Source organism: Streptomyces sp. NPDC001980, assembly GCF_040296885.1.
GTDB lineage: Bacteria > Actinomycetota > Actinomycetes > Streptomycetales > Streptomycetaceae > Streptomyces.
Window position 1 is genome coordinate 170,532 of the sequence record NZ_JBEOYD010000002.1, and the last position, 229,410, is coordinate 399,941.

A 229,410-nucleotide genomic window follows, 5' to 3' on the forward strand; every position below is an offset into this window, starting at 1 on the left:
CCGGCGTCTCGCAGCGCGCTGGTGCATGGTCGCCGGTCTCACGCTGATCGCGGCCGCCGGGGTCTTCCTCGTCTTCTGCCACGACAGTCCGTGGAAGGTACTGGCGGGCGCGGTGTGCGACGGTCTGGGGACAGGGCTCGCCTACGGCTCCGTGCCGAACATGGTCATCGCGGAGACGCCGCCGGAGGAACAGGCCTCCATCGCCGGCAGCGTCCAGGTGTGCCAGAGCGGCTTCGCCAGCGTCGTTCCCGTCATCATGTTCGCCGTCATGGCGGGCTCGTCGACCGTCTCCGCAGCAGGCGTCCACTACGGCGAGCCGGGCATTCGCGGGGCGCTGCTGCTCATGGTCGGCCTGGCGCTCGGAGGCGCCCTGCTCGCGGTCACCGTGCTGGCGCCGAGGCGGCACGCAACGGCCTCGGCGACCGCCGCCACGGTGCGCACGACGCTGGCTGAGGGGCCCGCGGACGCCTGAGCGAACGCGATCAGCCCTTGCGGGTGTTGATCTCCTCGGTGAGCTGTTGGACGACGTCGAGGAGGTCGCCGACCGCGGCGAAGCCGATGGCGCGGTGCTGAGCGTGCGGTTGACCACCAAGGAGAGAGAGCGGTCTTCTCGTCGGCTGCCGCCGTAGGCTTGTCCGCCTTCTGGCGGAGGTGACGTCTTACCTGCCGACGACGATGAGAGTGCCACTGGAGCAAGCCGCGTTGTGCGAAGGCTCCTCGCCGATCTCTGCCGTGTCGACCACCTCGCCACGCGCATGAGGCGCCACGTGGGAAAGCCTCACGGCGAGCGGTCATGCTCGCTGACACGAGGCGGCCGGGGCGCTGTTTCGCCTCCGTCGACTTCTTCCAGCACCGTGGCATTCCCTTCACGCTGGGCACCCACTGATGCGACGGCCGGTGCGACGAGGATCCGGAGGACATCCGTGCCGCACTTGATCCCTCTCCCGGCGTACCGCGCCTGCTGTGTGACGCCCGGAGGCACCCCGTACTCGGCGAGCAGCAGACCTGGGGAGCCGGCGTCGGAGCCGGGTCAGTCCCGTTCCGCGGCGATCGCGTGCACGGCGTCCGCGACGGCGCCGAAGGGGGCGACGGGCTGTGGGCCGAAGAACATGCGGTTGTGCAGGACGGCCACGGAGAGGCCCAGTTCGGGCTCGGTCCAGGCGATCGTGCCGCCCGCGCCGGTGTGGGACAGCACTCCCTCGGTCAGGGCCCCGCCAGGGCTGTCGTCGCTCACGCCGGGGGCGATGTGCCACAGGCCGCCGTGCCCGACCGGCATGCCGAAGCCGTAGGTGTGGTCGATGCCCGCCGGCCGGGGGCTGCGGCAGCGGCGCAGGGTGTCGCCCGTGAAGAACTGTTCTCCGTCCTGCCGCCGGGCGGCGGCGTAGGCGTCGAAGAGCCGCACCGTGGCCCGGGCCGTGGCGATGCCGCCCGCGGAGGGCAACCCCGCCCGCTGGACCTGGGGCAGGTTGAACATGGACGGAGCGAACGGCAGGTGTGACGGTGACGCCTCTTCCAGCAGCCCGTCAGGGCTCGTGGTGGGGGCGCTGTCGCCCACCAGGGTCGCGACGCGATGCCGCTGGTCCTCGGGCAGCCCGAGGAAGAAGTCGTCCATGCCGAGGGGGAGCAGCACCTCGTGGCGGACGATGTCCGGGAAGGGGCGCCGCCGCGGGTCGACGCGCCGCACGGCTTCCCCCAGCACCCAGCCGAAGGCGAACGGACTGTAGGCGTTTCGGGTGCCGGGCTCGGCGACCGGTGACTGCTCCGCGACCCGGGCGGCCATGGTGTCCCAGTCGCACAGCTCATCGAGCGTGGTGTCGGCCCCGATGGTGGGCGCACCGGAGCGGTGGCTCAGCACATGGTCGAAGGTGATACCTCCCTTGCCGTGCGCCGCGTACTCGGGCCAGACGTCTGCCACCGGACGATCCAGATCGATGAGGCCGCGCTGTGCGTAGACGTGGATCACGGACGCGGTGACGGCCTTGGTCACCGAGAAGACCGGGAACAGGGTGTCGCCGTCGACGGGCTGCCCGGTCCCGGTCTCACCGGCCCAGGCGTCCACGATGAGCTCGCCGTCGAGGAGGGCCGCGATCTGTACACCCTTCTCGCCCGCGTTCAGGGCCCGGTCCAAGGCCTTGCTGATCCTCGGGTCGGCGTTGTCCGCAACCTGCATACCGCATCCCGCCTCTGTCCATCACGTGGGCCAAGGCCCTTGGGACTGCGCTCAGTTGTCCATGCAAGAGTATATATAGTTCACTGATATGGCGCTATCGTCGTCGCTTGTACAGGACGGGGCCGACTGCCGACCACCACGGCCCGGGTCCGTCGCGCACACGAGGGAGGACCGACATGGCCGGGCGGGTAGAGGGCAAGGTTGCGTTCATCACCGGTGCCGCGCGTGGGCAGGGCCGTAGTCACGCACTGCGGCTGGCCGAGGAAGGCGCCGACATCATCGCGATCGACATCTGCGAGGACATCGACTCCGCGCACTATCCCCTTTCCACGGAAAAGGACCTGGCCGAGACCGCTCGTCTCGTCGAAGGAGTCGGCCGCCGGATCGTCACCCGCCGGGTCGACGTCCGCGACCGTTCCCGGCTCGTCTCCGCCGTCAGCGACGCGGTCGCCGAACTCGGCCGCCTCGACATAGTGGTGGCGAACGCGGGGATCGCCCCGGTGGGCCTGGACGTGCCCCCGCAGGGGTTCCTGGACGCGGTCTCCGTGAATCTCGTCGGCGTCGTCAACACGGTCGAGGCCGCCTATCCGTACCTCGGCTCCGGGGCGTCCGTGATCTGCATCGGCTCGTCCGCGGGCCTGATGGTCGGGAGCGTCGACAGCCCGGAGAGCGGTCCCGGCGGTTCCGGTTACTCCCATGCCAAGCGCGCGGTGGCCCGCTTCGTGCACGACCTGGCGCTGCAACTGGCCCCGCGGCTGATCCGGGTCAACGCCGTCCACCCCACCAACTGCGACACGGACATGCTCCAGAGCGGACCCATGTACCGGATCTTCCGCCCCGACCTGGACAATCCGCGCCGGGAGGACGCCGAGGAGTCGTTCCGCACCACGCAGCCCATGCCGATCCCGTACGTGGACCCGTCCGACATCAGCAATGCGGTGCTGTTCCTCGCCTCGGACGAGTCGCGGTACGTGACCGGCCTCCAGATGAAGGTCGACGCGGGCGCCATCCTGAGGCGCAGCACATCGGGAGCGCCGGCCTGACCGGGCCGATCACGGAGCCGTACGCGAGCACGGTCGCATCGGCGCGCCGGATGCCCGCAGCCTTCCGCTCGGGCGCGGGCAACGAGTTCAGTCGACGGACGGCAGGGCCGGGATCCCGGGCGGCATGTTGAACGGTGTGACCACCTGTGTCGCCGAGGGCAGAGCGGGGCCGTCCTCGGGGAGTGCCTTGTGGGCCCGCATGATGATCTGGCAGGCGCGGCGCAGGTCCTGGCGCAGGTCGTGGTGGAGGACCGCGGACAGACGGCGTTCGCGCAGCAGGCGGGTGTTGTCGTGGTCGAGGTCGTGGGCGATGAAGACCGCGCAGTCCCGCCCGAGCGCGTCGAAGGCCTCCAGGGTGGCGTGATTGCCTCCGCCTACGGAGTACACGGCCACGATGTCCTCGTCATGCTTGAGGGCATTGAGCACCAGTTCGTACTGGGTGGCGTCCAGGCCGTCGCTGTCCGTGACCTCCACCAGAGATCGTCGGGGGGCGGCGATCCGCATCGCGCTGCGGAAGCCCATCTCGCGCTCCTCCTCGCCGCGGAAGGAGCTCCGGCTGACGGTGGTGAGCACGTTGCCCGGTCGGTCGCCGAGCCACTGTTCGAGCAGGTAGGCGGCGGTGGCGCCGGCCGCACGGTTGTCGATGCCGACGTAGGCGAGGCGGGCGCTGTGCGGCAGGTCGGTCACCAGGGTGACGACGGGGATGCCGGCCGCGACCAGCCGCCCGACGGCAGCTCCGACCTCCGGAACGTCCGGAGCCTTGAGGATCACGCCCTGTGAACCCCGCTTGGCGATCTTGTCCAGGGTGCCGATCAGCTCGGCCGGCGGGCAGGTCTCGCGGAAGTGGAAGCGGGAGCGCACGACGGCCGGGTGCAGGGAGGGCAGTTCGGCCTCCAGTGCCTCGCGTACGGCGGTGGAGAATCGCTCCGGTGTCTGCATCACGATGTCGATCATGAAGGTGCGGCCGCCGATGCGGACCTGGGCCTGTTGGCGGTCCAGGTCCTTGATGGCTTCCTGTACCTCCCTCACGGTGCTTTCCCGCACATTGCCCCGCTGATTGAGTACACGGTCGACCGTGGCCGTGCTCAGTCCTGCCTGACGGGCGATTTCCCTGATCGGGTAGGGGTGCCTCATGAGTGATCCCAAGAGCTTCTGATGGACTTTTGATGTATTGGCAAGCATTGAATGATGGCTTCTGGTTCTCAAGACTGGCAGAAATGGACGGACTGCGAAAGGACCCCCAGATGTCTCCCACCGCCGCGGGAGCGCGGACTTGGCTGACCGAGGCCGACTGCGATCTCGACGCGTTCCGCTCGCTCGTCGAGCGGGAGACGGACGCCGCCGACCACCCCTCGGCGGAGCGTGTCGAGCAGAACGTGCCCCTCTACGACAGCGACCGGCTCCGCACCCTCACGGCCACCGCCGACGGCCGCCGCGAGGTGCAGGACGAGCTGGTCCGGGCGCTGCTCGACGGCCCCGGCATCGTCGTCCTCAAGGGCGCGTTCGCCGACCCGGACGTCGTCGACCGGGCCACCGACGCCTTCACCGCGCTGATCGAGGAGGAGCGCGCGAGCGGCACCGCCCGCGGCGACCACTTCGCGAGGCCCGGCGCCAACGACCGCGTGTGGAACGCCCTGGACAAGATGGCCGTACGGGCGCCCGAGGTGTTCGCCGACTACTACGCGAACGACATGATCGCGCTGATCGCCGAGGCCTGGCTGGGCCCCGCCTACCAGGTCACCTCACAGGTCAACGTCGTCAACCCGGGCGGAGCCGCACAGAGCGTGCACCGCGACTACCACCTCGGCTTCCTCTCCCAGGAGCGGGCCGCCGCCTACCCGGCGCACGTCCACCGCCTGTCACCCGTGCTGACCCTCCAGGGCGCGGTCGCCCACTGCGACATGCCCGTCGAGTCCGGCCCCACGCTCTACCTCCCGCACTCGCAGAAGTACGAGCCCGGCTACCTCGCCTGGCGACTCCCCGAGTTCGTCGGGTACTTCGACGCCCACCACGTCCAGCTCCCCCTGGACAAGGGCGACGCGGCCTTCTTCAACCCCGCGCTCTTCCACGCCGCCGGGCACAACCGCTCCACCGGCATCCGCCGCATGGCCAACCTGCTGCAGATCTCCTCCGCCTTCGGGCGCGCGATGGAGACGGTGGACCGCGAGGCGATGGCGAACGCCCTGTTCCCGGTGCTGCTGGGCCGCAAGGCCGGGGGTGTCTCGCAGGACTGGCTGCGCCGCGTGGTCGCCGCCACCGCCGAGGGCTACCCCTTCCCCACGAACCTGGACCTCGACCCGCCGGTCGACGGTCTCGCCCCGCCTTCCCAGGCGGACACCCTCTGGCAGGCCGTCGACGAGGGTTGGACCCCCGACCGGCTGGGGCACGAACTGCAGGCCGGCGCCAAGCGCCGGCACGGCTGAAAGGAACACCGCAACTCATGGGACTGCTGGAGGACAAGGTCGTCCTCGTCAATGGCGGCAGCCAGGGCGTCGGCGCCGGCATCGTGCGGGCGGCCGTACGGGAGGGCGCGCTGGTCGTCTTCACCGGCCGCCGGGCCGAGGTGGGCGAGAAGCTCGCCGCGGACACGAGGGCCCGCTTCGTACGGGCCGACCTCGCCGACCCGGCGCAGGCGCGCGACTCCGTCGTACACGCCGTGGAGGTGTACGGCCGGATCGACTGCCTGGTCAACGCGGCCGGGCTGACGTCGCGCGGCTCGCTCCTGGACACCACACCCGAGCTGTTCGACCAGCACATGGCGATCAATCTGCGGGCGCCGTTCTTCTCGATGCAGGCGGCGGTGGCCGACATGAAGGCCCGCAAGGCGCCGGGCACCATCGTCAACATCATCTCCAACTGCGCCCACGGCGGCCCGCCGTTCCTGGCGGCGTACTCCGCGGCCAAGGCGGGACTGGCCGGGCTGACCCGCAATGCGGCCCACGCCCACCGCTGGGACAAGATCCGGATCAACGGTCTCAACATCGGCTGGACGGACACCGAGGGCGAGGACGCGACCCAGCGTGCCTTCCACGGCGCGGGCGACGACTGGCGGGAGAAGGCCGCCGCGGCCCAGCCCATGGGCAAGCTCGGACAGGTCGACGAGATCGCCGACTTGGTCGTCTTCCTGCTCTCCGACCGCAGCGGCGTGGTGACCGGATCCGTCATCGACTGGGACCAGACCGTCTTCGGCGGCCAGGACTGAGCCGCTCCCTTGAGCTGAAGGAAAGGAGAGCCGCATGCGCAGAGGAATCATGGGACTGGGCCGGATCGGCGCCTTCCATGCGGAGACCCTCGCCGGGCTGGACGCGGTGAGTTCCCTGGTGGTCACCGGCCCGGTGGCCGCGGCTGCCGGCTGGATCGCGGAGGCGTGCACCCTCTCGCTGCACGAGCACCGGCCCGTGCGGCTCGACGAGGTGGGGAAGGCATGACGCACGGACCACTGCGGATCGGGGTCCTCGGCGCCGCGCGGATAGCCGAACTCTCGATCGTCGGGCCCGCTCGTGCGGGCGGCCACCGCTTGGTCGCGGTGGCCGCCCGCGACCGGGGCCGAGCCGAGACCTTCGCCGCCGCGCACGGCGTGGAGCGGGTGGCGAGCTCGTACGCCGACCTCATAGCGGACCCGGAGGTCGAAGTCGTCTACAACCCGCTGGCCAACGGCCTGCACGCGCCGTGGAACCTGGTCGCGCTCCAGGCCGGCAAGCACGTCCTCACCGAGAAGCCGTCGGCGAGCAACGCCGGGGAGGCGGCCGAGGTCGGCGAGGCCGCGGCCAAGGCCGGCACCGTGTTCATGGAGGGGTTCCACTACCTCTTCCACCCGGTCACCCGACGCCTGCACGAACTGCTGGACAGCGGGGAGCTGGGCGACCTCCGGCACGTCGAGGCCATGGTCGCCATGCCGGCGCCGCCCGACAGCGACGTGCGCTGGTCACTGCCGCTGGCCGGCGGCGCGCTGATGGACCTCGGGTGCTACAGCCTGCACGCGCTGCGGATGCTTGCCCCCTGGGCCGGCGGTGCGCCCCGGCTGGTCGCCGCGCGCGGTGGCGAGCGAAGCGAGATGGGGGTCCCTCCGGACGAAGTCTGGGGGAGGGCAGGGGCCGCAGGGGTCGACGAGTGGCTGTACGCCGACCTGGAGTTCCCGGGCGGGGTCACCGGCACCGCCAACTGCCATATGGCGTACGACACGTGGCAGATGAGCTGCCGTGTGGTGGGCACGCGCGGCGAGGCCACGGCGATGAACTTCGTGCAACCCCACCTGGACGACCGGGTGGTGGTGCGCACGGCCGCCGGCGAGCGCACCGAGGAGCTCGGCCGCAGGTCGTCGTACACCTTCCAACTGGAGGCCTTCGCGGCCCACTTGCGGGACGGTGCACCGTTGCTCCTGGACGCGGAGGACGCGCTCACCACCATGCGTCTCATCGACGAGTGCTACCGGGCGGCCGGGTTCCCGGCCCGGCCGCGCACGGCGCTTCCGGCCACTGGCTGAGAGGACGGAGCGGGGGCGGTACCGGTCCGGTACCGCCCCCGCTCATCGCGTGCCGCCTACTGGTAGAAGGCGGACCGCTCGATCAGCTCGACCTCGACGCGTCGGCCCCTCCCGCTGCGACAGCACACCCGCCGCGCACACGGCCGCGGCCGCGTAGCCGTCCTCGAAACGCTCCAGGTGGTCCGGGGTGACACGGCCGCCCCAACGGCCCGCGGCGGTCAGCCGCGGGCCCTGCATCATCGTGAGTGGCTCGATGACCCGCGCTCCTCTGCGCGTCCGCGGCTCGCCGGTGGGGGGTCTGCTCAACGGAACGGAGCGGTTCGGCGATGCTCGGGTCGTCCCTATGCTCCCGGCATGAGTGACTTTCGGATACGGTGGCGGAACTCAGCGGGCCTCCGTAGCGCTCGCTCCGGTCGTTCCGGCGGGTTCGGCCGTGGGCAGGAGGTCCTTGCGCACGACGCCGTCCTGGACCACGCACACGATGTTCGCGGGATCCCCGAGTACGCCGATGTCCGCGAGCGGGTCGCCGTCGCACAGGACCAGGTCGGCGGTCTTGCCCGCCGTGAGCGTGCCGAGGCGGTCGGCCAGGCCCAGGAGTTCGGCCGAGGTGCGGGTGCCCGCGACGATCGCGGCCATGGGGTCCATGCCGAGGTCCACGAGGTGGCCGAGTTCTTTCAGGTTCCGGCCGTGCGGGCAGACGGCGGCGTCGGTGCCGAGCGCGATCCGGGCGCCCTGCTCGATGGCGCGGGCGATGTTCTCCTTGGTGACGCCCGACCAGCGGACCTTCTTGCGGTAGTGGTGCTCCGGCATCGCGTCCTTGTCGATTCCGCCGAAGACCGTCGACAGCGTCGGCACGATGAAGACGCCCCGTTCGCCCGCCATCTCCAGCGCCTGGGCGTCCAGGCCGTAGCCGTGCTCGATGCTGGTGACCCCGCCGCGGATCGCGTTGAGGATGCCCGCGGTGCCCTGGGCGTGGGCGGCGACCGGCTTGCCGCCGTGGCGCCGGCACTCGTCCACGACCGCGCGGATCTCCTCCTCCAGCAGGCCCTCGTCCTCGGGCTGGTCGTAGGGGCTGGCCATGCCACCGGTGGCGCAGATCTTGATCAGGTCCGCGCCGGCGCGCAGCGTTCTGCGCACGGCGAGCCGCGACTCGTCCACGGTGTCGGCGAGTTCGGCCATCTCGCCACCGGTGAGGTCGGTGCCGTCGAGCAGCCGGAAGTCCGCATGGCCGCCGGTGTGACTGATGATCCGTACGGCCGTGTGCAGCCGGGGGCCGGGGATGCGGCCGGTCTCGACGGCGGTCCGGTAGCCGGTGGAGAGGCCGCCCAGGTCGCGGGCGGTGGTGATGCCCGCGTCGAGCGTCTGCCGCAGCCGGGTGGCGGTGTCGTAGGTGACCAGGACCGGGTCGAGCTCGGCACGGCGGCCGGGCGGCGAACCGTACGCGTAGGCCAGGTGGGTGTGGCAGTCGAAGAAGCCGGGGAGCACGGTACGGCCCCCGGCGTCGATGACGCGCAGCGCCGAGGCGTGCCCGCCGGCCGGCGGGGCCAGGGCGGCGGGACCGGCGTAGGTGAGGACTCCGGCCGCGTCGGCGACCACGACGGCGTTGTCCACCGGGAGGGCGCCGGTGCCGTCGACGAGGCGGGCGTTCTCGACCCGCAGTGCGGTCCTGGAGGTCTGGTACGTCGTGGCTTCGGTCATGGAGATCGCAGCACTCCTCGATATCAGGAACAGGCGAAATGGAGTGTGGAATGAACAAGAGCGCCTCGTGCCGTGGTGCAGCTTCGCGTGGGGATTCCACGGAGACACGCAGGAATACGCCGGTCCGGAAAGCGCAGGATTCCACCGCGGAAGGCCTTGACGAGCTGGACCTCCGTGTCGTGCACGCGCTCCAGGTCCATCCGCGGGCCCCGTGGACGCTGGTGGGTGACGTGCTGGCGGTCAACCCGGTGACGGCGGCCCGGCGTTGGCGGCGGCTGCGGGACGCGGGCCTGGCCTGGGTGACCGCCTATCCCCGGCTGTCCGACTACCGCATCGTGGTGACCGGCATCATCGAGGTCGACACCGAGCCCGGCCGGGCACAGGAGGTGGCCCAGGCCCTCGCCGCGGAGCACTCGGTGGCGAACGTCAAACTCACCGCGGGCGGCCGCGATCTGATGGCCACCGTGCAGGCCACGGACCTCAACGAACTCGCCCACCTCACCACCCAGCTGTTCCAGCGGACGCCGGGGGTCCGGGCGACCCGCACACACGTCTCGACCGGCGTGCCCACCGAGGGCAGTCGCTGGCGCCTGCGCGAACTGGACGACGCGCAGTGCGCCCGCCTGGAGACCGGCCGCCTCTCGGACGTCCCGCAGGATCAGCGGGCGACCACCGTGCCGGTCTGGGATCCGCTGGACGCACAGCTGCTGGAACTGCTCAGCACCGACGGCCGGATGTCGATCTGCGACCTCGCGGATGCCACCGGCGGCGGAGCCACGACGGTGCGCCGCCGGCTCCAGTCGCTGCTCGCCTCCCGGGTGAGCCTGCGCTGTGACCTGGCCAGGCCGCTGTCCGGTTGGCCGTTGTCCGCCGTGTACTTCGCGTCCGTGCCCGCCCAGTATCTGGAGGAGACCGGCCGGGTCCTGTCCGGCGTACGGGAGGTCCGGTCCTGCGCGATCACCGCCGGCCCGCACAACCTGGTGATCGACGTCTGGCTGCGCACGCTCGCCGATGTGCACACCTTCGAGGTCCACCTCGCACGGCGGCTGCCGCGGCTCCGGATCGACGACCGTTCGGTGGTCCTCAGCACGGTCAAGCACATGGGGCGGCTGCTGGACCGGGACGGCCACTGCGTGGGAGTCGTACCGCTGCGGCACCCGCAGGAGACCCAGCAGGCGCCGGAGACCGCGGTGTCCCCGTACAGCGGCTTCGGCGGCCTGGACGGCTTCGCCAGGGCGCAGGAGCAGTGATGCGCTCCCTGTACGTTCCCTCGGCCGGTGCTCAGGTGCGCTGGACCGACATCCCGGGCGAGGGCGCCCCGCATGTGTACCTGCACGGGCTGGGGTCCGCCGGCTCCGCGGACTTCCCGGGCGTCGCCACGCATCCGGGTCTGGCCGGGCGGCGGGCGATCCTCGTCGACCTGTTCGGGCACGGCTACAGCGACCGCCCGGAGGCGTTCCCGGGCACGCTGGAGGCGCATGCGGAGACCGTCGCGGCCGTCCTCGACCACTGTGCGGTCCGGGGCGCGGTGCTCGTCGGGCACTCGATGGGCGGCGCGGTGGCGATCGTACTGGCCGCCCGGCGGCCGGAGTTGTGTTCACGGGTGGTCGTGGCCGAGCCCAACCTGCTGGCCGGCGGGGGGCTCTACAGCCGCGCCGTCGCCGCCCAGCCGGAGCGGGACTTCGTCGGCCATGGCTTCCGGGCCCTGCTGGCCGGTCTGGCACCCGAGTACGCGGCCCGCATGCGGACGGCGGATCCGGCGATCGTGCACCGCAGCGCCGTCGGCCTGGTGCGGGGCACGACTCCGGGAGTGGCGGAGCTGTTCCACGGCCTGCCGCAGCCGCGCGTCCTGATCGTCGGTGCCCGCAGTCGGCCGTATCCGGGCGAGGACGGGGTGCGGCGGGCCGGTATCCCGGTCGTGGAGGTGCCCGACGCCGACCATCACATGGTGACGGACGACGTCCCGGGCTTCGTGGCGGCGCTGCTGCGGGCGCTGGCGTCCGATCACCCGGCCTCGCCCGGCTTGTGACAGGCCGTCAGGTGGCCGGGGGCCTGCTCGACGAGCGCGGGCCGCTCGGCACGGCAGCGGTCGTCGGCGAGCCAGCAGCGGGAGGAGAAGGGGCAGCCGGACGGGACGTCCGTCGGTGACGGCAGTTCGCCCTTCAGCTCGATCCGCCCGCCCGTGCCGGAGCCGTCGCCCGGTTCCAGGACGGAGGACAGCAGCGCCCGGGAGTAGGGGTGCTGCGGGGCCTCGAACAGCCTCCGCGACGGGGCGAGTTCGACGATCGAGCCGAGGTACATCACGGCGACCCGGCTGCTGAGGTGGCGGACCACGCCGAGGTTGTGCGAGATGAACAGGTAGGCGATGCGGTCCTGTTGCTGGATGTCCTGGAGGAGGTTGAGGATCTGCGCCTGGATGGAGACGTCCAGGGCGGAGGTCGGCTCGTCGAGGACGATCACGGCGGGCTGCGGAGCCAGCGCACGGGCGAGGGCGAGGCGTTGGCGCTGGCCGCCGGAGAACTCGTGCGGGTAGCGGACGGCGGCCGTACGGTCCAGACCGACCTCCTCCAGCACCCGCGCGAGCCGGTCCCGCCGGTCGGCGCGCGGCACCCGCCGTGCCCGCAGCGGCTCCTCGATGCTCGCGCCCACGGGCAGCCGGGGGTTGAGCGAGCTGTTGGGGTCCTGGAACACCATCTGCACCGCACGGCGAAAGGCCTTGAGGTCGGTGCCGTCCGGCCGGTGGGTCATGTCCCGGCCCTCGAACCGCACGGCCCCCCGGGTGGGCCGGTACAGCCGGGTCGCGATCCGGCCGAGGGTGCTCTTGCCGCAGCCGGACTCGCCGACCAGGCCCACGGTCTCGCCGCGGCCCAGGGTGAGCGAGACGTCGTCCACCGCGCGGACGCCCGAACGGCCGGGCCCGTGCCCAAAGGTGTGGCCGACCCCCGCGAGTTCCAGCAGCGGCGGCCTGGTGTCGCCGTCCGTCCTCACCTCGACCGGCGTCTCATTCATCGCCGTCACCCTTCGTCGTCGTCTCTTTCTCCGGCTCGCGCCAGCAGCGCGACGTCCGCCCGGCGCCGACCTCGCGCAGCGGCTGCGGGGCGGCGCAGGCCTCCGCGACGCTCGGGCAGCGGGACGCGAAGCGGCAGCCGGGGCGGCGGCGATCGTCGTCCGTGAGCTGGCCGCGGATCGCGGTGAGCCGGTTGCCGTCGCCGTCCCGCATCCGCGGCACCGCCGCGAGCAGCGCGCGGGTGTACGGGTGCCGGGGCGCGGTCAGCACCTGGCCGGTCGTACCGGACTCGACGACCTGGCCGGCGTACATCACCTGCACCCGGTCGCACATGGCGGTGATGACACCGAGGTCGTGCGAGATGAGCAACATGCCCATGCCGTGCTCCTGTTGCAGCGACCGCAGCAGGTGCAGGATCTCGGCCTGCACGGTGACGTCCAGCGCGGTCGTCGGTTCGTCGGCCAGCAGCAGCTGGGGGTCGCCCGCCATCGCGATGGCGATGACGACGCGCTGTCGCATACCGCCGGAGAGTTCGTGCGGGAACTGCCGTGCCCTGCGCTCCGGCGAGGGGATCTCCACCGCGCGCAGCAGCTCCACGGCCCGGTCCCGGGCCTCCTGCCGGTTCGCCCGGCCGTGGATCCGCAGCACCTCGGCCACCTGGGCGCCGATCCGCATGCACGGATTGAGCGAGGTCATGGGCTCCTGGAAGACCATGGCCACCCGGTCGCCGCGCAGGCTTTCGAGAGCGCGGGGCCCGCTGCTCAGCAGGTCGGTGCCGCAGGCCTCCAGACGGTCGGCGCCGACCGAGGCGCCGGGACCGAGCAGGCCCATCGCGGCGAGGGCGACGCTGGACTTGCCGCAGCCGCTCTCGCCGATCAGGCCGACCACCTCACCGCGTTCGACGCGCAGGTCCACGCCGGAGACGACCTCCGAGCCGCCGAAGCCGATGCGCAGCCCGGAGATGTCGAGGACCCGGCCCCCGGCGCCGGCCGCGGTGGCGGCCGCCGCGGTGGTCGGCGCACCGGCCGTCACGAGGCCAGCCAGGTGCTCTTGAGTTCGAGACGGGTGGCCGTGGCGTCCGGCCGGTAGCCGCCCACCTTGTCGGTCCAGGCCTCGCCGCGTACCGCCTTGGCGTAGGGCACCATCAGGTAGCACTGGTCGGCGATGTACTGGGCGAGCTGGTGGTAGAGGGTGACCCGCTTGCCGTCGTCACTCTCCGCCGCAGCGGCCGCCATCCGGTCCCACAGGTGCTGGTCCTTGATCTTGGTGGCCGGGCTGCCCTTGGCGAACCAGAGGCTGAGGTACTGGCTGGGGTCGGCGTTGAGCACGCTCGTCATCATGATCATGTTGCTGTAGTCGCCGGACAGCACGCGCGGGACGACCGTGGCGAACGGGATCAGCTTGAGGTTGAGGGTGATGCCGACCTGGGCCAGCTGGGCCTTCATCAGCTCCATGGCGGAGATGTCGGGGCCGTAGGCCGGGTCGCTGGGCGCGACCAGTTCGAGGCTGACCTTGGTCTGGCCGGCGGCCCGGAGCAGTTCCCTGGCCTTGGCCTGGTTCTGCCCGTACACGGAGTCGGCGGAGGTCGGGGTGGTGCCGTACGGGTCCTGGGGCGGGATGACATAGCCGAGGGTCGCGGAGTCGCCGCCGCCGAGGGTCTTGATCAGTGCCTGGCGGTCGACGGCGAGGTTGAACGCCTGCCGTACCCGCTTGTCGGCGAGGGGCCCGCTCAGCGTGTTCATGTTGATCCAGACGCTGGAGACGAGCGGCCCGTTGGCCTCGGTGATGCCGGCCGTCTTCTTGAGGTCGTCCACCAGCCGCAGGTCGCGGAAGGCCATCAGCTGGACGGCGCCCGAGCGCAGGGAGGCCACCCGCGAGGTCTCGTCGGGGATGAGGCGGTAGGTGACGGAGGAGAGGTAGGGCTTGGGCTTCTGCCAGTAGCCGGTGTGGGCGGCGAGCTGGATGGAGACGCCCTTGGTCCACTTCGTGAGCTTGAAGGGCCCGGTGCCGTTCTCCGCCGTCTTGATCTGGTCCTCGGTGTGGGCCGTCGTCCAGTTCTTGCTCATGATGGCGCCGCTCCAGGGGCGGGCCAGGAAGTGGTAGAGGGACGGCTGCGGGGCGCTGAGCTTGACCTCCACGGTGGTGGCGTCCACCGCGGTGACCTTCTTGATCTTGTACTGCTGGGTGAACGGCGACTTGATGGTGGGGTCCATCAGCCGTTCCAGGCTGAAGACGACGTCGTCGGTGGTGAGTTTGCTGCCGTCGTGGAAGGTCACGCCGTCGCGGAGGGTGAAGCGGTGGGTGGTGGCGTCGACCTGCCGGTAGCTCTTGGCGAGGCCGGGCTGGACCTGGCCCTTGTCGTCCAGGCTGAGCAGACCCTCGTAGAACTGGGAGATGATCTGCTGGTCGTTGTACGCCTGCGCCACCTGCGGGTCGAAGCCCGTGGTCGGCTCGGCGTCGAGGCCGATGGTGAGGGAACCGCCGCTGACGGGCTTGCCGTTGCTCTTGCCGGCCGTCGTCGCCGTGCCGCCGCACCCGGAGAGGAGAGCCGCGGCCAGCGTGCCGCCGCCGAGCGCGAGGGTGGTTCTGCGGGTGTACCCGTGGTTCATGATCATGACCGCCTGTGCCTGAGGGTTGGGTGAGCGAGGAGAGGTGCCAGGTGGTGGGGGGAAATCGAGAAGCGGAGGGGGCGAGGATCAGGGCGTACGGCGGGTGCCGCGCGGGTCGATCCGCTCCTGGAGGCCGTCGGAGATCAGGCCGAAGGCCGCCGTGGCCACGGCGAGCGTGATCCCGGGGACGATCACGAGCAGCGGGTCGTGCGCCATGTAGCGCTGACCCTCGAAGATCATTCGGCCCCAGCTCGGTGTCGGCGGCTGGATGCCGAGGCCCAGATAGCTCAGGGACGCCTCCACCAGCACGCAGGTGGCTGCCGTGTTGGCGTACTGGACGAGCGCGGAGGACAGCACGTTCGGCAGCACATGGCGGCCGATGATCACCGGCGGGCGCACCCCGGCGATCCGGGCCGCCGAGACGAAGTCGCGTTCGCGCACGGTCAGCGCCGGAGCGCGGACGATCCGGGCGAAGTACGGTACGAAGATCAGCCCCATGCCCACGACGAGGACCGCCGTGCCCGGCGTGAACACGGAGACCAGCACCAGCGCGAGCAGCACCGAGGGGATGGACATCGCGATGTCCATCACCGCCATCAGCACCCCGTCCACCCGTCGGCCGCTGTAGCCCGCGAGGAGACCGATGGGCACGCCGATCAGCGCGGCGAGCGTGGTGGCCCCGAAGGCGACCAGCAGGGAGTGCAGCGCGGCGACGAAGGTCCTGGTGAACAGGTCGCGGCCGAGGTTGTCGGTGCCCAGCCAGTGGCTGCCGGTGGGCCCGCCGAGCAGGGCGTTGCCGACGTCCTCGGCGGAGTAGGGGCCGAAGCCGGTGACGACCAGGGAGGTCAGCACCAGACCGCCGAGCAGGCAGACACCTGTGGTGAGGGTCGGGTTCCAGCCACGGAACGGCCGTCGCCTTGCGGCCGTCGCGGTCGCGGTCGCGGTCGAGGTCGCGCCCGTGTGGGGCGGTACGGTCTCAGCCGTCACGACGTGCTCCTGTCGTCCGGATCCGGGGGTCGATGAGCGGGTAGAGCAGGTCGGTCACCAGGTTGATCACCACGTAGGAGGCGCCGAGCGCGAGGACCGCCCCCTGGACCACCGTGAAGTCGTGCTGGGTGATGGAGGTGACGATCAGCGAGCCGAGCCCGGGAAGCGCGAAGACCTGCTCGACGATGACGGTGCCGCCGACCAGCACCCCGAGCTGGAGACCGCCCGCGGTGACCACGGGCACCAGCGCGTTGCGCAGGGCGTGCCGCAGCATCAGGCGCCGGCGCCCGGCGCCCTTCGCCGCCGCGGTCCGCATGAAGTCCTGGCCCGCCACGTCGAGGACAGCGGCCCGCATGTAGCGGCAGAGCGTGGCGCCGAACGGGATGCCCAGCGCCACCGCGGGCAGCAGCAGGTCCTGGAGGTTGAGCAGCGGGTCCTGGTCGAACGGCACGAAGGAGAACAGCGGCCAGCCCGGGGTCAGTCTGCTCACCAGCAGGACCATGACCGTGCCGACGACGAACGGGGGGAAGGCGAGCCCCAGGAACGCGGTGCCGTTGACCAGCCGGTCGACCGCCCGGCCCTGGTGCATGGCGGACCAGATACCCGCCGGGATGCCCCACACGGCCGCGATCACGGCGGCGTAGACGGCGAGTTCCAGGCTCACCGGGAGCCGCTCGGCGACCTGTGCGGCGACGCTCTGCCCGTCGAGCAGGGACGTTCCGAGGTCGCCCCGGACGGCGTGCCCGAGCCAGCTGAGGTACTGCGACCACACGGACTGGTCGAGCCCCAGCTCCCGGGTGATCTGGGCGCGCAGCTCGGGAGTGGAGTTCTCGCCGGCGATCAGGGTCGCCGGATCGCCGGGGATCAGATGCGCGAGCAGGAACACGACGGCGCTCAGGCACAGGACGACGGCGAGCGCCCGGGCGATCCGGATCAGCAGATAACGCAGCACTGGTCGTCTCCCTATCCCGCGGTGGCGGATGCCGGCGAGCGAGGCGGCATCCGGTCGGTCACTGCGGTCCGGCGCCTCGCGGCCAGGCCCTGGGGGACGGACGTGGCCGCGTTCGGGTCCGTGGCCCGGCCCTCGCGCAGGACCGCGCGCAACCGCCGCCGGTCCCCGAGCAGGCCCAGGTCGGCGAGCGGGTCACCGTCCACGAGCAGCAGGTCCGCGCACATCCCCGGGGCGACGGTTCCGGTCCGGCCGCCGAGACCGAGGGCGTCGGCGGCCGCGGAGGTCGCCGCCACCAGGGCCTGCATCGGGGTCATGCCGACCTGCTCGTGCAGCAACTGCAGTTCCCGGGCGTGGGAGCCGAACCGCATGGTGTTGGAGGAGTCGCTGCCCGCGATCATCCGTACGCCCGCCTGATGAGCCCGGCGGACGGAGGCGAGCCGGCGCTCGCGCAGCCGCTCCCCCTTGTCCAGATGCTCGGCGGACAGTCCGCGCCGCTGCCCGTGCTCGGCCATGAACTCGCTGAGGGTGAGGGTCGGACAGAGGAAGGTGCCCTGCTCCAGCATCAACTCGATGAGGTCGTCGTCGAGTTCGGAGCCGTGCTCCAGGGTGTCCACCCCGGCGCACAGGGCCGCCTCGATCCCGGCCCGGCTGTGCGCATGCGCCGCCACGCGCAGGTCCAGGGCGTGCGCCTCGTCGACGATGGCGTCGATCTCGGCGTCCGTGTAGTTGCGCCACCCGGTCTTGTCGCCGATGGAGAGCGTGCCGCCGCTGGTGCAGATCTTGATCAGGTCCACGCCCATCCGGGCGTACTCCCGGACGCGTTTACGGCACTCGTCGGCGCCGTCGGCCGGAGCCCACATCCGCTTCTCGTCGAGCGTCGCCGGGCAGAACATGTCACCGTGTCCGGCGGTCATGCCGACCAGACCGGAGGCGACGACCCGGGCCCCGTCGAGGACGTGCTCGTCCATCACGTGCTTGACGGCCACCTCGGGCAGCGAACCCGCGGTGTCACGGACGGTGGTGAAACCCGACCGCAGCGCCTCCCGGGCGTTGGCGGCGGCGTGCAGGGTCTGCTCCTCGACCGAGGTCAGCATGTTCCACAGGTGCACGTCCCGCGGCCGGGCGCCCGCGTTGGACCGCAGATGCACATGGCAGTCGATGAGCCCCGGCAGCAGTGTCGTCCCCGGCAGGTCGTACACCTGGTCCTGAGGAGACGTCACCGTCCTGTCGGCCGGACCCACTTCGGTGATCACGGCGCCGTCGATCACCACGGACATGCCCGTCCGCGGGGCACTTCCCGTGCCGTCGATCAACGTCACGCCGGAAAGGACCGTTCGCTCCGCCATCCAAAGCTCCTCGGTCGGTGGCCGGAAACCGGGCGGCGCCCAGTGGCCGTCCGCGTGCCCGGCCCGGACCGTGACGGCGGTGCACCGAGTGGTGGAGGCGGTCGCGGCGGGGCCGGAATGAGTGACCGTTCCCTCGGCGCGGTGATGACCGCGACGGCCGGGGCGCACATCGCCCCGGTACCGTGCACCGACCGTGCGATCCGCACACGGTGCGGTGCGGATACCCGCGAGCTCGGCAGGTTTCGTCATGGTTTGTTCACCTCCCGGTGGGAACTGACACCGAGGAGTGTGGGCGGGGGATTGCCTGCCGGTGTTACGGCGCAGATTTCGCCGGAGTTCCGCACCGGACGCGCAGGAATCCGCCGCGCCTGGAGGCGCAGATTTCCGCCACGGCCGAGTCGCGGGGCGGACTCTCCCGCGAGGTGCCCCGAGTGGGCGGTGAGCGAGCGGTGAGCGGGCTGTCGGCCGAGCGGCCGACCAACTAGGTGCACCTCAACGAAGCGAAAGGGCGGGTCCGCGCCGAGTCGGCACCGAACCCGCCCCTTGTAGCGGCGTCTTACTTGGACTGCCTCATGATCCAGTCCCGGATACCCGGAATGGTGTACGCGATGTGCCACGTGCCCATGTGCGCGCTGGTGCCGGAGCCGGAGGTGACCGTCGTGCCGGTGAGGAAGGAGGCGTAATTGACCGGCGCCTTCTGGGCCTTGAGGTTGCGGACGTCCGCGGCGAACTGAGCCGCGGTGGACTGGCCGTCCCACACCGCGGTGGCGACCTGGGTGCCCGCGTCCTCGATGGCCGCGGTGATGGCGTTCTCGCCGGGGTAGGCCTTGTCGTCGTCCTGGGAGACGACGATCCACAGGTTCTTGTCGGCCAGCGGTGCGACCTGCTCGGCGGGCCACTGACCGGCGACGATGAACGCGGCCGCGAACAGGTCCGGGTACCTGATGTTCAGACCCAGCGACATCATCGCGCCCATCGACTGGCCGGTCGTGTAGCGGCGGTTCTCGTCGATGGAGTACTGCTCCGTCACGGCCTGGACGAGGTTGGCCGTGGCGTCGAACAGCGTCGAGGGTGCGTAGTCGTCGTCGATGACCACGGAGCCGTACTCGGGGGCGAGGACGAAACTCTCGTGCTTCGCCTGGTCCTCGGCACTGGCCCAGCACACGGCTCCCAGACCCTGGACCAGCGGCCCCTCGGTGGCCACGTTCACGACGCTCGCGTCGTGCATGAACAGTACGAGCGGATACCGCTTACGGGGGTTGTACTCCTTCGGGATGAAGAGGTTGTACTTCAGGGTCTGGCCGGTGGCGGGGTCGTCGAAGGTGAACTGCTGGAAGTCGTCCACGATGAGGTTCACGACGGCACTGGTCGTCAGGGTCGTGCCGGTGGCCGCATAGCGGGCCCCGTGCCTCGTCCTGACGGTGTCCTTCTGGACCACCGAAGCCGTCGCCGCCACGATCGTTCCGCCCGGCGTGCTGTCGCCGACCTTCGGCCCGCCGGCCCCCGGGGCACCGCCTGAGCCGCTCGACTCGCTCGGGCTGGGACTCGGAGAGCCCGTCGAGGTGCCGCCACCACCACCCTGCTGCGTCACCCACAGAGCCGCCGCGGCGTCGTCGGGCGAGAGCTCGACGACGACGAACCGGCCGTCCCTGCCCCGCTCGGCCAACGCGGCCGACCTGTTCGCGTACACCTTGGTGACGGTCCGGCCGGTGACGGCGAACGTGGACGTCGAGAGGGCGGAGCCGTCGATGTCGCGGTCGTACTCGACGGCCACGGCGATGAGCTTCTGACCGTCTCCGAACACCTTCGTGATCGCGGTCGCGCCTCGGACGTGGCCGTCCGTGGAAGCCGTTTCGTTCGGCTCGGCCGCCGCACCGAGAGCCGTTCCACCCACAACAGCTGCGGCACCGGCCGCCGCGGCTCCCGCTATGAACGTACGCCTCTCCACCAATGCAGACTCCTTTGTCGGTGACGACTGATCGCCACAATTCAACGGCCCGTGCAGACCGCCCGGACAACGTCCGCAACGCTAAGAAGTCCTGCTTGGAAAACACTGTGCGAGTTTCAGCCACACAGCTGCGGCACGCATATTTTCCACAGGCCACGCACATATCACCTGGTCATGCCGTCACGTCGTGGTATGCAAACTCATCTTTCGTGAGGTGCACTTGGTGTCCATTGCTGTGCGTCGGACCATCTGGTCCACTCCTGTCGCCGATTCGAATGGGCCGTGTATTCCATAGCGGGTGACGAGAAATACGGAACGGGTTGCGCGTCGGCGACCGCTGTCCATCACACACGTCTTCTCCGCGGAGGTCGGATCGTCAGGGTCCCCTGTGGGCCGCGTCCCCACGATGCTCGTGCCGGTGGTCGCCCTCACGAAGGACAACGTCAAGGCCACGGTGGTCGCGGACGGCGTCTACACCGTCAAGGAGATCTGCACCGCGCAGTACGAGGCGGCCTGCTCCGCCATCGGCCTGAAGTAGCGGCCCCCTCTGCACGGCGTCCGCCGGGCTGCCCGACCGGCCGACGGAATTTCGACTGTCGTGCCTGGCCGGAGGGAGCTTCCGCGACTGTACCTCTACGCGAAAGTGTTTCGTAACCAAGAAATTTCCCCTCCTTGTCCCGGCTGTGAACTCCGTGCCAGTGTCCCGGTCCAGCAGGCAGGCAGTCCGCGGTGACGGCGTGCGAAAGGGTTTCGTACCGGCCGCTCGACTGCCTGGCACATGAGTACGGCACGGCGAGAGACGAGAGGCACACCATGCGCAGAATCCCTGGACCCGGAACGAGGTGCGCGAGCACTCCGAGAACGCGGCGCGGTATCGGTGTCGCGGTCACCCTGACGGCGGCTCTGAGCCTTGCCGCGTGCGGGACCTCGGGGCCTGCCGGATCGTCCGGGGGCTCGTCGTCGAAGGGCCTGACGATGTGGGCGCTCAACGACCAGACGATCCTGAAGGATTCGGTGGACGCCTACAACAAGGACCACCCGGACGAGAAGATCACGCTGCGGCTGTTCGCCGGCGACGACTACAAGCAGAAGCTGCGCGTGGCCTTCGGCGCGAACCAGGCCCCCGACATCTTCTTCAGCTGGGGCGGCGGCGCGCTGGACGACTACGTCAAGGCCGGCAAGGTCGACACCCTCTCCGACGCCCAGGTGGACCTGCTGCGGTTCACGCCGAGCGTCCTGAAGAGCGCCACCTTCGACGGCCAGGTCTACGGCGTGCCGGCCAACGGCCTCGCCCCGGTGGTCCTCTACTACAACAAGAAGGTCTTCAAGGACGCGGGCGTAGAGGCCCCGAAGACGTACGACGACCTGCTGACGGACGTCAAGAAGCTCAAGGGCGCCGGCGTCACGCCGATATCCCTCGCGGCGAACTCCAAGTGGCCGACCCTGATGTACCTGGAGTACCTGCTGGACCGCGAGGGCGGCTCGGACGTGTTCGACGGGATCGCCTCGGGGAACGCGGCCGGCTGGAAGGACGCCTCGGTCACCGCGGCCAACACCCGCCTCCAGGAGCTCGCCAAGGCCGGCGCCTTCGGCGACAACGCCTCCTCCGTCAGCTACGACCAGGGCGCCTCCACGGCCCTGCTCTACACCGGCAAGGCCGGCATGGAGCTGATGGGCACCTGGGAGTACGCCAACCTGGTCAAGGCCGCGCCGGACTTCGTGAAGAAGGACCTCGGCTACGTGGCCTTCCCCTCCCTGTCCGGCGGCAAGGGCGACGCGAAGGACATCGTCGGCAACCCCTCCAACTTCCTGTCGCTGAACTCGAAGAGCAAGAACAAGTCCGCGGCGCTCACCTACTTCAAGAACTACGTCCTGAACGACTCCCAGGTCGACGCCTACCTGGCGGCCGGCAGCGTGCCCCCGGTCAACAAGCTGGACTCCAAGCTGGCGGCGGTGAAGTCGGCCGACGACAAGAAGTGGCTCACCTTCGTCTACGACCTGGTGCAGAACTCGCCGAACTTCCAGCTGTCCTGGGACCAGGCCCTGTCCTCCGACCAGGCCGACCCGCTGCTGACCAACGTGGACAAGTCGTTCCTGCGGCAGATCACCCCCGAGCAGTTCGGCACGAACATGAGCAAGGCGGCGCAGTAGTGACCACCGTGGTTCGTACGTCGCGGCCGGTCGCGTCCCACAGGGCGCGGCCGGGCACGGCCCGTGGTGGGCGCCGCCGCCGTTACAGCGGTCTGCTGATGGCCGCGCCCGCCCTGCTCCTGTTCGGCCTGTTCGGCCTGGTCCCGCTGGTCGGCGTGCTGGTGCTCAGCCTCGCCCGCTGGGACGGCCTCGGCTCGATCGGCTGGTCCGGCCTCGCCAACTGGAGTGGCGTCCTGACCGACGGCGCCACCTGGCAGGCGCTGTGGCTCACCCTCAAGGTGATGGTGGTCAGCTGGCTGGTCCAGACGCCGCTGGCCCTGGCGCTCGGGCTCTTCCAGGCCCCCCGTGGCCGGCTGCGGGCGCTCTTCGCCGTGCTGTGGTTCCTGCCGCTGCTGCTGTCAGCCGTGGCGATCGGTCTGACCTGGCAGGCCCTGCTCGACCCGTCCTTCGGCATCGGCGCCGCCCCCGGGCTGCACTGGCTGGCCAAGCCCCTGCTCGGCTCGCCCGACCTGGCGCTGTACACGGTGATCTTCGTGATCGCCTGGCAGTTCGTGCCGTTCCACGCGCTGCTCTACCAGGCCGGCGTGCGGCAGATCCCGGTGTCGCTCTACGAGGCCGCCGCCATCGACGGCGCCGGCCCTGTCACCCGGCTCCTGCGGATCACCCTGCCGCAGCTGAAGTACACGTTCGTCACGTCGAGCACGCTCATGCTGGTGGGCTCGCTGACCTACTTCGACCTGATCTACGTGCTGTCCGGCGGCACCGGCGGTCCGGGCACCGCCACCCGGGTGCTGCCGCTGGCCATGTACATCACGGGCTTCCAGGTCCACGACATGGGCCGGGCCAGCGCGATCGCCACACTCCTGGTGGTCTTCGGCCTCGCGCTGTCGCTGTTGACCACCCGACTGTCCGGCTTCACCCGGATGGACAGCCAGCAGGAGGGCATGTGAGCACCGTCGTCGCGACCCTGCGCCGTACCGCCACCGGCGGCGCCACCCTGGTGTGGACCGCGCTGGTCGTCGTACCCCTGTACTGGGTGATCGTGACCAGCCTCCGCGGCCAGGCCGACTTCACCACGGGCAACCCCCTGGCGCTGCCCGGCCACCCGACCCTGGACAACTACCGGACCGTCCTCGACGGCGACTTCACGACCTACCTGCTCAACAGCGTGATCGTCACCGTTGCCACGGTCGCGATCGTCATGGTCGTCGCCCTGATGGCCGCGTTCTCGATCGTCCGCTACACCAACCCCTGGTCCCGGCTGACCTTCCGCCTCTACCTCCTGGGCCTGGCGATCCCCCTGCAAGCGGTGATCATCCCGGTCTATCTGCTGATCATCCGGCTCCACATGTACGACAGCCTGCTCGCGATCGTGCTGCCGTCGGCGGCGTTCGCTCTGCCGGTCACCGTGATGATCCTGGTCAGCTTCCTGCGCGACGTGCCGCGTTCGCTGTTCGAGGCGATGGTCGTCGACGGCGCGGGCGACTGGCGCATGCTGTTCTCCCTCGCGGCACCGATGGCCCGCCCCGCCCTGGTGACGGTCGCGGTCTACGACGGCCTCCAGGTCTGGAACGGCTTCCTCTTCCCGCTGATCCTCACCCAGAGCGGCGACAAGGCCGTCCTGCCCCTGGCCCTCACGCTCTACCGCGGCCAGTTCGGCATCAACGTGCCCGCGACCATGGCCGCCGTCGTCCTCTCCACCCTTCCCATGCTGGTCGTGTTCGTCCTCGCCAGGCGCCAGCTGGTCGCCGGACTCACCGCCGGATTCTCCAAGTAGCAGACGCCTGGAGGGAATCGGCCGGGGCGACGGAGCCGCCGGCCGCCCTCGGCATGCCCTGAACAACCCCCACGAGGAGTCGTGAATGACGACCACCACGCCGGACCACGCCGATCTCTCCCCGGCGGACGACGACCGTCCCTGGTCCGACCCCGCCCGCCCGGTCGAGGAACGCGTCGAGGCACTGCTGGCGAGGCTCACCCTGGAGGAGAAGGTCGCCCAGCTCGGCAGCGCCTGGGAGGACGTCGAACCGGCCGGCCCCGAGGTCGCCCCCGGCACCAACCTGTTCGGCCGCGTCGGCGACCTCGACGAGACCGCCCGGCACGGCCTCGGCCAGCTCACCCGCCCCTACGGGACGCTGCCCCGCCCCGCCCTGGAACACGCCCGACTGCTGGCCGAACGCCAGCGGCAGATCGTCGCGCAGAGCCGCTTCGCCATCCCGGCGATGGCCCACGACGAGTGCCTCACCGGCTTCACCGCCTACGGCGCCACCATCTACCCCACCTCGCTCGGCATGGCGGCCACCTTCGACCCCGCCCTGATCCGCCGAGTCGGCGCCGCGATCGGCGCCGACATGGCCGCGGCCGGGGTCCACCAGGGCCTCGCCCCGGTCGTCGACGTCATCCGCGACTACCGCTGGGGCCGCTGCGAGGAGACGTACGGCGAAGACCCGTACCTGGCCGGCGAGATGGGCGAGGCGTACGTCCTGGGCCTGCAGAGCGCCGGCGTGTACGCCACCCTCAAGCACTTCGCCGGCTACTCGGCCTCCATGGGCGGCCGTAACCACGCCCCCGTGGGCATGGGCAGGCGCGAGCTCACCGATGTCATCCTGCCGCCCTTCGAGAGGGCCGTCGCCGCCGGCGTGGGCTCGGTGATGAACTCCTACGCCGAGATCGACGGCGAGGCCCCGGCGGCGAGCCGCCGGCTACTGACCGGCGTGCTGCGCGACCAGTGGGGCTTCGAGGGCACCGTCGTCTCCGACTACTGGTCGCTGCCGTTCCTGGTGAACGCACACCGGGTGGCCGCCGACCTGTCGGCCGCCGGAGCGCTGAGCCTGGCGGCGGGACTGGACGTCGAACTCCCGGACCAGCGCGGCTTCGGCCCGGCCCTCGTCGAGGCGGTACGACGCTCCGAGGTCACCGAGGCCGACGTCGACCGGGCCGTACGCCGGGTGCTGCGGCAGAAGGTCGCGCTCGGGCTCCTCGACCCCGACTGGAGCCCCGAGCCGCCCGCCCTGCGCGCCGGCGAACTGGACCTGGACAAGCCGGTGAACCGGCAACTCGCCCACGCCGTCGCCCAGTCGAGCGCGGTCCTGCTGTCCAACTCCGGCGGCCTGCCCCTCCCCTCAGCCGGCCGGATCGCCCTGATCGGTCCGTGCGCCGACGACGTCCGCACGATGTTCGGCTGCTACAGCTTCCCCAACCACGTCCTCGCCGACCGCGACGACCTCGGCAACGGGGTGGAGGCGCTGTCGCTGCGCACTGCGCTCGCCGCCGAACTGCCCGACGTGGACTGGGTGTTCGAGCAGGGCTGCCCGATCCGCGAGGAGGACCGGTCCGGCGTTCCGGCGGCGGTGGCGGCGAGCCGCGCGGCCGACCTGACCGTCCTGGTCGTCGGCGACAAGGCCGGCATGTTCGGTATCGGTACGTCCGGCGAGGGCTGTGACGTGGAGGATCTGCGACTGCCGGGGGTGCAGGAGGAGCTGGTCGAGGCGGTGCTTGCGACGGGCCGGCCCGTCGTGCTGGTGGTCAGCAGCGGGCGACCGTACGCCGTGGGGCGGTTCGCGGCCGACGCGGCGGCCATGGTGCAGGTCTTCCTGCCGGGGGAGGAGGGCGGTCGCGCGGTCGCCGGACTCCTCTCCGGCGCCGCGAACTTCAGCGGCAGGCTGCCGGTCCAGATCCCCAACTCGCCCGCCGGGCAGCCGTACACCTACCTCCACCCGCCCCTGGGCGACCGGCAGAGCTGGCTGTCCAACCTGGATCCGACGCCCGCGTTCCCCTTCGGCCACGGGCTGTCGTACACGACGTTCGAGATCGACGGGCTGGCGGCCGATCGTGATGTGGTGCCCACCGACGGCCGGTTCACGGTCTCGGTGCGGGTGCGCAACACCGGTGCCGTGCCCGGTGCCGAGACGGTCCAGCTGTACTTCACCGACCCGGTCGCCCAGGTCACGCGGCCGGTGCGGGCACTGCTGGCATACGCCAAGGTGCCGCTGGCACCGGGGGAGGAGACGACCGTCGGCTTCGACGTCCACACCGACCGCCTGGCCTTCACCGGCCTGGACGGTCACCGGATCGTCGAGCCGGGCGAGATCCTGCTGTACGCGGGCTCCTCCAGCCGTGCCACACCGAACGAACTGAGCGTTCAACTGGTCGGTGAGCAGCGTGACGCCACGGTCATTCGGCATCACGGAGTGCCGGTGGCGCTGACGTAGAGGTCCGCAGGACCAGCTCCGTGGCGAGTTCGATGCGCGGGGAGGCGGGCGGGCGGCCCTCGGCCACCGCCAGCAGCACCCGGGTCGCCTCCCGCCCCAGCTCCTCGAACGGCTGGCGCACCGCACTGAGCGGCGGGGATGCCATCGCCGCCACCAGGGTGTCGTCGAAGGACATCACCGCGAGGCCGTCCGGCACACGCAGTCCGTGCTGCCGGGCGGCCTCCAGCACGCCCAGCGCCTGTGCGTCGCTGGCCGCGAAGATCGCCGTCGGGGGGCGCTCGCCGCGCAGGATGTGCCGGCTCGCGCTGAGCGCCTCGTCGTAGTCGAAGTCGGTGGAGCGCACGATCGCCGGGTCGTAGTCGATCCCGGCCTCCTCCAGCGCGGCCCGGTAGCCGTGCAGCCGCGCCGAGCCGGCCAGTGAGTGGGAGCGGCCCGCGACCATGCCGATACGGGTGTGGCCGAGGCCGAGGAGATGCTGCACGGCCTCCCGGGCGCCGCTCCAGTTGGTGACACCGATGCTCGGGATGTCCGCCGACGGCGCACTCAGCGGGTCCACCAGCACCACCGGGAGATGCTGCTCGACGATCCGCCGCTGGTCCTCCTCGGAGAGCATCGAGATCACGATGACGAGTCCGGCGGCGCCGAGCGCCACGCACTCCTCCAGCCACTGCGCGATGGACCGCCGGTTCGTCGTCCCGGTCACCACGTTGACGCCCAGCTCGCCGGCGGCGTCCACGATCCCGCGCACCACCTCCAGCGTGTACGGGCCCGACAGGTCCCGGAAGACGGCGATGATCTGCTGTGACGCCGTGGTCTCCTGGTCCCACGGGCGGACGTACCCGTACCGGTCCAGCAGTTCCTCGACCCGGGTCCGGGTCTTCGCGCCCACGTCGCGGCGCCGGTGCACCACCTTGGACACCGTGCTGAGCGACACGCCCGCCTCCTGGGCGATGCTCGTCAGCACGCCGTACTGCGCGTCCAGCTGTCCCTTGTCCTGAACGGTCACTGCCCTCGTTCTCCCACTGGCCCCTGACCTGGCACTCCTGCGCAAGCCAACAGCAGCGGGTGCCGGCATACAACCCTCCGGCACCCGCTGCTGTGACTACTAGCTCCTGCTCCACTGCTGGGTGGCGGTCCCGAGGCCGGTCCACAGCTCGACCTTCGAGCCGTTCGCCGTGCCCCAGTTGGTGACGTCGATGACCAGGCCGTTGGACCGGTTGACGATGGTCTTGTCCAGGCGGAACGACCACTTCTGGCTGCTCTTGCCGTTGCAGGCCCACAGGATCAGCTGGGTGCCCGCCGTGGTGCCGTCGCCGTTCGCGGCCAGGCACTTCCCGGAGATCCGCAGCTCGCCCGCGGTGGTCTGGGTGATGGTCTGGTTGGCGTTGCCCGAGCAGTCGTAGATCTGCACCTGGACACCGGTCGCGCCGTTCGGGACGTCGAGGCAGCGACCGGAGTTCGTGCCCTTCAGCGTGAACGTCGAGTCCGTGGGGAGCGGATCCTGGACCAGCTGCCAGTCCTGTGAGCCGTCGTCGGTCGACGCGGCGACGGTGACGGAGCCGCCCGCGGTCGCGCCCGTCATGTAGAGGCTCGTGTTGAGCACCGAGCGGAGCTTGTAGTAGCCGCTGGTAGAGGAGGAGACCAGGGTCCACTGCTTGTCGGTGGCGCCGTCGTCGACCCACTGGGCCAGCTTCTGGCCGGCCGTCGCGCTGCCGGTCCAGATGGCGACCGCGCGGCCGCCGGCCTTGTTGAGCAGGGTGATGTTGGAGCCCTTGGCCGTGGTGTGCCAGCGCTGGGTGTCGTCCGAGGTGCTCACGGCGCTCGTGACCAGGTCGGGGACGTTGCCGGTGAGGTTGGCGTCCTGAGTCTTGCCGGAGGCGGGGGCGAGCGCCTGGCCGGTCAGCCGGTTGACGAGGGTGTAGTAGGCGCCGTCGGTCCGGCCCAGATCGACCTCGGCGTACTTGACCGGGCCGACGCTCGTGCCGCTCCAGGACGCCTGGAGGACCAGTACGCGTCCGGTTCCGTCGACGTACTGGAGGTTGCGGCTGTACCCGGCGGCGATCGGCGTCTGGTATTGCTTCCAGGTGCCGGTGCTCAGCCCCGACTCGTTCACCCACACGCTCCCGCTGCCGGCCGCGTTGTAGACGATCCGTCCGTCGGGCATCGGGAGGAGTACAGGACTGCCGCCCGTCGACAGGGTGCTGCCCCCTGAGGGCACCGGCAGCGAGGTGATCGCCGCGTCCGTGCCCGCGTAGAACTTGGTCGGGTCGTCCGCGATCCGGTACCGGACGTTCGTCCCGCCGCCCCAGTACTCGTACGTCATGATCCACTTGCCGTCGGTGGTGGGCGCGACGGTCGTCATGCCGGGGCGTCCGCCGCCGATCTCCGTCTTGCCGCTGCCCATGTCCACGGTCGAGCCGGGCACGTCGACCACCGGGCTGCTCCAGGCCGACGTGCTGGTGCCGTCCCACGTCCGGTGCATCAGGACCTGGCCGCCGGAGTCCGTCGCCGTGTCGTTGGCGGTGTCGAGGGTCGGGGCTCCGGTGCTCGTGTTGTAGCCCGTGTAGTCGTTCTCGTCGGAGTAGTAGGCGATCAACTGCCCGTTGTGGGCCAGCAGATGCGGCTCCCACACCGGGTCGACCTGCTTGTACGTATTGGCGGTCGAGGTGCGGCCGAGACTGCCCGCGCTACCGCCCTGCCAGCCGCCGGCGGCGATGATGTTCTGGAAACTCCAGCTCGCTCCGTCATCGGTACTGGAGTACAGGGCCAGCGCCACGTTCTTGCGGTCGCCGTCGCTGGTCGGCGTCCAGCTGGAATTCGCCGCCTTCTGCTCCTCGTAGTAGTAGTCGTCCCCCGAGACGATGCTCGCGAGAAGGAGCGTGCCCGCGCTCAGATTCCCGACGCTCTGTGGAAGAACATAGAGATACGGGTTCGTCCAGTTGCTCGTGTACTTCGCGTACGCGGAGTCGGTGGACAGATAGGCGGGCGCTTTCACATCGGCGAGCTTCGCCCAGGTCGTGCCGTCGTCGTCGCTCTTGTAGATGGGCATCGTCTGCCCCACCGGAGCGGTCTCGCTGTCCTCGAAGGTCGCCACGATGCGCCCGCTGGGCAACTGTGCCGACTTCGGGTAGAGCACGCAGGGACTCTTGTTGCAGGCAGCGGAATTCGTCGCCGTATAGAGGTTCGCGGGGCTCGGCTGGTATGCCGACGCACCCGTCGCCGCGGCGATGGTGAATGCAACACCGATGCCCGCGGCTGCTGCTGCCCCGAGCACCTTTTGCATCAGATGACGTCTCAACTCGGTTCCTTTGAGCGGTTCCTCTGGCGGGAATGGGCGGAACGGAAATGTGAGGACAGTATTGGGATGCGGCAGCGGCGTGTCACGAGCAGGTTTCCGAAAGTGTTTCGCGTACGGGTGGCGACCGGGGCTTGACGCGGCGAACCGACGGACTCGACAGGGGAGCGTCGGCGAGTGTTCTGGCGGGCTGCGACCGCGTGTCCGTGACGTATCGGCGCGGTATCGGGCTGCTGACCGAACAGCCCACTGCGCGCCGGATCCGAGCCCGAACTCCCGCCGGGAACGGACGGTCGGCGCCGGTGACACGGATCGCCGGGGTGCCGCTCCTGAAGGCTCGGGTCGTCAAGGCGTCCGACGCTGTCAGAAACTGTGAATTCAATCTGTGAGTTTCCACTGCATTCCGTGTGATGTGATCCGGTGGGCCTACGGTGTGCGTCCGACCGGCGTTGTCGACCGGGCTTGGCCAGAAGTCTCCCTGCGAAATCGAGCCGTTGATACTCGATGTGAAAGCTGAGCTTGCGTCCCGCGAATTGCTGTTTCCTGGAAGCGCTGTGATGCTTCCTCGGTGTTATGGCGCCGCTGTCGACGCACGCCGAGTCAATCGATCGAAAGCGCCGGCAGTCGGTCAGGGACCTGTCTTTTTCCTGTGGAGGACTGCAATGTCTGAGCGCAACGAGAACGAGATGGACGAAGCCGGCTTTTCCGGGGACGTGAGCCGCCGCTCGTTCGTCGCGGCGACGACCCTCGCGGTGGCGGCCACGGCCGTCCTGGGCAGCGCGACGGCGGCCGGGGCCGCCACGAACGCGGCGGCCGGGCTGAAGGTGGGCGCCGGAAAGGCAGCGTTCACGCCCAGTGCCTCGATCCTGCCCCTGGACAACTTCACCTCGGTGCACGACGACCTGTACGCGCGGGTCCTGCTGGTCGAGTCCGGCTCCCGCCGTGTCGCCCTGGCCGTGCTGGACCTCACCTCGATCAGTGCCGAGGCGATCGGGCTGATGCGCGCGGCCATCACCGCGGCCACCGGTATCGCGGCGGCGAACATCATGGTCACCGTCACGCACTGCTTCTCCGCACCGCACGTCGCGGACAGCAGCTCGTCGACGGGTGCCGCGGCGTACGTGCAGAACATCGTCACCGCCACCAAGAGCGCGGTCGCCGACGCGGTCAAGAACCTTCAGGACGCCCAGGTCGGCTACGGCCGTGGTGCGGCCGACGTCAACGTCAACCGCAACGTGCCCACCGCGGACGGCTACTGGCTGGGCGTCAACGAGCAGGGCACCTCGGACCCCGGCGTCCACGTCGCCCGGTTCAACGATCTCGACGGCACCCCGATCGCCGTCCTGACCAACTACAACGTGCAGTCCTGTGTGATGCAGGACTCCGTCATGAGCGACGGCAGCCTGCCGATCACCGCCGACCTGGCCGGCGCCGCCACCGCGCACGTGGAGAGCCAGTACCCCGGCGCCGTCGGCTTCTGGCTCGTCGGCGCCTGCGGCGACCAGTTTCCGGCCTACCGCTCGAAGCGGTACACGATCGACAAGAACGGGGCGTGGACCTACGGAGTCGACCTGCACGACGCCGGCTTCGCCCTGCTGACCGCGCAGGGCGAGCGCCTGGGCAACGAGATCGTGCGGGTGTCCCAGGCCATCACCCGGTACGAGAGCGGCAAGAACGTCACGGTCCGGCTGCTCACCGACGACGTCACCACCACCCAGATGGAGACCGACCACCCCACGGGCCCGGTGAAGACCGCCACCTACACCCCCACCGACACCGTCGAGGTGCCGGTCTGGGTCTTCCAGGTCGGCAAGGGAGTGTTCGCCGGCGTGGAGCCGGAACTGTCCACCAGCACGGCGGACGCCATCCGCAAGGCGTCCCCGTTCGCCAGCACCTTCGTCATGTCGATGTTCGAGGGCGGCGCCAAGAACATGCCCGACCGCTGGAACTACGACAACTTCACCTACGAGGCGCGTGACGGCTTCTACGTCGAGGGCACCGCCGAGAAGGTCGCCGCGCGGATCGAACGCCTCGTCAAGTCCCTGAACTGAGAGGGGAGTTACGGGTGTCCCTGGCCTGGGCCCCCGCGCCGGTGGCGGTCGTCACCAGGAGCGGGACGGGGCCGGGGCAGTCACCTCCGGGTTGCCGTAGTACGCGTCGGGGCCGTGTTTGCGGGTGTAGTGCCGTTCCAGGAGATGCCGGGGCGGCGGGGCGGTGGGGATCAGGGCAAGGGTGTGCAGGGCGATGCCGGCGACGGCTTCGCAGATGATCGCGTGTTCCAGGGACTTGCGCGCGTTCGCACCCCAGGTGAACGGGCCGTGGTTGGCGACCAGCGCGGCGGGCACCTCGGCGGCCGTCCGATCGTCCGACTTCAGCAGGTCCACGATGACGCGGCCGGTGTTGTACTCGTAGTCCGTGGCGCACTGCTCCGCGGTGAGGTCCGGAGTACACGGTATGGGGCCGTTGAAGGTGTCGGCGTGGGTGGTGCCCAGGACGGGGATGTCCCGGCGCGCCTGGGCGAAGGCGACCGCGTGGGTGGAGTGGGTGTGGGTGACTCCGCCGACGGAGGGGAACGCGAGGTACAGGCAGCGGTGGGTCTCGGTGTCGGTGGAGGGGCGCAGGTCGCCGTCGACGACCGCGCCGTCGGCCAGTCGTACGGTGACCAGGCTGTCGAGGGAGAGGTCGTCGTAGGGAACCCCCGAGGGCTTGATGACGAACACCCCCGCCTCGCGGTCGACTCCGCTGACGTTGCCCCAGGTCAGGGTGGCGAGACCGGCCTGGGGTATGGCCAGATTCGCCGCCAGCACCTCCTGGCGCAGGCCGTCCCGTACGGTGAGGGTCATCGGTGCTCCTTGTTCTTGCCGTGGTGACGGGACGGTTCGGCCCGAGGCGGGGTGTTCACAGCGGCTGGTCGAGCCGGTGGTAGGCGGCGTTCCACCGGATCTCCTTGGCGAACTGCCCGGTGGTCGTGTTCTCGTCGATGACGAGCAGCTCGACGCCGGTCATGGCGGCGAAGTCGGTGAGTGTCTCGATGTCGACGGCCGAGCTGAGCACGGTGTGGTGCGGGGCACCGGCGAGCAGCCAGCTCTCGGCGGATTCGGCGAGTGACGGGCGTGGCTTCCACACGGCCCTGGCCACCGGGAGCTGGGGCAGCGGCTGGCCGGGGGCGACCACGTCCACGGTGTTCGCGGTGAGCCGGAAGCGATCGCCCACGTCGGAGAGGCCGACGACCACGGCGGGGCCGGGGGCGGCGTCGAAGACCAGGCGGACGGGGTCCTCGCGGTCGCCGATCGACAGCGGGTGGATCTCGCAGCTGGGGCGGTCGGCCGCGATGGACGGGCAGACCTCCAGCATGTGGGCGCCGAGGATGCGCGGCTCGCCAGGCCCGAGGTGGTAGGTGTAGTCCTCCATGAAGCTGGTGCCGCCTGGCTGTCCGGAGCCCATGACCTTCATCGTGCGCAGCAGGGCGGAGGTCTTCCAGTCGCCTTCGCCGCCGAAGCCGTAGCCGTCGGCCATCAGCCGCTGGACGGCGAGGCCGGGCAGCTGGCGCAGGCCGCCGAGGTCCTCGAAGTTGGTGGTGAAGGCGGTGAACCCGCCCTCGTCCAGGAACGTGCGCAGACCGAGCTCCAGGCGCGCGGCGTACCGCAGCGCTTCGTGGCGGACGCCGTCCGGTCTCAGTATGGGGCGGACGTCGTACTCCTCGACGTAGCTCGCGGCGAGCTCGGCGGCCGCCTTCTCCTCGACGGCGTCGACGACCTTGACCAGATCGTTCACGCTGTAGGTGTTCACGGAGAACCCGAACCGCAGCTGGGCCTCGACCTTGTCGCCCTCGGTCACGGCGACATCGCGCATGTTGTCGCCGAAGCGGGCCAGCCTGAGGGTGCGCGACGCGTGGCGGCCGGCGGCGGCCCGGCACCAGGTGGCCACGCGGCGCTGGACGCGGGCGTCGCTGGCGTGGCCGGCCACGATCTTGCGGTTCACCCCGAGGCGGGACCCGATGTGCGCGAACTCGCGGTCTCCGTGGGCGGCCTGGTTGAGGTTCATGAACTCCATGTCGATGCTCGACCAGGGGAGCGACAGGTTGTACTGGGTGTGCAGGTGGAGCACGGGCCGGTCCAGGGCACTGAGACCGGCGATCCACATCTTGGCCGGCGAGAAGGTGTGCATCCAGAGGATCACACCGACGCAGGTGTCGGTGGTGGAAGCCTCCTGGCAGAGCCGGCGGATGGAGTCGGAGTCGGTGAGGACCGGCTTCCACACGATCCGCAGGGGGATCTCGGCGCTTGTGTCCAGCCGCTCCGCTATGCGCTGGGACTGGTGGGCGACCTGGTTCAGGGTCTCTTCGCCGTACAGGCCCTGGCTGCCGGTCAGGAACCAGATCTCGCCAGGGAGCCGGTATGTGGGGTCGCTCTCCATGAGGTGTCCTTTCAGAGGGGAGTGCTGGGGGCCGCGAACCGCAGTGAGCCGCGCGTTCAGGCGGAGGCTTCGGTGCGGATGCGGCGCAGCCGGTGCATGACGTCGTTGGCGCCACGGCCGAAGTGGTCGTGCAGCAGCCGGTATTCGGCGTAGAGGCGGTCGTAGGCCGCGGCCCGGTCCGGGTCGGGCAGGTACACGCCGGGACGGGCGCTGCCCATCGCGTGTGCCGCGGCCCGGATGTCGGGATACGCGCCGGCCGCGACCGCGGCGTGCATGGCCGCGCCGAGGGCGGGACCCTGCGCGGAGTCGATGACGCCGAGCGGGCGGCGGGTGACGTCGGCGTAGATCTGCATGAGCAGCGCGTTCCTGGTCAGTCCGCCGGCGATGATCAGCTCCTGCACCGGGACCCCGGACGATTCGAAGGCCTCGACGATGGTGCGGGTGCCGAAGGCGGTCGCCTCCAGCAGGGCGCGGTAGACGTCCTCCGGGCGCGTGGACAGAGTGAGACCCAGTACGACGCCGCTGAGGTCGTGGTCGACCAGAACAGACCGGTTGCCGCTGTGCCAGTCCAGGGCGATCAGGCCGTGCTCGCCCACCTTCTGCTTCGCCGCGAGTTCGGTCAGGTACTCGTGCGGGGTGCGCCCCATGCGCTCGGCCCGCTCGGCGTACTCGACGGGGAACCCCGTGCGCAGGAACCACGCGAAGATGTCACCGACCCCGCTCTGACCGGCCTCGTAACCCCACAGACCGGGCAGGATGCCGCCGTCGACGACCCCGCACATGCCCGGCACCGTGCCCTGCCGGTCGGAGCTCATCACATGGCAGGTGGACGTGCCCATGATGGCCACCATCCGGCCGGACTCGACCGCGGTGGCGGCCGGCGCCGTCACATGGGCGTCCACGTTGCCGACACAGACCGCGATGCCCTCGGGCAGCCCGGTCCATGCGGCCGCTTCCGCCGTGAGCCGTCCGGCCAGGGCGCCGAGCTGGGCGATCGGCTGGTCCAGCTTGTCGGTCACGAAGTCGGTGAACGCGGGGTTGAGGGCGGCGAGGTAGTCGGCCGAGGGGTAGGCGCCGTCCTGGAACTGGCCCTTGTACCCGGCGGTGCAGGCGTTGCGGACGTACGTCCCGCACAGCCGCCACACGATCCAGTCCGCCGCTTCGATCCAGCGGTCGGTGAGGTCGTAGATCTCCGGGTCCTCCTCCAGCAGCTGGAGGGCCTTGGCGAACTCCCACTCCGCGGAGATCCGGCCGCCGTACCGCTCCAGCCAGGGTTCCGCGCGCTCCGCGGCCAGGGCGTTGATGCGGTCGGCCTGGCCCTGCGCGGCGTGGTGGCGCCAGAGCTTGACGTAGGCGTGCGGGCGGCCGGCGAGCCCGGGCAGGTCACACAGGGGGGTGCCGTCGGCGCGTACCGGCAGCACCGTGCAGGCGGTGAAGTCCGTCCCGATGCCGATCACCTGCTCGGGCCGCGCCCCGGAACGGGCCAGAGCTTCGGGGACCGCATGGCGCAGGACGTCGACGTAGTCGCCCGGCACTTGCAGAGCCCAGTCGGGAGGCAGCGGGGTGCCGTCGGGCAGCTCCCGGTCGAGGACCGCGTGCGGGTAGGCGTACTCGGCGACCGCCAGCTCCGCGCCGTCGCTCACCCGGACCACCACAGCTCGCCCGGAGAGCGTCCCGAAGTCCACACCCACGACGAACTGATCGGCGGGTCGGCGGTCCTTGTGTTCGACGGTCACCACGATGGCGCCCTTTCATTCGATGGGCCGGTCACTGGCCGGCGGGAGGAACCCCGGGACGCGTCACCGGGCAATGGGCTGAGGGTCAGTACGGCACCAAGGGTGACTGACTGCGCAGTCATCTCCGACTGCGCAGTCATGTCTACGCAGTCATATTTCGGCCGTCAAGGGGTTTCGCGCACGTTTCTCGTCTCGCCGATCCGGCGCCCCCGGGCGCTTCCGTTACTGGTGCCGGACCCGGGGACGTCATATTACGAATATGTTCCGCACTCTTGACGGACATCTTCTGACTGCGTAGACATGGCTGCGCAGTCAGGTCGTCGGAGCAACCGGCGCGGAACGCGGCCATCGGGAGACATCATGACGCCATCAGCAGGACGGGCCGGCGTTTCCGGCGCGCCCCGGAGCGTGGATGTGGCCCGGCTGGCCGGCGTGTCGCAGAAGACGGTGTCGCGGGTCTTCAACGACGAGGCATACGTCTCCGCAGAGGTGCGCAAGCGCGTTCTCGACGCGGCCGACGAACTCGGCTACCGGCTGAACCACGCGGCCCGGGCGCTGGCCTCCGGCCGGACCCGCTCCATCGGCGTGGTGACGCTCGGGACGGCACTGTACGGACCCGCGTCACTGCTCATCGGCGTCGAGCGGGCCGCCCGGGACACCGGCTACGCGCTCCGCGTGGTGAACACCCTGGAAGGCGATCCGGGGGGCGTCGGCGGAGCCATCGACTCGCTCCTCAAACAGGGCGTGGACGGCATCGTCATCTCCGAGCCGATCGACGAGGAGGGCGACGGGGGAGCGGTCCCCACCGACGTGCGCGTACCGGTGCTGGTCCTGGGCGCGCCCGTGGCCACGACGGGCCCCGGCACCGTGGCCGCCGGCGTCGGCGCCGACCTGCTGGCACGGGCGGCCACCGAGCATCTCCTCGACCTCGGACACGAGACCGTCCACCACCTCGCGGGTCCGCAGCGCTGGTATGCCGCCCGTGACCGCCTGCGGGGATGGCGTGAGGCTCTGGAGGCACGAGGCCGCGACGAGCCGGCGGTCGTCGAGGGCGACTGGTCGGCGGCATCGGGCTACGCGGCTGGCCGGGAACTGGCCGCCGACCCCGCCGTGACCGCGGTGTTCGCCGCCAACGACGACATGGCCATCGGCCTCATGCGTGCACTGACGGAGGCCGGCCGCACCGTGCCGGACGACGTCAGCGTCGTCGGATTCGACGACATCCCGGTGGCCGCGTTCGTGACCCCGCCGCTGACCACCGTGCGTCAGCCGTTCGACGCCGTGGCCCAGGAAGGGCTGAGACTTCTCGTCCACGCCATCGAGAAGCCCGGCGAGGACCTGCCCCCGGCAAACGATCCGCCCGTCGAGCTCGTCCTTCGCGCGTCGTCCGCGCCTGCTCCGTCCCGTACGAATCCGGGCGGAGCACGGCGCTCGACCACGGCTCCCCGTCGTGGCGCGAAGGCCGCGCCGCCGAATGGAGGTCCATCCGACCGTTCCTGATCGACTTCAGCCCCGGTCGGCCCCGACCACGGATTCCGGGCCGGACCTGTAACGCACACGCAGCCGCCGCACGGCCCGCTGCCCGGTCTGCCCCTCCCCGCCATGCCGGCTCAGCCGCCCGCAGGGACTCGGGCACCGCACCATCTCCTTCTCACCGAGCGGGCCGCTGCACCGGCGCCTGCTCCGACCGCCCTCCCCTCGTGGTCCGCCATCCGCGCCGCGAGCCGGGAGCAGCCGATGACGACGTGCCCTTCCACGCACCGCACCCGAAGTCCCGGTCGTCACCTCCTCGCGTTCCCTTGCCCGGTATGCCGCCGCAGGCATGCCCTCACCTTCGCCCTACCGGCGGGAGTTCACCATGCCCAGATCCTTCGTCACGTCCTCCTCCCCGAGCCGCCGCGGATTCCTCGCCGCCGTGGGGGCGGCCACCTTCAGCGTCGCGCTGTCCGCCTGCAGCGGCGGCAACGGCAGTGGCGGCAGCGGCGGCAGCTCCGCCAAGCCGCTCTCCCAGGCCGACATCGACAAGGCGATGAAGACGCCGACCGAGCTCACCTTCTGGACCTGGGTCCCGAACATCGACAAGGAGGTCGCCCTCTTCGAGCAGAAGTACCCGGCCATCAAGGTCAAGGTCGTCAACGCCGGTCAGGGCGTGGCCCACTACACCAAGCTGCGTACGGCGATCAAGGCCGGCAAGGGCGCCCCGGACCTGGCGCAGGTGGAGTACCAGGCGATCCCCACGTTCACCATCACGGACAGCCTGCTGGACCTGAGCCCCTACGGCGCCGCCGGCCTGAAGACCAAGTTCGTGGACTGGACCTGGGCGCAGGTCAGCGGTTCCGGCGGCGAGATCTGGGCGATCCCGCAGGACACCGGCCCGCTCGGCATGCTGTACCGGCAGGACATCTTCCACAAGCACGGCATCAAGCCGCCGACGACCTGGGACGAGTTCGCCGCCGCCGCGCGCAAGCTGCACAAGGCCGACCCGGACGTCTACCTGACCAACCTCGCGGCGAACGAGGCCGCCGCCTGGCACGGCCTGCTGTGGCAGGCGGGCGCCCACCCCTACGCCCTGTCCGGCAAGAGCGACATCACCATCGACGTGAACGACGCGATCTCCAAGAAGCTCGGCACCTACTGGGGCGGTCTCGCGAAGGAAGGCGTCATCAGCACCGACCCGGACTTCACCGACGGCTGGTACGCCGGGCTCAACAAGGGCAAGTACGCCACCTGGATCACCGCCGCGTGGGGCCCGGCGTTCCTCTCCGGTTCCGCCAAGGCCACGGCGGGCAAGTGGCGGGCCGCTCCGCTGCCGCAGTGGGACGCGTCGAGCCCCGTGTCCGGGAACTGGGGCGGCTCGACCAGCGCGGTCATCCGCTCGACCAAGAATCCCGTCGCCGCCGCGCAGTTCGCCCAGTTCCTCAACAGCGACCCCGCGAGCGCGAAGATGTTCGCCACCGAGCAGTCGTTCTTCCCCGCGACCAAGGCCCTGCTCGCCGACCCGTCCTTCACGGGCGCCACGCCGACCTTCTACGGCGGCCAGAAGGTGAACCAGGTCTTCGCCGACATCAGCGAGACGGTCAGCGACGACTTCCAGTGGCCGCCGTTCCTCGACCAGGCCGCCACCGACTGGACCGAGACCGTCGGCAAGTCCCTCGCCGACAAGACCGACAGCGGTGCCGCCCTCGACGCCTGGCAGCAGCGGCTCACCACCTACGCCAAGGGCCAGGGCTTCACCGTCAAGTCCGCCTGACCGCCGACGGGTTCCGGACCGAAGGGCGCCCGTCGCCCGCGCTCCGGGACCCGCGGCCGGCCCTCCCCACATCCAGAAAGGCCCGTTGATGACCGCCATGACCGCGGCCTCCACCGAGGACCCGCGCCGAGCAGGGCCGAAGCGCCGCCGGCTCGGTGGCCTGCGCCACGGTGCGGCAGGCCCGTTGTTCATCGCACCGTTCATGGTGCTGTTCGTGCTGCTGTTCCTGACCCCGCTCGGCTACGCCGCCTATCTCAGCCTGTTCCAGGAACGGCTCATCGGCGGGACGACGTTCGTCGGGCTGGACAACTACGTGACCGCCCTGAAGGACCCGCTCCTGAGGGACGGTCTGCTGCGGGTCGCGGAGTTCTTCGCGATCCAGGTCCCCGTGATGCTGCTGCTGGCGCTGCTCTTCGCGCTCGCGCTCGACAGCGGCCTGCTGCGGCTCGCCAAGGTCATCCGGCTCGGCATCTTCGTCCCGTACGCGGTACCGAGCGTCGTCGCGACCCTCATGTGGGGCTACCTCTACGGCCCCGACTTCGGCCCCTTCGCACAACTGGGCCGCGAACTCGACGTGCCGGTCCCGCACTTCCTCAGCGACACCTGGATGCTGGGCAGCCTGGCGAACGTGGTGACCTGGGAGTTCGTCGGCTACAACATGATCATTCTCTATGCCGCGCTGCGGACCATCCCGGGTGAGCTGTACGAGGCAGCCGCCGTGGACGGCGCCGGCGCCTGGCGCATCGCATGGTCGGTCAAGCTGCCCGCGCTCCGCCCGGCGCTCCTGCTGACCCTGCTCTTCTCGGTGATCGGCAGCTTCCAGCTGTTCAACGAACCGAAACTGCTGCAGACCATCGCCCCCGACGTGATCGACAGCTCGTACACCGCGAACCTCTACGCCTACACCCTCGCCTTCACCGGACAGCAGGTGAACTACGCGGCCGCGGTCTCCTTCCTCCTTGGCCTGGTCATCGTGGTCTTCTCCTACGCCGTGCTGATCACCGCGAACCACAGGAGGACCCCGTGACGGTCGTCTCCCAGTCCTCGACCCGGGCCCCCGCGACCCCGGCCACGACCGCCTCCGGGGCCACCGCGTCCCGTCGGGCGGCCAGGGTCCCGCGCGGGCGCCGCTCCCCGGTCCGGCGCCGCAGCACCCCGCTGACGATCGTCATGCTGGCCGTACTCGCCTACTTCCTCCTGCCGCTGTTCTGGCTCGCCGTCGCCTCGACCAAGAGCACCCAGGACCTGTTCAACAGCTTCGGCCTGTGGTTCTCGCACAGCCCGCGACTGCTGGCGAACATCAGGCAGACCCTGACCTACGACGACGGCGTCTTCCTGCACTGGCTGCTCAACACGGTCCTCTACTCGGTCGGCAGCGCCCTCGGCGCCGCACTGCTGGCCACCGCGGCCGGATACGGCTTCGCCAAGTACCGGTTCCGGGGGAACAGTTCCGCCTTCAACCTGGTCCTGGGCGCCATCATGATCCCGACCACCGCACTGGCGATCCCGACCTACCTGCTCTTCGCCAAGGTGGGACTGGTCAACACCCCCTGGGCGATCGTCCTGCCCTCGCTCGTCAGCCCGTTCGGCCTCTACCTGATGCGCATCTACGCCCAGGACGCCGTACCCGACAGCCTTCTGGAAGCCGCCCGGATCGACGGCGCCGGAGAACTGCGGATCTTCGTCCGGATCGCCCTGCGGCTGCTGGCACCGGGTCTCGTGACGGTCGTCCTGTTCACGCTCGTGGCGACCTGGAACAACTACTTCCTGCCGCTGATCATGCTCAACGACCCGAAGCTGTACCCCGTCACTGTCGGGCTCTCCTCCTGGGCGGCCCAGGCCCAGAACGGCGGGGCCGGCGCCAGCAGCGACATGCTCGCGCTCGTCGTGACCGGTTCGCTGATCTCGGTCATCCCCCTCGTCGTGGCCTTCCTGATGCTCCAGCGGTACTGGCAGAGCGGCCTGGCCGCCGGCGGAGTCAAGCAGTAAGCGCCGGCGACCACACCCCTGCTCCTTCTCCCATCCCCCCTCTTGGAGGTCCCTTCATGGCGGTCCTGCCCGCCCGTGTCCTGTTCGGTGCTGCCTACTACCACGAGTACACGCCGGCCTACGGCGGCACGCAGCCCGACGACCAGCTCAAGACCGACCTCGACCTGATGGCCGACGCGCACTTCACCGTGATCCGCGTCGGAGAGTCGGTCTGGTCGACCTGGGAGCCGGAGAACGGACGGTTCGACCTCGACTGGCTGCAACCCGTGCTCGACGGCGCCCATGAACGCGGCATCTCCGTCATCCTCGGCACGCCGACCTACGCCGTGCCGCCGTGGCTGGCCCGGCAGTACCCGGAGATCACCGGCGAGCGGCGCACGGGCGAGCGGATCGGGTGGGGCGCCCGCCAGGAGGTGGACATCACCCACCCGGCGTTCCGGTTCCACGCCGAGCGGGTGATCCGGAAGATCGCCGAACGGTACTACGACCACCCCGCGGTCATCGGATGGCAGGTGGACAACGAGCCGGGGCTGCACCTGCTGCACAACCGGGGCGTGTTCGAGCGGTTCGTCGACCATCTGCGCCAGAAGTACCGGGACGTCGAGACCCTCAACCGCGAGTGGGGCCTGGTCTACTGGTCGCACCGCCTGTCCACCTGGGCCGACCTGTGGACCCCGGACGGGAACGAGCAGCCCCAATACGATGTCGCCTGGCGGGAGTTCCAGGCCCGCCAGGTCACCGAGTTCATCGGCTGGCAGGCCGACATCGTGCGCGAGTACGCCCGGCCGGAGCAGTTCGTCACCACCTGCATCTCCTACACGCGAGGCGGCGTGGAGGACGACCAGTTGTCCGACCGCCTCGACATCGCGTCCGGCAACCCGTACTACGACATGCAGGACGGCCTGCTGCTCCCCGACCCCACGCCCGACGAGCACCAGCAGATCTGGAAGACCACCGGAGTCTGGTCGATGTACCAGACCGCGGACTGGATGTTCTCCTCACGCCAGGAGCCGTTCCTGGTCACCGAGACCAACGCGAACTCCATCGGCTTCCCCTGGGACAACCGCCCCGGATTCGACGGCCAGTGGCGCCAGGCCGCCTGGGCCCATGTGGCGCGCGGCGCCCGGATGATCGAGTACTGGCAGTGGCAGACCCTGCGCTTCGGCGCCGAGACCTACTGGGGCGGCGTCCTCCCGCACAGCGGCCGCCCGGGCCGGACGTACGCCGAGATCGCCAGGCTGGGCGCGGAGTTCGAGAAGGCAGGACCGCTCGTCGCGGGGCTGGAGCCGGACGCCGACATCACGATGGTCTACTCGACGCCGAGCAAGTGGCTGATGCAGAAGTACCCGCCCCTGGCGACCGCCGACGGCGACCCGGACCCGGCCTCCTACCACCGTATCTTCGACCCGTTCTACCGAGGTGCCTTCGACGCCGGCCGTCAGGTCCGCATCGTCCACGCCCGGCAGCTCCACGACCCGGACGGCGACCGGGAGGGCCTGGCCCCCGCCGAAGCGGCCCGGCGCCACCCGGTCCTGGTCGTGCCCGCCCTGTACCTCGTCCACGACACCACCGTGGACTGGCTGGCCGCCTACGCCCACGCCGGCGGCCATCTCGTCCTCGGCCCGCGGACGGCCTACGCCGACCACGAGGCACGGGCCCGGCTGGAGCCGGCCCCCGGCGGTCTCGCCGACGCGGCGGGCGTGACGTACGACGAGTTCAGCAACCTGACCGCCGGGATCACCGTCACCGGCACCCCCGGCGGCCCGCTCGACCTCCCTCCGGACGCGACGGCCACGCACTGGGCGGACGGCCTGACCGTGCACGACGCCGAGGTACTCGCCCATTACGACCACCCCCACTTCGGCAGGTGGCCGGCGATCACCACCCGCCGCCACGGCGAGGGGCACATCACCTGCGTCGGCACCGCTCCGGGGCGCGGTCTCGCCCGGGCCCTCGCCGGCTGGCTGGCGCCCGCCGCGCGCAGCAGTTGGCAGGACCTTCCGGCGTCCGTCACCGCCACCACGGGCACGGCCTCGGACGGCCGCAGGGTGCACGTGATCCACAACTGGAGCTGGCAGCCCGCGCGGGTTACGGCTCCCGTCGAGCTGACCGATGTTCTCGACGGCACTCCCGTCCCCGCGGGCACAGCGCTTGAACTGGGCGCCTGGGACGTGAAGGTGCTCGTCGCCGCGAGTTCCGACGGAGCGAGGGTCTAGGACGAAGGCCCGTCGGTGTCACCCCGAGGACCACCCACCTCAAAGGAGAGGCTGTGCAGAGAAAGAGACTGAGAAAACTGCTGGGAGCCGCCGTCGCGGCCGCCGCACTGCTGGCGATCCCGGCGTCCGGCGGCGCCCAGGCGTACGCCCCGACGGGCGGGACCATCTACCAGCTCGGCAGTGAGGCGTGCCTCAAGGGCCGGGGGAACTGCGCGGTCTACCCGAAGTCGGCGGAACTGCCGAACGGCCGGCTGGTCGCGTCGTTCGAGAAGTCCACGGTCCCGGCCTCGGGCAGCGCCGACGGGCAGACGCTTCCCGTCTACAAGAGCGACGACGACGGTACGACCTGGCAGTCGCTGTCCGAGGTGAAGGCACCGGCCTATCTGTCCAGCGACGCCAAGTACGCCAAGTACACCAGCAACTGGACCAACCCGTACCTGTACGTCCTGCCCCAGGACGTGGGCAACCTGAAGCAGGGCACCCTGCTGCTGGCGAGCGTCGTGTCGGGCGACGACTACTACTACAAGGAGCACAAGGCGGCCGACCCGACCTGGACGCCCACCAACGACGGCGACCGCAAGGACGTGGCGATCGCGCTCTACTCCAGCACGGACAACGGGGCCACCTGGAAGATCGAGAACGTCGTCGCCACCGGCGGCTGGCAGGGCGGCAGCGCGGGCGCGGTCGGCCAGAACGTCTCCTCGGCGAACACCAACCACCAGGTGGACCCGGTCTGGGAGCCGTACCTGATGGTCTACAAGGGCAAGCTCGTCTGCTACTACTCCGACGAGAACGACTACACCGGCTTCGACGCGACCACCGGCGTCGCCACCCTCGACCCCGCCAACGACACCGCCACGGACTCACAGGGCCAGATCCTCGCGCACAGGACATGGGACGGCCAGGCGGCGCAGTGGAGCGACCCGGTCGTCGACATCGCCGGGCTGACCCAGGACATGGGAAGCGGCAAGTCGGAGATCGGCGGCGGCCGGCCCGGCATGACGAACGTGGCCCGCACCACCGACGGCAAGTGGATGATCACCTACGAGTACTGGGGCGGCGGCGCCAACACCCGCTACCAGATCGCGAGCAACCCGCTGGAGTTCTTCAAGGGGTCGGCCACCGGAACCGGCGTCAACTCCCTGCCGGTCGACACCGGTTCCCGCACCCTGGCGACCGGCGGCAGCCCGGTGCTCATCCGGCTGCCCGGCGGCCGCCTGGTCTACAACGCGGCAGGCAGCGCAAGCGTCTGGGTCAACCAGACCGGACGCAGCGACGGCACCTGGAAGGAGTACCAGACCACCTCGAAGGCCGGCTACAGCCGCAACCTCCAGTACGTCGACGACACGGGCCGCCTCGTGATCCTCAACAACCAGGGGACCTCGACGATCGCGTACGCCGAGACGGACCTCGGCAACTCGGCCAGCACCTACTACCAGCTGTTCAACCGCAAGACCGACCAGGTCATAGGCACCGGGAACAAGACCAACGACGCCAACCTCGGCAACGGTGACGTGCCCGACGTCCGGCTGGAGGACGCGGGCTCGGCGGCCAACACCGACACCCAGTTCTGGCACGTGGTGACCGAGCCGGGCGGCGGAACCACACTGCTCAACAAGTCGGGCGGCCGCGCGGCGGCGATCTGGACCGGCAACGCGACGGCCGGGCAGAAGATCGGCCAGTGGGTCGACAACAGCTCCACCGGCAGCTGGAACCTCGTCAAGACCAGCGACGGCCTCTACAAGCTCCAGGCGGTCAAGAACACGAGCCTGTACCTGACCGGAGCAACCGCAGGAGGGCAGCTCACCCTGCAGACGGCCACCACGGACGGCTCCCAGGACTGGGAACTCGTCCGGTAGCCGGTAGCCGCCGCCGACGCGAGAGGACACGCGAAAGGACAGTCGGCACGAACCTCGTCACCGGTCCTTCGGGGGATGGACGGACTCGGTGGCGAGGTTCACGTCGACCAGTCCCCACCTCAGTGCAGTCTCCACGTCGGTCGCGGCACCCGACAGGGCCAGGTACGCGGCTCGTTCGCGGCCGATGCGGGCCGGAAGGCTGACAGTGCCGCCGGCGCCGGGGATCAGTCCCATCCGGATCTCGGGAAGCTGAAAGGTCGTATCGGCGGCGGCCGTGACCGATCCCGCGAAGGCGGCCAGTTCGATGCCCGCGCCGACGCAGGGGCCGTGAACATGGGCTGTCACCTTGGGGCCGCACCGCTGGAGCAGTGCGGCGGGGCTGCGGTGAACGCGTACGCGGTGCGCTTCGGCCGGGTCGCGCGACGTGCCGAACTCCGAGAGGTCACCGCCGCTGCAGAAGGCGGGCCCGTTGCCGTACAGGTCGACGCGGGTGACCGTCGGGTCCAGCACGGCGACCTCCAGCGCCTCGCACAGGGCGTCCCGGGTGGCCGCGTCGAAGGCGTTGCGGACCCATGGGCGGTCCAGGGTGATGGTCATGCGGGCACCGTCGCGGCGCACCCGGACGGGCTCGGCGGCGGGGCGCGAGGCGCGGGGGCGGGCCGAGGCCAGCCAGGTGCGGAAGTCCCGGCCCGCCTGGAGCGTGGAGTAGGCGAGGGACTCGAGAACGAGACGGTCGGACCCGGAGAGCGCGCGGCCCATCCGGAGTACCTGCACGAGGCTCAGGCTGGCCGCCGGATGGCGGGTCACGGTGGTGTGCAGGAGCCGTGCGGTGGCGTACGGATCGGCACAACTCACCCACGGGCGCGGGGGATCGGGGGCGGCCGTGAGCAGGACGTCGAACTCCTCGCTCGTCTCCCTTGGTCGGGTCGCGACGGCGACCCGCACGTGGTCCGCCCCGGCCGGTGACGGCAGGGCGCGGTCCAGGTCGACGCAGGTGAAAGGCGACTCCACGGTCGGGAAGTGTAATCTGGCGTCTCCTGAAGGAGAAGGGCGTTTACTTCATGGAGAACAAAGTTCTCGATCAATGGGCGGCCGACGTCGAGCCCTGTCTCGGACCGCTGTTCGAGGTCGTTGACGACTTCACCCGGCTCACGGGCGTTCCGGTCGAGCTGCCCGACGTCCTGTTCCGCCGCGCCAGGTCGGCCTCGTTCGAACGGCCCGGGAAAGTGTCGGCGGGGGGCTCCTGCCACCTCATGGCCGCCGCGGACGGCTGGGTGGCGATCAACCTGGCCCGGCCGGACGACGAAGCCTCCCTCCCAGCGCTGCTCGCGCTCCTCGACGCCGTGCCCGGCACCGATCTGCGCTCCGCCGTGCTGCGGTGGTCGGCCACCCGAGCGGCCCGCGCCGCCCAGTCGCTCGGCATCCCGGCCTCGGTGCACGCGGAGGCCCTGGGCGGTCGTGGGCCGGTACGCGTGGAACGCCTCGGCGCACGCGAGTCGCGTGACCTCGACGGGCTGCGAGTCGTCGACCTGTCCGCGCTGTGGGCCGGGCCGCTCTGCGCTCGGCAGCTGGGGCTGGCCGGAGCACGGGTCGTGAACGTGGAGAGCACCGAACGCCCGGACGGGGCGCGCTTCGGGCACCCCGCCTTCTACGCCTGGCTGCACGACGGTCACGAGACCCTGGTGCTGGACTTCGCGTCCGGTGCCCTGGCCGCCGCGGTCGCCGAGGCCGACGTGGTCATCGAGGCCTCCCGGCCGCGCGCCCTGCGGCGACTGGGCGTATACGCCGAGGAGTTCCTGGCCGCCCGCCCGGGCAGGGTGTGGGTCGGCATCACCGGGTACGGGCGCGACGACGACCGTGTCGCCTTCGGCGACGACGCGGCCGTGGCCGGCGGCCTGACCGGCCTCGACGAGCACGGAGCGCCGGTGTTCCTCGGTGACGCGCTCGCCGATCCGGTCACCGGACTGTACGCCGCCCACGCGGCCGTGCGTTCCCTGGAGCGCGGCGGCGGCGAGCTGGTATGCGTGTCCATGGCCGCCTGCGCCGGCGCCCTCGCGGCGAGCCGGGCGGCGCGGTGCTGATCAGGGCGGTGGAGGTCGAGGGACGCGGCCTGGTGGACGTACGGATCGGGGACGACGGCCGGATCGCGGAGATCAGCCCCCGTCTCGCAGGGCCGGCGGACGTGCACGGGCGCGGCGGGGCGCTGCTGCCCGGACTGCACGACCATCACGTCCACCTCACCGCGCTGGCGGCGGCGACCGCCTCCGTACGGGTCGGACCCCGCGACGTACGCGGACCCGCCGGACTCGCCGAGGCGCTGCGCCGGGGTCCACCAGGCGCTTGGGTGCGGGCCGTCGGCTACCACGAGAGGGTGGCCGGAGAACTCGACCGGTGGACCCTGGACGCGATCGTGTCCGACCGGCCGGTACGGGTGCAGCACCGCAGCGGCGCCATGTGGTTCCTGAACAGCGCCGCACTGCGGTCGGCCGGCCTGGACGACGGCGCGGACCGTGACGGTCGGCTGTGGCGGTCGGACGAGCGGCTGCGCCGCCTGGTTCCGCCGGTCCGGCTGGACCTGGCCGGGCTGGGACTCCGTGCGGCACGGCGCGGCGTCACGGGATTCACCAACGCCGATCCGCGCCCGGCGCCCGGCCTCGCGCGGACCCTTGCGGTACTGCCGCAGCGGGTGGTCGTCATGGGAGTGGACGCCACGGCATCGGTCAAGATCATGCTCGACGACCGGAGCCTGCCCACCCCCACCGGCCTCGCGGCCACCGTCGCCGGAGTGCGGCCCCGCCCGGTCGCCGTGCACTGCGTCACCCGGGTGCAGTTGCTGGTGACCTTGCTCGCCCTGGAGCAGGCCGGACCGGTCGAGGGCGACCGCATCGAGCACGGGGCGGTGATCCCGGACGAGGTCCTGCCGTGGCTGCGGCGGCTCGCCGTGACCGTGGTGACGCAGCCGCACTTCCCCGTCGAGCGAGGCCGTGAGTACGCCACCGATGTCTCCCCGGACGACCGGCCCCACCTCTACCGCTGCCGCAGCCTGGCCGAGGCCGGCATCCCGCCGGCCGCCGGAACCGACGCACCGTACGGCACCCCCGACCCGTGGGCGGTGATGCGGGCGGCCGTCGCACGGGAGGACGGGGAGGCCGTCACGGCCCGCGCGGCCCTGCGGCTCTTTCTCGGTACTCCCGAACAGCCCGCCCGGCCACGGCGGTTGGCGGTCGGAAGCCCGGCCGACCTGTGCCTGCTCCACGTGCCGCTGCACGAGGCGCTGTCCGCGCTGTCCGCCGATCTCGTCCGGGCCGCCTACGTCGGCGGCCGGGCGATCACTCCTTGACGCACGTCGACTCAGACGCTGTAGCCGCCGTCCACGGCCAGGGCCTGCCCGGTGATGAACGCGGCCCGTTCCGAGGCGAGGAAACAGACCGCTTCCGCGATGTCCTGACCGTGCCCGAACCGGCGCAGGGGAATGTTGCGCCGGGTGATCGCGAGGGCTTCCGCGTCGAGTTCGCCGGTGTCGATCAGCCGGGCGGCGATGCCGTCGTCGAGCATGCCGGGAGCCACGCAGTTGACCCGGACCCCGTACCGGCCCTCCTCGGCGGCCAGGGCGCGGGCGACGGCCTCGACCGCGCCCTTGGCCCCCGAGGACAGCCCGTCGCGGACCGGGAAGCGGCGGGTGGCGACGGTCGTGACGGCGACGACGCTGCCCCTGCTCGCCCTCAGCAACGGCAGCGCCGGATGGACGAGGTTGAAGAATGCCACCGCGTCGGCCTCCAGCTGGGCACGGTAGCGGGCGGGCGTGACCCGACTCAGATGAGTCATGGGTACGTGCGGCCCGGCGGCGTATACGACTGTGTGCAGGCCACCGGACGTCTCGGCGGCCTCGGTGACGGCTCGGGCCGTCGCCGCCTCGTCGGTCAAGTCGAGCTGCACGTACCGGACTTGCCGGTCATGCGTCGTCGCGTCGTCCACAAGGGCCGCCGCGGCCTCATGATTGCCCCGGTAGGTGAACGTGACATCGCTGCCGTGTTCCGCCAGCGTCCGTACGACCGCCGCGCCGATGCCGCCGGTGCCGCCCGCGACGAACGCGGTGCCGGGCCGGCCAGCGAAGTCCTCCACGGACATGGCTCACAACCCCAGTGACTTGGCGATGATGACCTTCATGACCTCGCTCGTCCCCGCGTAGATCCGCGTGATGCGGGCGTCCGCGTACAGCCGGGCGATCGGATACTCCAGCATGTAGCCGTATCCGCCGAAGAGTTGAAGACATCGGTCCACGGCACGTGCCTGCATCTCGGTGCAGAACAGCTTGACCTTCGCCGCGTCCGCCCCGGAGAGCCGGCCGTCGACCAGGTCCAGGACGGCCCGGTCCAGGAGGGCCTGCGCCGCCTCGATCTCGGCCGAGACGGCGGCCAGTTCGAACTTGGTGTTCTGGAAGGCGGCGAGCGGCGACCCGAACACCCTGCGTTCCTTGACGTAGGCGACGGTCGTATCGAGCGCGGCCCGTGCCTGTGCCACTGAGCCGACCGCGACCGTCATCCGCTCCTGCGGGAGGTTGTGGCCCAGGTAGCCGAAGGCCGCGCCCTCCTCGCCGAGCCGGTTGGCGACCGGCACCCGTGCGTCCGCGAAGGCCAGCTCGACCGTGTCCTGCACCTTGATGCCCATCTTGTCGAGGACTCGGCCGCGCCCGAACCCGGCCATCCCCTCCTCCACGACGAGCAGCGTGAGCCCCGCCCGGCGGTCGTCCGGATCGGTCGCCGTACGCGCCACCACGATCACCAGGTCGGCCAGCAGTCCGCCGGTGATGAAGGTCTTGGCACCGTTGAGGACATAGGCGTCGCCGTCGCGCACGGCGGTCGTGCGGATGCCTGCGAGGTCGGAGCCCGTGCCCGGTTCGGTCATCGCGATCGCGGTGAGCAGTCGCCCGGACGCCAGACCGGGGAACCAGCGCTCGCACTGTTCCGCGTTCGCGTAGGCGAGGAAGTAGGGGAGTACGACGTCCAGTTGGGTGCGGACGGTGCCCAGGGTGACCAGGGCGGCGGCCGCCTCCTCCTGGAGGACGACGTTGTAGCGGTAGTCGGGCTGCCCACCCCCGCCGTACCGCTCCGGGACCGCCATGCCCAGCAGGCCCAGCGAGCCGAGCGTCGTGAAGAAGTCGCGCGGGATCCGCCCCGCCTTCTCCCACTCGCCGTAGTGCGGCACCACCTCCTTCGCGACAACCTCCCGTACCAGCGCCCGAAACGCTTCGTGGTCGTCGGTGAAGACATTCCGTCGCATGCCGACCGCCCCCGTCATTCCGCGAGTTCGACGAGGGTGGCGTTGGCCGTGCCGCCGCCCTCGCACATGGTCTGCAGGCCGTAGCGGATCCCGTGGGCGCGCATGTGGTGGATCATGCGGGTCATCAGGACCGCACCCGAAGCGCCCAGCGGATGGCCGAGGGCGATCGCGCCGCCGAGCGGGTTGAGGAGCTCCGGGTCCGCGCCGGTCTCGGCGAGCCAGGCCAGCGGGACGGGCGCGAAGGCCTCGTTCACCTCGAACACCCCGACCTCCGACAGTGCCACCCCGGCCTTCCGCAGCACCTTCTCGGTCGCCGGGATGGGCCCGGTCAGCATCAGCACCGGGTCGGAGCCGACGACCGCGCCCGCCCGGTACCGCACGAGAGGGCTCAGGCCCAGCTCACGGGCCCGCTCTGGCGTGGTGATCAGCAGCGCTGCCGCGCCGTCGGAGATCTGCGAGGCGTTCCCGGCGTGGATCACGCCGTCCTCCTGGAAGGAGGGCTTGAGCCTCGCCAGCGTCGCCACGCTGGTGCCCCGCCGGATGCCCTCGTCCGCCGCGACCCCGCTCACGGACACGATCTGCTCGTCGAAGGCCCCGCTGTCCTGCGCGGCCGCCGCCCGCTCGTGCGACAGCGCGGCGTACCCGTCGAGCCGCTCCCGCGTGAAGCCCCACTTCTGCGCGATCCGCTCCGCGGAGATGCCCTGGTTGAAGGAGAAGTCCTCGTATCGGGCGAGGACTTGGGGGCCGTACGGCATTCCCGACGCCCTCGCCGAACCCAGCGGCACCCGGCTCATGACCTCGACGCCACCCGCCACCACCACGTCCTGCTGCCCCGACATGACCGCCTGGACGGCGAAGTCCAGGGCCTGCTGGCTCGATCCGCAGGCCCGGTTGACCGTCGTCCCGGGGATGCTCTCGGGCCAGCCGGCGGCCAGCACCGCATAGCGGCCGATGTTGCTCGACTGGTCGCCGACCTGGGACACACAGCCCCAGATCACGTCGTCGACGACCGCCGGATCGACACCGGCCCGTTCGGCCAGCGCGTTCAGCACCGCCCCCGACAGGTCGGCCGGGTGGACGCCGGCCAGGCCGCCGTTCCGTCTGCCGACGGCCGTACGGACCGCCGCCGCGATCACCGCTTCCCGCGTCATGTGTCGTTCTCCGTTCGTCTCGGTACCGCCCAGCGGCCGGTGAACAGCGGTTCGCGCTTGTCGGCGAACGCGGTGAACGCCTCCCGGACGTCCGCGGTGGCGAAGTTGACCGCCTGCGCCCGCGCCTCGTTCGCCAGTGCGTCCCGCAGGGTGCGGTCGGCGCCCTCGTCGAGCAGCGCCTTGGTCTGCGCGAGCGCGACCGGCGCACCGGCCGCCAGACGTGCCGTCAGGTCGTCGACGAAGGCGTCCACCTTGTCGGCGGCCACGACCCAGGTCACCAGGTTCAGCGCCCGTGCTTCCTCGGCGTCGATCGTCTCCGCCAGCAGGGCGAGCCGCTTGGCCTGCTGGAGTCCGACGAGCTTCGGCAGCAGCCATGAGCCGCCGCAGTCGAGCGACAGGCCGCGGCGCGCGAAGATCTGCGAGAAACGTGCCTCGGGCGTGGCCACCACCAGGTCGCAGCCGAGCGCCAGGTTCCAGCCCGCGCCGACCGCCACACCCGTCACCTTGGCAATCGTGGGGAAGGGCAACGCATGGAGTAGCAGGGTCACTTCGGTGAGCGTTCGCATCCTGTGCAGCGGATGCCGGTCGGTCACCGGCCGGGCGATGTCGGCTCCGGAGCAGAACGCGCCGCCCGCTCCGGTGAGGACGAGCGCCCGTACGGTGGTGTCGTCGCCGGCTTCCCTCAGGGCCGTCGCCAGCGCCTCCCACAGCTCGGCGTCGATGGCGTTCCTGCGGTGGGGCCGGTTGAGGGTCAGCGTGCGCACTCCGCCGGCGTCGCTGGTCAGCAGCACGCTCACCGCACCGCTCCCTGCGCGCGCAGCACGTCGATCTCCCGCTCCGCGAAGCCCAGTTCGGCCAGTACGGCGTCCGTGTGCTCGCCCAGCGCGGGCACGGCGCCCATCGGCGGGTCGTACCCGGCGATGACGGGCGGTGGCAGCAGCGCGGGCACCGGACCCGATGGCGTGCCGATCTCCCGCCAGCGGTCGCGGGCGGTCAGCTGCTCGTGGGCCAGGACGTCCTTCGGCGTGTTGTAGCGGGCGTTGCCGATCCCGGCGGCGTCCGCGCGGTCCTGGACGTACGCCAGATCGTGCCGTGCGCACCAGGCACCGATCGCGGCGTCGAGCGGCACACGGTGCTCGACCCGGCCGGCGTTCGTGCGGAACCGCTCGTCGGCCGCCAGGTCCGGGCGGCCGAGCAACTCCCTTGCCAGGCGCTGCCATTCGGCGTCGTTGGTGGTACCCAGGACGACGGTCTGCCGGTCGGCGGTGAGGTAGGCGCCGTAGGGCGCGACGGCGGGCGAGCTCATGCCGAGCGGCTGCTGCTCGATGCCCGAGTGCAGGGTGTACGTCAGCGGATACCCCATCAGCTCGGCCATGGTGTCGAACATGCTGACCGCCACGGACGGCGCCGGACCGCCCCGGCCTCTGCCGTACAGGAGCGCCAGTACCGACAGCGCCGCGTACAGCCCGCTGCACACGTCCGCCACGGGCGGGCCCGGCTTCGCCGGTTCGCCGGGGCGACCCGTCACTGAACAGGCTCCCGCCTCCGCCTGGACCAGCATGTCGTAGGCGCGCTTGTGGGAGAGCGGGCCGCCGGGGCCGTACCCGTCGATCTCGACGGCGATCAGCGCGGGGTGCCGTACCTCCAGGTCGGCGGGGGACAGGCCGAGCTTCGCCGTGGTGCCGGGGGTGAGGTTGGAGACGAGCACGTCGGCGCGTTCCAGCAGCCGGTGCAGGACCGCCAGACCGGCCTCCGACTTCAGGTTCAGGGCCACCGACTCCTTGCCCCGGTTGGCCCACACGAAGTGCGCCGCCAGCCCGCCGACCACGTCGTCGTAGTGCCGGGCGAAGTCACCGCCCTTCGGGTTCTCCACCTTGACGACACGGGCGCCGAAGTCGCCGAGCGTGCGCGTGCACATGGGGGCCGAGACGGCCTGCTCCAGGGTCACGACCGTGACGCCGGTCAGCGGTCCGCCCATCTCAGTGCTCTCCGAGAAGGGCGCGCAGCTCGTCCTTGAGGACCTTCTGGCTCGCGTTGCGCGGGAGTCCGGCCACGAAGCGGACCCGGCGGGGGACCTTGAAGTTGGCCATGTGCTCCCTGGCCCAGGCGATGACTTCGCGCTCGGTCGGGTCCGCCCCGGGCCTCGGCACGACGAACGCGCAGCCGACCTCGCCGAGCCGTTCGTCCGGGACACCGACCACCGCGACCTGCGCGATCGCCTCGCAGCCGAGCAGCAGCTTCTCGATCTCGGCGGGGTAGGCGTTGAAGCCGCCGACGATGAACATCTCCTTCTTGCGGTCGACCACGGCCAGGTTGCCGTCCGCGTCGAGGCGGCCGATGTCACCGGTGTGCAGCCAGCCCCCGGGGTCGATCGTCGCGGCGGTGGCCTCCGGGTCCTCCCAGTAGCCGCGGGTGACGTTGTAACCGCGCACCAGGATCTCCCCGTCCCTGCCCGCCCCGACGTCCTGTCCGGTGTCGTCGGCGATACGGACCTCGACGTCCGGTACGGGCCGGCCGGTGGTGCGGGCCACCGTCTCCTCCGGGTCACCGACGCGTGTGCTGGTCACCAGTGCGCTCGACTCGGTCAACCCGTAGGCGCTCAGCACGATGTCGAAGGTCAGTTCCTTCTTCATGGCGCGGATCAGGGCCTCGGGGATCGTCGTGCCGCCCGTCATGGACACCCGCAGCGACGACAGGTCGTACGACGGCCGGTCGGGGTGGTCGAGGAGGTCGTGGAAGATGGTGGGCGGGCCGAGGAGGATGCTGACCCGTTCGTCGGCGATGATCCGCAGGGCCCGTCCCGCGTCGAAGACGGCCATCGGGATCACCGTCACTCCGTGCATCAGGGAGGCGAGCCAGCCCGCCTTGTAGCCGAAGCAGTGGAAGAACGGCGGGATGACCAGGAAGGTGTCGGACGCGTCGAAGGTGTACTCCGTGGACATCCAGCCGTACGCCCGCAGGGACTGCCCGTGGGTGAGCGTCACGCCCTTGGGGTGGCCGGTGGTGCCGGAGGTGAACATCACGTCGGACAGGTCGTCCGGGGCGATCCGGTCGATGGCGGCGTGCGCGGCCGAGGGCGCGGTCGCGGCTCCCGCGTCGAGGAAGTCCTGCCAGCCCAGGGTGGCGTCCGCCGGCGGCCCGAGGAGCGATACGGCGGTGGCCAGGGCGGGGAGCTCGGGATCGGCCCGCCGCAGGTCGGCGATGTAGTCGGTGCCGAGGAAGGAGGCGGCCGCGAAGAGCGCCCTGGCACCGGACTTGCGCAGGATGTACGAGATCTCCTGAGCCTTGAAACGGGTGTTCAGGGGGACGACCACACCTCCCGCGCCCTGGATGCCGACGGCCGCGACGATCCACTCCGCGCAGTTCGGTGCGCACAGGCCCACCCGGTCCCCGGGTCCGATGCCGAGCGCGAGCGCCGCGCGCACCGCCTGGACCATCCGCTTCTCCAGCTCCCGGAAGGTCAGGCGTACCGCGCCGTCGACGAGGGCCGGGGCGTCACCGAACCGCCGTGCGGCGACCCTGATCACGTTCGGGATGCTGCGGAACTCCTGGTCGTGACGCATCGGCGGGCTCCGTTCAGGCGCGGTCGTCGGCCGGCAGGCGCAACAGCCGCTTGGCGATGATGTTGCGCTGGATCTGGGACGTCCCGCCGTAGACGGACGCGGCCCGGGAGTAGAGGTAGTCGGCGAAGACCTCGCCGTCCTGCGTGTGCAGTTCGTCCGGGAACACCAACAGGGCTGCCTCGTACAGCCGTTGCTCGGCGCGGGTCATGAGCAGCTTGTCGACGGACGACTCCGGCCCGGCGACCTGACCGGCGAGCCGCTGCGCGGTCCGGCGCCGGGCATGGGCGACCAGGACCTGGTAGTCGACGACGCACCGGCCGATCTGTGCGAGGAGCCCGTCGGGAAGGCTCTCGCTCCGCTCGTGCGCGGTGCGGCGCAGGCGGTCGACGAGCAGCCCGTACTTCGACAGATGCCCGGTGTCGAGCGCGTTGCGTTCGTACGACACCGTCGTCATCGCCAACGGCCAGCCGTCGCCCTCCGCGCCGACCCGCTCGCACTCCTCCAGGCGTACGTCGTCCAGGAACAGTTCGCAGAACTCCTCGTCGCCATTGGCCGCGCGCAGCGGACGTACGGTCACGCCGGGCCGGTCCAGGGGCAGGACGAACGCCGAGATCGAGGTGTGCGCGGGCGCGGTGCGGTCGGTGCGGGCCAGGAGCAGGCAGAGGTCGGAGTACTGGGCGTAACTCGTCCACAGTTTCTGCCCGTTGACGAGGTACCCGCCGTCGGGCTGTCGCTGCGCATAGGTGCTCATACCGGCCAGGTCCGAGCCCGCGCCCGGCTCGCTGAAGCCCTGGCACCAGACGTCGTCGCCGGAGAGCATACGCGGCAGCAGCAGGCTGCGCTGCTCCGCGTCGCCGAACTCCAGGAGGGCGTGGGCGAGATAGCCGATCCGGGGCACCCCGGGGGCGCCGCGTGCCCCCAACTCGTCGCTGACGGCGACCTGGTGCAGCGGAGTCAGGCCACGACCGCCGTACTCCTCCGGCACGTCGAGGCCGACCCAGCCGCCGGAGTGGAGGATGCGGTGCCAGCGGTGCAGGAACGCGGGGAGCGGCTCGTCCGGCCGTCGCTCGGGCAACGGGTGGTCGGCCAGCCAGGCGCGGAAGTCCCGCCGCAGCCGCTCCAGGTCCGCCGGGTCGCCGAAGTCGAGGGGGCCGTCGGTCATCGGGTCGTCTCCGGTGCGGCCAGGGCGGGCAGCAGGTCGGCGGTGGTCGCCAGCACGGTGGCGCCCACGAGAACCCTGCGGAGGTACAGATGCGCCGGGTGCTCCCAGGTCTGGGCGATGCCGCCGAACACCTGCATCCCGGCGTACACCGCCTCGACGGCCGAGGCGTTGACCTCCGCCTTGGCCGCGCGGGCCGCCGCGAGCGCCCGGTCCGGCGGCTCGTGGTCCAGGCACCAGGCGGCGTACCGCGTGGCGCTGGTGCAGGCCTCGACCAGAACGGTCGCGTCGGCGAGCAGATGCTGGACGGCCTGGAAGGAGCCGATGCGGTGGCCGTACTGCCGGCGTTCGCGCGCGTAGTCCACGCTCGACTCGACGAACGAGCGTGCCGCGCCGACGAGTTCGCTCGCGACCACCACCAGCGCGTACCCCTGCCAGCGCTGCCGGTCCTGCGCTGCGAGCCGGCCGAGGGGCTTGCCCACGGCGGAGGCCTGCCGCGTACTGCGCAGCAGGTCGGCGGTCGGTGCCGGCGAACCGAGTTCGGCGCGGGTCGCGGTCCCTTCGGCGTCGGCACACAGCGCTGCTTCGGCTCCGTCGCAGTCCCAGGCGCGGAGATCGGCCGGTTGCGGTCCGGGGAGACGAAGGTCGGGGGCGAGGGCGATGGTGAGCCGCGGGCCGTCCTCGTCCGCACCGAGGAGCCGAAGCAGCTCCGGGGCCAGCAGAACGGTGCCGAGCAGCGAGGTGGTCAGGGGCAGGCGGCCGTGCTCCTCGGCGAGCAGGGCGCACTCCTGGGCGGTGGCGACGGGCGGGGTGGTGCGGCGGAGTTCGGCGAGTCCCAGTCCGTCCAGCGCCTGCTGCGCCGCCGCACGGGACTTGGGCGTGATGTCGTCGGCCGATGCGACGGCGTGCCGGGTCGCGAAGGCGCGGACCATGTCGCGGACCAGCGTGAACTCCTCGGACTCCACGTTCAGTCCTCCTCGCGTCCGGCCGGGCGGCGGCGGGCCCGGGAGGCGAGGTCGTCGATGATGCGGATGTGGTCCGGGCTGGTCATCGTGGACCGCTCCGCGAGGAGCGCCGCCTCCATGCCGCCGCGCGAGACCTGCTCCACCACCGCGGCCAGCGCCGCCTTCGTCGCGCGCAGCGCCTCCGCGGGCTGCGCGGCGAGCCGGTGCGCCAGCGCGAGGGCCTCGGGCATCAGGTCGGCGGCCGGCACGACCCGGTTGGCGAGACCGAGTCCGACCGCCGTGGCGGCCGGGATGCGGTCCCCGGTGAACAGGTACTCCTTCACCCGGAGCAGGCTCGTCAGCAGCGGCCACAGGGTGACCCCGCCGTCGCCCGCCACCAGACCGACCGAGACGTGCGGGTCGGCGAGGTAGGCGTCCTCGGCCATCAGGACGAGGTCGCAGCCGAGGGCCAGTGAGCAACCCAGCCCCACCGCCGGGCCGTTGACGGCCGCGATGACGGGCAGCGGGAAGCGGATCATTTCCGTCTGGATGGTCCGGTCGAGCCGGATCGACCGCTCGCGCAGCTCGGGATCGTCATGGTGGCGGCGCAGATGGTCGAAGTCGCCGCCCGCGCTGAACGCCCGGCCCGCGCCGGTGAGGACGACGGCCCGCGCCTTGGTGTCGTCGGCGAGCTCGCGCCACACCTCGGACAGCCTGCGGTGGAGTTCCTCGGACACACCGTTGAGGCGTTCCGGACGGTTCAGGGTGACGATGCGGACGTCGCCGTCGGCGGTCACGGTCAGTACGGGACTCACCTCGCTCATGCCAGCGATGCTATTAAAGGTCAGGCCGTAACTGTCAATGGTGTTGCGCGAAAATGAGAATGCAATTCTCGCATGCTGTGGTCACACCCCTGACCGGTGCGGTGTGCGTCAGCTATCGGGGTCGGTCAGCTTTCGGGGTTGGTCAGCTCCACGCGCTCGCGCACGTCCACCTCCGCCGCCGCGCGCGCGAACCCGCAGACATGCCGGGCCATCCGCCGCATCGCGGCCGCCTCGTCGCCGGCCCGGATCGCGTCGGTGATCCGGGCGTGCGCCCGCGCGGTGACCTCGCGGATGTCGGCTCCCGTGAACTGCTCCAGGTTCGTCGCCGCGTGGATCGACTGGGAGAGCGCGCTCATGAACCCGATGAGCAGTTCGTTGTAGCCCGCCCGCGCCACCGCGTTGTGCCAGCGCACGTTCGCCCGCAGGAACCGCTGGGCGTCGTCACCGGCCTCCTTCAACTCCGCGTTCGCGGCGTCCAGTTCGGCCAGGTCCTGCTCGGTGTGCCGCCGCGCGGCCAGCGCGGCGCACGTCGGCTCGATCGCCTCCCGGGTCTCGTGCAGCGCCTCCAGCCGGATCTGCTGGCCGCGGATCACCAACCGCACGGTGTTCGCCAGGGACTCGCGCCCCGGCCGGTGCACGAAGGCCCCGCCACCGCGCCCCGGCCTGATCTCAACCAGCCGCTCGACCTCCAGGATCCGCAGCGCCTCGCGTACGGTGGCACGGCTCAGCCCGGTCTGCTCGACCAGCTGGCGCTCCGGGGGCAGTGCCGTGCCCTCCCTGATCTCCCCGGACAGGATCCGCTCCCGTACCTCCGCGGCCAGCACGTCCGACGCCTTCGGCACGGTCAGCGTGTCGAAGCGCGGGGTGCGGGGGGAGGGCTCGGCGCTGGGCACGGGTTCAGGCCTCTCGTCGTACATCTGTTTCGGCTGAACCATTCAACACAGGGACGTCCGGGGCTGTCATATGACCATGCCTCCGTCGACCGGCAGTACCTGACCGGTGATGAAGGAGGCCGCGTCGGAGGCGAGGAAGACGAACGCCCCCGCGACCTCCTCGGGCTCCGCCCAGCGTCCGAGCGGGATCCGGGCGAGCATCTGGGCGGCGAACTTCTCGTTCGTCCGGATGGTCTCCGTCATCGGGGTCGCGGCCAGGGGCGCGAGGGCGTTCACCAGGATGCGCCTGCGGGCCAGTTCGCGGGCCAGGGACTTGGTGAGGCCGATGATGCCGGCCTTGGCGGCGGAGTAGTTGACCTGTCCGAGGGTGCCGACGATCCCGGCCGACGAGGTGACGTTGATGATGCGGCCGCGTCCGTCGTCCGGGAGGTAGGGCAGCGCGGCCTGCGCACAGTGGAAGCTGCCGAGGACGTGGATGTCGAGGACCCGCCGGAAGGCCTCCTCCTCCAGGTTCCCGAACATGGCGGGCGCGGTGATCCCCGCGTTGTTGACGAGGATGTGCAGGGTGCCGTCGGTGAGCGCGGCCGCCCGGGACACCGCCGCGTCGGCGCTCGCGCGGTCGGTCACGTCGAGGGCGGCACTGTCCGCGGTCAGTCCGGCGGCGGAGATCTTCCCGGCGACGGCCGCCGCGGCCGCCTCGTCGACGTCGGTCACGAGCACCGCGGCCCCGGCCCGGGCGAGCGCCTCGGCGACCGCCGAGCCGATACCGCCCGCGGCACCGGTCACCAGCGCCGAGCGCCCCGTGAGGTCGAACAGATCCGTTCGGTCGGTCATCCCCAACTCCTCAGTAGCTCCTGGGCAGTCCCAGCGTGTGCGACCCCAGATAGTTCAGGACCATCTCCTGGCTGACGGGCGCGATCCGCATCAGCCGTGCCTCACGGAAGTAGCGGGCGACCGGGTACTCCTCGGAGTAGCCCATGCCGCCGTGGGTCTGGAGCGCCCGGTCGGCGGCGGTGAACCCGGCGTCCGCGCACAGGTACTTGGCGGTGTTCGCCTCGCGTGCGCACGGCCGGCCCTGGTCATAGAGCCAGGTCGCCTTGCGCAGCACCAGCTCGGCCGCGTCGAGCCGGGCGAGGGAGTCGGCGAGCGGGAACTGGATGCCCTGGTTCATGCCGATCGGCCTGCCGAACACCTCCCGCTCCTTGCCGTACCGCACCGCCTGGTCCAGGGCCACCCGGCCGATGCCGAGCGCCTCGGCGGCGATCAGCATCCGCTCGGGGTTCAGGCCGTCGAGGAGGTAGCGGAAGCCCTGGCCCTCCTCGCCTACCCGGTCCTCGACCGGGATGCGCAGCTCGTCGATGAACAGCTCGTTCGACGTGACGGCGTTGCGGCCCATCTTCGGGATCGGGCGGATGTCGACCCGCTCGCGGTCGAGGTCGGTGAGGAACAGCGTCATGCCGTCGGTCCGCTTCTCGACCTCGTCGGCCTTCGACGTGCGCGTCAGCAGCAGGATCTTCTCGGACTCCATCGCCTTGGAGATCCACACCTTGCGGCCGCTGACGACGTAGTGGTCGCCGTCCCGGCGCGCGTACGTTGTGATGCGCGTCGTGTCCAGGCCCGCGCCCGGTTCTGTCACGCCGAAACAGACGTGCAGGTCGCCGTCCGCGATCCGGGGCAGCGTGCGCCGCTTGAGCTCCTCGGAGCCGTGCACGACGACCGGGTGCATGCCGAAGATCGACATGTGGATGGCGCTGGCCGCGTTCATGCCGCCGCAGCGGGCGACCTGTTCGAGCAGCAGCGTCGCCTCGGTGATGCCGAGGCCGTGGCCGCCGTACGCCTCCGGGATGGTGATGCCCAGCCAGCCGCCGCCCGCGACGGCGTCGTAGAACTCCTCGGGGAAGGCGTGGTCGCGGTCCTTCTCCATCCAGTACCGGTCGTCGAAGTCGCGCAGGAGACCGGACACGGCCTTGCGGATCGTCTCCTGGTCCTCGGTCAGCTCAAAGTCCACGGCGGGGAACCCCTCTGCCGGCGGCTGATATGCGAAACATATCAAAGGTCAGACCAAAAGGTTCCGTCAAGGGGGCGAGGCTTCAAGGTCCGGCTCTGCCGGGGAAGTTGGGGGAGGGCGACGGAGAGATCCGGGGGCGAAAAGATGTCGCTCACGGTATGGCGGTGGGTCCCGTGGGACGGCAAAGGCCCCCGCGGGTGATCCCGCGGAGGCCCTGGACCGACCAGGTCACGCCTGGGAGCGGGCGGCCTTCGTGGCGGTGGTCGCCTTCTTCGCGGGAGCGGCCTTCTTTGCGGCGGCGGCCCGCTTCTGCGGTGTGGCCGTGGTCTTCTTCGCCGGGGCGGCCTTGCGTGCCGTCGCCGCGGTCGCCTTCGTTGCAGTCGTCTTCGTCGCGGGGGCGTCCTCGGCCGGTGCTGTCGTGGCCGGTGCCGTCGTGGTCGGTGCGGTCGCGGCCGGGCCCTGTGCCGTGCCGGGACCCCTGAGTCCGCCCAGGCAGAACGCCCACACCTCCTCGGCGGTGATGGGGGAGGGGTGGGCCCCGACCGGTGCCGCGGGGGCCTGGGCCGTGAACATCGCCGTCTGCATGATCAGGGACGCGGTGCGCCGCGGCTTCGCGGTCACGGCCTGACCGGCCGCGACGGCCTCCTCCACCAGCTCCGTGAAGTAGGCGAGCAGCGGAAGGTGGGCGGTGGCCACCTGGTCCGGGTGGGTGACCAGCAGCTGGATCGCGAAGTCGGTGAAGAGCGGGGACTGCTGGCCCTTGCGGGGCGTGGAGGAGCCGTACAGGAGGTCGACCGCGATCTTCAGCCGCTCCAGCGGGTCCCGCCCCGCGGCGGCCTTCTCCCGGATCTCGGCGGCCGAGGTGGAGAGCGCGTCCTCGAAGAGGGCGAGGAGCAGCTCGTGCTTGCCGTCGAAGTGCTGGTAGAAGCTGCGCAACGACTGCCGGGAGCGCTCCACGACCTCCTGCACGGTGAAGTCGGTGGTGCCCTTGTCGGCGATCAGCTCCTGGGCGGCGTCGAGGAACCGCTGGACGCGCTGCTCGGCGCGCAGCTTCGCGGCCCGGGTGGAGCGCTCGACGGCGCGCTGCCGCCAGGCGGGCTCGGGGGTCTCGACCGGTTCTGCGGGGACGGCACTCATGAGTAGAACGGTACTCCACGCATGTGAAAAGCAGGGGCACTCCCCCTACCGAATCGGCCTCTGTAAGAAACAAGAGCATTACTTTCGTATGGCGAGAATGCTATTCTCGCCCGATGCGGGCTCGCGCCCGGCGTGCGGCCACCGGTACGGACAGGGCGGAGGCGGGCGTGGAGTTCGAACTCGACGAGGACCAACAGCTGCTGCGGCGCACGGTGCGCGAGACGGTCGCCAAGGTCCGCGGCCGGCCCGAGGAACAGCAGTGGAGCACCTACCGGCGGCTAGGCTGGCTGGAGGCACCCCCGTTCGAACTCGCCCTCATCCTGGAGGAGTTGGGCTACGCCGCCGACCCGACCCCGTTCCTGGCCACGGCCACCTGGTTCGCCCCACTGACCGGCCGTCTCCCCGAAGGCAGCGGTACGGCGGTCTTCGACGGCACCGGGCGGTACGTCCTGGACGCCGACCGCGCCGACGAGGTCGCCCTGCTCACGCCGGACGGGGTGGTCGTCGTACCAGGAGCCGAACTGGCGGTGCGGCGGGTCCCCGTGCTCGACCCGAACCTGCACCTGGCCCATGTCGAGGCCGTCGAGGTCGGTGCCCTCGCCGAGGGCGTGCCCGACCTGGCGTTGACCGGCCTCGCCGCGACCGCGGTCGGCGCCTGCCGCCGGATCCTCGACCTGACCCTGGACCACGTGAAGCAGCGGGTGCAGTTCGGCCGCCCGCTCGGCTCCTTCCAGGCGGTCAAGCACAAGGCCGCCGACATGCACGTGGCGATCGAGCGCGCCCGAGCCCTCACCCACTTCTCCGCGCTGACCATCGCCGAGGACGACCCCCGGCGCACCCGGGCCGCCCACATGGCCAAGGCCGCGGCCGGGGAGTGCCAGCGCCTGGTCTTCCGGCACGGGCTGCAGCTCTTCGGGGCCATGGGCTTCACCTGGGAGAACGAACTCCAGTACCACCTGAAGCGGGCCCAGGCCTGCGACCTGCTCTTCGGCACCGCGTCCGCGCACAGGAAGGCTCTGCTGGCGTCATGAGACTCGCCGACGATCCCGAAGTGGCGGACTTCCGCGCCGAGTTCTCCGCCTTCCTGGACGCCAACCTCCCCGCCGAGGGCGAGGCGCGGGACCGCTCCCGCTCCAGCGCCCACGTCCCCGACTGGGCGCGCCGCTGGCAGCGCACCCTGTTCGACGCGGGGTGGCTGCTGCCCGGCCAGCCACCGGAGTACGGCGGGCGCGGTGCCACCCTGCCGCAACAGCTGGCGCATCTGGAGGAGTTGGCCCGCCGCCGGATCTACCACAGCTTCAACCCCCAGGGCCTCGGCATCATCGCCGCATCCCTGATCACCTTCGGCACCGAGGAGCAGAGGCGCCGCTGGGCCGTGCCGATCCTGCGCGCCGAGATCACCGCCGCGCTCGGGATGAGCGAGCCCGAGGCCGGCTCCGACCTGGCCTCCCTGCGCACCCGAGCGGTGCTGGACGGCGACACCTTCACCGTCAACGGCCATAAGATCTGGACCTCCGGCGCCCACGACGCCGACGTCCTGCTCACCTTCGTCCGCACGGACCCCGACGCGCCCAAGCACAAGGGCATCAGCGCCCTGTTGATCCCCACGGCCACCGAGGGCGTCGTACGGCGTCCCTTCGGGTCGATCGCCGCCGAGGACGACCTCGACTTCAACGAGGTGTTCTTCACGGACGTCCGGGTGGAACGGGAGAACCTCGTCGGGCCGCTGAACGAGGGCTGGCGGGTGGCCAACGGCTCCCTGGGGCACGAACGCACCCTGCTGTGGCTGTCGTTCGCCGAACGCCTGGAGGACCTGGTGCAGGACGCCGCCGACGTCGGCGCCGGCCAGGAGTGGTACGCCACCCTCCTCATGGACCTCCAGGCGCTGCGGCTGCTCGGCTACCGGCAACTCGGCCCGGACCGGGACCCCGCCGAGCTCTCCGTGCTCAAGCTGCTCGGCTCCGAGGCCGTCCAGTCCGCCTCCCTGCACGCCCTGGAGGCCCACGGCGCCGACGCCCTGTCGCATCCCGCCCGCACTGGGCCCTACCACCACATGAACAACGAGGCGTTCATCTCCAGCTGGTTCGAGCGGTACGCGCGCAGTTTCGCCGGCACCATCGCGGGCGGCACCAGCGAGATCCAGCGCAACATCGTCGCCGAGCGCATCCTCGGCCTGCCGCGATAGAGGACACCCGCCATGGACCAGATCCTGTACGACGCCGAGGACGGCATCGCGACGATCACCCTCAACCGCCCCGAGGCCGCCAACGCCCAGACCATGGCCCTCCTCGACGACCTCGACGCCGCCTGGACGCGCGCGGCCAGGGACGAGGCGGTGCGGGTGGTCGTGCTCAGGGCGAACGGACGGCACTTCTCCGCCGGTCACGACCTCAAGGACCGCTGGCCCGGACCCGGTGAGATCACCTTGGAGTGGATCTACGAAGCCGAGACTCGCCGCTATCTCGAATACTCGCTGAAATGGCGCAACATCCCCAAGCCCACCATCGCGGCAGTCCAGGGCAAGTGCATCGCGGCCGGGCTGATGCTGTGCTGGCCGTGCGACCTGATCGTGGCCGCCGAGAACGCGGAGTTCTCCGACCCGGTCGTCCACATGGGCATCGGCGGGGTCGAGTACCACGGCCACACCTGGGAGCTGGGGCCCCGCAAGGCCAAGGAGATCCTCTTCACCGGTCGCGCCCTGACCGCGCACGAGGCCGAACAGGTCGGCATGGTCAACAGGGTCGTCCCCCTGGCCGGACTCGGCACCGCGACGGACGAGTTGGCGCGACAGATCGCCCGGATGCCGCCCTTCGGCCTCCGCCAGGCCAAGCGCGCGGTGAACCAGACCCTCGACGTACAGGGCTTCTACGCCGCCCTCCAGTCCGTCTTCGACATCCACCAGACCGGGCACGGCAACGCCCTCAGCGTGGGCGGCCATCCGATCCTGACCCGGCTGGACGAGATGAAGGACCGCTTGAAGCAGAGCTGAGGGGGAGGGGGTCCCGGCACCCTCCCGGTCCCGGACCTCAGCCGAGGTCGGCGGTGAACAGAGGGAGGTCCACCGTCGTACGGATGCCGGGGGCGGCGGCGCACACGGCTGGCACGGCGTTGACCGCCCGGTGTGCGGTGTAACCGGGGGACACGGCGGCCAGCCGCTCCAGCGGTACCGGGAACCGCATGTCGACGTCCAGGGGTGTGTCGCCGTCGACCTTCAGGTGCCAGCCGGTGGGACGGAGGTCCCAGGCCTCGTCGAGGTCTGTGGTGCAGTACCAGGTCGCGTTGAACTCCAGCAGCGTACGTCCGGCGTGGCGACCGGAGAGCGTGATGCGCTGCGCGGCCACCGTCCCCGCCCGCAGGACTCCGGCGGCGATGGCGGTCGTGCGCACGGCGGTGGCGACCCGGCCCCGGGTCTCGACGGAGTCGAGGGGCAGGCCCAGGGCGTCGGCGACCAGCCGTAGGGACGGCCCGAAACCCGACCGGATGTGGGCCAGACGGCCTTCGTCGAACGTACCGTCCGGCGGCCCGCCGAAGCCCATCACGTCGAAGAGCAGCCCCGGTGAGTTCCGCCGGGACAGATCGGCGTACTCGTGGATGGTCAGCTTCTCAAGATGTCGCTGCACGGAGGCCAGGACGAGCGGTACCGCCTCGGTGATGAAGCCCGGGCTGCTGCCGGTGGCGTGCAGTGACGTGCCGCCCCGCTCACAGGCCGCCTCGACTGTGCTCCTCAGGGCGGGATCCAGGCCGGCGGGGTGGTGGAATCCGCCCGCCGTGGTCACCACGTTCGCGCCGGACGCCAGCAGGGCGCACAGTTCGTCGTGGTCGGTCGCCCGGGGCATGTACAGCACGCAGTCGGCACGCAGCCGGAGTATGTCGTCGGGGTCGGCGGTGGTGACGACTCCCGTCGGGCCGGTCCCGCAGAGTTCGCCGGCGTCGCGCCCGGCCTTGGCCGGACCGCTGACGAACACTCCGGCCAGCGTCATGCGCGGATGGTCCAGAACGGCACGCAGCGAGCGCGTACCGATGTTTCCGGTGGCCCACTGGACGACCCGGAGGGGCCGGTCCGGGTGCGGGGGACGCTGCGTGCTCACCCTTCCCCGGCCATGCCCGCGTCGTCCATGCCCGCATCGGGCTCCACACCGAAGGTGTTGTACGCCATGGCCTGCAGGCGGTACGCGCCGACGACGAACACGAACTCCATCAGCTGCCGCTCGTCCAGTTCCTTCGCCAGTTCCGCGTACAGCCCGTCGGAGAGCGACGAGGTCGTGTCGAGCTCGTCCACCGCCCTGTTCACCAGGGTGTTCGCGCCCTGGCGTACCTCTTCCACCTCCTCGTCCGTGACGCCGGCCTCCCGGGCCAGCAGGACGTGATGCGCCCATTCGTACCGGCAGCGGCTGCGCCAGGCGACCCGGAGGACCGTCAACTCGCGCATCCTGTCCGGAAGCGTGCCGCGGTAGACCAGTTGGGTGCTGAACGTCAGGAACGCCCTGGCCAGGCGCGGATGGTTCAGCAGCAGGCCGAGGGCGTTGGACGGCGGGACGGTGCGGCCACCCGTGAGCGGCCGCAGGGCCTCGGCGTCCCACTCCTCGTACGGTATCGGCGACACCCTCGTCACGTGTTGCGGCCCCCGTTCACGCCGATGATCTGGCCGGTGATGTAACCGGCCTCCTCGCTCACCAGGAAGGAGCAGGTCGCGGCGATGTCCTCGGGCCGGCCGACCCGGCGTACGGGGGTGCGTGCGATGTGTTCCTCGATGGTGCCGCCGAGGCGCTGGTTGCGCTCGGCCGTGCGCAGCATCGGGGTGTCGATGAAACCGGGCGGGATCGCGTTGACGGTGATGCCGCGCGGCCCCAGTTCCAGTGCGAGGGACTTGGTCAGTCCGTTCACCGCGGATTTGGCGGCGACGTAGTGCGCCATGAACGGCTGCCCGGAGTGCGCGCTGGACGAGGAGATGTTCACGATCCGGCCCCAGCGGCCTTCCCACATGTCCGGCAGCGCCGACTGCACGCAGTGGAACACCCCGTTGAGGTTGACGTCCACGACGCGCTGCCAGTCGGCGAAGGAGAGCTGGGCGAAGCGGGTGAAGCCGTCCCGGCCGGCCGCGTTGACCAGCACGGAGACCGGGCCGAGACGCTCGCGCACCGCGTCCATCGCCTTGTCGACCTGGGCCCGGTCGGTGACGTCGACGGTGAACGCGCAGTCGTCGGTGCCGGGGGTGAGGTCGAGGACGGCGACCTTCAGTCCGTCGGCGGTCAGTCGGCGGACGATGGCCTGACCGATGCCGGAGGCGCCGCCGGTGACGACCGCCGTGCGGGCCGCTTCCACCGCCCCGCTCATGCGAACGCCTCGTCGCCGACGACCGTGGTCCGGTGCAGCAGCCGCTCGGAGCTCTCGTCGTAGGGCAGCGCCCGGTGCAGGATCCCGGTGTTGTCCCACACGACCAGGTCGCCGACCTCCCAGTCGTGGGTGTAGCGGAACCGGTCCTGGGTGGTCCAGTCGAGCAGGTCGTCCAGGAGGGCGCGGCTCTCCTCGGGGTCCATGCCGACGACGTGGTCGGCGGTGGCGCCGGCGACGAGGGAGCGGCGGCCGTCCCGGCGCCGCCACACCAGGGACATCTCGTGAGCAGGCTGGGTGCGCCAGCCGGCCAGCTCCTCCGGCGTGGGGTCCGGGGTCACCAGCCGCTGCGCCGCCTCGAAGGTGTGCACCACCCGCAGACTCTCGTAGCGTTCGCGGTCCTTGACCGGCAGGTTCTCGTACGCGGCATAGGTGCTGGCGAAGTCCGTGCCGCCGCCGACCGTGGCCACGTGCCGGGCGGTGAGCGTGGTCGCCTTGACGGGCACGTCGTCGCTGGTGCCGTCGAGGTGCCAGAAGAAGGCGCCCTTGAGGTACTTGGCGCTCGCGCTCTTCGCCGGATTGATCGAGATGGGGAAGATCTCCTGGCCGCGCAGCGCGACCACCTCGCCGAGCCTGCGGCTGAACGCCAGCTGCTGCTCGTCGTCGAGGTGCAGCCCGCGCACGACGAGCACGCCCCGCCACTTGAGCGCCTCGACGCAGCGATGAACGAAGGTGTCGTCGAGCGGGTCCGTGACGCCCGTGAACTCCACGCCGAGCGACGGGCTCACGGCCTTCGAGTCGATCATGAAAACTCCCCTTTCGTTGGTGAGAACCTTATTCTCCTGGCGGTTGCGGCGTGAAGTGCAGAGCATCATATTCTCGTGTTCGAATCCTTGATTCGCCGAAAATGAGAATGTAGTTTCCACACCAACCGAGCATGGAGGCTGCGATGCGGTTGAAGAACAAGGTGGTGATCGTCACCGGGGCCGGCCAGGGCATCGGTGAGGGATACGCCCGGGCGCTGGCCGCCGAGGGCGCACGGGTCGTGGTGGCGGACCTCAACGAGGAGCAGGGCAAGCGCGTCGCCAAGGACATCGGCGACGCGCTCTTCGTCGCGGTCGACGTCGCCGACCCCGCCTCCGCCGAACAGCTCGCCGCCACCGTGATGGCCGAGTACGGCAGGATCGACCACCTCGTCAACAACGCGGCGATCTTCCACGGGATGCGCCGCGAGGGCGTCGTCACCGTCGACTACGACTACCTGGACCGGTTCCTCAAGGTGAACCTGCTCGGCGCGCTGCACGTCACCCGCGCCGTGCTGCCGCACCTGACGGAGGGCGCGGCGATCGTCAACCAGTCGTCCACCGCCGCCTGGCAGGCCACCGGCTTCTACGGGCTCGCCAAGGCCGGCATCAACCACCTCACCGTCTCGCTGGCCTCCGAACTCGGCCCGCGCGGCATCCGCGTCAACGCCATCGCGCCCGGGCCGACGGACACCGAGGCCACCCGCAGCATCATCCCAGAGGCGCACCGCACGGCCATGGTGCAGTCCTTCCCCCTCAAGCGCCTGGGGACCCCTGCGGACCAGGCGGGCGCGCTGGTGTTCCTGCTCTCCGACGACGCGGCCTGGGTCACCGGCCAGGTGCTCGCCGTGGACGGCGGATCGCTGGTGCGGCTGTGAGCGCGCCCGCCGGCAGGTCCCAGCTGATCGACGGCAAACTCCTCTCCGCCGACACCACGTTCCCCACCTACAACCCCGCCACCGGTGAGCTCCTCGGCCACGCCCCCGACGCCACGACCGCCAACGCCGAGGCGGCCGTCGCCGCCGCCCGCCGCGCGTTCGACACCACCGACTGGTCCACGGACCGGGACCTGCGGCTGAGCTGCCTGCGCCAGCTCCACCAGGCGCTCGACGAGCACCGCGAGGAACTGCGCGAACTGACCATCGCCGAGGTCGGCGCCCCGCGCCAGCTCACCCATGGACCCCAGCTCGACGAGCCCATCGGCATCGTGAACTTCTACGCCGACCTGCTGGAGACCTACGAGTTCACCGCGGACCTCGGCGAGATCGAGTCACGCGGCCAGCGCCACCACCGCTGGGTGGAGAAGGAGGCGGCCGGCGTCGTCGCCGCGATCCTGCCGTACAACTACCCCAACCAGCTCGCCCTCGCCAAGATCTCCCCCGCCCTCGCCGCGGGCTGCACCGTCGTCCTCAAGGGCGCCCCGCAGACCCCGCTCACCACCCTCGCGCTCGGTGAACTCATCGCCGAGCACACCGACATACCCCCCGGCGTCATCAACGTGCTCAGCTCCGCCCGCCCCGAGGTCGGCGAACTGCTCACCACCCATCCCGACGTCGACGTGGTCACCTTCACCGGCGCCACTACCACCGGCCGTCGGATCATGGCCGCTGCCGCGGACTCCGTGAAGCGGGTCTTCCTCGAACTCGGCGGCAAGTCAGCCATGATCATCCTGGAGGACGCCGACTTCGTGAAGGCGGGCATGTTCGCCGCGTTCACCATCTGCTCCCACTCCGGCCAGGGCTGCGCCCTCACCTCGCGCCTGCTCGTCCCGCGCGAACACCACGACCGGATCGTGCAGTTGGTCGCCGCCGGCATGGCACGCGTCACCGTCGGCGACCCGACCGACCCCAAGACCACCATGGGCCCGCTGATCAGCGAGCAGCAGCGCGACAAGGTCGACGGCATGGTACGGCGGGCCGTCGAGGCGGGCGCGACCCTCGTCCGGGGCGGCAACCGGATCGAGCCGGGCTACTTCTACGAACCCACCCTCCTGGCGAACGTCGACCCGGACAGCGAGATCGCCCAGGAGGAGGTCTTCGGCCCCGTCCTCGCCGTGATCCCCTTCGACGACGAGGAGGACGCGGTCCGGATCGCCAACAACTCCCGCTACGGCCTGTCCGGCGCCGTGCACAGCGCCGACGACGAGCGCGCCATCCGCGTCGCCCGGCGCATCCGCACCGGCACCTTCTCCATCAACGGCGGCAACTACTTCGCCCCCGACGTGCCCTTCGGCGGCTACAAGCAGTCCGGCGTCGGCCGGGAGAGCGGGCGTTCGGGATTCGAGGAGTTCCTGGAGGAGAAGTCCTTCGCACGGGTCGTCGTACCCGTGGAGCAGGCATGAAGCCGCTGGAGGGCATCCGGGTCCTGGAGGTCGCGATGTACGGCTTCGTGCCCTCGGCCGGGGCCGTGCTCGCCGACTGGGGCGCGGACGTCGTCAAGGTCGAGCACGCCGTGAACGGCGACCCGCAGCGCGGACTGCGCCAGACCGGCACCTTCCGGGTCGACGGCGACCCCAACCCCAACGTCGCGCACGCCAACCGCGGCAAGCGGTCCATCGGCCTCGACATCGCCCGGCCCGAGGGCCGCGAGGTGCTGTACGAACTGGCCAGGGACGCCGACGTGTTCCTCACCAGCTTCATGCCCGCCTCCCGGGCCCGGCTCGGCATCGACGTCGACGACATCCGTGCCGTCAACCCCCGTGTCGTGTACGCCCGGGGGAGCGCCCTCGGGCCGCGCGGCCCCGAGGCGGACAGGGGCGGCTACGACATGACCGCCTTCTGGGCCCGCGCCGGCACCGCCGCCAGCATCACCCCGCCCGGCACCGAGGGCCTGATCAGCCCGCCCGGACCGGCCTACGGCGACACCATCTCGGGCACCAACCTGGCCGGCGGCATCGCCGCCGCCCTGCTGCGCCGCGAGCGCACCGGGGAAGCGGCGGTGGTGGACGTCTCCCTGCTCGGCAGCGGCCTGTGGGCGCTGGGCCACGCCATCGGGCTCTCCCTGCACCTGGAGCGGGCCTGGGAAGGCGTACGGCCCAGCGCCCACGGCTCGCCCCGCAACCCGCTCTCCGGGCTCTACCGGACGGCCGACGACCGCTACATCTCCTTCGTCATGCTCCAGCCCGCCAGGTTCTGGCCGGGCGTCTGCCAGTGCCTGGGCCGGCCGGACCTCGCCGAGGACCCCCGGTTCGCGACCGGCGAGGCCATCGCCGAGCACACCGAGGAGGCGGTGAAGATCCTCCGGGAGATCATCGCGGGCGGCACCCTCGCCGAGTGGTCCGAGCGGTTCGCCGCCCTCGACGGACCCTGGGCCCCCGTCCAGGACACCCTCCAGGCCGCGGCCGACCCCCAGGCCCGCGCCAACGGCTACCTCGGGCGGGCCGGTGACCTCGAACTCGTCGCCAGCCCCATCCAGTTCGACGTCGAGGACACGCGCCTCGGCCCCGCACCGGAGTTCGCCGCGCAGACCGAGGAGATCCTCGCCGAGCTCGGCTACGACTGGGACCGCATCCTCGCCCTGAAGGCGAGCGGCGCGGTCACCTGACCCCTCACTACTCCCGCACCTCCCTCGGACGACGGCGTCCGAGCCCTTCGAGGAGGCACCATGCGCAGGCTGCTGATCGGCGCGGTCACCGTGACCGCGGTGCTGCTGGCCGGCTGTTCGACCAGATCCGACGACGGCACGCAGTCCGCCGCCCGGACGGCGACGCCCGCCGCGGGCGCGTCCACCGCATCGGCCGACTTCGGCACCTTGAAGAACGTCTGCGGCCCCGGCACCGCCAAGTCCTCGTCCGTCCAGGGCGTCACCGGCACGAGCATCCAGGTCGGCGTCATGTCCGACATCGGCTACACCAAGAACTCCGAGTTCCCCGACGCCGCCAAGGTGTTCACCTCCTGGTGCAACGACGCAGGCGGCATCAACGGCCGCAAGATCGTCGCCGTCACCCGGGACAGCGGGCTCACCCAGGTCCGCCAAGCGGTCCTGGCGGCCTGCAAGTCCGATTTCGCGCTGGTCGGCGGCGGCTCCGCGCTGGACGCCCTCGGGGTGCAGGACCGCCTGAAGTGCCTGCTGCCCGCCTTCCCCGCCCAGTCCAGCCAGATCGGCGCCATCGGCTCCGACCTCCAGGTCCTCTCCGGCGGCGCCGCCCCCGGCTACTTCCAGTACGCCGGCTACTACACCTGGCTGCTGAAGGACAAGTACCCCGACTCCGCGCAGCAGGTCGGCATCATCTCCGGCGACTCCCCCGTCACCAAGGTGATGTCCGCCCAGTTCAAGGAGGCCGTCGGCGGCCTCGGCGGGAAGGTCTCCTACAACGACCTCTACCCGGCGGCCGGCGTCTCCGACTGGACCCCGTACGCCCAGTCCATCAAGAACAAGGGCGTCAAGGGCCTCGTCTTCCTCGGGGACTTCGCGAGCCTCGCCAAGCTGGAGCAGGCGCTCACCGACATCGGCTACACGCCCGACTGGATCGACGCCAACAGCAACGCCTACGGTCCCGCCTTCCTGCAACTCGCCGGCCCCGCCCTGGCCAAGCAGCACAACTACGCCGAACTCTTCGCCACCGCACCGCTGGAGAGCGCCGCCGACAACCCGGCCACCCAGCAGGTTCTCGACCTCTTCAAGAAGTACGCGCCGGGCAAGCAGGTCACCTACCCGGTGCTGCGTGCCTTCTCCGCCTGGCTGCTGTTCGCCGCCTCCGCCCGGGACTGCGCCGAGCTGACCCGCACCTGCGTGTACGACAACGCGGTCAAGCAGACCGCCTGGACCGGCGGCGGACTCCAGGCACCGGCCGACCTGAGCAGGTCGGACCTCCCCTCCAAGTGCTACACGATCGTCGAGGCCACCGCGAAGGGCTGGCAGCTCGCGGACTTCAAGCCCACCACCGGTACCTACCGCTGCGACGCCCCCACCTACAAGTACAAGGCCGACTACGGCAAGCCGGCCACCCTCGCGAGCGTCGGCAAGTCGATGGCCGACCTGACATGAAACCGGAGGTGGGACACATGAAGGTACGCGTCGACCCCGAGCGCTGCCAGGGCCACACCTTGTGCGCCATGCGGGCGCCGAAGGTCTTCGAACTGAGCGAGATCGACGGGCATTCCTCACCGGTCACCGAGGACGTCCCCGCCGACCAGGAGGACGCGGTGGTCGAGGCCGTCCGCTCCTGCCCCGAACGCGCCATCAGCGTGTTCTGAGCCGCACCCGGCGGACCGAGAGGAACCGACTCCATGACGACCGCACCGGACGACACGGGCGACGAGGCCCGCAAACAGCCCCGGGTCCACTTCGACCGGCACGCCCCCGAGTACCGGCGGCACTTCGAGGAGAAGACCCAGGAGTTCCACACCGGCTGCCCGCTGGCCTGGTCCGACACCTACGGCGGCCACTGGGTGGCCGCCGGCAACCGCGAGCTGCTCGCCTTCGCCCGGGCCGGCGAGAAGCTCTCCAACGACCACGACGTGCACGGCGAGCGTCGCGGCTACCAGGGCATCAGCATCCCGGCGCCACCGCGCGGCAGGGGCCTGCGCGGCGGCTTCCTGGAGATGGACCCGCCCGAGCAGCGCGCCTACCGCAACGCCCTCAACCCCTATCTCTCCCCGGCGGCGATCAAACGCTGGATCCCGTTCATCGACGAGGTGACCCGCGCCTGCCTCGACGAACGGATCGAGAGCGGCCGTATCGACTTCGTCGACGACCTCGCCAACATCGTCCCCGCCGTCTTCACCCTCGCCATGATGGGCATCCCGCTGAAGAAGTGGGAGCTGTACAACGAACCCGCCCACGCCGGCGTCTACACCCCGCCCAACTCACCGGAGATGGCCAGGGTGGTGCAGGCCCACATGGCGATGATCAAGGACATCGCCGCCACGCTCCAGGAGGTCCGGGCGACCCCGCGCCCCGGCCTCGCCGACGCCCTCGCCCGCATGGAGATCGACGGCAAGGCCCCGGCGGAGAGTGACCTGGTCGGTGCCCTCGCCCTGCTCATCGGCGGCGGCTTCGACACCACCACCGCGCTGACCGCGCACGCCCTGGAGTGGCTCTCCGAGCACCCGGCGGAACGGGAGCGCCTCAGCCGTGAGCGCGACACCCTCCTCGACACGGCGACCGAGGAGTTCCTGCGCTACTTCACGCCGGCGCCCGGGGACGGCCGTACGGTCGCCGAGGACTGCGAGATCTCGGGCAAGCAGTTCAAAGAGGGCGACCGGCTGTGGCTGTCCTGGGCGATGGCCAACCGGGACCCGGCGGTCTTCGCCGACCCCGACAGCGTCGACCTGGCCCGCGGCGGCAACCGGCACACCGCCTTCGGACTCGGCATCCACCGCTGCATCGGCTCCAACGTGGCCCGTGCGGTCTTCAAACGGATGCTGCTCCATGTCCTCGACCGCGTGCCGGACTTCGTCTGCGATCCCGAGGGCACGGTCCACTACGAGACCATCGGCGTCATCCAGGGCATGCGCCGTCTCCCGGCGACCTTCACCCCCGGCCGGCGGCTCGGCCCCGGCCTCGCGGAGACCCTGGAGACCCTCCAACGCGCCTGCGACGAGCAGGGGTTGGCGGAGCCGGTGACGGTACGCAAGGCGGAGGCGAAACTCCGTTGAGCACGCCCGACGAGGAGTCCGGGGCCGTCCGCCCCCGGCCCGTGACCGTCCCGGAGACCGAGTTCTTCTGGACGTCCGGCCGCGACGGACGGCTCCGTTTCCGCTCGTGCGGCTCCTGTTCGTCCCTGATCCACCCGCCGCAGCCGGTCTGCCGGTACTGCCGGGGCCGCACCGGCGACCTCCGCGAGGTGTCGGGCCGCGCCACGCTCATCGGCTTCACGGTCAACCACCGTTTCCCGTTCCCCGGCCTGCCTACCCCGTTCGTCGTCGCCCAGGTGGCGATCGAGGAGGACCCGAGGGTCCGGCTGACCACCAACGTCGTCGGCTGCACACCGGAGGAACTGCGGCTCGGCATGCGCATGGAGGTCGTGTTCGACCAGGTCGACGACGTCTGGCTGCCGCTGTTCCGGCCGTGCGCCGAGCAACCCCCGCCCGCACCGCTGCCCACCGACGAACCCGCACCCGAACGCGTGCGGGAACACGTCCGTAGGGCACCGGACTCCCGCAGATTCGAGGAGCGCGTGGTCATCAGCGGCGCCGGTGCCTCCCGGATCGGCCGCCGCCTCATGGCCCCGCCCCTCGAACTCACCGTGGACGCCTGCGAGAAGGCCGTCGCCGACGCCGGACTCACCTTCGACGACATCGACGGCCTCTCCACCTACCCGGGTGGCGGTGCCTACGGCGGCTTCGCCGAGGGCGGGATCACCGCACTGGAGTCGGCGCTCGGCATCCGCCCGGTCTGGCACAACGGCGCGGGGGAGACCTTCGGCCCCGGCGGCTCGCTGATCGCCGCGATGCTGGCCGTCGCGGGCGGCCTGGCCCGGCACGTGCTGTGCTTCCGTACGGTCTGGGAGTCGACGTACGCCGAACTGCTGAAGCAGGGCAGGATCCGTGCGGCCCAACCGGCAGGCCCGGAAGGGTGGTTCAAGCCCTTCGGCGCCGTCTCCCCGGCGACGATGCTCGCGATGAACGCCCAGCGGCACATGCACCGCTACGGCACCACCCGCGAAACCCTCGGCTGGATCGCCCTCAACCAGCGTGCGAACGCCGCCCGCCACCCGGACGCGATCTACCGCGACCCGCTCACCATGGACGACTACCTCTCCGCACGCACCGTCACCACCCCCTTCGGCCTGTACGACTGCGACGTCCCCTGCGACGCCGCGACGGCCGTCGTCGTCTCCGCCGCCGAGACGGCCCCCGACCTTCCCAAGCCCCCGGTCCGCTTCGAGGCCGTCGGCACCCAGATCCTCGAACGCCCCGAGTGGGACCAGTCCACCCTCACCCACGAACCCCAGGTGCTCGGCCAGGCCGCCCACCTCTGGACCCGTACCGACCTAGGCCCCGCCGACGTGGACGTGGCCCTCCTCTACGACGGATTCACCTTCAACTGCCTGTCCTGGATCGAGGCGCTCGGCTTCTGCGGCATCGGCGAGGCCCGGGACTTCCTGGACGGCGGCAAGAACATCGCCCGCGACGGGGTACTGCCCCTCAACCCGCACGGCGGCCAGCTCTCCCACGGCCGCACCCACGGCATGGGCCTGCTGCACGAGGCCGTGCTCCAGCTGCGCGGCGAGGCCGACGCCCGCCAGGTCGCCGGTGCGCGCACCGCGGTGGTCTCCAGCGGCGGGCTCACTCCCAGCGGCGTACTCCTGCTCAGGACGGACGGATGACATCCAGGACGGTCGCATGACCTCGCTCGAACCCGAACTCGCCTCCGCGGTACGGCGGCTGGTGGCCGACGTGCACGGAGTGCCCGCCTCCGGGCTGCTCGCCGAGGCGCCTCGCCCGCAGGGCGTGATCGTGGCCCTGCACGGCGGCGCCACCACCTCCGCCTACTTCGACCATCCCGGCCACCCCCGGCTCTCCCTGCTGCGCACCGCGGCCGCCGCGGGCTTCACCGTCCTGGCCCTGGACCGCCCCGGCTACGGCAGTTCGGCCGGACACGAGGGCCGGATGGGCACCCCCGAGCAGCGCACCGACTTCGCCTACGAGGCCGTGGCCGCACTGCTGGACGGTCGCGAGCGCGGCCTCGGCGTGTTCCTGTGGGCGCACTCGGCGGGCTGCGAACTCGCCGTACGCATGGCGAGCGACCGGCGGGGCGCAGACCTGCTCGGCGTGGAGCTGGCCGGGATGGGCCGCGTCCACCACCCCCGTTCGGTGCTGGCGATGGAGGAGTGGCGGCGCGACCCGACCCGCACCCGGCCCAACCTCCGCCGCGCGCTGTGGGATCCACCGCACGCCTACCCGCCCGACGTGCACGGCGGCCGGCACATCGGCTCCGCCTCGCCCGCCTACGAAGGACTCCGGGAGAACTGGCAGGAGGAGTTCGCCCGGCTCTCGGCGCAGGTGCCGGTGCCCGTCCACATCACCCTCGCCGAGCACGAACAGGTGTGGGCGAACGGCCCCGAGGGACTCGCCGACCTCGCCTCGATGTTCACCGGGTCGCCCCGGGTCGTCCTGCACGAGCAGGCGGGCGCCGGCCACAACACCAGCGTCGGCCGCACCGCACTCGCCTACCACCTGCACGTCCTCGCCTTCGTGGAGGAGTGCGCGCTCGGCGTCCAGGCGCTGCCCACCGAGCGGCGGCACCGGGATGGGTGAGGCCTCGGACACCGCCCTGCTGGCCGTACGGCTCGTGCTGGGTGCGGTCATGGCGGCACACGGCTGGAACCACTGGCGCGGCCCGGGCGGGATCGACGGCACCGCGCGCTGGTTCGGCGGCCTCGGCCTCACCCGGCCCCGGCTCCAGGCCTGGCTGAGCGTCCTCACCGAACTCGGGGCGGGCGCCCTGCTCGCACTGGGCCTGCTGACCCCGCTCGCCTGCGCGGCCGTGCTGTCGGTGATGCTGGTCGCCGGACTGCTCGCCCACCGGCCGCACGGCTTCTTCGTGTTCAAGGAGGGCTACGAGTACGTCCTCGTCCTCGGCACGCTCACGGTCGCGCTCGGCGCCTGGGGACCGGGAAAGTACGCGCTCGACACGGCGGCGGACATCACGGTGACCGGATGGACGGGCGCCGGTGTCGTGCTCGCGGTGGGTGTGGTGGCCACCGCCGGTCTGCTGGCGGTGTTCTGGCGTCCGCGGAAGACGACCTGACGTGAGGAGGGCCCCCGTGCGTGTGGGCTTCATCGGACTGGGCAGCCAGGGTGCGCCCATGGCCCGGCGGATCGCCGGGGCGGGACACGAGACGACCCTGTGGGCCCGCAGGCCCGCCACGCTGGCCCCGTTCGCGGACAGCGGCGCGAAGACGGCCGGCTCGCCCGCCGAACTGGCCGCGGCGAGCGATTTGGTGTGCCTGTGCGTCGTCGACGACGCCGACGTCGAGCAGGTGGTCACCGGACCGGACGGGGTCCTCGCCGGGCTGCGCCGGGGCGGGGTGATCGCCGTCCACTCCACCGTGCATCCCGACACCTGCCGCCGCCTGGAGGCACTGGCCCGGACCTCCGGCGTCTCCCTCCTCGACGCGCCGGTCAGCGGGGGCGGCCGGGCCGCCGAACAGGGCACCCTCCTCGTCATGGCGGGCGGCGACCCCCAGGTCTTCGCCTACTGCCGCCCGGTGTTCGAGACCTACGGCGACCCCGTCGTCCACCTCGGCCCGACCGGCTCCGGACAGCTTGCGAAGATCCTCAACAACGTGCTGTTCACCGCCCAGTTGGGGCTCGCCGCCGACGCGCTCGGCGTGGGTGCCGCCCTCGGTCTGGACCGGGCCGCGCTCACCCGGGTGCTGCCCCGCGGCAGCGCGGCCAGCTTCGCGCTGGAGCGGGTCGCCGACGCGGGCGGCACCCTCGACCGCATCGCCGCCCACGCGGGCGGACTGCTCGCCAAGGACGTCCGCCTGTTCGCCGACATCGCGGACACGGCCGGTGCGGGTGCGGCGGGAACGCTCCGGGCGGCCGCGCTCGCCGCCCTGGCCGCGATGGGGAAATGAGGCCAATCCCGTACGCCCTCTCGCCCTGCCGAGGCGCGCCTACATAGTGTGGGCGGGCACCTCTCCAACGGCGGAAGGGGCCCAACGTGGTGTCGGCGAGGCGTCAGCAGATCCTGGAAGCGGCCCTGGAGGTCTTCGCCGAACGCGGGTTCAAGGGCACCTCGATCGACGCGGTCGCCGAGCGCGCCGGCCTCACCCGGCAGGGCGTGCTGCACTACTTCCCCAGCAAGAAGCGGCTGCTCCTCGACCTCCTCGCCTTCCGCGAAGAGCTCGCCCGGGAGCACCTCGCAGGACGCAGGCTCGGGGAGGACTGGGCCGGCGACTTCGCCGAGGCGGTGGCCTTCGAGGTGCACCATCCCTCGCTCGCCACCGTGCAGACCGTGGTCCTCGCCGAGGCCGTCACCGGCCAGGAACCGGCCTGCGGCTACGTCCGCGAACGCAACCGGTCCCTCCAGGAGCACCTCACCGCCCATCTGATCGAGCGCTACGGGGAGCGGCTGCCCAGCGGACTGGACCCGCGGACCGCCGCGGCTGCCGTTTTAGCCCTCATCGAAGGCGTCCACCAGCTCTGGCTCGTCGACCGGGACGCCGAGCGCTACCCCCGGATCGTGCGCGAGGCGCTGTCCGTGCTGCTCGGCACCGACAGCGCCCCGGAGCCCCATCTGCCGGAGCCTCAACTGCCGCTGACGAACGGATAGATACGGGTGAAGTCGACGCCCGGCTCGGCCGTGGAGAACGCCTCCCACACCGCGTCCGTGACGGCGGCGAGTGCCGCCGCGCCGCCCGACTCGTCCACCTCGCGCAGGAATAGCCGTACGTCCTTCGCCATCAGCGTGTTGCTGAACCCGGAGGCGTAGCGGCCGGTCAGCATCTCCTGCGGGAACTTGTCGATCGTGGCCCCGCTGCGGCCGCTGGACGCGTTGAGCACCTCCAGCAGCACACCCATGTCCAGTCCGGCGGCCCGCGCGAAGGCCACGGCCTCGCTGGCCGCCGCCAGCGCGGTCGCGGACAGGAAGTTGTTGGCGAGCTTCAACGCCTGCGCCTGCCCGGGACGGTCGCCGACCCGGCGCCTGCGGTCGCTCAGCCCCGCGAGCACCGGCTCGACGTGCGCGCAGGCCTCGTCGGAGCCCGCGTACATGACCATCAGGGTGCGCTTGCGTGCCCCCGCCACTCCGCCCGACACGGGCGCGTCGACGTACGACATCCCGGTGGCGGCCAGATGACGGGCGGCCGCCACCCCCACCGTAGAGGTGTCCACGACGTGCGTGACCCGCCGGTCCCGGGCGGCCAGGAGGTCGGCCACGACCTTTCCGCAGACCGTTCCGTCCGGCAGGCTGAGCACCACCGTGCCGGCGCCCCGGGCCACCTCCGCCGGGTCCGGCGCCCAGCGGGCGCCCACCGGAGTGCGGGCCGGACCGGCGGCGTCGTACGCCACCACCTCGAAGCCGTCGCGCACCAGGTTCGTGGCCAGCGCCCCGCCCATGTTGCCCAGCCCGATGAAGCCCACCGCCCCGCGCCCGCTCACACCGCCTCCCGGGCGGCGCGCACCTCGCGCAGGACCGCCGAGGCCTCGGTCCCGGCCGGGGCGCCGCAGTAGGCGGTCAGCTGGAAGAGGAGTTCGTCGATCTCGGCGTCGGTGACACCGGCGCGCGGGGCCGCCTCCAGATGGATCCGGAAGGCGCCCATACGGCCCGTCGCGGCCGTCATCGCCAGCACCAGCAGACTGCGGTCGCGCCGGGTCAGCGGCCCGCCGCGGGCCCAGACCCCCCAGGCCGTCGCCGTGACGAAGTCCTGGTACCCGGCCGGCAGGGTGTCCGCTGCCGCCGTGCCGTCGTCGCCGATCACCTCACGGCGCACCGCCCGTGCGGCCCGCTGCCCTGCGTCGTCGTACATCCGTCATCCCCTCCGTGGCCGATGCCCCGACCATAGGTTCCATATGCAGAATACGGAAACGCTATTCTCCAAATCAGAGACGATTGTTATCGTGGGGCTGTCAACCGACCGGAGGTTCCCACTCATGGCGCACTTCCCGAAGCCCGCCGAGGGCAGCTGGACCGAGCACTTCAACATCAGTACGGAGCCGGTCTCCTACACGGACTCGATCTCACCGGAGTTCTACGAACTGGAGCGGGACGCCATCTTCCGGCGGACCTGGCTGAACGTCGGGCGGGTCGAACAACTGCCACGCAAGGGGAGCTACTTCACCAAGGAGCTGGACGCCGCCCGTGCCTCCGTCGTCGTCGTGCGCGGCACCGACGGCGAGGTGCGTGCCTTCCACAACGTCTGCCGCCACCGCGGCAACAAGCTCGTCTGGGACGACTACCCCCGCGAGGAGACCAAGGGCACCTGCCGCGCCTTCACCTGCAAGTACCACGCCTGGCGCTACGACCTGGAGGGCAAGCTGGCCTTCGTCCAGCAGGAGTCGGAGTTCTTCGACGTCGACAAGTCCCAGTACGGGCTGCTGCCCGTGCAGACCGACGTCTGGGAGGGGTTCGTCTTCGTCAACCTCGACCCCGACAACACCACACCGCTGCGGGACTACCTCGGCCGGTTCGCCCACGGCATCGAGGGCTACCCGTTCCACAAGCTCACCCAGGTGCACAAGTACCGCGCCGAGATCGGCAGCAACTGGAAGCTGTTCATCGACGCGTTCGCCGAGTTCTACCACGCGCCGATCCTGCACGCGGGCCAGTACGTGGCCGAAGAGGCCGCCAAGATCAAGAAGTACGGCTACGAGGCGCTGTCGTACGACATCGACGGCCCGCACAGCATGGTCTCCTCCTGGGGAGGCATCGCACCGCCGAAGGAGCGGGCGATGGTCAAACCCGTCGAACGGGCCCTGCGCAGCGGCCTGTTCGGTCCCTGGGAAGCTCCCGACATCGGCCTGACCACCGAGCAGCTGCCACCGGCCGTCAACCCCACGCGCAGCAAGGTCTGGGGCATGGACTCGTTCGTGTTCTTCCCCAACTTCATGCTGCTGGTCTGGCGGCCGAACTGGGTGCTGACCTACCACTACTGGCCGACGTCCTACAACACCCACATCTTCGAGGGCACCTGCTACTTCGTCCCGCCCCGGAACGCCTTCCAGCGGCTCCAGCAGGAGCTCGCCGTGGTGTCGTTCAAGGAGTACGGCCTGCAGGACGGCAACACCCTGGAAGCCACCCAGACCATGCTGGAGACGCGCACCGTGGACGAGTTCCCGCTGTGCGACCAGGAGGTCCTGCTGCGCCATCTGCACGCCACCGCACGGCAGTTCGTGCGCGCCTACGAGCAGCCGGTGGCACCGGCCCCCGCGTCCTGAGACGCCCCATCGAGCAGACAGGGAGAGTGCAGACATGACCACGGTCTTTCCCGACGGGTTCCACGAGCTGGAGCCGTTCGCGGACTGGGCGATCCAGGGCGAGCGCGCCCGCTACGCCAAGCGCGTCGCCAGCACCATGGAGGAGTTGCAGGCCTTCTACGACGTGGCGTTCCCGCTGCTGCAGAAGGGCACCGCGTACCTGGAACAGGTCGGCATGGAGGACATCGGCGAGCAGGACAAGCGGCTGCTGTGGGCGTTCTGCTCGCTGGTCACCATCGCCTTCCCGGTGGAGGCGTGGGGCCAGCCGCGGGTCCCGGACAGCGGGCCCGCCGGCATCCACGCCGTCGTCGAACCCGCCGTGTGATGGCCGGGCGGGAGACGGCACCCCGGCCGCCCGTACTGCTGCGGGCGGCCCGGCTGCTCGACGTCGACAAGGGCGAACTGGTCGAGCCGGGCGAGGTGTTGGTGGTCGGCGAGCACATCGCCGAGGTGGAGCCGGGCCGCCTCCCCGAGGGCACCCTCGTACAGGACCTCGGCGATGTCACCCTGCTGCCGGGCCTGATGGACATGGAGGTCAACCTCTTCCTCGGCGGCCCCGACCACCGCAGCCCGCTGATCCCGGTCCAGGAGGATCCCGCGCTGCGCACCCTGCGCGCGGTTGCCAACGCCCGCCGCACACTGAACCGGGGGTACACGACCGTACGGAACCTCGGTCTGTTCGTGCAGACCGGCGGCGTGCTCCTGGACGTCGCCCTGAAGAAGGCGATCGACCTGGGGTGGGTGGACGGGCCCCGCGTGGTGCCGGCCGGGCATGCGATCGCGCCGACCGGCGGGCACCTCGACCCGACCATGTTCCAGGCCTTCGCGCCCGGCGTGCTGCCGCTGACCGTGGAGGAGGGCATCGCCAACGGCGTGCCCGAGGTGCGCAAGGCGGTCCGGTACCAGATCAAGTACGGGGCGAAGGTCATCAAGGTCTGCGCCTCCAACGGTGTGATGTCACATACCGGCACTGCGGGCGCGCAGCAGTACTCGGACGAGGAACTGCGCGCCATCGTCGACGAGGCACACCGGGCGGGCGTGCGGGTCGCCGCCCACTGCATGGGGGACTCGGCGATCCGGGCCGCCGTCGAGGCCGGCATCGACTGCATCGAGCACGGCTTCCTCGCGAGCGACGCCACCCTCGACCTGATGGTGGAGCGCGGCACCTTCCTGGTCGCCACCACGTATCTCACCGAGGGCATGAACACCCAGCACGCCGACCCGGAACTGCGGGCGAAGGCCGCCGAGGTCTTTCCCCGCGCCCGTGAGTCCACCGCCCGGGCGATCCGGTGCGGCGTCAAGGTCGCCCTCGGCACCGACGCGCCCGCGATCCCGCACGGCAAGGGGTCCCTGGAGCTCCTCGCCCTCGTGGACCGGGGCATGCGGCCGCTCCAGGCCCTGCGGTCCGCGACGACGGTCGCCGCCGAGCTGATCGGCGCCGACGACCGGGGCCGGCTGCGGCCGGGCCTGCTCGCCGACGTCATCGCCGTCCCCGGCGACCCGCTCGCCGATCCGTCCGTCACGGGGCAGGTGTGCTTCGTGATGAAGGGCGGCCGGGTGTACCGCGACGACACGCAGGGATCCTGACCGCCGTACGGGGCTACGAACGCCGGTCGTCGGCCAGGCTGAGGGGATGCGGGAGGGCAGCGTGCGGTGGGTGGGAGCCCGCGGGCGGGCGGCGGCACCCGACCGGTGCCGAAGCAGACCGGCGAGCGGGGCGTGCGGCGCCTGCCCGCCGAACCGACCGGGGCGCTGTGGTGCTGAGACCGGGATCGTGTGCGGGTGGGGAGTGGTGACCGGGGCGGGGCTGTGTCCGGAGTGCCGCTCTCATCCTGTGGTGACATCCGGCCCGCTCGGGGTCGGTCTCCGGTCGCATGCCCAAGTACCGCTGAGGAGGGACGATTTGGGAACGGGCCGGAGCCTAGCCTCGGTTCCATGACCACAAGATCGCGCAGGGCGGCCCTGGCCGCTCTGCTCACCCTCGGCCTGTCCGCTCCACTCCTGGGCGCCGCCACTGTCTCCTCGACTCGCGGCCGGCGCATGCCGACCCGGGGCGCGGACGCCAGTGAACTGACGTTACCCCTTCCCGTCGGCCCGTACCCGGTGGGCCGCCGGGTCCTGCACCTGGTCGACCGGTATCGCCCCGACCCCTGGGTGCCGACGGCGGGGAACCGGGAACTGATGGTGTCCGTGTCCTACCCGGCACGCTCGGCCGGTGGCCCACCGGCGGCGTACATGACCGTCGACGAGGCACGACTCCTTCTGGAGGCGAGAGGACTGAGCGGGATCGTGCCGGCCGCGACCGTCGCCGGAACGCATACCCATGCGCATGTCTCCGCTTCCCCGGCGCCGGGCCGTTTCCCCTTGGTGCTGCTTTCTCCCGGATTCTCGATGCCGCGCAGCACACTCACCGCACTTGCCGACGATCTGGCCGGCCGCGGCTATGTCGTCGCATCGGTGGATCACGCCTACGAATCTGTCGGTACGGAATTTCCGGGAGGCCGGATCCTGACCTGTGCGGCATGCGAACAGGTCGACACCCGTGCAGAGGAGGCGGGCGTCGTGCGCGGCCGGGCCGCGGACCTGTCCTTCGTGATCGACGAGCTGACGGGCCACCGGGGAACCGGGGTGCTGTCCCGCATGATCGACCCTCGCCGTATCGGGATCGCCGGGCATTCGATCGGCGGAGCTGCTGCCGCAGCGACCATGTCCGCGGACCATCGCGTACGTGCCGGGGCCGATCTCGACGGGGACTTCTTCGTCCATCCTGCCGGGGGAGGACTCGGCCGACGCCCGTTCATGATGATCGGCGCCGAGTCCACGCACAGTCCCGACAGCGACGCCACCGACTGGCCTGACGCGTGGAGCCACCTGAAAGGCTGGAGACGCTGGCTGACCGTCACCGGAGCCGAACACTTCTCCTTCACCGACCTGCCTTACCTGGCCGACCAGTTGGGGCTGTCGGACCCGGCGGTCCCGCTCTCGGGAGCACGCGGGTGGCTCATCACCCGCGACTACGTGACCGCCTTCTTCGACCTCCACCTGCGGGACATGCCACAGCCGATCCTCGACGGCCCCACAGCCGCCCATCCCGAGGTCGTCTTCCGGGACCCGGTGTAGACGACGTCCACCGCGACCGTCCGGACCGCCGTGTCGTTCAGCCCCGGTGGGGAATGACCAGGCCGGTCGAGCACCAGGTGCGCAGAAAGGCCGCTGTCGCTTCCAGCTGCCTGAGTCCCTGGGCGGAAGAGTCCTCGTAGATCCGCATGTCGACCTCGACCCCCGAGTGTGCCGCCCGGGTCGCGAGGGACAGCGTGTCGTCCAGGAGCATTTCCGTGCCCGCCGCGTGCAGCTGGATCGGTGGCAGGCCGTGGAGGTTGCCGTGCAGTGGGCTGAGCAGTGGGTGGGTGCGCGGCGTCGGGCCTGCGTACGCGGCCGCCCGGACGGTCAGGGCCTCCGCGTCCACCGTGCGGTCGGCGGCCGCGTTGAGCAGCAGGCTCGACGCGTCCAGGGTGAAGTCCAGTACCGGCGACGACAGCACCGCACAGGACGGCGGAGCGGCCCCCTCGTCGCGCAGCCGCAGCAGCAGACCGGTGGCGAGGGCGCCGCCCAGCCGCTTGCCGGCCACGGCCGCGGGCCCCCGGCCGTGGCAGTGCTCCCAGGCCGCGTACACGTCCTCCAGGGCCTCGGGGAAGCGGAGCCGGTAGCGGGCGCACACGATCGCGTAGCCGGTGTGCCGGGCCAGCGCGCGTGCCGTGGGCAGGGCGTCCCGCGGGGTGCCCGCGAGCCGCGGGTCGCCGTGCAGATACAGCACCGTCTGCTCCACGGCCGCGCCCTCGGTCCGTACCTCCGGCCCGAACGGCCCTTCCTCGACGTGGATCTCACCTGCCACGGGACATCACCTTCTCCGCCGCCTGCCAGTGTTCGTCGGACACCCAGAGCCGGGCGAAGACCGCCGCGGCCTCGTGCGGCGGCCGGGCCCGGGTGGTGAGGTTCTTGATCTCGCGGGCCTGCGCGGTGGCGAGTGCCCGAGCCGTCTCCCGCCATCCGCCGGCGAATCCGGCGCGGGGCAGCACCAGGTCGACCAGGCCCAGCCGCTCGGCCTCGGCGGCCTCCAGGACACGTCCGGTGCCCGCCAGCAGCAGCGCCCGGCCCGGCCCCACCAGCCGGGCCAGCCGCTCGGCGCCGCCCCACGCGGGCACGATGGCGAGCTTCGTCTGGTTGAAGCCGATGCGGATGTCGTCGGCGGCGATACGGATGTCGGCGGCGACCGCGACCTCGGCGCCGCCGCCGAAGGCGTGCCCGTTGAGGGCGGCCACCACCGGGCCGGGGAAGGCGGCGATCCGGTCGCACAGCGCCCGCATCCGCAGTGCCATCCCGGCCGCCTCGTCCTCGGTGCGCAGCCGCGCCAGCTCCTTGAGGTCGCCGCCGGACACGAACGCCTTGTCGCCGGCGCCGGTCACCACCAGCGTTTTCGCCCCCTCGGCAGAGTCCAGGGCCTTGTCGAGTTCGCCCATGGTGGCGGGGTCGATGGCGTTGCGGGCGCGCGGGCGGTCGATGGTGACGACGGCCAGGCCGTCCTCCATTTCCAGATCAACCATGCGTGGCCTTCCGGTCGAACGGGCGGGTGCCGATGGTTCGGCGGGCGTCAGTCCTCGTAGACGACGGTCACCTCGGCGGTCGTGGGTTCGGCCTGGCAGGTGAGCACATAGCCCTCGGCGATCTCGTCCGGTTCCAGGGCGTTGTTCACGCGCATCTTGGCCTCGCCGTCGGTCAGCCGTGCCATGCAGGTGGCGCAGTCCCCGGACTCGCAGGAGAAGGGCGGGGTGAAGCCGGCCCGGCGCGCGCTCTGCAGCAGGGTCTCGCCCGCGCGTTGCGGCACGGTACGGCGCTGACCGCGCAGGCCGACGGTGACGGTGCCCGGGACGGGCTCGGCCGACGACCCGGCGGCCGCCACCGGCGTGAACCGCTCGACGAAGATCCGCCCGGCGGGCGTCCCGGCCGCGAGCAGCGTGCTCTCGACCAGTGCCATGAACGGCTCCGGCCCGCAGAGATAGTGGTCCGCGTCGCCGTCGGCGAGGGCTCGTATCGCGTCGGCTTCGACCAGTCCGTCCCGGTCGTCGAGGTGATCGTGGATGCGGAGCCGACCGGGATGGCGAGCGGCCAGGGCGCCGAGTGCCTCGCGGAAGATGGCCGAGCCGACGCTCTGATGGGCCGTCAGCAGCCGGACCTCGCGGCGTGTTGTCGCCAGTGCGCTCTTGACCAGGGAGAACACCGGTGTGATCCCGCTCCCGCCGGCGTATCCGACCAGCGGCCGGTCCGTCGCCTCCGTGCGCAGGCAGAAGGAGCCGCCGGGCCTGGTGACCTCAAGGGTGTCGCCGGGCCGCAGCTCCGTGTGCATCCAGCCGGAGACCAGGCCGCCCGGCACCCGCTTCACCGTCACGCACAGCTCGCCGTCGGTGTCGGGCGAGGACGACATCGAGTAACTGCGCAGCGTGCCGCACACCTTGAAGGTCAGGAACTGTCCGGCCCGGTAGGGGAACGGCGCGTCGAGGGCGAAGGTGCGCGTGTCCGGCGTCTCGTCGACGATCCGGGTGATCCGCACCGGATGGAAGCCGTGGTCCCGTGCCATGTATGGAACTTACCTTCTCGCTATGGGAGAGTGCAATTCTCCTACAGGTGCAATGGTGACTGCGACGAGGAGATCCCCTGTCATGTCGACAACTTCCCTCGGTGCCCTGCGACCGCTGCCCCCCGGACTGCCGGCGCGTTACGAGGCCGAGGGCTGGTGGACCCGCGAGACCCTCGGCGAGCTGCTGACCGCCGGGCTGGCCACGGCGGGGGACGTGGAGTTCCGTGTGCACTCCGAGGTACGGCCGTGGGCCGGGACCTTCGCCGACGTCGAGCGGGTGGCGCGGCGGCTCGCCGCCGGGCTACGGGCGCGCGGGGTGGGCCCCGGCGACGTGGTCGCCATGCAGCTGCCCAACTGGGTCGAGGCCGCGGCCGTGTTCTGGGCCGCCGCCTTCCTGGGGGCGGTGGTCGTGCCGGTCGTCCACTTCTACGGGCCCAAGGAAGTCGGCTACATCCTCGGCGCGACGCGCCCCAAGGTGTTCTTCGCGGCCGGGCGCTTCGGCCGGTCCGAGTTCCGCCCGGAGCTGTGCACGGACGTGCCGGTCGTCGGCGTCGTGGGCCGTGACTTCGACGCGCTGCTCGCCGACGAACCCCTGGCCCGCGTCCTGCCCGTCGACCCGGACGCCCCCGCGCTCATCGCCTTCACCTCGGGCACCACCCGGGACCCGAAAGGTGTGATCCACAGTCACCGGACCCTGGGCTACGAGACCCGTCAACTGGCCGCGAGCTACCCGCCCGACCGGGGGCGGCAGTTCACCGTGGCGCCGGTCGGCCACTTCATCGGCATGATCAACGCCTTTCTCATCCCCGTCCTCGACGGCACCCCGGTCAACCTCGGCGACACCTGGAACCCTGCCCAGGCGCTCGCGCTGATGCGGGCCGAGGGGCTCACGGTCGGCGGGGGAGCGACGTACTACATGACGAGCCTGCTCGACCACCCCGACTGCACACCGGAGCACATCGCGCACCTCAAGTACGCCGGTCTGGGCGGCGCTTCCGTCGCCTCCGCCGTCACGACCCGGCTGGAGTCCCTGGGTATCGGCGTCTTCCGGGCCTACGGCTCCACGGAGCACCCGTCCGTGACCTGCACCCCCTACGACGGCCCCACCGCCAAGCGGCTGCACACCGACGGACTCCCCCTGCCCGGCGTCGAGCTGAGGCTGGCCGAGGACGGCGAGATCCTCACCCGCGGCCCCGACCTCTGCCTCGGCTACACCGACCCCGCCCTGACCGCCGCCGCCTTCGACCAGGACGGCTGGTACCGCACCGGCGACATCGGCGTGCTCGACGCCGACGGATACCTGACCATCACCGACCGCAAGGCGGACGTCATCATCCGCGGTGGCGAGAACATCAGCGCCCTGGAGGTCGAGGAGGTGCTGCTCGGCCTGCCCGGAGTGGCCGAGGCGGCCGTGGTCGCCGTACCCGATCCACGCCTGGGGGAGCGGGCCGCGGCCGTGCTGCGGATGCGCCCCGGCTGGTCCGCGCCGGTCCTGGCCGAGGTGCGCACGCACTTCCAGCGCTCGGGGCTGGCCCGGCAGAAGTGGCCCGAGGAGATCCGCGCGGTCGACGACTTCCCCCGGACACCGAGCGGCAAGGTCAAGAAGTTCGAGCTCCGGCGGAATATTGCCACTACCGCACAGTGAGAATACGATTCTCAAGATTGGTGAAGGAGGATCTCATGCCCTCTCGCGCACTCGCGTATCCGCTGTTCGACGCGGACAACCACCTCTACGAGACGCAGGAAGCGCTCACGAAGTACCTGCCCAAGGAGTACGACGGGGCCATCGAGTACGTGACCGTCCGGGGCCGCACGAAGATCGCGATCCGTGGGCAGATCAGCGAGTACATCCCCAATCCCACCTTCGACGTAGTCGCCCGCCCCGGCGCCATGGAGGAGTACTTCAAGGTCGGCAACCCGACCGGCAAGACCCGGCGGGAGATTTTCGGCGAGCCGATGCGCTCCGTGCCGGCCTTCCGCGAACCGGCCCCGCGCCTGGAGCTCATGGACGAACTGGGCATCCAGCGCAGCCTGATGTTCCCCACCCTCGCGAGCCTCATCGAGGAGCGCATGAAGGACGACCCGGAGCTGATCCACGCGGTCATCCACGCCCTCAACGAATGGCTGCACGACACCTGGTCCTTCACCTACAAGGACCGCATCTTCACCGTGCCGGTCATCACCCTCCCCATCGTGGAGAAGGCGATCGACGAGCTCGACTGGGTGGTGGAGCGGGGCGCCCGCGCCATCCTGGTCCGCCCCGCGCCCGTGCCCGGATTCGGTGCCACCCGCTCCTTCGCGCTGCCGGAGTTCGACCCGTTCTGGAAGCGGGTCGTCGAGACCGGCGTGCTGGTCGCCTTCCACTCCTCCGACAGCGGCTACGCCCGCTACGCCAACGACTGGGAGGGCAACACGCGCGAGTTCCTGCCCTTCAAGCCGAACGCGTTCCGCCAGGTCAACGAGTGGCGGCCGATCGAGGACGCGGTCTCGTCGCTGATCTGCCACGGCACGCTCTCCCGGTTCCCGGAGCTGAAGGTCGCGGTGATCGAGAACGGTGCCTCCTGGGTGGAGCCGCTGCTCGGTCGGCTGGCGGACGTGCACAAGAAGATGCCCCACGAGTTCCAGGAGGACCCGGTCGAGGTCTTCCGGCGGAACATCCACATCAGCCCGTTCTGGGAGGAGGACATGGCCCGGCTCGGCGACCTCATCGGCATCGAGCGGGTCCTGTTCGGCTCCGACTACCCCCACCCGGAGGGCCTGGCCGACCCGGTCACCTACGTGGACCACCTGGCCAAGCTGACCGAGGCCGACAAGGCCAGGGTCATGGGCGGCAACCTCGCCCGGCTGATCGACGCATGACCGCGACGATGCCGTGGCGCAGCATCCCCGAACTGGTGCGCAGCGCCGCCGACCGGTTCGGGGACGCGGAGGCCGTGGTCGACGGCGATCTGCGGCTCACCTTCACCGATCTGGCCGATCGGGTGCGGCGCACCGCCGGGGCGTTCGCCTCGGTGGGCGTCGGGCCCGGCGACCGGGTCGCGGTGTGGGCGCCGAACTCGGCCGAGTGGGCGGTGGCCGCGTTCGGCGCGCTCACCGCGGGAGGCGTGCTCGTGCCGGTGAACACCAGGTTCCGGGACGAGGAGGCCCACGACATCGTCGTCCGCAGCGGCGCCAAGGTGCTGTGCGTCCAGAACGGCTTCCTGGACCGGGAGTTCACCGGCCCTCCCGGCGTTCCCGTCATCGACGTGCGGACGGACGGGTTCCTGGGCTCCGGGGAGCCGCTGGAGCGCGAGGTCGGCGCGGACGACGTCGCCGACATCATCTTCACCTCCGGCACGACCGGCCGTCCCAAGGGCGTGATGACCACCCACGGCCAGACCCTCCGCCTGTACGCCGAGTGGTGCGACCTGGCCCAACTCCGTCAGGGCGACCGCTACTTGATCGTCAACCCGTTCTTCCACATCTTCGGCTACAAGGCGGGCCTGGTCGCCTCCGTGATCAGGGGCGCGACCGTCCTCCCGGTCGCCGTCTTCGACGTGGACCGCGTCCTGGACCTGGTGGAGCGGGAGCGGGTGACGATCCTGCCGGGCCCGCCGACGCTGTACCACTCGCTGCTCCAGACGGGTGCCGGGCACGACCTGTCCTCGCTCCGGGTCGCGGTGACCGGCTCCGCCGACATCCCGGTCGAGCTGGTCCGCCGTATCACCACCGAGCTGCCCTTCACCCACCTCATGACCGGCTACGGGCTCACCGAGGCCGGCACCGTCACCGCGTCCCGGCCCGGCGACCCCTACGAGGCCGTCGCCACGACCGTGGGCAGACCCTGCGAGGGCTTCGAGGTGCGCCTCGCCGAGGACCAGGAGGTCCTCGTGCGCGGCTACTCCGTCATGCTCGGTTACCTCGACGACCCCGAGGCGACCGCCGAGGCCGTCGACGCCGACGGCTGGCTGCACACCGGGGACCTGGGCGAGCTCGACGGCGACGGGCGGCTGAGGATCGTCGGACGCAAGAAGGACATGTTCATCGTCGGCGGCTTCAACGCCTACCCGGCCGAGATCGAGGGCTTCCTGCTCCGGCACCCGGCCGTCGCCCAGGCCGCCGTGATCGGTGTGCCCGACGCGCGGATGGGCCAGGTCGGCAAGGCGTTCGTGGTGCCCCGCGGCACGGTGACGGAGGCCGAACTGATCGCGTGGGCAAGGGAGCGGATGGCCGGCTTCAAGGTGCCCAGGCAGGTCGAGTTCCGCTCCGAGCTGCCGCTGAACGCCACCGGCAAGGTGATGAAGGACCAGCTGTCATGACCGACGACCCCCGCACCGCGTCCGGTATCCCCCTCAAGCCGGTCTACGGCCCCGCCGACCTGCACGCCGAACCCCCCTCCCCCGGCGCCTTCCCCTTCACCCGCGGCAACTACCCCACCGGCTACCGCGGCCGCACCTGGACCCTGCGCCAGTACTCGGGCTTCGGCACTCCCGAGGAGTCCAACCGCCGCTACCGCTACCTCCTTGACCAGGGCGGCACCGGCCTGTCGGTGGCGCTCGACCTGCCCACCCAGTGCGGCTACGACTCCGACGACCCGGAGTACACGGACGAGGTCGGGCGGGTGGGAGTCGCCCTCGACACCCTCGCCGACGCCGAGGTCCTCTTCGACACGATCCCGCTGGACCGGATCAGCACCAGCTTCACCATCAACGGCACGGCGGCCATTCTGCTCGCCTTCTACGTCGCCGCCGCCGAGAAGCGCGGCATCCCGCGCGCGAAGCTGACCGGGACCATCCAGAACGACATCCTCAAGGAGTACGCCTCGCGCGGCACCTGGATCTGGCCGCCCACGCCCTCGCTCAGACTCATCGCCGACACCATTGAGTTCTGCGCCGCCGAGGTACCCCGTTTCAACGCGATCTCGGTCGCGGGAGCGCACTTCCGGGACGCGGGCGCCAACGCCGTGCAGGAGATGGCGTTCACCCTCGCCGACGGGGTGACGTACTGCGAAACCGTGCTGGAACGCGGGCGTATGACCATCGACGAGTTCGCCCCGCAGATCTCCTTCTTCTTCTACACGCACGGCGACTTCTTCGAGGAGATCGCCAAGTACCGTGCGGGACGCCGGAGATGGGCGACCATCGTGCGCGAGCGGTTCGGCGCGCGGACCGACAAGGCGTGCATGTTCCGCTTCGGCTGCGTGGCCGGCGGGGCCTCGCTGTACGCGCCGCAGGCCCGCAACAACACCGTGCGCGTCGCCTACGAGGCCCTCGCCTCCGTGCTCGGCGGCGTGCAGTCGATGTTCACCGCCGCCTGGGACGAGCCGTTCGCGCTGCCCAGCGAGGAGTCCGCGACACTCGCCCTGCGCACCCAGCAGATCCTCGCCCACGAGACGGGGGTGGCACGGGTGGCCGACCCGCTGGGCGGCTCGTACTTCGTGGAGGCGCTCACCGACGCCACGGAGGAGCGGATCACCGCGATCATGGCCGATCTGGAGGCGCACGGCGGAATGGTCCGCTGCATCGAGGACGGCTACCTCCAGGGGCTCATCGCCGACGAAGCCTGGCGGCTGCACCAGGAGGTCGACTCCGGGCAACGGCCCGTCGTCGGCGTCAACCGCTTCACCGCCGAGGAGCCCCCGCCCGACCTGGCCACCTACGAACTCGACCCCGAAGGACGGGAACGGCAGCTCAAGCGGCTCGCCCAGGTCAAGGGCGAACGCAGCGGCGCAGCGGTACGGGCCCGCCTCACCGAGCTGAAACGCGCCGCCGAAGGAGACACCAACCTGATGGATCCCCTGATCGCGTGTGCCAACGCCTACTGCACGGTCGGCGAGATCGCCGGAGCCCTGCGCCAGGTGTGGGGCGAGTTCCGGCAGCCGGTGGTGTTCTGATGACCGCGCCGGTGCGGGTGCTCGTCGCAAAGCCCGGGCTCGACGGGCACGACCGCGGGGCAAAGCTGGTGGCGCGCGGGCTTCGTGACGCCGGGTTCGAGGTGGTGTTCACGGGCATCCGGTGGCGGGTGGCGGACATCGTCGCCACCGCCGTCCAGGAGGACGTGGCCGTGGTCGGCCTGTCGATCCTCTCCGGCGCCCATGTCACGCTGACCCGCCGCACCGTCAGCGGGCTGCGCGCGGCGGGAGCGCACGACATCCCCGTCGTCGTCGGCGGCACGATCCCGGCCGCCGACGTGGCGCTGCTGCGGGAGGCCGGAGCGGCGGCCGTGTTTCCCACCGGTACCCCGCTGCACGCCATCGTCGCGGACATCCGCGCACTGACTGCCCAGGAGGGCTGACATGCGAGTCGGAGTGATGAGCGGTCCCGAGCGGGGCGACGCGGCGCACAAGGCGGCGCGCATGGTCGACGACGCCCGCTGGGCCGAGGCCGCCGGTTTCGACACCGTGTGGGTGCCCCAGGTGCCCACCGACTTCGACGCCCTCACCGCCGTCTCCCTGATGGGACAGGCCACTTGGCGCATCGAACTGGGCACGGCGGTGGTCCCGGTGCACGCTCAGCACCCGGTGGCCCTGGCCCGGCAGGCGATCTCGGCCCAGGCCGCCGCCGGAGGTCGACTCGCCCTCGGCGTGGGCGCCTCCCACCACTGGATCGTCCGCGACATGCTCGGCGTCCCGTACGAGAAGCCGGCCGCCTACACCCGCGCCTACCTCGAAGTCCTCAACACGGCTTTCAGCGGCGCGAGTTCGGTGGACGTCGAGAACGACGTCTTCCAGGTGCACAATCCGCTCACCCTCGCCCCGGTAGCCCCCCTGCCGGTCCTGGTCGCCGCCCTCGGCCCGGTGATGCTGCGCATCGCGGGCGAGTACACCGACGGCACCGTCCTCTGGATGGCGGACGAACGGGCCGTGACCGAGCACGTCGTGCCGACGCTCACCAAGGCGGCGGAGGCGGCGGGTCGTCCGGCCCCGCGCATTGTGGCGGGCATCCCGGTCTGCCTCTGCGCTCCGCACGAGGTGGACGCGGCCCGGGAGCGCGCCAACCGGATCCTCGGCGAGGCGGAGGTATCGCCCAACTACCAACGGCTCCTTGAGTACGGGGACGCACGCGACGTCGGCGACCTGTGCGCGGCCGGCGACGAGGCGGCCATCGCGGCCCGCTTCCGGCGCTTCGCCGACGCGGGCGTGACCGACCTGTCCGTCCGCCTGCTGCCCATCGGTACCGGACGGGACGAACTGGTCGCCTCCAAGCTCCGCACCCGGGACGCGGTCGCGGCCCTCGCCGCGGACGTCCGGTGACCGGCGGGCCGGGCCCGCTGGCAGCGCTGCGCGTCCTGGAGGTCGGCCACATCCTCGCCGGCCCCTACGCGACCATGCTGCTCGCCGACCTCGGGGCACAGGTCACCAAGGTGGAACCGCCCGGCGGCGACCTGTCCCGGCAGGTGTCCGACGCCTACTTCGCCAGCCTCAACCGGGGCAAGCGCTCGGTCCGCCTGGACCTGACCACGCCGGGCGGCCAGGACCGGCTGCACGACCTGGTACGCGAGTCGGACGCGCTGCTCGTCAACCTCAAGCCGTCCGCCATCCGCCGCTTCGGTCTCACCTACGAAGCCCTGCAGCCCTACAACGCACGCCTGGTGTGCGTCGCCCTCACCGGCTGGGGCATGGCCGCCGGCGACGAACCCGCCTTCGACTACGTCGTCCAGGCCGCCACCGGCATCGCGGCGCTGACCGGGGACCCGGACGGCCCGCCCCTGCTGCCCGGCTACTCCTCCGCCGACAACTCGGCCGGACTCGCCGCCGCGCTCGGCCTGCTGGCCCAGGTGGTCTCGGGGCGGGGCGGACAGATCGAGGTCTCCCTGCGGGACGTGATGCTCTCCCAACTCAACTACCACGCCTCGGTCTGGCTCAACGACGGAGCCGCCCCCCGCCGCCTGGGCGGAGCGCACTCCTACTACGTCCCCGCCCAGCTCTTCCCGACCGCCGACGGCCATCTGGCCCTGTTCGTCACCCACGACGGCTTCTGGCGAACCTTCGCCGCCGAGGCCGGCATCGAGGGCTTCCCGACGATGGCCGAACGCGCGGCACGCCGCGACGAGGTGATCGCCGCGGTGACCAAGGCACTGGCCGCCGACACGGCCGTCGGCTGGGAGGCCCGCCTGCGCCCGATCCGGGTCCCCGCCGCGGCCGTCCGCACCCTTCCCGAGGCGCTCGCCCAGGCTCCGGACGCGGTGGTGGACGCAGGCGGCCACCGGCTGGTCGGCAGCCCGTTCCGCGTCACCGGCTACGAGCCGTCGTACGGGCCTCCGCCGGGCCTGGGCGAACACGGCGATACCGACACCCCCTAGACGTCATGACACTTCCTGAGCGTCACGGCACCTCCTGAGCGTCACGGCATCCCGCCGTCCACCCGTAGCGTCGCCCCGCTGGTGTACGAGGACGCGTCCGACATCAGGTAGAGCGCGGCGCCCACGACCTCGCGCGGGTCCCCGATGCGTTGCAGGGCGTGCGCGCGGACTCCCTCGGCGAGCTGTTCCGGGTCCTGCTGCCAGCCGCGGGTGGCCCACGTGGCGAACGGGCCGCACATCAGCGTATTGACCCGCACCGCCGGGCCGAGCGCCTGCGCCAGTCCCTCGGTCACCGCGTTCAGCCCCGCCTTGGCGGCCGCGTACGGCACGATCGCCGGCCGCGGCCGGACCGAGCCGGTGGAGCTGACGTTGACGATCGTGCCGCCCCCGGCCTCGGCCATTCGGGCCCCGGCCAGCACGGACAGCCGGAACGGGCCCTTGAGGTTGAGGCCCACCACCGCGTCGAACATCTTCTCCGTGACCTCGGTCAGGTCGTCGTAGACGGGGGACATCCCGGCGTTGTTGACCAGCACGTCGAGCCTGCCGAAGCGCGCGTGGACGGCGTCGACCAGGCCGGGCAGCTCGTCCCAGCGGCCCACGTGAACGGCGTACGGGAGCGCCGCGCGCCCCGTCTCCTTCTCGATCTCGGTGCTCACGGCGGCGCAGGCGTCGTACTTCCGGCTGGCGACGACGACGTCCGCGCCGCAGCGGGCCGCCCCGAACGCCATCGCCCGCCCCAGGCCCCGGCTGCCGCCGGTGACGAGGACCACCCGGCCGGAGAGGTCGAACAGCTCGTCCGCGTAGCCCATGCCCGCCTCCTGGAGCGTTCTCGATTATGAGAGTATCGTTCTCCGGTGTGCAGAATAGCATTCGGGACAGTGATGCCGAGGCGTTGCTGGACGCCGGACTGGCCCTGATGGTGACGGGCGGTGGGCGCCGGCCCCGCGTGGCCGACATCGTGGCCGCCGCGGGTCTGTCGAACGACGCCTTCTACCGCTCCTTCGCGAGCAAGGACGCCCTGGTGGAGGCCATCGTGGAGCGCGGCGCGCGCACCCTCGTCAGGTATGTCCGGCACCGGATCGCACGGGCGGCCGGGTGCGGGCCGGAGGCCCGGCTGCGGGCCGGGCTCGAAGCGGTCGTGCGGCAGGCCTCCGACGCGACCCTGGCCCGGCAGACCCGGGCGGTGCTGGCCAACGCGACCGGACACGCGCCCCGGGCCTCGCACGTCACCGTCGCGCTGGTGGACGCCCTGGCCGCGCTGTTCGCCCAGCCCGCCGCCGAGTTGGGGGCCGGCGACCCGATGCGCTCCGCCCGGACCGCGGCGGGCGCGGTCGTCGCGGCCCTGCAGTACTGGCTGTTCACCGAGGAGGTGCCGGGGCGCGCCGAGACCGAGCATCTGGTCTGCTTCCTGCTCGCAGGAGTGTGCGCTCCGGATCCCCGCAGGGGGTAAGTCCTCTTGCTGGACGCGAGAATGCCGTTCTGTTAATTTCAGAACGGCATTCTGACGGAAGGTGGATGCGTCATGTGGGACTTCAGTACCGACGCCGCGTTCCAGGAGAGACTCGACTGGGCCGCGCGCTTCGTCCGTGAGGAGATCGAGCCGCTCGACGTGCTGTTCCCGGGCAACGCCGAGCCCTACGACCGTGACAGCGAGGTCTTCCGGGAAGTGGTCCGCCCGTTGCAGCGGCAGGTGCGTGAGCAGGGGCTGTGGGCCGCCCATCTGCCGCCCTCGCTCGGCGGCATGGGCATGGGCCAGGTGAACCTCGGCCTGCTCAACGAGATACTCGGGCGCTCCAGTTGGGCGCCGATGGTGTTCGGCACCCAGGCTCCTGACTCCGGCAACGCGGAGATCCTCGCCCACTACGCGACCGACGAGCAGCGCAAGGAGTACCTGGAGCCGCTGCTCGACGGCCGGATCGTCTCCACCTTCGCGATGACCGAGCCGACCGGCGGCGCGGACCCGGGCGGCTTCACCTGCCGTGCCGTGCGCGACGGCGGGGAATGGGTGATCAACGGCGAGAAGTGGTTCGCCTCCAACTACCCCCACGCCGCGTTCGTCATCGCCATGGTGGTCACCGACCCCGACGCGCCCGTGCACAAGGGCGCCTCCATGATCCTGGTCCCGGCCGGCACGCCCGGCATGGAGATGGTGCGCGGCACGGGCATGGCCGGCGAGCCGCTCGGCGAGGGCGTCCACGCCTATCTGCGGTTCACCGACTGCCGCGTCCCCGCCGCGAACCTGCTGGGCGAGCCCGGCTCCGGTTTCCTGATCGCGCAGACCCGCCTCGGCGGTGGCCGTCTGCACCACGCGATGCGGTCGGTCGGCCAGTGCCTGCGCGCCCTGGAGATGATGACCGAGCGGATCGCCTCCCGGCGCACCCGCGGCGGCCCGCTCTCCGGCCAGCAGGCCGTGCGCCACCAACTGGCCGACACCTGGGTGCAGATCGAGCAGTTCCGCCTCCAGGTCCTGCACGCCGCCTGGCACACGGACCGGGCGGCCGACACCGGCGACCCGGCCGACGCGCGCCGGGCCCGGCTGCACGTCTCCGGCGTCAAGGTCGCCACCCCCAAGGTCCTCGTCGACGTCGCCTACCGGGCCCTGCACCTGCACGGCGCACTCGGCGTCTCCAACGAGCTGCCCCTGGCCAAGATGTGGCACTCCGGCCCCACCCTCGGCATCGCCGACGGCCCCACCGAGGCCCACCAGGACGTCATCGCCCGGCTACTCCTGAAGGACGCCACCCCGGCCGAGGACCCGCTCTTCGGCTCCTCGCACCTGCCCACCCGACTGGCCGCGGCGCGCGAGAAATACGCGGACCGCCTGAAGGAGACGGCGGTGACCTGGTGAGCTCCCAGGAGGCGCACGACGCCGACAGCACCATGTCCGACCTCGACCGCCTCAACGCCTGGCCCGGCCTCACCGAACTCCCCGGCGACGGTCCCGTCATCGCCCTCGACCCTCTCACCGGCGGGGCGCAGAACCTTCTGTTCACCCTCCGCAGGTCCGACGGCACCGAACTCGTGCTGCGCCGCCCCGGCCGGCACCTGCGGGCCGGCGCCTCCGACGCCTTCCGCCGCGAGGGCCGCGTCCTGGGCGCCCTCGCCGCCACCGACGTACCGCATCCGCACCTGCACGCCAGCGTCCAGGACGAGTCGGTGCTCGGCGCGCCCTTCTCCGTGCTGGAGAAGATCGACGGCTTCATGCCCCGGGGGCAGCTTCCCGGCCGGTACGCCGAGGACCCGGAGTGGCGGCGCACGGTCGCCTTCGCGTTCGTCGACGGCGCCGCACGGCTGGCAGCTGTGGACCCCGGCGCGCACGACCTGGCGGACCTCGGGCGTCCGGAGGGCTGGCTGGAGCGGCAGACCCCCAAGTACCTGAAGATGCTGCACGGTTACCGGAGCGACGCCGCCTACCTGGAGAGCGAGAACCCGCACGTCGACATCGTCGCCGACTGGCTGGTCGCGCACGCCCCGAAACAGGGCGCGACCGGCATCGTCCACGGAGACCTGCAGTTCGCCAACGTCATGTTCGCCCACGACGCGCCACGCCTCGCCGCCATCGTCGACTGGGAGATGGCCTCCCTCGGCGACCCGCTCCTCGACCTGGCCTGGATCCTCACCGCCTGGCGCGAGCCCGGCGACCCGCCCGGCAGCGACCCCCAACTCCAGCCCTGGGACGGCATGCCCTCCCGCGCCGAGCTCGTCGCGAACTACGCCGAGCAGACCGGCCGGGACGTGTCCGCGTTCCGCTGGTACCAGGTGCTGGCCTGTTTCCGGCTTGCCGCGCTCCTGGAGGGCAGCCACGCCCGCGCGCTGGCGGGGAAGCTGAACCACAGGATGGGGGAGGCGTTCCACGCCTACGCCGGCTGGCTGTGGGAGAAGGCGCGCCAGGAGATGGCCGCGTGAGCGCTCCGCTGGAAGAGCTGCCAATTGTCGCCGGTTGTCCGCGGCGCCGTCGTGGCTGGTCGCGCCCACGCGGCGGTAGCCGCAGATCGATACGGGCCCCGCGCCCCTTACGGGGCGCTGGAGTGCACGTCACTTCGGAGGGAACCGCAACGCCCCGTCCAAGCGGACCACTTCGCCGTTGAGGTAGCCGTTCTCGCACAGGTGCTGGACGAGGGCGGCGAACTCCTCCGGTCGCCCCATCCGGCGCGGGTGGGGCACCTGCGGTCCCCAGTACGCCTGCAGTTGGTCGGCGGCCTTGCCGTACGCGGGTGTGAGGACGGTGCCGGGCGCGATCGACACCACCCGGATGCCGAGCGGCGACAGATCGCGGGCGGCCACCAGGGTCATCGCGCTCACCCCGCCCTTCGCGGCGGCGTACGGGAGTTGGCCGATCTGGCCCTCGTACGCCGCGATCGACGACGTCGTCACGATCACCCCGCGTTCGCCGTCCTCCCCGGCCGGCGCGGTGTGGGCGATGGCCGCGGCGGCCAGGCGCAGCACGTTGAACACACCCGTCAGATAGACGTCGACCGTGGTCCGGAAGGCGGCGAGGCCCAGCGGCGCCCCGTCCCTGCCGACCAGCCGCCCGCCGGCGGCCGGACCGCCGTGGCAGTCCACCGCCGTACGGAACTCGCCCTCCTCGGCGGCCACTTCGACCGCCGAAGCCACCGAGTCCTCGTCGGTGGCGTCCGTGCGGACGTACCGCACCCCCAGCTCCTCCTGAAGGGCCTTGCCCCTATCGTCGGCCAGGTCGGCGACCACGACCCGCATGCCCGCCGCGTGCAGCCGCCGTACCGTCGCCTCGCCGAGCCCGCCCGCGCCGCCGACCACCAGGGCCGAGGAACCCTCGATGAGCATCGTCATTCCCCTCTCTTGCTAGTGAGCCTCTGAGTGTATGAGAATGGCATTCTCATGAACATAGCCGTGATCCTGGAAATGGCCGCCTCCGCGGGGGACCGGCCGGCCGTCACCGAGGGCGGCCGTTCGCTCTCCGCCGCCGAACTCCAGCGCCTCGCGCGTCATGCGGCCGCCCGCTTCCGCGACCGACCCGCAGTCCTCTACCTCGGTGCGAACCACCTTGCCTACCCCGTCGCCCTGTTCGGCGCGGCCCTGGCCGGAATCCCCTTCGTCCCCCTCAACTACCGTCTGGGAGACGAGCAGTTTGCGGCCCTGCTGGAGCGGCACCCGGGCGCCGCGTTACTGCGCCCGGAGGACCTCGACGCCCTCCTCGCCGCGTCCGGCGAAGCCGGGTGGCAGCCGACTCCCGGCGACCGGGACGCCACCGCCGTCATCCTCTACACCAGCGGCACCACCTCCGCGCCCAAGGCGGCACTGCTGCGCCACCGCCACCTGCTCGCCTACGTCTTCAACACACAGGACTTCGGCTCGGCGGGCGCGGACGACGCGACCCTGGTGGCCCTCCCGCCCTACCACGTGGCCGGGTTGATGAACCTGCTGACGAACCTCTACGCGGGCCGCCGGATCGTCTACCAGACCTCCTTCGATGCGGCGGACTGGCTGGCCACGGTGCGCGGCGAGCGCGTCACCCACGCCATGCTGGTGCCGACCATGCTCGCCCGCATCACCGCCGAACTCGGCGAGAACCGGGCCGGGACGCCCACCCTGCGCAGCCTCGCCTACGGCGGGGCACGCACCCCGCGCCCGGTGGTGGAGCGGGCGCTGCGGCAGTTCCCGGAGACCGGCTTCGTCAACGCGTACGGTCTCACGGAGACCGCGTCCTCCATCTGCGTCCTCGGTCCCGACGACCACTGGCAGGCGCTGGTCTCCGAGGATCCGGCGGTACGGGCCAGGCTCGGCTCGGTCGGCCGCCCGCTGCCCGGGATCGAGGTCGAGATCCGGGACGAGGACGGCAAGGTGCTCGAACGAGGAGCGACAGGGCTCGTCTTCGTGCGCGGCGAGCAGATCTCGGGGGAGTACACCGGGACCCGGGCACTGGACGACGGGGGTTGGTTCGCCACCCGCGACCGGGGCCGGCTCGACGACGCGGGCTACCTGTTCGTCGAGGGGCGCGCCGACGACACGATCATCCGCGGTGGCGAGAACATCGCTCCCGCCGAGATCGAGGACGTACTCCTGCAGTACCCGGGGGTGCGGGAGGCCGCCGTGCTAGGTGTCGCCGACCCGGAGTGGGGGCAGCGGCTGGTGGCCGTCCTGGTCGGCTCCGGAGACCCCGAGGACATCCGGGCCTTCGCCCGTCGGCACCTGCGTTCCTCGAAGACGCCCGACCTCGTCGTCTTCCGCCCCGAACTGCCCCGTACCCCCACCGGGAAGCTCCTGCGCCGCACCCTCGTAGCCGAACTGGAGGAGACCGCCGATGCCTGAGGCCGTTCTCGTCGCCGCCCTGCGCACGCCGATCGGCACCGCGTTCAAGGGCACCCTGCGCAGCACCACCGCCTACGAACTGGCCGACCGTATCGTCACGGCGGTCGCGGAGGGGCTGGACCCCGACCTCGTCGACGACGTGGTGCTCGCCGAGTCCCACTACGGCGGCGGGGTCGTCGCCCGGCACGCGGCCCTCACCGCCGGGCTGCCCCGGGTCCCCGGCCTCGCCCTGAACCGGCACTGCGCCGCCGGACTCGCCGCCGTACAGACCGCCGCGGCCTCGATCAGGGCCGGCATGGACCGCCTGGTCGTCGCCGGCGGAGTCAACTCCACCTCCACCGCACCCAAGTTGTCCTTCCAGGACACCGGACGCTGGGTGCCGCCCACCCACCCGGACCGCCCCGACGCGCCCAACCTCGACATGTCGATCACAGTGGGCTGGAACACGGCCGTACAGGAGGGCATCGGGCGCGCGGAGATGGACGCGTGGGCGCTGCGCTCGCACCGCAACGCCGTACGCGCCCAGGACGAGGGCCGCTTCAAGGATGAGCTCGTGCCCGTCGAGACGCCGTACGGCGCCTTCGAGGCCGACGAGCACCCGCGCCGGAACACCAGCGCGGAGCGCCTGGCCGCACTGAAGCCGCTGCACCCGGAGATCGAGGGATTCTCGATCACGGCCGGGAACGCCTGCGGAGCCAACGACGCGGCGGCCGCCCTGGCGGTCGCCGACGCGGGGCTGGGGCTTCCCGCGCTGGCCCGGGTGCGCTCCTGGGCCTCCGTGGCCCTGGACCCGGCCGAGACCGGACTGACCCCCGTGCATGCCATCCCCAAGGCGCTTCAGCGGGCCGGGATGTCCCTCCCGGACGTCGACCTCTTCGAGATCAACGAGGCGTTCGCCGTCGTACCGGTCGCCGTGATCCGTCGCCTCGGCCTCGACCCGGACACGGTGAACGTCAGCGGCAGCGGCTGTTCCCTGGGCCACCCCGTGGCCGCGACCGGTGCGCGCATGGTCGTCACCCTGGTCCACGAACTGCGCCGCCGGGGCGGGGGAGTCGGCGTGGCCGCGATGTGCGCGGGCGGCGGCATGGGCTCCGCCCTGGTACTGGAGGTGCCCGCGCCCTGATCCTGCCGGGGCCCTCACCGACGAGCCGTCCGTCCGCGAGCCGGCCCGGTCAGTCCCGGTGACGGCCTGGACCGCTGTCGTAGTCACCCGCCAGCACGGCGCCCATGCGCGGCAGCACGGCATCGGCGAACGGGGTGTGCACGCCCGTGTCCCGACCCAATTCCTGTGCCGCTGCCAGGTCTTTGCGGGCCAGCGCCTCGATGTAGTCGGCCTGCGCGCGGATGGTGCCCGCGGCGTCGAGGTGGTCGTGCAGGAGGAACAACTGGGAGGTGCCGCCGGCCACCGCCGACTCCAGCACCTCGATCAGCTTCCGCGGGTCGACGCCGCCTCGTACGGCAAGCTGTACGGCCTCCCGCACCACCGCCCAGCTCGCATAGGTCACGACATTGCGGGCGATCTTGGTGACCATGCCGGAACCCACCGGGCCGCAGTGCACCACTGTCCTGGAGAAGGACTCCAGCACCGGCCGCACCTGGTCGACCACCTCCTCGGGCCCGCCGACCATCGTCACCAGCAGTCCGTCGCCCGCCTGGGTCACACCGCCGTCGAGCAGGGTGACACCGTGCTGCTCGGCCAGTTCGGTGAACTCCCGTACCGCGGACAGCGCCACCGTGGACAGCAGGACGACGACCAGCCCCGCTCTGGCCGCGCTCAGCAGCCCCCGCTCACCCGCGAGGACCTCACGGACCTGTCCGGCATCCACCACGGCCACCAGGACCACGTCACTGGCGCGCGCCACGTCGGCAGGCGAGGCGAGCACCGGACCCACTCCGTCCAGGGAATCGGCCGCATCCGGACGGACGTCGAAGACCGACAGAGGCAGTCCCGCCCGGGCGATGTTCCTCGCCACCCCTGAGCCGATCATGCCCAGGCCGATGACACCGGCCGTGATCGTCTGCCGGGAAACCGCACGCGTTTGTGCCATCACTGAAGCCCCTTCGTCCCTGGTCGGCCAACGGTAGGCAGCGTGTGCGGGCCGCCGGGGTCGCCGTCCCTCTCAGCGGGACACCCGCTGGGGCGCTGAAGCCGTCCAGAACTACCGTGCACGGGCCGACATGGAGGAGTGCGCAGATGACGACGAACGGCGACGAGCGGTGGAACCGCGGCACCGAAGCGATAGACGCCGTCTACGGAGAGGGATTCTCGGCGACGTACTACCCACAGCCCCGAGAGATGCCCTACCATCGGGAGACCGTGGAGCATCTCTTCGGCGACATCTGGTCGCGTCCCGGCCTGTCGGTGCGCGACCGCAGACTCCTGGTGATCGGAGTGACCGCGGCCCTCGGCCGCGGCGACCTGATCCGCATCCAGGCCCTCGGCGCACTGCGCAACGGCGAACTGAGCCCGGAAGAACTGCGCGAGGGGGTACTCCAGCTGGCCTACTACACCGGGTGGGGCAACGCCACCAGCGTGGACAGGGGCATCGAGGACGCCATCGCCGATCACGAGAAGGAACGGGCCCGGGAGTAGACACGCTCCCCGGCACCACGGCCTTGGTGTGACGGGCCATCAACCCGTGAAGCTGGTTCGGTCAGTCTGTCAGGGTCAGTTCTTGCCCTTGCTGACGACCCACTTGCGGCCCACCCAGCTGCCGACCGTCTCGTAGCCGGAGCGGAAGGAGCCGAGCCAGTTGAGCTTGAGGCCGGCCTCGGCGGCGGACTTGACCGGGGTGTAGCTGCTCGCGTCGGTGGCGGAGCCGCCCGTGGTGTTCTTGGCGTAGTACGGGAAGGGGTAGACCGGGCGGGAGGCGGTGGTGTTCCCGCTGCTGTCGACCGACTTGGTCGTCAGGCTGTCGGGGGCGTCGCCCTTGGTGACCCAGTCGGTGATCGCGGTCAGTGCATCGAAGGTGTTCGGGCCCTGGCCGCCGCCGCAGTGCGCGACGCCGGGCAGCAGGAACAGCCGGGCAAAGGTCTCGGTGGCCGCCTCGCCGCCCATCACCTTCTCAACTGCCTTGTAGTAGGCCATCGTTCCCACGGCCGGGATGTGCTGGTCGCCAAGACCGTGCCAGAGGATCAGCTTGCCGCCGGCCTTCTTGAACGCGGTGAGGTCGGGGTCGGTGGCGTCGTACATGCCCTCGTTGGGCCCCATGACCTTCTTGTAGTAGGCGGCCGTGAAATTGATGTCCTTGTACGTCAGGGCCGGCTGAGGGCTGTCGAAGACCTGGTAGCGCAGGGTCTCCCGGACGAAGCTGATGTCGCCGCTGGCGCCGGTGGCGGTGGCCGGGGTGATGATGCCCGCCCAGTTCAGTTCGGAGCCGCGCAACTGGTAGCCCGGGTACAGGAGTCGGCCGTGCTCGTCGGTGGGTCCGGCGTAGATGCGGCGCAGGGTGGTGACCTGGTCGGCGGTCAGGCAGTAGGCGTCGGACGTCGAGGTCTGGCCGGTCTTGCACTGGATGGTGCCGGGGTCCCAGGTGCAGCTCAGCGGGTCGGCGATGATGCCGTCGGCGGGGGCGCCGCAGCCCTTGAGGACGGCCTTGTGGAGGTCGGCGAGGTCGGCGTTGGTGATCGTCGCCGGACCGCCGTTGAGGTAGACGGACTGGGCGGTCCAGGCGTGCGAGAAGGTGTTGAGCGCGGTGAAGTTGTTGGCCGGGGCGCCGGCGATGATGCCGTCGAAGTCGGTCGGGTAACGCTGGGCCTCGGTCAGGCCCTGGTGGCCGCCCTGGGAGCAGCCGTCGAAGTAGGAGTGGGTGGCTGCCTGGCCGTAGTACTGCTTGATGACGGCCTTGGCCGCCTGGACCAGTTCGTGGTCGGACTTGTAGCCGAAGTCGGCGCTCAGGGTCGGGTCGGTGGAGAAGAGGCCGCCGCCCACCTGGTGGCCCTCGTCGCTGGAGGCGACGGCGAAGGCGCCGCTGGTCAGCGGGACGCAGCCGGCGGAGGCGGGTGCGTTGGTGACGGTGGCGCCGCCGCACAGGCCGCCGCAGCCTAGCTGGAGGTAGTCGGCCTGCCAGCCGGTCTCGGGCAGCTTGATCTCGAAGTGCAGCTGAGGGGCGATCACGCCCTTCACGTCGCAGGCCGCCCAGTTGCCCAGCGTGTTGCTGCTCGCGGCCAGTTCGGTGGCCGAGGAGATCTCGAAAGGCACACCGGGAACGGCACTGGCGAGGTCCAGTCCCGCCACACTGGTGCAGGACATGGCAGGTGCGATCCCGGAGGCGGTGTCGCTCGCGGCGAGCGCGGCGGCCGAGGCGGGCGGCTGCGCGCTGCCGGTCTGCGCGTTGGCGAGAGCGAAGCCCGCCCCGGTCACGAGTGCGAGCGTGGCCGCCAGGGTGGCCATGAAGGAAGCCGACGTCCTCCGGCTCCATGTGGAGAGCAGGGGCATGCTCGATCTCCGTTCGATTGCTGAGTCACCACGAGTGACAGCCGGACCGAGGTGCGCGGTGACCCGGTCGATACGCCTGGCCCAGCCCACGGCTCTGCTGGGCGCAGCCTCCCGGCCCTGGTCGGCTGCAACTCAAGTGGCGGTACGGCGATGAACTTAGCCCTGGGGCCATTGCGGTCACAAGATTCGTCGACGAAATTGTCGACGATTGATGGTGAGGTGAGATCGATTCCGGCCAGAGGCGTGAGGCGTGGCGATGCGGCATCCTGACCATCCGCTTGGGAGGTGGTCTCCGGTCTTCGGCCTAGCCGCCGAACCGCAGCAGCGCCTCCTGGGCGAACGAGGCGAGGAGCATTCCGTCCTCGTCGAGGACGTCGCCGCGCCCGAAGCACCGCCCGTGTGCGGCGAGCGGGCTGTGCTGGCGCAGAAGCAGCCACCGTCCGGTGGTGAACGGGCGGTGGAACCAGACGGTGTGCGCGGTCACGGCCGAGGCGAACGCCCGGCCCGCGTCCGCCTGGGTGATGTCCTCCAGGGGGCGCAGTGCGGTGCCGATCAGGGTGAGGTCGGTGGCATAGGCGAGCAGGGCCGGTCCGAGAGCCGGCGGGGCCGTGGGGATGCGCGTCCACAGCTCGTATCCCGGCGGCTCGGACTTCACGGTGTCGAGGTCGGTGGCCGCTCGCGACTCCCAGGGCAGCAGCCCGAGTTCGAGGGCGCGCTCCGGGGCGGGCAGTGCCGGCGCCGGATCCACCGTCTGCCGGTCCGGCCCCTCCTCCCACACGTGCAGGCTCGCGCTCGCCGTCGCCACCACTCCATGGTCTTGGCGGGCGGTGAGCCGTACGGTCGCGAAGGTGCGGCCCTGCTGCGGCACATCGGTCTCGTAGCGCACCGGTTCACCCGTGCGGCCCTCGCGCAGGAACTGCGTGTGCAGCGACTTCAGGCTCTTGCCGGGCGCGGCGAGACAGGCGGCCCGCGCGAACTGGGCGAGGAACTGACCGCCGAACAGCCGCCGATAGGTGAGCTGTTGCGAGCGGCCCGCATAGGTGTCGGTGCCGTGCGGGGTGAGGTCGAGGCAGCCGAGCAGGTCCTGCCACAGGTCCGTGGTCACGTGCTTCCTCACAGGTCGACGAGTCGGCGCGTCCGTCGTTCGCGCAGCAGCAACGCGCCTGCCTCACGGGTCAGTTCGCGGGTCGAGCCGAGCAGTCCGTCGAGGACGAGGGCCCGTTTCACATGCCGGTGCAGCGGGTGTTCCGCGGTGAAGCCGATGCCGCCCAGGGCCTGCTGGCAGTGGCGTGCCGTGGTGAGTGCGGCCCGCCCGGCCGCGGCCTTGGCGAGCAGCGCGCCGGTGTCGTCATCGGCCGCGCCGAGCGCCGCCTCGGCTCCCTCCAGTGCCACATGGGCCTCGGCGAGCCGGTGCCGCAGGGCCTGGAAAGAGGCGAGGGGCCGCCCGAACTGGTGCCGTTCCAGGACGTGTTCCCGGGCCAGGTCGAGCATGGCGTGACCGGTGCCGAGCAGCCACCAGCCCAGCGCCCGACGCCCGGCGGCGAGCGGGACGGCCTCGCCCGGGCCCACCCGCCGCAGCGGCAGCCAGGGGTCGAGCGCGCTTGCCTCGGTGGCACCGTCCCGCGCCCACACCACCCACATTCCGCCCGCGTACGGCAGCGGCAGCGTCCCCCCGACGGGCCGCCCGGCCGCCCGCAGGACGACGTCGTTGAGGACCACCGCCTGCGTCCCCGTCTCCCCGAGGAGCCGGAAGACCAGGGGAACGGCGGCGTCCGGTGCCTCGGCGAGCATCTGCGTCCAGCCCAGGTCCGCGAGCGCGGTGTCGAGTGCGGCGCCGGTCGCGGCCGCCGTCATGGTCTTGCGCAGCGCTTCTTCCAGCAGGTCGCGTTCGGCGGTGTCCACTTCGCCTCACTCCTTTCCGAGGCCCAGGAGGCGACGGGCGACGATATTGCGCTGGATCTCGGCGGTGCCGCCGTAGACGGAAGCGGCCCGGGAGTAGAGGAAGCCGGTGCGCCACGCGGCGTCCTCGGCCAGTTCGACGGCACCTGGCAGGAGGTCGCGCGCGGTGTCGTACAGCCGTTGCTCGGCGGTGGCCAGGAGGATCTTGTCGACGGAGGTCTCCGGCCCGAGCCGCCCGCCCGCCGCCAGCGCCCGCTGGGTCGAGGCCGACCGGCAGCGCACGGTGTGCAGGTCCAGCCAGGCGGCGCCGAGAGCATCGGCGTCCGCCTCGCAGTCGGCGGCCAGAAGACGGTCCAGGGTGGCGTAGAGATGGGCGATTCGGTGCCAGAAGCAGGTGGACCGTTCGTGCGGCAGCAGGTCCATCGCCAGCTGCCAGCCGTCGCCGGGCCCGCCCAGCATGCGATGCGCCGGAACGCGCACGTCGTCGAAGAAGACCTCGGCGAACTCGTCGACACCGTGCATCGTGCGCAGCGGCCGTACGGTGATGCCGGGGTGATCCATGTCGACGAGGAAGGCGCTGATACCGGCGTGGCCCGGTCCTCCGGTGCGGGCCAGCAGGACACAGCGGGCCGCGTACTGCGCGAGGCTCGTCCACACCTTCTGGCCGGACACCACCCAGGCGTCCCCGTCGGGCACCGCCCGGGTGGACAGCGAGGCCAGATCGCTGCCCGAGCCCGGTTCCGAGAAGCCCTGGCACCACTGCTCCCGGCCCGACAGCAGCCGCGGCACCATCTCGGCGGCGAGCGCGGGCGGGGCGTAGTCCACGACGGTGGGCACCAGCACCTCCACCATGGACCAGATGCCCGGTTCCGCCAGTGCCCGGGAGGCGACCTCCTCGCCGAGCACCGCGCGCAGTGCACCGCTCCCGCCGAGTCCGCCGACCTGCCGCGGCCATCCGTACCGCATCCAGCCGGCGTCCCACAACGCACCGCGCACCCGGTTCAGTTGAGCGACCTGGGCATCGAGGGAGTCGTCGGGCGGCGGCGTCAGATCGTGGTGGTCCAGCCAGTTCCGCAGGCCCTGCCGGAACTCGTCGACCCTCATGGACGCGAGCGTTCGAAGGCGTGCGGTCGGCCCGAGTCATGGACACCGCTGCGGCGGATGAACGTCATGGCCCGGGTGCGCAGCCGCCATCCCGCCGGGGTGCGGACGTAGGAGTCGTTGTAGTACCCGATGCGCATCCGGTGCTCGGTGTGCTCGACGAAGCACAGCGGCTGGGTGCCGGCGGCGGTGTCGCCGTCCAGCTCGACGACCGGTGTGCCGACGAGGAAGAGGCCCTTGGGGGCGGCGGCGATCAGCGCCGGGAACTCGTCCAGCGGGTAGGTGTCGCCGAACGCGCTGTAGCTCCCGTCCGGGGTGAAGACGCCGAGCACCCTGTCCACGTCCCCGCGGGTCATGGCGACCGCGTAACGGGCGAGGAGCTGCTGGATTTCCGTCAGGTCGTCGGTGGCACTCAAGTGGCCTCCATGGTGACTGAGGTGAGAACGACATTCTCGCATGCGAGTATCACGCTCCCCGATGTCGTTGTCGACGCCTCTGTTAAGGAACCTCCCCCTTGCGAATGGTTGATTCTCCTTTAATGAGAAGCTAGTTTCCAACCCATGGATCAGTTCCTGGCCTTCACGGTGGTGGGCCTGAGCACTGCGGCCATCTACGCCGTGATCGGTAGCGGCCTGGTGCTCACCCACACCACGGCCGGAGTCTTCAACTTCGCCCACGGCGCGGCCGGGATGCTCGCGGCCTTCGCCTACTGGCAGCTGGCCGTCGGCTGGGGCTGGCCGGTGCCCGCGGCCCTGGCCGCCGTGCTCCTCGTCCTCGCTCCCGCCTTCGGCCTGCTGGCCGAGCGCGTCCTGATGCGTCCCGTACAGGCGCTCGGGGAGGCCGAACGCCTCGTCATGACGGTCGCGCTCCTCACCGGATGCATCGCGCTCGCCCGCTGGGTCTGGGATCCCAACACCCCCCGCCCGCTCGCCGCGTTCCTCGCCGGCGAACCCGCCCTGCGCCTCGGACCGGCCGTCGTCACCTGGCACCAGGCCATCACCATGGCGACCGCGCTCGCCATCGCCGGCGGCCTGTGGTTCCTGCTCCATCGCACCCGGGCCGGCACGGAGATGCGCGCCTCGGTGGACGACCGCGCCCTCGCCGGGCTGACCGGCGCCGACCCGCTGCGCGCCGGCCGGCTGGCCTGGGTGCTCGGCATCCAGCTCGCCGCCGTCGGAGGCATCCTCATCGCCCCCACCGTCGCGCTCGACGCACAGCAGCTCTCCCTGCTCATCGTCAGCGCCTACACCGCCGCCGTCTTCGGACGGTTGCGCAGCCTGCCCCTCACCTTCCTCGGCGCGGTCGTCGTAGGCCTCCTGGAGGCCTACCTCGCCGGCTACCTCCCGCAGAACGACTACCTGCCAGGCCTGCGCCTGGCCGCCCCCGCCCTGCTCCTCCTCCTGGCCCTGCTCGCCTTCCCGCACCGCCGGCTGCCCGGACGCGACCGCACCCTGGTCCGCGTACCGATTCCCGGCAGGCGCGGCGGCCTGGTCCTGGCCGGCTGCGTCCTGGCCGTCGCACTGGTGCTGGTCAGCGTGCTGACCGAGGACGAGGTCATCTCGTACGGCACCCTCTTCCCGCTCGGCGTGATCGCCCTGTCCTATGTGCCGCTCGCCGGATACGCCGGTCAGATCTCCCTCTGCCAGCTGTCCATCGCCGGGATCGGCGCGGTGGTGTGGGGGCACCTCGGCGCACACGGCGCACTGTGGGCGCTGCCGGTCGCCGTCCTCGTCGCGGCGGCCGTCGGCGCCCTGGTCGCCCTGCCCGCACTGCGCCTGTCCGGCATCTACCTGGCGCTCGGCACCGTCGCCTTCGCCACCGTCCTCGACCGGTGGATCTTCACCCTGCCGGCCTTCGACGTCCTGGGCGTGCGCATCAGCCTGTTCGATCAGGGCTCGGTCTCCGTGACCGGCCCCGACCTGTTCGGCCTGCGCCTCACGTCCCCGACCGAACTGGTGCTGTTCTCCGCCTTCTGCCTGGCCGTCACCTCGCTCGGCGTGGCCGCCCTGCGCCGCGGCCGCTTCGGGCGCCGCCTGGTCGCCCTGCGCGACAGCGAGGCCGCCTACGCCACCCTCGGCGGACGCCTGCTGGCCGCGAAGGTCGCGGTCTTCGCCCTCTCCGCCGGCATCGCGGGACTGGGCGGCGCGCTCTACGGCATGCAGCTGCAGACCGTCACCGCCGACCAGTTCAGCCTCGTCGCCGGACTGCCCGTCTTCCTGATCGCGGTGGTCGGCGGCCTCGGTTCGGTCGGTACCGGCCTGTTCACCGGACTCGCGTACGTCGTGCCCGTCCAACTGCTCGACGGACTCGGCGGCTGGGCGCAGAACCTGCCCGCCCTCCTCGTCGCCCTCGCCGGCCTGGGCTTCGCCCACAGCCCCGCCGGCGTGATCGCGCGGCTGCGCACCCAGTGGACGCCGCTCGGCCGCGACCGGCAGCTGCTGACCGCACTGCTCGGCGTACTCACCCTGTGCTGGGCCGTCGCCGTCCTCGTCCCGGCCGCCGGCCGGCCGGCACTCGCCGCCGCAGTGGTGGCCATGGTCCTGCGCAACCGTGCCGCCGCACGAGCGGCGGCACCCGCGGACGTCCCGCCGGAGTGGTGGGGCCTACGCCGCCCGTGGCGGCCCGAGGACGGGGAGGTGCTGAGCCGTGCCACCGCTGCTGCAGGCTGACGGGATCACCGTCGCGTTCGGCGGGCGGCGGGCCCTGGACCGGGTGTCGCTGGCCGCCGAGCCCGGCCGGGTCACCGGCCTGATCGGCCCCAACGGGGCCGGGAAGAGCACGCTGTTCGACACCGTCTCCGGGCTCCGCCGCCCGCAGACCGGCCGGATACGGCTCGACGGCCGCGACATCACCCGCGAGGGCCCCGCCCGCCGGGCGCGGCGCGGTCTGTCCCGGACCTTCCAGCACCTCGAACTCTTCGGCCGGCTCTCCGTCCGCGACAACCTCCTGGTCGCCGCGGAACTCGGGCCCCGACGCCGCCACGCGGCCCGTACGGCGGACGAGGTCCTGGACCGCCTCGGCCTGACCGACACGGCCCAGGCCCCCGCGGACGCCCTGCCCACCGGCATCGCCCGCCTCGTCGAGGTCGGCCGCGCCCTCGTCCAGAGCCCCCGCGTCCTGCTCCTCGACGAACCCGCGGCCGGACAGGACGCCGAGGAGACCGAGCGCTTCGCCGACCTGCTGCGCTCCCTGGCGGCCGAGGGCACGGCGGTCGTCCTGGTCGAACACGACATGAGCCTGGTCATGGCCGTCTGCGACGACGTGTACGTCCTCGACCTCGGTCAGGTCGTGGCCTGCGGCCCGCCGGCCGAGATCCAGCAGGACGAGACCGTCCTCGCCGCCTACCTGGGGGAACCATGACGGTGAACGACAGCCCACTGCTGGAACTCCGCGGCGTCCGCGCCGCCTACCACGGCATCACCGTGCTGCACGGCGTGGACCTGACCGTCGCCGCGGGCCAGGTGGTGGCACTCCTGGGACCCAACGGCGCCGGCAAGACCACCGTCCTGAAGGCCGCCGCCGGACTGCACCCTCCCAGCGCCGGGCAGCTGCTGATGGGCGGCCGGGACGTCACCGGGATCCGTCCCGGCCGCCTGGCGCGCGCCGGGGTCTGCCTGATCCCGGAGGGCCGCGGCGTCTTCCCCAACCTCTCCGTCCGCGACAACCTGCTGATGATGACCTTCTGCGGCCGCGGCCGGGAGGAGATCGAGGCCACCGCGTACGACCGCTTCCCCGTCCTCGCGGCACGCCGCACCCAGCAGGCGGGCACCCTCTCCGGCGGCGAGCAGCAGATGCTCGCCCTCGCCCGCGGCCTGGTGACCGACCCCGCCGTGCTCCTCCTCGACGAACTCTCCATGGGACTCGCCCCGTTGGTCGTCGCCGAGCTGTACGAACTGGTCGGCGAGATCGCCCGGCAGGGCGTCGCCGTGCTGGTCGTGGAGCAGTTCGCCGCCGCCGTACTGAAGATCGCCGACCACGCCGCCGTCCTCGTCCGTGGCCGGATCCAGTGGCAGGGGCACCCCGACAGCTCCCTGCAGGCCGAACTGTCCTCCTACTACCTGGGGAGCCCCACATGACGTCGACCCCGCTACCGGCCTCGCGGGCGGACCGGTTCATCCGTGAAATCGCCGAACTGAAGATCCCCGATCCCGCCGCGGCCCGCACCGCCCTCTGGCGCCGGCTCGGCGGACTGCTCATGACCGCGGGCCTGGTACTCGGTGTCCTCGCCTTCCCTCTCGCCCACGCCACGGACAGCTCGCTCGCGCAGGGCGACGCGCTCGCCCTCGGCCTCGGCGGCGTCACGGCCGCCGTGGTGGGCGGCGCGCTCTTCCTCCGCTATTCACTCACCGACTTCCTGCGCTTCTGGCTCGCCCGGCAGTCCTACGACCTGGACCGGCTGGGGGAGCGCCTCAGCGATCCCGCCGACGCCGCGAAGACGGTCAACTCACCAGCACCAGAAGGAGAACCACGCAATGGCGCTGCCCCCTCGCCCAGGTGACCAGCTCGCCTCCGCCACCTCCACCACCCGGGTCATCGTCATCCGGGCCCCGGCAGATGCGGCGGCTCCGATCGAGTGCGGCGGCGTCCCGATGATCCAGGCCCAGGGCGCGCCCGCCGCACCGACCGACGACGAGCCGTCCGGCACGCTGATCGGCAAGCGCTACGTCGACGCCACCGACAGTCTCGAACTCCTGTGCACCGCCTCCGGAGCAGGCGACCTCACCTACGGCGGACAGCCGTTGCGGATCAAGGCGCCCAAGGCGCTGCCCGCCTCGGACTGACCCAAGCCCCAAGGAGCCCCCATGAACCGTGACGACATGATCCTCATCAGCGTCGACGACCACATCATCGAGCCGCCCGACCTGTTCGCGAACCACCTGCCGGACCGCTACAAGAAGGACGCCCCGCGCCTGGTCCACCGCGAGGACGGCAGCGACGTGTGGCAGTTCCGGGACAACAGTGTGGGCAACGCCGCGCTCAACGCGGTCGCCGGCCGCCCCAAGGAGGAGTACGGCATGGACCCGCAGGGCCTGGACGAGATCAGGCCCGGCTGCTATGACGTCGACGAGCGGGTCGCCGACATGAACGCCGGCGGCGTCCTCGCCCAGATGAACTTCCCCTCCTTCCCCGGCTTCTCCGCCCGGCTGTTCGCCACCGAGGACTCCGACTTCTCGCTCGCCCTGGTCCGCGCCTACAACGACTGGCACATCGACGAGTGGTGCGCCGCCCATCCCGGCCGGTTCATCCCGATGGCACTGCCCGCCATCTGGGACGCCGAACTGTGCGCCCAGGAGATCCGCCGGGTCGCCGACAAGGGCTGCCACTCGCTCACCTTCCCCGAGAACCCGGTCCCGCTCGGCTACCCCAGCTTCCACACCGAGTACTGGGACCCGGTATGGCGTGCCCTGACCGACTGCGGCACCGTGATGAACCTGCACATCGGCTCCTCCGGCCGCCTCGCCGTCACCGCCCCCGACGCCCCGCCGGACGTGATGATCACCCTCCAGCCGATCAACCTCGTCCAGGCCGCCGCCGACCTGATGTGGTCCCGGGTGCTCAAGGAGTACCCCACCATCAAGATCGCCCTGTCGGAGGGCGGCACCGGCTGGATCCCGTACTTCCTGGAACGGCTCGACCGCACCTACGAGATGCACGCCACGTGGACCCTCCAGGACTTCGGCGGCAAGCTGCCCTCGGAGGTCTTCCGCGAGCACTTCCTCACCTGCTTCATCAGCGACCCGGTCGGGGTACGGCTGCGCAACGAGATCGGCATCGACAACATCTGCTGGGAGGCCGACTACCCGCACAGCGACTCCATGTGGCCGAACGCGCCGGAGCAACTGCACGAGGTGCTCACCGCCAACTCCGTGACGGACGACGAGACAGACAAGATGACCCACGGGAACGCGATGCGCTGGTACTCCTTCGACCCGTTCGCCCACGTCCCGCGCGCCCAGGCCACCGTCGGCGCCCTGCGCAGGGCGGCCGAGGGACACGACGTGTCGGTCAAGTCCCGCAGCCGCCAGGTCATCGCCCCCGCGGACAAACTCGCCACCTACCGCAAGAAGGCCCAGGCGGCCCTGGCGGCCGCCGAGCAGTGAGACGGGGAGAACAACGCCGACCGCCGGCCCTCGTGCGGGTGGCGGTCTTCCGAGCGGCTCCGCCGCTGCCTCTGGATAGGGTCGAGGCGTGGACCGCAGCAGCAGGCAGCCGGACGACGTGGTCGCCGGTGACGCGGAGGAGGAGCCGTCGCCCCGGGCGGCCCGGGCCCTGTGGTGGGGGTCGGCCGGCCTGGTGCTCGCCGTCCTCGGCACCTCGGTGCTCGTCGCCGGCGCGGAACACGCCGGACGACTGCCCGCGGCCGTGGCCCTCGTCCTCGTACAGGTCTGCGCCCTGAGGTGGGTGGCGCGCTCCCCGGCCGCCGTACTGGCCGCGACCGCGGCGGCGGGGCTCGCGGTGTGGGCGCTGCTGCCCACGGTGACCCTGACCGGAGCCTTGCTCGCGGCACAGGTCGCCCTGTGCGCGCTGTCGGCGATCCGGCCGCGGCGGGTCTCGGCGCGGGCGCTCGCCGCGATGTGCCTGCCGGCGCCGCTGTCCTTCGCGGCGGGCGGCCCCGCAGGGCTGGCGGTCTATCTGCTGACGGTGGTCCTTGCGTGGACCGCGGGGCAGTGGCGCAGGGCGCAGCGGGCCCGGACCAGGTCGGAGACGCGCCGGGCCGTGGTGGAGGAGCGGGCCCGGATCGCGCGCGAGGTGCACGACGTCGTGGCACACACCCTGTCGGTGATGGTCATCCAGGCCGGCGCCGCCGACGACGTGTTCACCCGGCAGCCCGAACAGGCCCGTCAGGCACTGCGGGCCATCGAGTCGGGTGCCCGGTCGGCGCTCGGCGAACTGCGCCTGCTGCTCCGGGCGTTCGGGCCCGACCCGGGTGACGGGAGGACCGGGGAGCTGCGGCAGCCCGGCCCCTCACTGGCGCGTCTGGACGAACTGGCCGACACCGTGCGGGCGACCGGGATGACCGTGCACGTGGACCGCGACGGCACCACCGACGGGCTGCCGGCCGCAGTGGACCTGGCGGCGTACCGGATCGTCCAGGAGGCCCTGACCAACACCCTGCGCCATGCGGCCGGCGCCGACGAGGTGCGGGTGCGGGTGGCGGCGGAAGGGGAGTGTGTGAGAGTCACGGTGGTCGACAACGGCCGTACGCCGCAGGGGCGTTCGGGCGCGACGGGAACGGGCCGCGGTCTCGTGGGGATGCAGGAGCGGGCGCGGCTCGTGGGCGGCAGCCTGCGTGCGGGCCCGCTGCCCGGCGGCGGGTTCGAGGTGGCGGCGCGGCTGCCGGTGGAGCGTGTGTCATGACGTTGCGTGTGGTCCTGGCCGACGACCAGGCCCTGGTCCGTACCGGATTCCGCATGATCATCGACGCCCGGGACGACCTGGAGGTGGTCGGTGAGGCGTCCGACGGCGGGGAGGCGGTGCGGCTGACACGGGAACTGGCGCCCGACGTGGTGCTGATGGACGTACGCATGCCCGTCGTGGACGGCATCGAGGCGACCCGGCGGATCGTGGCGGACGGCGGCCGGGCCCGGGTGCTGGTGCTGACCACCTGGGACGTGGACGCACACGTGGTCGCCGCGCTGCGGGCCGGAGCGAGCGGCTTCCTGCTGAAGGACATCCGCGCCCCCGAACTCGTCGACGCGATCCGCGTCACCGCGCGCGGTGACGCGCTGCTGGCGCCCACCGTGCTGAGCCGCGTCCTCGACCGGTTCCTGCGCACCACGCCCGACCCGGCGCAGCCGCCCTCCCTGCGGGACCTCTCCGCCCGCGAGCGGGAGGTGCTCACCCTGATCGGGCAGGCACTGTCGAACGCGGAGATCGCCGAGCGGCTGCGCCTGTCGGAGGCCACCGTCAAGAACCATGTCACCGCGGTACTGCGCAAACTGGGCCTGCGCGACCGCGTCCAGGCCGTCGTCGCCGCCTACGACCACGGCCTCGTACGACCGCGCCGCACCTGACGGCACCGGCACCGGGCTCTCCTCCTCAGGGAGGAGACCGGGCCGCCGTCCTCCCGTGCTCCCAGTGGCGGCCCGTCCCGGTGGCCGATCCGCGGCGCGGGTGACCGGCCCTAGCGTCGAGATGTGACCGATGACCTGGCCTGCCTCATGTACCTGCTCGCCCACGACGACGCGGCCCAAGGCCCGTACGACCGCTCCCGGACCGAGCTGCTGGTCCGTGCCGCCGCCCTGGCCGACCTCGCCCTGCGCGGCCGGCTGGGGGAGGACCGCGGCACGGTCACCGTGTCCGGCACGGAACCGACCGGCGACCCCGTCCTGGACGGGGTGCTGCGCGACGCCGTCGGCGGGCACGCCTGGAAGGAGCTCGTGCGCCGCCACCGCAGGCGGACCCTGACGGAGGTCGAGGACCGGCTCGCCGCGGCCGGACTCCTCACGCTGCGGGCGCCCCGCTTCGGCTTCGGCACCCGGCGGTCGACCGTGACGGACCACACCGGGTCCGCGGCCCTCCGCGCCAGGGTGTCCGCGGCGCTGCACGGAGACGGCCCCGTGCGGGAGGTTCCCGCCGCCGACGCCGTGCTGCTCGCGCTGGCCGCGGCAGGACGGGTCCGCGCCGTCGTGTCACGGCAGGACCAGAAGACCCTCCGGGCCCGTATCGACGCCTGCACAGGGCGCCTCGGCGCCCTCGCACCCGGCCTGGAGCACGCCGTACGCGCGCTGCCGACCACCATGATCGCCGCGCAGGGCGGCATGGGCGGCAGCTGACCGCAAGGGGGAGACGATGACCATGCACCGCACCTTGACCACCCTGACCTGCGCCCTGGCCGCCGTGCTCGCGACGGCCTGGTCCGCGGCGCCACCCACCCGGCCCGCAGTCGCCACGACGGTGCACACCCGCGAGGGCCTGGTGCGGGGAGCCGCACACGACGGTTACCGCACCTTCGAGGGCATCCCGTACGCGGCACCCCCGGTCGGCACGCTGCGCTGGGCGGCGCCCCACCCCGCGGCCGCCTGGTCCGGGGTACGTGACGCGACCAGGTCCGCGAGCGCCTGCCCGCAGCCGGCCGGGGAAGTGCCCGGCGGCAGCACCGACGAGGACTGCCTCCACCTGAACGTGACGACACCCGACGGCTCGGGACCGGCACGCCCGCGGCCGGTGATCGTGTGGCTGCACGGCGGTGGTCTCACCACCGGCGCGGCCGGCTCGTACGACGCCCACCGCATGGCCACCCGGGGGGACGTCGTGGTCGTCACCGTCGACTACCGCCTGGGGGCGCTCGGTTTCCTCGCGCACGCGGGGCTGCCCGGCTCCGGCACCTTCGGGCTGGCCGACCAGCAGGCGGCACTGCGCTGGGTCCGCGCCGAGATCGGTGCCTTCGGCGGCGACCCGCACAACGTGACGCTGGCCGGCGAGTCGGCGGGCGGCTACAGCGTCTGTGCCCAACTCGCCTCACCCGGCGCCGCCGGGCTCTTCGACCGGGCGATCATCGACAGCGGCCCGTGCACCGGCAGCCCCGACCGCCCCTTCGCACCGTCCTCCGTTCCCCTGCCCACGGCACGCGGCGCGGGCGCGGACCTCGCGGCGAAGGCCTGCTGCGGCTCCGCCCGTGACGCCCTGGCCTGTCTGCGGCGCGTGGACGTCTCCCGACTGCTCGCAGCCCAGGCGACGGATCAACAGCCCGCCCACGGCACCCCGTTGCTGCCCAGCGATCCCAAGGCGGCGATCACCGCCGGCCGCTTCCACCGGGTCCCCGTGCTCATCGGGAACAACCACGACGAGGGCAACGGCTGGGCCGCCGGCATCATCCAGGCCGGCAACCCCGTCACCCCCGCCACCTGGCCCGACGTCGTGGCCGCCTTCTTCCCCGCCCCGGGGCAGGCGAAGGCGATCGTCCACGAGTACCCCGTGCACCGCACCGACGGCGGCCCGGTGTTCGGCGCGGTCATCGGCGACGCGAACTTCGCCTGCCCGACGGCGCGCACCGGCGGCCTGCTCGCGGCCCGGGTACCGGTCTGGCGTTACGAGTTCGCCGACGAGCACGCGCCACCCCTCACGCCGGGCACACCGCCGTTCCCGCTCGGCGCACCGCACGCGAGTGAACTGCCCTATCTGTTCGACCTGGGCGGCCGTCCCCGCGAGCTGACCGCGGCACAGCACCGGCTGGCCGACACCATGATCGACTACTGGGCCCGCTTCGCCCGCACCGCCGACCCGAACGGCCCGTCGTCGCCGCACTGGTCCCGGCAGACGGTCCTGTCCCTGGCTCCGGACCACATCGTCCCCACCCGCACGGCACAGTCCCGCCACCACTGCGCGTTCTGGAACGCGCTCCAGTAAGCCTGCCGGAGAACATCCTGCGGTCCGCCCGCCCAGAGGGCCCGCCCACGGCACGGGTCCGTGGGCGGCCTCGCCCGCCCTGCCCGACGCCCCTCGCGGAGAGCGGAACCGCGTCGTCGAGGCAGACGATCAGTCGCGGGCCGGGGGAGTGTAGAAGTCGCCCACGGATGTCCAGACGCCGTTCTTCACCACCACCTTCTGCACGCTGCGCGTCCCCAGATGGTTGCTCGCGCTGAAGCTCATGACCGGCGACACCCCCGGGTCCACCTTGGCCGCCTTCTGGTAGGCGGCGGTGAGGGAATCGGCCGTGACAGGCCCCTTGACGGTCTTCGCGATCTCGGCGAACACCTTGGCGTTGCTCCAGCCCCACAGGGCGAGGAATCCCGCGGTCTGGCCGGGCTCGTACGTGGCCATGGCGGTCCGGAACTCCTTCACCGCGGGGTCGTCGTCCGAGGGCGCCTTGACCAGCTGGACGGCCTTGAGACCCTCGGCGGCGTCCTTGGCCAGGGCGATCGTCGACTCGGCCGCCACCGGGGCGTAGGCGTACGTCGGCAGGGAGAGGCCCTGCAGCTTGGCCTCCTTGAGGAAGGCGGCCGCCTCGGGGGAGGTGAGGATCAGGATGACCGCCTGCGGCTTCGCCGACTTCACCTTGCTGATGACCGGTGTGTAGTCGGTGGTCTGGTACTTGACCGGCAGCCGCTCGACCTCGACCGCGGGGTCCACCTTCTTCGCGACGGGCTCCACCTGCTCGGCCACGTTCACGAACGCGGCCGGGTCGCTGTGCACGACGAGGATCTTCTTCGCGCCGTCCTGCACCGCCCACGCGGCGACCGCCGCGGCCTGGTCCTCGTAGAGGGTCTGGGTGCCGAACAGGCCGGCGCGCGGCGGCTTGTACCAGTTCTCGGCGCCGCCCACCTCGTTGAGGACCGGCACCTTGGACTGGGTGAGGACGAACGGGAAGGCCGCCTCCGCCTGCGAGGTGCCGTTCGCGTTGACGATGGCCACGACCTTGTCCTGGCCGACCAGTTCACGTGCGATCTGCACGGTCTGCTGCGGATCGGCCACGTTGTCCTTGACGGTCCACTCGACCTTGCGGCCGTTGACGCCGCCCTGGGCGTTGAGCATCTTGAAGTACGCGTCGGCGCCCGCCTTCTCGGCCACGCCATAGGTGGCGGTGGAGCCCGTGAGAGGCAGCCACGCGCCGATGTGGATCTCGGAGGAGTTGCTGCCTGCCGACGCCGAGTCCTGACCGGCACACGCGCTTGCGGTCAGTGCCAGCACGGCGAGAACGGCTGTCGCTCCCGCCGCACGGCGGGATCTGTTGATTGTCCGGAACACGGTCCACCTCGTTCACAACGATCACAACGGTTACTACGGGCGCAAGGGGTGCAACAGGCGCAACGGATGTCCAGCGGATGTCACTGCACTGGGGAGGTCCGGGCGGTGGCCGCCGCGGTCGTGGCGGACCCCGGGCCGCCGCTGAAGTACGCCGATTCGGCCAGGGCGGCGAACTCCGGTTCGCCCGGCCGTCCTTGAGCGGCGACGACGCCCTCGTGCAGGACGGCCACCTCGTGGCAGACGGACATGGCCCGGCTGAGCGACTGCTCCAGCAGCACCACCGTCAGGCCGTCGTGAGTCAGCCCGATCAGCCGGTCGTAGACCTCGTCCACCAGGGCGGGGGCCAGGCCGAGTGCCGGTTCGTCGACGATCAGGACGTCCGGTCGGACGATCAACGCGCGGGCGATGGCGAGCATCTGCTGCTCGCCGCCGGACAACCCGGCGGCCGGGGCGGACAACCGGTCGCGCAGCCGCACCGGCAGCCACTGGACGGTCTCCTCCAGCCGCTCGCGCAGTTCCGAGCCGGTGATGCCGGCCGCGTACGCCGCGACCTCCAGGTTCTCGCGCAGCGACAGCGTCTTGAACAGTCCGCGACCCTCGGGAGCCAGGCTCGTGCGGACGGAGCCGCCCGACTCCCGTACGCCGTGGGCAGGCCGGAGCGAGCCGTGCAGGATGCCGGCGAGGGTGCTCTTGCCCGCGCCGTTGGCCCCCGCGACACCGAGCACGCGTCCTTCGCGGACGTCGAGGTCGACGTCCCGCAGGGCGGCCACACCGCCGTAGGAGTGACCTGTCCCGCGCAGCCGGATCAGGCTCTGCTCGCCCATGGCGTCGGGTAGTTGGGCCCGGTTGCCGACGGTGCCCAGGTAGGACGACCGCACCTTCGGATCCTGGAGCACGGTGTCCGGGGTGCCGTCGCCGATGGTGCGGCCGAAGTCGAAGGCGAGCACCCGGTGGGCGACGGAGAAGAGGTCGTCGAGGACGTGGTCGATGACGACCACCGCGGTGCCCTCGGCGTTGAGCCGCCTGATGTGCCCGGCCAGCAACGCCCGTTCGCCCGCGTCGAGGCCGCCGAAGGGCTCGTCGAGGATCAGCAGCCGCGGCCTCTCGGCCATCGCCCGCGCGAGGTCGAGGCGCTTCTGCAGGCCGAAGGGCAGCTCCGTGGGGCGACGGTCCGCCACGTCCGCGAGGCCCACGGAGTGCAGCAGCCGGGCGACGGCGTCCCGGTCGCGGGATGTGACGCGGCGGCGGGTGCACAACACGTTCTCGGCGACGGTGAGTTCGGAGAACACCTCCGCGTGCTGGAAGGTACGGCCGATCCCCAGCCGCCGACGCGCGGTCGCCCTTGCCTTCAGCAGCGGCCGGCCGGCGAAGTCCGCCGTACCGCTGACGCGTCCGCTGCCGGTCAGCCCGGACAACACGTTCAACAGGGTTGTCTTGCCGGCTCCGTTGGGCCCGATGACGGCCAGGATCTCGTCCTGCCGCACGGACAGCGAGGCGTCCTCCAGGGCCTTGAGTCCGCCGTACGCGACGGACACGTGCTCCAGGCGGAGGAGGTCGGGGGCGCCGCCGCCCGCCCCCGACGCGCGACCGGCGGGCGGGAGTGGTTCGGAGGACTCGGCGGACGGCGGTCGCCCGGTCTCCGGCCGTCCGGCGGGAGGCTCGGGGAACGGCGGGCGCCCGGTCTCCGGCCCTCGTCGTACGAGCCGTAGGATCCCCCGCGCGGGCCCGGCGAGGGACGGTACGACTCCCGCGGGCAGGAAGAGGAGGATCGCGATCAGGACGACGCCCTGCACCACCGGCTGGGGCATCCCCACGGTGGACGAGAGCGAGGGGCTCCAGGTCAGATAGACGCCGCCGGCCACGGCGCCGAGCGCCGAGCCGACCCCGCCGAGCACGCACGCCGCGATCAGCGAGATGCCGAAGGCGAGCGAGAACGGGTCCGGACTGACGAACCCGGTGATCAGGCCGAGCAGCACGCCCGCGAAGCTCGTGCACGCCCCGCTCACCGCGAACGACAGCGACGACTGGGCCTCCGGCGCGATACCGACCGTACGGGCGGCCATCGGATGCGACTTGGCGGCCACCAGGCGCATCCGCAGCGCCGAGGCGCGGGCGGGGACGGCCAGGGCGAGGACCACGGCCGCCGCGCCCACCGCGAGGTACTGGGCCTCCGTGCCACCGCCCGGAAACGTGCCGAGGCCCAGGGCGCTGCGCAACTGGAGCACCGGCACCCCCTGGTCGCCCCCGGTCACGCTGCTCCACCTGTTGACCAGCTCCAGCGTCACCGTGGTGAAGGCGAGGGTCAGCAGGGCGATGTAGAGCACCGAGAACCGGGCGCCCGCGTACCCGAGGAAGGCGCCCAGGGCGGCACCGGCGGCGACCGCCCCCAGGACCACCGCCTCCAGCGCCCAGCCGTGCGCGCTGCCGTACGCCGCGAAGTAGGCGCCGACGGCGAAGAACGCGGGGTGCCCCACCGACCAGATGCCGGACCAGCCGGCGAGCAGGCCGACCGACAGGACGACGATCGTGTACACGGCTGCCAGCGCCACCGAGTACATCTGGTACGCCGGGATCGCGCCGGCCGCCATGAACACCATCAGCACCGCGCCGGCGGCCGGTCCCAGGGCGGCCCTCGCCAGGACGGAACGGTTGAAGACCATGGATGCGACCCCTCAGACGCGCTGGAAGGTGCGGGTGCCGAACAGGCCCTGGGGGCGGATCAGCAGCACCAGCACGGTGAACGAGAACACGAACGTGTCGCGGAAGCTGGCGGAGACGTAGTTCGCCGCCAGGTTGTCCAGGACACCGATGGCCAGCCCGCCGACGACCGCGCCGTACATGCTGGTCAGACCGCCCAGGAAGATCCCGGCGAAGGCCCGGAAGAGCGGTGCGGTGAGCGCGGTGGTCGCAAGGCCCGAGCGTGGTGCGTACAGGCACGCGGCCAGCGCGGCGAGACCGAGGCCGAGGGCCCAGGAGATCCGGGCGAGCCGCTGGGCACCGAGGCCGACGACCCGGGCCGTCTCCGCCGACTCGGCCACGGCCCGCATGGCCGAGCCGAGCGTGGTGCGCGAGAACAGGTAGCCCACCAGCGCCATCGCGACCGCGGCGACACCGATCGTGACCAGACTCTGCACCGGCAGCGCCGCGCCCGACCAGCGCACGGTGCCGTCCACCAGGTTGGGGAAGTCCCTGGGCTGTTCGCCCCAGACCGATCCGGCCAGGTTCTCGGCGATCAGCGAGACTCCCATGGTCACGACGAGCGCGGAGAACAGCTGTCCCTGGCCCAACGGCCGGATGACGGTCTCGCGCACCAGCAGGCCCGCCGCGACGGTGACCGCGACGGCGGCGAGGAGACCGACCACCGTCGCCACGCCGTGGTCGTGGAGCGAGACCGCCACGTAGAGACCCAGGGTCGCGAGCGACGCCATCGCGAAGTTCACGACATCCGTGGCCCGGTAGATGATGACCAGCCCGAGGCCCATGAGGCCGTACACGGCTCCACTCGCCACACCGCTGACCAGGACAAGCAGGAACTGACTCACAGTCCCTCCCTCGGGGAAGAGCGCGTTTCGCGCCACGCGTGCGGGATGTACGGTCACCGTGGGCAGCGCCCAAATCAAAGTGAACTCACTTCAGTAAGCTAGGCACTGCGGGGCCGGGCGGGCAAGACTCGTGCACGGGATTTGTGCGTGCACCCCTGGAGCGGGTCTCAGCGGTCGTCGGCCGTGTGCTTCCCGGCGAGCGCGGTACGCGCCGCCACCAGCCCGAAGACCAGGGCGGGGGCGAGGCCGCCCGCGTAGGCGCGCCGGTACAGGCCGCCCCCGTCCGCGCCGGCCGCGAGCAGCCCGGGGACCGGACGGCACCCGTCCGTGCCCGCGTCTCCGGGCCCGGACAGGACGCGGGCCGCCGAATCGATCAGCAGGCCGCCGAACGTGAACGTGACCGCCGGGGTGGCCTCGACGACATAGAAGGGCGGTTCGTCCAGCGGGCGGAAGTCCAGCAGTCGCCCGGGTGCCGGGGCCCCGCCCGATGCCACGGTGGCGTTGAACTCCCTGATGCGGTCACGGATCACGGCGCCGGGATAGCCCCATTCCTCGGGCATCGACGCGAAGTCCTCCAGATCCTCCGCCACCGCGCAGCGGGCCCCGGCGCGATGGCACAGCTGGAACTTGTCGACGCCCGGGATGCCCTCGACGTACGAGGCGCTGATCCACTCCCGGTGCACGCGCGCGTCGGCGACCAGCAGACCGCGGGCCTGCGGCCGGTCCAGCAGGGCCATGGCGGTGAGATGGTCGCCGACCGTCTCGTCGACGAAGCGCTCGCCCGTGGTGTCGAACAGCAGGGCGTGCTCGCTGTAGTAGAGCGCGAGGTCGACGAAGCGGGCGGGGTCGGCCAGGGAGACGCCCGCCGGCATCAGGTGGCCGTAGAAACCGGCGTCCTTCGCGCCGAACTCCGCTCCCGCGGCCCGGCCGAGCGCGAGTCCGTCGCCGCGGCTGTGCGGGTTGGCCCGCAGCGCGACGCCCGCGGCCTGCGGGTGGAGGTACTGGGCGCGCAGCTCGGGATCGCCCTGGAAGCCGCCGGTCGCGAGCAGGGTCCAGGTGGCCTCGATACGGCGGGCCGAGCCGTCCGGCAGGAGGCAGTCGGCCCCCGTCACCCGCCCGTTCTCCGTCAGGAGGGTGCGGGTCCAGGTAGCGGTCAGCACCTCATGGCCCCGGTCCCGGACGAGCCGTTCGCAGGTGTCGAGGTAATGGTTGGTGTCGACCTGATGTCCGCGGCCGAAGCCGAGCACGGGCACCGGCGGCCTGCATTCCACACCGAGCGACCGGACCCAGGCCACTCCGTCGGCGAATCCGTCGACCAGGGCCGCCGCCAGCTCCGGATCGCCGTCCGGATTGACCCGGCGCAGCTCCTCGACCGTCGGGGCGGTCCAGATGAAGCCGGCGAAGCGGGCGGAACCGCCGACGCGTTCCGCCTTCTCCACCAGCACCACCGAGCCACCCTCGGCCGCCACCCGGGCGGCGGCCGACAGCCCGGCCATGCCACCGCCGATCACCAGCAGATCCACTGTGTCCGTGCCCATGGGCAGTCCACCGCCTTTGCGTCGCTGAGTGATACACGACGCTAATTGAACTCACTTCTGTAGTCGAGAGGTTGGCACGGGTGTGCTGTGGCGGTTCGGTTTCGGCCGGGCCGGTGCCTCGGCCGGGCGCTCGGCCCGGGGCCCGGCCGGAAGCTCAGTCGGGTACGACGACGGCGCGCCCCCGTACCGCGCCCGCGCGCAGCCTGTCGAACGCTTCCAGGGCGCTCGACAGCGTGTACCGCTCGACCTCCACGCGCAGGGCACCCTCGCGGGCCAGCGCGACCACCCGTTCGAGCTCGGGGACGGTTCCCCAGAAGGGCAGCGAGATCCGCGTTCCGGGAGGGAGCGCGCCGGGCTTGCGGACCGTCAGTTCGCCGCCCCCGCTGCCGACGGCGACCAGTTCTCCGCCGGCCCGCAGTACGGCGACGGCGAGCTCCAGGCTGGAGCGGCTGCCGACGAAGTCGAGGACGGCCACCGCTCCGGTCCCGCTCGTCCGGGCCCGCAGGACCTGGGCGGTGTCGGGCCGCGGCAGTGTCGCGAAGTGCGCGCCGCAGGCGTGGGCAAGGGCCAGCGCCTCCTCCCGCACGTCCACGGCCAGGACCTGCGCGGTTGTCGTCGCCCGCAGGATCTGGACCGCGAGGTGGCCCAGCCCGCCGACGCCGAGGACGACGACGGCGTTCGCGTCGCCGCCGAGCGAGCGCCCCACGGCGGTGACGGCGTGGTACGCGGTGAGCCCGGCGTCGGTCAGCGGCGCCGCCTGGACCGCGTCCAGGTCGCCCACCGGGACCAGCAGCCGCCCGGACGGCACGAGCACCGTGTCGGCCATCCCGCCGTCGCGGCCCAGTCCCACCCCGGTGCCGGTCAGCTCCCGGTCGAGGTCCGGTCGCCGGTCGCAGTAGTTCTCCGCGCCCGCAGAGCAGTTCGCACACCGCCCGCAGCCCCACGGCCCGTACACGACGACGCGCTCGCCGACGGCCGGACCCACGGCCCGCGGGCCCCGCTCCAGCACCCGGCCGGCGACCTCGTGGCCGAGGGTGAACGGAATGCGGTAGGGGAGGCCGCCCGGTGCCGCGTCGACGACATGAAGGTCCGACCGGCACAGCCCGGCCGCCTCGACCCGCACCAGCACTTCCTCGCCGGTGGGCACCGGCCGCGGCAGTTCGGTGAGGACGGGTGGCCCGCCCCAACGCGTCAGCCGGACCGCTCTTGTGCTGCCTGTTGACATGGCCGAGACGGTAACAAAAATGAAGTCAGTTCAGTAGGGCGAACAAAGGTGGAGGGAGAGGTGACCGCTATGGGTGACGAACGCGGTGACGGGAGGGCGGGCCGCTTCGACGGGTGCGTCGCCCTGGTCACCGGTGCGGGTTCCGGCATCGGGGCTGCGGTCGCCCGGCGGCTCGCCGGGCAGGGCGCGGAGGTCTTCGCCGCCGACATCGACGGCACCGCGGCCGAGGCCGTGACCAGGGAACTGTCCGGGGCGCACGCGCTGACCGTCGACGTCACGGATGGTGCCCAGGTCGATCGGGCGTTCGCGGAAGCGACCGGGAGGCAAGGGCGCCTGGACGTGGTGGTGCACGCGGCCGGTGTCGACGACCCCGCCGCGAAGGAGTGGATCGCCGAGGCGCTGCTCGACGACCGGCCGCCGGAGGTGACCACGAGGCTGGGCGACGACGCGTGGCGGCGGGTGCTGCGGGTCAACCTCGACGGCACCTTCCACGTGCTGCGCGCCGCACTGCGCGTCATGGTGCCCCGCAGATCCGGCGCGGTCGTCACCGTCGGCTCCTCCTCGGCCTTCGACACGGTGGCCGGCTACCCGCACTACGCCGCGTCGAAGGCCGGCGCGCACGCGCTGAGCCAGGCCGTCGCCAAGGAGGCGATCGCGTTCGGCGTCCGCGTCAACACGGTGGCGCCGGGGCCGACGGAGACGGGCATGGCCGCACGCACGCCCGCGGCGCTTCGACGCGGCTTCGCCGACCCGAGGGTCCGGCCCTATGCCACGCCCGAGGAGATCGCCGACATCGCCCTGTTCCTGGCGAGCGAGGACGCGGCGAATCTCGTGGGCGCGGTCCTGCTGGCCAACGGTGGACGGTTCACGGTGTGAGGGAGGTTCGGATGATCCGGCTCGATGTCGATCCCGCGCTGCTGGAGGAGACCGAGGAGCAGCGCCAACTACGGGCGGTGCTACGGGATGTGCTCACCCATTCCTGCGGGCCCGAGCAGGTCCGCGAACAGGCCGCGAGCCCGCGCGGATTCGACCGGGCGCTGTGGGACAGGCTCGCCGGCGAGATCGGCGTGCACGGCCTCGCCGTTCCCGAGGAGTACGGCGGCGCCGGCTACACCTTCGCCGAACTCGCCGTCGCCCTGGAGGAGACGGGGCGCGTGCTGTACCCCGCGCCGCTGCTGCCGACCGTGGTGCTGGCCGGGGCGGCCCTGCTGGCCGGCGGCGACCCGCGGGCCTGCGAACGCTGGCTGCCGGGCATCGCCTCCGGAGCCCGCACGGCCACCGTCGCCGGAGTGCTGCACCCGGCTCGGGTCACGGCCGAGCGCGGCCCCGACGGCTGGGTGCTGCGCGGCGAGGCGGACTTCGTGCCCGACGGCGAGGACGCCGACCTGCTGCTGATCGCCGCCCGTGCCCCGGACGGGGAGCGGCTGTTCGCCTGCGTTCCCGACGCCGCGACCTGCCGCCGTACGGCTCGCCGCGTCCTCGACTCCACCCGGCGCCAGGCGCAGGTCCGCTTCGCGGGAGCCCCGGCCGATCCGGTCGGTGAGCCGGGGCAGGCTCCGGTGATCGCCGCCGCCGTGCTGGACGCGGGGCGGGTGGCACTGGCCGCCGAGCATGTGGGAGGCATGGCGCACGCCCTGGAGGCCACCCTGGACTACGTGTCCCACCGAACTCAGTTCGGTCGGGCCATCGGGTCCTTCCAGGCGGTCAAGCACCGGCTGGCCGACCTTCTCGTCGCGGTCGAGGGTGCCCGCTCGGCGTCGTCGTACGCGAGCGCCTGTCTGGCCGCGCGACGGCCGGAGCTGCCGGTCGCCGCGAGCGCCGCGGCGGTCGCCTGCGCCGACGCGTATCGCCTGGCCGCCACCGAATACGTCCAGCTCCACGGCGGGATCGGCTTCACCTGGGAGCATCCGGCCCACCTCTACGTGCGCCGCGCCGGAGCCGACGAGGCGCTGTTCGGCACGGGGGATAACCATCGCCTGCGCCTGGCCGGCCTGCTCGGCCTCGTCGGCCGCGGCGACTGACCGCGCGTCGGCCGCCGATCTTCCGGACCATTGACAGGGGCATCTAGCGCCCCCAGAATCGAACTCAATTCAGTTCAGTTTGGAGGGGCTCCATGGCAGTCGAAGACGAGATCCAGTTCGAGCGGGACGGGCAGGTGGCGCGGGTCTGGCTGAACCGCCCGCACAAGAAGAACTGCGTGACCGTGCCGATCCTCAACCGCCTCGACGAGATCATCACCGAGGTCGACGCGGACCCCGAACTGCGTGTGCTGGTGCTGCGCGGGCGCGGCAACACCTTCTGCTCCGGGTTCGACCTGGACAGCCTCAAGGCCGACTTCGTCGGCAGGTCCAACGCGATCGACGTCGCCGTGCTGTCGGCCAAGGTCTGCGACCGGCTGTACTCGATGAAGACCCCGTCGATCGCCGTCCTCGAAGGACACGTCACCGCCGGCGGCTTCGAGCTGATGATCTCCTGCGACTTCGCGATCGCCGCGGACGACGCCCTGATCGGCGACTTCCACATCCGCCGCGCCCTGTTCGGCGGAGCCGGGCCGATCTACCGGGTGCCGCGCATGATCGGCGTCCGCAAGACCAAGGAGCTCATGCTCACCGGCAAGCTGCTCACCGGGGTCGAGGCCGCCGCGTTCGGACTCATCAACTCCTCGGCACCCGCCGACAAACTCGACGCCACCGTCGAGGAGTTCGCCGACCAGCTCGTCGACAAGAGCCCGTTCACCATGTGGATCACCAAGATGACCATCGACCGGAGCCTCGACGCGGATATCCAGTCCCTGATGGTCATGGAACACCTCGCCGTCGGCGTGATGCTCAACTCCGAGGACGCGGCGGAGGGCGTGGCGGCCTTCCTGGAGAAGCGGGAACCGCAGTGGAAGGGGCGCTGAGCGCCGCGGCGGAGTCCGGGAGCCGGCTGCGCGGCTCCCGGTGCGCCCACTGCGCGGTGGCCGCCTACCCGGCCCGCCCCGGGTGCCCCCGCTGCGGGGGACCCGCCGAGCCGGTCGTGCTCTCCGCCACGGGCACGCTGTGGACCTGGACCGTGCAGCGGTACGCGCCCAAGGCTCCGCCGTACGTCCCGCCCGCCGCCGGGTTCACGCCGTTCGCCGTCGGATACGTCGAACTCCCCGAAGGCGTACGGGTGCTGGCCGCCCTCGACATCCCGCCCGAGGGCGCGGAGATCGGCATGCCGGTCACCGTCACGGCGGGGGACGGGGTGCCGAGGGCCACGGGAGCCGTCGTATGAGCGGCGAGGACGTGCTCGTCTGCGGTGCCGGGATCACCTCCTTCGCCCGGACGGAGGCGAGCGGCCGGGAGCTGGCCGTGCAGGCCGTACGCGCCGCTCTCGACGACGCCGGACTGCCGTGGTCGCGGGTGCGGGCCGCGTACGGCGGCAGCGACGCCGCCGGCAACGCCGACACACTCGTCTCCGAACTCGGCCTGACCGGCGTGCCGTTCACCAACGTCCGCAACGGCTGCGCCACCGGCGGCAGCGCGCTGGTGGCGGCGGTTCACGCCATCCGGTCGGGGGCGGCGGACGTGGCCCTCGCCGTCGGCTTCGACAAACACCCGCGCGGCGCCTTCGCCCCACGGCCCGCCGACTGGGGGCTCGACGAGGCCTACGGCCGCGACGGGCTGATGGTCACCACCCAGTTCTTCGCGATGAAGATCCAGCGGTACATGCACGACCACGGCATCAGCCCCCGCACCCTCGCCCTGGTCGCCGAGAAGGCGTACGCCAACGGCGCACTCAACCCCCACGCCTGGCGGCGCAAGCCGCTCGACGCCGACGAGATCCTCGCGTCCGGCATGGTCAACGACCCGCTGACCCGGTACATGTTCTGCTCGCCCGGCCAGGGCGCGGTCGCCCTGATCCTGTGCAGCCGCGCCGTGGCCCGCGAACTCGGCGGTACACCGGTCGCGCTGCGGGCGGCCGTCGTACGGACCCGCCGGTTCGGCTCCTTCGAGGTGTTCAGCCCCTGGGCACCGCCCGGGACCCCGATCAGCGTGACCGCGGACGCCGCACAACACGCCTTCGAGGAAGCCGGGCTGGGCCCCGGAGACATCGACGTGTGCCAGCTCCAGGACACCGAGAGCGGCGCCGAGGTGATGCACCTGGCCGAGTGCGGGTTCTGCGCACACGGCGAGCAGGAGTCGCTCATCCCCTTCGGGGCGACCGGGATCGGCGGCTCGCTGCCCGTCAACACCGACGGCGGCTGCATCGCCAACGGCGAACCCGTCGGCGCCTCCGGGCTGCGCCAGGTCCACGAGGTCGTCCAGCAGTTGCGCGGCCGGGCCGGCGAGCGCCAGGTGCCGGGTAACCCGGCGGCCGGCTTCACCCACGTGTACGGGGCGCCGGGCGTCAGCGCCTGCACCGTGCTGACCCGCTGAGCGCTTGCAGGCGTCCAGGCATGCAGGCATCGAGGCATCCAGGCATTGAGAGATCGAGGCACAGGGGAGAAGAAGGGAGGTCGGAGGACCATGAGCGGCATTCCCGAGCCGGCGGAGTTCCGCGCCGAGGCCCGGCGCTGGCTGACCGGCGTGGCGAAGGAGCGCGCCGCGCACCAGGACTGGGGCCGCGGCGACGACTCGGTGGCGGTCTTCGAGAACTGGACCGAAGCGGAAGAGCGTGCCCACACCGACCTGATACGGCAGTGGGAGCGCACCCGGTACGACTCGGGCTGGGGTGCCCTCGACTGGCCACCGGAGTACGGGGGTCGTGAACTGCCCTCGTACTACGAGCAGGTGTACCGAGCCGAGGAAGCGGCCTTCGACGTGCCACGGCGCACCGAGGTCTTCCCGGTCACCCGGCAACTCGTCGCGCCGGCCGTCCGCATCTGGGGCACGGACGAACAGAAGAGGCGCTGGCTGCGCCCCATGCTCCGCACCGACGAGCTCGCCTGCCAGCTCTTCTCGGAGACCGAGGCCGGCTCCGACCTGGCCGGCGTCCGCACCCGGGCCGTACGGGAGGGCGACGGCTGGGTGGTGCGCGGCCACAAGGTCTGGACGTCCGGCGCCCGCGTCGCCACCTGGGGCGTCGCCGTGTGCCGCACCGACCCCGACGCCCCCAGGCACGCGGGCATCACGGTCCTCCTGGTGCGGATGGACGCGCCGGGCGTGACCGTGCGGCCCATCCGGCAGATGACCGGCGGCTCCAGCTTCAACGAGGTCTATCTGGACGACGTCTTCGTGCCCGACACCGACCGGCTCGGCCCGGTCGGCGAGGGCTGGCGGGTCACCCTCACCGTGCTCGCCGCCGAACGCCTCGACTCCGGCGGCCTCGGACTGGACAACGCCGAGCGGGCCCTGGACCTCGCCCGGCATCTGCCCCGCCCGCTCACCGGCGGAGAACAGCAGCAGGCGGCCGACCTGTACGTCCGTACGCTCGTCCAACGGCTCACCGGACTGCGGGTGACGGCGGCCCTGGCGGCCGGCCGGGAACCGGGCGCCGAGGCGTCGGTCGGCAAACTGCACGCCACCGCGACCATGCGCGCCACCACCGACCTCGTCCAGCAGCTCCTCGGACCACGGCTGGCCGCCGACACGGGGGAGTGGGGCACCTTCGCCTGGACCGAGCACCTGCTCGGTGCCCCCGGCTACCGCATCGCCGGCGGCAGCGACGAGATCCAGCGCAACATCCTGGCCGAGCGTGTGCTCCGGCTGCCCAAAGAGCCAAAGGGGACGGGGAGTTGAGTACGACGACCGAAGTGGCCGAACTCGGACGGCGGGTCCGCGCACGGCTCACCGCCCGGCACCCCCACGAGCCGCCGGGCGACCTGCGCACCCTGCCCGGCGGCCACTCGGGCCTCACCTACTCCGTCACGGCGGGAGCGGTCTCGTACGTCGTCAAGGCGGTGCCACCGGGACAACGCGCCGTCGGCCGCAACGACGTACTGCGGCAGGCCCGGATCCTGCGGGCGCTCGCCGGGTCGCCGGTGCCCGTCCCGGCCGTCGTGGCCGTGGACGAGACCGAACCGGCCTGGTTCGCCATGGAGTTCGTGGACGGCGAGGCGATCGAGCCGGTCCTCGACGAGCATGGGCTGGACCCCGGACTGTGCCGGACCCGCATGCTGGCCGCGGCCGGCGTGCTCCGGGACCTGCACGGGACGCCGAGCGCGGCGGCTCCCGAAACCCTGGATCCGGCGGGGGAGCTGGAGCGATGGAGCCGCACCATGCGGGCGGTTCCGGGCGAACTCCGCCCCGGTGCCGAGGACCTGCTGAAGGCTCTCGCCGCTCGCGTCCCCGACAGCACGAGCCCCACCCTCACCCACGGCGACTTCCGCCTCGGCAACGTCCTGTGCCGGGGCTGGCGGCCCGCGGCCGTCGTCGACTGGGAGATCTGGGGGTACGGCGATCCGCGGACCGACCTCGCGTGGTTCCTCCTCTTCGCCGATCACCGCAACTTCCCCCGCCTCGGCCGCGCGGTTCCCGGGCTGCCCACCGAGGAGGAGCTGCTCACCGCCTACCTCGACGGCCGTCCCGCACCGCCCGCCCTCGACTGGTTCCGCGCCCTGGCCCGCACCAAGATGGCCGCGATCATGGGCCACAACCTGCGCAGGCACCGCGAGGGCAAGCACCACGACCCCGACCAGGAGCGACTGCCCCCGACCATCGCGGCGATGATCCGCACGGCCGCCGACATCCTCGCCCCACGGTCCCCACGGTCCTGAAGGAGCCGCACCATGGATTTCGGACTCTCACCGAGGGCCGAGGAACTCCGTTCGCGCATGGCCGCGTTCATGGCGGAGTACGTCCTGCCCGCCGAGCCGGAATACGACCGGCAGCTCGCCGAGGCGAGCGAGCCGCACCGACTACCGCCGGTGATGCGTGAGTTGAAGGAGAAAGCACGCGCCGGGGGACTGTGGAACCTCTTCCTCGCCCACGGCGACTGGGGCGCGGGCCTCACCAACCTGGAGTACGCGCCACTCGCCGAGCTGGCGGGCCGCTCCATCATCGGCCCCGAGGTCTTCAACTGCTCGGCCCCGGACACCGGCAACATGGAACTCCTCGCCCTCTTCGGCACACCGGAGCAGCAGGACCGCTGGCTGCGGCCACTCCTGGCCGCCGAGATCCGCTCCTGCTTCGCCATGACCGAGCCGGAGGTGGCCAGCTCCGACGCACGCAACATCCGCACCCGGATCACCCGGGACGGCGACGAGTACGTCGTCGACGGCCACAAGTGGTACACCTCCGGGATCCTCGACCCGGACTGCCGGCTGATCATCCTGATGGGGGTCACCGACTCCGACGCACCCACCTACCGGCAGCAGAGCATGCTGCTGATCCCACGCGACACCCCGGGTATCACCGTCCTGCGCGACCTGCCCATGTTCGGCTACACCGACCGCTGCGGCCACGGCGACGTGCTCTTCGAGGACGTACGCGTGCCGACGTCCGCGCTGCTCGGCGGCGAAGGGGAGGGATTCGCCCTGGCCCAGGGGCGGCTGGGGCCCGGCCGTATGCACTACGCCATGCGGGCGGTCGGATTCGCCGAACGCGCCCTGGAGCTGATGTGCCGCCGGGCCCTGACCCGTACCGCCTTCGGCGGCCCGCTCGCCGAACAGGGTGTCGTGCGCGAGTGGATCGCCCGCAGCCGGATCGAGATCGAGCAACTGCGCCTGCTGGTCCTGAAGTCGGCCTGGCTGATGGACACCTCGGGCAACGCGGCCGCCCGTACCGAGGTCGCCGCGATCAAGGTGGCCGCGCTGGAGGTGGCCCACCGGGTGGTCGACCGGGCGGTCCAGGCGCACGGGGCGGCCGGGGTCAGCGACGACACCGTGCTGGCCCGGCTGTACGCCATCACCCGGGCGCTGCGGATCGCGGACGGCCCGGACGAGGTGCACCTGCGCACCGTCGCCCGGCGCGAACTGGCCCGGTATCCAGAGGAGTCGGCATGAGCGCACAGGCACCGAACGCACAGGCACCGAACGCACAGGCACTGGACGGACGGGTGGCCCTGATCACCGGCGGCTCCCGGGGGATCGGCCTCGGCATCGCGAAGGCGTACCGGGAGGCGGGCGCCCATGTGGTGATCGCCGCCCGCAAGCCGGACGGACTGGCCGTCGCCCGCGAGGAGTTGCTGCGGGTCAAGGGCAACGGCGAGGTGCACGAGGTGGTCGCCCACGCGGGCCGGCCGGAGGACGCCGAGCGGTGCGTCGAGGAGACCATGGGCCGGTTCGCCCGGCTCGACGTGTTGGTCAACAACGCGGCCACCAACCCCTACATGGGCCCCCTCCTCGACCTCGACCCGCCACGCGCCCGGAAGACGGTCGAGGTCAATCAGTACGGCATGGTCGTCTGGACCCGACACGCCTGGCAGGCATGGATGCGCGAGCACGGGGGAGCCGTAGTCAACATCGCCTCCGTCGGCGGGCTGGTCGTCGACCCGCACATCGGCTGGTACAACGCCACCAAGGCGGCGATGCTCCACCTGACCCGGCAGCTCGCCTACGAACTCGGGCCGCACGCCAGGGTCAACGCGATCGCGCCCGGCCTGATCAAGACCGAACTGGCGCGGGCCGTATGGGAGCCGAGGGAGCCGATCCTCACCGCGCAACTGCCCCTGCGCAGGCTGGGAACGGTCGAGGACGTGGCGAACGCGGCGGTGTTCCTGGCGTCCGGGGCCTCGTCCTGGATGACCGGCCAGACGCTCGTCCTGGACGGCGGGGCGACCGCACTGCCGATCGGGGTGGAAGGGTGACCGGCGCGGTCGTGGACCTGTTCTCGCTCGAAGGCCGGACGGCCGTGGTCACCGGGGCCTCGTCGGGGCTGGGCGCGCGCTTCGCCACGGTGCTGGCCGCCGCCGGGGCCACGGTGTTCGCGGCGGCCAGGCGACCGGACCGGCTGAAGGAACTGGCCGACGGCGACCCGCGCATCCACCCGGTCGTCTGCGATGTGGCACGGGAAGCGGACCGCGTCCGGCTGGCGGAGACCGCCTTCGAGCACGGCGGCCGGCTCGACGTCCTGGTCAACAACGCGGGGGCACCCGGCGCCGTACGCGCACAGGACGAGAGCCCCGGCGACTTCGCGGCCGTCCTGGCCGTCAACCTGGTGGCACCGTTCCACCTCGCCCGGCTGCTCGCCGAGGCACGGAGCGATCACGGTCGTACGAGAGCGGTCGTCAATGTCTCCTCCGTCCTCGGGCTCGTCTCCGGCGCCCCGCTCGGCGGGGCCGCCTACGCCGCCTCCAAGGCGGGGCTCCTCGGGCTGACGCGCGAACTGGCCGGGCAGTGGGGAGCGGCGGGGGTACGGGTGAACGCCCTCGCACCCGGATGGTTCCGCTCGGAGATGACCGACGGACTGTTCGCCGACGAACGCTCCCGGCGCTGGGTGGAGCGCGGCACGATGCTCGGGCGCGGCGGCGCGCCGGGCGAGCTGGACGGAGCGCTGCTGTACCTGGCCTCGGACGCCTCCTCGTACTGCACGGGCCAGGTGCTCACCGTGGACGGCGGGTGGACGGCGCGATGAGGGTCACGGTCGAGGTCGACGACGCCGGGGTGGCGCACGTCGAGATGTGCCGGGGCTCGGGCAACGCGATCGACCTCGCGACGGCCAGGGGGCTGCTGGAGGCGGCACAGGAGTGCGAGGCGGCCCGGGTACGGGCGGTGCTGTTCACCGGGCGCGGGCCCGCCTTCTGCGTGGGCGGCGACCTCAAGGAGTTCGGCGCCGTACCTGAGGAACGGCTGGCGGGACACCTCACCGACGTCACCGGCGCGCTGCACGGGGCGCTGCGGATCTTCGCCGGCCTCGACGCGCCGCTGGTGGCGGCCGTGCAGGGGGCGGTCGCCGGGGCCGGTCTCGGCCTGGCCATGGCCGCCGACCTCGGGTTCGCCGCCGCGGACGCCCACTTCACGGCGGCGTACACCGCGATCGGGTATTCGCCGGACGCCGGGGTGAGCTGGCTGCTGCCCCGTCTCGTCGGCCCCAAGCGGGCTCTGGACCTCCTGCTGACCAACCGGAGGGTGTCCGCCGCGGAGGCCCTGGAGATCGGGCTCGTGGGCCGGGTGGTCGCGCCGGAGCGGCTCCGGGAGGAAGCCGAGGGCGCCGCGCGGACACTGGCGCGCGGGGCCACCGAGGCCTACGGCGTGACCCGGCGGCTGGTGGCCGGCTCGTTCTCGGCCGGGCTCGACGAACAGCTCGACGCGGAGGCCCGCCGACTGGCCGCGGGCGCCGTGTCGGCGGAGGGGCGGGAGGGCATGGCCGCCTTCCTCGGCCGGCGACGGCCGGACTTCGGGCGTGCGGCAGCACGGTGACGGGCGGGGCCGCCCGCAGCCACGTCCCGTCGATTCGAAGCCAACCTGAACTTGGGTCTACTCTCGGACGACCGGACGGTGATCGGAACCGGCCGTGGAGCAGAGGGAGAGGCGATGGCAAGGGCGCGGATCGTGGATCCGGAGGAGGGGCCCAGGTCGAAGCGGGCGGCCATCCTGGTGGCCGCGGTGGAGCGGTTCGGGGAGGACGGCTACGAGAGCACCAAGTGGTCCGAGGTGGCCGACCGGGTCGGCATCGGGCAGACGGCGCTCTACCACTACTTCGAGTCGAAGGCCCACTGCCTGCTCACCATCATGCGCCTGGAGCTCCAGCGCTCCCACGACCAGTTCGTCGAGGCCACGAAGGACGTGACCGAGCCGGTCGACGAAGTGCGCGCGGCGGTGCGCTCCGCCTTCGCGGTCACCGAGCAGGAGATCCGCCAGATGCGCATCCTGCAGGCGAACATGTCCCTGCTGGCCAACCCGCGCAAGTCGAAGCGGGAGGAGACCGAGCGGGTCGCGGCCCGCCAGCTCGTGCAGATGGTCGAGCGGGACTGGACGAACCTGCTGATGCGGGGCATGTCCAAAGGGGCCTTCCCGTTGCGTGACGCGCACACCCTCGGCCTGGCCGTGCTCGGCATGATCGTCAGCGTCTGGCGCTGGTACCGCCCGACCGGGGCGATTCCGCTCTCCGAGATCAGCGAGATGATCGAGGGGTGCGTGGTGCGCATGGTCGCCGAATAACCTCCGGCTCCGTCCCGCCTCTTGCCGGGGCGGCCGTCCTGGGATCAAACTGAACTGAACTCAGGTTGCCGCTAGCTGTGTGGCCATCATCAGGGAGGGCGATAGGCAATGGTGCTTCGCGAATACATGGCCCGTATGGACGGCCAGGATCCGGAGAAGGCCCTGGAGCTGCTGGAGCCCGGATTCCGTTTCCTCATCGCGCTGCCCGGCGGTGAGCGCAGCGGATCCTCGCGTGAGGAGTTCGCCGCGTACATAGCCGGGCGCCAGGCCGTGGACCGTACCCATGAGATCAAGCGGTACGCGGTCGACGGCGATGTCGAGACGGCGTACGGCTTCGTCGTCGAGAAGGGCGTGACCACGGGAGCGTTCCTGTCCGCCGTACAGGTCTCGCCCGCCGGGCTGATGGCGCGCTACCAGTCCTTCTTCACCACCGACTTCGATCTGGTGGACCGGCCGTGACCGCCCCGGCCGCGCAGTCCACCGCAGCGTTCCTGACCCGCTGGTTCGCCATCCTCGACAGCGAGGACGCGGACCGCATCCTGGACCTGATCAGCGACGACTTCTCGTTCTCCATCCTCTTCTCGACCGGTGACGGCGGTGCGACCGACTTCCACGGCGGCCGGGCCGAGATGGCGGGCTATCTCGCCCAGCGCGAGGTGGGTGTCCGCACCCACCACCTGCTCACGGCGGGCACCGTCGGCCGGGACGAGTTGTTCCTCGGCGAGGTGCGGCGCTCCGGGGTGCCGGAGGCGACCTTCGTGGCCGGCGCGCGGCTGGATGGGACCGGCCGGCTACGGCGGCTGATGATCGGACGCTCGCCCGAGGTGCTGTTCACCTGACAAGCCCGAGGAGGGCGCGATGTACAACCTGGTCCTGCTGGCCGCCCGGCCGCCCGAGTGGACGCACGAGCGGTTCATCGGCTGGTGGCGCGGCGAACACGCCGAACTCACCCGTACCCTGCCCGGCCTGCGGTCCTGGCGGCACACCGACATCGACACCGCCCTCGAACCGCGCTCCGAGGGCTGGGACGGGGTCTCCGTCCTGAGCTTCGACACCGCGGAGGACCTGCGCAAGGCACTGGACAGCCCCGAGTGGGCGGCCGCGGTCGCCCAGGTCGGGGACATGCGGGGCCGGAGGATCGCCGTCATGGGCGGCGAAATGGAGATGTACCCGGGCTGAGCGCGCCCGTCCGAGCCGGACAGCCACCACCACCTTTCGCGCGACGAGGCGAGGAAGCAGCGGATGCGACAGACAGTGCGGGAGTTCCAGCAACACGCGGAGAAGGCCGACTTCACCGCCGTCGTCGACGACACGGGCCGGCACGGAGCGCGCGACCTGCTGGCGCGCGCGGCCGAACTGGCCGACACCATGGCACCGGACGGCTCGCCTGGCGGGACCGTCCTGCTCCAGGCCGACAACTCCTGGCGCACCGTCGCCGCCACCCTCGCCGTGGGGATGACCGGCGGCGTCCTGGCACTGGTCAACCGGCACACGACCCGGGCCGAGTTCGTGGCGGCTCTGGAGGACATCCGCCCCGACACCGTCATCGCCGAGCCGTCCGCGGCCGAGGGATGGCAGGCGGGGGCGGGTGTGGTGGGTGCGCGGACGGCCGAGGCGCTCGACGGCTGGCAGGCCCTCGTCGGCCGCGGCCCGCGCGATGTCTCCCGCTGGTCCGGTGGCGCGGTGATCGGCCTCACGTCCGGCTCCACCGGACGACCCAAAGGGGTGGTCCAGTCCGAGAGCGCCCTGCGCTACGCGTGCGCCCGCACCGCGGAGATCAACGGGCTGCGCGACGGCGACGCGGTGGCCGCCATTGTGCCCCTCTCGTCGACCGCCGCCTACTGCTTCGGCGTGGGCATGGCGCTGATGCTCGGCGGCCCGCTCGTCCTGAGCGGCCGGTGGGACCGTGAGGAGGCACTGGCACGGATGTCCGCGAACGACGTCCGATGGACCATGTGCGTGCCGACCATGGCACTGCAGATGGGCTCGGCGGCCGCCGGATCACGGGTCCTCGAAGGCGTCCGCTCGATCACCGTCGGCGGTGGTCCCATGGACCGCGGCGCCCTCGCCCGTGCCGAACGCTCGCTCGGGACCCGGATCCTGCGCGTCTTCGGCATGTCCGAATGCCTCGGGCACACCTCCCCACGGCCCGACGACCCCGAGGAGATCCGGCTGGGCCGGGACGGACGCCCGTTCCCCGGCACCGAGTTGCGCGCGGTCGCCGCCGACGGCACCGTCCTCGGCCCCGGAACGACCGGCCGGGCCGAGGTCCGCGGCCCCTCCCTGTTCGTGGGGTACGCCCGCGACGGCAAGGTCGAACCGCCCGCCCTCACCCCGGACGGCTTCTTCCCCACCGGGGACCTGCTGGTCACCGGCGACGACGGGACGGTCACCATCATGGGGCGGGAGAAGGACGTCATCATCCGGGGCGGCCGCAACCTCGACATCACCGAGATCGAACGCGCCGTCGCCGCCCACCCGGGTGTCGCCCGAGCGTGTGTGGTGCCGGTGCCGGACCCGCTGCTCGGCGAACGGGCGGCCGTGCTCGTGGTCCCGGAGGACGGCCACGACGGCATCGACCTCGACGACCTCACCGCACACCTCGACCGCACCGGCCTGTCCAAGGCCAAGTGGCCCGAATTCGCCTTCACCGTGGCCGAGTTGCCGCAGACCACGGTGGGCAAGCTCGACCGCTCCGGAGCCCGCAGGCTCGCACACGAACTGCACACCCGGCTCTCCCCGGAGCCGGCCCCGCACCCCCACCGCCCATCGAACCGCCCATCGAATCGGCCATCGCACCGGCCGACGTACCGGCAAGGAGACGCATGACCTCCCCCACGACCCGCACCCCCCGCTTCGACCGCGGCCGATGGGCGGAGGCGGGAGCCGAGACCGTACGGCCCGGCGTCCACCGCATCCCGCTGCCGCTGCCGGACGACGGACTGCGCGCGGTCAACGTCTACGCGCTCGAAGGCCTGGCGGAGGGGCTGGTCCTGATCGACGGGGGCTGGTCGGTCCCGGAGTCCCACAAGGCACTCGAGGACGCGCTCGCCGACCTCGGCCACGACCTCGGCGAGATCAGCCACATCCTGGTCACCCACATCCACCGCGACCACTACACCCAGGCCGTCGCGCTGCGCAGGCTGCTCGGCTCCCGGGTCTACCTGGGCTCCGGCGAACGCCGCGGCCTGGAACTGCTCGGAGCACTCCGTACGACGCAGCCGGCCGGTTCCCTGGAGACGCTGACGCGGTCCGGCGCGGGCGAACTCGCCGAGCGGGTGGCCGCGATGGACCACGGCGACTTCGACCCGGGCGTGTGGGAGGCCCCCGACCGCTGGCTGGAGGCGGAGGAACTCCGTTTCGGTGACGCCAGGTTGCAGGTCGTCCCGACCCCCGGCCACACCCGGGGACATGTCGTCTACCTCGACCACGCCCGCGGCCTGCTCTTCTCCGGAGACCACGTCCTGCCGCACATCACCCCGTCCATCGGCTTCGAACTCGGCCCGGCCGAGCTGCCGTTGGGGGACTACCTCGACTCGTTGCGGATGTTGACGACGCTCGCCGACGCCCGGCTGCTGCCCGCACACGGCCCGGTGGGCGACAGCGTGCACGCCCGGGTCGGCGAGTTGCTGGCCCATCACGACGACCGGCTCGCCCAGACCCTGGCGGTCCTCGGCGACCGTACGCTCAACGCCCACGCCGTGGCCGGGGAGTTGGGGTGGACGCGGCGCAAGGTTGCCTTCGCCGACCTGAACGCCTTCAACCAGATGCTCGCGGTCAACGAGACCGCGGCCCACCTCGACGTACTGGCGGCCCGCGGCCACGTCCGACGCACACGGTCGGGCGACGGCGTCGACCACTACACCGCGCACGCCGGTTAGCGCGCCGTCCAGCCTCCGTCGACGTACAGCTCCGAGCCGGTCATGAAGCTCGCGTCGTCGGAGGCCAGGAACGCCACGGCCGCCGCGACCTCCTCGGGCGTGCCGAGCCGGCCGAGCGGCGTGCCGTCGAGCATCGCGGCCAACCGCGGTGTGCCCCGCCACAGTTCGCGGGACCGGGGTGTCTCGATGAAGCCGGGATGCAGGGAGTTGACCCGGACACCGCGCCTCGCCCAGTGCAGCGCGGCGTTCTTCGTCATGAGACGTACGGCGCCCTTGGCCGCGTGGTACGAGAACTGGGAGCCGAAGCCGCCGACCGTACCGAAGATCGACGCGACGTTGACGACCGAGCCGCCGCCGGACCGCTCGATGGCCGCGCCGGCGTGCTTCATGCCGAGCCAGACACCGGTCTGGGTGACCGCGATCACCTGGTCCCAGGACTCCCGGCTCTCCGTCTCGACGGTACGCATCGCGGCGATCCCGGCGTTGTTCACCAGCACGGACAGGGAGCCGAGCCGACCGGTCACCCGGTCCACGGCGGCCTCCCAGGCCGACTCGTCGGTCACGTCCAGCGCCAGCCCGACGGCTCCGCCCCCGGCCTCCGCGGCGAGCTTCTCGCAGCGTTCCGCGTCGACGTCCGTCACCACCACCGTGGCGCCCTCGGCCGCGAGCCGTCGTACGACGGCCTCGCCGATGCCTCCGGTGGCGCCGGTCACCAGGGCCACGCGGCCCGCCAGCCTTGCCTCCATCACACCCGTCCCTCCCTCAGTCCTTGACGCCGCGCCAGGCCAGCGCGCCGCCGTCGATCACATGGGCGGCGCCCGTGATGAACGCCGCGCTGTCCGAGGCCAGGAAGCAGGCGAGCCGCGCCACCTCCTCCGGCCGCCCCAGCCGGTCCACCAACTGCGGGGCCACCAGCGCCCGTTCCGTCGCCTCGCGATCCCCGGCCGCGGCGAAGTGGTCCTGCGTCAGCTGTGTGTCGATGACGCCGGGACACAGGCAGTTGCAGCGCACCGGGGCGAGGTCGACCGCGGTGACCTTGGTCAGATGGATGACACCGGCCTTGGTGACGCCGTAGGCGGGGCAGTTGGGGAAGCCGACGAGGCCCGAGACGGAGGCGGTGTTCACGATGGCCGGGCCGCGGGTGGAACGCCGCAGATGGGGCGCGGCGAACTTGGTCGTCAGCCAGACGGCCTTGAGGTTGACCTCGTAGACGGCGTCCCAGACCTCCTCGGGGAGCGAGCCGACACCGTGGTCCTGGCCGGTCGTGAACGCGGTGTCGATCACTCCGGCGTTGTTGACCAGCACATCAAGCCCGCCGAAGCGCTCGGCACACCGCGCCACCATGCCCTCGATCTCGTCGCGCACCCGCAGATCGCACACGATCGCCTCGGCCTTCGCCCCCTCGCCACGCACCATCGCGGCGGTCTCGCCGGCGGCCGTCTCATCGAGGTCGGCGACGGCCACGGCCGTAGCGCCCTGCCGGGCCAGCTCCACCGCGATGGCCCGGCCGATGCCCCGGCCCGCGCCGGTGACGAGAGCGACCCTGTCCAAGAGGGAACCGTCCATCGTCCGCTCCCTTCCGCCCGCGGCGGATCCAGAACTGAACCAACTTCAGTTCACTGCCGGAGTCTAGGTTCCCGCGGGGGAGAGCGACAAGGGGTGGGATCGCCGTCGAGGTGCCTCAGGGCCGGTAGACCATCCCGGGCTGGGGCTTGGCCGGGGCGAGCAGCTGGGACACCGTGACCACGGTGTAGCCACGCTGCTTGAGTGCCTTGAGAATCCCGGGGACGGCAGGAACGGTCCCCTTGTGCAGGTCGTGCAGCAGGATGATGCCGTCGCGGTGGGTCTGGTCGAGCACCCGCTTGGTGATCAGGGCCGAGTCGGTCGTCTCGTAGTCCTTGGCGGTGACGCTCCACAGCACCTGCGCCAGCCCCAGCTCCCGGCAGACCTTGGCCACTTTGCGGTTGGTGCGGCCCTCCGGCGGACGCATCAGGACGGGCCGGGTGCCGGTGATCTTCTCGATGGCGTCCTGTGTCCGGCTCAGCTCCTGACGGGCGTCGTCCTCGTCGAGGTCGGTCAGCCTCTTGTGGTTCCAGGTGTGATTGCCGATTTCGTGCCCCTCGTCCGCGATCCGGCGCAGGATGTCGGGGTACTTCGAGATGTGGCCCTTGCCCTGCACGAAGAACGTGGCGTGCAGATGCTGCTGCTTGAGGATGTCCAGCAGTTTGGGAGTCGTCGGGCTGGGGCCGCCGTCGAAGCTGAGGGCCACGCACTTCGCCTTGCGGCAGTCGACGTCTCCGGCCACCGATCCCGATGCCTTGGCTCGGGCGGCGCGCGGCGAGGTGTGATCGTAGGTCGTCACCGTCAGAGCCAGAGTCACGGCGACGGCCACGACGGCGGCCGCCGCTGTCGCGACGGCGATGAGTATGCGAGACCGTCTCTTACGTGTGTTGAAGAGCATGCGAGGCCTTTCTTCGGTGGAGTTGCGGGGTTACCGCGTGCGGGTGAGAGCGGGCTGCGCGGGGAGGTCCCGCAGCCGCATGTCGAGCGTCAGGCGATGCCTCAGCCGGCGTCCGAGCCGACGCTCGACCAGCGTGTGGACCAGCAGGGAGAGCCCCAGCATGCAGATGACGGACAGTGCCGTCGCGGGCAGGGGCTCTGTCCGAACCTGTGCGTGAGGTAGAGCACGATCCCGGCGACGAACAGGCCGGTGTACCGGGTCACTACGAATTCGTCGAGCAGCGGTGAGTGGAGTTCACGGGCGATGACACCGGCCAGGAGCCAGACGCCGCAGCAGCCCACCACCCGCGGCCCCGGGGCCATCGTCAGGTTCCCCAGCACCGTACGCGGGTCGATGCGCGTGGCGGCGGGCCACCGGCCCAGCCGTGAGACCAGGACGAGGAGGACGACCAGGAGTACCGCGCACCAGTAGGCCGGGAAGAGCCGTGCGATTCGGGAGACGGTGAACTGCGCCGGGGTCCGTCCCCAGCAGCTCATGCAGATCTGCCGGCGGTACGGCGCTGTACGACGGTGTGCTGTGCGGCCAGGGTGTCGGCCCGGTCGGCGGGTCCGGTCAGTACCGCGTGGCTCTCGCGCTGTGCCTCGGCGTCCTCGCTCAGCTCGGCGCGGCCGTCGCGCAGCACCAGCACCCAGTCGCAGGTCTCCTCCAGTTCGGGCAGGACGTGCGAGGAGAGCACGATGCTCGTGCCGCGCTCGGCGGCCTCGGCCATCAGCGCCGCCATGATCTCGCCTCGTGCCACGGGGTCGAGATCGGCCAACGGCTCGTCGAGCAGCAGGAGTTCGGGCCGCTTGCCGAGGGCCAGGGCGAGCGCGACGCGGGTGCGCCGGCCGGGCGAAAGTTCGCCGACGCGGGCATGGAGCGGGATGCCGCCCTCGTGGACGATCCGCTCGGCGGCCGTCCGGTCCCACGAGGAGTTCGGCTTCTCGCCCATCAGCAGGGTGTCCGCCACGGTGAAACGGGGGTAGAGCGGCTTGTCCTGGGTGAGCAGGGCGACCCGGGTGCGGGCCTCGGGGGTGCCGGGCGCGGCGCCCAGCACCCGCAGGTCCCCGGAGCCGGCTCGCAGGAGGCCGCCGGCCAGGTGCAGCAGGGTGCTCTTGCCGGCGCCGTTGCGTCCGACGAGGGCGGCTATACGACCGCCGGGTACGGTGAACTCGCAGTCCCGCAGGGCCCAGCCGCCCCGCCTTCGGTACCGGAATCCGAGTCCCGTGGCGCGCACCGCGGCCGGCGCGTCTGGCCCGGTCATGCGTCCTCCTTCCTGCGTTCCCGGTCGCCCGGGGTGTGGCTGTCGTGTTCGTTGCGGTGGGCGTCCAGGGCCGCTGTGACCATGGCGAGGACATCGGCCCGTTCCAGGCCTTCGGCCCGGGCGCGTGCCACCCAGTCGGTGAGCTCCCGGCGCAGCGGCGAGTCGTCCGCCGCGCCGGGCCGGGCGAGTGATCGGGTCACGAAGGTTCCGAGGCCGCGGCGCAGTTCGACCAGGCCGGCCTGCTCCAGGTCGCGGTAGGCCCGGAGCACGGTGTTGGGGTTGATGGCGGTCGTCGCCACCACCTCCTTGGCCGTGGGCAGCTTGTCCCCGACCTTGAGGAAGCCCATCCGGAGCGCTCGTTCGGTCTGCTCGACGATCTGCACATAGGCCGGTACGCCGCTGCCGCGGTCGATCCGGTAGTCGATCACGTCGTTTTCCTCGGTTCCATCATGCTTGTGCTAATGAATTAATGGAAGCATGGTGGATGTCCGATGGCGCTGTCAAACGTCTGTGAGCGCGTTGGCGGACCTCGGCGGCATGGCCCCCAGCAGCCTGTCCCCGCCCTCCACGGCCCGCTCGGGTGTGCCGTGCCGAGATGTACCACCGCTCACGCGCCGCGCGTCTCCTCGGGCGGCTGGTCACCCACGGCTCCGAGCGCGCGTGGGTTGAGGGTGCCGAGCATGCGCTGGAGGAAGGCGCGCACCTGTTCCTGTTCCTGGGGCAGAAAGGCCTGGAGAGCTTCCCGCTCGCACGGTTCGAGCGCGCCTTCGCCCCGTAGCGCCAGCTCCACCCCGGCGGCGGTGACGGACATCTCGACGATTTTCCCGTGGGTGGGGTGGGCCCGCCGTTGGACCAGCCCACGTTCCACCAGGTCGCGCAGCGCCGTGCCCATCGACTGGGCGGTGACGCCGCAGCGCCGGGCGAGTTCGGCGCTGGACAGTGTGCCGTCCCGGCTGAGCCGCACCAGGGCGCTGTACTGCGCCTGGGTCAGCTTGAGCGGGCGCAGCGCCTGTTCGATGCGCTGCGCGTAGGCCTGCGAGAGCTGCCAGAGCAGGTAGCCGATGCGCTCGCCGGGGTCCCACACTGTCACGGCATTCTCCATGTATCTGTTAACTTATATCAGGCACCTTACATCATGAGGATCGGGGAACCGTGCCCAGCACCACCTCCACAAGCCAAGATCATCTCCCCGGCGCGGATCCGGGGCCGGCGCGACACCGTCACCGTCCCGGTCCGCAGACGGACGCTCCCCCCGAGCGCAAGGGGCTGACCGGCCGGCAGGCGGTGCTCAAGCCCGTCATCACCGTGCTCACCATCGGTCTGGTCTTCGTCAGCGTCTTTCTCGCCGCCTTCCACACGCCCAAGGCGCACCGTCTGCCGATCGCCGTCGCCGCGTCCGACAAGACCGCGGCACTCTTCGACGTCCGGCTCCAGCGCGTCTCGCCGGACGCCTTCCAGGTGGACCGCTACCAGGACGACGCCTCGGCCCGCTGGGCGGTCGAGCACCGCCGCGCGTACGCCGCGCTGCTGGCAGACGACGGCACGCCCAGGATCGTCTACGCCGGCGCGAACGGTCCCGCCGTGTCCGCGCTGGTGGCACCCCTCGGCACGCTGTGCGCGTCCGGCTGTCAGACGGCGGGACACAAGATGCCCGTGACCGACATCCTCCCCCTTTCGTCCGGGGACAGCCGCGGCCTGTCCGTCTTCTACGCGTCATTCGGCCTGGTGCTCTCGGGCTTCCTCTTCGGCCAGATGACCTATCAGGTCGCACCGCGCCTGTCCTTCGGGCAGCGCGTGTCCAGTCTGGCGCTGTTCGCGGTCGTCGGCGGGCTGGCGGCGACACTCATCGCGAGTACGGCCTTCGGCGCCATACCCGGCCCCTTCCTGGGCATCGCGGGACTCGTGACGCTGATGGCGGGGGCCGTCGCGGCAGCCACCGTGCTCCTGATCCGCATCTTCGGTCCGGTCGGAGTTCCGCTGGCGTCGATCTTCATGCTGGTCATGGGGAACGCCACCAGCGGTGGCGTTCTGCCGCCCGAATTCCTGCCCGGCTGGCTGAAGCCGCTCGCCTCGGTCATGCCCGCGGGTGTCGGCGTCCGCGCGCTGGACGGGATCGCCTACTTCCACCACGACGGACTGACCAGCGGCACAGTGGTGCTGTCGACCTGGATCGCGCTCTGCGTGGCGGGGCTGCTCCTGCTGGACCGGATCGCCGCATCGGCCGGGATCGTGCACGCCGCGAGGTCGTGAGGTCGCCGTGTCACACCTTCTGGCCCTGCCTTGTCTAAGGGGTGTCGAACAACAAACAACGGGGCCGCATCCTGCCCGAGGTGGGGGACAAGCCGGGCGCCTGGGTTGTGCGCTCTCTGGAGCGCCGTGGCGCGCACGTTCACCTCGACACACAGATCCGCTCCCTCGCCGATGGCCGTGCAGTGCTCTCCGACGGGGAGGAGTTCGATTCCGGGTTGGTCGTATGGACCGCCGGCAACGCCTCCAATCCGGTCGTGCACAACCACTCGGATCTCCCCATCGACGAACGAGGCCTGCTCGTGGTCCGCCCCGACCTGCGTGTGGGCACCGGCAGCGAACTCGTCCCGGACGCATGGGCGGCCGGGGACGACGCGGCCGTTCCCGACCTGGCATCAACGGTGCCGGGGGCTCACACGGTGCCGAACGCCCAGCACGCCGTACGGCAGGGCAGACGCCTCGCGAAGAACATCGTGGCCGACCTGCGCGGGGGACGCATCAAGAACTACCGCCACAGCAGTCTGGGGGTGGTGGCCACGCTCGGGCTGGGACGGGGCATCTTCCAGTACAAGAAGATCGTCATCAAGGGGCTGCCTGCCTGGCTGATGCACCGGGGCTATCACGTCCTGGCCGTGCCCTCATGGGAACGCAAGATCCGCGTCCTCGCGGTCTGGCTCACGGCTGCGGTCTTCGGCCGGGATCACGTCTCCCTCGCCTCCGTCCAGCATCCGCGGGACGCGTTCGTCACGAGCGGCGATCCGCAGCGCCCCGGCGAGAGCCCGACGAGTGGCCGCACGGCCGCATGACCGTGGAGCACACCATGAACACGAGTGAGGAGGCCGCGCGCGGCCTGACCGACATCGAGACCTTCCTGTACCGGCACGCTCATCTGGCGGCAGCACGGCAGCACGGCAGCACGGCAGCACGGCAGCACGGCAGCACGGCAGCGCGTCACGGTCTTACCCACACGGGTGGCGGGGCTGACCCGGGAACAGAAGGTGGACATCGAGAGCTGGTACCTCAAGGAACAGACATACGTCGCACGCATGGTGACGGAACACATCGCGACACACGTCAGCGAGGTGCAGCAGAGGCACCGCGTCCGCTTCACGCGCTGGCTACGCGGAACGCTCGCCGCGATGATCCTGATCAGCGCGGCCATGGCCCTGTGCTTCGCCGTGCTCCTGAAATCGTTGAGCTGAACTGCCGGGCGCGGTGGGGACCTCGCCCGGCCCGCTGGATACGAGAGGCGGCGACCAGGCGATCGAGGGCGTTGCAACCGCGTTGATGCTTTCGCCGTCGGAGTCGCGGCCCAGCCGGGGCACGCATCAAGGACTCGAAGGCGCTGAGAGCCCGTCGCAGCGGACCGAGATGCGGCACGACCGGAGCAAGTTCCCTCTCCAGCGCCTGTTTCTGGCTGCGGACGAGCCAAGTCCTCCTGGAGGCTCTCGGCGGTGCCCGGCCGGTGGGTCGGCCGAGTCGAATCACTAGAACATGCGATGCGCGGGAGTGCACCGAACTACTCCGGGTGTTCAGACCCGCCCTGACGCGGTGCCGGCGTCCTGGTGTGACTGCCGCTCATGGCGTGTCGGGCACCGTGTCACATTTTCCGATCCTCGCCGGTCAATGGTTCGACAGGTCGGCCGGAAGGAGGTGCCCGCGGGCCGCGCAGTCCACTGCCCGTCCCAGTGCCGGCCGAATCACTCGATCATGCGATGCGCCTGGACATCGTTATGCCCCAGTCTGGCGGTGTTGGCGAAGAATGCATTCACTACCTGAACAGAGTCCTGATGTGAGCCGAGGGGCGGGCCGCGAGACCGCGACGTCTCTGCCTGACCGCCGTTGCTCCGACAACGGCCCACGGCATTCCCATGGGCCGGCTCTGCCGGAGGAGCGGGGCCGATCCGGATCTCCGGTTCAGCTGCGATGGGACCAGTCGTGACTTTCAGCTGCCGCTTTTCCCGCACCACCCGAACAAGCCAAGGGGATCCTCATGCCCGGCAACACGCCGGCCGTGCGGAGCACGTCGCAGGACGGCTTGCCGCAGCCGTCCGCCTGTCCCCGGTAGCGATGTGATCCCGCCACGCGACTGCCGTATCCGGAGGAACGAGGACCACAGGATCATGCATCTGAAGTCGTCCCCTACGACGAGTGACCTTGACGAGGCTGTTTCTGCCTTTGTGCAGTACCGGGCGCGCCTCTTCGGGATCGCCTACCGTGTGCTCGGCAGTGTGGCCGAGGCCGAGGACGTGGTCCAGGAGGTGTGGCTGCGTTGGCAGAAGACCGACCGCTCCGTGGTGGTGAGCCCCGTGGCCTTCCTGTCCAGTGCCACGACCCGCTTGGCCATCAACGTGGCGCAGTCGGCGCGGGTGCGTCGGGAGACCTACATCGGGCCGTGGTTGCCCGAGCCCGTCGACACCAGTGGTGATCCGGAGGTGGGCGCGCAGCGGGCGGAGGCTCTGGAGTTGGCCCTGTTGCTCGTGCTGGAGAAGCTGAGCCCCACCGAGCGGGCCGCGTATGTCCTGCGCGAGGCGTTCGACTACTCCTACCCGGAGATTGCCGAGATCCTGCAGCTCAGCGTCGTCAACGTCCGCCAGATCGTGAGCCGTTCGCGCAAGCGCCTGTCGGGCGAGCCGCGCGCGAGTGTGGACGCGGTGGAGCATCGACGCCTGCTGGATGCCTTCGTCTCAGCGGCTCGCACCGGCGATGTGGCCTCGTTGGAAGCCGTCCTCGCCCCTGACATCGTCAGCCTGTCCGACGGCAACGGCCTCCGGGGCGCCGCCCGGGTACCTGTGGTGGGCCGTGCGCGTGTGGCCAACCTGGCCACCGCCACTCGGCGGTTCTGGCAGGGGGCGGACCTGCGACTGGTCCAGGCCAACGGCCGTACGGGCGTGATGATCTGCCGCGACGGTTCCCCCATCACGATCCTGACGATCGCTGCGTCCAGGGAAGGCATCCACAGGGTGATGTGGGTGTTCAACCCCAGCAAGATCGCCGCGTTTCTGGACTCCGGCGCCCGCCGCGCAACTGCTCCCGGCCTGGCGTCGGTTGATGGCATCGCACCGTCCTAGCCGGCGGTGGCGAGCCCGATGAGCAGCAGGGCGATGTCGTCCGTCATGGGGGCGGTTCGCCGTGCGTGGTCGATCAGGGTTGTGGCGAGCCGGTCCATCGGCCGGCACCGGGCCTGGGCGAGCTGGGTGGCGAGCCCGGCCATGGCGTCGTCCAGGTCGACTCCGGGAGTTTCGACGAGTCCGTCGGTGTACAGGGCGAGGACGGTGCCGGGCGTCAGCGGGATCTCGGTGGCGGGATAGTCCGCGTCGGGGTCGATGCCGAGCAGCAGCCCGGGCGGCAGGTGAAGGACCTCGGCGTGTCCGTCGGGGTGGCGCAGGATCGGCGGGGGATGCCCGGCGGTGGCCAGGACGGCCCGGCGGCGTGCGAGGTCGAGATGTGCGTACAGACAGCTGACGAAGCGGCCCGCGTCCAGGTCGACCAGCTGGCGGTTGGCCTGCGTGAGGGCCTGCGCCGGCGCGGTTCCGGTGGCGGCGTGGGAGCGGAGGGAGAGGCGGATCCGGCCCATGAGCGCGGCGGCGGTGACGTTGTGGCCCTGGACGTCGCCGATGAACGCGGCCGCGGTGGTGTCGTCCACCCGGACCAGATCGTAGAAGTCGCCGCCGATGTCCATGCCACGGGCGGCGGGCAGATAGCGGGCGGCAGCGTCGAGTCCCGGCACGTCGGGCAGCGAGTCGGGGAGCAGGGCGGCTTGCAGGGTCTGCGCGAGCTCTTTGCTGGCGTCGTACAGGCGGGCCCGGTCCAGTGCCTGCGCGATGAGTCCCGCGAGTGCCGTGAAGACGACCCGTTCCTGCTCGGCGAAGGGGTGGGGGCTGTCGAAGGCGAACACGCACGAACCCACGGGACGCCCGGAGGTGATGAGCGGCAGAAAGGCCCAGGCGTGGAGACCTTCCTGGCGGATGGCGGGCGGGTAGGCGCGGGACAGTTCCTCGAACGTCGCGAAGAAACAGGGCCGGCCGGTGGCGAGGACCCGGAACGGGGGCGCCAGGCAGGTCAGCGGTGCTCCGTCGAAGAGTTCCAGGAGCTCGGGGTCGTATCCGCGACGGCCGATGACACGCATTCTGCCGTCCTCTTCCGCGAGCAGGGCCACGGTCCGGGCGCCGAAGGCCGGCAGTATCTCTTCGGTGATCAGATCGACCACGTCGGACACACCCACGGCTTCGGAGAGGGCGGCGGCCAGGTGGAGCACCTGGTAGACCTCGCCGAGGGGGATCGCCTGGCCCAGGAACGTCCCCGTTCTCGCGGGCCCGGCCGGTGAGGCCGGGCCCGGGCCGGTCGGCGAGATGCGGACGCTCACCCCGGATCCGTCGGGGTAGAGCTCGAAGGCGAGCCACTGGTCCGGCGGACGCAGGGCGGTGAAGTAGGCGGGCCTGCGACTGACCAGGGCACCGCGGAAGCAGTCCTCGATGGGCGAGTCGGCGCACCAGGGCAGGGCCTGCCAGGGATGTGTGCCGGTCAGCTCGGCGACGCTGCCGCCCAGCAGGGCGGCGGCGGTGGCACTGACGTAGGTGAACGTGCCCTTGAGGTCGAGCGAGCAGCTGCCCCCCGGCAGCCGTTCGACGAGGTCCGCCGCGGCCAGCGCCTCGGCCGGATCCCGGCTGTGGACCGGCGGCTGCGGCAGGGTGCGCGGTGTCGGCCCCGGATGTACGGCGTGGCCGGTGTCGGCGGCGTCGCGCAGGAACCGTCCCAGGCGGCGACAGGCGGCAGCGACCCGGTCGGGCCCCGGACCGGCGGCCCCGGCGGTGTCGGACCCGGGCCACAGGAGCAGCAGCGTGCCCCAGACTGTGGTGCCGGTGACGATGGGTGCCGCGGCTGCCGCGCAGTGGTAGGGAAGTGCGATCGCCGTACGCGGATAGCGTCGGGCGAACTCCTCGGGGTCGCTCACCCAGACCAGTCGTCGCAGACGCAACGCCTCCGCCACCGCAACAGGGCTCGACAGCGCCACCCGGGACCAGGGCGTCAGATACTCCGCCGGCAGCCCCGCGGTCACCTCCAGTTGCAGGGTCTCCCCGTCCGGCACCAGCAGGAAGACCGCACCCGCGAACACCCCCGTGTCGTGCACGGCGAACTCCAGCAGCCGGTCCAGCTCCGCCCGGCGAGTCGACCCGGAGGCGGCTGAGGACGGACGAGGCCCGTAGGGCGGAACCGCGCCGTCTTCCCGCATGGCGCACATACCAGCACCGTACGTCCGCACCGGCCGGCCCCGCGCGGGAGAGCCGTCCGGGACCGCCGTCGCGGCAGTGGCCCCTGTCACAGATCCAAGCGCCATCCGGTCAATGACCTGAAAAGGGACAAGTAGGGGCGCAATCGCGCTCAAGTCCGGGACCGGCATCGAGAACGGTGACGAAGCACGGCGTGCCGCAGGTGCCTGCCTCGCCGCCACCTATCCGAGGACGACGATTCGATGATCAGCACAGACACAGCGACACCCCGTAGGCAGCCCAACATCCGCGAGCCCTCGGAGTCGGCGATCGCGATGCTCGACGAGCAGGGGACGGTGGTCGGATGGACGCGGGCCGCCGAGCGGCTGGTCGGGTACTCCGCCGGCGACGTCGTGGGCCGGTCGGCCTCGGCCGTGCTGCGGCACTCCGAGGAAGCGCCGACGACGGCGGAGTTCGTCGACCAGTGCCGTGCCCAGCGCGGCTGGTCGGGCACGACGACGGTACGGCACAGGGATGGGCACGGGCTTGACGTGAGCCTGCGGGTCTCGATGCTGTGGGGGCACGGCGAAACGGTCCGGTGGCTCGTCTCCGTGACCGACATCGGCGAGGCCTCCGGGGAACCGACGAACGGACTGGTGCGGGAGTCGCTGCTCGCCCGCGTCCCCATGGGCATCGTCGTGCGGGACCCGCAACTGCGGTGCACCTGGGTGAACGACACGATGGAGAGCCACGACGGCATTTCCCGCGACCGGCGGCTCGGATGGCGAATCAGCGATGTGCGGCCGGGTGCCGCGGCCGAGACGATCGAGTCGGCGATGCGGGAGGTGATGCGGGGCGGGCCCGTCAAGGTCCACGACCACCGGACATGGCTGCCGTCGAGCCCGCACCGGGAGCACACGTACGCGGCTTCGATCTTCTGCCTCCAGGACGCCGACGGCCAGGTGCTGGGGGTGTGCGTGATCAGCGTCGACCTCACCGAGAGCCGGCGGGCGCGCGATCGTCTGGCCATCCTCAGCGAAGGCAGTACCCGCCTCGGCACCAGCCTGGACGTGATGCGGACCAGCCAGGAACTGGCCGACCTGGCCGTGCCGCTGCTCGCCGACTACGTCGCCGTCGACCTCGAGCAGTCGGTCCCGTTCGGCGAAGGGCCCCCGGTCCACATCGGCTCCACGGGCCAGCGCCTCCCTGTCTTCCTGCGCGCCGGTCTGGCGTCGATCCACCACGGGGTCCCGGAGTCGCCGTGGGCGCACGGCGAGGTGGTCCCGTGGCCGCCCGCCTCACCCTTCACCGACGTCATGCGCACCGGGATGCCCCACCTGGAGCCGGTCCTGGACACCGCTCCGGGCACCTGGATCGACCAGGACCCGGTGCGGGCGCGGACGATCCACGAGAACGGCATCCACTCCCTGATGCTCATACCCATCCGTACGCGGCGCGTCCTGCTGGGCATGGTGCTGTTCATCCGCACCTCGGACCCGGGGCCGTTCCAGGAGGTCGATGTGCTCCTCGCCGAGGAACTCGTCAGCCGCGCCGCGCTGGCGCTGGACAACGCGCGCCAGTACGCCCGCGAGCACACCGCTGCCCTCGCCCTCCAACGGAACCTGCTCCCGCACCGTCTGAAGGGCGGCGCGGCGGTCGAGACGGCGTCTCGTTACCTCCCCGCCGACATGGACCACGGCGTCGGGGGCGACTGGTTCGACGTGATCCCGCTGTCCGGCGCGCGGGTGGCCCTCGTCGTCGGCGATGTGGTCGGACACGGGATCAACGCCGCCGCGACCATGGGCCGGCTCCGCACCGCCGTACGCACCCTCGCCGACATGGAGCTGCGCCCCGAGGAACTGCTGACCCACCTCGACGACACGGTCCAGCGGCTGGCCGAGGAGGAAGCCGACGCTCCGGAGCAGTGCTCCCCGGCTGTGGGCGCCACCTGCCTGTACGCGGTGTACGACCCGGTCACCCGTCGGTGCGCCATGGCGCGGGCCGGGCACCCTCCGCCCGCGATCGTCGACCCGCAGGGGCGGGTCGCCTTCCCCGACCTGCCCACCGGAACCCCGCTGGGCATGGGGCTGGGCGTCCCCTTCGAGGCCGCCGAGCTGGAACTGCCCGAGGGGAGTGTCCTCGGTCTGTACACCGACGGCCTCATCGAGACCCGCGACCACGACATCGACGTGGGAATGCGCCGCCTCGGCAGCGCCCTGGCACAACCGGGCCGCCCCCTGGAGGAACTCTGCAGCCGCGCGATGGAGACCTTCCCGGGGCAGGCACCCTCCGACGACGCCACGCTGCTCCTCGTCCGGACCCGTACGCTCAGCCCCACCCAGGTAGCCTCCTGGACGCTGCCCAGCGACCAGACCGCCGCCCGCAGCGCCCGGCACATGGCGGCCCGTCAGCTGACCGAATGGGGCCTGGCAGGTGTCGCGGACACCACGAAGCTGATCGTCAGTGAACTGGTCACCAACGCCGTCCGCCACGGCAGCGGCCAGATCACCCTGCGCCTGATCCGGCACCAGGTCCTGACCTGCGAAGTGTTCGACTCGAGCGCCTGCGTCCCACGTCCGCGCAGCGCATGCACCCATGACGAGAACGGCCGCGGCCTCTTTCTGGTCGCCCAGCTGTCCCGCAGATGGGGCTTCCGTACCGTGCCGGGCGGCAAAGTGGTGTGGGCCGAAGTGGATCTGGCCCCCGCATCGGAACGCGCGGGGACCCTCGGGGTACCGCCCATGTCCGAGGAGCGCTCCGTCCTCGTCTCCGCGACGGCTGCGGCGCCCGCGGACTCCGGCGTCGCCGCCGGAGGAGGGCTCTTGCCCTGGTAGTGCGCTCGCCATGCCGCGGGCTCCTGGTTTGTGAGGGCCGCCGACAGGATGCAGGGTGGTTCCTGGAGCAGCAGCGCCGGACCATCCGTTCCGGGCAGGCCTACGGAGGTGCAGCAGTGTCGGCAGAGGACTCGGCGACCGAGACCGCCGGACAGGACAGCGAGTCGACGTTCGGCCCCAGGATGCTGGCGGACGTCAAGCCGCCCTTCGTACCCGAGGGTGCTTCGGGCATGACCGTTCTCGTCGAGTGGCCGCCCGGCGATCCCGGGACTCCTCCGCACCGTCACTCGGGGCCGTGTTTCGGCTACGTCCTCGAAGGCGCGGTCCGGTGGGAGCTCGAGGGCGAGCCAGAACGCGTGATCAAGGCCGGTGAGACGTTCTGGGAGCCGGGCGGTGAGGTGATCCACTACCAGAACGGCAACGCCTCGTCGGAGGTGCCGGCCAAGTACATCGTGTTCATGATGTGCGCGCCGGGCCAGCCGATGCTCACCCTGGTCGGCGACGAGGAACTGGAGAAGCGGGCCCACCTGCGCGCCCCCCGCCCCACCGACTGATCCACCGGCTCACCAGGAGAGCCGCAGCCGACGTGGCAGGGGGACCGGCGTTGAGGGCACCTGTGGCCTGCGGCATGCTTGCCCCATGCGCAGCACAGACCCCACGGGCGACCTGGACCCCGGGCGCGAAAACCAGGCTGGGACCGGGCTGCGCCTCAGGGGACGGGACCGTGAGATCGCGGCCGTCCGCGAGGCTCTAATGGCGGTACATGGCGGACGGGGCGCCTGCGTCGTCGTGGAAGGCGCGCCCGGCGTCGGCAAGAGCCGGCTCCTCGCGGAGTTGGACATGCGGGCGCGGCGGTGCGGGTTCGATGTGGTCTCCGTACGGGCCGACGAGTTCGATCAGTATGCGGCAGGAGCCGCCCTGCAGTCCGCCCTGCAGGCCTACGACGGATTCGCCCGAGGCGCCGAGGGCCTGAACGACCAGCGGCTCCGGCTGTTGGACTGCATCGCGGACGCTCTGGAAGACCGGGCTCAGCGTGCGCCGGTGCTCGTGCTCGTGGACGACGCGCAATGGTCGGATCCGGCCACGCTCTTCGCGCTGCGCACGCTGCCCGGACGACTGGCCACCTCGCGGATCCTGTGGGTGCTGGCGGTACGGTCGGAGACCGAGCGCCCGACCGTGGCCAGGGTGCGGGAAGACCTCGAACGCCTCGGCGCCCGATGGCTGACCCTCGGCCCGCTGCCCCAGCAGGAACTGGAGCACATCGCGGCCGACGTGCTCGGGGCGAAACCCTCACCCGGTCTGGCCAGGATGCTGCGAGGCGTCGCGGGCAATCCGTTCCTGGCGATCGAACTGGTGCGCTCCTTCCCTGACACGGATGCCGTCGAAGCAGAGGCGGGCGCGGCCGACCGCCTGTACCGCGACATCCCCGTCGGCTTCCGGCAGAGTGTCGCCGCACGTCTGCAGCAGCTCCCGGAGGACGCCGTACGCCTCCTCCAGGTCGGCTCCGTCCTCGGCCGGGAATTCGACTTCGGTACGGCCGCCCGCATGCTCGGGAGGCAGGTCGGCAGCCTGCTGTCCGGCGTGGAAGCCGCCCTGAACTGCGGTCTGCTCTCGGCGGACGGCCCGCGACTCGCCTTCCGCCACGACCTCCTGCGGCAGGCCGTCCACGAGAACCTGCCGCCGGCCGTACGGACCGCGCTGCACCGGGAGGCCGCCGAGAGCCTGCGCGCCGCCGGGGCACGATCGGCGGAGGTGGCCTGGCATGTCGTCATGGCGGGCGGCCCGGTCGACGACGATGCCGTGACCACGCTGCACACCGCCGTACGGGAACTGTCGGCGACGGCACCCGACGCGGCCGCGGACCTGGCCCAGCGGATCGCCGGCCTGCTGCCCCCGCGCGACCGGCGTCGCGTCGGTCTGCTGACCGATGCCGCCGAGTACCTCGGCCGGACCCGCCGGGTTCACGAGGCGCTCGATCTGGTCGACGCGACCCTGTCGGACGGTGTGGAGCCGCCGCAGGAGGCGAACCTGCGGCTGGTGGCCGCCGAAATACACCAGGCCGCGGGCGACGACGCCGCCGCCATGACTCACCTGAAGCAGGCCCTGGACCTCCCCGCGCTGCCGTCCGACCTGCGGGTGCGGCTGCTGAAGACCCAGGCGACGGGCCACGTGTACCTCGGGAACATCACCGCTGCCGAGCAGACGGACACCGGCCTGGTCGCGGCCTCCTACCGGAGCCACGATCCGGCCGTCGTCGTCAGCGTCATGGTGTTCCAGTCGCAGACGCTCTTCTACCGTGGGCGCCTGGCCCGAGCGCTGGAGCTCGCCGAGGCCGCTACCGCACGCGCCTACGCCGAGCCCACCGTGCCCTACCTGCGGCCCCCGAGAATTCCGGCGCTGTGGCTGGCCACGGTTCTGACCAGCACCGACCGGCTCGCGGACACCGAGCGGGTGCTGCGTGAGGGCCAGCGCGAAGCGGAGGCGCTGGGCCTCGGCTGGTCACTTCCGCACTGGCATGCCCGCCGTGCCTGCGCCCTGCTCGAACAGGGCGCGCTGGACGACGCGGCCGTGGAGGCCGAGGCCAGTCTGGCGGTGGCGGACGAACTGGAGATCACCCAGCCGAATCCGCAGGCCCGCGCCGTGCTGGCACTGGTGGAGATCAGACGCGGTGACCTTGCCAGGGCGCGGGACCATCTCCGCGCAGCCGAAGCCGGCTCCGGCACGAACGCGAGGCGGTACGGCCTTTGGGTGTCGCTCGCGCGCGCCTGCCTGGCGGACGCGGAGGGCAGGGACCAGGCAGCGGCAGCGGCACTCACGGGTAGCTTCGAAGGCAGCTTCGAAGACAGTGAGCCGACGCGGCTGCTCACCCTCCCGCCGTCCCACTGGCCCGCCATCGTGCGTATCGCGCTGCGCGGCGCGGAGCCGTCGGTCGCGCAGGCCGTGTCCGGCGCACTGCGCACCCTGAGCGCCCGGGACGACAGCCAGGAGATCAGCGGGGCCGTCCGTGCCCATGTGGACGGCCTGCTCCACGGCGACCCCCGTGCACTCACGTCCGCCGTCGCCGGCTACCGGAGCACCGGCAGGCCACTGGCCCTGGCCGCGGCGTGCGAGGACCTCGGCGAGCTCATGGCCGCCTCAGCCGATACGGCGCAGGCGATCCCGTATTTCGAAGAAGCGGTTCAGCAGGCGTTGGCCTCGGGAGCCCTGGGCGACAACGAACGGCTCAGGCGGCGTCTACGACAGCTGGGCGTGCGCGCGGGCGCCCCGCGGCCCGACACGATCAGCTCCCCGGGGTGGGGGAGTCTGACCGAATCCGAGCGGAAACTGATCCCGCTCGTCGTGGACGGCCTCACCAACCGGGCGATTGCCGACCGGCTCTACGTGTCCGTGCACACCGTCAACACCCACATGAGACACATCTTCACCAAGCTCGGCATCAACACTCGCGTCGAACTGACCCGGCTGGCCGTCGAACGGGGCGATGCCGCCGACGGGGCCGGGTGAGCGGTGCCCCGGGCTTGAAGGTGTGGCCCGCGACGCCGAAGGCACGACTCACACGAAGGCGCTCTGCCCGGTTATGGACTTGCCGACGATGAGGGTCTGCATCTGGCGGGTGCCCTCATAGGAGTAGAGGGCCTCGGCGTCGGCGAAGAACCGTGCGACGTCGTAGTCGAGGACGATGGCGTAGGCGAGTGCGAGCTCATAGGCGCCGATCATGACCCCCAGTGCCTGCCAGGCGACACCGCTGCGCGTGAAGCGCAGGATCTCCGCGACGGCAGGTCGTCCGACAGCGCAGGGGGGAGTGGTGGTCGTGCCATTCTCCTGGAGGATCTTCGTTTCAGGACCACCAGTTGACCGACGGGCCACCCCGGGTGTGACGGCTACCGACACCACGGTTTGTCCGGCTGAGAGGAGTCAATGGGGCATCAGAAGCATGACCAGCGTGCCCATGGCCGTCGCTCCGTCCCAGAAGCGGTTGCAAACACTCCTGAGGCTTGTCGAGTTGCCGGCCGTCTCGGTGGTTGCGCGCAGTGTGGGCATGTCGCGGGTCAGCGAGTGCAGAGAACATGCGAGCAGGTACAGCGCCAACACTCCTGTGACGACGCTGTCGGCCTTCGACCCGCCCATGGAGTGGCTGACATGCATGGCCTGGTGTGCCGTCGGAACGCCGTCGGCCATGGTCTCGTGTGCATGGCCCGTCGCGCGGTACGACATCCAGGTCATTGCCGCCATGCCCACCGCGTAGGGCAGTCTCCTCACGGTTGCCGACAGCTGTCCCTCCTGGCCACTCCTGACGGCGGTCAGCGGGAACCACAGTGCGGCGGCGGCGAAGAAGACCGACTGCGGCAGCGCGGGCAGGGCGCCGCCCCAGCTCCACGGCATCACCGCCATGGCCAGCGCCATGGCGGCATGCAGCAGATGGTCGACGCAGCTGCGGCAAGCACCGGTCCGGGTCAGGACACTCTGCCCGAGCGCTCGGACAGCGGCCGCTGCGAACAGGGCGGTCAGCATGCAGTGGACGACTTCAGTGGCACTCATGCCGAATCGCACCCTCCCCGGAGCGGTCAGGATCCGTGCCGGAACAGCAAGGTGTGAGTGGGGGTGGTCAGCCGGTGGGATGCGGGGCGCGCAACCGGGGCCTGCTCACCGTGACCGTGCGCCGCGTCCTTCTCCGACATCGTGTTGCACCTCCATGGATCCACTGCGTCCTGAGCCAGACATACCTCGCGACCGGAACATCTCCGGACAGACATGCCGTTGGCGGCCGCGTGTTCCTACGTCCTGGTCCCACGCACGTCTCGCAGTGATGACCGGGCGCACAGTGGATCCGTGACACGGGAGGCGCTTTCCGCGCTGGAGAGCCACCCCGTGCTGGTACCGCTGCTGAAGCGGATCGCACAGCAGGAGACGAAGCATGTGGCGTTCTACGCATCGCAGGCACGCGACCGGCTCGCCGCAAGCAAGAAGGCCCGCGTGGTCGCCCGCCTGGCGCTCGAAAGGGCCTGGGGTCCGGTCGGTTCGGGCGTCATGCCCGAGACCGAGGTCGCGCACGTCATGACTCACCTCTTCGCGGGCTCCGAGGGCCGTAAGCTCATCCGCGACATCGACGCGCGCATCGCCAAGCTGCCGGGCCTGGACGGGCTGCACATAGTCGAGGACGCCATGGGCAGCCGCGGCATCGCCTCCTGACACTGCCCCGTCATGCGCACGTGTAGATCACCTTGTCGAACAGGACCTATTCATCGACGAAGGTGACCGTCTGTTCGAGCGGTGCTCGGCCCGTACGGGTGTAGGGCACTGCGGTGTCTTCGAATCCGATCGACATGCCGCAGAAGAGGATGAGGTCGTCGGGGGGCGACAGGACCTCCGCGACGGTCTTGCGGTAGACCGACCACGCCATCTGCGGGCAGCTGTGCAGGCCTTCGGCGCGGAGCAGCAGCATCACGGTCTGCAGATACATGCCCACGTCGGACCACTGGGGGCGGCCCAGACCTCGGTCGATGTAGCAGAACAGGGCGGCGGGCGCGCCGAAACAGTTCCAGTTCGCGGACGCGGCCCTCTGGCGCGCCTCCCAGTCCTCGCGCTCGATGCCCAGTGAGCTGTAGCGCTCGGCACCGAAGGCGGATCGGCGCTCGCGGTACGGGGACTTCAGTGTCTGCGGGTACATCTCGTATTCCCGCTCGTCCCAGGGATCGCACGCGGTCACGCGCCCGCCGGCGAGCTCCTTGAGTTCGCCCAGTGGTCGGCCGGTCAGCACGTAGACGCGCCAGGGCTGGAGGTTGGACCCGGAGGGTGCCCAGGCCGCAGCGGAGAGCACCCGCTCCAGTACCTCCCTCGGGACGGGTCGGTCGATGAATCCACGTACGGCTCGTCGGCTCGTTACCGCCTCGTAGACGTCCAAGATCACCAAGCTCCCTCGTCTGCTCTACATGCCACCTTTATCAGTCGTAAGACTATGAAATGTAACGATATGCATAAAATGCCATAGATCGTTGCCCCGTCGGCTCGCGCCTTGCAAAGCGGTCGCGGCTGGGCAGGAAGTCGTGACGGGGGCCGGAGGCCGGCGGAGTCGAGAGCGGCGATCCCCTTCTGTCTCGGTGCGGGTCGTTGAGGTCAGGGGCCAGTCGTGGCCGGTCGGTCAGCTGCTCGCCGGAAGGTGATCTTCCGCCCACAGGAACAGGACGGCCAGGGGGATGAGGAAGGCGTTGCCGTGTGGAGAGAGTGCGTAACGTGTTCGCGAGGACAGCCCGGGCCGGACGTCCTGAGTGATCAGATCGATCGCGGTCAGTTCCTGGAGCCGCTGAGCGAGCGTGCGGCCGCTGATGCCGGGGACGCGCTCGCGAATCTGTGCGGAGTCGGCCGGACCTTTGGCCAAAGCCATGAGGATCAGGCCGTTCCAGCCGTTGCTGAGCAGGGCGAAGGCCCGAGTGATGGCCGGAGAGGAATCGGCGGACTGCGGATGCTCGGTCCGGCGTGCCGGGTGAGGGTTGTGCTGGGTAGGCATGGTGTGTGTCCGTTCCGGTACGGCGCGAGCCATCACGGTGCGACAGCTCGCGCAGTATTCGGTGGTCGTGGTCGTAGTCGTGGCCGTAGCTGTGTCGGGAGTCGGCCGGTGTGCCGGCCGGGCCGCTTGCCCGGGTGGTGGTGCGTCCCTGTGAACGGGGTTGTCGGCTCCTGCGGCGGCTGCGCGCTCGGTGAGCTGCCGGCGCGTGTCAGCGCCTCATCGGCCTTCGGTTTCGGTCCGAAGTCCCCGGCGGCCAAGGCTTGATTGCGTACATGAAGCGCTCGCCTTCAGCCCTCGCCGTCGTGGCGACGGGCGTGCGCGTGCGCGTGGCGCCGAACCGCCGAAGCGGTGCCGGACCCAGGCAGTGCCGGGAGCAACTCACCGGAAGCCGGTGCACCGGTCTTCGTGCCGCGGGGTTCCCTGGTGACCCAGTGGCCGCACATGACTGCTGTGAGCCCGCAGACGGTCCACAGGGCCAGGACGGCAAGGTGGCCGGCGTCGGCGTTGCCGTCGAAGTACGTGGTGTCGCGCAGCAGGCTGGCTCCGGCGCCCGGGGGCAGCCACTGGCCGACGTAGTCCACGCCCTTGGGAAGCATCTCCGGAGCGGAGGTGGCGCCGGAGAAGGCGTTTCCGACGAAGACCATGAGCGCGGCGCTGAGCCCAAGGCCTGCCGGCCCGAGGAGTCGGATCACACCGGCGGCGGTGGCGCTGACGGAGAGGAGGTCGAGCGTCAGGATCGCCCATGTGGCCACGTGGTTGTGGGGCAGCGCCCCGAGGAAACCTTGAGCCACGAGATAGACGCCGAGGGCCGCGACGGCGCATGCGACGAGAAGTGTCAGCACCCGGTGCCGCGGGCGTGCCAGGCCGCGAGCCATCGTGACGAACGCCCCGATCAGGATGCCGCAGATCGTGAGCGGGAAGACCGATGAGCTGAACACCACACCCCTGGGGTCGTCCGTGGCGACGGGCACCACGTCGACCGACTTCGCGAGGATCTTCACCGGGGAGTCAGCGCCGGCGGCTCCCTGCTGGGCGGTTGCCTGCTTGTGGGCCTTCGCCGGGGAATGCGCACCGCCGGCCTTCTGCTCGGCAGCCTTCTGCTCGGCAGCCTTCTGCCGGGCTGCCATCTGCTGGGTGGCCTTGTCCGCCAACTGCTGTCCGACATCGGTCAGAAGCTGGGCCACGGAGGGGCTTGCGGCGGTGGCCTTGAGCACGGTGATGCTGTGGCCGGAGATGGCGAAGGCGCCGTAGACATCCCGGTTCCTGATCGCCGACCGCGCCGCCTGCTGGTCGGGATAGAGGCGGAAGTCGAAGGCGCCGGGCTTCTGCCGGGTCAGTCCCTCCACTGCGTGTTGGCTGGCCGGCCCCGTGCCCACGATCCCGACCGGGACGTCGCGCGGCGAGATCCGCCCCGCCGGCCAGGCGAACGCCATCACCGCCAGAGTGATCGCTATGGGCAGCCCCACGGCGGCAATGGCTACTTCCCGCCATGTCTGGTGTCCTGACAAGGGGTTCCTCACGGCCTGCCCTCTCGCAAAAAGGAATGATCGTTTTTCTTGAGAGTTCAGTCTGGCCTGCCGGGTCGGCAAGCGTCAACACGAATGTTCGTTTTCTTTGATAGGCTGATCTCATGCCCAAGGTCACGCAGCAGCACATGGATGCCCGCCGCAAACAGATCCTGGACGCGGCGCGCCGTTGCTTCCTCCGTGACGGGTTCCACTCCACGTCCATGCAGGACCTGTTCGCGGAGTCGGGGCTGTCCGCGGGCGCGGTGTACCGGCACTTCACCAGCAAGGACGAGATGATCCTCGCGATCGCCGAGGAGAACATGCGCGATGTCCTCGACATCACGGTCGCCGTCGCCACGAACCGGCAGGGCCAGTCCATGGGGGCGGTCATGGCGGACCTGCTCGACGTGATTCGGGTCAAGTCCGCCGAGGAGGACGTGGCCGGCCTCGCGGTTCTGGTCTGGGGAGAGGCTATGCGCAACCGCTCGCTGGCGGGCAAGCTCGACCACCTCATGGGCGGTATACGCGCCAATCTCGTCACCCTGGTCCGCGACTACCAGGAACGGGGCGGTTTGCCGACCGACGCGACGGCCGAGGGGATCGCTTCGACGATGCTCTCCGTCCTCCCCGGCTACATCCTCCAAGTGGCTCTGCTCGATCCGGCTGTGGTGGCCGAGGTGCCGGACGCAGTGCGGGCGCTGTGGCCGGGGCCGGCCGGTGAGCGCTGAGCGGTCTCGTCCCTGACCCGGCTGCACGCACGGGCGCACCCCTTCTGGACCTGCAAGTGGCAGCACCGGCTCTGCCCGGTCGGCGGCCGACAGGACGGCTACGTCATGCAGGCGATGATGACCTGCTTGCCGTTCTTTCCTTCGGCCTTGTCGTGCGGCGCGCGTTCGCCGGGCGCCTCTGTGCCAGGGCGGAACGCGGGACCAACGGGACGGAGACCGATCAGAAATCCGCCCATGGTGGCCCCTGACTGCTGTCAGGGGCCACTCGCAGGAATTACCGCTGCTGTTCAAGCCAGTCGCCGAACCGGGTCTCGGCGATATGCGCGTCGGGACCGGGCACGAGCGTGGTGTCCTTCAGCTCGGCACCGGAGTACGGGGCGCTCGGGTCCGTGACGACCGTGCGGGTGTCGTCCTTGTCGGCGAGTACCTGACGGATGAGTTCGTCGAGCTGGAACACGTCCGGGCCGGCGACCTCCACCACGCCGTTGACCGGGGCGCCGACCGCGGTGCGGCCGACGGCCGCGGCCACGTCGTCGGAGAAGACGGGCTGGAACCTGACGGGGGCCAGACGCACGGTGTCGCCCTCGGCCGAGATGTCCGCGATCCCGTTCACGAACTCGAAGAACTGAGTGGCGTGGACGATGGAGTACGGGATGCCGGAGGCCTTGATCAGCTCTTCCTGCGCCTGCTTGGCACGGAAGTAGCCGCTCTCCTGAAGGCGATCGGTACCGACCACGGACAACGCCACGTGGTGCGCCACCCCGGCGTCCGCCTCGGCCCACAGCAGATTGGTGGTCGAGGTGCCGAAGAAGTCCAGGACGTCTTCGTCGGCCCACGAAGGGGAGTTGGACACGTCGATTATCAGGTCCCGGCGCTCGTTATTCGGCGAGCTTCCCATCGGTCGAGACCTCTGCCATCAGGGAGGAAATCTCGTCAGGGATGGCAGGGATGCTCTCGCGGGTGATACCGGTCGTGGGTGACCACACGAGGTTGACCTGCTGAGCGGGGTCCAGGTGGGGGTAGTCGCTGCGGTTGTGGCAGCCGCGGGTCTCGCGGCGCTCGAGTGCGGCTTCGAGGGTGGCCCGGGCCGCCAGCGCCGCGGACTTGAGATCAAAGGCGTGTGCGAGATCCTGGAAGCCGGCGATGTCCGGGTGAACGCCGACGTCCTCCATCCGCTTCTCGATCGCCGCGAGCTCCGCGAGCCCGGCGCGCAGGCCCTGTTCGTCGCGTACGACTCCGGCGTGCTCGGTCATGGTGTTGCGGATGGCGCGCTGGAGGGCGCGGACGTTCTCGGGCCCGTCGGCCACCAGCAGATCGTCGATCTCCGAGCGGGCCTGTGCGACAGCCGACGCCGACCGCGGCTGGGCGGTCAGGGACTGCGAGTAGGCGGCGGCCGCCTGGCCTGCGATGCGGCCGAAGACCAGCAGCTCGATGAGGCTGTTCCCGCCGAGGCGGTTGGCACCGTGCAGGCCGCTCGACGCCTCACCGATGGCGTACAGGCCGCGCACGTCGGTGCTGTGGTCCTCGGGGCGTACCCACACCCCACCCATCGAATAGTGCGCGGTGGGCGCGATCTCGATCGGATCGCGGGTGATGTCCAGCATCTGCAGATCGAGCAGGGTCTGGTAGACACGGGGGAGACGCGTCATGATCGTCTGCCGTGGCAGATGGGAGACGTCGAGCCACACTCCGCCCTTGGGCGTGCCACGCCCTTCCTTGATCTCCGTGTAGGAGGCCAGGGCCACACGGTCGCGGGTCGACAACTCCATGCGCGCAGGGTCGTAGCGGTTCATGAACCGCTCGCCGAGCGCGTTGCGCAGGATGCCGCCCTCACCGCGCGCGGCCTCGCTGACGAGGGTGCCGGCCGCGTTCTCGGGCTCGATGATCCCGGACGGATGGAACTGCACCAGTTCGGGGTCGCGCAGACGGGCGCCGGCCTCCACGGCCAGACGGAACGAATCGCCGGTGTTCTCGTCGCGCCGAGAAGACGTCCGCCGCCAGATGCGGGTGTGACCACCGGCGGCGAGAATGACGGCGTCGGCGTGGATCAGGTACCGCGTTCCATGGGTGAGATCGAAGCCGTAGGCACCGAAGACGGCGCCGTCATGGACCAGCAGCCGGGTGATGTAGACACCGTCGAGCACCGGAATGTTCAGCTGGTCCGCGCGCCGGATGAGCGTGCGCTGGATCTCCAGACCGGTGTAGTCGCCGGCGAACGCGGTCCGCCGGAAGGTGTGAGCGCCGAAGAAGCGCTGGGAGATCCGTCCGTCCTCCTCGCGAGCGAAGGCCATGCCGTAGCGCTCCAGGTCGCCGATGCCCCGAGCGGCGCCCTGGGTGACGATCTCCACGGTGCGGGGATCGGCGAGCAGGTAACTCTCCTTGAGCGTGTCGGCCGCGTGCTGCTGCCAGCTGTCCTCCGGATCCATGGTGCCGAGGGCAGCGTTGATTCCTCCGGCAGCAAGGGCCGTGTGCGCGTCCTCCTTGGGGCGCTTGCCGACCGCGAGGACGTCGACACCGGCCTCGGCCAGTTCGATCGCAGCTCGCAGCCCAGCGCCTCCGGTTCCGATCACCAGCACCATCGTGGAAATTCGTTGTTCGGGGATAGTCACGATCTACTCCGGTCGCCGAGGGATTGTCACTCGGTAGGACCGGGTTGTCCTGGAATCTGTGACACCTTTCGTCCCACGAGCTCTCGGGTCCGGCGTCGGCCGTCACCATCTCGTGGGCTTCACGGTCATACCCCCGGTGTCTCCGGCGAGGGAATGAGGCAGCAGGTGCGAATAACCGTTCACTCCGGAGGCCGAGCCTTCCGGCCGGGCTCCGCTTCCGGTGATACCACTCAGCGCCTCGACCTGCGGTCGCGCCACGAGCGTCCAGGAGATCATCCAGCAGGGCAGGAGCGCGATGGAACCGGGCTCCGGCGCACCGCCCGTGGCTCCGGATGCGCTGTGAACGTGGCCCTGCAGCGATTGGCACCGGTGAGGGCTCGGACCACCGTCCCGGCATGTCTTCCCGTTCCGTGGCCGTGGTGTGCCGGCAGGAGGCACACCACGGCCACGGAACGGCGTATGGCTGGACAGGCAGCCGACGCAGTCCGACGCCGTCCGCTATGAGGCCAGCCTGATGCTTGTCGGTGTCCCCCGCACGGCCATCTTCGTGTAGGGGCACAGCGAATCGGCCCTCTCCACCAGCGGGGCGGCGACGGCAAGGTCGATGTCCGGCCACTTGACCTCAAGGTCGACGTGCAACAAGTAGCCGCCGTCCTCCGGGTCCCGTCCGAAAGCCACGGTCGCTTCCACAGAGATCACTGCGGGGTCGAGTGCGGCCTGCCGTGCGACCAGACTCAGCGCCCCGTGGAAACAGGCGGCAATGCCGGCGGCGAACAACTGCTCGGGATTCGTCCCCTGGCCGTCTCCTCCCAGTTCTGCGGGCAGGCACAGGTCGAGATCCAGGACTCCGTCGCCCGAGCGCGCCCTTCCGGAGGCCCGCCCGTGACTCGCCGTCCCCCCGTTCACCGTCACGGTCGTGGTGTAGATCGGGGCGAAGGCCTCTCCGTCGAAGTCCTTTTCGGTGGACAGATTGGGCGACGGGGTCCACTCGGTCACGGCATGTCTCCGTTTACGTCACGCGGCTTCTCCGTGTCGAGCCGCCGTGCGATACCGGATTCCGGGCGCGGGACAGAGCCCGACGGACTGGTGATGTCGAATGCCATATTCGGTGCACCTTCGCGTATGGAGTGTTTCCAGATGCGGACAGTCAGTTGACCGACACGTCCCCGCTGTTGTGACAGTCGGTGGTACGAAGCACGCTTCGTGCACGTCCGGTCGGCGCCCGCCCTCGCCCTGCGCCGCCTTCATGGACCTGGCCCCACCAGGCGGGCGGCATGTGTCCAGGTGAAACCCATACTGTCCACATATAGTGGCTTATGTCTCACTCGGGCGTACTACCGACGAAAGGGCATGTCATGAAGTTCGCAGTCATCGGCGGTACGGGACTGGTCGGGTCGCAGGTCGTCAAGGACTTGAACGCCGCCGGGCACGAGGCGGTACCGCACTCGCAGTCCACAGGAGTCGACATCATCACCGGTCAGGGGCTGGACGAGGCGCTCATGGGAGTGGACGTCGTCGTCAACCTGACGAACTCCCCGACCTTCGACGACGCCTCCCTCGCCTTCTTCCAGACCTCGATGGACAACCTTCTGGCGGCGGCCGACAAGGACGGCGTCGGCCACTTCGTCATCCTCTCGATCGTCGGCACGGACCAGGTGCCCGAGATGGACTACTACCGAGCCAAGGCGCTCCAGGAGAAGATCCTGGCCGACGGGCCGATCCCCTACTCCATCGTCCGCGCCACGCAGTTCATGGACTTTCTGGATGCGGTTCTGTCCTGGACCGCCGACGCGGACAGCGTCCGGCTTCCTGCCACGCCCATCCAGCCCATCGCCTCCAGGGACGTGGCCGAAGCGGTGGCGGAGGTCGCCGCCGGCCCCCCGCTGAACGGGATCCGCAACATCGCCGGCCCCGAGATCTTCCCCCTGGATGAACTGGGCCGGATCACTCTGTCCCACAAGGGCGACCCGCGTACCGTCGTCACCGACCCCAGCGCCGGCATGTTCGCCGTGGTCAAGGGCGACGTCCTCACCGACAAGAACGCCCACCTCGCCCCCACCCGCTACGCCGACTGGCTCTCCTGACCGACTCGCGCCCGCAGGCGGGGCCGGGGCACCTGGTGCCTACTCTCCCGCACGACAGCACCGCCATGGCCCTGGCCATGGCGGTGTGCGGGAGATCGTCTACAACCGGCCTGTGCGCAGGCGGGAGGTCAGTCGGTGGGGCGGGGGGCGCGCAGGTGGGCGCGCTTCTCCAGTTCCTCGTCGTCGACCAGGGTGAGCATCGGCTGGTTCGGCGCGCACATCATGAACACGATGTACTTGGCCGGCTCGTCCGACGAGGCGTTGCCGTTCTGGTAGTGGATCACCTCACCGCCCGGCTCCCAGAACGTCTCACCGGCCTTGATCACGTGCTCCGGCTCGCCTTCGAGCTCCCACCGGACCGCGCCTTCGAGGACGTAGCCGAAACACGGCCCCGAGTGACGGTGCGGAGGAGTCCCGGGGTCGCCGGGTGCCCACTCGACGAGGACAGTCATTCCCGAAGCACCCTCGGGAATGAAAGGCGGTTTGACGTCCGCCAGCATCCTTGGTCCAAAGCCGTCCTCTGAGTGCATTTCGTGCATGGTGCTACACCTCCGTAGACCGGCCCGGAACGGACGATCTCGCGTCGGCGATTCCGGGCTCACGACAACTTGCTTTACAGCGAGCGAAGACAGAGCGGGGCCCGCATCTGATACGCGCCGCGAGCCCCCTTTTTCACGTACAGCGAGCCGGTGCGCGCCCGCCACAATTCGGCTGCCGGCGGCAACACCGGGTGTGCGGAGCGGCTCAGCCGAACATGCCGACCTTGTAGCCGCCGGCCGGCTGCTGGGTGATGATGTTGATGCGGTTGTAGGCGTTGATGACGGCGATGAGGGTCGTCAGTGCGGCGAGTTGGTCCTCATCGAAGTGCTTGGCGGCGTTCGCCCAGGCCTCATCGGTGACGCCACCGGCCGCGTCCGCGACGCGGGTGCCCTGCTCGGCCAGCTCCAGCGCGGCGCGCTCGGCCTCGGTGAAGACCGTCGCCTCCCGCCAGGCGGCGATCAGGTTGAGCCGCACATCGGTCTCCCCGGCGTGGGCGGCCTCTTTGGTGTGCATGTCGGTGCAGAAGCCGCAGCCGTTGATCTGGCTGGCGCGGATCTCCACCAGATACTGAACGGTGGCCGGCAGCGTCGAGTCCGACAGCGCCTTGCTGGCCGACAAGAGGTGCTTGAGCACCTTGCCCGCCAGCGGATTGCCGTAGTAGTTGAGACGTGCGTCCATGGGCCCTCCTGGAAGAATTGCTGGTACGCACTACTGACCGGACACCGCGGCAAGGTGTGACACCAAAGCGTGGTGTGCCGTGGGTCTCAGTGGTCATGTCGTCTCCGTGGCGGTCACAGAACTGGCATGAGCGCGGTCGGTGGTGTGGTCCAGGTCGCCGCGGGCAGCGGGCCAACGGTGCCGCGGGATCTGGGGCCGGCGACGGGGTCGGACAACGCGTGGGTCATGAGGGTCGTGGACGACCTGGAGTGGACGGGGCCGGCGGTGCGCAGGCCGGTTCCGGGGGACCGGCGGGTACGGGCGGTGGAGATCACACCCCAGTGCCTGGAGCTTTTCGATGCGGCGCACGTGGCGGCGGAGCCGCAGGCCGAGCGCCTGGTCGCCGGTCTGGAAGCGGGTGAGCGGGAGCAGCTGACGGGGCTGCTGACCCGGTTCGCGCATCGCCCCAAGGACGGCGAGGCGTAAGCACGCCCGCGGGAGGTCGTGTAGAGGGGGACCGGTTCGGGCATGGCCGGACGAGCGTGTCCGGGTCCGCTTCCACGGCGACGAGCTGATCGTGACCGCGATGGTCACGGGCCGCGCGGTCGAGGTCGCCCGGCACCCTCGTTCGACCCCGGGCAGTCCGCGGATCGCCGACGAGCACTACCCCGACGCCCCGCGCGGCGAGCGCACACTTCGGGCGACGAACCCGGCCGAGGCCCAGTTCCTGGCGATCGGGCCTGGAGCGGCGGCCTGGCTGGTCGAGGCCGCGGCGACGGGCGTCCGGCGGATCCGGGCGAAGATGGCCGACGCGGTCGCACTGGCCAAGCTCTACGGGACCGCCGACGTCGACCGGGCTCTTGGCACCGCGGCGACGGTGGGCCGGTTCGCCGAGGGCGACCTGCTGTCGATCCTGGACCATCAGGGTGAGCACGAACGGGCTGAGCCGATCCGCCACGGTGAGACCCACAGCCTGCAGCCGGGCACTTCCGCCTGGTCCGGGTTCACGACGCCGTGAGCCGCGGTGGTCTCAGTCGACGCCGCCGACGGGAGCGTCCTGCCAGCCGGGCAGGGTCAGCTCGTCGTCGCGAAGCGACCACACCGGCCGCTGCTCAGGCGGCGGTCCGGCAACGACCCGCAACTGCTGCGGGCGGTATTCGTCACGCGCGTCCTCCACCCTGAAGCCCGCCGAGGCCAAGACGGCAGCCATCGCCTCCATCATCGCGGCTCCGACCGCGCTGGAATGCCGCAGGACCGGCTCATCGAGTTGCTTGAGCCTGAACGCGCGACGCGCGCAGGCCCGCAGGCGAGGGCTTGCCTGCCAGGCCACGAACACTCCGCCGGCCGCGTCGGCACCGTCGTCGGTATCCACCTCGGCGCCACCGGCCAGGACCGGGTCCAGCCCCGGCATGACCACGGGCAGGCCAGCGGCCGCCAGCTCGTTGCGGACCTTCCATGCGAGCGCCTCCAGGGCCGCGGACTCTTCAGCACCCACTCGTTCGAACATCCGCTCAATCTAGCCAACCGAACAGAAGGAGCCCTGGACGGCTGACACCGCACCCGCACCCGCCCGGCCCCGGCTGGCCGCCCCTGCTTCCGCCGTCGCGGCCACGACCGGCGCCGCGTTCGATGAGGCGATCGCCCTGACGCGGCGCCTGAAGCTGCCTCACATCCGCCGCGCGATGGGCGAGGTCATTCCGACCGCGAAGGCCCAGCGATGGGAACCGGCCGAGGTCGTCCGCGCGCTCCTGGCCGAGGAGTCCGCAGGCCGGGACGCGGCCAACCTCCGAACCCGCCGCACCCGGGCGGCCTTCCCTACCGGCAAGACGTGCCACATCTGGAATCAGGAAGCCTCCTCGATCCCCATTCCGACGCAGTCCGCCCTGCGGACGCTGGAGTGGGTCGGCCGCCGCGAGAACCTGTGCGTGGTCGGCCCGTCGGGCACCGGGAAGTCGCACTTCTGCGAGGCGCTCGGGCAAGCAGCAGTCGATGCCGGGACGACGGTCGCCTGGTTCACCATCGAGGACCTCGGCGCGTTGGTGCGACGACACCGCGTCGACGACTCCGTCTCGAAGGCCATCGGGCGGATCACCCGAACCGATCTGATCATCGTTGACGACATCGGGCTCCTGCCCGTCTCGCCTGACGCGGCCGAAGGCTTTTACCAGCGACAGCCACCGCCTCGCCGAGACCACCACCGGCCGAGGCGTCGTCCCACTCGGCTGACCCCACAGCTGGGGAGATCAACTGTCCACCGGGGACATTCGCCGTCCGCCAGTGGGGAGATCAACAGTCCGCCCCCGGGGAACTCCTACTGTCCCTTGACACTCTTTCCCGCCCCCCGCTTTCGGCGAGCGCGATCCGCAGAGACGCGTACCGGGTCAGCAGTCTTCTGACGGCCTTCGGATCCGGAACAACGAGCACAGTCAGGCCCTCCCTCTCGACGTTCGAGTCGCACCCGCACCTCATGTCGACAACACGCTGGGCGACAGCAGCGTTGAGTTGCCTTCGTGGGCCCCACCGCTGCCTTGAGTGAAGACCGGACGCCCCCAACGTGTGTGACGCGTCACGAGCATGCGGTCTGCCCGGTCCTTCGTTCGTGCCGCCCCCGAGATGCATGGCCGTGCGGGACAGCTGATGTCACACGATGCGTGCATGCCCGGTCAAAGGACTGAGCCGAGGAATTGAGGAGGTGTGGCATGTGCGAGGACTCGGACGTGGACTGTCGGGTTCCTTTGCCGGGTGAAGGGCTGCATGGCGGCACCCTCCGTGTCCGCGGCCGCGTGTCGCGCTGAGCCTTGTCAGGGGGAGAAGTCGTATGGACCATGCTGACGCGGTGCCGGTCGCGGAGTTGCTCGATGAGCGTCGGCACCTGCTGGAAGTCACCTACTGGATGCTGGGCGACTCCTACGAGGCGGAGACTGTGGTCGCTGAGACCTACCGTCGGTGGTACGGGCTGTCCGACGCGAAGCGTGGGCAGATCACAGCTCCCCGCTACTGGCTCGCGAAGACCGCAGGCGCGATCTGTCTGGGCCTGCTGGCCCGCCCCCGTCGTGGCGCGACCGGTCAGAGGGACCACACGAAGGATCACCACACGAATGCGGCCCTGGCGGAGGAGGTCAGCAGGGTCCTGCTGAACGCGCTGGACTCGCTGTCGCCGGCCGAGCGGGCGGCGTTCGTGCTCAATGACGTCTTCGGGATGGCGTCCGACACGGTGGCCGACATCGTGGGACGCTCGGAGTCCGAGTGCGCCGAGCTCGCCGACCGTGCCCGCCACAGTCTGCGTAGGCAGCGCTCACGCTCCACCCCGCCGGATGAGCACGACCTCCTCGCCCGCACCGTCCGCCAGGCCTGCGTGAACGAGGATGCCGAACTGCTTGAGTCGCTGCTGTGTCCGGACGCCACGGCGTTCTTCGACGGCGGCGGCAAGGTCCGCGCACTGAGCAGGCCGGTACACGGCAGCCGTCAGGTCGCCCACAGCCTGCTGACACTCCTGGCCCGCCACCCCCGCACCACCCTGGCCCCCCACTCTGTCAACGGCCGTACCGGCCTCATCGCCCGTTACGGCCACCAGGTAGCCGCCGTCATCAGCCTCGACATCGCTGAACACCAAGTCGCACAGGTCTGGGTCGTCCTCAATCCCGACAAGCTGCGTTCCTGGAACCAGCCCCCCACCCCCGGCGACCCCGGCCCGTCACAGCAGGGTGATGGCCGGCCCTAGCCGTCCACGAACGTGACCGTCTCCCCAAGCGGCGCCCGGCCGATACGGGGTTGGTTTGCCATGACGTCCTCGTGGCCGAATCTGTCCGCGCCTTGGCAGCACCGGGCGCGGCAAGCTCGCCGCCGCACTTGCCGCGCTCCAGGATGACCAGTCCACATCCGACGTCTGACGGTTCGGCACCCGGGGGGCTCAGCCCGCGGCCGCCAGGTGAGTTGTCCGGCCGCGCAGTGCCGCCGAGAAGCGGTCCGTGACCTCGGCCAGCGCCTCCGCCGACGCGGGGGCCACGGTCAGCCGTCCGTCGGCGTCCGTCGTGATGTCCTTGTCGAGCGTGAACCAGCCGGGCACGATGTGCGCGGCGCCCATGGAGCTGAGCACCGGGCGCAGGGCGTAGTCGATGGCCAGGACATGTGCCGTGCTGCCGCCGGTCGCCAGCGGCAGCACGGTCTTGCCGGCCAGCGCGTACTGCGGGAGCAGGTCGAGCAGCGACTTCAGCAGGCCGGAGTAGGCCGCCTTGTAGATCGGCGTGCCGATCACCACGCCCTCGGCCCGTTCGAACAACGCGGCGGCCTCGACGACGGCCGGATGCGCGAAGTCCGCGCCCAGCAGGGCTTGTGCGGGCAGGGTCCGCACGTCGAGGGCGATCACCTCGTGGCCCTGGGCGGCCAGACGGTGGTCCAGGTGGCGCAGCAGACGCGCGGTGCGCGAGGTGGCGGACGGGCTTCCGGAGACGGACAGGACAGTGGCCATGGTGAGCCTTCCAGAGTCGGGACGGGGAGTCGGTCAGGAGGCGGAGCCGGCCGGGGTGCTCACCACGCGCTCGACTCGACCGTGACCACCGGGACCAGGTCGTTGCGCAGGGTCTCCAGGAACGTGACGACCTCGGCCGCCACCGAGCGGTGCTGGAGGTCGTTCAGGACGTCGTGGTGGGCGCCGCGGACGACCGCGAGACGGGCCCGGGGCCAGGACTTCGCCGCGCGGTCCAGCGCGTCCCGGTCCGCGAGCGGATCGGCGTCACCGGTCAGCAGGAGGGCGGGCACGGCGAGTTCGCTCTCGTGGGCGGCCGTGAGCAGCACCGTGTCCACCGCGTCCGTGAGCGTTCCCCGGCGGAACCGGGTGTCGTCGGTGAGCCTGGCGCGGTGGGTCGGGCAGGAGGTGCGCACGTCGAGTTCGTCCTCCCAGGTGCCGCCGGCGGTGGCGGAGGTCCGTCCGGGGAGGCCCGCGAGGACGACGGCGTCCGGCCGCGGCGCCCCCTCGGTCTCCGGCCGGGTCAGCAGCGCGGCGATCGCGAGGGCGCCGGCGTCCGCCCCGGCCAGCACGAGCGGTCGTACGACGTCATCGGTACCGTCGGGCGTGGTGCCCGCGACGGCCGCGGCGAGGGTGGTGCCGAAGCGGGCCAGGGCGCCGGGGAGGTCGGCGGTGTCGAGGGCCGGGGGATCGACCACCCGGACCCGGTAGGCGTCGGCCGCGAGACGTCTGCCGAACCGCTCGTAGGTCGCCCGGCTCTCTCCCCGGCCCGGTACCACCACGACCGTGCCGCGGACGAGCAGGCCTTCGGGGCCGTGGTGGTCGGTGTACTCGGTCGTGGTCATGTCCTCACTCCTGTGGTCGGCCGTCGGCTTTCGGCTCCCGGCCGTTGATGGTCTGTGGTCGGTGGATGCCGTCAGTCGCTCGCGAGCGCCCGCTCGCGGGCGTGGCGGTTGACGGGGACGGGCAGGCCGAGGTTGCCGCGCAGGGTGTCGGCGGCGTACTCGGTACGGAACAGCCCACGCTTCTGCAGCAGCGGGACCACGCCGTCGACGAAGAGTTCGAGGTCGTCCTCGGTGCGGAAGGCGAGGTTGATGCCGTCGAAGGTGCCCGCGGCGAACCACCGCTCGATCGCGTCCGCGACGGTCTCCGGCGCCCCGACGAACGGCGAGCGGCGGAACTCGTTGGCCGACTCGGCGACCTGGCGGAGCGTCAGTTTCTCCGTGCGGGCCCGCTCGATGATCCGCGCCGCGCTGGTGCGGCCGCCCTTCTCGGCGAGGTGGGCGATGTCCGGGAACGGCGCGTCGAGATCATGGGCGCCGAAGTCGTAGGCACCGAACGACCGGCCCAGCAGCGCCAGGTTGCGCACCAGGTCGTTGTCCTCCTCGAAGATCTCCCGCTCCCGGCGCAGCGCCGCCTCGTCGGTGGCGGCGACGACCGGGCCGCCGTGGATGAAGATCTTGATGTGCTCGGGGTCGCGACCGTAGGCGGCGGTCCGGCGCTTGATGTCGGCGTAGTAGTCCTGGGCCTGCTCCAGCGAGCCGCCCGGGGCGTAGATGCCCTCGGCGACGCGGGCGGCGAGGTCGCGGCCCTCCTCGGAGACACCGGCCTGGAAGATCACCGGCTGGCCCTGGGGCGAGCGGGACAGGTTGAGCGGGCCGGCGACCTTGAAGTGCTCGCCCGCGTGGTTGAGTTCGTGCAGCTTGCCCGGGTCGAGGAACAGGTCGCGCGCGACGTCGGCCGGGAAGGCGTCGTCCTCGTAGGAGTCCCACAGGCCGCGCGCCACCTCGACGAACTCCAGCGCCCGGCCGTAGCGGGTGGCGTAGTCGAGGTGTTCGTCGAGGCCGTAGTTCTTCGAGGTGCCGGTGTCGAAACTGGTGACGACGTTCCAGCCGGCCCGCCCGCCGCTGATGTGGTCGAGCGAGGCGAAGCGGCGGGCCAGGTTGAAGGGCGAGTTGTACGTCGAACTGGCCGTGCCCACCAGACCGATGTGCCGGGTGTGGGTCGCCACCGCCGACAACAGGGTCAGCGGCTCCAGGCGGTTGAGGTAGTGCGCCGGGTAGGTGGCGTTGATGAACTGGCTGTCCACGATGAACAGGGCGTCGAACAGGGCGTGTTCGGCCGCCTGGGCCAGCCGGATGTAGTAGTTGATGTCGACGCTGGCGTCCTTGGCGATCCGGGGGTCCTTCCACAGACCGTGCTGGCCGGGGCCGCCGACGCCGTAGGGGTGCAGCGCGAGGTGGATCTTGCGGGACATGGCAGGTCCTTTCGGTGGTACTCGGGAAGCCGATGGGTCGCGTCAGGCGTGCAACAGCGCGCGCAGCGCCTCGCGTTCGGCGCGGCCGGCACCGGCCGTACCCCGAAGCGTGGGCGCCGAGCCGACGAGCAGCCGGGTGTAGGGGTGCCGGGGGCGGGCGACGACGTCACGGGCCGTACCGGTCTCCACCAGCTCGCCCCGGTACAGCACCGCGATGCGGTCGGCGACGCCGGCCACGGAGCCGAGGTCGTGGGAGATGAAGATCTGGGCCACGCCCGTGTCCCGGAGCTCCTTGAGGATCTCCAGGACCTGGACCCGGTTGGCGGAGTCCAGGGCACTGACCGGCTCGTCCAGGATGATCAGCCGCGGTTCGGTGATCAGCGCACGGGCCACCGCGACGCGCTGCCGCTGGCCGCCGGACAGCTCGCCGGGCAGCCGGTCCAGGAGTTCCGCCGCCAGCCGCACCCGGTCCAGCAGGGCACGGGCCCGCCCGACGGCCTCCGGGCGCGGGACACCGCGGATGAGCAGCGGCTCGGTGAGCGAGTCCGCGACGGTGAGGTCGGGGTCGAGGCTGCGCAGCGGGTCCTGGAAGACGTACTGCACGACACCCCGGCGCCGCAGCTCGCGCCACTTCCGGCGGCCGTACCCGGTGACCTCCTCGCCCGCGACCGTGAGCGAGCCGCCCGCCGGGCGCACCAGGCCGAGAACGGCGCGGGCGAGGGTGGACTTGCCGGATCCGGTCTCCCCGATGAGGCCGACGGTCTCGCCCGGGGCGACGGTCAGCGACACGCCGTGCAGGGCGCGGCGGCGCCGGCGGCGCGGGCCGTAGTCGACGTCCAGCCCGGTGACGGCGAGGACCGGGCTCACGGTGCCGGCGTCGGCGCGCACCTGGCTCGCGGGTCCGGGTTCGGCGATGCTGCTCACGTCTCGTCCTCCTCTGCGGCGAGGAACTTCTCCAGGCCGTACTGCTCGTGCTCGGCGATGAGCAGCCGGGTGTACTCGTGCCGGGGCTCGTGGAGAACCCTGCGGGTGGGGCCCTGTTCGACCACCTCGCCCTGGCGCATGACCAGCACCTCGTCGCACCACTGGGCGACCAGGGCGAGGTCGTGGGAGACCAGCACCAGGGCGAGCCCGGTGCGTTCGCGCAGATCGGCGAGGAGGTCGAGAATCTCAGCCTGAACGGTGACGTCGAGGGCGGTGGTGGCCTCGTCGGCGATGAGGATCAGCGGGTCGGCGGCGACCGCGGTGGCGATCAGGACGCGCTGGAGCATGCCGCCGGAGAGTTCGTGCGAGTACTGGTCGTAGACCAGCTCGGGGTCGCGCAGCCGGACCGCCCGGAGCAGTTCCAGCGCCCGCCGGCGGGCATCACGGCGCTTCAGGCCGAGCTTCACCCTGACCACCTCGGCGATCTGTGCGCCGACCCGGACGGAGGGGTTCAGATAGGACGCCGGGTCCTGGAACACCGCGCTGACGGTGGCGCCCCGCAACTCGGTCCACCGGCGCGCGGTCAGGGTCGCTATGTCGGTGCCGGCGATCTCGACCGTGCCCTCGGTGACCTCGAAGTGAGGGGGCAGGATGCCGAGCGCGGCCCGGCAGGTGAGGGTCTTGCCGCTGCCGGACTCGCCGACGATGCCGACCGTCCGGCCGGGGGCGAGGTCGAAGCTCACCCCGTGCACGAGCTCGCGGTCCCCCGCGTGGTCGGTGATCCGCACCCCGCGCAGCGAGAGCACGGGGGCGGCCGGCGTCTCGGTGGTACGGGTCCCGGCCGGGACGAGGTCGCCGGACAGGGTCGTCATCACGCACCTCCGGAGGTGACGGGGCCGGCCGAGCCGGGTCGATCGGCACGGGCCTTGCGGTCGTCGGTCCTGTCGCCCCCGGTGCTGCGGCCGCCGGCCCGGTTGGCCCGTGCCCTGCGGTCGTTGACGAGGGCGCGCCCGGCCTCCCCGGAGACGTCCCGGACGGCGTCGGCGAGCAGGTTGCAGGCCCAGACCGTGACCGTGATGAGCAGTGCGGGCGTGAGCGGGGCCCACGGGCGCTGGCTCAGGTAGCCGAGGTCGGAGGCGAGCAGCCCGCCCCAGGTGGGCGCGGGCGGCTGCACGCCGATGCCGAGGAACGTCAGGCTGGAGACGATGACGAAGCCGACGCCGACCGTCTGGGCCAGGGCGACCGCGATCGGCGGCAGCACCTTGGCCCACACGTGCCGGCGCACGATCCAGCTGGTCGACGCCCCGGAGATCACCGCCGCCTCCACGTACGGCGAACGGGTCACCGAGAGGGTCGCCGCCCGCGCCACCCGGTAGAACAGCGGCGACACCAGCACCCCGGTGACGAGCATCGCCTGGGTGATGCCGTTGCCGAGCAGCGCGACCACGGCGACGGCGAACAACAGGAACGGCAGCGCCACCAGGGTGTCCGCCAGGCGCAGGGTGATCCACTCGAAGACCCGCCCGAGCTGCACGGACAGGATGCCGGGGACGACACCCACGACCAGCGCGGTGACGGCGACTTCGAGGGAGCCGAGCACGCTGATCCGGGATCCGGCCAGGAGCCTGCTGAGCACGTCCCGGCCGAGGTAGTCGGTGCCCAGCCAGTGCGACCCGGAGACGGCGGCGAGCGTGTCGTCGCTGGTGCCCAGCGGGTTCTGCGGAGCCAGCAGCGGACCCAGCAGGGCGAGCAGGGCGACCAGGACGAGGACGGCGACGGCGATCCTGCCGGAGGTGAGGGAGAGAACGCGGCGGACCATGCTCACACCCCCCGCCGGGCGGCCGGGGTCACCCGGGCCAGCACCAGGTTGACGATCAGGTTGAAGGTGACGACCAGGACGATCGACACCACGAGGACGCCCTGCACGGCGGGCACGTCACCGGCCTGTGCGGAGTCGTTGGCGAACCGGCCGAAGCCCTGCAGACCGAAGATCCACTCGGTGACCACGGAGGCACCGACCAGTGCGGGGAACTTCAGCCCGAGGGTGGCCAGGGCCGGTCCGAGGCCGTTGCGGAGCACATGCCCGAAGAAGATCCGGCGCGGGCTCAGCCCGCGTACGACCGCCCCGGTCACGTAGTTCTCGCCGTACGCCGCGACCAGGCTGGTGCGCAGCTGGCGGGCGACGTCGGCGACCACGTCGAAGCTCAGTGCGACGGCGGGCAGGGTGATGTGGGCGAGCCACGGGCCGACGCCCTCGGCGGCCGGGATGTAGCCGGCGGACGGGAACAGGTGCAGTCCCACCGCGAAGACCGCGACCAGCACGATGCCCACGACGAACGCGGGCATCACCGAGATCACCGTGACGAGGCCGGTGATCGCGCGGTCGATCCAGGTGGTGCGGCGCAGCGCGGCGACCGTGCCCAGGACGAAGCCCACGACCACGCCGATGACGAGGGCGAAGACCGCCACGGACAGGCTGACGCCGAGCCCGAGCCCGATGAGGGTGGAGATGTCGGCGCCGTTGACCCAGCTGGTGCCGAGCTGTCCGTGCAGGACGCCGGTGAGCCAGTCCCCGTACTGCACCAGGAAGGGCCGGTTCAGTCCCCACTGGGCCTCGATACGGGCGATCGCCTCGGGAGTCGCGTCCTCGCCCAGCTGGATGCGCGCCGGGCTCAGCCCGCTCAGCGACCGTAGCGCGAAGGTCACGAAGGTCGCGACCAGGAAGACGGGCACGAAGATCGCGACGGACCGGGCGAGGGTGGCCAGGATCCTGGCCGACGCGCGCCGGATCCTGACCGTGGCACCCCGGCGACGCGGTACCGGTACGGCGGGTGCGCTCGGCACGGCCGGTGCGGCCGGTGTGTCGGTCGTCGTCATGGTGTTGCCCCCTCTCTTCTCTGTGTTTCTCGGTGTCTCTTTCCGGTGGCGGGCGGTCAGTTCGAGCCGGAGATGGTCACTCCGGTCCAGTCGACGTGGGCCGGGTTCTTCGGCAGGTCGGAGATCGCCTTGCTCTTGGCGAAGAGGTTCGGCGAGGAGTAGGTGAAGACCAGCGCCTTGCTCTTCAGTCCGGCCCTGGTCGCCGCCTGGAGCGCCTGGGTGTAGTCGGCCGCGTCCAGCGGGGTCTGGCGCACCTTGGCGACGGCGGCCTCGAACCCGGCCGGTTCGTACGGCGAGCTGAGGTTCAGCGGGCCGTTCGGGCCGAAGTGCGCGGTCAGGGTCTGCAGCGCGGAGTCCCGGCCGGTGGTGCCGTACACGGAGAAGGTCAGGTCCTTGGCGAAGAAAGGGGTGGCCCAGTTCTTGTCGATCTTGATGGTGACGGTGATGCCGACCTTCGCCAGCTGCGACTGCACGATCTCGGCCTGCGGGTCCTCCGCCGGGATGACCAGGTTCAGCTTGATGTCACCGGCCTTGTAACCCGCCTCGGCCAGCAGCTTCTTCGCCTTCGCCGGGTCGTACGGGTAGGCGTCCGCCGACTTCGGGTCGTAGGCGATGTACCCCTTGGGGAAGGGCTGGTCGGTGGCCTCGCCGTAGCCGAAGGTCAGCTTGTCCACGAACTCCTGGCGGTTGACGGCGTAGCGGACCGCGTCGACGACCTTGTCGTTGTCGAACGGCGCCTTGTTGATGTTCAGGCTGATGTTGGAGGCGTTGAACCCGGGCTGTACGAAGACGTCGAGGCCGGCCTTCTTCGCGGCGCCCGCCTGACTGGGCGCGATGTCCGCGAAGTTGTAGACGCCGGTCTGGAGTCCGGAGACGACGGTCGACGCGTCGGGCGCTGAGGTCAGCTCGACATGGTCGATGTGGATGTTCTTCGCGTCCCAGTAGTCCGGGTTCTTCTTCAGGACCACCTTCGTGCCGGGCACCAGCTGGGTCACGATGAACGGGCCCGCGCCGACCGGGTTCTGGTCCAGCTTGGTCGGGGAAGCGGCGGCCTTCGGGCTGGCGATCTGCAGCACGCGCTCGCCCAGCAGCTGCGGGATCTGGTAGTCGACCTGGGTGAGGTGGACGACCGCGTCCAGCCCCTCCGCGTCCACCGACTTGATGGAGGTCAGGTCGCCGAACAGGGCCGAGTTCTTCTGCTTCTTGGCACGCTCGACGGCGTCCTTCACGGCGGTCGCGTCCACTGGTGTGCCGTCGCTGAACTTCAGCCCGGGGCGCAGGTGGAAGGTGATCTGGTCGCCCTTGCTGTTGTAGTCCCAGCTCTTGGCGAGGTCGGGGACGGCGTTGCCCTTCTCGTCCGTGCGGGTCAACGACGCGTAGACAAGGGAGAGTTCACGGAACTGGGCGCCGCTGCCGGAGACCACCGGGTCCCAGTGCGCGGGGAAGTAGGAGGAGGCCCACTTCAGGGTGGCGTTGCCGCCGGACGCGGCGGACGACCCGCCCGCGCAGGCGCCGAGCGAGGGGACGAGTACGGCGGCGAGGACGGTACCGAGGGCCGTGGCGCGCAGTCGGCCGGCGGGTCGGGGGGTGCGACGGGCGGCCGGTCTGGGGCGTGCGGGGGTGAGGCGTGTGGACATGGCTGTCTCTCTGCTACGGCCCCGGTCCGCATCGCGAAGGCAACCGGGGGAGAGGGAAAGGGCGTCGGGCGGCGCTCCGGGGCCGCGCCGCAACGGGCCTGTCACGACAGGGACATACGGGTCTGTCGGGGCCCAGGGGTGTGCGGCGGCGGGCGGGGCGCAGAAAACGTCGCGGCGCTAGGAGGGGGGCGCGCAGAGCGGTCGGGTCCGGCGGAACGGGGAAGGGCCGGTACCGGTGGCTGCGGTCAGGCGCCTGCGGGGCGAGGGCGGCAGGCGGTCAGCGACAGAGAGCGCTGCAGGTGCGCCGCAGATCCACATAGCGGCACACCACACCGGGGTGGGTCGTGTGCATGCCCAACATCGTGGGGGTCGCAGGGTGCGGCTGTCTATGGACACCAATTGGTGTCTCATTCGGCGGGACGGAGCTCCATCGCCGGTCAGGGCGTCGGCCGGGTGGCGGGGTGGGTGCCGGCCTCCCCCGGGTCCAGCCACAGCGGCCCGCCCGCGGTCTCCACCCGGACGGCGTCCGGCGGCGGCCACGCGCCCCGCGTCAGCAGCGCGCGCTCCGGCTCGGTCAGGCTGCGGTGCCGGGCCAGTGCCGCCGCCCCGGGCAGCGCCCGAGGGGCCGTCGGCAGCCCCGGGCAGAGGGCGCCGACGGCGGCGGCGTACACCTCGTACGGCCGCCACCCGGGCACCACGCGACGGCCTCCGGGCCCGTGCACGACGAGCGTCGGCAGCGCGTACCGGTGCCTGCCGTCGGGCGTCTCCTTGGCGGTTCCGGGGTGCGGTGAACCGCCCGGTGCGGACAGCCCGTCCGGCGGCACGTCGGACAGTACTTCGGGCACCGGCCGCCGCGCCTCCGCGTGATCCGCGCGTACCCCGTCGAGGACGGCCGCGGAGGCGGCGTCGGCCGTCAGCCGCCGTGCGTCGAGCCCGGGTACGCCGGCGGCCGCGTCCAGCGCCGCCCCGAGGGTGTCCGCCGGCTCACCGAGAACGAAGACGGTCTCCCGCAGCCGTCGCAGCACCCGGTCGGCCACCTCGGGCCCCTGGAGTTCGGCCGCCTTCGCGACCAGCGAGGAGGGCCAGGAACTCGCGGCCACCCGGCTCAGTCGCAGCGCCCGAGGGGCCCGGGTGTGACCGGCGATGCCCTCGACGTAGCGGGCGTACCAGGCGGTCTCGGCCGCCGGGTCGGGGGCCGGGTCCTCGTCGTGGTCGAAGAGGATGCAGTACACCCGGCGCCAGCGGACCCGGCCGGCCAGCGCCGTGCGCAGCCCGCGGAAGACGGGCTCCGAACCCCACGCCCAGGGACACAACGGGTCGGTGTACTCGACGACTTCGACCGGCGGCACGGCCCGACCGCCCGTCACGCGGCGCCCTGGGCGGCCGGCTGCCCGGCCGGCTCCGACAGCAGCAGCCCGGCGATGGTGACCCCGGCCAGCACGGCGGTGGCCTCCTCCTCGATCCGCCGCCACACATCCGGCAGACCGACGGCGGGCCCGGGATAGTCAAGCCCGGCCAGCGGCTCGCCGCGCAGGGTGATCACCTCGCCGTCCACGGCCCGTGCGACGTCCAGCAGACTGATCTCGGCGGCGGGCCGGCCCAGCCAGTACCCGCCCTCGCAGCCGCGCTGGCTGCGGACCAGACCGGCCCGGCGCAACTCGCCGACCACGGACTTGAGGAACCGGAACGGAATGTCCTGCGAGGACGCGACCGCCTCACAGGTCAGCGGGCGGTCCGGCTGTCGGGCGAGCTCCAGCAGAGCGCGGGCGGCGTAGTCCGCCTTGGCGGATATGTACATGCCCCCATCATGCCGGACCCCTGGTGTCCGACGGAGGTTCTCGTCGCGCCCGGTTCGTACGTTGCGGCAACATTGCCGCAGGTGAACCGCAAAGGACACCTCTTGACATCCTTTCCGGGGCGGTCCTAGCGTCGCCGCCATGAGCGAGTCGCTGACGACCCCCGGTGAAGGCTTCCACCCTCATCTCCACGACACCCAGGACCGCCCGGCGACGCCCCTGCGCACCCGGCTGCACCACATCCGCGCCGACGCCCTGGACGGCGACACCGCACAGTCCGGCGGCATGCGGCGGTTCGCCGCCGTCAGCGGACGGACCGTCGGCTCCGAGAAGCTCTGGATGGGCCAGACCCATGTCGCTCCCGCGACCGCCAGCTCCGACCACCACCACGGCGAGTCCGAGACCGCGATCTACGTGGTGAGCGGGCACCCCGAGTTCGTCTTCCTGGACGACACGGGCGAACAGCCGGAGGAGGTACGGCTGCGTACCTCGCCCGGCGACTACATCTTCGTGCCCCCGTTCGTGCCGCACCGCGAGGAGAACCCGGACCCCGCCGAGGAGGCCGTGGTCGTCATCGCCCGCAGCACCCAGGAGGCCATCGTGGTCAACCTGCCCGGCCTGTACGCACTTCCGGCCGACGAGGCGTGACGGGCCGGGCCCGAACCGCTCCGGCCCGGACACGGCCGGGCCCGCTCACGGCAGTTCGAACCGGTGCCGCGGGGACGACCAGCCGGCGGCCGCCGCCACCGCGCGGTCGACGTCCTCGGCGAGCAGGAGCCTGCGCGCCACCAGGTCCTCGGCGGCGGCCCTGATCGCGGCGGCGTACCCGGCCGCGTCCCGGTGACGTTTCTGGACGCTCGGGCGTGGATCGCCGGTGACCAGACGCTCGTCCTCCGTCTCGGCGAAGGGGAACGTGGAGCCGCTGAACTCGTGCAGCGCGCCGTGGCCCTGACCGGGAGCGCGGGTGTTCCAGCCGGTGTAGGTGGCGAGCGGGACGGCCACCATGGGCGCGCGGACCCCCGCCGTCTCGTTGCCGTCGGAGTCGACTCCCGGGACCAGGACCGCGTAGCGGCGGGAGCGGTCGGCGGCCGGCGGCACGGTCGAACGGTCCACCGCGTACAGCTCGTTGGGGCCCTGCGGGCGCAACGCGCCCGGTACGGCCGGGAACCGGCGTGACCACTCGGCCGCCGTCACCAGCGTGCCGTCGGCGACGGTCGGCACCGCGCTCGGCGGCGGTTCCACGCCCTCGCTCACCCAGGCGTCCAGCGCCTCCAGAACGGCACGGAAGAGGGCGGAGGTGGCGACCACGTTCTCCGGGTGGTTGCAGATCCCCTTCGCGGGCGCGCCCGCCGCCGGATCGGCCACGTGCTGGCTGGAGGACCACAGATATCCCCGTACGTTCGGCGGGAAGCCCAGGTCCCGGCCGTCCGTCGTGGTGTGCACCAGCGAGCCCCGGCGCTGCCAGTACTCGGTCGAGGTCTGGGTGTGCAGCACCTTGGGATCGCTCGCCCGCTTCATGATCGCGTCCCGTGCACCGGTGAGATGGTCCGTCGTCTCGGCGTAGGCGAACGGGAAGGCGTCGGCCGCACTGAGATGGTCCTCGTGCTGCTGCCCGCCCGGGACGGTGAGGTTGGTGAAGCGCTCGACGCCCAGCCGGCCGGCGCCGGAGACGTGCGGGAGCAGCCCGTCGAACACGCGGCGGCCTTCGAGATCCTCGTTGAAGCCGTGGTGGATGAAGTCGCGGATGGCCCGGCCCGTCTGCGAACGCCCCCAGCCGTAGGCGTACTCGACGGGACCGGCCGGCCGGGCGGGATCGTGGCGCAGATGGCTCACGAGATCCCGGACCGCCACCAGGCCCAGTCCCAGGACGAGCGGGTCCTCGGCCTCGTAGGTGAGTTCGTAGATCCAGCCCGGCCGGAATCCGCCGTCGAGGTGGAGGTCGTGGCGGCTCGGGACGAGGGCGGTGGACCGTCCCTTCAGGTCGCTGCCGCCGCCCTGCATCCGGGCGAACCGCCAGGTTCCCGAGGGGAGTTCCTCCGGTGTGCTGTGCGCGTAGCGCCGCCGGGTGAGCCGCGCGGTGTGCACGCCTCGCTCGCTCACCGGAGAGGACCTGGTGCTCGACCAGCGGGCGAGCGGAAGCGATCCGGTGGGTTCCTCCACGATGAACTCGGCCGTGGTCAGGCCGCGTACGGGCTTGCCGTGGTGCCTCGCCACCGGCAGGTCCAGCAGCAGCCGTCCGTCGCCCGGCAGCAGGTCGCCCTGCCAGGCGCCGAAGACGACCGTGTACCCGCGGCGCAGCAGATAGCCGTTCCCGGCGTCGGCGAGCGTGCGCGGCCGGTTGGTGTGCGGGGCGTCGCAGAAGTACTGCACGGCCCGCTTGTTGCCGCGGTTGCCCCAGTCGAAGAACAGGCGACGGCGCCCGCCGTCGACCGGCCGCAGGATCTCCACGTCACCACTGAAGCGGACCAAGCCGGTGTCGTCACGCGGCGCGAGAGCCAGGTCGGGCACGCAGCGGTGGGCAGGAGCCTCCGGGTCGACGGCGTAGTGCGCGGTCGCGGTGACCACCTCGTACGCCCCGGTGCCGGCGAAGCGGTGCCCGTCGGCGAACGGTTCGCGGGCGTGCACCTCCAGTCGCACGCCCGCCTCCCGACCGGCACTCAACGGGCCGCCCCCTGAACCGCCGGAGCGACCGGCAGCCAGCCCAGCTCGGGCGCGACGAGGTGCCGTATGTCGTGCAGGATCTGCTCGTACTCCTCCCGGTGGAACTCGTACGGCAACTCCAGGCGCAGCTCCGACACTTCGGCGAGCACCGGGTCGGCGGTCAGCCGCTCCAGGATCTGCTCGGCGGTCCCCACCACGTCCGGGGCGAACAGGATGCGCTTCGGGCCCTGCGGTGCGAGGGTGCGCTCGTGGCGGCTCGCCGCATAGGCCCGGTAGCGGGCCCGGGTGGCCGCGTCGGCGCTGTCCAGGGGCACGATCACCCGGCCCAGGGCCACGCGTGTCGTACGGCCCTCGGGCAGCCTGCGCCGGTACGCGGACAGGAGGTTGAGCTGGGCCGTGGTGAAGTCGTCGGTGTCCTCACCGGTGACGATGTTGCCGGAGAGCAGACCGAGGCCCTGCCCGGCGGCCCAGCGGACCGAGCGCAGGCTGCCGCCGCCGTACCAGATGCGGCGTGCAAGGCCGGGGTTGTGCGGTTGCAGCCGGGGGCGCTGGACGTTGCCCGGCGAGTGGATGACCGTGTCCGGGCCGCCGAGGTAGTCGCCGGACAGGTTCGCCACGACCCGGGCGATCCTGCCGTACGACAGGTCGAAGCCGCGCCAGTCGCCGTCGTACACCAGGTCGCCGAGCAGGTCGGCGTGCGGCATGCCGGTGCTGAAACCGATCTGGAGCCGGCCCCGGGACAGCACGTCGGCCAGCGCCAGGTCCTCGGCGAGCCGGAACGGGCTCTCGTAACCGATCGGGATGACCGCGGTACCGAGCTCGATCCGGTCGGTCCGCTGCCCGGCCGCCGCGAGGAACACGGCCGCCGAGCCGACGCCGTGTTCGAGGTGGCGCTGCCGGATCCAGGCGCCGTCGTAGCCGAGCCGCTCGCCGTACTCGAACAGCTGGAGGGTCTCCTCCAGGCCTGGGTAGGGGTCGTCGTCCGCGAAGTTGCCGGGCGTCAGGAAGGCCAGTGAGGTGATGTGCGGAGTGCTCATGTGTCGCCGGTCCTCAGCTCGTGGTGGTCTCGGCGGCGGGGGCGGGGACGCGCCCGCCCGGGATCGCCGCCAGCAGCTCGCGGGTGTACTCGTGGCGGGGCTCGGAGAACAGATCCTCCGGCGGGCCCGTCTCGACGACCCGTCCGGCCCGCATGACGGCGACCTGGTGCGCGATCTGCCGCACGACGGCCAGGTCGTGCGAGATGAACAGGTACGCCACGCCGGTGTCCGCCTGCAACTCGGCCAGCAGGTCCAGCACTTGGGCCTGCACGGACACGTCGAGCGCGGAGACGGGTTCGTCGCACACCACCAGGTCGGGGGAGAGGGCGAGAGCACGGGCGATGGCCACCCGCTGGCGCTGTCCGCCGGACAGTTCCGCCGGGCGGCGTTCCAGGGTCGCGGCGGGCAGCGCGACCCGGTCGAGCAGTTCGCGGGCGCGGTCCAGCCGGGAGGCACGGTCGCCGACCTTGAACGCCCGCAGCGGCTCGGTGATCACCTCGCCGATGGAGAAGCGCGGGTCCAGCGAGGCGTACGGATTCTGGTAGACGAGCTGGGCACGCCGGCGCAGCTCCCTGACCTCGGCACCCCTGGCGGTGGTGACGTCGGTGCCGTCGAACAGCACCTGTCCGGAGGTCGCCTCGGCCAGGCGCAGCACCAGGCGGGCGGTGGTGGATTTGCCCGAGCCCGACTCGCCGACCAGGGCGAGGGTCTGCCCGCGCCGCAGGGTGAGGCTGACATCATCGACCGCGCGCAGGGTCCGGGCCTCGCCGCCGGCCCGCGGCAGCCTGAACTCCTTGACCAGGTTGCGTGCCTCGACCAGGGGAGGCGCCGTGCCGGCCGGGGCGGTGGAGACCGGGGTGCGGGGGCGGGCCGTGGTCAGGCTCGGGGCACTGGCCAACAGCCGCCGCGTGTAATCGTGTTGGGGGTCGGCCAGGACGACACGGGTCTCGCCCGCCTCGACCACCTTGCCCTGTGACATGACCACCAGGCGCTGGGCCCGGTCGGCGGCCACCCCGAGGTCGTGGGTGACCAGCAGGATCGCGGTGCCCGACTCCTCGGTGAGGCGCTGGAGATGGTCGAGGATGACCCGCTGCACGGTGACGTCCAGCGCGCTGGTCGGCTCGTCGGCGATGATCAGCCGGGGCTTCGCCGCGATCGCGATCGCGATCAGGGCGCGTTGCCGCATGCCGCCGGACAGCTCGTGCGGGTACTGCCGGGCCCGGACGGCCGCGTCGGGCAGCCCGGCCTGGTCAAGGACGGCGACCGCCTGGGCCGCCGCCCCACGCCGGGTCGCCAGGCCGTGGATACGCAGCACCTCGGCGACCTGCTCGCCGATCCGTTTCACCGGGTTGAGCGACACCGTCGGATCCTGCGGGACCAGCGCGATCTGCTTGCCGCGCACGGTACGCAGCTCCGCCTCGGAGAGGGCGGCCAGGTCGTGCCGGCCGAAGCGGACCGTGCCCGCGTCGATGGTGCCGTTCGCCGCCAGCAGTCGGGTGACCGCGTGCGCGGTGGTGCTCTTGCCGGAGCCGGACTCGCCGACCACGGCGGTCACCTGCCCGGGCCATACGTCCAGGTCCACGCCCCGTACGGCCGACACCGTGTCGCCCCGGGTGCGGTACGACACGGACAGGCCGCGGATCTCCAGGAGTGGTGTGGTCACGTTCTCACCGTTCTCGCGTGCGCCACGGTTCTCATGCGCGTCGTGGGTCATCGCTGCCGTGCCCATTCGCCGTCCAGCGCCCGCGCGACGCGGTTCGCGGCCAGCACGGTCGCGGCGATCGCCAGACCGGGCAGCGCGGTCAGCCACCAGGCGTTGGCCAGGTAGTTGCGGCCGTCGGAGATCAACGTCCCCCACTCCGGGGCGGGCGGCGGCGCGCCGTAGCCGAGGAAGCTCAGCGCCGACACGGCCAGGATCGAGGAGCCGAAGTCCAGCGTGGCGAGGACGATCACCGGCCCCGTGGCGTTGGGCAGGACGTGCCGGCCGAGCACCGAGTACCAGCGGGCGCCGCAGGACCGGGACGCCTCGACGAACACCGCCTGCCGCACCCGCAGCACCTCGGCCCGGGCCACCCGGGCGAAGGAGGCGACGCTGGCGATGCCGACCGCGACGGCCACCTTCACCGTCCCGTACCCGAGGGCGGTGACCAGGGCCAGCGACAGGAACAGCGCCGGGATGGAGAGGAGGACGTCCACGAAGCGCATCAGCACGTCGTCCACCCAGCGGCCCACGAACCCGGCGACCACGCCGAGCAGCCCGCCGACCACGAACGCGACCAGGACCGCGATCAGCGTGGCCTTGAGGGAGAGCTGCGCACCGTGGACCACACGGGAGAAGACGTCGCGGCCGAGTTCGTCGGTGCCGAACCAGTGGCTGCCGCTCGGACCGCGGAAGTTCTGGGACGGCACCCCCTTCAGCGGGTCCTGCGAGGTGAACAGGTCCGGCCAGAAGGCGGCCAGCACCACCAGCACGAGGACGACAACGGACAACAGCAGACCGGGGCGGCGCAGCAGGAAGCGGAGCACCCGGCGGATGCCGGCGGGCCGGCCGCGCTCCGCGGGGGATCCGTTCTCGACCGGCCGGGCCAAGCCGAGGGCGGCCTCGGCCTGGTCGTCGACAAGGCTCTGACTCATGCGAAGCTCGCCCTTCTGTCCGAGGCCACCACGATCCGCGGGTCCAGCAGCGGATAGACGAGGTCCACGAGCAGGTTCGCCGCCACGAAGATCAGCGCGCCGAACACCACCACCCCTTGGACCAGCGGGATGTCCTGGGTGGTGACCGCCTCCGCGGTCACCCGACCCAGACCGTCGCGGGAGAACACCGTCTCGACCACCACCGAACCGGCCATCAGCTGCCCGACCAGCAGGCCGACGACCGTCAGCGCGGGCAGCGACGCATTGCGCAGCGCGTGCCGCAGATGCACCCGCCACCGGCCGGCCCCCTTGGCCCGCGCGGTCTCGACATAGGCCTGGTCCAGCGCGGTCAGCAGGCTCTTCGCCAGCACCTGGGCGACCTGCGCGCCGGTCGGGACCGCCAGCGTGAGTGCAGGCAGCACCAACCCCTTCAGCCCGTCGTTGCCGAACGCCGGGAACCAGTGCAGCTTGAACGAGAACGCCTCGACCAGCAACAGCCCCACCCAGAACGTCGGGACCGACACCCCCAGCGGGGGCAGCGACAGCAGCAGCTGCCGCAGCCACCGCCGCGAGGTGTACGTCGCCACCACCGCGAGGCCGCCGCCGAGGACCACCGCCAGCAGCAGCGCGGCCCCGGTCAGCTGGAGCGTCTGCGGCAGCGCGTCGGCCAGGGTGGAGGTCACCGGGCGGCCGGTGGAGACCGCGTTGCCGAAGTCCCCGCGCACCGCCCGGCCCAGATACTCGGCGTACTGCACCAGCACCGGCTTGTCGAAGCCGTACTCGTGCCGCAGCTTGGCGAGTTGGGCGGGATCCGTCTGACCCGAGTCCATCCCGGCACCTGCCATCGCGGAGACCGGGTCACCGGGCAGGAAGTCCAGTACCAGGAACGACACCGTGTAGGCCGCCCACAGCACTCCGACCGCCTGCGCCAGCCGTTTGATCAGATAGCGGCGCATGCGCTAGCCGATCCAGGTGTCGTGCAGTTGGACGCGGCTGCCGGAGTCGAATGTCAGGTCGTGCACCTTGTTCGAGACGCCCAGCTGGGTCTGGAGCTCCACCACCGGGACGTCGTACGCGTTCCGCACGATCACCTGCTGTGCCTCGCCGACCAGTTGCTTGCGCTTCGCGGTGTCCGTGGCCGCGGCCTGCGCGGACAGCGCCGTGTCCAGCGAACTGGCGGGGAAGTGGTAGAAGTTGGCCAGCTGAGTGGAGAAGGAGCTGCGCAGGATGTCCGGGTCGGCGCGGGTCGCGTTCCCCCACACCACGTCGAAGTCACCGGACTGGAGCGTCGTGGCGAACTGGGTGACCGGCAGTTGCTTGAGCACCACGTCGATCCCGACGGCCTTGAGCTGCTGCTGGACCAGCTCCAGCGCGGGCTGGTTGGTGGCCGCGTTGGGGAACCAGCTGATGGTCAGGGTCAGCTTCTTGCCGTCCTTGGTGCGGATGCCGTCGCTGCCCGCCTTCCAACCGGCCTGATCCAGAAGGGACTTGGCCTTGGCCGTGTCGAGGGCGAGGTCCGAGGAGAGATCGGTGTAGTCGGGTGTGGTGTGCGCCAGGATGCTGGTCGCCGGCTGGGTGCCGGTCGGGAAGACGGTGTCGGCGATCTGCTTCCGGTCGATGGCGGCCGAGATCGCCTGACGGACCTTCGTGTCCTTCAGCAGGGGCCGCGCGTTGTTGAGCCCCAGACCGAAGGCCACACCGGGGTTGGCCCGGCTCTGGAGGGTGACCTGGCCGCCCTTGAGGGCCGCCTCGTTGGCCTTGCCGACGCTGCTGATCGCGTCCACCTGCCCGGACTGGAGACTGCCGGCCCGCACCCCCGCCTCGGGCACGACCTTGAACACCAGCTTGTCCAGGTAGGCCTCGCCCTTCTTCGACCACAGCGAGGAGCCCCAGTCGTACCCGGTGCGCTTGGCCAGGGTGACCGACTGGTTCTGCACGTACTGCTTGAGTACGAACGGCCCGGACCCGACCACCCCGTCGCTGCACTTCTGCTGCGGGCTCTTCTTGACGCTCGCCGAGGACTCGATCCCCAGCGAGTGGGTCGAAGTCGCCTGGAGGAACTGGGCGTTGGGCTGCTTGAAGGTCACCTTGACGGTGAGCGGGTCGACCACGGTGGTGCTCTTGACGCCGCTCAGGTAGCCCTCGGCGAGGGTGCCCAGGGTGCCGAGCTGCGGCACCGCGTCGAAGTTGTCCTTGACCACCTGCGCGGTCAGCTTCGAGCCGTCGCTGAAGGTGACCCCGGACCGCAGGTGGAACGTGAACGTCGTCGCGTCGGAGCTGATGTCCCAGCTCTTGGCGAGCCACGGCACGATCTTGCCGGTCTTCGGGTCCTGGTCGGTCAGGGAGTCCACGGTCTGGCGCACCGAGTAGATGGTGTCGTTGCTGGCGACCTGCTGCGGATCCACGCAGCCGGCGTCGGATCCCACCGCGAAGGTCAGGGTGCCGCCGGACTTCGCCTGGCCGCTTCCGCCGCCGGAGCCGTCGTCGCCCGAACCGCACGCGGTCAGCAGGACGCTGGTGGTCAGGAGCGCGGCCAGGGGCGCCCATCGGGAGGGTCTGAAATCCGGAAGTGCAGTCACGGAGGGCTATCTCCTACTCGTGTCACCGAGGCACGACCGCGCACGGATGCGCGGAGGCATGACGGTGTGTGCGGCCCGGGCGGATCGACTCCGGCCGGGGATGCGCTGTGCAGACAGGGGGTTGTCATGCGGACGACGCCGGGAACCGGCGGCGAGGGGGAAGAACGGCGCGAAGGGGCCGGGGCCGGTGACGGGATGTCAGCCGGCGGCAGCCGGGCCGGTCAGGCCCGACAGAGGCAGCTGGTCGAGCGCTTCAAGTCGATGTGGCGCCGGCGCGAGAGCCGGGAGTACGCCGTGGCGTCGGTGGGGGAGGCAGCAGAGTCATCGCTGTGCCGCATGTCGAACCTCCCCGTCTCCGGCCCCGGTCACGGGCCACGCGCTTGCGGGAGTCATCGGTGACCCCGCCGGGCTTTCACCTGGAGCACCCCGCCGCGCGGGAGGGTTGCCGGTCAGCGAGCCAGGGCTTGACGCTGACACTCAATGCCGTTGGTGATGCTACGGATCGATTTTGTCGTACGTCAATGCCGCAACGTGACGCTCTGTTCGGGAGAACGGGGTCGTCTCACGTGCCGGGACGGATGGTGGACGCACCTTGTTCCGTGTGCTTTGATCCGGCCATGGAGACCGCAGGTCAGGCACGCACCGTGCTGCTCGACCCGTTCTGGGCGGGCCGCCGCGCCGACCAGTTCGACCAGACCTGTCGCTGACCACTCGCTCCCCATTCCCCTGCGCGTTCGCCTCCGCCGCGCCGCGTCCTCACCTGGATCCGGACCGGCGTCGCAGGCATCCCGCGACGCGTCCGCGTCCAGCCCCCGCCCGCTCGGAAAGAGCCGCATGGTCGTCAACAGCACTGCCCCGAAGGGGGTGTTCGCCGCGCTACGGGTCCGTGACTACCGGATCTACTGGAGCACCGGCCTGGTGTCCAACATCGGCAGCGCCATGCAGGGTGTCGCGCTGGACTGGTTCGTCCTGACGCTCACCCACAGCGGGACCGCGCTCGGCTGGGTCGCCGGACTCCAGTTCGCCCCCGTGCTGCTGTTCGGCCTGTGGGGCGGGGTCGTCGCCGACCGGTACGACCGCCGGACCCTGCTGCTGTGGACGCAGACGCTGTACGCGGTCCAGGCACTGCTCCTGACGGTCATCGTGTTCTCCGGCCATGCCGCGCTGTGGCTGCTGTACGTCCTGTCCTTCGCGCTCGGCTGCGTGTTCACGGTGGAGAACCCGGCGCGGCTGTCCTTCGTCACCGAACTGGTCGGCCGGGCCCTGATCCCGAAGGCGGCGGGCCTGAACATCCTGTCCCTGAACGCCGCCCGCCTGATCGGCCCGGCGATCGCCGGTGTGCTGATCGGGGCGATCGGCACCGGGTGGGTCTTCGCCCTCAACGCCGTGTCCTTCACCGTCGTCCTCGCCGGTCTGCTGTCGATCCGGCCGCGGGTGCGGAAGACGCGTCCCGTCTCCCGGCCACCGTGGACAGGGGCGGGTGCGGAGGGGCTGCGCTATGTGGCGGCCCGGCCCGAACTCGTCGGCGTGTTCACCATCTTCGGCCTGGCCGCCACCTTCGCGGTCAACTTCCCCACCACGCTGACCCTGTTCGCCGGGCGCGTCTTCGACGTCGGCTCCCGGGGACTCGGCCTCATGAACACCGCACTGGCCGTCGGCACCGTCGCAGGGACGGTCGCCGCCACGCGCGGTGTCTCGCCCCGGGTGCGGACGGTCGTCGTCGGCGCGCTGCTGTTCGGCGGTTTCGAGGCACTGGCCGCGGTCATGCCCACGTACCCGGCCTTCCTTGCCCTGCTGCTGCCCGCCGGCCTCACGTTGATGACGTTGAACACGGCGGTGAGCGCCTTCGTCCAGTCGGAGGTGAGCGACGCCATGCGCGGCCGGGTGATGGCGGTCTACACGGTGATCTCCATGGGCGGGAGTCCGGTCGGCGCCCCCGTCATCGGCTGGATCTCCCAGCAGGCGGGGGTGCGCTGGGGGCTGGGCGTGGGTGCGGCCACCGCCGTGCTGGCCGCGCTCGGCGTGGGGCTGTGGCTGTGGCTGTCGGGAACGGTACGCCCGGTGCCTGCCTCGGCCACGCAGCCCGTCCCGGCCGCGCCGCACGTCCCCCGATCCGCGTCGGCGTCTGCGGCGGCGTCGACCTGCCGCTCGCCGTCCCCGGTCACCCGCCTTCTCGCGAACCGTCCACCGGAGGAGCGCCCCATGACTGACCGTCACACCGGCCGGTCAGACCCCACGTCGTCGACAAGCTCGTCCCGGAACTGCGAAGCCGCGGGATCCACCGTGCCGAGTACCAGGGTACGACCCACGTGACCCGTGCCGTCAGCCGCTCTCGGCCGGTGCCGGTGTGGCGCGCAGCCGGAAGCCGACGCCTCGCTCCGTCGTCAGCAGAGCAGCGGCACGCGGGCCCAGCTTGCGGCGGATGCGGTGGATGTGCAGGTCGACGGAGCGGCTCCGGCTGCCCGCCCATTCCCCCAGGCCCGAGCGCAGGTCCTCCCGGGTGATGACCCTGCCGTTGCCGCGCAGCAGGGCGGTCAGCAGCCGGAACTCCAACGGGGTCAGCGCGACGGGAGCGCCGTCCACCAGCATGCGCTGCCCGCCCGGGTCGAGGCTGATCGGGGACGGGGCGGCGGCCACGTAGGAGCCGGGCAGCGTGCCGCCGGGCACCACCGGCAGGCCCGCGGCGCGCCAGGCCTCGTAGCCGCCGACGATGTCGGTGGCGCGCACCAGCCCGAGATCGTGCAGCCCCGCGGCGGCCATGCTCGACATGTAGCCCTGCGAGCACATGATGATCGCGCGCAGGGAGTGGTCGGCGGCCTCCTCGATACGCCAGGCACTGCACGGGTCCAGCCGCCACTCCAGCACGTTCCGGTCCATGACGAGAGAACTGGGGATCTCGCCCTCGGCGCGCCGCACCATGTCCGCGCGGACGTCCACCAGCAGCGCGCCGTCGGCGAGTTCGCGGGCCGCGTCCAATGGCGTCAGCCGCCGCAGCCGGGCCCGGGCGCGGACCAGCAACTCGTCGATCGACGAGTGAGCGGTGTCAGGCGAGCGGTCCGACATCCCTTCGGATCGCCTGTGCGCCGGTGACTGCATGGCGAGCAACTCCCGTGTCGTGCCTCGGAGACGGCCGGTGGTCGTCGGAACCGTGACGGCGACAGCCGGCGGCAGGGCGCGAAAGCACGCGGTGGGAGTCGGTCATGCCGGAAGTCTACGGGCGGAGTTTTGCGGCGGAGTTTCTCGATTCTGAAACAGATCCCGCATTGTCTGCCGCCGAACTGCGCTGTTATCAATGAGTCGTGACCGCGAACACGCTGCTGACCCGGAGGATCCACGTGGATCTGCTGCGCGTCGGCACGTGCGTCTGTCCGCAGCGCTGAGGCACCCGGCCGAGCGCACCGCGCCGGCCTTCTGACGGCCCTCGGCTGCACGCTTCTTCACCTTCCACCTCTCTTCACCCTTCACCCTGCTGCCAGCACCGCACACGCCCGCGTACAGCTCCCCCAGGTTGTGCCGTGCCGTCGGTCATTCCCTGGAGAACCCATGCCTGCATCCGACGCCGACGCGCTGCCCCGGCACTGGCAGGACGTCCTGCCCGTCGTCCGCACCCGTCGTGGCTTCCTCACCCTGACCGGCGGCGGCGCCCTGGCCGCCCTGCTCGCGGCCTGCGCGCCGAGTGCCACGGACGACGCGTCGACCGGGACGACGGCGTCGGCCACCGGCCCGGCCAAGCACGGCGGCACACTGCGCGTGGGCGCTCCGCCACCGCCCACCGCCCTCGACCCGGTCACGGCGTACGACGGCACCGCCATCGCCCTCTACCAGTTGGTGGCCGAGTACCTGGTCTGGCTCGACAAGGACTTCAAGCTGGTGCCGCGGCTGGCCACGAAGTGGACCTCGGACACGACCGGCCGCAAGTGGACCTTCACCCTGCGCAAGGGGGTCACCTTCTCCGACGGCACGAAGCTCGACGCCGCCACCGTGAAGGCGTCCTTCGACCGGCTGCTCGACCCGAAGAGCAAGTCGGCCGCCCTGTCCGCCTTCGACACCGTCCTCAAGCCGGGCGGCGTGACCACCCAGGGCGACGCGACCGTCGTCTTCACCCTCGAACGGCCCTTCTCCGACTTTCCGTACCTGGTCTCGGCCGGCAACTACAACGCGGTGATCCTGAAGACGGACTACGCAGGCGACTTCACCAAGCACGGCATCGGCACGGGCCCCTTCTCCCTCACGTCGTACGACGTCTCCACGGGTGCCGCCTTCGTCCGCAACCCGACGTACTGGGACAGCCCCAAGCCCTACCTCGACGGCGTGGACGTCAGGTTCTACGCCGACGACCAGGCCGACCTCGTGGCCCTCCAGTCCGGTGACATCGACGCCCAGTTCCTCAGCAGACCCGCCCTCGTCGAACCCCTGGGGAACAGCGGGGGCATCACCGTCGACAAGGTCAGGGGCACCGGAGTCACCGTGCTCACCCTGCGCGTCGACAAGGCGCCCTTCGATCGCAAGGAGGTCCGCCAGGCCGTCGCCTACGGCCTCGACCGGCCCGCCGTGCGGCAGGCCGCGGGCAGCGGACTCGGCGACCTCGGCAACGACCATCTGTTCGCGCCGCTGTTCCCGGCCGCCCCCACCGACATCGCGCAGCGCGCCAAGGACAGGGCGAAGGTCACCGAACTCCTCAAGGCGGCCGGCCTGACGAGCCTGCGCTTCACCCTCACCTTCGACCCGCCCAACAAGGACTTCGCGGTCACCGTCCAGAGCCAGCTGAAGGAGGTCGGCATCACCGTCGACCTCGACCAGCGCTCCTCGAAGGAGTTCTACGGCGGCGACCAGGCCAAGGACACGCCGTGGCTGTTCACCACCGCCAACCTGGTCGGCTGGGCGGGCCGGGCCGTGCCGAGCCAGTTCATCATCCCCATGGTGAAGAGCAACGGCGTCTGGAACGGCTCCAAGTACGCCAACAAGGCCCTCGACGCGGCCGCCGAGGCCTACGACGCCGCCACCAGCGACGCCGAGCGCCGCAAGCAGGCGGAGATCATCGCCGAGGCCCTGCACGAGGACGTGCCGATCGTCATCGCGTACTGGAGCGGAGCGGCGCGCGCCTACAACAGCGGCAGGTTCCGCGGCGTCCAGGCGCACCCCAGCCAGTACGTCGACTTCACCACCGTCTCCCGGGTCTGAACCATGACCCGGTTTCTGCTCCGCCGCCTCGCCGCCGTCCCCCTGACCCTGCTGGCGGTCTCCCTCCTGGTCTTCCTCGCCACCCAGGTGCTGCCCGGTGACGTCGCCCGCACGGTACTGGGCCGGGAGGCCACGGACGGTTCGCTGCGCGCCCTCGACCACGAACTCGGCCTGGACCGGCCGCTCGTCGTCCAGTACGGGAGCTGGCTCGGGCACTTCGTCACCGGTGACTGGGGGACCTCGTACACGCTGCACGTGCCGGTGCGCGGGCTGCTCCTGGAACGGCTCGGGCACTCGCTGTTCCTGGCGGCCTTCGCGTTCGTGCTGCTGGTGCCGGTCGCGCTGACGCTCGGGCTGATCGCGGGGCTGTACCACGGCCGGGTACTGGACCGGGCGATCACCGCCACGACCCTGGCGCTGGGCGCCACACCGGAGTTCGTCACCGGGGTCGTCCTGCTGGTGGTGTTCTCCGTGCAGCTGCGCTGGCTGCCCGCGTCGGCGCAGACCCGGCCCGGGGCCGACGGCCTGGGACAGACCCTGTGGCATCTGCTGCTGCCGGCCATCTCGCTGGTGCTGGTGTGCACCGGTTACGTCGCCCGGCACGTGCGTGCCAGCACCATCGCCGTCGTCGAGGGTCCCTACGTACGCGCGGTGCGGCTGCGAGGGGCCGGCCCGGCCCGGATCGTCGTCCGGCACGTGCTGCGCAACGCCACGGTGCCGGCCACCAGCGCCCTCGGCGTGCAGCTCCAGTACATGCTCGGCGGCATCGTCGTGGTCGAACTGCTCTTCAACTACCCGGGAGCCGGCGCCCTGTTGCTGCAGTCAGCGCAGGACAAGGACCTGCCGACGCTCCAGGCGAGCGCCCTGGTGCTGGGCGCCCTCTACATGCTGGTCGTGCTCCTCGCCGACCTCGTCCACCGGTTGCTGGATCCGCGCATTCGGCTCGGGGGTGTGTCGTGAGCACCGTGCCGATCGCCCTGCGGCCGCTGGGACGACTGCGACGGCTGGGAAGACTGCCCGCCGCCTCCGCCGTGGGGGCCGCCGTGATCGTGCTGTGGACGGGGGTCGCCCTGTTCTGGCCGCACCTGGTGCCGTACGCACCCGACGTGCAGCGCCCACAGGACCGGTTCCTGTCGCCGGGCGCGGAACACTGGCTGGGCACCGACCAGTTCGGCCGTGACGTGTTCTCCCGCACCCTCGCCGGGGCCCGTCCCGTGCTGGAGGTGGCGCCGGCCGCGACCGCGCTGGCCGTCCTCGCCGGCACCGTGATCGGGCTGCTCACGGGCGGGGTGGGCGGCTGGCTGGACGACGTGGTGATGCGCATCGTCGACGCCGTCGTGGTCTTTCCGGCCGTCATCGCCGCGGTGCTGTTCGTGGCCTTCCTGGGCCGCTCGACGCCGGTACTCGTGTGCGTCGTCGCGACCGCTCTCACCACGCTGGTCGCGCGCAGCGTACGGGCGGCGACGCTCGTGGAGCGGGGGAAGCCGTACGTCGAGGCGGCCCGGCTGCGCGGCGAGCCCCTGTGGTCACTGCTCGGCCGCGAGATCCTGCCCAACGTCCGCTCCACGGTGTACGTCGAGGCGACCTCACGGCTCGGCGACGCCGTGTTCGCCGCCGCGACCCTCTCCTTCCTCGGCCTCGGCCAGCCACCCGGCTCACCGGAGTGGGGCGCGGCCGTCGCCGACAACCGGGTGTGGCTGAACAACGCGCCGTGGACGGTCCTCGCGCCCGCCCTGGCGATCGTCTCCCTGGTGGTCGGGGTGGCCCTGGTCGCGGACACGTCACGGCGGGCGGCGGGAGGCGCGGTCGCATGAGCACGGACGAACGGAGGCTTGTCGCCGAGAGGTCGAGCACGGACGAACAGGGGCTCGTCGTCGAGGGGCTGAGCACCGCGTACGACTCCGCCCAGGTCCTGTACGACGTGTCGTTCACTGTCGCCCCCGGCGAGATCTTCGGCCTGGTCGGCGAGTCGGGCTGCGGCAAGTCGAGCCTGGCCTACGCGCTGGCCGGCCACTTCGCGCCGGGCGGGCGGGTGCTCGGCGGCGGTGTGCGGCTGGACGGCACCGACGTACTGGCCCTGGGCGGGCGGGGGTTGCGGGAGTGGCGGGCCTCCCGGCTCGCCTTCGTGCATCAGGACGCGGCGGGATCCCTGGACCCGACGATGCGGGTCGGAAAGCAACTGGCCGAGGTCCTGCGCGCGCGTGGTCTGTCCCGCCGGGAGAGTGCCGAACGCGCCGTCGAACTCCTGCGCACGGTACGGCTGCCCGACCCCGAGCGGCTCGTGCACCGCTACCCGCACCAGTTGTCCGGCGGCCAGCAGCAGCGTGTCGTGATCGCCGCCGCCCTCGCCGCACAGCCGCGGTTGCTGATCCTCGACGAGCCGACGACGGGGCTCGACGCCTCCGTCGAGCACGAAGTGCTGGTCCTGCTCAAGGAGTTGCGCGGCCGGCTCGACGCGGCAGTGGTGTTCGTCAGCCACGACCTCGGCCTGATCGGCCGCATGTGCGACCGCGTGGGCGTGCTGTACGCGGGACGCCTCGTCGAGACCGGCCGGGTCGGTGAGGTCCTGGCCTCGCCCGCCCATCCGTACACCACGGGCCTGCTGGCGGCCGTCCCGGTCCTCGGCGTCACGCGGCGGGAGCGCCCGCTGCGACCCCTGCCCGGCCGGCTGCCGCTGCCGGGCGAGACCACGACCGGCTGTGCCTTCGCGCCACGCTGCGCGCTGGCCGAGGACGCCTGCCGGGCCGCCGAACCCCCGTTGGACGCCGAGGCCGTTGCGGGCCGGTCGGTGCGCTGTCTGCACCCGGCGGAGGCCACGGTGGAGGTCGGTGCGGGGACGGGGAGTGAAGGGCGGCGACAGACGCCTGCCGCCCTCGTCGAAGTGCGGGATCTCGTACGGCGGTTCGGGCACACCGTCGCGGTCGACCACGTCGATCTGACCATCCGCGAGGGCGAAGTCCTGGGCCTGGTGGGGGAGTCGGGCAGCGGCAAGACCACCCTCGCCCGCGCCGTCGCGGGTCTCGCCCCCGACGGCGAGGGAACCCTGCGGCTGCGCGGTGAACCACTGCCCGCACGCCTTGCCCGGCGCGACGAACGCCTGCGCCCGCGCATCCAGATGGTCTTCCAGAACCCGGACGCGTCCCTCAACCCCAGCCACACCGTGCGCACGGTCCTCAGGAGATCGCTCGCCACCCTCGCGGATCCCTCGGGTCCGTCCCTCGACGCACTCCTGGAGCGCACCCGCATCGACGCCGACCTTCTCGACCGCCGCCCGGCCCAGCTGTCCGGCGGGCAGAAGCAGCGCGTGTCGATCGCCCGCAGCTTCGCGGGCCGCCCCGACCTGGTGATCTGCGACGAGCCGGTGTCCGCGCTGGACGTCAGCGTGCAGGCGGCGGTGCTGGAGGTGCTGGCCGACCAACGGGACCGCACGGGGACGTCGTACCTCTTCATCTCCCACGACCTCGCGGTCGTCGGCTACCTCGCCGACCGGATCGCCGTCATGTACCGCGGTGTGATCGTCGAGGAGGGGCCCGCGGCCGACGTACTGCGCGGTCCGTCGCACCCGTACACCGCCCTGCTGGTCGAGGCCGCCGCGCGCCCAGTGGTGACCGGCCCGTCCGAAGAAGCCGACAACGCGCCCGCACGACCGAGTGGCTGCCGTTTCGCCGACCGCTGTACCCGCCGGATCGCCGGGCTGTGCGAGGACGTACCGCCACCGGAACGCGACCTCGGCGCCGGCCACGTCGTGCGCTGCCACCTCGACCCCTCCGACCTGCCGGCCGGGATCCCCGCCACCGCCGCGCTGAGCGTGGCCGACCCGCTCTGACCCCCTCTCCGCCCTGGGAGCTCTCATGACCACCAGCACCAGCACCAGCACCGCCGCCGAGGAGTTCGCCGACCTGCCGAACGCCCCCGTCATCCAGCGCCGTTGGGTGACCGTGGCCACCGGCGGCCACGTCGGCGGCGTCTTCTGGCACCCGCAGAAGCCCACCGTCGTCCTGCTCCACGACGCCGGTGCCGGCGCCCGCGCCTGGGACGACGTCCTGCTGGCCCTGGACCGGCCCGCCGTCGCCCTGGACCTGCCCGGCCACGGCCGCTCCAGCAGGCGCGGCCGGGGCGACTACCGTCCCCGGCGGCTGGCCGGCACGCTGGAGGAGGCCACCCGGTCCTTCGCGCCGGGAAGCGTGCCCCTCGTGGGCACCGGGTTCGGCGCGCTCACCGCGATCGCCCTGAAGGCGAAGTTCCCGCACACCGCCGGCCGCCTCGTCCTCGTCGACGCGCTGCCCGGCACTCTCTCTCCGGGCCTGCGGCTGTGGCCCACGCCCAGCCCCGAGTTCGCCACCCGCGACGAGGCGGCGGCCTGGCTGGCCGAACGCGGTGCGACCGACGCCGCCCGCACGGCCGAACTGGAGACCGAGCAGGCCGCGGACGGCACCTGGTCCTGGCGCCACCACCTCGGGAGCCTCCCCGCCGACGCGCCCACCGCACTCGACGACGAGACCCTCTGGGAGCAACTCGCCTCCGTCCCCTTCCCGTTGCTCGTCCGCACCGAGGACGGCCCGCTGGACACGGTGTCCCTCGACCGCTTCCGCACCCAGGTACCCGACGGCGACATCGTCACCGTCCACGCGGATCCGCAGGCCCTCGCGGACGTCCTGCGCCCCCTCACCCACTGACCCACGCCCGAAGGAGCCCCCGCCATGTCCGACGACATCCCCGTCATCGACCTCGCCGCCGCCCTCGCCGACGACGCCCCCGACGACCTGCTCGCCACCGTGCGCCACGCCGCCGAGACCATCGGCATCATCCAGGTCGTCAACCACGGCGTCCCCGCAGAAGTGATCGCCGGGTTCAACGACGGCTTCCGCCGAGTCCTCGACCTTCCCCGCGACGAGAAGGAACAGCTGGCCAGTCCCACCGGGCACCCCTACCGCGGCTGGCGGCAGTGGCCCGACGACTTCGGCCGCCTCGAACTCGAACGGTTCAACATCGGCCAGTACGACGACGCGGACGCGGCCGAGGCCGCCGGACTCACCCCCGAGCAGGCCACCCTCTACGCCCACACCAACGTGTGGCCGCCGCAGGAGCCCGGCCTGCGCGCCGCGACCCGGCGCTATCAGGACGCCTTCGTGGACGTCGCCCGCCGCCTCCTCGGCCTGTACGCGCGCGTGCTGGACGTGCCCGCGGAGACCTTCCCGCTCGGCGACGACGTCTACACGACGACGGTCGTCAACAACTACCCCAAGTGGCCGTACGACGGCGTGTCCGACGACGAGAAGCTCCTGCTCCTGGAACACGCCGACAGCTCCGCGCTCACCGTCCTCTACCAGGAGGGCGACTACGCGGGCCTGCAGGGCCAGCGTCCGGACGGCACCTGGACCTCCGTACCGATCCGGCACGACGCCCTCCAGGTGTTCACCGGCACGCTGCTGACCAACTGGACGGACGGCCGGCTGCGCCCCGGGCGGCACCGCGTCGTGGCCGGCGGCTCGGTGACCCGGCGCTCCTCCGCCGTCTTCGTCCATCCGAGCCTGGACACGGTCGTGGCACCCCTGCCGGCCTTCGCCGACCCGGATGGCTCCGACTTCGAACCCGTCTCGGTGTGGGAGCGTGCCAGTGGCAACGTCGAGGAGTACCTGCGGGTCTTCGGCCGCCCCGAGCAGCTCGCCGCCTGGCGGGAGAACCGCCCCTACGTCGCCGAAGTCACCGCGTGAGCAAGCCGAAGGAGAGCCGGTCATGACCACATTCCCCACCGCGCGAGCCGTGCGGACCACCCCCGAGGGGCTCCTGTGGGAGCCGAGTGAGCGCTGGGTTCGCGGCCGCAAGGGTGACGTCACGGTGGTCGACAGCCGCCACCCCGTCCTCGTCTGGGAGCCGGGGGTTCCCGTGCCGCTGTACGCGTTCCCGCGCGCGGAGGTACGCGAGGAACTCCTCCGGCCCGCCAAGAACCCTCCGACGGGTACGCACACCGGCTCACGGATCTTCTACGACGTCGAGGCCGACGGCGAACTGCTGGAGAACGCCGCCTGGACCTTCCCGGCCGCCGACCTGGCCGACCACATCGCCTTCGAGTGGTTCCGGCGCGTCGGCCGGGGCCTCGACCACTGGTACGAGGAGGAGGAAGAGATCTTCGTCCACCCCCGCGACCCGCACAAGCGGGTGGACGCCATCCCCAGCAGCCGGCACCTCGTGGTCGAGATCGACGGCACGGTCGCCGCGGACACCCACCGGCCGGTCCTGCTCTTCGAGACCGGTCTGCCCACCCGTTACTACATCCCGCGCGAGGACGTCCGCCTCGACCTGCTCGAAGCCACCGACCACCACACCGGCTGCCCGTACAAGGGCACCGCCGAGTACTGGTCGTGGCGCGGCGACGCCGGCGTCCCGCCCAACGTCGTCTGGAGCTACCCGGACCCGCTGCCCGCGGTCGGCGCCGTCCAAGGACTCCTCGCCTTCTACAACGAGGCCGTCGACATCACCCTCGACGGCGAGCGGGTGGAACGCCCCGTCACCCACTTCACCAAGGCGCTCTCGGAGCAGCGGCGCATCTGACGAGCCACGACCGCCGCGTCCGTCTCGACGGACCGCGCCGGTCCACGGTCGGCCACACCGCGACGGGGCCTGGGGTGTCATCCGACAGCCGGGCCCCGTCGGTCGCTTGCGACGACCTCACCGGAGCGGCCGATGTTTCCGCAATGTGAGGGCTGTCCGGAACATATTGACCGACGGCGTGGACCTCTGCTCAACTCACCTTCCATGACCCCGCGCGTGGATTTGACCCGGAGGCGCCACATCGACCTGGCGCACGTCTCCAGCGCGTTCTGTTGTCGTTGACCCGTAAGGCGTGTCGCTGATCCGCTGAGCGGATCCCGGCATCGGCCGGTGTGCGCCCATGGCGTACTTCCGGAAGGGGCGGTGCGCGGTCTCCGCCCCGGCGGTGTCCTGCTCGCGGTACCGCGGCGACCACCGCCTGCTTCACCCTTCCGCTTCCCCGGCTCCCTCCGGTGTGCAGGGCCCGACCCGAAATCGGCGACGGGATCTGCCGTCGGCCGGGGGCCGACTCCACCGCACAGCCTGCGCCTGGCCCGGCACTCCTCGCGCGGTCGTCGGCCCCTCGCGTCGCCACCGGCCCGAGCCCTCGCCCCGTAGCCGTCCACCGCCGCTCATCGCTCCTTCACTCCGACTCCCAGCACCCGGCAGTGCGCCCCATTCCTGGAGAGGGACCTCCTCATGCCTCCGACCATCCGCAAGCTCACGGGCCGCATCGGCGCCGTCGTCGACGGCGTCGACCTCGCCGCGCCCGCCGATCCCTCGACCGTCACGGCGCTCCGCCATGCCCTCGACGAGCACAAGGCGATCGTGTTCGCCGACGTGACCCTCGACAACGCCGGTCAGGAGCGGGTGGCCGGCTGGTTCGGCGACCTGACGACCGCCCATCCGAACGTGCCGGCCGCCGACGGGACGACGAACGTGCTCGCCGTCGACAGCGAGACGTCCAAGGCGAACGAATGGCACACGGACGTCACCTTCGTGCTCAACCCGCCGCAGCTCACCACGCTCCGGTCCATCGTGACCACGCCCTACGGCGGCGAGACGCTCATCGCGAACGCCGCCGCGGCCTACCGCGACCTGCCCGAACCGCTGCGCGCCCTCGCCGACTCGCTGCGGGTCGTGCACACCAACCAGTACGACTACGCACGCCCCGCCGCCACGACGCCCGAACGGCAGGAGTACGACCGGGTCTTCGTCTCGACGCCCTACGAGACGGAGCACCCCCTCGTGCGGGTTCATCCGCTGACGGGCGAACGCGGCCTGTTCATCGGCGGGTTCGCCCAGCGCATCGTCGGCCTGCCGAACAGCGACTCGGCCGATCTGCTGCGCATCTTCCAGTCGTACGTGACCCGCCCCGAGAACATCCTGCGCTGGTCCTGGGCCCCCGGCCAGCTGCTGATCTTCGACAACAGGATCACCCAGCACTACGGGGTCGACAACTACGGCGACCACCCGCGCCGCCTCAACCGTGTGACGGTCGCCGGAGACGTGCCGGTCGGCGTCGACGGCCGGCGCAGCGAGCGACTCGTGGGCGACGCCTCGCACTACAGCAAGGTGCTGGAGGTGGCGGCATGACCGAGGTCGGTCTCAAGAGGCCGGCCGTCGTACCGGCGGTCGCGGAGACCCCGGCAGAGACGACGGGTGCACCCGGACGCGAGGTCTTCCTGCCGCTCGACGCCCGCCGCCGGACCCCGCTGCACACGCTCCGCGAGCGGCTGCGCTGGCCGCTGGGCATCTACACCACTCCGGTCGCGGTCCTCATCGCCTGGGAGATCCTCGCCAGGGCCGGAGTCCTGCAGAAGACCTACGCTCCGGCGCCGACCTCCATCGTCAGGTCCGCCGTGGACCTGTGGCGACAGGGCGTCCTCGGACCCGACCTGGCCATCTCGCTGCAACGCGCGGGCATCGGCCTGGCCGTCGGGCTGACGGTGGGGATCGTCAGCGGGGTACTGGGCGGGCTGCTGCGCAGCGGCGAGTACCTGTTCAACGGGGTCGTGCAGATCCTGAACACGATCCCGCTGCTGGCGGTGCTGCCGCTGATGATCGTGTGGTTCGGCATCGACGAGCTCACGAAGGTGCTGCTGATCTCCTTCGGTGCCGGCGTCCCGATGTACGTCAACCTCTTCGCCGCGATCCGCGGTGTCGACCAGCGTCTCATCGAGATGGCGCGGACGACGGGAGCGGGCACCTGGCGGCTGGTGACGCGGGTGCTGGTGCCCGGGGCGCTGCCGGGATTCCTGGTGGGCCTGCGGTTCTCGCTCGCCTACAGCGTCCTGGGCCTGGTGGCGGCCGAGACGGTCAACGCCGACAAGGGCCTCGGCTTCCTCATCACACAAGGGCAGACGTACCTGCAGACCGACCAGGTCTTCGTCGGGCTGGTGATCTACTCGCTCCTCGGTCTGCTCGCCGACCAGTTCGTCCGGGTTCTCGAGCGGGTGCTGCTGCGGTGGCGTCCCAGTTATGAGGCGTCATGAGCACCACCGTCGGGACACAGCTCCGGCAGCAGTCCGGAGCCGTCGTGGAGAAGGTCGTCCGGCGGTTCGGCGACCGGGTCGTCCTGGACCGGCTGGACCTCACCCTCGCCGACGAGGAACTGGTCGTCCTGCTGGGCCCCTCCGGCTGCGGCAAGAGCACCCTCCTGCGCCTGCTCGCCGGTCTCGACCGGCCCGACGGCGGACGGGTGGAGGTCCCGGCCAGGCGCGCGATCGTCTTCCAGGCCGACCGGCTGCTGCCGTGGCAGCGGGTGCTGCGCAACGTCACCCTCGGCCTGCACGGACCGGACGCCGACCAGCGGGCCCTCGACGTGCTCGCCGAGGTCGGACTCGCGGGCCGCGAGAAGGCATGGCCCAAGGAGCTCTCCGGTGGCGAGGCCCAACGGGTGTCACTGGCAAGGGCGTTGGTCTCTGAACCCGAACTCGTGCTGCTCGACGAGCCGTTCGCGGCACTCGACGCGATCACCCGGCTGCGCATGCACGACCTCGTGCGGGCCCTGCGCAGCAAGCACCACGCGGCCATGCTGCTCGTCACCCACGACGTCGACGAGGCGATCGCGCTGGCCGACCGCGTCGTCGTCATGAGCAACGGACGCATCGGCACCTCGCACCTGGTCGAGCTGTCCGCCGCCGACCGCGAGGCGAGCGTCGCCCGCGAGGAACTACGCGCCGCGCTCCTCGAAGACCTCGGTCTCGCCAACCAGCACTGAATCCCACCGGATCCGACTGAATCCAAGCGAGTCATCCCCCCGCTCCCGCCCGTCCCTGCACAGAAAGCACGTGAGAACCATGCCCACAAGATTTGCCCGAACAGTCGGCGCCCTCGGCCTGCTCGCCCTCGCGGGTCCCCTCGCCGCCTGCGGATCGGAGTCGGAGGCCGCGGCACCGCTGAGCAACGTGAGCGGATCGAGTGCCGACAGCCACCCCGAATGGAAGAACTACACGTTCACCATCGGTGACAACGGCGGCGACGGCAGCCAGGAGCTGGCGAAGATCACCGGCGTCTTCGACAACGCGCCGTACAAGGTCAAGTTCGCCCGCTTCACCTACGGCCCGCCGCTCGTCCAGGCCGCCGCGTCGGGCGACATCGACCTGGGCAGCGTCGGCGACGTGCCGCCGATCACCGGCGCCGCGAAGGAGTACGGCTTCAAGGTCGTCGCCGTCAACCGTTCCCTGAGGCCCGACCAGGCGAACGAGAACATCATCGTGCCGAAGGGCTCGACCCTGAAGACGCTCGCGGACCTCAAGGGCAAGAGACTCGCCGTCCCGCAGGGCAGTTCGGCCCACGGCCTGGCCCTGAACGCACTCAAGAGCGTCGGTCTCGGCCCCAAGGACGTGAAGCTGGTCTTCCTCGATCCGGCGGCCGGCGCCACGGCGTTCAACACCGGCAAGGTGGACGCCTGGTCCATCTGGAACCCGCAGTCGGCGATCGCCGTGAAGAACGGTGCGCGGATCCTGGCGAAGGGCCTCCCGCCCATCGACCAGACCAGCAGCTACTACGTCGCGAGCGAGAAGTCGCTGAACGACAGAACGAAGCGGGCGGCCCTCACGGACGTCCTGAAGCGGCTGGCCCACGAGTTCGCCTGGGCCGTCAAGCACGAGGACAAGTACGCGGAGGCGATCTCCAAGGAGGAGGGCATTCCCCTGGCCGACGCGAAGGCCTCCCTGGAGACCTTCGAGACCCGGGTCACCCCCGTGGAGAAGACGGACATAGCCGCGGAGCAGAAGCTCGCCGACGCCTTCCTCGAAGCGGGCCAGATCACCAAGACGGTCGACGTCGCGTCGATCACCGACAACCTCCTCCCGGCCGGATACGACAGCTCCAAGCTGGCGGTCACCTCATGAGCCCCGTGCGCCACGTCAGCGAGAGACGACGCCGCCTCCACCTCAACGCCTTCCTCATGGAGGCCGGCCACCACGAGGCCGCCTGGCGGCTCCCGCACAGCGACCCGCGGGCGGACTTCGACCTGCGGCACTGGATCGAACTGGCCCGGCTGGCCGAGAGCGCCAAGTTCGACTCGCTGTTCCTCGCGGACGGCCCGGCCCTGAACGGCACCGGCGAGTTCCGGCCACCGGGCCAGCTCGAACCGCTGACGCTGCTGACCGTCCTGTCCCAGGCGACCAGCAGGATCGGCCTCATCGCGACCGTGTCGTCCACGTACAACGAGCCCTACAACCTCGCCCGCCGCCTCGCCTCCGTCGACCACGTCAGCGGTGGCCGCGCCGGCTGGAACATCGTCACCTCGGCGGGCGCCGACGAGGCGGCCAACTTCGGCCTCGTCGACCGTCCCGACCACGCCCTGCGCTACGCCAGGGCCGACGAGTTCCTCCAGGTCGCCAAGGCGCTGTGGGACAGCTGGGAGTCCGAGGCCGTCGTGGCGGACAAGGCCACGGGGCGGTACGCGGACCCGGCCCGGCTGCACCGGCTCGACCACCGGGGCACGCACTTCTCGGTGGCAGGACCGCTCAACGTCGAGCGCCCGCCGCAGGGTTACCCGCTGCTCGTCCAGGCCGGCTCCTCCGAGGACGGCAAGGACTTCGCGGCCCGGCACGCCGAGGCGATCTTCACCGCGCACCGGACGTACGAGCGCGCGGCCGCCTTCTACGCCGACATCAAGGCCAGGACCCGTGCCGCGGGCCGGGACCCGGACGGCGTGATCGTGCTGCCGGGAATCGTCCCGTACCTCGGGTCGACCGTGGCCGAGGCCAGGGCGCTGGCGAAGGAGTTCGACGACCTGCGGGTACCGGAGTACGGGTTGCGTCAGCTGGCTTCGATCTTCGAGACCGAGCCGTCGGTGTTCGAACTCGGCGCCCCGCTACCGGACTTCGTCCTCGCCCGGCCCAAGCTGGAGGGCTCGCAGAGCCGCTCCGACCTCATCATCGAGCTCGCCGTACGAGAGGAGCTGACGGTCCGCCAGATCATCTCGCGGCTCGGGGGCGGCCGGGGCCACTTCGAGCTCGTCGGCACGCCCGAGCAGGTGGCGGACACGATCATCGCCTGGTTCGAGGGCGGCGCCGCCGACGGATTCAACATCATGGCACCGGCTCTGCCGTCCGGCCTGGCGGCCTTCGTCGAGCACGTGCTGCCGATCCTGCGCGACAAGGGCCTGTTCCGGGAGGAGTACGAGGGCACGACGCTGCGCGAGCACTACGGGCTGCCGGTACCGGCCAACCAGTTCCACCGTTCCGATGGCTGAAACGGGACCGCCGGCCCTGCGCGTCCAGGGGCTCAGCAAGACGTACGAGGACGGCTTCACCGCGGTGGCCGGGCTGGACCTGGAGATCCCCGACGGGGCCTTCTTCGGGCTGCTCGGCCCGAACGGCGCCGGCAAGACCACGCTGATCGGCTCGGTGTGCAACATCGTCCGTCCCACTACCGGCACGCTCACCGTCTTCGGCCACGACCACCGGACCCGGGAGGCGCGCCGGCTGCTCGGCCTGGCCGAACAGGAGATCAACGTCGACCGGTTCCTGTCGATCCGTCAGATGCTGATCTACCACGCCGGATACCACGGCATCGGACGGCGAGCCGCGGTCGGGCGTGCGGACGAACTGCTCGCGGTGTTCCGCCTCGACGGCAAGGCCGACGCCCGCGCCTACGAACTGTCCGGCGGCATGCAGCGCCGGCTCGTCATCGCGCGGGCGCTCATGCACCGTCCCCGGCTGCTCATCCTCGACGAACCGACGGCCGGCGTCGACGTGGAGCTGCGTTCGGAGATCTGGCGGCTGGTCAAGGGTCTCAACGCGGCCGGCACCACCGTCCTGCTCACCACGCACTACCTCGAAGAGGCGGAGACGTTGTGCGACGAGATCGCCCTGCTGCGGGCCGGCCGGATCGTCGACCGCGGCTCCGCGGCCTCCCTGCGCAGCCGTTACGCGGCGCGGGACATCTCGGAGGTCTACGACCGGGTGATCACGGGGGAGGGGGCGGCGTGACCGGCACCCCGGCGGACGCGGCGGCGCTCCCGTCGTACGACGAGCCCTTCAAGCCCGAACGCTCCCCGTTCATCTGGCTGTTGGAGCGGGAGGTCCTCCGCTTCCTGACCATCTGGCGCTACAGCGTCGTCGGCCCGGTGCTGTCGACCGTGCTGTTCGTCGTCGTCTTCGGCTCCGCCCTCGGCGGGCACGTCGACACGATCGACGGCGTCTCCTACGGCCGTTTCATCGTGCCCGGCCTGTTCGCGCAGGCGCTCGTCAACGTCGGTTACTTCAACGGGACGACCAGCCTCTTCGAGGCCCGCCGCGACCGGTACATCCACGACGTGTTCGCCAGCCCGCTGCGCTGGTGGGAGATCAACGCGGCACTGGTGGGCGGCGGCATCGCCCGAGGCGTCGTGGTGGGCGGCGGTGTTCTGGCGGTGGCTCTCCCCCTCACCGGAAGCGCCAGCGTCGCCCGCCCCCTCGTCCTGCTGTTCGGCACCCTCGGTGTGCTTCTGGTCGCCGCGCAGGTGGGCGTGATCGCGGGCAGCCTCGCCAAGTCCCTCGACCACGTCTACTCCATCGAGTCGATCATCATGCTGCCGCTGGGCTTCCTGGGCGGCGTCTTCTACTCGGTCCGCCGGCTCCCGCCGGTCTGGGACGTCCTGAGCCACCTCGACCCGGTCTTCTGGCTGGTCCAGGTCGAGCGGATCGGCTTCCTCGGCCGGGGCGACGTCGGCGCGGGATGGGCCCTGTCCGTGGTGTGGGCCCTCGCCGCCGCGCTCTCGGCATGGTCCGCCGCCATGTTCGCCACGGGCCGCCTCAAGCCCTGATCCCCGCCGTCCCCCGTCCAGGGAAGGAACGCACGCCATGACGAGTCCCGAATCCGAACAGACCCTGACCACCGACGTGTTGGTGATCGGCGGCGGCCCCGCCGGCACCTGGGCCGCGATCAAGGCCGCCCAGGCCGGCGCCGACGTCGTCCTGGCCGACAAGGGCTACACGGGTGCCAGCGGAGCGACCGCATCGGTCGGCACCGGCATCTGGTACGTCGACGACGTCCCCGAGCTGCGCGAGGCCGCCATAGCCGGCCGGGAGGGCCTCGGCGGCCACCTCGCCGACCGGGACTGGATGGCCCGGGTCCTCGACGAGACCCACGCCCGCATGGACGAGCTCGCCCGGGTACAGCGCTACCCCTTCCCCGTCGACGCCCGGGGCCGTCAGCTCCGCGGTGACCTCCAAGGCCCCGAATACATGCGCCGGCAGCGGATCCGCGTACAGCGTCTGGGCGTGCGCATCCTCGACCACACCCCGGCACTGGAACTGCTGGTCGATGCCGACTCGGTCCTGTCGGGCGCGCGGGCGGTGGACCGTACGACCGGTGAGAGCGTCCGTATCGAGGCGGGCGCGGTCGTGCTCGCCGCCGGCGGCTGCGCCTTCCAGTCCAAGACCCTCGGCTGTGACGTCAACACCGGGGACGGCGCCCTGCTTGCCGTGGAGGCGGGCGCACAGCTGTCCGGGATGGAGTTCTCCAACGCCTACGCCATCGCCCCCAAGGGCACGTCACTGACCAAGACGGCCTACTACTCATGGGCGAACTTCTACCGCGCCGACGGTTCGGTGCTCGAAGGCGCGGCCAGCCAGGGCGGCCGGTCGGCCATCGCACGGGCGCTGCTCAGGGAACCGGTCTACGCCCGCTTCGACCGGGCGACGCCCGACGATCAGCGCGCCATGCGGAAGGGACAGCCGAACACCTTCCTGGTCTTCGACCGGCTGGGCATCAACCCGTTCACGGACCTCTTCGAGATCACCCTGCTGGCAGAGGGCACCGTGCGCGGGACGGGCGGGGTACGCATCGCCGGCGAGGACTGCTCCACCGACGTCCCGGGTCTCTACGCCGCCGGTGACACCGCGACACGCGAGCTGATCTGCGGCGGCTTCACCGGGGGCGGCAGCCACAACGCCGCGTGGGCCGCCTCCTCGGGCAGCTGGGCGGGCCGGGGCGCCGCCGCGTTCGCCACCCGGCGGGGCCGTCCCGGCCGCGGGCTGCGGGCGGTCGGCACGGCCGGTCTGCGCCCGACCGGCGCCGTGACGGTCGGCCACCGCGAGGTCGTCGCCGACGTACAGCGCCAGGTGCTGCCGTACGACCGCAACTACCTGAGGCACGCGGACCGCCTGGACCCGGCCCTGCGCTCCTTGCACGGGACATGGACCGCGGTGCGCGAAGGGCTGGGCGGACGCGGTGAGGACCTGTTCCGGGCCAGGGAGGCGGCCGCGATGGTGGCGCACGGCCGCTGGATGTATCACGCGGCCCTGCAGCGGACCGAGTCGCGCGGCATGCACAAGCGCATCGACCGGCCGGGGCAGGACCCGGCCCAGCACTACCGGCTGCTCACGGGCGGGCTCGACGAGGTCTGGAGCCGTCCGGAGTCCGCGCCACGGGCGACCGTCGTCGAAGGAGGCCGAGCGGCGTGATCGAGATCGTCGAACCGGACCGCTGCATCGGATGCGACCTGTGCATCGACGTCTGCCCGACGCGTGTCTTCGACCGCGGTCCGGACGGCGTCCCGGTGATCGCCAGACAGGACAGCTGCCAGACCTGCTTCCAGTGCGAGGCGTACTGCCCCACCGACGCGCTGTTCGTCGCGCCGCTGGTGAGCGCGGCCGCTCCCGGTTCGCGTTTCCGTGATGTGCGGGAGCTGGAAGAGTCCGGCCTGCTCGGCGGGTATCGCCGCGAACTCGGCTGGGGCAGGGGCAGGGCACTCGGCGCCCGTACGGCGGTCGGGCCCCGGTACCCCGACTGAGAACCGGCGCCGACCCCGCCGCCGACGACGTGTCGTCACGGCTGACCGAAGGTGCGCAGGGCCAGTTCCGCGCGCAGTCGGGTCAGCCGGTCGATCTCGGCGTCGAGGGCCGCGAGCCTGCGGGCGATCACCCCGAAGCCGGGTCGGTCGCTGTCGGGGTGCCCGCACCGCCCCGGAGGGAGCTCGCCGAGCAGGGCTAGCCGGTCGGCGAGACTGCGCAGGTCCCCGACGGTGAGACCGAGCGCCAGCAGCTCACGGATGACACGGACCCTGGCCACCTCGTCCGGCCCGTACTCACGTTGCCCGGCGGCCGTGCGCCGCGGTGGTGGCAGCAGCCCCCGTTCCTCGTAGAACCGCAGTGCCCGCGGGGTGGTCCCCGCCGCTGCCGCCGCGTCCCCGATCCGCATGTCCGCCCCCGAGCCTCAGCCGCCGTCGCCGCGACCGCGCGCCGACGTGTCACCGCGGCGGCAACTCCACGACGACGGTTCCGAAGTGCCGCCCCTCGAACAGTTCCTGCAACGCCCGAGGGGCGCGGTCCATGCCCGGGATCCGCGTATGAGGGAAGGTGATCTCGCCGGAACGCAGCCAGTCCCCGAAGCGCTTGGTCCACTCCGCCCCGACGTCGGGATGGTCCTGTCCGCTGTAGCCGTGCAGCGAGACGCCCTGGCCGACGAGGCGGAAGGTGTCGATCTCCGCGGGTGAACTGCCACCGCCGCGGCGCGGCGACAGCTGTCCCGACAGCGCGCCCACCAGGGCGAGGCGGGCGCCCCGGCGCGCGGCGCGCACGGCCGCGGTCAGCTGCGCACCGCCGACGTTGTCCAGGAGCACGTCGATGCCGTCCGGTGCCGCCGCGGCCAGTTGCTCGTCGAGGGGCCGGGTCCCGGGCACCACGACCGCGTCGTAGCCCAGTTCGGCCCGCAGCCGTTCGGCCTTGGCCTGCGACCGGGTGCTCCCGATGATCCTCCCGGCGCCCAGCAGCCGGGCGATCTGGCCCGCCAGCGTTCCCACGGCTCCCGCCGCTCCGGTGACGAACACCGTGTCGCCGGGGCGGACTTCGGCGAGCCGGGTCAACGCCCCGTAGGCGGCCGATCCGGACGAGAGGTGGGCCACCGGGTCGGGCAGCAGGTCGCCGAGCGGAGTGCAGTCCGTCGCCGCGACGAGCGCGTACTCCCGCCACCCGAGCAGATGCGTGACCGTGTCCCCCGGACGCAACGGACCGCCGGGCCCGGCCGCGACGACCTCACCCACCGCGGGACCGTACAGCGTGTCGCCGGGGTGGATGCGGGGGAGCGGCATGCCGTCGGCCTCGTCGCCGATCAGCGTGCGCAGCCCGGGAAAGACGAGGAAGTACTGGTTCCTTACGAGGACTTGTCCCGGCCCGGGGCGGGGGACCGGCCTTGGCACGATCGTGAGGTGTTCGGGTCCGGGCAGCCCGCCGGGTGTGTCGGCCAGCAGGATCTCGCGGGACGTGGAGGGCAGGTCGTCGACCATGTCGGGACTCCTGAACGGGTTCGAGGGTGCGCGAGGGCGTGAGCGAGGGCTGGGGCAGCCGGACGGTCGGGCTGCCGGAGCGCAGAACCTAACCCCTGACGCGTACGTCAAGGGCAAGCCGGTCGTGCTGCCTCTCGACGGCGTCACGGAGCAACTCCTCTACGACAGAGGTGCGTTCGACGAGTCAGACACCCTGTCGTGCCGACTCGAACGCTCCGTTGACACCCTGCGCCCCACGTGCTTCGATCCCGCCATGCCGTCGCCGGAGCCTCTGACTCGCCGCCGCGCCGTGGACCTCGTCCGGGTCGCCGCCGCGCTGTGTCGGACGCGCGGCTGATCGCCCCCTCCGCTCTCTGACAGCTCTGTCAACCGCCTGGCCGGCAAAGAGAGTTGTGTCGGCTGTCGCCGGATGCCCGGGCCTGGCCCGTGCCGCCCCCTGCCGTGCTCCTTCGCCCCCTCATGACGAGGACCCGCCATGTCTGCTGCCACCCCCTCCGGTCACCGCCACGAAACCGACTACGACCGCCGGAGGCTGCGCCAGTGGCTCGCCGGTGAGGCCAGGGCCGACGGGGTCACCCGCCGTCGGCTGCTCACCCTGCTCGCCGCCACCGCCGCCGGGACCGCACTCGGGAACCCCCGCTCCGCCCGCGCCGCCGTCGCCGGAATCGTCAAGCCGCTGCCGCCCGAGTGGTTCGTCGAGCGCGGCACCAACGCCGAGACCCGCTGGGAGGCGCTGCGCGGGACCGGCCATCACACCCCCAACGAGCTGTTCTTCGTGCGCAACCACACCGCCACCCCCGTCCTGGAGGCCGACGCCTGGAGGCTGAGACTGTGGGGGAGCGGACTGCGCGGCAGCCCGGGCGAGGACCGGCCGGTGGAGTTCGGGTACGACGACCTGCGCGCCCTGCCGGCCGTCACCCGGACCGCCTTCGTCGAGTGCGCAGGCAACGGCCGCTCCTCCTACACGACACAGCAGGGCGAGACCGTCACCGGCACCGCGTGGACCCTGGGCGCGATCGGGGTCGCCCGCTGGCGCGGGGTGCGCCTCGCCGACGTACTGCGCAGGGCCGGGCTCTCCCACGACGCCGTGGACGTGCAGCCGCGCGGCCTGGACGCCGAGTACGTCAGCGGCGGTGAGAGCCTCGGCCGGGTACGCCGTCCGCTGCCGTTGGCCAAGGCCCTGGACGACGTACTGCTCGCGTACGAGATGAACGGTGAGCGGCTTCCGTACGACCACGGGTATCCGGTGCGGGTGTTGGTGCCCTCCTGGGTGGGGATCGCGTCGATCAAGTGGGTCGGCGACATCGAGGTGTCCGCCGAGCCGCTCTACTCGCCCTGGAACACCACCTTCTACCGCCTGTTCGGCCCCTCCTACCCGGAGGGCGGCAGCGCACCGCTCACCCGGCAGGCGACGAAGAGCGCCTTCGAGCTGGCCGACGGGGCCACGTTCACGGCGGGGCACCGCCACGTAGTGCACGGACGGTCGTGGTCGGGTGCGGGCGCCGTCGCCCGGGTCGACATCAGCACCGACGGCGGGACGAGCTGGCGCCGCGCCCACCTGACCGACCGGCCCCGCGCCGGTACCTGGACCCGCTGGTCCCTGGACTGGCAGCCGGAGGAGCCCGGCGCCACCCACCTGCTGGCCCGGGCCACCGACACCGCCGGCCGCACTCAGCCGGACATCGCCGTGCCCAACACACAGGGCTACCTGTTCGACGCGGTGGTACGGCATCCGGTGAGCGTGGTGTGACGGCTCGCCGGCCCATCGTCTGATCCGGCGATGCCCTCGGACCGCGCCGCTCAGCGGACTTCGGAGAGCCTGCCCGTGGCCACGTCGAAGACGAAACCGCGGACGCGGTCCTTGTGCACGACGAAGGGGTCCGCCTTGATGCGCGCGATGGACTGCCGCACGTCCGTGTCCAGATCGGCGAAGGCCTCGGCCGCCCAGGGCGGACGGATTCCGGTGTCCTTCTGGATGGCGTCCTTGAACCCGTCGTCGGTGAAGGTCAGCATGCCGCAGTCGGTGTGGTGGATGAGGATGATCTCCTCGGTGCCGAGCAGCCGCTGGCTGATGGCGAGCGAGCGGATCTCGTCCTGGGTGACCACACCGCCCGCGTTGCGGATGACGTGGGCCTCGCCCTCGTTCAGGCCGAGGATCGCGTAGACGTTCAGCCGGGCGTCCATGCAGGCCACGACGGCGATCCGCCGGGAGGGCGGCAGGGGCAGCGGGCCGGAGAAGGACTCCGCGTAACGGGCGTTGTTGGCCAGCAGTTCGTCGGTCACGGACATGGGGGACCTCGGCTTCCTCTGGTGCTACGGGTGGCGTGGGGCGGGCGGTGGCACGGTGCGGCCCCGGACGTCCGGGGCCGCGGAGCACTGTCACGCGGCCCGGCTACAGAACCCGTCGAAGAGGTGGACGCGACGCGAGGGCCAGAAGCCCGTCAGCGTGGCGGCGAAGGTCGCCATTTCTCCAGTGAACCGGCCGACACCGCCCTCGGCAAGAGAATGGATGTTCGGTCACCTCCTGGTGGCCGCGAGTATTGCGGCTCCGTGAAATGAAGAGGTGCGGGCGACGGAATCGCCCTCGCCAGGCACCAGGCATTCACCGAACTCGTCCACCCCGAGGCGGGGTTGTCCCGGCTCGCCTACCACGTCAACGTCGACCTCACCCGCTACGACCTCGACGGCCCGCTGCCGTCCCTCGACGAGGTCGGCGTCGAGGGCCACTACCGGGAGGTCGTCGAGTTCGCCGAGCGGGAGAAGCTGAGCGTGCTCGAGATCGGGCGCTGGTACGGGGCCCGCACCGAGGGCAACATGATGCCGAGACGGCCCGGCTGCGCATGCTGGAGCATCACGAACACGACCGGGACACCCGCATCCGGCAGAAGGTGCGCCGGGACACCGGCGGCGAGCCCCCGACGGGCTGAGGGCGGCCCGGGACCTGCCGAGTCACCCGTTGCGGGTTGCCGGATGCCCGGTCGTCCGGAAAGTGCGCTCTTGTCGCGACAGGGCAGGACGGCGGACTCTGGCAGCAGGCACAGCGGTACGCGTACCGGACGTCGGATCCCCGACGACCCTGAGGCGGCTCAGGAGGCTCCCGGATGTCGGTTTCACCGGAGTGCAATGTTGATGGTTCTGCCGTCACCGAACAGCAGGCGGAGGCGCTGGTCGAAGGAGTCTGTTTCAAGACGGGCCCGCCGCGCAGCGTGGGTGTCGAAGTGGAATGGCTTGTCCACCGGGAGCGTGCGCCGCACGAGTCCGTGGGCCGGGAAGAACTGGCGGCGGCCCACGCCGACCTGCGAACCCTCCCGTTGACGTCCGGGCTGAGTGTCGAGCCCGGCGGTCAGGTGGAACTGAGTTCCCGGCCGGCCCCGTCGCTGGCCGCGTGTGTCTCGGAGGTCTCCGCCGATCTGGACGCGGTGCGCAGCGCGCTGCGTGAGCACGGTCTGGCCCTGGCCGGCATGGGCGTCGATCCCTGGCAGCGGCCTCGCCGCTTCCTGCGGGAGCGGCGGTACGACGCGATGGAGGCCTGCCTCGACCGTACGGGCCCGGCGGGGCGCACCCTGATGTGCACGTCGGCCTCCGTCCAGGTGTGCCTCGACGCCGGACGGGAGGAGCCCGGCGTCATGGGATTCGCGCGCCGCTGGTGGCTGGCGCACCACCTGGGCGCGGTCCTTGTCGCGGTGTTCGCGAACTCGCCCATGGCCGAAGGCCGCGCCACGGGCTGGCTGTCCACCCGGCAGCTGATGTGGGCGGAACTCGATCCGGGACGGGCCGGCGGGCCCTCCCTGGCCCACGATCCGCGGCACGCCTGGGTCCGGCGGGTCCTCGACGCGCCGGTGATGTGCGTACGCCGGGACGGCCCCTGGGAGGTGCCGGACGGAGTGAGCTTCCGCGAATGGACCCGCTCGCGCACCATGCGCCCCCCGACCCACGCGGACCTCGACTATCACATCAGCACGCTGTTTCCGCCGGTCAGGCCGCGCGGACACCTGGAACTGCGCATGATCGACGCACAGCCCGGCGACGACGGCTGGATCGTGCCGCTCGCGGTGGTCACGGCCCTGTTCGACGACCCCGGTGCAGCCGCGATCGCGAACCGGGCCGTGGCCCCCCTGGCGGAGCGGGGTGCCGGGGCCCCGGCACCGCACAATCCGCTGTGGACCGCGGCGGCACGCCACGGGCTCGCCGACCCGCAACTCGGGCGTGCCGCCGTGACCTGTTTCGCCGCGGCGCTGGACGCCCTGCCGCGACTGGGCGCGAGCGCCAGGGTCGTGGCCGCGGTCGCCGCCTACGCCGACCGCTACGTCGCACGCGGCCGCTGCCCGGCCGACGACGTACTCGACCGGGAGGCGTCCGGACGGCTCCGAGCGGAATGGTGAGCTGCGCCGAGCTGTTGCCCCAGGAGCGTCCGAGGTCGTCAAGACGCCTGTGGAGCACGAGAGTTCGGGCCGCGTCGTGCTCCGGGGCGACTCCGCGGGACGCCCTCTGGCCGGTGCATCGATCGCACAGGGAAGGACACTGCGTGCGCGCATACGGATTCAAGTCGAACGGCGGACCGGAAGCCCTGGAAGAGATCCAGGTGCCGACTCCGCGGCCGGGCCCGGGCCAGGTGCTGATCGAGGTCGCGTACGCCGGGGTGAACTTCGCCGAGGTACAGCACCGAAGGGGCGAGTTCGGCGAGCCGGACGGCCCCGGCGGCTACGACGTGCCCGGGCTGGAAGTCTCCGGCACGGTGGCGGCGCTCGGCAGCGGGGTGACGGAACGGGCTGTCGGCGAGCAGGTCGCGGCCTACCTTCCGGCCTTCGGCGGATACGCGGAGTTCGCCGTGGCCGACACGGACTTCGTCCGGCCGGCGGCCGGGCTCCCGCCGGCCGTCGCGGCCGGGGTGCCGTGCGTCTTTCCGACGGCCTACGGGGTGCTGACGGACGCGGGACGGCTGCGCGAGGGCGAGACGGTCCTGATCCACGCGGCGGCCGGCGGGGTCGGCTCGGCCGCGGCACGGATCGCACGGGCGCTCGGCGCCGCCCGGGTTCTCGGCACGGTCGGCTCCGCGACCAAGACACAGCTGGCCGCCGAGCTGGGCTACGACGCCCTGTTCGTCAGGGAGGACTTCGAGGACGCGGTCCGCGAGGCCACCGCGGGGCGTGGGGTGGACCTGGTGCTGGACCCCGTCGGCGGGCCGGTGCGGCGCGCAAGCCTGGAGGTGCTGGCGCCCTTCGGCCGGGTGGTCGCCTACGGGGACCTCGGACGTGACGCCGACTGGACGGCGGACGTCTGGGACCTGTGGAAGAACAACAGGACCGTCGCCGGATACAACATCGGTGACGTCGCCCGCCGTTCGCCCGCGACCATCGGCGAGCTCCTGTCCAGGGCGTTGTCCGCACTCGCCTCCGGAGCACTGGCCCACGTCCCTCCCACCGTCGTCCCGGCGGCGGACGTCGTCGAGGTCCACCGACGCCACGAGGCCGGGCGGACCCACGGGAAGACCGTGCTGACGCTCGCGCGGGACATCGAGGGCTGAGCCGGGCGGTGCGTTGTGCCGCCGTACCGGCGACCGGCCACCCGGTCGTCGGTACGGCGGACCGCGGCGCTGAGGTGCTCAGCCCGCCTCCCGTCGTTCGGGTGCGGAGCGGTGGGTGAGGGGCGCGCGCAGGCCGAGGTGTTCGCGCAGCGTGGTGCCGGTGTACTCGGCGCGGTAGACCCCGCGTTCCTGCAGTTCCGGGACGAGCAGGTCGACGATGTCGTCGAGGCCGTCGGGGATGAGGTACGGCGTGACGTTGAAGCCGTCGACCGCGCCGTGCCGCACGAAGCGGGCGAACTTGTCGGCCAGACCGGACGGGGTGCCGACATGCCCGCGCTGCGGCCCGAGCGCGATGACGGTCTCGCGCAGCGACCAGCCGTGCGCCGCCGCCTTCGCCCGCCACTCCGCCACCACCGCGCGCGGGTCGGCGATGCGCCGGGCCCCGAAGGAGCCGTCGTTCTCGGCGACCACCGGGTCCTCGGAGGGCAGCGGGCCGTCGGCGTCGCGATCGGACAGGTCGATGCCCCACAACAGCCCGGCGATCCCCAACGCCGTTGCGGGAGTGACCTGCTGGAGCCGGATCCAGCGCTTCTTCTCCTCGGCCTCCTCCTCGGTGGCACCGATGATGATCTCGGTGCCGGGCAGGATCCGCAGGTCGTCGTCGGGCCGCCCGGCCGCGCGCAGTCGGTGCCGGATGTCCTCGGCGAAGGCCAGCGCGTCGTCGAAGTCGTTGCCGTGCGCGGAGAAGATGACGTCGGCGTTGCGGGCGGCGAAGTCACGCCCCTCGCCGGAGTCACCGGCCTGGAAGATCACCGGGTGACCCTGGGCGCTGCGCGGCAGGGTGGGGGCCAGGTCGACGTCGAACTGCGGTCCCCGGTGGCGTACTTGGCGTACGGCGCCGGGCACCGACCAGGCGGGCGCGTCCACGGACATGGCGACTGCCTTGTCGTCCCAGCCGTCCCACAGGGCGCGGGCCACGGTGAGGAACTCCTCGGCGCGCCGGTAGCGGTCGGCGTGGTCGAGATAGCCGCCGCGGCGGAAGTTGGCGCCGGTCCAGGCGTTGTCCGTGGTCACCACGTTCCAGCCGGCGCGGCCTTCGGAGAGGAGGTCGAGGCCGGAGAGGCGGCGGGCGAGGTCGGCGGGCTCGTTGTAGGTGGAGTTGGAGGTGGAGACCAGGCCGATCCGGCGGGTGACCGCGGCCAGTGCCGCGAGCTGGGTGATGGCGTCCGGCCGTCCGGCCACGTCGAGATCATGGATCCTGCCGTCGACCTCGCGCAGCCGGAGTCCCTCACCGAGGAAGAACGCGTCGAACAGGCCCCGTTCGGCGGTCTGGGCGACGCGCCGGAACGAGGCGGGGTCGATCTGCGAGCCGCTGTCGGGCGCGGACCAGATGGTCCAGTGGTTCACGCCCTGGAAGAACACTCCGAAGTGCAGTTGGGCGTGTGGCAGGGGGACGTCGAGGGGGTCGGTGCGGGTCATCGGGTCTCCTCCTGGACGGCCGCGGCCGCGAATCGGTTGGCGGGACGCTCCAGGCCGAGGGCCGAGCGCAGGGACGTGCCGGGCAACGGCCGGGCGACGAGCCGCCGTTCGGACAGGGCCGGCAGGACGAGGCGGGAGAGGACGGCGAGATCCTCGTCCAGCACCAGCGGATGCAGCCGCACCCCCTCCACATGACGGCTCAACTCACCGAGAACGGCAACCAGTCCGTCCGCGGAACCGACGTACCGCAACCGCCCGCGATCGGCCCACGGCGCATACCGTTCCAGGTCGGCGACGCGCTCGGCGCCGGTCGCGTCCGGGGTGTCCAGCGCCACCTCGACCTCGGCGAAGACGCGGGGTGTACCGGCGCCGGCGGCGGCCGCGGCGACCGCGGCCGGGTCGCGGCCCTCGACCAGGGCCACGTCGAGGTGCGCGGCGGGCACCCGGTCCGGGCGGCCCAGGACGACGACCTGCCCCTGCGGGGGGCGCGGCACGATCGCCGGGCCCTTGACGGCGTAGGTCTCCCCGGTGAAGTCGATGTAGTGCAGCCGGTCGCGGTCGAGGTAGCGGCTGGTGGCGACGGACCGGATGACCGCGTCGTCCTCCCACGAGTCCCACAGGGCGCGGGCCACCTCGACACCGTCCCGGGACTCCCGGGCCCGCGCGGCCGCGTCGGCGACCTGGGGGCGCCCCCAGACCCGGGCAGCCTCGGGGTGCTCCTCCTCCGTCACCACCCACCCGGCACGGCCGGCGGAGATGTGGTCCAGGGACGCCAACTGGCTGGAGACATGGAAGGGTTCGGCATACGTGACCGGGACGACGGGTGCGATGCCGATCGTGCTGGTGGACGCCGCGACGAAGGCCGCCCGCTCCACCGCCCCGATACGGCCGACGGGATCGGGCGCGGTACCGGGCGGCAGCACCCCGTCGTCCAGGGTGATCAGAGCGAACCCGGCGTTCTCGGCCGCGGCGGCGAGCCCGGCCGCACGGCGCGGGGCCAGCAACCGGTCGGGTGCGTGGGCGGCGCGGCGCCAGGCCGCGGGGTGGGTGCCGTCACCGTCGATCTCGACGGCGAGGTGCAGGGCGGGGCCGGACAATGGACGTTCCTTCCGGGAAGCACGGGAAGCACGGGAAGCACGGGAAGCACGGGAAGCACGGGAACTCGCGACCGCGAGGCCGCGACGGAGGAGCCGGGCGGGGGCCCGGCAGGACAGGCCGGACAGGCCGGACAGAGCCACGGCCGGACGGGCCGGGCGAGGCCACGGCGTGAGGGTGCCGACGAGACGCGCCGGCAGGGCTCAGAGGCGTGCGGAAGGACAGACGGCGGAGCAGGTGCGGCAGTAGTCGACATGCCGGCGGACGATCAGACGCACGCTGGAGCGCACACCCTGCGGTGCCGCCGCGCCAGAAACGTGCATCAAGGGCCTCCGCCCATCAGAAACCGATCGGTTCACCGTACGTCGCCCGCCCCGGCGGATGTCAAGAACAAGCGGCACGGCCCACATCGGTGCCACCGACCCGCCATCGCGGCAGAGCCGGAGGCCAGTGTGCTCGGTGGCCCGTCCCTCGGCGGCGCGCAGGACCGACAGGAGGTCTCGGCAACCCGACCACGGCCCGTATCCCGATTGAAACCGTTCAATTGCCCCCTGGCTTTCGTGTCGCGCGCCGCTCGCCCCCGGTGCGCTCGAACCAGCCGTGTCACGAAATCGCCTGCACGACGATTGACCCCCGCTTTCCCCGGCTTTACGTTACCCACGCATCTCGATATTGAATCGATTCAATCCGGTTCATCCCATCCGTGTGGAGTGAGGAGTCGCAGGTGATCAGCAGGAGGAACATGCTCGCGGCCGCGGCCGCCACGGTCGCGGCGGCCGCCGTCGACGGTGTACCGGCGGCAACCGCGTCGGCTTCCGGACAGCCGCAGGCGCAGGCGCAGGCACAGACCCGGCCGGGCGTGGCGGGTGACGCGCTGAGCGTCGCCGCGCCGACCGTCGAGTACGTCCGGCACCCCCTGGGCCTCGATGTCCAACGCCCGCGGCTGAGCTGGCCGTTGGTCTCCGACGGGGTGGACGTGCGGCAGAGCGCCTATCAGGTCCGGGTCGCCACCACGGCCTCGGGACTTTCCCGTCCGGACGTCTGGGACAGCGGGAAGGTCGCCTCCGGCGAGTCCGTCCTCGTGCCGTACGCCGGCCGCGCGCTGACGTCCCGGACGCGCTACCACTGGTCCGTGCGGGTGTGGGACGGCGCGGGCAGGGTCTCCGGGTGGAGCGCGCCCTCGTGGTGGGAGACCGGGCTCATGGGCACCGGGCAGTGGACCGCCGACTGGATCTCCGCACCGGCGAGCCTCACCGACGCACCGTCGTTCGAAGGCGGTTCGTGGATCTGGTTCCCCGAGGGCGACCCGACGAGCAGCGCGCCGGCGGCCACCCGTTGGTTCCGCCGCACCGCCGAACTGCCCGCCGGGATCACGGCGGCGACGCTCGCCATCACCGCGGACAACGTGTACGCCGCCTCCGTGAACGGAGTCGAGGTGGCGCACACCGACCTCGACACCGACAACGAGGACTGGCGTCGCCCGGCCGTGATCGACGTACTGGACCGGGTGCAGGCCGGCGACAACGTCATCGCCGTCTCGGCCACCAACGCGACCGTGGGCCCGGCGGGACTCGTCGCCGTCCTCGTGGTGCGTACCGCCTCGGGTGAGCAGAAGGTGTTCACCGACGCGTCCTGGAGGGCCACGGACGCGGAACCGGCCGACGGCTGGCAGGAGTTGGCGTTCGACGACGGGGGCTGGCCCGCCGCCAGGGTGGCGGCCGCCTGGGGTGGTGGGCCGTGGGGGAGGGTGGTCCCGGTGTCGTACGCAGTAACCCAGCTGCGGCACGAGTTCCGGCTCCCGCGCAAGAAGGTGGCCCGCGCCCGCCTGTACGCCACGGCGCTCGGCCTGTACGAGGCCCACCTCAACGGCAGCCGTGTGGGCGACGACCAGCTGGCGCCCGGCTGGACGGACTACCGCACGCGCGTCCAGTACCGGACGTACGACGTCACCGGGCTGCTGCGGCCCGGTGCCAATGCCATCGGGGCGTACCTGGCGCCCGGCTGGTACGCGGGCAACGTGGGCATGTTCGGGCCCGGGCAGTATGGTCAACACCCTTCCTTGCGCGCGCAGTTGGAGGTGGAGTATGCGGACGGCACGAGCGAGCGCGTCACGTCGTCCACCGACTGGCGGGCCGCCGCCGGGCCGATCGTCGCCGCCGACCTGCTGAACGGCGAGACGTACGACGCCCGCAAGGAGACCCCCGGCTGGACCGCACCCGGCTTCGACGACGCGAACTGGCCCGGCGCGCGCGGTGAGGGCGACATCGGCCCCGGGCTGATCGTCGCGCAGGTGGACGGTCCGGTGCGCGTGGAGCGGGAGCTGACCCCGAAGGAGGTGACCCAACCCAGGCCCGGGGTCTACGTGTTCGACCTGGGACAGAACATGGTCGGCTCGGTACGGCTGCGGGTGACGGGCGCCGCGGGCACGACCGTACGGCTCAGACACGCCGAGGTGCTCAACCCCGACGGCACGGTCTACACCGCGAACCTGCGGAGCGCGGCGGCGACGGACACGTACACCCTGAAGGGCGGCGGGGAGGAGGTCTACGAGCCGCGTTTCACCTTCCACGGGTTCCGCTACGTCGAGGTGACCGGATTCCCGGGTACCCCCACGGCCAAGGCCGTCACCGGGCGCGTCATGCACACGGACGCCCCCTTCACCCTGGACTTCGAGACCGACGTGCCGATGCTGAACCAGCTGCACCACAACATCACGTGGGGTCAGCGCGGCAACTTCCTCTCCGTGCCGACCGACACGCCCGCACGCGACGAGCGGCTGGGCTGGACGAGGGACATCAACGTCTTCTCGCCCACCGCCGCCTACACCATGGAGTCCGCCCGGTTCCTGTCCAAGTGGCTCGTCGACCTGCGGGACTCGCGGACCTCGGCGGGTGCGTTCACGGACGTGGCGCCGGTGGTCGGGACCCTCGGCAACGGCACCGCCGGCTGGGGCGACGCGGGCGTCACCGTACCCTGGGCCCTCTACCAGGCCTACGGCGATCGCCAGGTCATCGCGGACGCCCTCCCCTCCGTCCGGGACTGGCTGACGTACCTGGAGCAGCACAGCGACGGACTGCTGCGCCCCGCCGAGGGATACGGCGACTGGCTGAACGTCGACGACGAGACCCCCAAGGACGTCATCGCCACCGCGTACTTCGCGCACAGCGCCGACCTCGCGGCCCGGATGGCGGCGGAACTCGGCGAGGACGCGGACGCCGCGACCTACCGCGACCTCTTCGGCCGGATACGGGCGGCCTTCCAGAGCGCCTACGTCACCGCCGACGGCAAGGTGAAGGGCGACACGCAGACGGCGTACGTCCTGGCCCTGTCCATGGACCTGCTCCCGGACGCCTCGCGCCAGGCCGCGGCCGACCGCCTCGTCACCCTGATCGAGGCCAGGGACTGGCACCTGTCCACCGGCTTCCTCGGCACGCCCCGGCTGCTGCCCGTCCTGACCGACACCGGGCACACCGACGTCGCCTACCGGCTGCTGCAACAGCGCACCTTCCCCAGCTGGGGCTACCAGATCGACCGGGGCTCCACCACCATGTGGGAACGCTGGGACTCCGTCCGGCCCGACGGCAGCTTCCAGGACCCGGCCATGAACTCGTTCAACCACTACGCCTACGGCTCGGTGGGGGAGTGGATGTACACCAACATCGCGGGCATCGCGGCGGGCCGGCCCGGGTACCGCGAGATCGTCGTCCGACCCCGTCCGGGCGGCGCCGTCACCACCGCCGACGCCCGCTTCACCTCGGTCCACGGCCCCGTCGCCACCCGGTGGCGGCAGCGGTCCGGCCGCTTCACCCTGACCTGTACGGTGCCGCCCAACACGACCGCCGAGGTCTGGATCCCCACGGACACGCCGAAGAAGGTGACCCACACGCACGGCACCTTCCTGCGCCAGGAGGACGGCTGCGCGGTCTACCAAGTCGGCTCCGGCACCCACCACTTCACGGCCTGACACCGGCTCCTTCGGCCCCGCGAGGCGGACAGCGCACCCACGCGTCCGCCTCGCCGCCGCACACCTCGGCCGTGTGCTCCCGACCCATTGTGTTGAGCCTTGCGCCCCCTTACTGTTCGACTTTGCCCGAGTCTGTTTGGTGTTGATTGCTCAGTCGGTCTGGAGGCCGCGGTGCGGAGTGATCGGATCGGTTCAGAGGCTGCGAGACCCGGTCGGCGTCGATGGTGGCGGCCCGTCCTCGCGGCGGCCGCGACCCTCGCCCTGGGCGCGGGCATGATCGCGCCCGCCGCGGCGGCGCAGGACGTCGGCGGGCAGGCACCCGCTGCCGCCCCCGGCGCCGCCCCGCAGGCGCACACGGTGAGTCTGGACGGCTACTCGTTCCTCGTCGACGGCAAGCGCACCTACCTGTGGTCCGGCGAGTTCCACTACTTCCGGCTGCCGAGTCCGGACCTGTGGCGCGACATCTTCCAGAAGATGAAGGCCGCCGGGTTCAACTCCACCTCGCTGTACTTC

General features: G+C 71.4%; 206 protein-coding genes, 6 pseudogenes and 1 riboswitch (2 of these 213 running past the window's edge). Of the genes and pseudogenes, 118 read left to right on the forward strand and 94 right to left on the reverse strand.

What is annotated here, in order from left to right:
* Positions 1–472, forward strand: the 3' end of a protein-coding gene (locus ABT137_RS03165; protein WP_351701552.1) for an MFS transporter. It extends 1,025 nt beyond the left edge of the window; only the last 472 of its 1,497 coding nucleotides appear in the window; its start codon lies beyond the left edge, outside the window; it ends in the stop codon at positions 470–472.
* Between the two features lie 558 nt (positions 473–1,030).
* Here ABT137_RS03165 and ABT137_RS03170 read toward each other — a convergent pair.
* On the reverse strand, positions 1,031–2,170 hold the full coding sequence (locus ABT137_RS03170; RefSeq protein ID WP_351701555.1) for a serine hydrolase domain-containing protein: 1,140 nt from the start codon (positions 2,168–2,170) through the stop codon (positions 1,031–1,033).
* A gap of 176 nt (positions 2,171–2,346) precedes the next feature.
* Between ABT137_RS03170 and ABT137_RS03175 the strand changes: the two genes are divergently transcribed.
* On the forward strand, positions 2,347–3,213 hold the full coding sequence (locus ABT137_RS03175) for a mycofactocin-coupled SDR family oxidoreductase (protein ID WP_351701558.1): 867 nt from the start codon (positions 2,347–2,349) through the stop codon (positions 3,211–3,213).
* A gap of 87 nt (positions 3,214–3,300) precedes the next feature.
* Here the strand turns inward: ABT137_RS03175 and ABT137_RS03180 are convergent, their stop codons facing one another.
* Positions 3,301–4,347: a LacI family DNA-binding transcriptional regulator gene (locus ABT137_RS03180; protein WP_351701561.1), complete on the reverse strand. Its 1,047-nt coding sequence runs from the start codon at positions 4,345–4,347 to the stop codon at positions 3,301–3,303.
* Positions 4,348–4,457: 110 nt separating this feature from the next.
* Between ABT137_RS03180 and ABT137_RS03185 the strand changes: the two genes are divergently transcribed.
* From ABT137_RS03185 to ABT137_RS03200, 4 genes and pseudogenes are all read left to right on the forward strand, one after another.
* Positions 4,458–5,636, forward strand: a complete 1,179-nt coding sequence (locus tag ABT137_RS03185) for a phytanoyl-CoA dioxygenase family protein (protein ID WP_351701564.1) — start codon at positions 4,458–4,460, stop codon at positions 5,634–5,636.
* 17 nt (positions 5,637–5,653) lie between these two features.
* Positions 5,654–6,415, forward strand: coding sequence for an SDR family oxidoreductase (locus ABT137_RS03190; protein WP_351701567.1), 762 nt, complete (start codon positions 5,654–5,656; stop codon positions 6,413–6,415).
* Positions 6,416–6,449: 34 nt separating this feature from the next.
* Positions 6,450–6,578, forward strand: a pseudogene (locus ABT137_RS03195) (dehydrogenase); the annotation flags it as partial.
* Between the two features lie 59 nt (positions 6,579–6,637).
* Positions 6,638–7,696, forward strand: a complete 1,059-nt coding sequence (locus tag ABT137_RS03200) for a Gfo/Idh/MocA family protein (protein WP_351701570.1) — start codon at positions 6,638–6,640, stop codon at positions 7,694–7,696.
* Between the two features lie 384 nt (positions 7,697–8,080).
* Here the strand turns inward: ABT137_RS03200 and ABT137_RS03205 are convergent, their stop codons facing one another.
* Positions 8,081–9,394 carry a metal-dependent hydrolase family protein gene (locus ABT137_RS03205; RefSeq protein ID WP_351701573.1) on the reverse strand — a complete coding sequence of 438 codons (1,314 nt, stop codon included), beginning with the start codon at positions 9,392–9,394 and terminating at the stop codon, positions 8,081–8,083.
* Positions 9,395–9,432: 38 nt separating this feature from the next.
* On the opposite strand from ABT137_RS03205, the gene ABT137_RS03210 reads away from it, so the two are divergent.
* On the forward strand, positions 9,433–10,644 hold the full coding sequence (locus ABT137_RS03210; RefSeq protein WP_502984466.1) for an Lrp/AsnC family transcriptional regulator: 1,212 nt from the start codon (positions 9,433–9,435) through the stop codon (positions 10,642–10,644).
* On the forward strand, positions 10,644–11,423 hold the full coding sequence (locus ABT137_RS03215; RefSeq protein ID WP_351701578.1) for an alpha/beta fold hydrolase: 780 nt from the start codon (positions 10,644–10,646) through the stop codon (positions 11,421–11,423). The genes ABT137_RS03210 and ABT137_RS03215 overlap by 1 nt, the downstream gene beginning before the upstream one ends.
* On the opposite strand, the gene ABT137_RS03220 is transcribed toward ABT137_RS03215, so the two are convergent.
* The 7 genes from ABT137_RS03220 to ABT137_RS03250 form a co-directional block, all read right to left on the reverse strand.
* Positions 11,399–12,403 carry an ABC transporter ATP-binding protein gene (locus tag ABT137_RS03220; protein WP_351701581.1) on the reverse strand — a complete coding sequence of 335 codons (1,005 nt, stop codon included), beginning with the start codon at positions 12,401–12,403 and terminating at the stop codon, positions 11,399–11,401. The two genes, ABT137_RS03215 and ABT137_RS03220, sit on opposite strands and share 25 nt — an antisense overlap.
* Complete coding sequence (locus ABT137_RS03225; protein ID WP_351701584.1) at positions 12,396–13,433, reverse strand: ABC transporter ATP-binding protein; 1,038 nt, start codon at positions 13,431–13,433, stop codon at positions 12,396–12,398. The genes ABT137_RS03220 and ABT137_RS03225 overlap by 8 nt, the downstream gene beginning before the upstream one ends.
* A complete protein-coding gene (locus ABT137_RS03230) occupies positions 13,430–15,016 on the reverse strand; it encodes an ABC transporter substrate-binding protein (protein ID WP_351701586.1) in 1,587 nt (528 codons plus the stop codon). The genes ABT137_RS03225 and ABT137_RS03230 overlap by 4 nt, the downstream gene beginning before the upstream one ends.
* A gap of 81 nt (positions 15,017–15,097) precedes the next feature.
* Complete coding sequence (locus tag ABT137_RS03235) at positions 15,098–15,997, reverse strand: ABC transporter permease (protein ID WP_351701589.1); 900 nt, start codon at positions 15,995–15,997, stop codon at positions 15,098–15,100.
* Positions 15,987–16,949, reverse strand: a complete 963-nt coding sequence (locus tag ABT137_RS03240) for an ABC transporter permease (protein ID WP_351701592.1) — start codon at positions 16,947–16,949, stop codon at positions 15,987–15,989. The genes ABT137_RS03235 and ABT137_RS03240 overlap by 11 nt, the downstream gene beginning before the upstream one ends.
* Before the next feature lie 11 nt (positions 16,950–16,960).
* Complete coding sequence (locus ABT137_RS03245; RefSeq protein WP_351701595.1) at positions 16,961–18,295, reverse strand: metal-dependent hydrolase family protein; 1,335 nt, start codon at positions 18,293–18,295, stop codon at positions 16,961–16,963.
* 556 nt (positions 18,296–18,851) lie between these two features.
* Entirely contained in the window at positions 18,852–20,243 is a 1,392-nt protein-coding gene (locus tag ABT137_RS03250) for an alpha/beta hydrolase-fold protein (protein WP_351701598.1), read from the reverse strand.
* Between the two features lie 397 nt (positions 20,244–20,640).
* Between ABT137_RS03250 and ABT137_RS03255 the strand changes: the two are divergent.
* The 5 genes and pseudogenes from ABT137_RS03255 to ABT137_RS03275 all read left to right on the forward strand — a co-directional run.
* A pseudogene (locus ABT137_RS03255) lies at positions 20,641–20,781 on the forward strand (ABC transporter substrate-binding protein); the annotation flags it as partial.
* A 437-nt stretch (positions 20,782–21,218) separates the two neighbouring features.
* Positions 21,219–22,394, forward strand: a complete 1,176-nt coding sequence (locus tag ABT137_RS03260; RefSeq protein ID WP_351701601.1) for an extracellular solute-binding protein — start codon at positions 21,219–21,221, stop codon at positions 22,392–22,394.
* Positions 22,395–22,492: 98 nt separating this feature from the next.
* Entirely contained in the window at positions 22,493–23,344 is an 852-nt protein-coding gene (locus tag ABT137_RS03265; RefSeq protein ID WP_351702345.1) for a carbohydrate ABC transporter permease, read from the forward strand.
* A complete protein-coding gene (locus tag ABT137_RS03270) occupies positions 23,341–24,171 on the forward strand; it encodes a carbohydrate ABC transporter permease (protein ID WP_089104797.1) in 831 nt (276 codons plus the stop codon). Before ABT137_RS03265 ends, ABT137_RS03270 begins: the two co-directional genes overlap by 4 nt.
* Before the next feature lie 85 nt (positions 24,172–24,256).
* Positions 24,257–26,605 carry a glycoside hydrolase family 3 N-terminal domain-containing protein gene (locus ABT137_RS03275; RefSeq protein ID WP_351701604.1) on the forward strand — a complete coding sequence of 783 codons (2,349 nt, stop codon included), beginning with the start codon at positions 24,257–24,259 and terminating at the stop codon, positions 26,603–26,605.
* Here the strand turns inward: ABT137_RS03275 and ABT137_RS03280 are convergent.
* Positions 26,568–27,611, reverse strand: a complete 1,044-nt coding sequence (locus tag ABT137_RS03280; RefSeq protein WP_351701607.1) for a LacI family DNA-binding transcriptional regulator — start codon at positions 27,609–27,611, stop codon at positions 26,568–26,570. The two genes, ABT137_RS03275 and ABT137_RS03280, sit on opposite strands and share 38 nt — an antisense overlap.
* A 99-nt stretch (positions 27,612–27,710) precedes the next feature.
* The gene (locus ABT137_RS03285) at positions 27,711–29,888 is read right to left on the reverse strand and encodes an RICIN domain-containing protein (RefSeq protein ID WP_351702347.1); all 2,178 of its coding nucleotides are present in this window, start codon (positions 29,886–29,888) and stop codon (positions 27,711–27,713) included.
* A 674-nt stretch (positions 29,889–30,562) separates the two neighbouring features.
* Between ABT137_RS03285 and ABT137_RS03290 the strand changes: the two genes are divergently transcribed.
* Positions 30,563–31,951, forward strand: a complete 1,389-nt coding sequence (locus tag ABT137_RS03290) for a hypothetical protein (RefSeq protein ID WP_351701609.1) — start codon at positions 30,563–30,565, stop codon at positions 31,949–31,951.
* Positions 31,952–32,002: 51 nt separating this feature from the next.
* On the opposite strand, the gene araD is transcribed toward ABT137_RS03290, so the two are convergent.
* Genes araD through araB form a run of 3 tightly spaced genes read right to left on the reverse strand, consistent with a single transcriptional unit; the run spans position 32,003 to position 36,052 of the window.
* The gene (gene araD, locus ABT137_RS03295) at positions 32,003–32,743 is read right to left on the reverse strand and encodes an L-ribulose-5-phosphate 4-epimerase AraD (protein WP_351701611.1); all 741 of its coding nucleotides are present in this window, start codon (positions 32,741–32,743) and stop codon (positions 32,003–32,005) included.
* A gap of 55 nt (positions 32,744–32,798) precedes the next feature.
* Entirely contained in the window at positions 32,799–34,316 is a 1,518-nt protein-coding gene (gene araA, locus ABT137_RS03300) for an L-arabinose isomerase (RefSeq protein ID WP_351701613.1), read from the reverse strand.
* Between the two features lie 56 nt (positions 34,317–34,372).
* On the reverse strand, positions 34,373–36,052 hold the full coding sequence (araB, locus tag ABT137_RS03305; RefSeq protein ID WP_351702349.1) for a ribulokinase: 1,680 nt from the start codon (positions 36,050–36,052) through the stop codon (positions 34,373–34,375).
* 360 nt (positions 36,053–36,412) lie between these two features.
* Between araB and ABT137_RS03310 the strand changes: the two genes are divergently transcribed.
* The 6 genes from ABT137_RS03310 (at position 36,413) to ABT137_RS03335 (ending at position 45,366) form a co-directional block, all read left to right on the forward strand.
* Positions 36,413–37,552: a LacI family DNA-binding transcriptional regulator gene (locus tag ABT137_RS03310; protein WP_351701615.1), complete on the forward strand. Its 1,140-nt coding sequence runs from the start codon at positions 36,413–36,415 to the stop codon at positions 37,550–37,552.
* 358 nt (positions 37,553–37,910) lie between these two features.
* On the forward strand, positions 37,911–39,302 hold the full coding sequence (locus ABT137_RS03315; RefSeq protein ID WP_351701617.1) for an extracellular solute-binding protein: 1,392 nt from the start codon (positions 37,911–37,913) through the stop codon (positions 39,300–39,302).
* An 88-nt stretch (positions 39,303–39,390) separates the two neighbouring features.
* On the forward strand, positions 39,391–40,329 hold the full coding sequence (locus ABT137_RS03320; RefSeq protein ID WP_502984467.1) for a carbohydrate ABC transporter permease: 939 nt from the start codon (positions 39,391–39,393) through the stop codon (positions 40,327–40,329).
* Positions 40,326–41,291 (forward strand): carbohydrate ABC transporter permease, encoded by a 966-nt coding sequence (locus ABT137_RS03325; RefSeq protein WP_351701619.1) that lies wholly within the window; start codon positions 40,326–40,328, stop codon positions 41,289–41,291. Before ABT137_RS03320 ends, ABT137_RS03325 begins: the two co-directional genes overlap by 4 nt.
* Positions 41,292–41,347: 56 nt before the next feature.
* A complete protein-coding gene (locus ABT137_RS03330) occupies positions 41,348–43,507 on the forward strand; it encodes a beta-galactosidase (protein ID WP_351701621.1) in 2,160 nt (719 codons plus the stop codon).
* A 53-nt stretch (positions 43,508–43,560) separates the two neighbouring features.
* Complete coding sequence (locus tag ABT137_RS03335) at positions 43,561–45,366, forward strand: RICIN domain-containing protein (RefSeq protein WP_351701624.1); 1,806 nt, start codon at positions 43,561–43,563, stop codon at positions 45,364–45,366.
* A 57-nt stretch (positions 45,367–45,423) separates the two neighbouring features.
* On the opposite strand, the gene ABT137_RS03340 is transcribed toward ABT137_RS03335, so the two are convergent.
* A complete protein-coding gene (locus ABT137_RS03340) occupies positions 45,424–46,377 on the reverse strand; it encodes an enoyl-CoA hydratase/isomerase family protein (RefSeq protein WP_351701627.1) in 954 nt (317 codons plus the stop codon).
* A gap of 50 nt (positions 46,378–46,427) precedes the next feature.
* Between ABT137_RS03340 and ABT137_RS03345 the strand changes: the two genes are divergently transcribed.
* Complete coding sequence (locus tag ABT137_RS03345) at positions 46,428–47,447, forward strand: CoA transferase (RefSeq protein WP_351701630.1); 1,020 nt, start codon at positions 46,428–46,430, stop codon at positions 47,445–47,447.
* Complete coding sequence (locus ABT137_RS03350; protein ID WP_351701633.1) at positions 47,387–48,706, forward strand: amidohydrolase family protein; 1,320 nt, start codon at positions 47,387–47,389, stop codon at positions 48,704–48,706. Before ABT137_RS03345 ends, ABT137_RS03350 begins: the two co-directional genes overlap by 61 nt.
* Before the next feature lie 11 nt (positions 48,707–48,717).
* On the opposite strand, the gene ABT137_RS03355 is transcribed toward ABT137_RS03350, so the two are convergent.
* From ABT137_RS03355 to ABT137_RS03415, 13 genes are all read right to left on the reverse strand, one after another.
* Positions 48,718–49,494 carry an SDR family NAD(P)-dependent oxidoreductase gene (locus ABT137_RS03355; RefSeq protein ID WP_351701636.1) on the reverse strand — a complete coding sequence of 259 codons (777 nt, stop codon included), beginning with the start codon at positions 49,492–49,494 and terminating at the stop codon, positions 48,718–48,720.
* Positions 49,495–49,497: 3 nt separating this feature from the next.
* Positions 49,498–50,646, reverse strand: coding sequence for an acyl-CoA dehydrogenase family protein (locus tag ABT137_RS03360; protein ID WP_351701639.1), 1,149 nt, complete (start codon positions 50,644–50,646; stop codon positions 49,498–49,500).
* Between the two features lie 14 nt (positions 50,647–50,660).
* On the reverse strand, positions 50,661–51,797 hold the full coding sequence (locus ABT137_RS03365; RefSeq protein WP_351701642.1) for a thiolase family protein: 1,137 nt from the start codon (positions 51,795–51,797) through the stop codon (positions 50,661–50,663).
* A complete protein-coding gene (locus ABT137_RS03370; RefSeq protein ID WP_351701645.1) occupies positions 51,794–52,594 on the reverse strand; it encodes an enoyl-CoA hydratase/isomerase family protein in 801 nt (266 codons plus the stop codon). The genes ABT137_RS03365 and ABT137_RS03370 overlap by 4 nt, the downstream gene beginning before the upstream one ends.
* Complete coding sequence (locus ABT137_RS03375; protein ID WP_351701648.1) at positions 52,591–53,775, reverse strand: CaiB/BaiF CoA transferase family protein; 1,185 nt, start codon at positions 53,773–53,775, stop codon at positions 52,591–52,593. Before ABT137_RS03375 ends, ABT137_RS03370 begins: the two co-directional genes overlap by 4 nt.
* A 1-nt stretch (position 53,776) precedes the next feature.
* Positions 53,777–55,360, reverse strand: a complete 1,584-nt coding sequence (locus tag ABT137_RS03380) for a FadD3 family acyl-CoA ligase (RefSeq protein ID WP_351701651.1) — start codon at positions 55,358–55,360, stop codon at positions 53,777–53,779.
* A gap of 13 nt (positions 55,361–55,373) precedes the next feature.
* Positions 55,374–56,522 (reverse strand): acyl-CoA dehydrogenase family protein, encoded by a 1,149-nt coding sequence (locus ABT137_RS03385; RefSeq protein WP_351701654.1) that lies wholly within the window; start codon positions 56,520–56,522, stop codon positions 55,374–55,376.
* Positions 56,519–57,484 carry an acyl-CoA dehydrogenase family protein gene (locus tag ABT137_RS03390; RefSeq protein ID WP_351701657.1) on the reverse strand — a complete coding sequence of 322 codons (966 nt, stop codon included), beginning with the start codon at positions 57,482–57,484 and terminating at the stop codon, positions 56,519–56,521. Before ABT137_RS03390 ends, ABT137_RS03385 begins: the two co-directional genes overlap by 4 nt.
* Before the next feature lie 2 nt (positions 57,485–57,486).
* Positions 57,487–58,287: an enoyl-CoA hydratase/isomerase family protein gene (locus ABT137_RS03395; protein WP_351701660.1), complete on the reverse strand. Its 801-nt coding sequence runs from the start codon at positions 58,285–58,287 to the stop codon at positions 57,487–57,489.
* Positions 58,288–58,412: 125 nt separating this feature from the next.
* Positions 58,413–59,180 (reverse strand): FadR/GntR family transcriptional regulator, encoded by a 768-nt coding sequence (locus tag ABT137_RS03400; RefSeq protein ID WP_351701663.1) that lies wholly within the window; start codon positions 59,178–59,180, stop codon positions 58,413–58,415.
* 66 nt (positions 59,181–59,246) lie between these two features.
* A complete protein-coding gene (locus ABT137_RS03405; RefSeq protein WP_351701666.1) occupies positions 59,247–60,014 on the reverse strand; it encodes an SDR family NAD(P)-dependent oxidoreductase in 768 nt (255 codons plus the stop codon).
* Between the two features lie 10 nt (positions 60,015–60,024).
* Positions 60,025–61,188: an acyl-CoA dehydrogenase family protein gene (locus tag ABT137_RS03410; protein WP_351701669.1), complete on the reverse strand. Its 1,164-nt coding sequence runs from the start codon at positions 61,186–61,188 to the stop codon at positions 60,025–60,027.
* 228 nt (positions 61,189–61,416) lie between these two features.
* Positions 61,417–62,325 carry a TetR/AcrR family transcriptional regulator gene (locus tag ABT137_RS03415; protein WP_351701672.1) on the reverse strand — a complete coding sequence of 303 codons (909 nt, stop codon included), beginning with the start codon at positions 62,323–62,325 and terminating at the stop codon, positions 61,417–61,419.
* A 113-nt stretch (positions 62,326–62,438) separates the two neighbouring features.
* On the opposite strand from ABT137_RS03415, the gene ABT137_RS03420 reads away from it, so the two are divergent.
* The 3 genes from ABT137_RS03420 to ABT137_RS03430 are packed head-to-tail and all read left to right on the forward strand — an operon-like array spanning position 62,439 to position 65,314.
* The gene (locus tag ABT137_RS03420; RefSeq protein ID WP_351701675.1) at positions 62,439–63,356 is read left to right on the forward strand and encodes an acyl-CoA dehydrogenase family protein; all 918 of its coding nucleotides are present in this window, start codon (positions 62,439–62,441) and stop codon (positions 63,354–63,356) included.
* Positions 63,353–64,510: an acyl-CoA dehydrogenase family protein gene (locus tag ABT137_RS03425; RefSeq protein WP_351701678.1), complete on the forward strand. Its 1,158-nt coding sequence runs from the start codon at positions 63,353–63,355 to the stop codon at positions 64,508–64,510. Before ABT137_RS03420 ends, ABT137_RS03425 begins: the two co-directional genes overlap by 4 nt.
* Before the next feature lie 12 nt (positions 64,511–64,522).
* Positions 64,523–65,314 carry an enoyl-CoA hydratase gene (locus ABT137_RS03430; protein ID WP_351701681.1) on the forward strand — a complete coding sequence of 264 codons (792 nt, stop codon included), beginning with the start codon at positions 64,523–64,525 and terminating at the stop codon, positions 65,312–65,314.
* A gap of 37 nt (positions 65,315–65,351) precedes the next feature.
* Here ABT137_RS03430 and ABT137_RS03435 read toward each other — a convergent pair whose 3' ends face one another.
* From ABT137_RS03435 to ABT137_RS03450, 4 genes are read right to left on the reverse strand one after another with little or no spacing between them, the layout of a single operon-like run.
* Complete coding sequence (locus ABT137_RS03435; RefSeq protein ID WP_351701684.1) at positions 65,352–66,413, reverse strand: NAD(P)H-dependent amine dehydrogenase family protein; 1,062 nt, start codon at positions 66,411–66,413, stop codon at positions 65,352–65,354.
* A complete protein-coding gene (locus tag ABT137_RS03440; protein WP_351701687.1) occupies positions 66,410–66,928 on the reverse strand; it encodes a carboxymuconolactone decarboxylase family protein in 519 nt (172 codons plus the stop codon). The genes ABT137_RS03435 and ABT137_RS03440 overlap by 4 nt, the downstream gene beginning before the upstream one ends.
* Before the next feature lie 5 nt (positions 66,929–66,933).
* The gene (locus ABT137_RS03445; protein ID WP_351701690.1) at positions 66,934–67,659 is read right to left on the reverse strand and encodes an SDR family oxidoreductase; all 726 of its coding nucleotides are present in this window, start codon (positions 67,657–67,659) and stop codon (positions 66,934–66,936) included.
* Positions 67,656–68,462: a TauD/TfdA dioxygenase family protein gene (locus ABT137_RS03450; RefSeq protein ID WP_351701693.1), complete on the reverse strand. Its 807-nt coding sequence runs from the start codon at positions 68,460–68,462 to the stop codon at positions 67,656–67,658. Before ABT137_RS03450 ends, ABT137_RS03445 begins: the two co-directional genes overlap by 4 nt.
* Positions 68,463–68,605: 143 nt before the next feature.
* Here ABT137_RS03450 and ABT137_RS03455 point away from each other — a divergent pair, with 143 nt between their 5' ends.
* The 11 genes from ABT137_RS03455 to ABT137_RS03505 all read left to right on the forward strand — a co-directional run bounded on the left by ABT137_RS03455 (position 68,606) and on the right by ABT137_RS03505 (position 79,685).
* The gene (locus ABT137_RS03455) at positions 68,606–69,337 is read left to right on the forward strand and encodes an SDR family oxidoreductase (RefSeq protein ID WP_351701696.1); all 732 of its coding nucleotides are present in this window, start codon (positions 68,606–68,608) and stop codon (positions 69,335–69,337) included.
* Positions 69,334–70,800, forward strand: coding sequence for an aldehyde dehydrogenase family protein (locus tag ABT137_RS03460; protein ID WP_351701699.1), 1,467 nt, complete (start codon positions 69,334–69,336; stop codon positions 70,798–70,800). The genes ABT137_RS03455 and ABT137_RS03460 overlap by 4 nt, the downstream gene beginning before the upstream one ends.
* The gene (locus ABT137_RS03465) at positions 70,797–72,002 is read left to right on the forward strand and encodes a CaiB/BaiF CoA transferase family protein (protein WP_351701702.1); all 1,206 of its coding nucleotides are present in this window, start codon (positions 70,797–70,799) and stop codon (positions 72,000–72,002) included. Before ABT137_RS03460 ends, ABT137_RS03465 begins: the two co-directional genes overlap by 4 nt.
* A 60-nt stretch (positions 72,003–72,062) precedes the next feature.
* Positions 72,063–73,445, forward strand: coding sequence for an ABC transporter substrate-binding protein (locus tag ABT137_RS03470; protein WP_351701705.1), 1,383 nt, complete (start codon positions 72,063–72,065; stop codon positions 73,443–73,445).
* Between the two features lie 17 nt (positions 73,446–73,462).
* Positions 73,463–73,654, forward strand: a complete 192-nt coding sequence (locus ABT137_RS03475; protein ID WP_089104827.1) for a ferredoxin — start codon at positions 73,463–73,465, stop codon at positions 73,652–73,654.
* 33 nt (positions 73,655–73,687) lie between these two features.
* The gene (locus ABT137_RS03480; RefSeq protein ID WP_351701709.1) at positions 73,688–75,058 is read left to right on the forward strand and encodes a cytochrome P450; all 1,371 of its coding nucleotides are present in this window, start codon (positions 73,688–73,690) and stop codon (positions 75,056–75,058) included.
* Positions 75,055–76,731 (forward strand): thiolase C-terminal domain-containing protein, encoded by a 1,677-nt coding sequence (locus tag ABT137_RS03485; protein WP_351701712.1) that lies wholly within the window; start codon positions 75,055–75,057, stop codon positions 76,729–76,731. Before ABT137_RS03480 ends, ABT137_RS03485 begins: the two co-directional genes overlap by 4 nt.
* A gap of 16 nt (positions 76,732–76,747) precedes the next feature.
* A complete protein-coding gene (locus tag ABT137_RS03490; RefSeq protein ID WP_351701715.1) occupies positions 76,748–77,662 on the forward strand; it encodes an alpha/beta fold hydrolase in 915 nt (304 codons plus the stop codon).
* Positions 77,655–78,155 carry a DoxX family protein gene (locus ABT137_RS03495; protein ID WP_351701718.1) on the forward strand — a complete coding sequence of 167 codons (501 nt, stop codon included), beginning with the start codon at positions 77,655–77,657 and terminating at the stop codon, positions 78,153–78,155. The genes ABT137_RS03490 and ABT137_RS03495 overlap by 8 nt, the downstream gene beginning before the upstream one ends.
* A 16-nt stretch (positions 78,156–78,171) precedes the next feature.
* The gene (locus ABT137_RS03500) at positions 78,172–78,987 is read left to right on the forward strand and encodes an NAD(P)-dependent oxidoreductase (protein ID WP_351701721.1); all 816 of its coding nucleotides are present in this window, start codon (positions 78,172–78,174) and stop codon (positions 78,985–78,987) included.
* An 89-nt stretch (positions 78,988–79,076) separates the two neighbouring features.
* The gene (locus ABT137_RS03505; RefSeq protein WP_351701724.1) at positions 79,077–79,685 is read left to right on the forward strand and encodes a TetR/AcrR family transcriptional regulator; all 609 of its coding nucleotides are present in this window, start codon (positions 79,077–79,079) and stop codon (positions 79,683–79,685) included.
* Here ABT137_RS03505 and ABT137_RS03510 read toward each other — a convergent pair.
* Both ABT137_RS03510 and ABT137_RS03515 read right to left on the reverse strand, forming a co-directional pair.
* Positions 79,661–80,512 carry an NAD(P)-dependent oxidoreductase gene (locus tag ABT137_RS03510; protein WP_351701726.1) on the reverse strand — a complete coding sequence of 284 codons (852 nt, stop codon included), beginning with the start codon at positions 80,510–80,512 and terminating at the stop codon, positions 79,661–79,663. The two genes, ABT137_RS03505 and ABT137_RS03510, sit on opposite strands and share 25 nt — an antisense overlap.
* Positions 80,509–80,880 (reverse strand): carboxymuconolactone decarboxylase family protein, encoded by a 372-nt coding sequence (locus ABT137_RS03515; protein ID WP_351701729.1) that lies wholly within the window; start codon positions 80,878–80,880, stop codon positions 80,509–80,511. The genes ABT137_RS03510 and ABT137_RS03515 overlap by 4 nt, the downstream gene beginning before the upstream one ends.
* A 124-nt stretch (positions 80,881–81,004) precedes the next feature.
* Between ABT137_RS03515 and ABT137_RS03520 the strand changes: the two genes are divergently transcribed.
* From ABT137_RS03520 to ABT137_RS03535, 4 genes are all read left to right on the forward strand, one after another.
* Positions 81,005–82,288 carry an aromatic ring-hydroxylating oxygenase subunit alpha gene (locus ABT137_RS03520; RefSeq protein WP_351701732.1) on the forward strand — a complete coding sequence of 428 codons (1,284 nt, stop codon included), beginning with the start codon at positions 81,005–81,007 and terminating at the stop codon, positions 82,286–82,288.
* A 34-nt stretch (positions 82,289–82,322) separates the two neighbouring features.
* Entirely contained in the window at positions 82,323–82,652 is a 330-nt protein-coding gene (locus tag ABT137_RS03525) for a hypothetical protein (protein WP_217562114.1), read from the forward strand.
* Positions 82,652–83,914, forward strand: coding sequence for a metal-dependent hydrolase family protein (locus ABT137_RS03530; protein WP_351701735.1), 1,263 nt, complete (start codon positions 82,652–82,654; stop codon positions 83,912–83,914). Before ABT137_RS03525 ends, ABT137_RS03530 begins: the two co-directional genes overlap by 1 nt.
* A gap of 348 nt (positions 83,915–84,262) precedes the next feature.
* Entirely contained in the window at positions 84,263–85,447 is a 1,185-nt protein-coding gene (locus ABT137_RS03535; protein WP_351701738.1) for an alpha/beta hydrolase family protein, read from the forward strand.
* 37 nt (positions 85,448–85,484) lie between these two features.
* Here ABT137_RS03535 and ABT137_RS03540 read toward each other — a convergent pair whose 3' ends face one another.
* The 3 genes from ABT137_RS03540 to ABT137_RS03550 are packed head-to-tail and all read right to left on the reverse strand — an operon-like array spanning position 85,485 to position 87,959.
* Positions 85,485–86,219 (reverse strand): alpha/beta hydrolase fold domain-containing protein, encoded by a 735-nt coding sequence (locus tag ABT137_RS03540; RefSeq protein ID WP_351701741.1) that lies wholly within the window; start codon positions 86,217–86,219, stop codon positions 85,485–85,487.
* Entirely contained in the window at positions 86,209–86,928 is a 720-nt protein-coding gene (locus ABT137_RS03545) for an enoyl-CoA hydratase/isomerase family protein (RefSeq protein WP_351701744.1), read from the reverse strand. Before ABT137_RS03545 ends, ABT137_RS03540 begins: the two co-directional genes overlap by 11 nt.
* Before the next feature lie 47 nt (positions 86,929–86,975).
* Complete coding sequence (locus ABT137_RS03550) at positions 86,976–87,959, reverse strand: 2Fe-2S iron-sulfur cluster-binding protein (RefSeq protein ID WP_351701747.1); 984 nt, start codon at positions 87,957–87,959, stop codon at positions 86,976–86,978.
* 82 nt (positions 87,960–88,041) lie between these two features.
* Here ABT137_RS03550 and ABT137_RS03555 point away from each other — a divergent pair, with 82 nt between their 5' ends.
* The 7 genes from ABT137_RS03555 to ABT137_RS03585 are packed head-to-tail and all read left to right on the forward strand — an operon-like array spanning position 88,042 to position 96,239.
* The gene (locus tag ABT137_RS03555) at positions 88,042–89,604 is read left to right on the forward strand and encodes an AMP-binding protein (protein ID WP_351701750.1); all 1,563 of its coding nucleotides are present in this window, start codon (positions 88,042–88,044) and stop codon (positions 89,602–89,604) included.
* Between the two features lie 35 nt (positions 89,605–89,639).
* On the forward strand, positions 89,640–90,818 hold the full coding sequence (locus tag ABT137_RS03560) for an amidohydrolase family protein (RefSeq protein WP_351701753.1): 1,179 nt from the start codon (positions 89,640–89,642) through the stop codon (positions 90,816–90,818).
* On the forward strand, positions 90,815–92,257 hold the full coding sequence (locus tag ABT137_RS03565) for a FadD3 family acyl-CoA ligase (protein ID WP_351701756.1): 1,443 nt from the start codon (positions 90,815–90,817) through the stop codon (positions 92,255–92,257). The genes ABT137_RS03560 and ABT137_RS03565 overlap by 4 nt, the downstream gene beginning before the upstream one ends.
* Positions 92,254–93,831, forward strand: a complete 1,578-nt coding sequence (locus ABT137_RS03570) for a methylmalonyl-CoA mutase family protein (protein ID WP_351701759.1) — start codon at positions 92,254–92,256, stop codon at positions 93,829–93,831. Before ABT137_RS03565 ends, ABT137_RS03570 begins: the two co-directional genes overlap by 4 nt.
* Entirely contained in the window at positions 93,831–94,232 is a 402-nt protein-coding gene (locus ABT137_RS03575; RefSeq protein WP_089104855.1) for a cobalamin B12-binding domain-containing protein, read from the forward strand. Before ABT137_RS03570 ends, ABT137_RS03575 begins: the two co-directional genes overlap by 1 nt.
* Position 94,233: 1 nt before the next feature.
* Complete coding sequence (locus ABT137_RS03580) at positions 94,234–95,190, forward strand: TIGR03564 family F420-dependent LLM class oxidoreductase (RefSeq protein ID WP_351701762.1); 957 nt, start codon at positions 94,234–94,236, stop codon at positions 95,188–95,190.
* The gene (locus ABT137_RS03585; protein ID WP_351701765.1) at positions 95,187–96,239 is read left to right on the forward strand and encodes a CaiB/BaiF CoA transferase family protein; all 1,053 of its coding nucleotides are present in this window, start codon (positions 95,187–95,189) and stop codon (positions 96,237–96,239) included. The genes ABT137_RS03580 and ABT137_RS03585 overlap by 4 nt, the downstream gene beginning before the upstream one ends.
* Positions 96,240–96,280: 41 nt before the next feature.
* Here the strand turns inward: ABT137_RS03585 and ABT137_RS03590 are convergent, their stop codons facing one another.
* Entirely contained in the window at positions 96,281–97,048 is a 768-nt protein-coding gene (locus tag ABT137_RS03590) for an SDR family NAD(P)-dependent oxidoreductase (RefSeq protein ID WP_351701767.1), read from the reverse strand.
* A 47-nt stretch (positions 97,049–97,095) separates the two neighbouring features.
* On the opposite strand from ABT137_RS03590, the gene ABT137_RS03595 reads away from it, so the two are divergent.
* From ABT137_RS03595 to ABT137_RS03605, 3 genes are all read left to right on the forward strand, one after another.
* Entirely contained in the window at positions 97,096–97,689 is a 594-nt protein-coding gene (locus ABT137_RS03595; RefSeq protein WP_351701770.1) for a TetR/AcrR family transcriptional regulator, read from the forward strand.
* 72 nt (positions 97,690–97,761) lie between these two features.
* The gene (locus tag ABT137_RS03600; RefSeq protein ID WP_351701773.1) at positions 97,762–99,087 is read left to right on the forward strand and encodes an acyl-CoA dehydrogenase family protein; all 1,326 of its coding nucleotides are present in this window, start codon (positions 97,762–97,764) and stop codon (positions 99,085–99,087) included.
* On the forward strand, positions 99,084–100,145 hold the full coding sequence (locus ABT137_RS03605; protein ID WP_351701776.1) for a phosphotransferase family protein: 1,062 nt from the start codon (positions 99,084–99,086) through the stop codon (positions 100,143–100,145). The genes ABT137_RS03600 and ABT137_RS03605 overlap by 4 nt, the downstream gene beginning before the upstream one ends.
* Positions 100,146–100,274: 129 nt before the next feature.
* Here the strand turns inward: ABT137_RS03605 and ABT137_RS03610 are convergent, their stop codons facing one another.
* Positions 100,275–101,042 (reverse strand): SDR family oxidoreductase, encoded by a 768-nt coding sequence (locus tag ABT137_RS03610; RefSeq protein WP_351702353.1) that lies wholly within the window; start codon positions 101,040–101,042, stop codon positions 100,275–100,277.
* A gap of 54 nt (positions 101,043–101,096) precedes the next feature.
* Here ABT137_RS03610 and ABT137_RS03615 point away from each other — a divergent pair, with 54 nt between their 5' ends.
* Positions 101,097–102,527 carry a class I adenylate-forming enzyme family protein gene (locus tag ABT137_RS03615; RefSeq protein ID WP_351701779.1) on the forward strand — a complete coding sequence of 477 codons (1,431 nt, stop codon included), beginning with the start codon at positions 101,097–101,099 and terminating at the stop codon, positions 102,525–102,527.
* A complete protein-coding gene (locus ABT137_RS03620; RefSeq protein WP_351701781.1) occupies positions 102,520–103,650 on the forward strand; it encodes a thiolase family protein in 1,131 nt (376 codons plus the stop codon). Before ABT137_RS03615 ends, ABT137_RS03620 begins: the two co-directional genes overlap by 8 nt.
* A gap of 49 nt (positions 103,651–103,699) precedes the next feature.
* Here the strand turns inward: ABT137_RS03620 and ABT137_RS03625 are convergent, their stop codons facing one another.
* Positions 103,700–104,575 (reverse strand): NAD(P)-dependent oxidoreductase, encoded by an 876-nt coding sequence (locus ABT137_RS03625; RefSeq protein WP_351701784.1) that lies wholly within the window; start codon positions 104,573–104,575, stop codon positions 103,700–103,702.
* A 146-nt stretch (positions 104,576–104,721) separates the two neighbouring features.
* Between ABT137_RS03625 and ABT137_RS03630 the strand changes: the two genes are divergently transcribed.
* A complete protein-coding gene (locus ABT137_RS03630) occupies positions 104,722–105,120 on the forward strand; it encodes a carboxymuconolactone decarboxylase family protein (RefSeq protein WP_351701787.1) in 399 nt (132 codons plus the stop codon).
* A 75-nt stretch (positions 105,121–105,195) separates the two neighbouring features.
* Here ABT137_RS03630 and ABT137_RS03635 read toward each other — a convergent pair whose 3' ends face one another.
* From ABT137_RS03635 to ABT137_RS03655, 5 genes are all read right to left on the reverse strand, one after another.
* Positions 105,196–106,920 (reverse strand): tannase/feruloyl esterase family alpha/beta hydrolase, encoded by a 1,725-nt coding sequence (locus ABT137_RS03635; RefSeq protein WP_351701790.1) that lies wholly within the window; start codon positions 106,918–106,920, stop codon positions 105,196–105,198.
* Between the two features lie 349 nt (positions 106,921–107,269).
* Positions 107,270–108,070, reverse strand: a complete 801-nt coding sequence (locus ABT137_RS03640) for an acyl-CoA thioesterase (RefSeq protein ID WP_351701793.1) — start codon at positions 108,068–108,070, stop codon at positions 107,270–107,272.
* Positions 108,071–108,078: 8 nt separating this feature from the next.
* Positions 108,079–108,867 carry an acyl-CoA dehydrogenase family protein gene (locus ABT137_RS03645; protein WP_351701796.1) on the reverse strand — a complete coding sequence of 263 codons (789 nt, stop codon included), beginning with the start codon at positions 108,865–108,867 and terminating at the stop codon, positions 108,079–108,081.
* 6 nt (positions 108,868–108,873) lie between these two features.
* A complete protein-coding gene (locus tag ABT137_RS03650) occupies positions 108,874–109,968 on the reverse strand; it encodes an acyl-CoA dehydrogenase family protein (protein WP_351701799.1) in 1,095 nt (364 codons plus the stop codon).
* Complete coding sequence (locus ABT137_RS03655) at positions 109,965–110,381, reverse strand: nuclear transport factor 2 family protein (protein WP_351701802.1); 417 nt, start codon at positions 110,379–110,381, stop codon at positions 109,965–109,967. Before ABT137_RS03655 ends, ABT137_RS03650 begins: the two co-directional genes overlap by 4 nt.
* A gap of 144 nt (positions 110,382–110,525) precedes the next feature.
* On the opposite strand from ABT137_RS03655, the gene ABT137_RS03660 reads away from it, so the two are divergent.
* From ABT137_RS03660 to ABT137_RS03705, 10 genes are all read left to right on the forward strand, one after another.
* On the forward strand, positions 110,526–112,634 hold the full coding sequence (locus tag ABT137_RS03660; protein ID WP_351701805.1) for a branched-chain amino acid ABC transporter permease: 2,109 nt from the start codon (positions 110,526–110,528) through the stop codon (positions 112,632–112,634).
* Complete coding sequence (locus ABT137_RS03665) at positions 112,612–113,325, forward strand: ABC transporter ATP-binding protein (RefSeq protein ID WP_351701808.1); 714 nt, start codon at positions 112,612–112,614, stop codon at positions 113,323–113,325. Before ABT137_RS03660 ends, ABT137_RS03665 begins: the two co-directional genes overlap by 23 nt.
* 2 nt (positions 113,326–113,327) lie before the next feature.
* Positions 113,328–114,041, forward strand: a complete 714-nt coding sequence (locus ABT137_RS03670) for an ABC transporter ATP-binding protein (protein WP_351701811.1) — start codon at positions 113,328–113,330, stop codon at positions 114,039–114,041.
* Complete coding sequence (locus tag ABT137_RS03675; protein WP_351701814.1) at positions 114,038–114,463, forward strand: hypothetical protein; 426 nt, start codon at positions 114,038–114,040, stop codon at positions 114,461–114,463. The genes ABT137_RS03670 and ABT137_RS03675 overlap by 4 nt, the downstream gene beginning before the upstream one ends.
* Positions 114,438–114,746, forward strand: a complete 309-nt coding sequence (locus ABT137_RS03680; protein ID WP_351701816.1) for a hypothetical protein — start codon at positions 114,438–114,440, stop codon at positions 114,744–114,746. Before ABT137_RS03675 ends, ABT137_RS03680 begins: the two co-directional genes overlap by 26 nt.
* Positions 114,747–114,767: 21 nt before the next feature.
* Complete coding sequence (locus ABT137_RS03685) at positions 114,768–116,066, forward strand: amidohydrolase family protein (protein WP_351701819.1); 1,299 nt, start codon at positions 114,768–114,770, stop codon at positions 116,064–116,066.
* Positions 116,067–116,154: 88 nt separating this feature from the next.
* Positions 116,155–117,324 carry a sensor histidine kinase gene (locus ABT137_RS03690; protein ID WP_351701822.1) on the forward strand — a complete coding sequence of 390 codons (1,170 nt, stop codon included), beginning with the start codon at positions 116,155–116,157 and terminating at the stop codon, positions 117,322–117,324.
* Positions 117,321–117,980, forward strand: a complete 660-nt coding sequence (locus ABT137_RS03695; protein WP_351701825.1) for a response regulator — start codon at positions 117,321–117,323, stop codon at positions 117,978–117,980. The genes ABT137_RS03690 and ABT137_RS03695 overlap by 4 nt, the downstream gene beginning before the upstream one ends.
* Before the next feature lie 123 nt (positions 117,981–118,103).
* Positions 118,104–118,742, forward strand: coding sequence for a GPP34 family phosphoprotein (locus tag ABT137_RS03700; RefSeq protein ID WP_351701828.1), 639 nt, complete (start codon positions 118,104–118,106; stop codon positions 118,740–118,742).
* 16 nt (positions 118,743–118,758) lie between these two features.
* The gene (locus ABT137_RS03705; protein ID WP_351701831.1) at positions 118,759–120,315 is read left to right on the forward strand and encodes a carboxylesterase/lipase family protein; all 1,557 of its coding nucleotides are present in this window, start codon (positions 118,759–118,761) and stop codon (positions 120,313–120,315) included.
* 129 nt (positions 120,316–120,444) lie between these two features.
* Here ABT137_RS03705 and ABT137_RS03710 read toward each other — a convergent pair whose 3' ends face one another.
* From ABT137_RS03710 to ABT137_RS03730, 5 genes are all read right to left on the reverse strand, one after another.
* Positions 120,445–121,596 (reverse strand): ABC transporter substrate-binding protein, encoded by a 1,152-nt coding sequence (locus ABT137_RS03710; protein WP_351701833.1) that lies wholly within the window; start codon positions 121,594–121,596, stop codon positions 120,445–120,447.
* 137 nt (positions 121,597–121,733) lie between these two features.
* Positions 121,734–124,313 carry an ATP-binding cassette domain-containing protein gene (locus tag ABT137_RS03715; protein ID WP_351701836.1) on the reverse strand — a complete coding sequence of 860 codons (2,580 nt, stop codon included), beginning with the start codon at positions 124,311–124,313 and terminating at the stop codon, positions 121,734–121,736.
* Between the two features lie 12 nt (positions 124,314–124,325).
* Entirely contained in the window at positions 124,326–125,195 is an 870-nt protein-coding gene (locus ABT137_RS03720) for a branched-chain amino acid ABC transporter permease (RefSeq protein WP_351701839.1), read from the reverse strand.
* A 167-nt stretch (positions 125,196–125,362) separates the two neighbouring features.
* Positions 125,363–126,733, reverse strand: coding sequence for an FAD-dependent oxidoreductase (locus ABT137_RS03725; protein WP_351701842.1), 1,371 nt, complete (start codon positions 126,731–126,733; stop codon positions 125,363–125,365).
* A 154-nt stretch (positions 126,734–126,887) separates the two neighbouring features.
* Positions 126,888–127,958: an NAD(P)-dependent alcohol dehydrogenase gene (locus tag ABT137_RS03730; protein ID WP_351701845.1), complete on the reverse strand. Its 1,071-nt coding sequence runs from the start codon at positions 127,956–127,958 to the stop codon at positions 126,888–126,890.
* A gap of 69 nt (positions 127,959–128,027) precedes the next feature.
* On the opposite strand from ABT137_RS03730, the gene ABT137_RS03735 reads away from it, so the two are divergent.
* The 17 genes from ABT137_RS03735 (at position 128,028) to ABT137_RS03815 (ending at position 142,844) form a co-directional block, all read left to right on the forward strand.
* A complete protein-coding gene (locus ABT137_RS03735) occupies positions 128,028–128,834 on the forward strand; it encodes an SDR family NAD(P)-dependent oxidoreductase (protein WP_351701848.1) in 807 nt (268 codons plus the stop codon).
* Between the two features lie 11 nt (positions 128,835–128,845).
* A complete protein-coding gene (locus ABT137_RS03740) occupies positions 128,846–129,979 on the forward strand; it encodes an acyl-CoA dehydrogenase family protein (protein ID WP_351701851.1) in 1,134 nt (377 codons plus the stop codon).
* A gap of 92 nt (positions 129,980–130,071) precedes the next feature.
* Positions 130,072–130,860 (forward strand): enoyl-CoA hydratase/isomerase family protein, encoded by a 789-nt coding sequence (locus ABT137_RS03745; RefSeq protein ID WP_293990604.1) that lies wholly within the window; start codon positions 130,072–130,074, stop codon positions 130,858–130,860.
* Positions 130,845–131,216: a Zn-ribbon domain-containing OB-fold protein gene (locus tag ABT137_RS03750; protein ID WP_351701855.1), complete on the forward strand. Its 372-nt coding sequence runs from the start codon at positions 130,845–130,847 to the stop codon at positions 131,214–131,216. The genes ABT137_RS03745 and ABT137_RS03750 overlap by 16 nt, the downstream gene beginning before the upstream one ends.
* Positions 131,213–132,361, forward strand: a complete 1,149-nt coding sequence (locus tag ABT137_RS03755; RefSeq protein WP_351701858.1) for a thiolase family protein — start codon at positions 131,213–131,215, stop codon at positions 132,359–132,361. Before ABT137_RS03750 ends, ABT137_RS03755 begins: the two co-directional genes overlap by 4 nt.
* Positions 132,362–132,451: 90 nt before the next feature.
* Entirely contained in the window at positions 132,452–133,663 is a 1,212-nt protein-coding gene (locus ABT137_RS03760; protein WP_351701861.1) for an acyl-CoA dehydrogenase family protein, read from the forward strand.
* Complete coding sequence (locus ABT137_RS03765) at positions 133,660–134,640, forward strand: phosphotransferase family protein (RefSeq protein ID WP_351701864.1); 981 nt, start codon at positions 133,660–133,662, stop codon at positions 134,638–134,640. The genes ABT137_RS03760 and ABT137_RS03765 overlap by 4 nt, the downstream gene beginning before the upstream one ends.
* A 12-nt stretch (positions 134,641–134,652) precedes the next feature.
* Positions 134,653–135,867 carry an acyl-CoA dehydrogenase family protein gene (locus ABT137_RS03770; protein ID WP_351701867.1) on the forward strand — a complete coding sequence of 405 codons (1,215 nt, stop codon included), beginning with the start codon at positions 134,653–134,655 and terminating at the stop codon, positions 135,865–135,867.
* Positions 135,864–136,670 carry an SDR family oxidoreductase gene (locus ABT137_RS03775; RefSeq protein ID WP_351701870.1) on the forward strand — a complete coding sequence of 269 codons (807 nt, stop codon included), beginning with the start codon at positions 135,864–135,866 and terminating at the stop codon, positions 136,668–136,670. The genes ABT137_RS03770 and ABT137_RS03775 overlap by 4 nt, the downstream gene beginning before the upstream one ends.
* On the forward strand, positions 136,667–137,437 hold the full coding sequence (locus ABT137_RS03780; RefSeq protein WP_351701873.1) for an SDR family NAD(P)-dependent oxidoreductase: 771 nt from the start codon (positions 136,667–136,669) through the stop codon (positions 137,435–137,437). The genes ABT137_RS03775 and ABT137_RS03780 overlap by 4 nt, the downstream gene beginning before the upstream one ends.
* The gene (locus ABT137_RS03785; RefSeq protein ID WP_351701876.1) at positions 137,434–138,222 is read left to right on the forward strand and encodes an enoyl-CoA hydratase/isomerase family protein; all 789 of its coding nucleotides are present in this window, start codon (positions 137,434–137,436) and stop codon (positions 138,220–138,222) included. Before ABT137_RS03780 ends, ABT137_RS03785 begins: the two co-directional genes overlap by 4 nt.
* A gap of 114 nt (positions 138,223–138,336) precedes the next feature.
* Positions 138,337–138,963, forward strand: a complete 627-nt coding sequence (locus tag ABT137_RS03790) for a TetR/AcrR family transcriptional regulator (RefSeq protein ID WP_351701879.1) — start codon at positions 138,337–138,339, stop codon at positions 138,961–138,963.
* Positions 138,964–139,071: 108 nt separating this feature from the next.
* Positions 139,072–139,422 carry a nuclear transport factor 2 family protein gene (locus ABT137_RS03795; protein ID WP_351701882.1) on the forward strand — a complete coding sequence of 117 codons (351 nt, stop codon included), beginning with the start codon at positions 139,072–139,074 and terminating at the stop codon, positions 139,420–139,422.
* Positions 139,419–139,802: a nuclear transport factor 2 family protein gene (locus tag ABT137_RS03800; protein ID WP_351701885.1), complete on the forward strand. Its 384-nt coding sequence runs from the start codon at positions 139,419–139,421 to the stop codon at positions 139,800–139,802. The genes ABT137_RS03795 and ABT137_RS03800 overlap by 4 nt, the downstream gene beginning before the upstream one ends.
* Positions 139,803–139,821: 19 nt before the next feature.
* Positions 139,822–140,142, forward strand: coding sequence for an EthD family reductase (locus ABT137_RS03805; protein ID WP_351701887.1), 321 nt, complete (start codon positions 139,822–139,824; stop codon positions 140,140–140,142).
* Between the two features lie 63 nt (positions 140,143–140,205).
* The gene (locus tag ABT137_RS03810) at positions 140,206–141,792 is read left to right on the forward strand and encodes a class I adenylate-forming enzyme family protein (RefSeq protein WP_351701889.1); all 1,587 of its coding nucleotides are present in this window, start codon (positions 140,206–140,208) and stop codon (positions 141,790–141,792) included.
* A complete protein-coding gene (locus ABT137_RS03815) occupies positions 141,789–142,844 on the forward strand; it encodes an MBL fold metallo-hydrolase (RefSeq protein ID WP_351701891.1) in 1,056 nt (351 codons plus the stop codon). Before ABT137_RS03810 ends, ABT137_RS03815 begins: the two co-directional genes overlap by 4 nt.
* Here ABT137_RS03815 and ABT137_RS03820 read toward each other — a convergent pair.
* The 7 genes from ABT137_RS03820 to ABT137_RS03850 all read right to left on the reverse strand — a co-directional run bounded on the left by ABT137_RS03820 (position 142,841) and on the right by ABT137_RS03850 (position 147,698).
* On the reverse strand, positions 142,841–143,590 hold the full coding sequence (locus ABT137_RS03820; RefSeq protein ID WP_351701892.1) for an SDR family NAD(P)-dependent oxidoreductase: 750 nt from the start codon (positions 143,588–143,590) through the stop codon (positions 142,841–142,843). The genes ABT137_RS03815 and ABT137_RS03820 overlap by 4 nt on opposite strands.
* Positions 143,591–143,606: 16 nt before the next feature.
* Positions 143,607–144,410: an SDR family NAD(P)-dependent oxidoreductase gene (locus ABT137_RS03825; RefSeq protein WP_351701894.1), complete on the reverse strand. Its 804-nt coding sequence runs from the start codon at positions 144,408–144,410 to the stop codon at positions 143,607–143,609.
* 115 nt (positions 144,411–144,525) lie between these two features.
* Positions 144,526–145,305 (reverse strand): polysaccharide deacetylase family protein, encoded by a 780-nt coding sequence (locus ABT137_RS03830; RefSeq protein WP_351701897.1) that lies wholly within the window; start codon positions 145,303–145,305, stop codon positions 144,526–144,528.
* Between the two features lie 101 nt (positions 145,306–145,406).
* Positions 145,407–145,841 carry a hypothetical protein gene (locus ABT137_RS03835; RefSeq protein ID WP_351701900.1) on the reverse strand — a complete coding sequence of 145 codons (435 nt, stop codon included), beginning with the start codon at positions 145,839–145,841 and terminating at the stop codon, positions 145,407–145,409.
* Positions 145,838–146,608 carry an ATP-binding cassette domain-containing protein gene (locus tag ABT137_RS03840; RefSeq protein WP_351701903.1) on the reverse strand — a complete coding sequence of 257 codons (771 nt, stop codon included), beginning with the start codon at positions 146,606–146,608 and terminating at the stop codon, positions 145,838–145,840. Before ABT137_RS03840 ends, ABT137_RS03835 begins: the two co-directional genes overlap by 4 nt.
* On the reverse strand, positions 146,605–147,036 hold the full coding sequence (locus ABT137_RS03845; protein ID WP_351701906.1) for a GntR family transcriptional regulator: 432 nt from the start codon (positions 147,034–147,036) through the stop codon (positions 146,605–146,607). The genes ABT137_RS03840 and ABT137_RS03845 overlap by 4 nt, the downstream gene beginning before the upstream one ends.
* Before the next feature lie 179 nt (positions 147,037–147,215).
* Positions 147,216–147,698: a MarR family winged helix-turn-helix transcriptional regulator gene (locus ABT137_RS03850; protein WP_351701909.1), complete on the reverse strand. Its 483-nt coding sequence runs from the start codon at positions 147,696–147,698 to the stop codon at positions 147,216–147,218.
* Positions 147,699–147,760: 62 nt separating this feature from the next.
* Between ABT137_RS03850 and ABT137_RS03855 the strand changes: the two genes are divergently transcribed.
* The 4 genes and pseudogenes from ABT137_RS03855 to ABT137_RS03870 all read left to right on the forward strand — a co-directional run bounded on the left by ABT137_RS03855 (position 147,761) and on the right by ABT137_RS03870 (position 151,926).
* A complete protein-coding gene (locus ABT137_RS03855) occupies positions 147,761–148,858 on the forward strand; it encodes an ABC-2 transporter permease (protein WP_351701912.1) in 1,098 nt (365 codons plus the stop codon).
* Between the two features lie 59 nt (positions 148,859–148,917).
* Positions 148,918–149,661 (forward strand): annotated as a pseudogene (locus ABT137_RS03860) (NAD(P)/FAD-dependent oxidoreductase); the annotation flags it as partial.
* A 192-nt stretch (positions 149,662–149,853) separates the two neighbouring features.
* Positions 149,854–150,057, forward strand: a complete 204-nt coding sequence (locus ABT137_RS03865; protein WP_351701915.1) for a hypothetical protein — start codon at positions 149,854–149,856, stop codon at positions 150,055–150,057.
* A 921-nt stretch (positions 150,058–150,978) separates the two neighbouring features.
* Positions 150,979–151,926 (forward strand): RNA polymerase sigma-70 factor, encoded by a 948-nt coding sequence (locus ABT137_RS03870; protein ID WP_351701918.1) that lies wholly within the window; start codon positions 150,979–150,981, stop codon positions 151,924–151,926.
* Here ABT137_RS03870 and ABT137_RS03875 read toward each other — a convergent pair.
* Positions 151,923–154,097, reverse strand: a complete 2,175-nt coding sequence (locus tag ABT137_RS03875) for a SpoIIE family protein phosphatase (protein WP_351701921.1) — start codon at positions 154,095–154,097, stop codon at positions 151,923–151,925. The genes ABT137_RS03870 and ABT137_RS03875 overlap by 4 nt on opposite strands.
* Before the next feature lie 231 nt (positions 154,098–154,328).
* Here ABT137_RS03875 and ABT137_RS03880 point away from each other — a divergent pair, with 231 nt between their 5' ends.
* From ABT137_RS03880 to ABT137_RS03890, 3 genes are all read left to right on the forward strand, one after another.
* On the forward strand, positions 154,329–156,899 hold the full coding sequence (locus ABT137_RS03880; RefSeq protein WP_351701924.1) for a SpoIIE family protein phosphatase: 2,571 nt from the start codon (positions 154,329–154,331) through the stop codon (positions 156,897–156,899).
* 182 nt (positions 156,900–157,081) lie between these two features.
* The gene (locus tag ABT137_RS03885) at positions 157,082–157,453 is read left to right on the forward strand and encodes a cupin domain-containing protein (protein ID WP_351702355.1); all 372 of its coding nucleotides are present in this window, start codon (positions 157,082–157,084) and stop codon (positions 157,451–157,453) included.
* Positions 157,454–157,538: 85 nt separating this feature from the next.
* Positions 157,539–160,403, forward strand: a complete 2,865-nt coding sequence (locus ABT137_RS03890; protein WP_351701927.1) for a helix-turn-helix transcriptional regulator — start codon at positions 157,539–157,541, stop codon at positions 160,401–160,403.
* Positions 160,404–160,451: 48 nt separating this feature from the next.
* On the opposite strand, the pseudogene ABT137_RS03895 reads toward ABT137_RS03890, so the two are convergent.
* Together ABT137_RS03895 and ABT137_RS03900 are read right to left on the reverse strand one after the other, a co-directional pair.
* A pseudogene (locus ABT137_RS03895) lies at positions 160,452–160,673 on the reverse strand (hypothetical protein); the annotation flags it as partial.
* 141 nt (positions 160,674–160,814) lie between these two features.
* Positions 160,815–161,438 (reverse strand): DUF5134 domain-containing protein, encoded by a 624-nt coding sequence (locus ABT137_RS03900; RefSeq protein WP_351701930.1) that lies wholly within the window; start codon positions 161,436–161,438, stop codon positions 160,815–160,817.
* A gap of 291 nt (positions 161,439–161,729) precedes the next feature.
* Between ABT137_RS03900 and ABT137_RS03905 the strand changes: the two genes are divergently transcribed.
* Complete coding sequence (locus tag ABT137_RS03905) at positions 161,730–162,089, forward strand: hypothetical protein (RefSeq protein WP_351701933.1); 360 nt, start codon at positions 161,730–161,732, stop codon at positions 162,087–162,089.
* A gap of 46 nt (positions 162,090–162,135) precedes the next feature.
* On the opposite strand, the gene ABT137_RS03910 is transcribed toward ABT137_RS03905, so the two are convergent.
* The 3 genes from ABT137_RS03910 to ABT137_RS03920 all read right to left on the reverse strand — a co-directional run bounded on the left by ABT137_RS03910 (position 162,136) and on the right by ABT137_RS03920 (position 164,870).
* Positions 162,136–162,801, reverse strand: a complete 666-nt coding sequence (locus ABT137_RS03910; RefSeq protein ID WP_351702358.1) for a nitroreductase — start codon at positions 162,799–162,801, stop codon at positions 162,136–162,138.
* A gap of 237 nt (positions 162,802–163,038) precedes the next feature.
* On the reverse strand, positions 163,039–163,404 hold the full coding sequence (locus ABT137_RS03915) for a winged helix-turn-helix transcriptional regulator (RefSeq protein WP_351701936.1): 366 nt from the start codon (positions 163,402–163,404) through the stop codon (positions 163,039–163,041).
* 287 nt (positions 163,405–163,691) lie between these two features.
* A complete protein-coding gene (locus ABT137_RS03920) occupies positions 163,692–164,870 on the reverse strand; it encodes an ABC transporter permease (protein ID WP_351701939.1) in 1,179 nt (392 codons plus the stop codon).
* A 164-nt stretch (positions 164,871–165,034) separates the two neighbouring features.
* Between ABT137_RS03920 and ABT137_RS03925 the strand changes: the two genes are divergently transcribed.
* Entirely contained in the window at positions 165,035–165,640 is a 606-nt protein-coding gene (locus ABT137_RS03925; RefSeq protein ID WP_351701942.1) for a TetR/AcrR family transcriptional regulator, read from the forward strand.
* 98 nt (positions 165,641–165,738) lie between these two features.
* Here ABT137_RS03925 and ABT137_RS03930 read toward each other — a convergent pair whose 3' ends face one another.
* From ABT137_RS03930 to ABT137_RS03945, 4 genes and pseudogenes are all read right to left on the reverse strand, one after another.
* Complete coding sequence (locus tag ABT137_RS03930; protein WP_351701944.1) at positions 165,739–165,876, reverse strand: hypothetical protein; 138 nt, start codon at positions 165,874–165,876, stop codon at positions 165,739–165,741.
* A gap of 38 nt (positions 165,877–165,914) precedes the next feature.
* Positions 165,915–166,505: pseudogene (locus ABT137_RS03935) on the reverse strand (SDR family oxidoreductase); the annotation flags it as partial.
* 13 nt (positions 166,506–166,518) lie between these two features.
* Positions 166,519–168,219 (reverse strand): L-aspartate oxidase, encoded by a 1,701-nt coding sequence (locus tag ABT137_RS03940; protein ID WP_351702361.1) that lies wholly within the window; start codon positions 168,217–168,219, stop codon positions 166,519–166,521.
* 528 nt (positions 168,220–168,747) lie between these two features.
* Positions 168,748–169,176, reverse strand: coding sequence for an Ohr family peroxiredoxin (locus ABT137_RS03945; RefSeq protein WP_502984471.1), 429 nt, complete (start codon positions 169,174–169,176; stop codon positions 168,748–168,750).
* 428 nt (positions 169,177–169,604) lie between these two features.
* Here ABT137_RS03945 and ABT137_RS03950 point away from each other — a divergent pair, with 428 nt between their 5' ends.
* Entirely contained in the window at positions 169,605–170,333 is a 729-nt protein-coding gene (locus tag ABT137_RS03950; protein WP_351701947.1) for an SDR family oxidoreductase, read from the forward strand.
* A gap of 128 nt (positions 170,334–170,461) precedes the next feature.
* Here ABT137_RS03950 and ABT137_RS03955 read toward each other — a convergent pair whose 3' ends face one another.
* Both ABT137_RS03955 and ABT137_RS03960 read right to left on the reverse strand, forming a co-directional pair.
* Positions 170,462–170,872 carry a cupin domain-containing protein gene (locus ABT137_RS03955; RefSeq protein WP_502984468.1) on the reverse strand — a complete coding sequence of 137 codons (411 nt, stop codon included), beginning with the start codon at positions 170,870–170,872 and terminating at the stop codon, positions 170,462–170,464.
* A 205-nt stretch (positions 170,873–171,077) separates the two neighbouring features.
* A complete protein-coding gene (locus ABT137_RS03960; RefSeq protein WP_351701953.1) occupies positions 171,078–171,551 on the reverse strand; it encodes a carboxymuconolactone decarboxylase family protein in 474 nt (157 codons plus the stop codon).
* Positions 171,552–171,677: 126 nt separating this feature from the next.
* Between ABT137_RS03960 and ABT137_RS03965 the strand changes: the two genes are divergently transcribed.
* Both ABT137_RS03965 and ABT137_RS03970 read left to right on the forward strand, forming a co-directional pair.
* Positions 171,678–172,016 carry a MarR family winged helix-turn-helix transcriptional regulator gene (locus tag ABT137_RS03965; protein ID WP_351701956.1) on the forward strand — a complete coding sequence of 113 codons (339 nt, stop codon included), beginning with the start codon at positions 171,678–171,680 and terminating at the stop codon, positions 172,014–172,016.
* 49 nt (positions 172,017–172,065) lie between these two features.
* Positions 172,066–172,548: pseudogene (locus ABT137_RS03970) on the forward strand (IS21 family transposase); the annotation flags it as partial.
* Between the two features lie 12 nt (positions 172,549–172,560).
* Here the strand turns inward: ABT137_RS03970 and ABT137_RS03975 are convergent.
* Positions 172,561–173,037, reverse strand: coding sequence for a hypothetical protein (locus ABT137_RS03975; protein WP_351701959.1), 477 nt, complete (start codon positions 173,035–173,037; stop codon positions 172,561–172,563).
* A 73-nt stretch (positions 173,038–173,110) separates the two neighbouring features.
* Here ABT137_RS03975 and ABT137_RS03980 point away from each other — a divergent pair, with 73 nt between their 5' ends.
* Entirely contained in the window at positions 173,111–173,926 is an 816-nt protein-coding gene (locus tag ABT137_RS03980; RefSeq protein ID WP_351702366.1) for an ATP-binding protein, read from the forward strand.
* Positions 173,927–174,348: 422 nt separating this feature from the next.
* On the forward strand, positions 174,349–175,251 hold the full coding sequence (locus tag ABT137_RS03985) for a sigma factor-like helix-turn-helix DNA-binding protein (RefSeq protein ID WP_351701962.1): 903 nt from the start codon (positions 174,349–174,351) through the stop codon (positions 175,249–175,251).
* Positions 175,252–175,440: 189 nt separating this feature from the next.
* On the opposite strand, the gene ssuE is transcribed toward ABT137_RS03985, so the two are convergent.
* The 10 genes from ssuE to ABT137_RS04035 form a co-directional block, all read right to left on the reverse strand.
* On the reverse strand, positions 175,441–175,998 hold the full coding sequence (gene ssuE, locus ABT137_RS03990; protein WP_351701965.1) for an NADPH-dependent FMN reductase: 558 nt from the start codon (positions 175,996–175,998) through the stop codon (positions 175,441–175,443).
* Between the two features lie 59 nt (positions 175,999–176,057).
* Positions 176,058–176,840: an alpha/beta hydrolase gene (locus tag ABT137_RS03995; RefSeq protein WP_351701968.1), complete on the reverse strand. Its 783-nt coding sequence runs from the start codon at positions 176,838–176,840 to the stop codon at positions 176,058–176,060.
* Positions 176,841–176,911: 71 nt separating this feature from the next.
* Complete coding sequence (locus ABT137_RS04000; protein ID WP_351701971.1) at positions 176,912–178,252, reverse strand: LLM class flavin-dependent oxidoreductase; 1,341 nt, start codon at positions 178,250–178,252, stop codon at positions 176,912–176,914.
* Between the two features lie 42 nt (positions 178,253–178,294).
* Complete coding sequence (locus tag ABT137_RS04005) at positions 178,295–179,167, reverse strand: ABC transporter ATP-binding protein (RefSeq protein WP_351702369.1); 873 nt, start codon at positions 179,165–179,167, stop codon at positions 178,295–178,297.
* Between the two features lie 5 nt (positions 179,168–179,172).
* A complete protein-coding gene (locus tag ABT137_RS04010; RefSeq protein WP_351701974.1) occupies positions 179,173–180,048 on the reverse strand; it encodes an ABC transporter ATP-binding protein in 876 nt (291 codons plus the stop codon).
* On the reverse strand, positions 180,048–180,995 hold the full coding sequence (locus ABT137_RS04015) for an ABC transporter permease (protein ID WP_351701977.1): 948 nt from the start codon (positions 180,993–180,995) through the stop codon (positions 180,048–180,050). Before ABT137_RS04015 ends, ABT137_RS04010 begins: the two co-directional genes overlap by 1 nt.
* A 2-nt stretch (positions 180,996–180,997) precedes the next feature.
* Positions 180,998–182,053: an ABC transporter permease gene (locus tag ABT137_RS04020; RefSeq protein WP_351701980.1), complete on the reverse strand. Its 1,056-nt coding sequence runs from the start codon at positions 182,051–182,053 to the stop codon at positions 180,998–181,000.
* Positions 182,054–182,109: 56 nt separating this feature from the next.
* Positions 182,110–183,690: an ABC transporter substrate-binding protein gene (locus ABT137_RS04025; protein ID WP_351701982.1), complete on the reverse strand. Its 1,581-nt coding sequence runs from the start codon at positions 183,688–183,690 to the stop codon at positions 182,110–182,112.
* A 437-nt stretch (positions 183,691–184,127) separates the two neighbouring features.
* Positions 184,128–185,057: a DsbA family oxidoreductase gene (locus ABT137_RS04030; RefSeq protein ID WP_351701985.1), complete on the reverse strand. Its 930-nt coding sequence runs from the start codon at positions 185,055–185,057 to the stop codon at positions 184,128–184,130.
* Entirely contained in the window at positions 185,054–185,488 is a 435-nt protein-coding gene (locus ABT137_RS04035; protein ID WP_351701988.1) for an RrF2 family transcriptional regulator, read from the reverse strand. Before ABT137_RS04035 ends, ABT137_RS04030 begins: the two co-directional genes overlap by 4 nt.
* A 139-nt stretch (positions 185,489–185,627) precedes the next feature.
* Here ABT137_RS04035 and ABT137_RS04040 point away from each other — a divergent pair, with 139 nt between their 5' ends.
* Positions 185,628–186,134, forward strand: coding sequence for a cupin domain-containing protein (locus ABT137_RS04040; RefSeq protein ID WP_351701991.1), 507 nt, complete (start codon positions 185,628–185,630; stop codon positions 186,132–186,134).
* Positions 186,135–186,179: 45 nt separating this feature from the next.
* Here ABT137_RS04040 and ABT137_RS04045 read toward each other — a convergent pair whose 3' ends face one another.
* The 7 genes from ABT137_RS04045 to ABT137_RS04075 form a co-directional block, all read right to left on the reverse strand.
* Positions 186,180–188,123 (reverse strand): alpha/beta hydrolase domain-containing protein, encoded by a 1,944-nt coding sequence (locus ABT137_RS04045; protein WP_351701994.1) that lies wholly within the window; start codon positions 188,121–188,123, stop codon positions 186,180–186,182.
* Between the two features lie 20 nt (positions 188,124–188,143).
* Complete coding sequence (locus ABT137_RS04050; RefSeq protein ID WP_351701997.1) at positions 188,144–189,184, reverse strand: LLM class flavin-dependent oxidoreductase; 1,041 nt, start codon at positions 189,182–189,184, stop codon at positions 188,144–188,146.
* Positions 189,185–189,197: 13 nt separating this feature from the next.
* Positions 189,198–190,898, reverse strand: a complete 1,701-nt coding sequence (locus ABT137_RS04055) for a dipeptide ABC transporter ATP-binding protein (RefSeq protein WP_351702372.1) — start codon at positions 190,896–190,898, stop codon at positions 189,198–189,200.
* Positions 190,895–191,818 carry an ABC transporter permease gene (locus tag ABT137_RS04060; protein WP_351702000.1) on the reverse strand — a complete coding sequence of 308 codons (924 nt, stop codon included), beginning with the start codon at positions 191,816–191,818 and terminating at the stop codon, positions 190,895–190,897. Before ABT137_RS04060 ends, ABT137_RS04055 begins: the two co-directional genes overlap by 4 nt.
* The gene (locus tag ABT137_RS04065; RefSeq protein WP_351702003.1) at positions 191,815–192,774 is read right to left on the reverse strand and encodes an ABC transporter permease; all 960 of its coding nucleotides are present in this window, start codon (positions 192,772–192,774) and stop codon (positions 191,815–191,817) included. The genes ABT137_RS04060 and ABT137_RS04065 overlap by 4 nt, the downstream gene beginning before the upstream one ends.
* A 3-nt stretch (positions 192,775–192,777) precedes the next feature.
* Positions 192,778–194,397: an ABC transporter substrate-binding protein gene (locus ABT137_RS04070; protein ID WP_351702006.1), complete on the reverse strand. Its 1,620-nt coding sequence runs from the start codon at positions 194,395–194,397 to the stop codon at positions 192,778–192,780.
* A gap of 221 nt (positions 194,398–194,618) precedes the next feature.
* Positions 194,619–194,735 (reverse strand): putative leader peptide, encoded by a 117-nt coding sequence (locus ABT137_RS04075; protein ID WP_351702009.1) that lies wholly within the window; start codon positions 194,733–194,735, stop codon positions 194,619–194,621.
* Positions 194,736–194,768: 33 nt separating this feature from the next.
* Positions 194,769–194,882, reverse strand: a riboswitch (SAM riboswitch).
* A gap of 349 nt (positions 194,883–195,231) precedes the next feature.
* Here ABT137_RS04075 and ABT137_RS04080 point away from each other — a divergent pair.
* Positions 195,232–196,710, forward strand: a complete 1,479-nt coding sequence (locus ABT137_RS04080; RefSeq protein ID WP_351702012.1) for an MFS transporter — start codon at positions 195,232–195,234, stop codon at positions 196,708–196,710.
* A gap of 9 nt (positions 196,711–196,719) precedes the next feature.
* On the opposite strand, the gene ABT137_RS04085 is transcribed toward ABT137_RS04080, so the two are convergent.
* Positions 196,720–197,460, reverse strand: coding sequence for a winged helix-turn-helix domain-containing protein (locus tag ABT137_RS04085; RefSeq protein ID WP_351702015.1), 741 nt, complete (start codon positions 197,458–197,460; stop codon positions 196,720–196,722).
* Between the two features lie 236 nt (positions 197,461–197,696).
* On the opposite strand from ABT137_RS04085, the gene ABT137_RS04090 reads away from it, so the two are divergent.
* The 17 genes from ABT137_RS04090 to ABT137_RS04170 all read left to right on the forward strand — a co-directional run bounded on the left by ABT137_RS04090 (position 197,697) and on the right by ABT137_RS04170 (position 215,344).
* Positions 197,697–197,777, forward strand: coding sequence for a putative leader peptide (locus ABT137_RS04090; protein ID WP_351702375.1), 81 nt, complete (start codon positions 197,697–197,699; stop codon positions 197,775–197,777).
* 163 nt (positions 197,778–197,940) lie between these two features.
* Positions 197,941–199,578: an ABC transporter substrate-binding protein gene (locus tag ABT137_RS04095; RefSeq protein WP_351702018.1), complete on the forward strand. Its 1,638-nt coding sequence runs from the start codon at positions 197,941–197,943 to the stop codon at positions 199,576–199,578.
* Positions 199,579–199,581: 3 nt separating this feature from the next.
* Entirely contained in the window at positions 199,582–200,538 is a 957-nt protein-coding gene (locus ABT137_RS04100) for an ABC transporter permease (RefSeq protein ID WP_351702021.1), read from the forward strand.
* Positions 200,535–201,392, forward strand: coding sequence for an ABC transporter permease (locus ABT137_RS04105; protein WP_351702024.1), 858 nt, complete (start codon positions 200,535–200,537; stop codon positions 201,390–201,392). Before ABT137_RS04100 ends, ABT137_RS04105 begins: the two co-directional genes overlap by 4 nt.
* Positions 201,389–203,404, forward strand: coding sequence for a dipeptide ABC transporter ATP-binding protein (locus tag ABT137_RS04110; RefSeq protein ID WP_351702027.1), 2,016 nt, complete (start codon positions 201,389–201,391; stop codon positions 203,402–203,404). The genes ABT137_RS04105 and ABT137_RS04110 overlap by 4 nt, the downstream gene beginning before the upstream one ends.
* A 25-nt stretch (positions 203,405–203,429) precedes the next feature.
* A complete protein-coding gene (locus tag ABT137_RS04115) occupies positions 203,430–204,254 on the forward strand; it encodes an alpha/beta fold hydrolase (RefSeq protein ID WP_351702030.1) in 825 nt (274 codons plus the stop codon).
* Positions 204,255–204,278: 24 nt separating this feature from the next.
* Positions 204,279–205,292, forward strand: coding sequence for a 2-oxoglutarate and iron-dependent oxygenase domain-containing protein (locus tag ABT137_RS04120; RefSeq protein ID WP_351702033.1), 1,014 nt, complete (start codon positions 204,279–204,281; stop codon positions 205,290–205,292).
* Positions 205,293–205,314: 22 nt separating this feature from the next.
* Entirely contained in the window at positions 205,315–206,130 is an 816-nt protein-coding gene (locus tag ABT137_RS04125; protein WP_351702036.1) for a DUF427 domain-containing protein, read from the forward strand.
* Positions 206,131–206,808: 678 nt separating this feature from the next.
* Complete coding sequence (locus tag ABT137_RS04130) at positions 206,809–207,705, forward strand: TauD/TfdA dioxygenase family protein (protein ID WP_351702039.1); 897 nt, start codon at positions 206,809–206,811, stop codon at positions 207,703–207,705.
* The gene (locus ABT137_RS04135; RefSeq protein WP_351702042.1) at positions 207,702–208,604 is read left to right on the forward strand and encodes an ABC transporter permease; all 903 of its coding nucleotides are present in this window, start codon (positions 207,702–207,704) and stop codon (positions 208,602–208,604) included. Before ABT137_RS04130 ends, ABT137_RS04135 begins: the two co-directional genes overlap by 4 nt.
* Positions 208,601–209,332 (forward strand): ABC transporter ATP-binding protein, encoded by a 732-nt coding sequence (locus tag ABT137_RS04140; RefSeq protein WP_351702045.1) that lies wholly within the window; start codon positions 208,601–208,603, stop codon positions 209,330–209,332. The genes ABT137_RS04135 and ABT137_RS04140 overlap by 4 nt, the downstream gene beginning before the upstream one ends.
* Positions 209,333–209,411: 79 nt before the next feature.
* Positions 209,412–210,467, forward strand: coding sequence for an aliphatic sulfonate ABC transporter substrate-binding protein (locus tag ABT137_RS04145; RefSeq protein ID WP_351702048.1), 1,056 nt, complete (start codon positions 209,412–209,414; stop codon positions 210,465–210,467).
* Positions 210,464–211,819 (forward strand): LLM class flavin-dependent oxidoreductase, encoded by a 1,356-nt coding sequence (locus ABT137_RS04150; RefSeq protein ID WP_351702051.1) that lies wholly within the window; start codon positions 210,464–210,466, stop codon positions 211,817–211,819. The genes ABT137_RS04145 and ABT137_RS04150 overlap by 4 nt, the downstream gene beginning before the upstream one ends.
* The gene (locus ABT137_RS04155; RefSeq protein WP_351702054.1) at positions 211,812–212,558 is read left to right on the forward strand and encodes an ABC transporter ATP-binding protein; all 747 of its coding nucleotides are present in this window, start codon (positions 211,812–211,814) and stop codon (positions 212,556–212,558) included. The genes ABT137_RS04150 and ABT137_RS04155 overlap by 8 nt, the downstream gene beginning before the upstream one ends.
* Complete coding sequence (locus ABT137_RS04160; protein WP_351702057.1) at positions 212,555–213,373, forward strand: ABC transporter permease; 819 nt, start codon at positions 212,555–212,557, stop codon at positions 213,371–213,373. Before ABT137_RS04155 ends, ABT137_RS04160 begins: the two co-directional genes overlap by 4 nt.
* 37 nt (positions 213,374–213,410) lie before the next feature.
* Complete coding sequence (locus ABT137_RS04165; protein ID WP_351702060.1) at positions 213,411–215,015, forward strand: FAD-dependent oxidoreductase; 1,605 nt, start codon at positions 213,411–213,413, stop codon at positions 215,013–215,015.
* Positions 215,012–215,344 (forward strand): 4Fe-4S dicluster domain-containing protein, encoded by a 333-nt coding sequence (locus tag ABT137_RS04170; RefSeq protein ID WP_351702063.1) that lies wholly within the window; start codon positions 215,012–215,014, stop codon positions 215,342–215,344. Before ABT137_RS04165 ends, ABT137_RS04170 begins: the two co-directional genes overlap by 4 nt.
* Positions 215,345–215,379: 35 nt before the next feature.
* Here ABT137_RS04170 and ABT137_RS04175 read toward each other — a convergent pair whose 3' ends face one another.
* Both ABT137_RS04175 and ABT137_RS04180 read right to left on the reverse strand, forming a co-directional pair.
* A complete protein-coding gene (locus ABT137_RS04175) occupies positions 215,380–215,751 on the reverse strand; it encodes a MerR family transcriptional regulator (RefSeq protein WP_351702066.1) in 372 nt (123 codons plus the stop codon).
* A gap of 49 nt (positions 215,752–215,800) precedes the next feature.
* Entirely contained in the window at positions 215,801–216,835 is a 1,035-nt protein-coding gene (locus ABT137_RS04180) for an MDR family NADP-dependent oxidoreductase (RefSeq protein ID WP_351702069.1), read from the reverse strand.
* 475 nt (positions 216,836–217,310) lie between these two features.
* Between ABT137_RS04180 and ABT137_RS04185 the strand changes: the two genes are divergently transcribed.
* Complete coding sequence (locus ABT137_RS04185) at positions 217,311–218,585, forward strand: sulfite oxidase (RefSeq protein WP_351702072.1); 1,275 nt, start codon at positions 217,311–217,313, stop codon at positions 218,583–218,585.
* Positions 218,586–218,635: 50 nt separating this feature from the next.
* Here ABT137_RS04185 and ABT137_RS04190 read toward each other — a convergent pair whose 3' ends face one another.
* A complete protein-coding gene (locus ABT137_RS04190; protein WP_351702075.1) occupies positions 218,636–219,124 on the reverse strand; it encodes a beta-class carbonic anhydrase in 489 nt (162 codons plus the stop codon).
* Between the two features lie 812 nt (positions 219,125–219,936).
* Between ABT137_RS04190 and egtA the strand changes: the two genes are divergently transcribed.
* A complete protein-coding gene (gene egtA / locus ABT137_RS04195) occupies positions 219,937–221,217 on the forward strand; it encodes an ergothioneine biosynthesis glutamate--cysteine ligase EgtA (protein ID WP_351702078.1) in 1,281 nt (426 codons plus the stop codon).
* 143 nt (positions 221,218–221,360) lie between these two features.
* Entirely contained in the window at positions 221,361–222,359 is a 999-nt protein-coding gene (locus ABT137_RS04200; RefSeq protein WP_351702081.1) for a quinone oxidoreductase family protein, read from the forward strand.
* 78 nt (positions 222,360–222,437) lie between these two features.
* Here ABT137_RS04200 and ABT137_RS04205 read toward each other — a convergent pair whose 3' ends face one another.
* Positions 222,438–223,838, reverse strand: a complete 1,401-nt coding sequence (locus ABT137_RS04205; protein ID WP_351702084.1) for an NtaA/DmoA family FMN-dependent monooxygenase — start codon at positions 223,836–223,838, stop codon at positions 222,438–222,440.
* Positions 223,835–224,935 (reverse strand): LLM class flavin-dependent oxidoreductase, encoded by a 1,101-nt coding sequence (locus ABT137_RS04210; RefSeq protein WP_351702087.1) that lies wholly within the window; start codon positions 224,933–224,935, stop codon positions 223,835–223,837. Before ABT137_RS04210 ends, ABT137_RS04205 begins: the two co-directional genes overlap by 4 nt.
* 722 nt (positions 224,936–225,657) lie before the next feature.
* Here ABT137_RS04210 and ABT137_RS04215 point away from each other — a divergent pair.
* Together ABT137_RS04215 and ABT137_RS04220 are read left to right on the forward strand one after the other, a co-directional pair.
* Positions 225,658–228,897, forward strand: coding sequence for an alpha-L-rhamnosidase (locus ABT137_RS04215; RefSeq protein ID WP_351702090.1), 3,240 nt, complete (start codon positions 225,658–225,660; stop codon positions 228,895–228,897).
* 273 nt (positions 228,898–229,170) lie between these two features.
* On the forward strand, positions 229,171–229,410 hold the beginning of the coding sequence (locus ABT137_RS04220; protein WP_502984469.1) for a beta-galactosidase. 3,834 nt of this gene lie beyond the right edge of the window; only the first 240 of its 4,074 coding nucleotides appear in the window; it begins with the start codon at positions 229,171–229,173; the stop codon falls past the right edge of the window.

Coding starts and splice junctions, on each gene's coding strand:
- ABT137_RS03170 (WP_351701555.1), bottom strand. CDS start 2,170: ATGCAGGTTGCGGACAACGCCGACCCGAGGATCAGCAAGGCCTTGGAC.
- ABT137_RS03175 (WP_351701558.1), top strand. CDS start 2,347: ATGGCCGGGCGGGTAGAGGGCAAGGTTGCGTTCATCACCGGTGCCGCG.
- ABT137_RS03180 (WP_351701561.1), bottom strand. CDS start 4,347: ATGAGGCACCCCTACCCGATCAGGGAAATCGCCCGTCAGGCAGGACTG.
- ABT137_RS03185 (WP_351701564.1), top strand. CDS start 4,458: ATGTCTCCCACCGCCGCGGGAGCGCGGACTTGGCTGACCGAGGCCGAC.
- ABT137_RS03190 (WP_351701567.1), top strand. CDS start 5,654: ATGGGACTGCTGGAGGACAAGGTCGTCCTCGTCAATGGCGGCAGCCAG.
- ABT137_RS03200 (WP_351701570.1), top strand. CDS start 6,638: ATGACGCACGGACCACTGCGGATCGGGGTCCTCGGCGCCGCGCGGATA.
- ABT137_RS03205 (WP_351701573.1), bottom strand. CDS start 9,394: ATGACCGAAGCCACGACGTACCAGACCTCCAGGACCGCACTGCGGGTC.
- ABT137_RS03210 (WP_502984466.1), top strand. CDS start 9,433: ATGGAGTGTGGAATGAACAAGAGCGCCTCGTGCCGTGGTGCAGCTTCG.
- ABT137_RS03215 (WP_351701578.1), top strand. CDS start 10,644: ATGCGCTCCCTGTACGTTCCCTCGGCCGGTGCTCAGGTGCGCTGGACC.
- ABT137_RS03220 (WP_351701581.1), bottom strand. CDS start 12,403: ATGAATGAGACGCCGGTCGAGGTGAGGACGGACGGCGACACCAGGCCG.
- ABT137_RS03230 (WP_351701586.1), bottom strand. CDS start 15,016: ATGATCATGAACCACGGGTACACCCGCAGAACCACCCTCGCGCTCGGC.
- ABT137_RS03245 (WP_351701595.1), bottom strand. CDS start 18,295: ATGGCGGAGCGAACGGTCCTTTCCGGCGTGACGTTGATCGACGGCACG.
- ABT137_RS03260 (WP_351701601.1), top strand. CDS start 21,219: ATGTGGGCGCTCAACGACCAGACGATCCTGAAGGATTCGGTGGACGCC.
- ABT137_RS03265 (WP_351702345.1), top strand. CDS start 22,493: ATGGCCGCGCCCGCCCTGCTCCTGTTCGGCCTGTTCGGCCTGGTCCCG.
- ABT137_RS03275 (WP_351701604.1), top strand. CDS start 24,257: ATGACGACCACCACGCCGGACCACGCCGATCTCTCCCCGGCGGACGAC.
- ABT137_RS03285 (WP_351702347.1), bottom strand. CDS start 29,888: ATGCAAAAGGTGCTCGGGGCAGCAGCAGCCGCGGGCATCGGTGTTGCA.
- ABT137_RS03290 (WP_351701609.1), top strand. CDS start 30,563: ATGTCTGAGCGCAACGAGAACGAGATGGACGAAGCCGGCTTTTCCGGG.
- araD (WP_351701611.1), bottom strand. CDS start 32,743: ATGACCCTCACCGTACGGGACGGCCTGCGCCAGGAGGTGCTGGCGGCG.
- araA (WP_351701613.1), bottom strand. CDS start 34,316: ATGGAGAGCGACCCCACATACCGGCTCCCTGGCGAGATCTGGTTCCTG.
- ABT137_RS03310 (WP_351701615.1), top strand. CDS start 36,413: ATGACGCCATCAGCAGGACGGGCCGGCGTTTCCGGCGCGCCCCGGAGC.
- ABT137_RS03315 (WP_351701617.1), top strand. CDS start 37,911: ATGCCCAGATCCTTCGTCACGTCCTCCTCCCCGAGCCGCCGCGGATTC.
- ABT137_RS03320 (WP_502984467.1), top strand. CDS start 39,391: ATGACCGCCATGACCGCGGCCTCCACCGAGGACCCGCGCCGAGCAGGG.
- ABT137_RS03330 (WP_351701621.1), top strand. CDS start 41,348: ATGGCGGTCCTGCCCGCCCGTGTCCTGTTCGGTGCTGCCTACTACCAC.
- ABT137_RS03345 (WP_351701630.1), top strand. CDS start 46,428: ATGGAGAACAAAGTTCTCGATCAATGGGCGGCCGACGTCGAGCCCTGT.
- ABT137_RS03350 (WP_351701633.1), top strand. CDS start 47,387: ATGCGTGTCCATGGCCGCCTGCGCCGGCGCCCTCGCGGCGAGCCGGGC.
- ABT137_RS03355 (WP_351701636.1), bottom strand. CDS start 49,494: ATGTCCGTGGAGGACTTCGCTGGCCGGCCCGGCACCGCGTTCGTCGCG.
- ABT137_RS03360 (WP_351701639.1), bottom strand. CDS start 50,646: ATGCGACGGAATGTCTTCACCGACGACCACGAAGCGTTTCGGGCGCTG.
- ABT137_RS03365 (WP_351701642.1), bottom strand. CDS start 51,797: ATGACGCGGGAAGCGGTGATCGCGGCGGCGGTCCGTACGGCCGTCGGC.
- ABT137_RS03375 (WP_351701648.1), bottom strand. CDS start 53,775: ATGGGCGGACCGCTGACCGGCGTCACGGTCGTGACCCTGGAGCAGGCC.
- ABT137_RS03380 (WP_351701651.1), bottom strand. CDS start 55,360: ATGCGTCACGACCAGGAGTTCCGCAGCATCCCGAACGTGATCAGGGTC.
- ABT137_RS03385 (WP_351701654.1), bottom strand. CDS start 56,522: ATGACCGACGGCCCCCTCGACTTCGGCGACCCGGCGGACCTGGAGCGG.
- ABT137_RS03395 (WP_351701660.1), bottom strand. CDS start 58,287: ATGAGCGAGGTGAGTCCCGTACTGACCGTGACCGCCGACGGCGACGTC.
- ABT137_RS03405 (WP_351701666.1), bottom strand. CDS start 60,014: ATGACCGACCGAACGGATCTGTTCGACCTCACGGGGCGCTCGGCGCTG.
- ABT137_RS03415 (WP_351701672.1), bottom strand. CDS start 62,325: ATGAGTGCCGTCCCCGCAGAACCGGTCGAGACCCCCGAGCCCGCCTGG.
- ABT137_RS03420 (WP_351701675.1), top strand. CDS start 62,439: ATGCGGGCTCGCGCCCGGCGTGCGGCCACCGGTACGGACAGGGCGGAG.
- ABT137_RS03425 (WP_351701678.1), top strand. CDS start 63,353: ATGAGACTCGCCGACGATCCCGAAGTGGCGGACTTCCGCGCCGAGTTC.
- ABT137_RS03430 (WP_351701681.1), top strand. CDS start 64,523: ATGGACCAGATCCTGTACGACGCCGAGGACGGCATCGCGACGATCACC.
- ABT137_RS03445 (WP_351701690.1), bottom strand. CDS start 67,659: ATGAGCGGGGCGGTGGAAGCGGCCCGCACGGCGGTCGTCACCGGCGGC.
- ABT137_RS03450 (WP_351701693.1), bottom strand. CDS start 68,462: ATGATCGACTCGAAGGCCGTGAGCCCGTCGCTCGGCGTGGAGTTCACG.
- ABT137_RS03455 (WP_351701696.1), top strand. CDS start 68,606: ATGCGGTTGAAGAACAAGGTGGTGATCGTCACCGGGGCCGGCCAGGGC.
- ABT137_RS03465 (WP_351701702.1), top strand. CDS start 70,797: ATGAAGCCGCTGGAGGGCATCCGGGTCCTGGAGGTCGCGATGTACGGC.
- ABT137_RS03470 (WP_351701705.1), top strand. CDS start 72,063: ATGCGCAGGCTGCTGATCGGCGCGGTCACCGTGACCGCGGTGCTGCTG.
- ABT137_RS03475 (WP_089104827.1), top strand. CDS start 73,463: ATGAAGGTACGCGTCGACCCCGAGCGCTGCCAGGGCCACACCTTGTGC.
- ABT137_RS03480 (WP_351701709.1), top strand. CDS start 73,688: ATGACGACCGCACCGGACGACACGGGCGACGAGGCCCGCAAACAGCCC.
- ABT137_RS03490 (WP_351701715.1), top strand. CDS start 76,748: ATGACCTCGCTCGAACCCGAACTCGCCTCCGCGGTACGGCGGCTGGTG.
- ABT137_RS03495 (WP_351701718.1), top strand. CDS start 77,655: ATGGGTGAGGCCTCGGACACCGCCCTGCTGGCCGTACGGCTCGTGCTG.
- ABT137_RS03515 (WP_351701729.1), bottom strand. CDS start 80,880: ATGTACGACGACGCAGGGCAGCGGGCCGCACGGGCGGTGCGCCGTGAG.
- ABT137_RS03520 (WP_351701732.1), top strand. CDS start 81,005: ATGGCGCACTTCCCGAAGCCCGCCGAGGGCAGCTGGACCGAGCACTTC.
- ABT137_RS03525 (WP_217562114.1), top strand. CDS start 82,323: ATGACCACGGTCTTTCCCGACGGGTTCCACGAGCTGGAGCCGTTCGCG.
- ABT137_RS03530 (WP_351701735.1), top strand. CDS start 82,652: ATGGCCGGGCGGGAGACGGCACCCCGGCCGCCCGTACTGCTGCGGGCG.
- ABT137_RS03535 (WP_351701738.1), top strand. CDS start 84,263: ATGACCACAAGATCGCGCAGGGCGGCCCTGGCCGCTCTGCTCACCCTC.
- ABT137_RS03545 (WP_351701744.1), bottom strand. CDS start 86,928: ATGGTTGATCTGGAAATGGAGGACGGCCTGGCCGTCGTCACCATCGAC.
- ABT137_RS03550 (WP_351701747.1), bottom strand. CDS start 87,959: ATGGCACGGGACCACGGCTTCCATCCGGTGCGGATCACCCGGATCGTC.
- ABT137_RS03555 (WP_351701750.1), top strand. CDS start 88,042: ATGTCGACAACTTCCCTCGGTGCCCTGCGACCGCTGCCCCCCGGACTG.
- ABT137_RS03560 (WP_351701753.1), top strand. CDS start 89,640: ATGCCCTCTCGCGCACTCGCGTATCCGCTGTTCGACGCGGACAACCAC.
- ABT137_RS03565 (WP_351701756.1), top strand. CDS start 90,815: ATGACCGCGACGATGCCGTGGCGCAGCATCCCCGAACTGGTGCGCAGC.
- ABT137_RS03570 (WP_351701759.1), top strand. CDS start 92,254: ATGACCGACGACCCCCGCACCGCGTCCGGTATCCCCCTCAAGCCGGTC.
- ABT137_RS03575 (WP_089104855.1), top strand. CDS start 93,831: ATGACCGCGCCGGTGCGGGTGCTCGTCGCAAAGCCCGGGCTCGACGGG.
- ABT137_RS03580 (WP_351701762.1), top strand. CDS start 94,234: ATGCGAGTCGGAGTGATGAGCGGTCCCGAGCGGGGCGACGCGGCGCAC.
- ABT137_RS03590 (WP_351701767.1), bottom strand. CDS start 97,048: ATGGGCTACGCGGACGAGCTGTTCGACCTCTCCGGCCGGGTGGTCCTC.
- ABT137_RS03600 (WP_351701773.1), top strand. CDS start 97,762: ATGTGGGACTTCAGTACCGACGCCGCGTTCCAGGAGAGACTCGACTGG.
- ABT137_RS03610 (WP_351702353.1), bottom strand. CDS start 101,042: ATGCTCATCGAGGGTTCCTCGGCCCTGGTGGTCGGCGGCGCGGGCGGG.
- ABT137_RS03615 (WP_351701779.1), top strand. CDS start 101,097: ATGAACATAGCCGTGATCCTGGAAATGGCCGCCTCCGCGGGGGACCGG.
- ABT137_RS03620 (WP_351701781.1), top strand. CDS start 102,520: ATGCCTGAGGCCGTTCTCGTCGCCGCCCTGCGCACGCCGATCGGCACC.
- ABT137_RS03625 (WP_351701784.1), bottom strand. CDS start 104,575: ATGGCACAAACGCGTGCGGTTTCCCGGCAGACGATCACGGCCGGTGTC.
- ABT137_RS03630 (WP_351701787.1), top strand. CDS start 104,722: ATGACGACGAACGGCGACGAGCGGTGGAACCGCGGCACCGAAGCGATA.
- ABT137_RS03635 (WP_351701790.1), bottom strand. CDS start 106,920: ATGGCCACCCTGGCGGCCACGCTCGCACTCGTGACCGGGGCGGGCTTC.
- ABT137_RS03650 (WP_351701799.1), bottom strand. CDS start 109,968: ATGAGGGTCGACGAGTTCCGGCAGGGCCTGCGGAACTGGCTGGACCAC.
- ABT137_RS03660 (WP_351701805.1), top strand. CDS start 110,526: ATGGATCAGTTCCTGGCCTTCACGGTGGTGGGCCTGAGCACTGCGGCC.
- ABT137_RS03675 (WP_351701814.1), top strand. CDS start 114,038: ATGACGTCGACCCCGCTACCGGCCTCGCGGGCGGACCGGTTCATCCGT.
- ABT137_RS03680 (WP_351701816.1), top strand. CDS start 114,438: ATGGCGCTGCCCCCTCGCCCAGGTGACCAGCTCGCCTCCGCCACCTCC.
- ABT137_RS03685 (WP_351701819.1), top strand. CDS start 114,768: ATGAACCGTGACGACATGATCCTCATCAGCGTCGACGACCACATCATC.
- ABT137_RS03695 (WP_351701825.1), top strand. CDS start 117,321: ATGACGTTGCGTGTGGTCCTGGCCGACGACCAGGCCCTGGTCCGTACC.
- ABT137_RS03705 (WP_351701831.1), top strand. CDS start 118,759: ATGACCATGCACCGCACCTTGACCACCCTGACCTGCGCCCTGGCCGCC.
- ABT137_RS03715 (WP_351701836.1), bottom strand. CDS start 124,313: ATGGTCTTCAACCGTTCCGTCCTGGCGAGGGCCGCCCTGGGACCGGCC.
- ABT137_RS03725 (WP_351701842.1), bottom strand. CDS start 126,733: ATGGGCACGGACACAGTGGATCTGCTGGTGATCGGCGGTGGCATGGCC.
- ABT137_RS03730 (WP_351701845.1), bottom strand. CDS start 127,958: ATGTCAACAGGCAGCACAAGAGCGGTCCGGCTGACGCGTTGGGGCGGG.
- ABT137_RS03735 (WP_351701848.1), top strand. CDS start 128,028: ATGGGTGACGAACGCGGTGACGGGAGGGCGGGCCGCTTCGACGGGTGC.
- ABT137_RS03740 (WP_351701851.1), top strand. CDS start 128,846: ATGATCCGGCTCGATGTCGATCCCGCGCTGCTGGAGGAGACCGAGGAG.
- ABT137_RS03745 (WP_293990604.1), top strand. CDS start 130,072: ATGGCAGTCGAAGACGAGATCCAGTTCGAGCGGGACGGGCAGGTGGCG.
- ABT137_RS03755 (WP_351701858.1), top strand. CDS start 131,213: ATGAGCGGCGAGGACGTGCTCGTCTGCGGTGCCGGGATCACCTCCTTC.
- ABT137_RS03760 (WP_351701861.1), top strand. CDS start 132,452: ATGAGCGGCATTCCCGAGCCGGCGGAGTTCCGCGCCGAGGCCCGGCGC.
- ABT137_RS03770 (WP_351701867.1), top strand. CDS start 134,653: ATGGATTTCGGACTCTCACCGAGGGCCGAGGAACTCCGTTCGCGCATG.
- ABT137_RS03775 (WP_351701870.1), top strand. CDS start 135,864: ATGAGCGCACAGGCACCGAACGCACAGGCACCGAACGCACAGGCACTG.
- ABT137_RS03785 (WP_351701876.1), top strand. CDS start 137,434: ATGAGGGTCACGGTCGAGGTCGACGACGCCGGGGTGGCGCACGTCGAG.
- ABT137_RS03790 (WP_351701879.1), top strand. CDS start 138,337: ATGGCAAGGGCGCGGATCGTGGATCCGGAGGAGGGGCCCAGGTCGAAG.
- ABT137_RS03795 (WP_351701882.1), top strand. CDS start 139,072: ATGGTGCTTCGCGAATACATGGCCCGTATGGACGGCCAGGATCCGGAG.
- ABT137_RS03805 (WP_351701887.1), top strand. CDS start 139,822: ATGTACAACCTGGTCCTGCTGGCCGCCCGGCCGCCCGAGTGGACGCAC.
- ABT137_RS03810 (WP_351701889.1), top strand. CDS start 140,206: ATGCGACAGACAGTGCGGGAGTTCCAGCAACACGCGGAGAAGGCCGAC.
- ABT137_RS03815 (WP_351701891.1), top strand. CDS start 141,789: ATGACCTCCCCCACGACCCGCACCCCCCGCTTCGACCGCGGCCGATGG.
- ABT137_RS03820 (WP_351701892.1), bottom strand. CDS start 143,590: ATGGAGGCAAGGCTGGCGGGCCGCGTGGCCCTGGTGACCGGCGCCACC.
- ABT137_RS03825 (WP_351701894.1), bottom strand. CDS start 144,410: ATGGACGGTTCCCTCTTGGACAGGGTCGCTCTCGTCACCGGCGCGGGC.
- ABT137_RS03830 (WP_351701897.1), bottom strand. CDS start 145,305: ATGCTCTTCAACACACGTAAGAGACGGTCTCGCATACTCATCGCCGTC.
- ABT137_RS03835 (WP_351701900.1), bottom strand. CDS start 145,841: ATGAGCTGCTGGGGACGGACCCCGGCGCAGTTCACCGTCTCCCGAATC.
- ABT137_RS03840 (WP_351701903.1), bottom strand. CDS start 146,608: ATGACCGGGCCAGACGCGCCGGCCGCGGTGCGCGCCACGGGACTCGGA.
- ABT137_RS03870 (WP_351701918.1), top strand. CDS start 150,979: ATGCATCTGAAGTCGTCCCCTACGACGAGTGACCTTGACGAGGCTGTT.
- ABT137_RS03875 (WP_351701921.1), bottom strand. CDS start 154,097: ATGTGCGCCATGCGGGAAGACGGCGCGGTTCCGCCCTACGGGCCTCGT.
- ABT137_RS03880 (WP_351701924.1), top strand. CDS start 154,329: ATGATCAGCACAGACACAGCGACACCCCGTAGGCAGCCCAACATCCGC.
- ABT137_RS03885 (WP_351702355.1), top strand. CDS start 157,082: ATGCTGGCGGACGTCAAGCCGCCCTTCGTACCCGAGGGTGCTTCGGGC.
- ABT137_RS03890 (WP_351701927.1), top strand. CDS start 157,539: ATGCGCAGCACAGACCCCACGGGCGACCTGGACCCCGGGCGCGAAAAC.
- ABT137_RS03900 (WP_351701930.1), bottom strand. CDS start 161,438: ATGAGTGCCACTGAAGTCGTCCACTGCATGCTGACCGCCCTGTTCGCA.
- ABT137_RS03915 (WP_351701936.1), bottom strand. CDS start 163,404: ATGCCTACCCAGCACAACCCTCACCCGGCACGCCGGACCGAGCATCCG.
- ABT137_RS03925 (WP_351701942.1), top strand. CDS start 165,035: ATGCCCAAGGTCACGCAGCAGCACATGGATGCCCGCCGCAAACAGATC.
- ABT137_RS03930 (WP_351701944.1), bottom strand. CDS start 165,876: ATGGGCGGATTTCTGATCGGTCTCCGTCCCGTTGGTCCCGCGTTCCGC.
- ABT137_RS03940 (WP_351702361.1), bottom strand. CDS start 168,219: ATGGTGCTGGTGATCGGAACCGGAGGCGCTGGGCTGCGAGCTGCGATC.
- ABT137_RS03950 (WP_351701947.1), top strand. CDS start 169,605: ATGAAGTTCGCAGTCATCGGCGGTACGGGACTGGTCGGGTCGCAGGTC.
- ABT137_RS03955 (WP_502984468.1), bottom strand. CDS start 170,872: ATGCACGAAATGCACTCAGAGGACGGCTTTGGACCAAGGATGCTGGCG.
- ABT137_RS03960 (WP_351701953.1), bottom strand. CDS start 171,551: ATGGACGCACGTCTCAACTACTACGGCAATCCGCTGGCGGGCAAGGTG.
- ABT137_RS03965 (WP_351701956.1), top strand. CDS start 171,678: ATGAGCGCGGTCGGTGGTGTGGTCCAGGTCGCCGCGGGCAGCGGGCCA.
- ABT137_RS03975 (WP_351701959.1), bottom strand. CDS start 173,037: ATGTTCGAACGAGTGGGTGCTGAAGAGTCCGCGGCCCTGGAGGCGCTC.
- ABT137_RS03985 (WP_351701962.1), top strand. CDS start 174,349: ATGGACCATGCTGACGCGGTGCCGGTCGCGGAGTTGCTCGATGAGCGT.
- ssuE (WP_351701965.1), bottom strand. CDS start 175,998: ATGGCCACTGTCCTGTCCGTCTCCGGAAGCCCGTCCGCCACCTCGCGC.
- ABT137_RS03995 (WP_351701968.1), bottom strand. CDS start 176,840: ATGACCACGACCGAGTACACCGACCACCACGGCCCCGAAGGCCTGCTC.
- ABT137_RS04000 (WP_351701971.1), bottom strand. CDS start 178,252: ATGTCCCGCAAGATCCACCTCGCGCTGCACCCCTACGGCGTCGGCGGC.
- ABT137_RS04010 (WP_351701974.1), bottom strand. CDS start 180,048: ATGACGACCCTGTCCGGCGACCTCGTCCCGGCCGGGACCCGTACCACC.
- ABT137_RS04015 (WP_351701977.1), bottom strand. CDS start 180,995: ATGGTCCGCCGCGTTCTCTCCCTCACCTCCGGCAGGATCGCCGTCGCC.
- ABT137_RS04020 (WP_351701980.1), bottom strand. CDS start 182,053: ATGACGACGACCGACACACCGGCCGCACCGGCCGTGCCGAGCGCACCC.
- ABT137_RS04025 (WP_351701982.1), bottom strand. CDS start 183,690: ATGTCCACACGCCTCACCCCCGCACGCCCCAGACCGGCCGCCCGTCGC.
- ABT137_RS04035 (WP_351701988.1), bottom strand. CDS start 185,488: ATGTACATATCCGCCAAGGCGGACTACGCCGCCCGCGCTCTGCTGGAG.
- ABT137_RS04040 (WP_351701991.1), top strand. CDS start 185,628: ATGAGCGAGTCGCTGACGACCCCCGGTGAAGGCTTCCACCCTCATCTC.
- ABT137_RS04050 (WP_351701997.1), bottom strand. CDS start 189,184: ATGAGCACTCCGCACATCACCTCACTGGCCTTCCTGACGCCCGGCAAC.
- ABT137_RS04055 (WP_351702372.1), bottom strand. CDS start 190,898: ATGACCCACGACGCGCATGAGAACCGTGGCGCACGCGAGAACGGTGAG.
- ABT137_RS04060 (WP_351702000.1), bottom strand. CDS start 191,818: ATGAGTCAGAGCCTTGTCGACGACCAGGCCGAGGCCGCCCTCGGCTTG.
- ABT137_RS04065 (WP_351702003.1), bottom strand. CDS start 192,774: ATGCGCCGCTATCTGATCAAACGGCTGGCGCAGGCGGTCGGAGTGCTG.
- ABT137_RS04075 (WP_351702009.1), bottom strand. CDS start 194,735: ATGCGGCACAGCGATGACTCTGCTGCCTCCCCCACCGACGCCACGGCG.
- ABT137_RS04080 (WP_351702012.1), top strand. CDS start 195,232: ATGGTCGTCAACAGCACTGCCCCGAAGGGGGTGTTCGCCGCGCTACGG.
- ABT137_RS04085 (WP_351702015.1), bottom strand. CDS start 197,460: ATGTCGGACCGCTCGCCTGACACCGCTCACTCGTCGATCGACGAGTTG.
- ABT137_RS04095 (WP_351702018.1), top strand. CDS start 197,941: ATGCCTGCATCCGACGCCGACGCGCTGCCCCGGCACTGGCAGGACGTC.
- ABT137_RS04100 (WP_351702021.1), top strand. CDS start 199,582: ATGACCCGGTTTCTGCTCCGCCGCCTCGCCGCCGTCCCCCTGACCCTG.
- ABT137_RS04110 (WP_351702027.1), top strand. CDS start 201,389: ATGAGCACGGACGAACGGAGGCTTGTCGCCGAGAGGTCGAGCACGGAC.
- ABT137_RS04115 (WP_351702030.1), top strand. CDS start 203,430: ATGACCACCAGCACCAGCACCAGCACCGCCGCCGAGGAGTTCGCCGAC.
- ABT137_RS04120 (WP_351702033.1), top strand. CDS start 204,279: ATGTCCGACGACATCCCCGTCATCGACCTCGCCGCCGCCCTCGCCGAC.
- ABT137_RS04125 (WP_351702036.1), top strand. CDS start 205,315: ATGACCACATTCCCCACCGCGCGAGCCGTGCGGACCACCCCCGAGGGG.
- ABT137_RS04130 (WP_351702039.1), top strand. CDS start 206,809: ATGCCTCCGACCATCCGCAAGCTCACGGGCCGCATCGGCGCCGTCGTC.
- ABT137_RS04135 (WP_351702042.1), top strand. CDS start 207,702: ATGACCGAGGTCGGTCTCAAGAGGCCGGCCGTCGTACCGGCGGTCGCG.
- ABT137_RS04140 (WP_351702045.1), top strand. CDS start 208,601: ATGAGCACCACCGTCGGGACACAGCTCCGGCAGCAGTCCGGAGCCGTC.
- ABT137_RS04145 (WP_351702048.1), top strand. CDS start 209,412: ATGCCCACAAGATTTGCCCGAACAGTCGGCGCCCTCGGCCTGCTCGCC.
- ABT137_RS04150 (WP_351702051.1), top strand. CDS start 210,464: ATGAGCCCCGTGCGCCACGTCAGCGAGAGACGACGCCGCCTCCACCTC.
- ABT137_RS04155 (WP_351702054.1), top strand. CDS start 211,812: ATGGCTGAAACGGGACCGCCGGCCCTGCGCGTCCAGGGGCTCAGCAAG.
- ABT137_RS04165 (WP_351702060.1), top strand. CDS start 213,411: ATGACGAGTCCCGAATCCGAACAGACCCTGACCACCGACGTGTTGGTG.
- ABT137_RS04175 (WP_351702066.1), bottom strand. CDS start 215,751: ATGCGGATCGGGGACGCGGCGGCAGCGGCGGGGACCACCCCGCGGGCA.
- ABT137_RS04180 (WP_351702069.1), bottom strand. CDS start 216,835: ATGGTCGACGACCTGCCCTCCACGTCCCGCGAGATCCTGCTGGCCGAC.
- ABT137_RS04185 (WP_351702072.1), top strand. CDS start 217,311: ATGTCTGCTGCCACCCCCTCCGGTCACCGCCACGAAACCGACTACGAC.
- ABT137_RS04190 (WP_351702075.1), bottom strand. CDS start 219,124: ATGTCCGTGACCGACGAACTGCTGGCCAACAACGCCCGTTACGCGGAG.
- egtA (WP_351702078.1), top strand. CDS start 219,937: ATGTCGGTTTCACCGGAGTGCAATGTTGATGGTTCTGCCGTCACCGAA.
- ABT137_RS04205 (WP_351702084.1), bottom strand. CDS start 223,838: ATGACCCGCACCGACCCCCTCGACGTCCCCCTGCCACACGCCCAACTG.